Raw genomic sequence first — 194,704 nt, forward strand, 5'->3', positions numbered from 1 at the left:
CTAAGCAGCTTGCGGATATGAACGGCATGCCGATGCTCGCCTATTTCATCGAAATGGCAAAAGGCGAAGCACGCGGACAGAAGGGCACGCTGCGTGAACGCAGGCATGGCCAGGACAAGCGCCCCAAGATCGAAGCTGCTGAATAACCAGTGAAAGAGGTTGCCGCCTTATTCGGCGGCAGCCAGTAGCTTCTTTTCACGCGCAGCCCGCAACCGGGCAAAGTCGTCACCAGCGTGATGCGACGAACGCGTGAGCGGGCTCGAAGCTACCATCAGGAAGCCCTTCGTATAGGCCACAGTCTCGTAAGACTTGAACTCTTCCGGCGTGACGAATTTCTCGACCTTGTGATGCTTGCGCGTCGGCTGCAGATACTGGCCGATCGTCAGGAAGTCGACATCCGCGGTTCTCAGATCATCCATCAGCTGCAGCACTTCGTTACGCTCTTCGCCGAGGCCAACCATGATGCCAGACTTGGTGAACATCGTCGGATCGAGTTCCTTCACCCGCTGCAGAAGCCGGATCGAGTGGAAATAACGCGCACCTGGACGAACCGTCAGGTAGTTGCCCGGCACGGTTTCCATATTGTGGTTGAACACATCCGGCTTGGCGGCAACGACGCGCTCCAGCGCACCGGGCTTCTTCAAAAAGTCCGGCGTCAGGATTTCGATCGTCGTCAGCGGTGATGCGGCACGGATCGCCCAGATCACCTTTTCGAAATGTTCCGCGCCACCGTCATCCAGATCGTCACGGTCGACCGAGGTTATGACGACGTGTTGCAGCCCCATTTCCTTGACGGCGCGTGCCACGCTTTCCGGTTCAGCCATGTCGAGCGGGTTCGGCTTGCCTGTCGCGACATTGCAGAACGCGCAGGCGCGGGTACAGATCTCGCCCATGATCATGAAGGTGGCGTGCTTCTTGTCCCAGCATTCACCGATGTTGGGACAGCCCGCCTCTTCACAGACCGTCACCAGCTTGTTTTCGCGAACGATGGCGCGGGTTTCCTGATACCCCTTCGAGACAGGCGCCTTGACGCGGATCCAGTCCGGCTTGCGCATGACCTCGGTATCGGGCCGATGCGCCTTTTCCGGGTGGCGAACGCGCTTCTCTTCGGAGAGATTGGTCCTGTCGAGAATGGTGACCATGAAATCCTGCCTTCAGCTCCGCATTGATGTCGGAGCATGTTGTAGTTCGGAAATTCTCTATGCATGAACCGCGGCAAATGTTTGCGCGGCATAACCTGCCAGGCCGCTACATTAACGCCTGACGATTTTGGCGACGAATAGCAAAAGGCTTGCGCCAAGGAAAGCCGTGACGAAATAGCCGAGACGGCTATCCTTTACCGGGACATCGAACGTTCCCAGCACGGCGATCGCCACCACGGAGCCGACGATACCAAGGATGATGTTCATGAAGATGCCGAAGCGCATGTCCATCAGCTTGCCGGCAAGCCAGCCTGCCAGTCCGCCGATGATGATCGCTCCGATCCAGCCAACGCTTTCCATCATTCCTCCTCCAAGACCCAGATAGTCGTTCGGCGCTCCCCATCATGAATGGGAAGCGCCTCTCGTTCGTATAGGGGAGCCGTATCAGGCGTTCAGAACGCGCCCATAAGCATCCAGCACGCTTTCCTTCAACGATTCCGAAATGGTCGGATGCGGGAAGATCGTGTGCATCAGGTCTTCTTCGGTCGTCTCAAGGTTCATCGCGACGACAAAGCCCTGGATCAGTTCGGTGACTTCAGCACCGACCATGTGGGCGCCCAAGAGTTCGCCGGTCTTCTTGTCGAAGATCGTCTTGACCATGCCCTGATCTTCACCGAGTGCCACGGCCTTGCCGTTTGCGGCAAAGGAGAAGCGACCGACGCGGATGTCGCGACCCTGTTCCTTGGCCTTGGCTTCCGTCAGACCAACCGAGGCGACCTGCGGGTTGCAATAGGTGCAGCCCGGGATCTTGCCCTTGTCGGTGGCATGGACGTTCGGCAGGCCTGCGATCTTCTCGACGCAGACGACAGCTTCATGCTCGGCCTTGTGGGCGAGCAGCGGGCCACCGGCAACGTCGCCGATCGCGTAGATGCCGGGAACGTTGGTCTTGCCGTAACCGTCGATGACGATGAAGCCACGCTCGGTCTTCACGCCGGCAGATTCCAGGCCGATGTTTTCGATATTGGCCTGAACGCCGACAGCCGAAATCATCCGGTCAGCCGTGATTTTTTCAGACGTTCCGTCCTTCTTCTCGATCGTGGCGGTGATCGAGTTTGCACCCTTCTCCACCTTGGCGACCTTAGCTTCCAGATGGATCTTGATGCCCTGCTTTTCGAACTGCTTCTTGGCGAAGGCGGAGATTTCCGCATCTTCGACCGGCATGACCTGGCTCATGATTTCGACGACGGTGACGTCGACGCCCATGGTGCGATAGAAGGAGGCAAATTCGATGCCGATTGCGCCCGAACCCATGACGAGCAGCGACTTCGGCAGCTCTTCCGGCTTCATCGCTTCGAAATAGGTCCAGATCAGCTTGCCATCCGGCTCGATGCCGGGAAGAGCGCGCGGACGGGCGCCGGTGGCAACGATGATGTGCTTGGCGGTATAGGTGCCCTCACCCAGCGTGTTCTTCGGCACCGGACCCTGCGGCTGAACGACCGGCTTGGTCGACTTGCCGACGACGATCTCGCCAGGCTTGGTGAGCTTGGCTTCACCCCAGATGATATCGACCTTGTTCTTCTTGAACAGGAAGCCGACGCCGTTGTTCATGCGGGCGGCAATGCCGCGCGAACGGGCAACGATCGCCTTGACGTCCGGCTTGATAGAGCCTTCAAGCGTCAGGCCGTAATCCTTGGCATGGGTAGCGGTGTGCAATACGTCGGCGGTGCGAAGCAGAGCCTTGGTCGGGATGCAGCCCCAGTTGGAGCAAATGCCGGCAAGATGTTCGCGTTCGACGACGGCGACCTTCATGCCGAGCTGCGAGGCCCTGATCGCAGCGATATAACCACCAGGGCCGGAGCCGATTACAATAACGTCATAAGCGTTGGACATGAGCGCTTCCAATCCTCTTCTGTCGAGACCCCGGCGAAACACCTTGGGTCTTCACGGGATGGAAGCGCCTGACGGTCAGACCGCCAGCTTGATCGCTTCTGCTTCCGGTTCAGGCTGAACCAGCATCCCGTAGATTTCTTCCTTGAGCTGCCTGCGCTGCTTGCACATGTCGATGAGCATTGCATCGCCTGCGGGCTCGTTGCGTCTCTCGGCCAGTTGGACCCTCCGGCTCAGGTCTTCATAACTCCGGCACAGTCGGGCAAAATGCCCATCCGTTTCCTGGAGATGGCGCACAAGCGCCCTGAAATCCGGAAATTCTGCGGCCAGTTCATGCAGCGTGCCAGACATGGAACAAATCCCTTTATTAGTGAGGAAGTGTCCACGCTAGGTCCGCCTAAAATTACCTCCGTTGATCCAGATCAAAGGCCAAGCATCATTCGAACGATCGGCTCCAGACCGCGACCAATTGCCCGAGTTCCCTCAGGCGTCAGGTGTACACCGTCGACCGGGCTGGTACGGGCAACCGAACCTGCATCGAAGAAACCGCAGCCAAGATCATCGGCAAGATCACGGTAAAGCGATGCAAGCATCGCCGATTCCTCGACGCCATTACGGAAGATCGCCGAAAACACTGGATCGGCCGTTTCACAGAGTGGCGGCGGCGAAACGATCAGAATTTCCGGCGCATCATAATCGAACGAGTACTCGTGGTGGCGGATCAGCCCTACGAGCCTCTGCAAGCCGGCGCGGGCCGCATAAGCGGTCCCGGCAATCGCCGGCTTCATATCGTTGGTACCGAGCATGATGACGACGAGATCAAGCGGCATATGGGTGTGAAGCACCGTTGGAAGGTTCTTCACACCGTTACGATCACAATCGGCCAGGTGATCGTCATAGCCGGTCGTGCGGCCGTTCAACCCTTCGGCAATCACGGTCACACCAGGCCCGAGGGCTGCACCGAGGACGCTTGGCCAGCGATCCTCGAAAGCATGCCGTCCCGGCCCTTCGGGGTCATACCCCCAGGTGAGACTGTCGCCGAAGCAGAGAACGGTCCTCATCCCGCCGTCCTTTTGCCGTTAAACCAGCATCGACATCGGATTTTCGATGTAGCGCTTGAAGGCGGACGCGAGTTCCGCACCGAGCGCACCATCGATGACGCGGTGGTCGAAGGCGAAGGTCGCCGACATCACCGTACCGACTTCAATCTTGCCGTTACGGACGACCGGCTTCTCGACGCCGGCGCCGATCGACACGATCGAGGCCTGCGGCAGGTTGACGATCGAGGTGAACGAAGAGACGCCGAACATGCCGAGGTTGGACACGGAAGTCGTGCCGCCCTGGTATTCTTCCGGCTTCAGCTTCTTGTCGCGGGCGCGCTTGGCCATGTCCTTCACCTCGTTGGAGATGACCGACAGAGCCTTGGTTTCGGCCTTGCGAACGATCGGCGTGATCAGACCGTCCGGGATCGAAACGGCAACACCGACATCCGAATGCTTGTGCAGCACGCGTGCCGTCGAGGTCCAGGAGGCGTTTGCCATCGGAACGTCGCGCAGCGCCAGAGCCATCGCCTTGATGATGAAGTCGTTGACGGAGAGCTTGAAGGCCGGAACCTCGCCCTTCTCGGTCTTCTTCACCGGAGCCGACTTGTTGATCTCGGCACGCAGAGCCAGAAGCGCGTCGAGTTCGCAATCCATCGATACCGTGTAGGACGGAACCGTCTGTGTGGACTCGGTCAAGCGTGCGGCGATCGTTTTGCGCATACCGTCATGCGGCAGAAGCTCGTAGGAGCCTTCCGCAAACAGCTTGAGCGTGCTTTCGTCCGACGGACCCTTTGCGGCAGCCGGTGCCGGAGCGGCAGCGGACTGTGCAGCAGCCGGAGCACCTTTGGCACCGCCGGCAGCAGCCTTTTCGACGTCGGCCTTGACGACACGGCCATGCGGGCCGGTGCCGGTTACGGCGGAAAGGTCGAGACCGGCTTCCTTGGCGAGACGACGGGCGAGCGGCGACGAGAATACGCGCTTGCCATCGGCAACCGGAGCAGGCGTCGACGGTGCCGGCGCAGCGTCGGCAACCGGAACGGCGGCCTTGGGAGCTTCAGCGGTCTTTTCAGCCGGAGCAGCCTCAGCCTTCGGGGCGGAACCCGCACCGGCAGCAGCAGCCGCAACATCTTCGCCTTCTTCGGCAATGATGGCGATCAGTGCATTGACCTTGACCGATTCAGTGCCGGCGGGAACAACGATCTTGGCGATCGTGCCCTCGTCGACAGCTTCGACTTCCATCGTCGCTTTGTCGGTTTCGATCTCGGCGATCACGTCACCGGACTTGATCTTGTCGCCTTCCTTGACCAGCCACTTAGCGAGGTTGCCCTCTTCCATGGTCGGAGAAAGGGCAGGCATGGTGATGTTGATAGGCATCCTATCACCCTTCCCTTACTTGTAGCAGACGGTTTTGACCGCCTGAACGACTTCGCCGACAGTCGGCAGAGCCAGCTTTTCGAGGTTGGCGGCGTAAGGCATCGGAACGTCCTTGCCGGCGATCGTCAGAACCGGGGCATCGAGATAGTCGAAGGCCTGCTGCATGACGCGGGTGGCGATTTCGGTGCCGACCGAGTTCTGCGGGTAACCTTCCTCGACAGTGACGAGGCGACCGGTCTTCTTGACGGATTCGATGACGGTCGGCAGGTCCATCGGACGGATCGTGCGAAGGTCGATCAGTTCGACATCGATGCCTTCCCTCTCGAGTTCGGCAACCGCCTTAACGGCGTAGGTCATGCCGATACCGAAGGAAACGATCGTTGCGTCCTTGCCCTTGCGGTGGATGCGCGCCTTGCCGATCGGCAGAACGAAATCATCCAGCTTCGGCACATCGAAGTGCTGACCGTAGAGGATTTCGTTTTCGAGGAAGACGACCGGGTTCGGATCGCGGATCGCAGCCTTCAAGAGACCCTTTGCGTCGGCAGCCGTGTAAGGCATGACGACCTTGAGGCCGGGGATCTGGCTGTACCACGAGGAGAAGTCCTGGCTGTGCTGTGCGCCAACGCGGGCAGCAGCGCCGTTCGGACCGCGGAACACGATCGGAGCACCCATCTGACCACCCGACATGTAGAGCGTCTTGGCAGCAGAGTTGATGATCTGGTCAATCGCCTGCATGGCGAAGTTGAACGTCATGAACTCGACGATCGGCTTCAGGCCGGACATGGCTGCACCGACGCCGATACCGGCAAAACCGTGTTCGGTGATAGGAGTATCGACAACGCGCTTGGCACCGAATTCCTGCAGCAACCCTTGCGTGATCTTGTAGGCGCCCTGATATTCGGCGACTTCTTCACCCATGACGAATACGTCGCCATCGCGGCGCATTTCTTCAGCCATTGCGTCGCGCAGAGCTTCGCGAACGGTCGTCGAAACCATTTCGGTGCCGGCAGGGATATCCGGATCAGCAGCGACTTCGACCTTCGGCTGAGCCGGGACCGAAGCGGATGCGGGCTTTGCTTCTTCAGCGGCAGGTGCCTCGGCCTTCGGAGCTTCGGCTGCCGGAGCGGAAGAACCGATCGCATCGGCGCTTTCGCCTTCGGCAAGCAGGATCGCGATCTTGGTGTTGACCTTGACGTTTTCAGTGCCGGCTTCGACCAGCAGCTTGCCGATCACGCCTTCATCGACGGCTTCCACTTCCATGGTCGCCTTGTCGGTCTCGATTTCAGCAATGACATCGCCGGACTTGACGGTGTCGCCTTCCTTCTTGACCCATTTGGAAAGCGTGCCTTCCTCCATCGTCGGAGAAAGTGCAGGCATCAGGATATCGATAGGCATAGGTTCTTTCCTCCCCGCGCTTAGAGCAGGATATCGGTGTAGAGCTCGGATGCATCCGGCTCCGGATCGTTCTGAGCGAAGTCGGCGCTATCCGTGACGATGTCGCGGATATCCTTGTCGATCGCCTTCAGCTCGTCTTCGCTTGCCCAGCCCTTTTCGAGCAGACGGTTGCGAACCTGTTCGATCGGATCCTGCTCCGAGCGCATCTTTTGCACTTCTTCCTTGGAGCGATACTTTGCCGGGTCGGACATGGAGTGACCGCGGTAACGGTAGGTCAGCATTTCGAGAATGATCGGGCCCTTGCCGGCGCGGCAATGGGCGAGCGCCTCATCAGCCGCAGCCTTGACGGCGCGAACATCCATGCCATCCACCTGGACGCCCGGAATGCCGAATCCGACGCCACGCATCGAATAGTTCGACTGTGCAGTTGCGCGGGCGGTCGAGGTGCCCATGGCGTAACGGTTGTTCTCGACGATGTAGATGATCGGCAGTTTCCACAGAGCAGCCATGTTGAAGCTCTCGTAGACCTGACCCTGGTTTGCAGCGCCGTCGCCGAAATAGGCAACCGAGACGCTGTCATTGTTGCGATAGGCGTTGGCGAAGGCGAGGCCGGTACCGAGCGACACCTGCGCACCAACGATGCCGTGACCGCCGTAGAAATGCTTCTCCTTGGAGAACATGTGCATCGAGCCGCCCTTGCCCTTCGACAAGCCGCCGCGACGACCGGTAAGCTCGGCCATGACGCCACGCGGGCTCATGCCGCAAGCAAGCATGTGGCCGTGGTCGCGATAGGCTGTGATGACCTGGTCACCTTCCTGCTGGGCCATCTGCATGCCGACAACGACAGCTTCCTGGCCGATATAAAGGTGGCAGAAGCCGCCAATGAAGCCCATGCCATAGAGCTGGCCGGCCTTCTCTTCGAAGCGACGGATCAGCAGCATCTCGCGATACGCGTGCAGATCGTCTTCCTTGCCGAATTCCGGCGTGTTCTTGCCGGTAAATTCCTTCGAGGCTGTTTTGCTGGCAGATTTTGCCGCTGGCTTGCGGCCGGATGCAGACGCGGATTTGGTTTGCGCCATCGATCCCTCCCTATGTGCTGCATTGAAAGAGCGGCATCGAGACGAGCACATGCACGCCGCAACCCACTCCGGTTTCTGCAACTAACATAGGGAAGAAAGCGCGCCCCAGCAATGACATATTTGCATGGCTCTCATTCCGCATAAGCCACTGAAATAAATCACGAAAATCAAGTTAACCGAAATTAGGTTAACTCAGAAATAATTGTTAAATATGACTATTTCGTCCGAGCGGGATACATTTAATTGATAACGCGCAATTTCATCAAGCATGTCTTTATCGAGTGAGCCGTCACTCATCAGGTGGACCTGACGCTCCAATGCTTCGCGCTTGGAGGTGAGCGCAGCAAGCTCGCTGCTGCGCGCGATGCGCTGCTTCTCGAATTCCTCGGTCGCGATAAGACCAAGATCACCGTGGATCGAATGATAGCCGAAATAGGAAAGAAACGCGACGGTGATTGCAGGCAGGATGAAACGGCCAAACTTTCTTTGTTTGTGATGTCTTGTCCACATGCCTGTTCTTAAACCTTGAGCTTACGCGGCGGGAGCGATTCATCGTCCCAGGATAGGATCTGAAAATCGCAGAACTTGCTTAAGCATTCGTTTCGTTTGCCGCGCTGCAGCGCAGATATGAAAAAGCCCGCGTCGAGGACGCGGGCTTTTCGAATGTCATTCTGCCTTCAGGAGAGCGGCCTTCCGGCCGACCATTCCTTAGCCCTTCAGGATCGAGCGGCCTGCATAAACGGCCTGCGGGCCGAGCATTTCCTCGATACGGATCAGCTGATTGTACTTGGCCAGACGGTCCGAACGCGAAAGCGAACCGGTCTTGATCTGACCGCAATTGGTGGCAACGGCGAGATCGGCAATCGTCGAATCTTCCGTTTCACCCGAGCGGTGCGACATGACGGCGGTGTATGCAGCCTTGTGCGCAGTCTCGACGGCATCGAGCGTTTCCGTCAGTGAGCCGATCTGATTGACCTTGACGAGGATGGAGTTGGCAACGCCCATCTTGATGCCGTCGCGCAGGCGGGCGGAATTGGTGACGAACAGATCGTCGCCGACCAGCTGAACCTTGGAGCCGATCTTGTCGGTCAGGATCTTCCAGCCTTCCCAGTCGTCTTCGGCCATGCCGTCTTCGATCGAGATGATCGGATACTTGCCAGCGAGTTCGGCAAGGTATTCAGCCATGGCAGCCGATTCCAGCGTGCGGCCTTCACCTTCGAGAACGTACTTGCCATCCTTGAAGAATTCGGTCGAGGCGCAATCGAGGCCGAGGAACACGTCTTCGCCCGGCTTGTAGCCGGCCTTTTCGATCGACTTGACGATGAAGTCGAGGGCTTCCGGCGCGCTCTTCAGACCCGGAGCAAAGCCGCCTTCATCACCAACATTGGTGTTGTGGCCCTGTGCGCCCAGTTCCTTCTTCAGGACGTGGAAGATTTCCGAACCAACCCGCACGGCATCCTTCAGCGTTTCGGCGCCGACCGGCATGATCATGAATTCCTGGAAATCGATCGGGTTGTCGGCATGTGCGCCGCCATTGATGATGTTCATCATCGGAACCGGCAGAACATGTGCGCCAGCGCCGCCGACATAACGGTAAAGCGGCAGGCCAGCCGATTCGGCGGCAGCCTTGGCAACGGCCAGCGACACGCCGAGAATGGCGTTTGCGCCGAGACGCGACTTGTTCGGCGTGCCGTCGAGCGCGATCATCGTCTTGTCGATATGGATCTGGCTTTCGGCATCGAAACCGCCGATGGCATCGAAGATTTCCGTATTGACCGCTTCAACGGCCTTCTCGACACCCTTGCCGCCAAAGCGCTTGCCGCCATCGCGCAATTCGACAGCTTCGTGGGCACCCGTCGATGCGCCCGACGGAACAGCGGCGCGGCCCATCGAGCCGTCTTCCAGATAGACGTCGACTTCGACGGTCGGGTTGCCACGGCTATCGAGGATCTCGCGAGCGATAATATCGGTAATAGCAGTCAAGGGTCTCTCCTCAGAGTTAAGTCCATGCAGTCATTGAAAATGTATCACGTTCAATGACACGCCAATTACAGTGTTGGCGCTTTCTGCGCTTTGACAACGCTCAAGCGCTTTTTTGAAGTTCAGGCAGCCTTGGCCACCGCATCGAAAGCCATCAGCTTTTCCAGAAGCCGAGGCATGTCTTTCAGATGCACCATGTTCGGACCATCCGACGGGGCGTTGTCCGGATCTTCATGGGTTTCGATGAACACACCGGCAATACCCACCGCGACGGCCGCACGCGCCAGCGTTTCAACGAATTCGCGCTGGCCACCGCTGGAGCCACCCTGCCCGCCCGGCTGCTGCACCGAGTGCGTGGCGTCAAAGATCACCGGCGATCCGAGCGAAGCCATGATCGGCAGCGAACGCATGTCGGAGACGAGCGTGTTGTAACCGAAGGAAGCACCGCGTTCGCACAGCATCACGTTTGGATTGCCGCTCTCGGTGAATTTCGCCTGGACGTTCTTCATGTCCCAGGGGGCCAGGAACTGGCCTTTCTTGACGTTGATTGCCCGGCCGGTCTTCGCGGCTGCGACGAGCAGGTCGGTCTGGCGCGACAGGAAGGCCGGGATCTGCAGGATGTCAACGGTTGGCGCAACAAGCCCGCACTGCTCTTCCGTATGGATGTCGCTCAGGACCGGGAAGCCGAATTCCTTCTTCAGGTCGGCAAAAATCTCCATCGCATTTTCAAGTCCGATGCCGCGCTTGCCGGAGATCGACGTACGGTTGGCCTTGTCATAGGAGGACTTGTAGACCAGCCCGATGCCGAGCTTGCCGCAGAGCTCGCTCATCGTACCGGCGATCATGAAGGCATGATCACGGCTTTCCATCTGGCAAGGCCCCGCGATCAGCGAAAGCCGGCCTGCATTGGAGAATACGACCTTCTTGTCGCCTTCACCGACCGAAACTTCTGAATTGGGGGAGACTGCCATTCTATTATTCCTCGAAGCCGAACAAAACGCCTTGGCCGGGCGACGGCGACACGAGAACGCGACCATCCCGGCGAATGAATGCGACGTCATTAGCAGCAAGGATGATCTCTGTCACGGCCAGATCAAGACTGCGAAAGATCACGGCCTCCCCCACCAACCCGGCTGCCACCCCCTCGACAGGAAGACCGAAGTCATGCGCAATTTGCTCGCGCCTGAGAACGCGCACGGCTCCCGTTTCAGCCTGGAACACCAGTCCATCTTCAACTTCGATACCCGGCGCTCGCAGCACATTGTCAAAAAAGGCAACCGAAGCATGTGGATCATCACTTGCCAAAATGACTTCCTTCAAACCTGCAACCGAATTGGCATGGATACGCAATTCAGCCATATCCTGAGGGAAAGATACCAGCCGCTGACAGGAGAAAGCAAAGAAATCAGCCGCACCATCCATCGTGGCAAAAGCAAGCCGGAAACGAGCTTCGACCTCATCACCGTCCGGAGACTTTACAGCTCTGCCGAATTCGAGGGGCTCGCCGCCGGAAATTCCGGCCGCGACATAATGCCGATGATCGCTCGATGCGTCGTCGCTGGAGACCACGATGGCTGACAGGCCTTCACGTCCGCGGCGACCGCGATAAGCCAGATCGCGCTCGACAAAGACATTGCCTTTCTTGGCATAAGACCCTGCCTTGCGCCTGTCCGCAACAGCCAGTGGCTCCAGATAGGTACCGTCTTCAAAAAAAACACAGGCATTGGCCGTACCGAAGGGATGCACGCCGTCAGGCGCGACAGTGAAACCCAAAGACGACAGCCGCTCGCGTGCCTTGCCGAGATTTCCAACAGGCAAAACGAGATGATCGATATTCCTAGCAGTCACACATGTCCCCCAGACTTCTGATCCGCTAGGCGTAGATTGGGCAGACCGCCGGGGAGCGCAAGTAGATTCCGACTGAGAACGTCATTCTGCATCCAAGAAACTGATTATATTGTCACGAAAATTTAAGGACTTGCGGAACACATATGGAACATATAGTGTTCGTTCTGCATTTGTTTCAAATCTGAAGGTGCGCCTCACATGCTGACTCGCAAGCAACAGGAACTGCTTTTGTTCATTCACGAACGGATGAAGGAGTCGGGCGTACCTCCGTCTTTCGATGAAATGAAGGACGCTCTCGACCTTGCGTCGAAGTCGGGCATCCATCGGCTCATCACGGCACTTGAAGAGCGCGGTTTCATTCGCCGTCTCCCCAACAGAGCGCGCGCACTCGAGGTCATCAAGCTTCCCGAAGCCTATGTTCCCACGCTGCAGCCGAAACGCGGTTTTTCACCGAGCGTGATCGAGGGAAGCCTTGGCAAGAAGCCGGCGACGCCTGCTGCCCCGCCTGTCTCCGCCAATGACAGCGCGTCTGCAAGCGTGCCGGTCATGGGCCGCATCGCCGCCGGCGTACCGATCTCGGCAATTCAGAATAATACCCACGACATTTCCGTCCCCGTAGAGATGTTGGGATCCGGCGAGCATTATGCGCTTGAAGTCAAGGGCGACTCGATGATCGAAGCCGGAATTCTGGATGGCGACACCGTCATCATTCGCAACGGCAACACCGCCAATCCGGGCGATATCGTCGTTGCACTCGTGGATGATGAAGAGGCCACACTCAAGCGCTTCCGCCGCAAGGGTGGCTCGATTGCGCTGGAAGCGGCAAACCCGGCTTACGAGACACGAATTTTTCCACCGGATCGGGTCAAGGTCCAGGGCAGGCTCGTCGGCCTCATTCGCCGTTATCACTGACACCGGAATTGTTGCCAACATCAGTTGGCGCTTCTGATCGATAATCCGTTCCTGCTTGATCTGAGACAGCAAACTGCGCCTCAAGACGGCCACTCGATTTTGGTTTGGAAATCCATTCCGGCAGATACGGGTCATAGAGATTGCGTCGCCAGTCGTATTGGCGATGAATGGTCCATGGGCGAACCGTGCCAGCCATTGCTGTCGTGACACTCCATTTTCCGGCTGCCGCCGCCCCGGAAAGATCGATTTCAATTGACCCTGTCTTGCGCAGGCTGGCGCCGCTCAGCATCGGGGTACCAGACCGACAGGAATGGAAACGCGCACGCGGCGCGATAACAAGGCCGGCAACGTCGCAAGCCGCTCCGGCATAACGGCCATCATCAACAACAACGACCAAAACACCTTCCGGTGACATGAATGCGCACCAGGCCTTGAGCTGACATGAGAATCTGACACTCCCTGCCTCCTTCATCAGTCGCTGCGCTTCGATCAGAACGTGTTCCGAAAGTCTTTCACTGGAAGACCCGGCCATATTTTTTAGAATTTCACTTTCCAACATCTCCGACATAGCCAGCACTGGAAGCTGTCGCGCATACATCCACTGCCCATAGACGAACTCGGACGGACGTTTCCTGTTGGCGGCAACACGTTCTGCATCTCGATAAGCAACGAGGTTCCCATCTTCAGCGATGAGAAGACTTGATTGGGCGTGTTGCACCCCCATCCAGAACAGGGCTGCAGCGGTAAACAGGAAAGGCAAGCCCGAATAGCGAAGCCGTGTCCTGAGGAGCGTCAGTAGCAGAAAACCGCAGACCCCAAGCGGCAAAAACCAGGGGTGCTGTTCTCCGACGACAATGTCCCCGCCCCATCCCGCTACATGCTTCGCGATCAAGATGACCCATTCGAGGCTCCAGGCCATGATCCCGATGAAGGGAGCATCGAGGCCGAAGGGCATCAACAACATCGCAGCAAGCCCGGCCGGCATCACCAGGAAGCTGATGATCGGCATGGCAGCCAGGTTCGCGGCAAGCCCATAGGTGGCGACGCGATGGAAATGCTCGACGGAAAACATCGTCGTCGCAAGACTACCAATCAGCGATGTCGCGATAATGCCGGCGATAAAGCGCCAGCCAACGGCAGCCCATGTCACCAGAGGATGACGGATGGGAAATCGCTCCCGCTCTTCCGTTTCAGGGCGTCGCGACCAAGCCGCATAACCGGCCACGAGCGCAACCGTGGCAGCAAACGACATCTGGAAACTTGGCCCCAGAATTTCTGAAGGCGTCCAGATGAGGATGATCAGCGCAGACAAGGCTACATTTCGCAAACTTATCGAGGGCCGGTCCAAAAGCACGGCAACAAGTATCACCGCCATCATGATATAGGCGCGCTGGGCGGATACACCGAAGCCCGATACCAGATAATAGGCCGTAACCATTGCAAGCGCCCCGCCGGCGGCAATCTTCTTGATTGGCAGGGCCTGTGCGAGGCCAGGGAAAAGAGCAAAGACGCTACGCAATCCCACGAAGAAAATCCCGGCGGCAAGCGCCATATTCAATCCGGAAATGGCAACGATGTGAGCGAGGCCGGAGACCCGTAGCGCCTCGACTGTATCTTCGGAAATTGCCCGTCTCTCATCGGTGACAATGGCGGCGGCGAAGGCACCGGCATCACCCGGCGCAATCTCGCGAATACGATTGCCGATCTGCCTGCGCAGATCGAAGAGCCAGCGTAAGGCGAGCTGCGGCCAGCCGGTCGCCACATCCGACCCTCCAGCCTGCTGCGGAGCGCTATAGAAATACCCCACCGCACCAATGCCATCGAAATATGCCGAGAAGGCAAAGTCGTGCAGACCGGGCAAGGCCGGCCCGGAAGGCGGTGACAGCCTTGCGCGTCCGGAAATAGCTGCCCCGTTGTCAAACGGCTGATGCTGCGCCCTTGCCAGCAGCGAAACCCGGACAGGCGGGCGCCGAAGAATGGGGTTTGCTGTCTGTCGCACAGCCACGATATAACGCAGTCGCCCGGGACCGGCAGCCTCACTACGCTCGACAACGCCCATGACATCCGTTGTTACCGGTGAATCGAGAATGACCGTCGATTGCCGCCACGCTTCGATCTCGGCCAGCGCCATGCCACAAAAGCCCAGACACGCAAATGTGAAAAAGACACGCGCGCAACCATCTCTTGTTATCAACGCCAGAGCCGCCAGCACGGCAAGAGCAAGGAACGGCACCCATGCCAACGGCTCCACCGGGCTGAGGAACCACACTATCGAACCGAAACCAATGGCCACAGGCATGAACAGGAAGCCGTGGCCATGGAGGCGCTCCTCGCCGAGCGAAATGGAAAGAAATGCTCGCGCCTCCGCCAATGGCGCACCAATTCGCCTTCCGTAAGAAATCGGCGCTATCGCTGCAGAATATCGATGGGATGTCGTTCCCACGGCAAAGTCATCAGGCGCCGGTTGAAAATGCGATACCGGCTCGGCAGCAGCATTAGAGCGCCGGCTCAACGTTTTGGTATCTATCTTCTCGAAACCTTCAGCCCGCATTGAACCAGCCTGCCCCGATCACAAAATACAACCTGAGCGTTCTTTTTGAGTGCGTCAACCTGACGCATATGGGCTTGCCACCAGAACCGATTTTCTGATTGCAACAAGGGGTTGGCCACAGGGTCAAATGTCGATGCCCAATATCGTATCGCGCTGCACAATTTGCCGTCAGAACAGCTTGGCATCTGCTAAAGGATCATATAGCTAAACGTGGAACGCTTAATGCTTATGGCGCTTTTGAGGCGTCATGCCGCCAACCGGTTGGAGGATCAGAATGACGGAAACAAGCGCAACTCTCGCTCTCGGTGACAAGAAGGTCGACCTGTCGGTCAAGTCCGGTACGATCGGTCCTGACGTTATCGATATCGGCGCGCTCTATAAACATACCGGGGCCTTCACCTACGACCCCGGGTTTACCTCGACCGCTTCGTGTGAATCGAAAATCACCTATATCGACGGCGACGAAGGCGTGCTTCTTCATCGCGGCTATCCGATCGAGCAGCTTGCCGAACAGGGTGACTTCCTCGAAACCTGCTATCTGCTTCTTTATGGGGAACTGCCGACCGCAGCTCAGAAGAAGGACTTCGATCATCGCGTGACGCACCACACCATGGTGCACGAGCAGATGAGCCGCTTCTTCACCGGTTTCCGCCGCGATGCGCATCCGATGGCCGTCATGTGTGGCTGCGTCGGCGCTCTGTCGGCCTTCTATCATGACTCGACCGATATCACCGATCCGCACCAGCGCATGGTCGCTTCGCTGCGCATGATCGCCAAGATGCCGACGATCGCGGCCATGGCCTACAAGTACCATATCGGCCAGCCGTTCGTATATCCGCAGAACCATCTCGACTATTCGTCGAACTTCCTGCGCATGTGCTTTGCCGTTCCTTGCGAAGAGTACAAGGTGAATCCGGTTCTGGCCCGTGCCATGGACCGCATCTTCATCCTGCACGCCGACCATGAGCAGAACGCTTCCACCTCGACGGTTCGCCTTGCCGGTTCTTCCGGTGCAAATCCGTTTGCCTGTATCGCCGCCGGCATTGCCTGCCTGTGGGGTCCAGCGCACGGTGGTGCCAACGAAGCAGCGCTCAACATGCTTCAGGAAATCGGTTCGGTCGACAAGATCCCGGAATACATCGCACGCGCCAAGGACAAGAACGATCCGTTCCGCCTGATGGGCTTCGGTCACCGCGTCTACAAGAACTACGACCCGCGCGCCAAGATCATGCAGAAGACCACGCATGAGGTTCTGGCCGAACTCGGTCACAAGGACGACCCGCTCCTGCAGGTTGCCATGGAACTTGAAAAGATCGCGCTCACGGACGAATACTTCATCGAGAAGAAGCTCTATCCGAACATCGACTTCTATTCGGGTATCACGCTGAAGGCGATGGGCTTCCCCACCACCATGTTCACCGTGCTCTTCGCGCTCGCCCGCACCGTCGGCTGGATCGCCCAGTGGGCCGAGATGATCGAAGATCCGCAGCAGCGTATCGGCCGCCCGCGCCAGCTCTACACGGGCGAAGCCAAGCGTGACTACCTGCCGATTTCGAAGCGCTAAGCGCCATCTGGATGAAAACAAAAAACCCGGTCGTATGACCGGGTTTTTTATTGAACGAAGAAACCTTCATCGGCAGCTCCACACGAACAGCCGGTGAAGCTAGCTGCGGTTCAATAGATCCAGGACAGCTGTCGCGGCCGCCTCGCCCGGAGGAACCGGCACCTGCAGCCGCTGCCATGCGAGATCAAATCCTTCCAGCATTGCCCGGCGCTGTACGGTATCGTTCGACAGCCGCTCCGACCAACGGCACAGGCTGCCGGGTCGAACCACCTCGTTGATATACTCTGGCACGACGGGGTAATCGGCGATGAGGTTGGGCAAGGCTCCTGTCCAGATCTTGATCCGACCCGCGAGCAGTTTGATCAGCCAATCCGTCTTGTAAGCGGAAACGACCGGAACGGTCGCAAGACCAAGTTCAAGGATGACCGTACCGGAGGCAGCCATCGCAGTATCGGCCTCGATGAAGGCACCCCACTTCGCCTCGGCACCCGAAACCACCTCCACGGCAACCGGAAGACTGGCAGCGATTTCCCGCACCAGCGCTTCACTACGCGGAACGGTCGGCAGCAGAAAACGCGTGGCCCCGTTACGCTCCGAAAACTCCTTTGCCGCCTCACCGAAGACAGGCAAAAGGCTTTTGATTTCCGCGGACCGGGAGCCGGGCAAAAGCAGGATCGTTTTTTTCTCGCTGACCGCCTTGGTCGGTCGCGCAGCTCGTTGGCGCCGGACCTCAAGAAGGTCCGGATCATTGGTCAGACGATGACCAACGAAAATCGTCTCCGGTCCGCCAAGCCTTTGCATCGCCTCCGGTTCGAACGGCAGGACTGCAAGCACGCGATCGACATAAGCGAGCATTGCCTTGGCCCGATATTCTTTCCATGCCCACACGCTCGGGCAGACATAGTTGACGATCGGCAGCCGTGGTAGTGCCGCCCTCACCTTCTTCGCCACGCGATGTGTAAAGTCCGGGCTGTCGATTATGACGAGCACATCCGGCCTCGCCGCAATTACCGCACTTGCCGTCTGGTTGATGCGCTTGATCAGGTTCGGCAACCTGGACAGAACCTGCGTCAAGCCCATGATCGACAGCTCGGAAAAATCGAAAAGCGAACGCAGACCCTGCGCCGCCAGCGCATCTCCGCCCACGCCGACGAGTTCCACCGGCCGGTCATGAGCAGCCTTGAGCGCCGCAATCAGATCGCCGCCCAGAAGATCACCGGATACCTCGCCTGCGATAACGCCAACCTTCAGGACACGGCTCATGAAAGCCCTCCGTTTTCAAGCGTCGGGTCGATCCCGCAAACGAAAATACCCGCCGCATCCGCCGCCGAGATCAGCGCCGCTTCCTCAAGCACAAGCGCCCTGCCAGCCTCTACGGCGATACCGGCCAAGCCTGCCCGCGCCGCATTTTCGACGGTTGACGGCCCGATCGTCGGAAGATCTGCGCGCATGTCCTGCTGCGGCTTGCAAAGCTTGACCAGCACGCCACGCCGACGCGCCGAAATTCTGCCGCCGATGCGCAGTTCCGCAACCCGCTGAAGCATGGCATCGGTGCCTTCGACGCCTTCCATGGCGACAACGCGGCCACCGACGGAAACAGCGCCCTGCCCTATATCCAGATGACCGAGAGCCAGCGCGGCCTCGACCCCTCTGGAAATATCCCGCAAATCATCACCAGCCGGAGACATTCGTCCTAACGGTCCCAGGCGCGCAAGCAGGCCGGGCGCAATTTCGTGGGCGCCGATCACCGTGCAACCCATCCCCTCGATGAGCTTGATCACCATTTGCAGGACCGTGTCATCACCATGCGACATCAGCGTGCGCACGACGGATGGCATGCTGAGTATGGTCTTGAACGTCGGCCGGATATCGCGCCATTCAGGCCGACGGGCAACGCCGCCGGACATGACGACGCGGCCTATCTTCAACTCACGGAAAGACTTTTCAATCGCTGCAAGATTGCCGACGCCGACGGAGATGATTTCGAAACCATCGAAACGGTGATCGGCTTCATCCTTCAGAGCGACGATGAAAGGATCTTCCCCTTCGGCTCTGGCAGCCTGCGCCAGATAGAGCGGCAACAATCCACGGCCTGCGATAATAGCCAGGCGACCATCGGAATGACCTTCTTGCGCCATGCCGGACGTGCCGGGCATGGACCTCATCCCTTCCTGCGGAAGGGAGAGGAAATTGCACGATCACTGTCGGCAGTGATGAAATCGATGATTTCCATCGCTTCCGCGCAATCGACATAGGCATCGCGAACGGCGGCCGCATTCGCCCGAACATTGCCCTCACCTTCGAAGATATCCTTGTAGGCGCGGCGCACACGATGGATCGTCTGCTTATCCATGCCGGCGCGCGTCATTCCGACCACGTTCAGCCCGCCCAGAACACCCGGGTTACCGTTCAGCATGCCATAGGGAATGACATCATAGTTGACCGCCGAAAGACCGCCAATAAAGGCTTGGCGACCGATGCGAGAAAACTGATGAACAGCACAGCCGCCACCCAGAATGGCGCGGTCTGCGACATGAACATGCCCGGCCAGCATCACATTGTTGGACATGATGATGTCGCTGCCAAGCTGGCAGTCATGCGCCACATGGCTGTTGGCAAGGAACAGGCAGTTGCTACCGACAACTGTCTTGCCACCACCGCCAACCGTGCCGGTATTCATTGTTACGCCTTCGCGCATGACGCAGTTGGCGCCGACCGTCAGCGTGGATTCTTCTCCGGCCTCATGCAGGCTCTGAGATACGCCGCCGATAACGGCCATCGAGAAGACGCGGCACCCCCTGCCTATCTCGGTCTTGCCGGTGACCACGACATGCGATGCCAGTTCAACATCGTCCTTGAGAACGACGCGAGGTCCGACATGGCTGAATGGTCCGACAATGACATTCTCACCGATGACCGCGCCATCCTCGACAATCGCCGTCGGATGAATGCGGGCGCTGGCTGCAATCGTGCTCATTCGCCTTCCTTACGGACGATCATTGCGCCGATATCCGCCTCTGCTACAAGTGCGCCCTCGACCTTGGCATCACAATGGAACTTCCAGATATTACCGCGCTGCTTCTGCTTCACGACATGGAATTCCACGCGATCACCCGGTACAACCGGCTTGCGGAAGCGGGCATTATCGATCGTCATGAAATAGACGAGATTGCCGCCTTCGCCTTCCTTGCGCGCACAGATCGCACCGGCGGTCTGCGCCATCGCCTCGACCAGAAGGACTCCCGGCATAATCGGACGTTCAGGAAAATGTCCCTGAAATTGCGGCTCGTTCGCCGTCACGTTCTTGATACCGATAGCTGAATTGTCACCATCGATGTCGATGATTTTGTCAACGAGCAGAAAAGGATAGCGATGAGGCAGAAGCTTCATGATTTCCTGAATGTCGGCCGCGCCGAGTTCCGGCTTGGTCTCATCAGTCATTGTTTTTCTCTCCTCTGCGTTTTGCCCTATCATCCACCTGGCTCATCTTTTCGGCCATCTCGCGGAGAAAGTCTTTCATTGGTCGCGCCGGTATTCCACCATACCTGAGGCCAGGCGGAATATCTGCCACGACGCCGCTCATTGCGGCGATCTGAACGCCATCTCCGATCGAGATATGACCATTTATGCCAGAAGCACCGCCGATCAAGACGCCGTTGCCGATCTTTGTCGAACCGGCGATTCCAGCCCCTGAAGCAATGCCGCAATGGCGTCCGATATGGACGTTATGGGCGATCTGGACCTGATTGTCGATTTTCGTACCTTCACCAATGACGGTATCGTCCATGGCGCCGCGGTCGATCGTGGTATTCGCACCGATCTCGACATTATCCTGAATGATCACGCGCCCGATCTGCACGATTTTGAGCATGCCGCGCGGTCCGGGCGCAAAACCGAAACCGTCCTGGCCGATTCGCGCTCCATTATGGATGATGACATTGTTGCCGATCAGAGCTGCCACAACACTCGCGCCAGCAGCAATGCTGCAATTACGGCCGATCTGGACGTCCGCGCCGACAACAGCACCGGCTCCGATACGAGTACCCGAGCCAATATGCGCATGCGCGCCAACGACTGCCATGGGCTCAACTGTAACGCCATCTTCCAGCCGCGCAGTCGGATCGACATAGGCAGCCGGTGACACACCCTCACCTTCCGATGTTACAGGGCTTGGCCGCATCGCACGCGGATGCAAAAGGGCCCCTGCCATTGCGAAAGCGGAGTGCGGCGTTTTTGTCTGGAGAACGGCTATGTGACCCGGCACGATGCTGGCCAGACCGGGATCACACAGGATCGCCGAAGCCATGCAGGTCTCAAGTTCCTTACGGTTCTTGCGCGACAGGATATAACAAACCTGACCTTCCTGAGCGCGCACAACCGGGGCCACCGAACGGATCACGCGATCCCCGGCAGTATCATCCAAAAGCTCTGCCCCAAGATGGACCGCAAGCTCACGAAGGCTCACGCCATGATGGGGCGGAAAGAAATTATTTTGATCCATAAAGCTAAAGCTCCAGAACAGGCTTCCGGCCGCTTTCGCGGCCGGAAACGATCAGAACTGGTTTGCCATGCTGAAACGGAATTCCTGGGTCTCGTCGAAGTCTTCCTTGAGAACCGGGATTGCGTAATCCATCCGGATATTACCGAAAGGCGAAGCCCACATGACGCCGACACCGACGGATGCACGCCAGGACATGCCAGTGCCTTCGACGTCCGCCTTGCTAACCTTGACGTCGTTACCGTAAAGCGTGCCGGCGTCCGCAAATGCGGCCAAGCGCAGACCGATATCTTCCGGAACAGCCGGGAACGGCATGGACGCATCAGCCGACACGGTAAAGTAGGTGGTGCCGCCAAGCGCGTCGCCATCTGCCTTCGTGCGCGGGCCGATACCGTTATTGTCAAAGCCGCGAACCTGACGTCCGCCGAGCGTGAACTGGTCGAAAACGTTCAGGTTGTCGCCAGTGGCGATAACATGGCCGGCACCGACAGACAGTGAGCCGATAAGATCAGCTTCGGTCGAAAGCGTCTGGAAGTAACGAGCGCGACCGGAGAGCTTATAGAACTCCGAATCACCACCAAGGCCGGCGAATTCATGCGTGACGGTCGCATAGATACCTTCGCGCGGCAGTGTCTGGCTATCCAGCGTATTGTAGGTCAGCGTCTGAGCGACCGACGACTGCGTATATTTGCCGTGGTCGACGAGATCCTGATAGACCGGAGACAGGTCGTCATAATCGGAGCCGCTGCTCTCGTACTCGATCTGCTTGTAGGTATAACGGAAAGTCGTCGCCAGATCTTCGGTGATCGGGGCTGTCACACGCAGTGTGAATCCCTGTTCCGAATAATCATAATTATCATTCGATGACGTTTCACTGCGGAAGACGTCGAAACCAGCAGCCAGACGGTAACCGAGGAAATAAGGCTCGGTGAATGACAGCGTGTAAGTACGCGAGTCATTCAGGCCGCCACCGGCAGCGATACGAACATACTGGCCGCGACCGAGGAAGTTCTTTTCTTCAACCGAAGCTTCAAGGATAAAGCCGTCACCACCAGCCGAATAACCGGCGCCGATACCGAACGAGCCGGTCGACTGGTCTTCGACGTCCACGACGATAACGACGCGGTCTGCAGCACTGCCCTGCGTGGTCGAGATATTGACCGACGTAAAGTAGCCGAGAGCTTCAAGGCGACGCTTTGCGCGCGAGATCATTTCCTGATTGAAGGCATCGCCTTCACTGAAATCGAACTCGCGGCGAATGACGTAGTCACGGGTACGCGTGTTACCGCGGATCTCGATACGCTCGACATAGGCGCGTTCGCCCTGATCGACCATGTAAGAAACGCCGATCGTATTCGTCTGAAGGTTACGGTCGCCGCGCGGGGTTACACGAGCGAAAGGATACCCCTTCGACGCAACCTGCTTGGATATGGCTTCCATAGACTTCTGAATTTCACGAGCATCGTAAACAGCGCCGGACTTGGTCTCGACCAGGCCCTTGAGCTCATCGCCGCTAACGCCTTCGACGCTGGATTCGACGTTGATATCGCCGAACTGGTAGCGAGCACCTTCTTCAACCGTGAAGTTGATCGTGTACTTGTTGGTCGTTGTATCGAGCTGCGCATCGGAGGAAACGATACGGAAATCCGGATAACCGTGATTGTAGTAGAACTGGCGCAGCGCATCTTCGTCAGCGCGCAGCTTGTCCTGGCTGTAAACGTCCTTGCGGGTAAGGAACGAGAGCGGACCGGATTCCTTGGTGGCGATAACGGCCTTCAGACGACCGTCGCCGTAAGCCTGATTACCGACGAAATTGATATCGGCGATCTTCGTGCGGTCACCTTCGTTGATAACGAAAGCGATATTGACGCGACCCTGACCGACATTGACCGTCTGGGTCGTAATTTCGACGTCACTGCGACCGATCTGCGAATAGGCGGTACGAATGCGCTCGATATCGGCATTGACCATCGCCTGGCTGTAAGGACCAAGCGGCTGCGTCTGCACGACGCCTGCCAGCTTGTCGTCCTTGATCTTGCGATTGCCGTTGAAGACGACCTGGTTGACCAGCTCGTTTTCAGCGACAGTCACCACAAGCGAGCTGCCGGAAACACTGATCTTCACATCTGAAAAATAACCGGTCGCGTAAAGACGCTTGACCGATTCGTCGATATCAGCGCCGGAAAAGGCAACACCGGGCTGAATCGTCAGGTTGGACCGAACAGCTTCCTCGCCGGCGCGCTGGGCGCCACGCACCTGAACGCTGCGGATGACAGCAGCTTCAGCATTCGCAGCACTGGCAAGCACCATGACGCCCGAACCCGACGCAACAACACTAGCAGACAGCGCAAACGCCGACACTGCGTTCAAAAACTTTGAACCAGCCTTCATTTTCAATTCTTACCTTTTCCCGTTGTCCCTCGGCGGGTGGAGCCCGACTCCGGCCACGTGTGTCGTTTTACCTTCTTTTGCCCTACAAGCAAGCTATCGCGTTAATTTCTATTTACTTCCTTTTGAAGCGTGGCTCTCGCGCCACGCAACATTGTAAACATGGTGAATAATTGGTTTATTCACCCGCAGCTCGCTTAGCCAATAAGGTTGGTGATATCGTTGAAGGTGGCAAACACCATCAGACTGAGTACCATCGCAAGACCGATACGGAATGCGATCTCCTGAGCTCCAGCACCCAGAGGCTTCCCCCTCACAGCTTCTATTGCGTAGAAAACCAAATGGCCGCCGTCAAGCACCGGAACAGGCATAAGGTTCAAAAGTCCAATGGAAACGGAAAGGACTGCGGCAAGCTGGATCACCGCGGCGAAGCCGAGCGTGGCCATCTGCCCCGAAGCCTGGGCAACGCGAACCGGGCCACCCAGCTGGTCAGCCTTCATACGGCCGGTCACCAGATTGCCGATATAGCGGAATGTGCCGGTGATAATGTTGCCGGTCTCTTTCACGCCCTCGCCGACAGCCTGAAGCGGAGTGAACGTCTCCAGTCGGAAATTGCCGCGCTCCTCATTGGTAACGACACCGATAAGCCCGAGTTCGACCTTGTTTCCGAACTGATCGTTGATCTCCGTGCGCTTCGGCACCATCGGCAGATCGAGATCCTGACCGTCCCTTTTCACCGTCACGACGATTGGCGTCTCCGGCCGAACGCTGACATAACGGCGGACATCCTCGAATGTGGAAACCTTGCTTCCGTCGAGTGCAACGAGCCGGTCTCCGGGCCGCACGCCGGCTTCAGCGGCCGCACTGTCCGGACGCACTTCGGCGACAACCGGATCGGCGATCATCTTGCCGTAGACGGAAAACAGTACGGCGAAAATGGCGATCGCGAGGATGAAGTTGGCGATAGGGCCTGCAGCAACGGTAGCGGCGCGTTTCCACAACTTTGCGCCCGCAAGTGTCCGAGCCCTGTCGGCCTCGTTCATGTGGGAAACGCTTGATGCATCGGGCAGGCTCGAAGCATCCTCGTCACCAAAGAACTTTACGTAGCCGCCGAGCGGAATAGCAGAAAGCTTCCAGCGTGTACCATGGCTATCGGTGAAGCCGATCAATTCAGGACCAAAGCCGACCGAAAATGCAGTCACCCGAATCCCGCTCCATCGCCCCACGAGATAGTGACCCATCTCATGAACGAAAACGAGCAGAGAGAGGACGAGGATGAACGGGATAATGTAGCCCGTTATGAAACCGAAGATGGCCATCAGTGTTTCCGCTTCACGATATCGAGGCTGGTCGCCGCTTTAGAGACCGAAGATGAAGGCAGCGACCGAGTTGCTAACATGGCCTTTCATGGCCGTGTCCACAAGCGTCAGCAGAAATACGGCAAAACAGGCAAAAACCAAGCCGTCCACACGGTCCATCACGCCACCGTGTCCGGGAATGAGATGGCTGCTGTCCTTCACACCGAAACGTCGCTTGATGAAGGATTCGAAAAGATCGCCGATCTGGCTCGCAACAGACAGCAGGAAGGCAAGCGCCATCGTCCACAGTGAAAGCCGCGAAAATACGCCAAGCGTAAGCAAACCACTGGCGGCAACGCCTGCAACCGTTCCGCCGATCGCCCCGGACCATGTCTTGCCGGGGGAAATGCGCGGTGCAAGCTTCGGACCGCCAATAGCACGACCGACAAAATAGGCCAGGATATCGGTCCCCCACACCACTGCGAAGATGAAAAGCGTGGCGACAAACCCCGCCTGATTATCACCGCGGATGGCTGCAAGAGAGATGCCGCTCAATCCGGCATAGACAATACCGCCCGGAAGCCACCAGGAGCCGTGCCCAAGGATCGCCAACAGCACGCCCGTAACGACACCACCGCAAAGCAGCGGCATGGACAGCTCGCCTTCTCCGATGATGAGATCGGCAGCGATAAGTAGAACGACCAGCCAGCCGAACGCATTGGCCTTGAAGCTCCGCTCCGAAAGGCCCGTGATCGTTGACCATTCATAATAGATCAGCGGTGCCATCACGGCAGCCACAAGATTGAACGCCCAGCCACCTATCCATGTTGCGGCAAGGACGATCACGGCCAGCACAATAGCGGACGCGATGCGAAGTTTGAGCTCCTGCCCCATCAGCCGACCACCGCCGCAGGTCTTGCAGACAAACCGCCAAAGCGCCTGTTACGCGACGCATAGATCTTGAGCGCTTCGACAAAAAGATCCCGGTTGAAATCCGGCCAATAGTCGGGAAGGAAAACGAATTCCGAATACGCGGCCTGCCAGAGCAGGAAGTTCGAAAGTCTCTCCTCGCCGCTCGTGCGGATGATGAGATCCGGATCCGGTATGCCCGCCGTATCGAGATGATCGCTGATCATCTCGGAACTGATGGAAGCAGGATCAAGGAGGCCGGCCTTGACCTTCTGCGCAATCCTCGTGGTTGCACGCGCAATTTCGTCGCGAGACCCGTAATTGAACGCGATCACCACCGTAAGCGCCGTGTTGTTACGCGTCGTCTCCTCCGCCTCCAGAAGAAGCGGCAGAATATCGCCACGCAGTTTGTCGCGCTCACCGATAACTTTGATCCGTACGTTTTCTCGATGAAGTTCGGCTAGGTCGCGTCGTATAAAACGGCGAAGGAGGCCGAGCAGATCACTGACCTCGGCTTCCGGCCGGCTCCAGTTTTCCGACGAGAACGCAAATAGCGTCAAATACCGGACGCCTAGCTCACCAGCCGCCCGGACCGTTTCCTTGACGGCCTCGACACCCTTGCTGTGCCCCATCGTCCGGGCCAGACCGCGCTTGTTGGCCCACCGACCGTTGCCATCCATGATAATGGCAACGTGCTCCGGAATGATCGCAATATCTGGCGTCAGCATGTCCTATGCATTTCCTTCAACGGCCGAGGGAGGGATAAAGATACCCAACCTAGACCTGCATGATTTCCTTTTCCTTATCCGCAAGCAAGCGGTCGACTTCAGAAATCGTGTCATCGGTCATCTTCTGAACCTTTTCGGACTGCGAGCGGCTATCGTCCTGGCCGATTACGCCATCCTTTTCGGCTTTTTTCAGGCCTTCCATGCCATCGCGACGAACATGCCGGGCAGCGACCTTGGCTTTCTCCGCATAATCATGCGCAACCTTGACCAGCGACTTGCGGCGCTCTTCATTGAGTTCAGGCAGCGGGATGCGAAGGTTCTGCCCGTCGACGATCGGGTTGAGGCCAAGGTGCGATTCGCGAATGGCACTTTCTACAGCCCGAACCATGGACTTGTCCCAGATCGAGACACCCAGCATGCGGGGCTCCGGCACGGTGATATTCGCCACCTGATTCAGCGGTACGCGCGAGCCGTAGGCCTCAACGGTAATCGGATCAAGAACGTTGGCCGACGCGCGACCGGTTCTCAGAGACGCGATATCGCTCTTGAAGGCATTGACTGCACCTTCCATGCGGCGCTTGATGTCGTTGAGATCGACTGATCCACTCATCGTTGGAACTCCATCTTGTTATCGTTGAACTTTCTGATCGGCAGAAAGATCGCGGTAATTTCTCAGTTGTCGGATACGATCGTCTTGAGGCCGCCGCCGGTCAAGATCTGCGTAAAGCCGCCCGGCTCATGAATCGAGAAGACGACGATCGGAATATGGTTTTCGCGGGCGAGCGCGACCGCTGCGACATCCATCACCGCGAGGCCCTTTTCCAGAACCTCGCTATGCGTCAGCGCGTCGAAGCGGGTAGCATTCGGATCCTTTTTCGGGTCGGCGGAATAGATGCCATCCACCTGGGTGCCCTTGAAGATAGCTTCGGCACCGATTTCCGCGGCGCGCAACGCAGCTGCCGAATCGGTGGTGAAGAATGGGTTGCCTGTGCCGCCGGCGAAAATCACTACCCGGCCCTGCGCCATGTGATGCAGCGCCTGGCGCTGCGAGAAGCTTTCACAGATTTCCGGCATGGCGATAGCCGAAAGAACGACGGTATCGATGTCGAGCTTGCGCAGCGACGTTGCAAGCGCCAGCGCGTTGATCACGGTGGCCAGCATGCCCATATGGTCGCCGGTCACACGATCGCCGCCCTTGGAGGCCACGGCCACGCCGCGGAAAATGTTGCCGCCGCCGACGACCACACCAACCTCGACGCCCATGCGCCGTGCTTCGGCAATATCGGAAGCGATACGGTCGGCGACCGCGACATCGATGCCAAACCCCTGGCTGCCCATGAGAGCCTCGCCGGAGGCCTTGAGGAGAACGCGTTTATATATGGGCTGAGACGACATGACGGCTCCTTTAAAAGCGAAACGGAAACGGAGAGATCAAACGGCTTGCGGATACACGAAGGGCACCGGCTTGTCACCGGTGCCCTTATAGTTTTCACTGGATTAGGCGAGGAAATCAGCCCTTTGCAGCAGCAGCAACTTCTGCAGCAAAGTCGGTTTCTTCCTTTTCGACGCCTTCGCCGAGCAGAAGACGAGCCATGCCGGTCACTTCGATCGGTGCGCCGACTTCCTTTTCGGCTTCCTTGATGGCAGCGCCGACGGTCAGGTCAGGATTGATGACGAAAGCCTGCGACAGAAGCGCGACTTCTTCGAAGAACTTACGCATGCGGCCTTCAACCATCTTTTCGATGATGGCTTCCGGCTTGCCAGATTCGCGAGCCTGCTCGATGAAGACGTGGCGTTCGCGCTCGGCGACGGCAGCATCGACTTCTTCTGCGCGTACGGCGAGCGGAGCCGTTGCGGCAATATGCATGGCGACCTGACGGCCGATGGCGTTCAGTGCGTCCTTGTTACCGGTCGACTTGAGCGCAACCAGAACGCCGAGCTTGCCGAGGCGATCGGCAGCAGCGTTGTGGATGTAGGTGGCAACGACGCCATCTTCCACTTCGAGTGCTACCGAACGGCGCAGGTTCATGTTTTCGCCGATCGTGGCAACAGCGTCCTTGATCGTGTCGGTGACCGACTTGCCGGTTGCCGGGTAGATGGCGGCGCCGACAGCTTCGACGGAACCGTCAGTGGTGAGTGCAACATCGGCAATGCCACGAACGATTACCTGGAAGGCGTCGTTACGGGCAACGAAGTCGGTTTCAGAGTTGACTTCGACGACAACGGCCTTGGTGCCGGTCGATGCAACGCCGATCAGACCTTCTGCAGCCGTACGGCCAGACTTCTTGTCGGCCTTGGCGATACCCTTGGCGCGCAGCCAGTCGATTGCCGCTTCGATGTCGCCGTTGTTTTCGGTCAGCGCCTTCTTGCAGTCCATCATGCCTGCGCCGGACTTTTCGCGCAGTTCCTTCACCAGTGCAGCGGTGATCTCAGCCATTGTAAGCCTCTTGTCGGTTTAAATTGCGTAGCGCCGAAAAGCTCGGCGAACTCAAGGTTTTGGGAACGAATGTACCCGGAAGTGTGACAGGGTGATGAAGACCACCGCCGGCCTGCCCTTCAACCACAATCCGATGGATCGCAGGCGAACAGGACTTTAAACAAACCGAGGCCAGGGATCGTCTCTCTGGCCTCGGTCGAATTGAAAAAGCAGGAACGGATAAACCGTTCCAACCTTGGCCTTAGGCTTCAGCTTCGCCTTCGAGAGCCGGCTCGACCGGAGCTTCGGCGGACGCGCCGAGGTCACGGCCAGAAGCGCCCTGCTGGCGAGCGATGCCGTCGATGGCAGCGCGAGCGATCAGGTCGCAGTAGAGAGCGATGGCGCGCGAAGCGTCGTCGTTACCCGGGATCGGGAAGTCGATCAGGTCCGGATCGCAGTTCGAGTCGATGATGGCAACGACCGGAATGCCGAGGCGCTTGGCTTCGTCGATCGCGATCTTTTCCTTGTTGGTGTCGATGATGAACATCAGGTCCGGAACGCCGCCCATGTCGCGGATACCGCCGAGAGCCTTTTCCAGCTTCTCGCGTTCGCGCTCAAGGTTCAGACGCTCCTTCTTGGAATAGCCGGACTGTTCCGAGTTCAGGATCTCATCGAGCTTGCGCAGACGGGCGATCGAGTTCGAAATGGTCTTCCAGTTGGTCATCATGCCGCCGAGCCAGCGGGAGTTGACGTAGTACTGAGCCGAACGCTTGGCGGAATCAGCAACAAGCTCGGAAGCCTGGCGCTTGGTGCCAACGAACAGAACACGGCCGCCACGGGCAACGGTGTCGGACACGACCTGCAGGGCGCGCGACAGCATCGGAACGGTCTGGGCCAGGTCGATGATGTGGATGTTGTTACGGTCGCCGAAGATGTACGGCTTCATCTTCGGGTTCCAGCGGTGCGTCTGGTGGCCGAAGTGGACGCCTGCTTCGAGGAGCTGACGCATAGAGAAATCGGGCAATGCCATGCCTAGTTATCCTTTTCCGGTTGAACCTCCGCAAGGCAAACAGCACCCTCTTCGAGAATGCCACCGGGCGGAAAAATCCGGATTTCTCCCGGATGATCCCATGCCTCACGTGTGGAATATCGGTGCCCATACAGGCGATTGTGGAAAATTGCAAGCGCTGTGGTGCAGCTTTCACCGCACGACACAAGCGAAACCGGTCAGGCCTTGGCCCCGAGCCTTTGGCGGACCTGCTCGACACTCCCACGGATATAGATCGTATGCGGCTGCCCGGCGCCATTGACCGCAGCAAACGTAACGATCGTCACACCTTCTTCGAAGGGCATCACATAAAGGATCTGCGCCGGGTTGATGTAGACTTCCTGATTGTGGGTGTTTTTAAATCCGATCAATGCCATGAATCACTCCTTATTGCGGCGCAACTACAGACACGAAACTAACAATGTGTCGAGTATTGTGACGCCTAGATTCGGCACTGCGACCGCGTGTTCCAAATCAAATGGCAAGATCGTTACTAACGCGGCACCGCAGGGCACGGATCCTGCTGTGTCTTCAGCAACTCCAGCTTCACGAGGCTGCCTTCCAGCGAAAAATCACCGTAATCCATGGTCAGATCACGGGTTATGCCGTTCTCGTAGAGCTTGAAAGACATATTGTAGACGGGCATCGGATCGCCGGCGGCGCCATCGTTGAAATAGGCGATCGTTACCGGCCAGTAGGGAGTCTTGGCAAACTCGCCGGCGGCACCGGCTTCGGTATCGCCTTTTTCCGGCGTCTCCGCCTTGCCGATCACGGTTGAGGTCAGAAGTGCCTGATCGCCGTTTTCTGAGCCATCGAAGACACGCGTCTCAAAGATACGTTTGTTGTCCTTGGCCTGTTGAATGATGTCGAGCATATGACTGGTCGGGAACGCGCTTGCCGGCAGATCCACTTCTCTGCCATTTGCCCCCTGCAGCTCGACCTTCACCCCGCTCTCGCCTTCGCTCGCATCGCCGGTCACGCTCTTGTCGAGTTGCTCATCGGTGAAGGACTTGGTCTCGAAATGAAACTGCTTCGCGGAAAGATCTTCGAACGTCTTGGTCTGCTGGTCGCTGACACGCGTCTCCTCGCCCGTGCTGATCTTGGTGACGAGGCGGAAATTGGTCGTGAACCCGGTGCAGGCAGAGCCGTTGAATTCATAGACCATACGGCCGAACATGCCCTCGATGCCGGAGCGCTCGGACGCATCCTTGAGCTTGAGGTCATAGACCGCCCTGTGAGGAATAAGCAGGCGCGCAGCACTGTCGGCGCTGATCGGCGCAGCGGAGGCGACACCGGCACTGGTGACGAGGAACAGCGCGAGGCTCGTGCGCAGCATTCATATTCTCCTGTTGGACTCGGGCGCGGGTGTTATAAGAACGCCATCAGCCAAGGTTATGACCTTGATGAAGGATTTTTGTACGCTTGACAACAAACCGGAGACCGAAATGTCCGATGCCATCGAAAGCCGCCTGAAGGAACTTGGAATTACCCTCCCCGTGGCAGCGGCGCCCGCAGCCAACTACGTGTCCTATGTCATCAGCGGCAACATGCTTTATATCTCCGGACAGTTGCCGACCGAAAATGGCAAGCTTGAGATCAAAGGCCTGGTCGGCAGTGACGTTGATGTGACAACGGCGAGCCGCGCAGCCGAACTTTGCGCCATCAACATCCTGTCGCAGGCAAAGGCAGCACTCGGCGGCGATCTCGGCAAGATCAAGCGCGTCGTCAAGCTGTCGAGCTTTGTCGCCTCCGCTCCCGGCTTCACCGAGCAGCATATCGTCACCAACGGCGCATCGAACCTGATTGCAAACGTCCTGGGCGAAGCTGGCAAGCATGCTCGCGCTGCCGTTGGCATGGCCGCATTGCCGCTCAATGCCGCCGTTGAAATCGAAGCCGTTATCGAGATCGAAGCATGACATCTGCATCCTGGATCAAGGATCTGCCCGTCGCGCATCGCGGCTATCACGACATGAACAAGGCCGTATGGGAGAACTCCCTCTCGGCCTTCGCCCGCGCCGCGGATGCCGGCTTTGCCATCGAATGCGACCTGCAGCTTTCCGCGGACAGCATTCCGATGGTCTTCCACGACGACAAGCTTGAGCGCGTCTGCGGCATCAAGGGCGATGTGCGGGAGCGCACCGCCTCTGAACTCGGCCTGCTTTCCATCGGCGGAACGGCCGACAGGATCCCGACCTTGAAGCAGATGCTCAAACTGGTCGATGGTCGCGTACCGCTTGTGATCGAATTGAAAGGCCGCACCGCCGAAGAAGATGACGGCTTCGTCGATATCGTTCTCGAAGAGCTGGAAGGTTATCAGGGCAAAGTCGCGCTGATGAGCTTCGACCATCACCTGATCCGCGATCTGAAGAAGGCCGACACACCTTATCCGATCGGCCTGACCGCTGAAGGCAGCCAGCCGGAAGAGTTCTTCAAGCATGATGAAATGGCCCAGCTTGGGCTGGATTTCATCTCCTATCACTGGTCCGACCTGCCGAACAGCTTCGTCACCGCCCAGAGACAGACCGGCATTGCGTTGATTACCTGGACTGTCAGGGATGAAAACGCGCGCGAGGCTACCTATAAATATGCGGATCAGATGACGTTCGAAGGGTTTGACCCGCGCACGTCGCCCACTGCATAATTCAGGTACATGGCCGGTAATCTTTCAATCCGCATCGAACAATCCTTTGCCGCGATCAGCCCTGAAAGCTGGTCGCGGCTTGCGGGTGCTTCACGGGAAAGCTCCTCAACAGCGGTCCCCTACAATCCGTTTCTCTCGCATGCTTTCCTTTCGTCGCTGGAACAATCAGGCTCTGCCACGGCCAAGACCGGCTGGCATGGGCATCACATTCTTCTCGAAACCGAAGAAGGCACGCTGATCGGCGCAATCCCCGCCTATCTGAAAAGCCATAGCCAGGGCGAATACGTCTTCGACCACGGCTGGGCGGACGCCTTCGAGCGAGCGGGCGGGCGCTATTATCCGAAACTGCAATGCGCCATACCCTTCACGCCGGCTACCGGCCCTCGCCTGCTGGTCGCTTCCGGTTATGATCGTGAGATCATGCAGGCCACGCTTGCCACAGGTCTCCAGGAAGTGACACGACAGCTTGGAATATCATCGGCCCACGTAACCTTCATACCGGAAAACGAGATCGAGGTCTTCGAGGAGGCCGACTACCTCCACCGGACTGACCAGCAATTCCATTTCATCAACGAAGGTTATGCCGATCACGACGCATTCCTCGAAACGCTGGCGTCACGCAAACGCAAGGCGCTGAAGAAGGAACGTCGCGCCGCACTGGAGAATGGGATTTCGATCGACTGGCTGACCGGCGCCGATCTGACCGAGGATATCTGGGACCAGTTCTTCGCCTTCTACATGGACACCGGCGGCCGCAAATGGGGTCGGCCCTATCTCACCCGCAGCTTCTATTCGCTGATCGGCAGCCACATGGCCGATGACATCCTGCTGGTCATGGCAAAACGCGATGGACGTTATATCGCAGGCGCGATCAACTTCATCGGCGACGACACCCTCTATGGCCGGCATTGGGGCTGCATAGAGGATCATCCCTTCCTGCATTTCGAAGTCTGCTATCATCAAGCCATCGACTTCGCGCTTGCCAAGGGATTGAAGCGCGTCGAAGCTGGCGCGCAGGGCGAGCACAAGCTCGCCCGCGGTTATCTTCCCGTCACCACCCATTCCATGCATTACATCGCCCATCCGGGCCTGCGCCGCGCGATTTCCGACTATCTGGAGCGCGAGCGGCAGGAGGTGGACGGCATGAACGAATACCTGTCCGAGCACAGCCCTTTCCGAAAAGGCGAGCGGCAGCAGGATGATTGATTGAAGTAATTCCGGCAAAAGCGAGCACCGGTTTTGCGTTCGGAATTGCGTTGAAAGAAGCAGATAGAAGAGGACTTCCATGAGCTACGACGACAACAACATCTTCGCAAAGATCCTGCGCGGCGAAATTCCCTGCCACCGCGTTTACGAGGATGCCGACACTCTGGCCTTTATGGATGTCATGCCGCAATCCCCAGGTCACCTCCTGGTGATACCGAAGACGCCCTCGCGCAATATTCTCGACGCTGACCCGGCCACCCTGTCGAAAGTCATTCCGATCGTGCAGAAGCTTGCCAATGCGGCCAAGGATGCGTTCGAGGCCGATGGCATCACGGTCACGCAGTTCAACGAACCGGCTGCCGGCCAGACCGTCTATCACCTGCATTTCCACATCATCCCGCGCTACGAAGGCGCCGGCCTGAAGCCGCATAGCGGCCAGATGGAAGACCATGGCGTTCTGGCTGCCAACGCCAAAAAGGTCGTTGATGCACTCGGCGCCTGATCAGGCTTTGAGCAGAAACAGGCCTGCGACAAGGATGGCGATCGGTGCGATGACGCCGATCGCCACCTTCTTGCCCGTCAGCAGAAAAATGCAAAAGCCGATACCCGCGGCAGAAAGCCGAAGCCAGAGCGGAGAATCGGCCAATACGCCTGTTGGAAAAACGATCAGCTTGGCGGTGACGGCCATCACGAGCGCTGTCGCAACCGCCCTCACCCAGTTCAGCGCCTCGGATTCCTCATTCAGCCTGTTGCCGGCCAGAACGCCGAGCCAGCGCCAGAAGTCCGTTGCGATGAAGCCGGCAACGATGATCAGGATATAGGTCCAGTATTCCTCCAGCATCACACTGCCTCCTCAATCGCACGCCGACGCTGTCGCCGGTATCGATCGATCAGATAGGCAACCGTTCCGCCGCCGAGGCCGGCAATCAGCACATCGAACTGCGGGGCGACGAGCGCCAAGAGCGGCCCTGTGACGATGCCGATGATAAAGGCGAGCTTCACCACGAACTGTCTGGAACTCGCCCAGATCGACGAGATGAAATAGACCGGTGTCAGCATGAAGAGGGCGCCCGCCACGACCGGCGGAAATTGCGAAACGATGCCATAGCTGATGCCGACGATCGCAGCATTGCCGCAGGTAAGCGTTAGGCCGAAACCGGCGAAGAAGGCGACCCGGTTCTGGCGCGGCACATCGCGCAGATGCGTCGAGGCGAACACCCAGGACGTGATCGCAATGAAATGCGACAGGAACAGAAGCAGCCATACCGGCGTCTTTTGCGTCCGCATCTCCGGCACGATCGACGCCACCATCGGCATCATCCGGATGGCGGACAGGGTAACGGCAAGAAACGACGCAACGATATTGGCTCCGCCGATCATCGAGCCGACAAGGATCATCTGCGACGGCAGGGCCCAGACGCCGAGCGTCATGATCACGGCCTCCCAACGCGTCAACCCTGCCTGTAGCGCGAATGCGGCAAACCCGACATAGGACGTCATCAGAATAATGGCGGGAAGCGAGATGACGCCGCGCATGCCCGTCAGGAACCATTTCAAGTTACCGGGCTCATTGCGCTGCTCTGCAGACATAGGCATTCCATTTGCTGTTGATCAAATATGCCTACAAATACAAAGATGCCGGGACAAGCCCGGCATCTTTCATTCAATCGATATGAGAGCGATTACTTACTCTTCGGCACACGCGGAACGGTGCTGCTCTTGCGTGGCTTCGGCGCTTCTTCGGCGATTACGTCGCCGTCGTCATCCGCTTTGGCTTTGGCTGCTGCGCCCTTACCGCCATCCTTGCCCTTGGACGAGGATTTCTTGGCGGCCTTCGGCTTTACAACCTTGGCCTTTGCCTCTTCGGCAGCCTCTTCCACTTCGGCTTCCGGCTTGGGCTTTACCGGCACGGCTTCCGGAATGGAATCGAGCACCAGCTTGTCCTTGCCGTTGTCGTCCTTGCCGACCGTGACGCGGACTACACCACCCTTGCGCAGAGCCCCGAACAGGATCTCATTGGCAAGCGGCTTCTTGATGTATTCCTGGATCACGCGGGAAAGAGGGCGGGCGCCCATCTTCTCGTCGTAACCCTTGTCGGCCAGCCATGCGATCGCATCCTCATGCAGGTCAAACGTGACGTTGCGTTCGGACAGCTGGGTTTCCAGCTGCATGACGAACTTCTGCACGACCTGATGGATGACGGCCGTCGGCAGCGGCGCGAACGGTATCGTCGCGTCGAGACGGTTGCGGAATTCCGGCGTGAACAGGCGGTTCAATGCCTCTTCGTCTTCGCCGGTGCGCTTGGAAGAACCGAAGCCGAAGGCGGCCTTGGCCATTTCCGAAGCGCCCGCATTGGTCGTCATGATCAGGATGACGTTGCGGAAATCGATCTTCTTGCCGTTGTGGTCGGTCAGCGAACCGTGGTCCATGACCTGCAGCAGGATGTTGTAGATATCCGGATGCGCCTTCTCGATTTCGTCGAGCAGCAGCACACTGTGCGGATGCTGATCGACCTGATCGGTCAGAAGACCGCCCTGATCGAATCCGACATAGCCGGGAGGTGCGCCAAGCAGTCTGGAGACCGTATGGCGTTCCATATATTCCGACATGTCGAACCGCAGCAACTCGACGCCGAGCGAAGCTGCAAGCTGTTTGGCCACTTCCGTCTTACCAACGCCTGTCGGGCCGGAGAAGACGTAGGAACCAATCGGCTTGTTCGGCTCGCGCAGGCCGGCACGCGCCAGCTTGATCGCGGTCGAAAGTGCTTCGATCGCGGCATCCTGACCGTAGACGACGGACCGCAGTTCCTTTTCCAGGTTGGCGAGAACAGCCTCGTCATCCTTGGAAACGGTTTTAGGCGGTATCCGCGCCATCGTCGCGATGGTGGCCTCGATCTCCTTCTCGGTGATCAGCTTGCGGCGCTTGGAGGCCGGCAGCAGCATCTGCGCCGCACCGGTCTCGTCGATCACGTCGATCGCCTTGTCCGGCAGCTTGCGGTCGGAAATGTAGCGGGCCGACAGTTCGACGGCCGACTTGATCGCCTCGTTGGTGTAGCGAAGCTTGTGGTAGTCCTCGAAATAGGGCTTCAGGCCCTTCATGATCTCGATCGCATCCGGGATGGACGGCTCATTGACGTCGATTTTCTGGAAGCGGCGGACCAGAGCCCGATCCTTTTCGAAGAACTGGCGATATTCCTTGTAGGTGGTCGAACCGATGCAGCGGATCTGCCCGGAGGACAGAGCTGGCTTCAACAGGTTGGACGCATCCATCGCGCCGCCCGACGTTGCACCCGCACCGATAACGGTGTGGATTTCGTCGATGAACAGGACCGCACCCGGAAAATCTTCCAGTTCCTTGACGACCTGCTTCAGGCGCTCTTCGAAGTCACCGCGATAACGGGTGCCGGCGAGCAGCGTACCCATGTCGAGCGAGAAGATCGTCGCATCGGCGAGCGCTTCAGGCACCTTGCCTTCGACGATGCGCTTGGCGAGACCTTCGGCGATCGCGGTCTTGCCCACGCCCGGATCACCCACATAGAGCGGGTTGTTCTTGGAGCGACGGCACAGGACCTGGATCGTCCGGTTGACTTCCGAATGGCGACCGATCAGCGGATCGATGCGCCCATCCTTGGCCTTGTCGTTCAGATTGACGCAGTATGCCTTAAGCGCATCCTGAGGTTTCTTGGCTGCACCCTCTTCCGGTTCGCCGCCTCCACGCGATGGCTTTGCCTCGGAATCAGGCTCTTCGGAACCGCGCGGCGTACGGGACTGGGAGGAACCCGGGCGCTTGCCGATACCGTGAGAGATATAATTGACCGCATCGTAACGGGTCATTTCCTGCTCCTGCAGGAAGAATGCGGCATGACTTTCGCGCTCGGCGAAAATCGCAACGAGCACATTGGCACCAGTTACTTCTTCACGACCGGAAGACTGGACATGGATGACGGCCCGCTGGATGACACGCTGGAAGCCGGAGGTAGGCTTCGAGTCTTCGTCATAGCCGGTCACGAGGTTGGCAAGTTCGTTATCGACATAATCGGAAACGGTCTTGCGCAGGTTTTCAAGGTTGACGTTACAAGCGCCCATGACCGCCGCCGCGTCCGCGTCATCAATCAACGCGAGAAGCAGATGTTCGAGCGTGGCATATTCATGATGCCGCTCGTTGGCGAAGGTCAGTGCCTGATGCAGCGCCTTTTCAAGACTAGGCGAAAATGTGGGCACGTCGGGTTCCTCACTTCTTTTCCATGACACATTGGAGCGGATGCTGATGCTGTCTGGCAAAATCCATTACCTGGCTCACCTTCGTTTCCGCTACTTCGTAGGTATAAATTCCGCATTCACCCACTCCATGGTTATGAACGTGGAGCATGATAAGCGTGGCAGCCTCCCTGTCCTTCTGAAAGAACCGCTCCAGTATGTGGATGACGAAATCCATCGGGGTGTAGTCGTCATTCAAGAGGAGTACGCGATACAGGTTCGGACGTTTCGTCTTGGGCTTGGTACGCGTGATGACCGAGGTTCCGCGGTTAGCGTTATCCCCGTCACCATCTTTTTCTTTTTCCATCGAGATCGGCAGTGCGATCATCATTCATCATCCCCAGGTGCCGACAACCATTTGAACATTGCGGTCTGCCGGACTCCAGTCTTACTAACTTAGTCCATTGGACACAGATTTTAAGCCCCCTTTGCGGCGGCGCAATCACTATTCCGCCAGAGAGCCGTTCAACCTGCAAAAATTAACACCCATCAGCCCATCGGATGCAAACGCCAAGCGACCGCACCTGACGATTGTCAGCGACGAAGACATTAAATCGCGGTGTGGGGTTAATCTCACAGGGACGACCGGATAAGGTCGCTCCCTATTAATGGGATTGCATTCGCCGCGTTACAAGAGGCGAACGAGCGATAACGGCGCGACCGAAGGCGGAATCAAAAAGCGGGCCCAAGCGGCCCGCCGGAATGTGTTGGCACCAATGCTCAGTCGAGATCGACGTCGAGGATGGCCATCGAGAAATTGTAGGAGCGCTCGTCGTCCTCGTCATCAACATAGACGACACCGAGAAACTCTTCACCCAGATAGACCTCTGCCGAATCGTCCTTGCGCGGCCGTGCCTTGACAACGATCTGCGGATTCAAAAGGCGCTTGAAGTAAGCGTCGATTTTCTTGATTTCGTCGGGCTTCACGACAATCTCCGTTTTCTATTCCCGTTGCCGCGCTTGTTGCATGCGACCGCGGCAAAAGTAAAGCCGACAAGCCTTGGGCCTGCCGGCTTCGACGATTATCCACCGGCGTTTCTATAGCCGGCAGCACTCAGTCTTCCGACATCAACAGCTGATCCATGACGCGCGCCGGCTCCGAACAGCCCGCCTCCCCGACCACTTTCGCCGGCACCCCGGCAACGGTCGACTTAGACGGAACGGGTTTCAGCACCACCGAACCGGCCGCGACACGTGAGCACGATCCGATCTCAATGTTGCCGAGGATCTTCGCACCGGCGCCGATCAGCACGCCATTGCCGATCTTCGGATGGCGATCGGCACCTTCCTTACCTGTTCCCCCAAGCGTCACACCATGCAGGATCGAGACATTGTCACCGATGACTGCAGTCTCGCCGACGACGAGGCCCGTGGCATGATCGAGGAAAATGCCCTTGCCGATCCGCGCCGCCGGGTTGATGTCCGTCTGGAAGACGCTGGACGAACGGCTCTGCAGATAGAGCGCGAAATCACGGCGCCCACGTGCATAAAGCCAATGGGCCAGGCGATGCGTCTGGATCGCATGGAACCCCTTGAAATAGAGCACAGGCTCCAGGAAGCGCAGGCATGCCGGATCGCGATCGTAAAATGCCTGGATATCGACGCGCAGGATGGAACCCCATTCCGGCCAGGCATCCAGCATTTCCATGAAAGTCTGGCGAAGCAGAACCGCCTGCAGATCCGGATGATCGAGACGCTCGCAGATCCGGTGAACGACACATTCTTCCAGGGAACGATGGTTCAGCACGGTGGAATAGAGAAACGCGGCAAGAAGCGGATCATGCTCGATGGCAAGCCGCGCTTCCTGCTGCAACGTATCCCATATCGGATCGACCGTCGCGACGGGTTCTTTGATGCGAATGTCCACTCTTGAGGGCATGACCCACTCCATAGTCGCCTGCAGGCTTTGGAAGACCATTATATAGAACAGGATTACCGGAACGCCAACGCAGGTAAAATCGCATTCCGTTGATCATTACGATCAGAGAACCTGTTACCGACCTGACAGTGCCGCATAAAATTCGAGAACCGCCTTCTTGAACACCCTGTCTCCGACCGCAAGCATGTGATCGCGGTTCGGGATATCGAGCGCCCGCGCATCCGACATGAGGTCGGCCAATTCCTGGGCAGATCCGGCGATATCATCCTTGGTTCCGACACCGATCAGCGTCGGGGCCTCGATCCGCCCCATATCGGAACGCGCCACCAGATCGCGCGAGCCACGGATACAGGCCGCAAGAGCCAGCTTGTCGCTCTTCGTCTGGTCCGCAAAAGCACGAAACATCTTACCACGCTCGTGCGTGATCGCATCGACATCCGGCGCAAGCAAAGCGTCCGCAATCGGGTCCCAGTCACCCACGCCATCGGTCATGCCGATTCCGAGACCACCTAGAACCAGCGAACGGACCCGTTCCGGATGAGCGAGCGCCGCAAAGACGGAAATCCTCGCTCCCATCGAATATCCGAACAGATGAGCGTCCGGAATGCGCAAATGGTCGAGCAGCGCCACGGCATCATCGGCCATGACCCATGGGCGATAGGCTTCCGCGTCGAGCGGCTTGTCGCTTCCGCCGTGGCCGCGATTGTCGATGGCAATAACTCTGTAGCCGGCATCGCCAAGCGTCTTGAGCCAGCCGGGATGCACCCAGTTGACCAGCGCGCTCGAAGCAAAGCCATGAATGAGAAGCACCGGTTCGCCGGACGGTTCACCCTCGTCGAAATAACGAAGATTGATTCCGTCATGAATGAAGGACGAGAAGGCGGGCGCATTCAAATTCATCGGACTATCCCTTGTTTCGGGCGACCTATAGTGGATCAGGGATCGCCAATGAACCCGCTCGATAAAAAAATGCGGATGTTTCCCCCCTACACAATCGATGCGCGGGCAGATAATGTCCGGCGAAATCAAATGGCAGGGAGACGACCATGGCTGGCCACAGCATTCCTCACTTTCAAAACGATGGCGGATATCCGGTTATCCAGATCGGCGTGAAGGAATTCATGTGCACCGGTGCTTCCGTGCCCTTCGACCATCCGCACATCTTTATCGATCTCGGCGACGACAGCGAGAAGGTGTGCTCCTACTGCTCCACCCTCTATCGCTATAATCCGGGCCTGAAAGCCGATCAGACCGATCCTCCGGGTTGCGTCTTCCACGTCAAGGCAGCGTAAGTTTAAACTTTCAGGCAGCAAGCCGATGCATCTCGACAGGATTGCGATTGTGGGAGCCGGCATGGCCGGCCTGGCTGCAGCGCTTAGCTTTTCCCGCTTGGGCATGGCTTGTGACATTTTTGAAGAAGCCGGCGACCTCGTGGAAGTCGGCGCGGGCCTGCAGATGTCGCCGAACGCATCAGCAATCCTTGGCGAACTGGGCGTGCTGGCCGGCCTCGAAAAAATCTGGACCGAGCCGCGCGAAATCGCCCTTGTCTCCGGCACATCCCTCAAGAAGCTGGCATCCGTTCCGGCAGGTGATTTTGCCAGGGATCGCTGGAAAGCACCCTACGGCGTACTTCACCGTGCGACGCTGCAGGCAGCATTGCTTTCAGCGGCGGAGCGAGATCCGCTCTGCTCGATCCGGCTTGGCACACCCATAAGAGGCGGCTTGCCAAAAGCCGTTCGGGAACTCACCGGAAATTCCTACCCGCTCGTGATCGGTGCCGACGGAGTGTGGTCCAATGCACGCGCGTCGGTGGAGGATGCTCCCCAGCCCGATTTCTCCCGGAATATCGCGTGGCGCTTTACCATTCCGCTCGATGAAGCACCCGACTGGCTTGCGCGCGATTGCGTTACCGCGTTCATGGGGCCGTCGACACATCTCGTTGCATATCCTTTGAGAGAAATGAGCGAGTTCAACATCGTTGCCATCGCGTCAGGCATAAGCCCCGGTGCGACATGGGAAGCGCAGGCGAACGAAGGCCAGAAAGCGATGCTGGTCAGGCAGTTTGGTGGCTGGAATGCGGAAATCACCGCGCTGTTGAGCCGCTTGCCCCGACCGACATTCTGGCCGCTTCACGAAGTGACGTCGGGTCGCTGGCACAATGGCCGCGACGTGGTGCTGATCGGAGATGCCGCACACGCGATGATGCCATTCTCTGCACAGGGCGCTGCCATGGCAATCGAGGACGGGTTCGTGCTCGCCAACGAAGTGAAGAAGTCAAGTTCCCTGCCCGCCGCCCTGGCCGGCTTTGAAGCACAGAGAACCAGCCGCGCGGCGAGGGTCAAGGCTCGCGGGTCGTTCAACCGCTTCGCCTATCATGCTCGCGGTCCATTCCGTATCGGTCGCGATATCGTCCTGTCGCTGCGTCCGCCGCAATCTCTCGCGGCGGACCTGGATTGGCTTTACGGATACCGCGTCAGCTGATCAGACGGCAGCCGCGGCGAGGAAGCCCTGCTCGAGATCCTTCTGGAGGTCGGCAACGTCTTCCAAGCCGATCTGCAGACGGATGACCGGGCCTTCCTGCGGCTGCTTGCTGATCGTGCGGTCGGACAGGTTGACCTGCAGCGCCAGGCTTTCGAACCCACCCCAAGAATAACCGAGACCGAAATAGCTCAATGCATCGAGAAACGCATGCGCTTTTGCCTTGGCATTTTCCGCGTCAGCCTTGAGCACGAAGGAGAAAATGCCACTGGAACCCTTGAAATCACGCTTCCAGATCTCGTGTCCTGGGAAACTCGGCAATGCCGGATGCAGCACACGCGCCACATCGTCGCGCCCTTCCAGCCACTGCGCGAGAGCAAGCGCGCTTTTCTGATGATGCTCCAGACGAACACCCATGGTCCGCAGACCACGCAAGATCATGTAGGAATCATCAGGCGCACCGCAGATACCCATGAGGATGCGGGTCTCTTCCAGCTGCGGCCACCACTTGGCATTGGCGGACACCGAGCCCATCACGATGTCGGAATGGCCCGAAGGGTATTTCGTCGTCGCATGGATTGACACGTCCACACCGAAATCGAGCGGTCGGAAATAAAGCGGCGTCGCCCAGGTATTGTCCATCGTCACGACGCAACCATGCTTGTGTGCGGCATCGGCAATCGCACGAATATCCTGCATCTCGAATGTGTTGGAACCCGGCGCCTCGGTGTGCACCAGCTTCGTATTTGGTTTGATCAGAGCCTCGATACCGGCACCGACTTCCGGGTCGTAATACTCGATTTCCACGCCAAGGCGCGTGAGCATCGTATTGCAGAGATTTCGGCAGGGCGTGTAAACCGAATCGACGATCAAAGCATGGTCGCCCGCCGACAGGTAGGCCAGAAACGGCACCGAGATAGCTGCCAGCCCTGACGGGACCAGAATCGTGCCTGCTGAACCTTCCAATTCGTCAAAAGCAGCACACAATGCGTCTGTGGTCGGTGTTGCACGGGTACCGTAAGAGTAAGGCTGGCCTCGGCTCTCCATCGTCGCAGAATCAGGAAACAGCACGGTCGAGGCATGAACGACCGGGGGATTGACGAAGCCGTGGTAGGAGCGCGGATCATTTCCGATATGCGCAAGTCGCGTATTAGCGCCGGCAGCGCCGAGCATGGAAGATTTTCTGGTCATCTGGTGGGAAAACTCTCTAGGCGGGAAAGCTTTCTTGTCGCGCTGCGAAGCCTGGAGGTCAAGCCCGGTCGATACGTCGTAAAGTTGAGCATAGATCAGATGCAAAACATAAAGGCACTGAATTCAGCACATACTGCATAAGTCATCGGCAATTGCTCAATCACTGAGCAAAAAACTAAATTTTACCTTATTTCAAACGCAATTCCTGCTGGTGAGACTTGACCCCCACAGCATTTGCGAATGAGATAGGCTGGCTCGCCGCTGGAGGGTTGGCGAGCAACCGGCCGTATTCGAACAACGATCAAGGGGAGCGGCCCGGTGACGTCAGAAAATAAAACACAAACAAAGGTTGGGAAAATGAAAAAGACAATTCTGTCAGCCGCGATTGGCGCTGCAGCCCTGGGCTTGGCCTCGGCAGCATCGGCAGCCACGCTTGATGACGTTAAGGCAAAGGGTGTCGTCACCTGCGGCGTCAGCGCTGGCATTCCAGGTTTCTCGAATCCAGACGACAAGGGCGAGTGGACCGGTATCGACGTCGATTACTGCCGCGGTATCGCTGCCGCCGTTTTCGGCGACCCGACGAAGGCTAAGTTCGTTGCCCTGTCGAGCAAGGACCGTTTCCCGGCGCTGCAGTCCGGCGAAGTCGACGTCCTTACGCGCAACACCACCTGGACGATCAGCCGCGACACATCGCTCGGCTTCAACTTCCGTACCGTCAACTACTACGACGGCCAGGGCTTCATCGTGAAAAAGAGTCTCAACGTGAAGTCGGCACTTGAGCTTTCCGGCGCTGCTGTCTGCGTCCAGACCGGCACGACCACCGAGCTCAACCTCGCCGACTACTTCAAGTCCAACAACCTTCAGTACAATCCGGTCGTCTTCGAAAAGGAAGCCGACGCTACGACTGCTTACGACTCCGGTCGTTGCGACGTCTACACGACCGACCAGTCCGGCCTCTATGCAATCCGCCTGAAGATGAAGAACCCGGACGAGAACATGGTTCTGCCGGAAGTCATCTCCAAGGAGCCGCTTGGCCCGGCCGTTCGCCAGGGTGACGACAAGTGGTTCGACATCGTGTCGTGGGTTCACTACGCCATGGTCAACGCCGAAGAACTCGGCATCACATCGAAGAATGTCGATGAGCTGAAGACCAGCGGCGGACCGGACGTGAAGCGCATGCTCGGCAGCGAAGAAGGCTCCAAGATCGGTACCGATCTCGGCCTTACGAACGATTGGGCTTACAACATTGTCAAGCTGGTCGGCAATTATGGAGAAGTCTTCGACCGCACCGTCGGCCCGAACACTCCGCTCAAGATCGAGCGTGGCCTGAACGCTCTGTGGACCAAGGGCGGTCTGCAATACGCCCCGCCGATCCGTTAATCGGACCGACATGGACATGGGCATGGAGGTGGAGAAATCCGCCTCCATGCATCTAAAATTCCCGCAAGGGCAAAAAGTCTCCAAAAAGGAGATAAATAAACTAAGGGGATTCGTTTATGGCCGGCATGGCCCTCAATTCCGAAACGTCTGACACCAAAAAGCAAGCCTCGTCCCTGATAAACGACCCGAAAGTGCGCGGGATATTCTATCAGGTCCTGACATTGGCGCTTCTCGTCCTCTTCGTGTGGACCGTCACCCAAAACACGATCCACAATCTACAGAAGGCAAACATTGCCTCCGGTTTCGGATTTCTTCAGGGCCGCGCCGGTTTCGACATCGGCCAGTCGCTGATCGCCTATACAAGTGACTCCACCTATGGCCGCGCGCTGCTCGTCGGCATTCTGAACACCTTGCAGGTAGCCGTTCTTGGCATCATTACGGCTTCTATCATCGGCTTTATCGTCGGCATCGCCCGCCTTTCGCAGAACTGGCTCATTGCCAAGCTCGCGCAGGTCTATGTGGAGTTTTTCCGCAACATCCCGCCGCTGCTCGTTATCCTGTTCTGGTACAAGGGCGTCATCGCCGTACTTCCGCAAGCGCGCGAATCTCTGAATCTGCCCTTCCAGAGCTATCTCAACAATCGCGGCCTGTTTGTGCCAAAACCGATATTCGGAGATGGTGCCTGGGCAATCGCCGTAGCGTTTCTGATCGGTATCATCGCTACGGTGTTCGTAGCGCGTTGGGCAAAGAAGCGACAAATGCTCACCGGAAAGCCGTTTCATACCGTTTGGACGGGTTTGGCGCTAATCATCGGCTTGCCGATCCTGACTTTCCTGGCACTCGGCGCACCGATCACCTTCGACTTCCCCGTTGCAGGTCGCTTCAACCTGACAGGTGGTTCGGTTCTGGGACCGGAATTCATCTCGCTCTACCTGGCGCTCTCCTTCTACACGGCTTCCTTCATTGCCGAGATCGTCCGCTCGGGCATCAAGGCTGTGCCGAAGGGCCAGACCGAAGCTGCAAACGCGCTTGGGCTACGCTCGAATGCTATTACGCGACTGATCGTCCTCCCGCAGGCGCTCAGGATCATCATCCCACCACTGACAAGCCAATATCTGAACCTCACCAAGAACTCGTCTTTGGCGGTCGCGTGCGGGTTTGCAGACATTTATGCAATCGGCGGAACGATGTTGAACCAGACCGGCCAGGCAGTTGAGATCGTTGCTCTTTTCCTTGTCGTCTATCTGTCCATCTCGATCACCACGGCGATATTCATGAACTGGTTCAATGCCAAAATGGCCTTGGTGGAGAGATAATCATGGCCACGACCTCTTCAACTTTCGTGCGCCAGGACATGCTGGCGCAGCAACCGGCGCCGCTCGGTGTCAGCGGCCCGTCACACTGGTTCAGAACCAAGTTGTTCGCAACGCCGAAGGATACGGTTCTGACCATCCTGGCGCTTGCGCTGCTAGTCTATGTCATCCCAGGCATGATCAATTGGCTGTTTATCGATGCCGTCTGGACCGGTTCGGACCGCACGGCCTGTGCGACCGTCATCCAGGGCGGCATTCTTCCAGACGGTCAATCCGGCGCATGCTGGGCTTTTGTCGAAGCAAAATTCCAGCAGTTCATGTTCGGCCGGTACCCGGCTGATGAACGCTGGCGGCCGATCCTCGTCGCGGTCCTTTTTGTGATCCTGCTCATTCCGATGCTCATTCCGAAGGCCCCCCATAAGGGATGGAATGCGCTGGCGCTCTTCATCATCCTGCCGTTCATCTCGTTCTTCCTGCTGATTGGCGGCTTCGGCCTTCCGCATGTCGAGACCCAGCTCTGGGGCGGATTGATGGTAACGCTGATCCTCTCTTTCTTCGGGATCACCGTATCTCTGCCGCTTGGCATTATTCTGGCGCTCGGACGGCGTTCGCAAATGCCTGTAATCAAGACGCTCTGCGTCGTCTTTATCGAGATAATCCGCGGCATTCCACTCGTCACGGTTCTATTTATGGCAAGCGTCATGCTGCCGCTTTTCCTGCCGGATGGATGGACGTTCGACAAACTGCTTCGCGCCCTCATCGGCGTTTCGATCTTCGCCTCCGCCTATATGGCGGAAGTCATTCGAGGCGGCTTGCAGGCGATTCCGAAGGGACAGTTTGAAGGGGCGGACTCGCTGGGATTGACCTATTGGCAAAAGACGCGGCTGATCATTCTGCCGCAGGCAATCAAATTGGTCATCCCAAGCATCGTCAACACTTTCATCGGCCTGTTCAAGGATACGTCACTCGTCTCGATTATCGGCATGTTCGACCTTCTGGGGATCGTTACGCTCAACCAGTCGGATGCCAACTGGTCGACGCCGGTCACGCCGGTCACCGGTTACATTTTTGCCGGTTTCATATTCTGGCTTTTCTGCTTCGGCATGTCGCGATACTCCGCCTTTATGGAGCGACACCTCGACACCAGCCACAGGCACTAGCCGCAACAAGAGTTAAAGGGGAAAACAATGGCTGAAGCCCTAACGAAAAAACTGACCGTTTCCTCGACCGAGGTTGCAGTCGAAATCATCGGCATGAACAAGTGGTATGGTGATTTCCACGTGCTGCGCGACATCAATCTGAAGGTGATGAAGGGCGAGCGCATCGTCATTGCCGGGCCTTCGGGCTCCGGCAAGTCGACGATGATCCGTTGCATCAACCGGCTGGAAGAACATCAGTCGGGCAATATCCTCGTGGACAATATCGAGCTTACCAACGATCTGAAGAAGATCGACGAGGTGCGCCGCGAGGTCGGCATGGTGTTCCAGCACTTCAACCTCTTCCCGCACCTGACCATCCTGGAAAACTGCACGCTGGCTCCGATCTGGGTTCGCAAGATGCCGAAGAAGGAAGCCGAAGAGATCGCGATGCACTATCTGAAGCGCGTCAAGATCCCGGAACAGGCCAACAAATATCCGGGCCAGCTCTCCGGCGGCCAGCAGCAGCGCGTGGCGATCGCCCGCTCGCTCTGCATGAAGCCGAAGATCATGCTGTTCGACGAGCCGACCTCGGCGCTCGACCCGGAAATGGTCAAGGAAGTGCTCGACACCATGGTCTCGCTTGCCGAAGAAGGCATGACCATGCTGTGCGTGACCCATGAGATGGGTTTTGCCCGCCAGGTCGCAAACCGCGTCATCTTCATGGATCAGGGCCAGATCGTCGAGCAGAACTCGCCGGCCGAGTTCTTCGATAATCCGCAGCACGAGCGCACAAAACTCTTCCTCAGCCAGATCCTGCACTGAGGACAGCTAAATATCGAGATGAAAAAGGGCGCCTGAAGCGCCCTTTTTCATCTCACCATTTGTAGGAATAACTCGCGTTAACGCTCGATACCGTCGTTGCATCGGTGAAGTTTCGGTTCACGCTGCCGCTCAGCGTTATGTTCTCGCCGAGAGGTTGCTCGATCCCGAAACTGGCAGCAACTGCCGAAAAATTCGCCGAACCATTGGCAACGGCTACGAAGGCGGTTCCGCTCTCACGCTGCCTCAACTTGATCGATTGGCTCGCGTCCAGTCCTGCCCAGTCTTTTTGCACACCATCATAGCGAACCACATAGCTGGATTGACGCTCAAGATTGAAGGTTGGCGTAGCAATCTGCTTTTCATAATAGTTCATGCTGATCGCAGCGCTGCCTGCATTGCCATCCATATTGATCCCGATATCACGGCTCATCTGGTAAGCGGGGCGCTTCCTATCCTCGGTTTTTATCCTGCTCCAGAACTTGAGAGGTGTATTCACCACCTCACCAGTCTTCGACGAATCCACACCGACATTGAATCCGGCCTCTGTTTCGAGCCGCACGGGCAGCCGAAGTCCCAGCTTCACGGCGTAACTTGTGTCCGAGTTCTTGATCGGCTGCCATATCAATGGACGTTCATCCGCCCAACTTGAACTAGAGATGGAGGCGGCAAGCAAAACCGCACCCGCCAGGGCGAGAATATTTCTGTTCATATGTATCCCCACTCGAAGGCTCAAAGACAATGCAAAGGTCCGGGCCACCCCGCGCGGCCCGCGAAAAACCATTTCAGTGTATTGAAGGCGCCAAACACGAAGCTCCTGCTCCCGGCACCAAAATTACCTTCCCCTGCGTGACGCAACGGAACCGATACTGGATAATAGCTTAGAATGCGCCGCAGCGAAATTCCAAAAGTCCTTTCGCATATGCGAACAAGCGCGGGTAAAATTTCACCCTAACGGGAACAAGATCGGATTTGGACCGTTGCCATCTGCCGATTTGAGGGAGACACCTATGAAGCTGACATTTGTGTCAACGCTACTGGTTGCATTGGCTCCAGCGCTGAGCAATAGCGCCTCCGCTGCGTCGATAACCTATGGAAGCCTGGAGATTGTCAAAGGATCGGACGTCGAAAATCGCTTCTTGAGCGCACGCGACGAATGCACGCTTGAAGCTTCAAAGCCGCCGCGCGGACACCCCTTTTTCGACAACTTCCTCAATCAGGCTGCGCTGAGAGCCTGCCTCTACCGCAAAGGTTTTTCGAGCAGAGGGGATTATGTCTATCCGGTCCCACTCTACGGCAATCCCGTGCGTAGCCGATAAGCAGGGTGGTGGCTGGCAGCAAGCGCGACAGACTGGGCTGGGCTGGGCACGAGTTCTGTACCCGTGTTCTGGTACAACAAGCTGCCTGCATGTGAGATATAGACAAATAAGAGAGTATAGAGCTTCAGGTCAAAGCGGAATCTGCGTCATTGTTTTCACTAGCGAAATCGCCACGAGCTTCAAACGAAGATGGAGCAGGCCCCAACAACAGCACGGAACCGGGTCTCACAATCTCACATCGTTCCGGAATCGAGCCTTGCAAGATGTTTCCGACATCCGAATCCGACGTGAGCATGAGGAGATCGTACCGAATTGGGGATATGCAATGAGCAGCAGTACAACTTTCGCAGTCAAAATTAACGGCGGTTCGGAGCAATCCTTCACCTGTCGCAGCGGTTACTACATGGAGGCAGCGGTCGCGGCCATCGCTATGTTGGAATTCGAGCGGGCTGAAGAGGGGGCCGAGTTTGTGGAAATCTGGGTTCCTGCCATCGATGCCGAACAGCGATATCGCTATCAGGTCGGCGAGAATGAGTATGGCCAGCTTGTGGTGAAAAATGTCCACCTGGTATCCGAAGATCAGTATCGCGCCCTGATGAAGCATGACACATCCAGTCGCTTCACGCGACTGGATGGCGATCCGAGGCGCTAGCCGCGCAGGATAAACCACCGGATATCAGATCGTTGGGGATGCGTCATCTCGCCGCCAACCAGCGGGAACACTTTTGAACCCAGGTCGCGACAGCGGCTCTGGCTCTTCGTTTTTGGTTACTTTGATTCCGTATCGTCTGACCCAATTCCGCCTCGATGTGAAGCTCAAAAGAGAGTGGCGACCCCTGCAGGACTCGAACCTGCGACCTGCTGCTTAGAAGGCAGCTGCTCTATCCAGTTGAGCTAAGGGGCCTTATAGGCGGCAGCTTTGTGCCGCAATAATCAGTGTGTCCAGGGCTGCAGGCGATTGAACCGGAAATTGTCCGTGTAGGACACCGCCTGCCGGTTTGCGTCTTTCGGGTGAATGACCCGGTATTCTATGCCCTCGCGCTGCGCATAGGCTTCAGCCAGTTCCTGCGTCTCGAAAGTCAGACGGAGCTGCTGCTTCATGTCGCCGGATGACGTATAACCAAGGATCGGGTCGATGCTGCGTGGCGTTTCAGGATCGAATTCCAGAACCCACAGACGGGTCTTGGCCTTGCCAGACTGCATTGCAGTTTTTGCAGGACGATAGATCTTCGCAGCCATGAGTTCACCAACCCCATAAATTCGTCCGCGATCCAGGCATCCTATCTGCCTGAGAACGCCGTCAACCGATTCAACGATATCGCGGCATTGCGGTACCAACGCTTTTGCCGTGTCCCCGGTTCATTGTCAACGACCTCCATGGCCATTGAAACAGTGGAGGCTAGGGCCACAAGCCCCGACTTCTATCTTACAATCGTCAGCGTCTCGGCGGCCCGGGTGATCGCCGTATAAAGCCAGCGCTCGCGCGTATCGCGAAACGCAAAGCTCTCGTCGAACAACACGACATTGTTCCATTGCGAACCCTGCGCCTTGTGGCACGTCAGCGCATAACCGTAATCGAACTCGTCGTAACGCTTGCGCATCGACCACGGAATTTCTTCCTCGCTCTCGAAGGCAGCCTTGAGAAGCTTGATCTTCGCGGCACCGCGATCCATGTCGTCGTCTTCCGGGCGGATCATCAGGTTGATGCCCGGCTTCACCGTTTCTCGTGAGGCGCTCATCACCTGCCAGAGCGAACCGTTGAGCAGGCCCTTGACCTGGTCGTTCCTCAGGCATACCAGCTTGTCGCCGGATTGCGGATAATCGGCCGTAAAGCCCTTCAGCTCGCGCAGGCGCTGGTTATAGCGCTTGCGGGTGCGGTTGGTGCCGACAAGAACCTGGTCGGCACCGAGCACAAGATCCTGAGTCACCTCGTCGCGTGAAATGACCTGCGCCTTTCCGTAATCCCCATACATGATCTCCTTGCCCTCGCGCACCTGCATGGCGAGCTGGATGATAGGGTTGTCCTGCGCCTGGCGATGGATTTCGGTCAGGAGATAGTCCGGTTCCTGCTCGGTGAAGAAACCGCCGCCTGAAACGGGCGGCAGCTGACCGGGATCGCCGAGAACCAGGATCGGTGTGCCAAAGCTCATCAAATCTTTGCCAAGCGCCTCGTCGACCATCGAGCATTCGTCGATGACGATGAGGGCTGCCTTGGCGACGGGGCTCTGGCGATTGATGGCGAACATCGGCGCGATCGAGGTCTTGCCTGTCTCTTCGTCTTCGACCGCCTCCTCGCCGCGTGGGCGGTAGATCAGCGAGTGGATAGTCTTGGCATTGCGGGCGCCTCTGGAGCGCAGCACCTGCGCCGCCTTGCCGGTAAAGGCGGCGAAAAGAACCTCGCCATCCACATGTTCGGCGAAATGTTTGGCAAGCGTCGTCTTGCCGGTGCCGGCATAACCGAACAGCCGGAAAACCTGACTGCGCCCATCCTTCAGCCAGCGCGAAACGGCCTTGAGGGCCTCATCCTGTTGCGGTGCAAATTGCATGCCGGGACTTGGCAGGATTCTCGGAGAAAGCGCAACAGAAAAGAACGAAAGATGAATCAAAGCCGAGGATAACGGCGCCTGCTGCGCTTATCGGCCGCCTGTCTGTCGAAAATGAAAAAAATCGGCTCGTCGGGAATAAATTCGCGCATGCCGGTGTCATGACATCGGTGGCCGGGAGAGAGCCACCTCAAATCAGGAGACGCCCGATGAAAAAGCTCATCCTCGCTACTACCGCATTCGCCGCGCTCGCGACAGCAGCCCTCGCCGCCAGCCCGTTTACGACGGTCAAGACCGACAAGGGAAACGTGCTTGCCGGCGAAAAAGGCATGACGGTCTACACTTTCAAGAACGACAAGGCCGGCACGTCGAACTGCTACGACAAATGCGCCCAGAACTGGCCGCCGGTCATGGCCGCTTCCGATGCCAAGCCTGATGGTGCATACTCGCTCGTCACCCGCAAGGACGGGGCAAAACAATGGGCCAAGGACGGCATGCCGCTCTATTACTGGGTGAAGGACACCAAGCAGGGCGACACGACCGGTGATGGCGTGAACGGTGTCTGGGATGTCGCCAAGCCCTGATCTTCCCAACTCGGAAAGGGTGACCGGAGGCGAGACCGAAGACCTCGCACCGGTTGCCTTTGAAGCAAGAATCCTCGCTCTCCTGCCGCAGCTCAGGCGCTATTCACGCAGCCTGACGCGATCGGACACGGAAAGCGAGGATTTGCTGCAGGACTGTGTCGAAAAGGCCCTCGTCAGCCGCAGCCAGTGGCGCGGCACAAATTTCAAGGCATGGGCCTACCGGATCATGACTAATCTTCATCTCAACGCGCACCGATTTCGCACACGTCACCCATCGGCGACAATCGATGGCAGCGAGATCGACGATCTCGCCATGACGTCCGCAGATCCGCTCGAAAGCCGGCGGCTGATGCAGTCTCTGGCAAGCCTTCCGGCAGAATTTCGCGTCGTCCTAACATTGGTCGTCGTCGAGGGATATGCCTATCAGGAGGTGGCCGAGATGCTGGACATCCCCATAGGGACGGTCATGTCGCGGCTATCGCGCGCACGCCATGCCCTCAGGGAAAAGATGCGCGAAGCCAACATCATTCCACTGCGGAGACCCCGATGACAGAGCGCCCTCACGTCTCCGAGGAACAGTTGCACGCCTATGTCGATGGTCTTCTCGACGAGGCGGATCGCCGGCGTGTGGAAGAATTTCTCGGTGAAAATCCGGAGGCGGCACAGATGATCGCCGACTGGCAGTCGCAAAACGACGGCCTCCGCTCAGCCTTCGCCGGTTACCGAAAATCGTCAGCCGCAGACCTTCAACTGGTTACCATGACCGGCAACCGGACGAGGAGCCTGCGTGCGAGCCGCCTGTCACTCGTCGCAGCCTCGATTGCGATCTTCGCGCTTGGCGCACTCGGCGGCCATTACGCCCCTGCCCTGTTTGAGAAATCCGAACTCGCGCAGGCCTATGCCGATGCGCTTCCGCAGGAGGCCCACAACGCCTTCCTCGTCTATGCAAGCGAAGTCCGCCACCCGGTCGAGGTTTTTGCCGATCAGGAAGCACATCTTGCCACATGGCTCGGCAAGCGGCTGTCGATCCCCGATCTCAAGGTGCCCAACCTGCAATCACTCGGTTTTCGCCTTGTCGGAGGACGATTGCTGCCGGTCGTCGGCACGGCGGGCGCCATGTTCATGTATGAGGATGCAGGTGGTCAACGGCTGACCGTGATCGTCGGGCGCAATCCGCAAAACCAGTCTACAAGCTTCCGCTTTGCCTCTGCCGGCGATATCGAGACGTTCTACTGGATCGACGGCGATCTCGGTTATGCGGTCACCGGTGAAATCTCGCGAACCACGCTGCAGAAAGTCGCGGAGGAATGTTATCGCCAGTTTCCATCCTGAGCGACGCTTGGCATCCGCAGAGAAAGTCTTAGGTTAGCCTTTTAAAGGCCGAACCGGGGTTTTCATCATGCACGCTATTGCCGCCGCAACTCTCCCATCCGGAACACTTTTGCCCTCGCTGGGACTCGGGACATGGAAGATGGGCGAGAATGCCGGGACCGCCAGTCAGGAGGTCGAGAGCCTGAAACGCGGCCTAGATCTCGGCATGACGCTGATCGATACGGCTGAAATGTATGGCGAAGGCGGAGCCGAACTCATTACCGGAAAGGCAATCGAGGGACGGCGTGACGAGGTATTAATCGTCAGCAAGGTCTATCCCTTCAATGCCAGCCGCCAGGGCGTCATAGACGCCTGTGAGAGAAGCCTTCAAAGGTTGAAAACCGATCGGCTGGACCTCTATCTTCTTCATTGGCGTGGCGAGCACGAGCTTGAGGAAACCGTGGCCGGTTTTGAGGAGCTGCGCAGAGCGGGCAAGATCCGCGAATGGGGTGTCTCGAATTTCGATGTCGAGGACATGGAAGACCTGATGGAGGTGGAAGACGGAGAAAACTGCGCCGCCAATCAGGTCCTCTACAATCTCTCCCGCCGGGGTATCGAACACGACCTCCTGCCCTGGTGTCAGGAACGCGGCATTCCGATCATGGCCTATTCGCCCATCGAACAGGGCCGGATATTGCGCAACACTGAATTGATCCGCATCGCCAAGGCCTATCAGGCAACACCAGCCCAACTGGCGCTGGCCTTTGTCATGCGAGCGCGAAACACGATCGCCATCCCGAAATCCAGCGATCCTCACCGCGTTGAGGAAAATGCTGGCGCCGCAGGGCTGGAGATCAGCAGGGAGGATTGGGCGGCACTCGACACAGTCTTCCCGCCGCCGTTCAGGAAACAGCCGCTGGAAATGCTGTGAGCTAAAGGTGCGCCCGCCCGGCGACGATCGCATCGATCGCCTTAAACACATTCGACGCCTGCCGGGTCTCCGGATCGCGATAGATCGGATAATCGATGAAGGCAGCAGCGGTAAGCTGGTCGATACTGCGCGTTATCCCTCGGCGCTTAGAGACGGTTGCTCGGGCAAGCTCGTTCATGTGGTCCTCGGTCAGGCCCCAACTGCTATAGAAGGGCGCGGCGTAACAGCGTACCGGCACACCGCGCAAAAGCGCGTCGAAACCGAACTGGCTGGCAACCGTCCAGACCTCGTCGACCACCTTCAGGATCGACGCAGCCGAGACAGGTTCGGCCGACAGCGTGACCCCCGCCCTGCCTGCCGCCATCTCGGTAAGATAGCCCTTCCTGTAGCCGGCAATAACGTCCGGATGAGTACGAACGATACACTGGGCACCACTCGCCAGCGCATCGTCGAGCATGGCGACGAAGGAGGCCGATGAGCCGAGCGAAAGCGGAACGGAGACGTCTCCCTTCACCTGGTCGATCAGAAGAATTCTGCGTTTGCCGCTTGGCTCGAACTTCGGTTCCTGATGCGGAAGATGGTTGTATTTGGAAAGGCCATGCCGAACGATCGCCTCGCGCACGTCCCTCGCCTCCTGCCCGCCATCGTCTGACATTGCAGCGATAAGTCGCTCCAGGCGCGACGCCTTCGACGCATCCGTTGACAAGGCCAGATCGTCCGCGACGATGGAAAATGGCAAAACGCCGGATTTTCCGAGTTGAACGGAACGGAGAAATCCGTCCTCGAGCCGCCAATGCGGCAGATTGCGCGCCGCTGCTATCGTCTCCGTCATCTTCGCGACGATGCGGCCACCCCAGGCGATGGTTCCGCCAATGCCAGGAGCAAGGCAGGTCCGGACCTCAGGCAATCCGAGATAATCCTTCACCCACGGCATGTTTTTGCGAAGCCACCGCATGGCTCCGAGCGACGTTCCGACCGGGGGGAGCCAGGGCTTTCCCCCGATCCTGCCGGGATCATCATATTTCAAGGCAACGACCGTCCACGTTTGAGGCGAATTGTTATCGCCTACTCCGGACGGTCGGCTTTGTCCAATCGCGTTACATGCCCTGTGGGCCGCGATTCATCGCCGCGATGCCCGTGCGGCAGACTTCAATCAGTCCGAGCGGCTTCACGACCGCCACGAACTGGTCGATCTTCGAGGATTTTCCGGTGATCTCGAAAATGAAGTGACCGACGGTCGCATCCACCACCTTAGCCTGGAAGGCATCGGCAAGGCGCAAAACTTCGGCCCGGCTTTCACCGGTTCCGGCCACCTTGATCAGCGCCACTTCGCGCTCGATCGGGCGTTCCTGACCAAGCTGGCCCGCACGCACCGTCAGGTCGACGACCCGATGCACCGGAACGATCCGCTCAAGCTGCGCCTTGATCTGCTCAAGAACGGTCGGCGTACCGTTGGTCACGATCGTAATTCGCGATAGGTGGGATTCGTGTTCAGTCTCCGAGACGGTGAGACTTTCGATATTGTAGCCACGGCCGGAGAAAAGGCCGATGACGCGGGCAAGCACGCCCGGTTCGTTGGTGACAAGAACCGATAGCGTATGGCTCTCGACCTTGGCTGTCTCCGGGCTGATGAAATAGGCAGAACCGGTCGGCTGCTGATGTGCGTTCATGATCTGGGTCCGTTCCTTAAAATCTTGTCAGGAATGCCAACTCGTATCAAACGAGCTGGCGGCCCTTTGCATCGATGGCCGTCGCAACAGCTTCGTCCGAAGCCTCATCCGGCAACAGCATCTCGTTATGTGCCTTGCCAGATGGGATCATCGGGAAGCAGTTGGCGAGATTGGCAACCCGGCAATCAAAGATAACCGGCGCCTTTACCGCGATCATCTCGGCAATCTTGCCATCCAGTTCCTTGGGATCGTCGCAATACATGCCGACAGCGCCATAGGCTTCCGCCAGCTTGACGAAATCGGGCATGGCTTCGGTGTAGGAATTCGACAGGCGGTTGCCGTGCAGGAGTTGCTGCCACTGGCGCACCATGCCCATATACTGGTTGTTCAGAATGAAGATCTTCACCGGCAAGTTATGCTGGATAGCGCAGGACATTTCCTGGATGCACATCTGGATAGACGCATCACCGGCAATATCGATAACAAGCGCATCCGGATGTGCAACCTGAACGCCGAGCGCTGCCGGCAGGCCGTATCCCATCGTACCGAGACCGCCTGATGTCATCCAGTGATTTGGCTCCTCGAAGCCGAAGAACTGGGCTGCCCACATCTGATGCTGGCCGACTTCGGTGGTGATGAAGGTCTCCCGGCCCTTTGTCGCTTCAGCAAGACGCTCCAGCGCATATTGCGGCATGATGACGTCGTTGGAGTTCTTGTAGGAGAACGACTTGCGTGCGCGCCAGGTCTCGATTGAAGAGCGCCATTCGGCGGCCTGGGCCTTTTCCGGCTTCTTCGGCAGCGCCCGCCACAGGCGGACCATGTCTTCCAGAACATGACCGACATCGCCGATGATCGGAATATCGACCCGAACGTTCTTGTTGATCGACGAAGGATCAATATCGATATGGACCTTGCGCGAATTCGGCGAAAACGCGTTCAGGCGGCCGGTGATACGGTCGTCGAAACGAGCGCCGATACAGACCATGACGTCACAGTCATGCATCGCCATGTTGGCTTCGTAGGAACCGTGCATGCCGAGCATGCCGAGCCAGTTCTTGCCCGAAGCCGGATAGGCGCCCAGGCCCATCAGCGTCGAGGTGATCGGAAAATCGGTCAATTCAACCAGTTCGCGCAGCAGCTTGGAGGCTTCCGGGCCGGCATTGATGACGCCGCCGCCGGTATAGAGGATCGGACGACGAGCTGTTGCCATCAGTTCGACGGCAGCCTGGATCGCCTTCAGATCACCATTGACCTTCGGCTTGTAGCTCTTGCTTGCCGACGCTTCCGAAGGCGGAACATAGGTGCCGGTGGCGAACTGTACGTCCTTTGGGATATCGACAACGACCGGGCCGGGGCGGCCAGTCTGTGCAATACGGAACGCCTCATGGATAATGCCTGCCAGTTCGTTGACATCCTTCACCAGCCAGTTGTGCTTGGTACAGGGGCGCGTGATGCCGACGGTATCGGCTTCCTGAAACGCATCCGAACCGATCAGCGTGGTCGGAACCTGGCCGGTCAGGCAGACCAGCGGGATCGAATCCATCAGCGCGTCCTGCAGCGGCGTGACCGCATTTGTTGCGCCCGGACCGGAGGTGACCAGCATGACGCCAACCTTGCCGGTAGAGCGAGCGTAACCTTCGGCCGCATGGCCGGCGCCCTGTTCATGACGGACGAGAATATGCTGGATGTCATCCTGCTGGAAAATCTCGTCATAGATCGGAAGCACGGCGCCGCCTGGGTAACCGAAGAGATGTTCGACGCCGTTGTCCTTCAAAGCGCGAAGCACGATTTCGGCGCCTGTCATCCGGTTGCCGTTATCCGCCGTGTCCGTCATGTCCTGTCCTCCTGATGTCTGGCCTTTTATCTGCAATGGCCTGGATTGCTGCTGGAGATTTGCTTCTGGTCCTTTTGAGCTGAGATGATCGACCGGAAACAAGGCATAAAAAAAGGCCCCTTAGGAGCCTGTCTTTCCGCGCATGGGTGGCTAACGCCGGACGGTTACACCGTCCTGCCCATGCGCGTTCCCACCACAATAAGTGCCTTCGAAATCTTCATGGCCGGGAGTGTTAGCCGCATAATACACATTCGTCAACGCGGCGATTAATCAAAAAGCCTCTCGGAGGCCCTGTTTTCAATCAACCTGATCATTTCGTTGGCAGAACCTACACCAGTTGTTAAGCGGCACGCCATAATTTGCATTTCCAGTACGCCGCCCGGACACTGCTTGAGTTTCCACCCCAATGACAGGGGCGCCTTTTGCTGAATGACGAATCCCATCGCTCTCCCACACCAGGAGAGCAAGATCGCCGGGATCCTATGAAGCCGGGAAACCGCTTCCTGGGAAGGGTTGTTTCTTGCAATGGAGCGCACGCAACCATCGCAGCCGTAGCAGAGGCTGGCGAAACCGAGCTCACCGAGCTTTGGTCTGTAGGGCGCCTCATTTCGATTACCGTCGGCAAGAACCGCGTCGTGGCATTGGCCTACTCTATGCAGACCGGCATACGCGAGTGGTCGGAAACCGATGACACCAAATTTCAGATCGAAGTCGAGCTTCTCGGCGAGGTTCGTGTTGGGCCGGATGGACGAGAACAGTTTTCCAGAGGCATATCGCGATACCCCTATCTTGGAGCGATTGCCCACCGGATACGCTCGTCGGATCTCGTAAAGATCTACGACCCCGGCAAGAGCGAAACATGTGTCGTCGGCAAATTGACCCAGGACGAAAGCATCGATGCTGCGATCCATGTGCCGACGATGTTGTCGAAACATTTCGCTATCGTCGGCTCAACCGGCGTCGGCAAGTCGACTGCGGTTTCTCTGCTGTTACACAAGGCTATCGAGTCAGACCCGAAGCTCAGGGTTCTTATCCTCGATCCGCACAACGAGTTCGCGGCAGCCTTTCCCGAACACGCGGTAACAATCGACACCGACACGCTGGATCTGCCTTTTTGGCTCATGCGACTTGAAGAATTTGCCGAAGTGGTGTTTCGCGGACGCCCGGGGGTTCCCGAAGAACTGGATATGCTTCGCGACCTCATCCCGGAAGCCAAGCGAGCCTTCCGCGGCAGCGAATCCAGCCTGACCAAAAGATCCGCAGAGAAAAGCTCCGTTACGGCCGACACACCGGTTCCCTATCGCATGGCCGATCTTCTCGCACTGATCGATGACCGCATCGGCCGCCTCGAAGGCCGCGCTGAAAAACCATTCCTCCGGTCGCTGAAAATGCGCATCGTTTCCGCCATCAATGACCCGCGCTATCATTTCATGTTCTCCAACAACACGATCCACGACACGATCATGGAGACGATCGCGCACATATTCCGCATTCCCGGCAACGACCGTCCGATCTCGACCTTCCAGCTCGCCGGCATACCGTCGGAAGTGGTCAACTCCGTCGCGTCGATCCTCTGCCGTATGGCCTTCGAGCTTGCCCTGTGGAGCAATGGCGCCATCCACATGCTGGTGGTCTGCGAAGAAGCGCATCGCTACGTGCCGGCCGATCCCACTCTCGGTTTCATTCCGACCCGCCAGGCAATTGCACGAATTGCCAAGGAAGGCCGCAAATACGGCGTCTCCCTCGGCGTGATCACCCAGCGTCCGGGCGAACTCGATCAAACCATTCTCTCACAGTGCTCGACGCTGTTTGCCATGCGGCTCTCCAACGACCGGGATCAGGAGATCATCAAGTCGGCCATTCCGAATTCATCGGTCTCTACCACGAGCTTTCTCTCCTCGATCGGCAATGGCGAAGCGATCGCATTTGGCGAAGCAATTGCCGTCCCGATGAGAATGAAATTCACCCACGTCGATTCCCAGCACCTGCCCAAGGCCCACGGAATCGCTGACAAGAATCACGAGGAAACGCCTGACACGGTCGACTTGCGTGCCATTGTCTCGCGTATGCGCTCTGTCAGCGGCCCCGATATCAGCACTTTCCAGCAAAGTTATCTCGCCGCCGAAGCGGCTGGCGCAATGCCTGCTTCTCCCTTCATCCCCGAAACCAACGTCGACTTCCCCCCGGCAAGTGATGCCGAACTTGATCGCTGGAAGCGGGAGATCGGGTCTCACAGCGCTGCAGAAACCAGATCCAGCCAGTCTACAGAACCCTATCGCCCGGACATGTTACCGAGGCCGGCAAGGGTCGAGCAAGCAACGCCACTGGATAACCGGAGCGGCGGGCGTGACCGCACGCTGGCACCCTCGCCCGATCCGGTTGCACGACCCAATCCGTTCCTGAAACGGGAAGGTTCCTTCCGGGATAGCCTGCTGAAGAAGCCTTTGAGCAGTCTTTACGACAAGGACTGAACCGACGCGGGCAAACCTTCAATACGGCGCCAGTCTTCATCCATCTGATTGCGGAACCAAGTCATCTGCCGTTTTGCATATTGCCGTGTCAGGGCCGAACTGCGTTCGATCACGCCTGCTCTCGACATCTCGCCATTGAGCATTCCGGCGATCTCGCGCACTCCGATTGCTTTCATTGCAGGCAGTTCGTCAGACGGATTTTGCGCAAGAAGCGCTTTAACTTCATCGATCGCTCCTTGATCAAGCATCTTCTCGAAACGGCGATTGATGCGATCGTGAAGAACGGCACGATCCGGCAGTACGACAAATTTCTGTGCGCGGGCAGGATCGATAATCACCGGCCCTTGCTTGCCCTGAAACTCCACGATCGACCGCCCTGTGGTCTGCAGGACCTCAAGCGCTCTGACAATCCTCTGTCCATCCCGAACGTCCAGAGCATCGGCCACCGCCGCATCTTTCTGCGCCAGCTCCGAGTGAAGCGCCTCCGGCCCTTCATGCTTCAGCCTCAGCCGAACCTCGCAACGTATCTCCTGGGGAATTTCCGGCATGTCCGAAAGACCGCCGGTCAGCGCCTTGAAGTAGAGACCGGTGCCGCCGACGAAGATGGGCAGCTGACCGCGAGCGCGAATGTCTGGCAGAAGAGAGGCTACGTCGCGCTGCCATTCCCCTGTCGAATAAGCCTTTGTCGCAGCGACATGACCATAGAGATGATGAGTTATTCCCTCCATCTCCTCGTCCAATGGCCGTGCGGTCAGCATACGTAGCGTATCATAGACCTGCATGCTGTCGGTATTGATGACCACACCATTTTGCTTCTCGGCCAGCCGGACGGCCAGTGCCGACTTGCCGCTGGCCGTCGGCCCGGTTATCAGGATCGCGTCGATGTCTTGCACAAGGTTTTCCATATGGCTTTCGTTGCCACGCTCATTGCCCATCCGTCAAATCCGGTTCTCAACTCGGCTCTTGCAGAGCAGGCAGCCGGAGCCGTCAGGACTTCGGGTCTTTACTGGCTTGCGGACGGCATAGCCTGCGACATTGCCCTGCATGACGACGAAGACGTAACGACCGCGGAATCCAGGTTGCGCAAGCTGATAGCAGATGCACCGGTCGATGTCGTCGTCCAGCAAGCGGAAACACGACGCAAGCAGTTTCTGATCGCCGACATGGATTCCACCATGATCGGCCAGGAATGTATCGACGAACTCGCCGACGTCGTCGGCCTGAAAGACAAGGTAGCAACGATTACCGCCCGTGCCATGAACGGCGAAATCGCCTTCGAACCTGCCCTACGCGAGCGTGTCGCCCTGCTCAAGGGCCTTCCGATCACGGTGGTCGATGACGTAATTGCCAAACGCATCACACTGACATCCGGTGGCCGCGAGCTGATTGCGACGATGAAATCGAAGGGATATTACGCTGCCCTTGTGTCTGGCGGCTTCACGGTATTTACCAGCCGGATCGCGGCCACGCTCGGCTTCGACGAGAACCGCGCCAACGTCCTGATCGAAAAGGACGGCATTCTTACTGGCGAGGTTGCCGAACCCATCCTCGGCAAGCAGGCCAAGGTCGATGCACTGGAGGAGATTTCAGCCAGACTTGGCATCTCGCCCGATGACGTAATCGCGGTTGGCGATGGCGCTAACGACCTCGGCATGCTGAGCATTGCCGGTTCCGGCGTCGCACTCCACGCCAAGCCCACCGTCGCCGCACAGGCAAAGATGCGCATCCACCACGGCGACCTGACGGCCCTGCTCTATATCCAGGGTTATCGGAAAAGCGACTTCGTCACCGAATGAGCCGGCGGGTCGCCATCATCGAGACGCCCCGTCTGATCCTGGGCACCTGGATCAAAGCCGATCGCGACCTTTTCCGTGAAATCAACGCCGATCCTAAGGTCATGGAGTTTTTTCCGTTCCGGCGAAGCTACGAGGAAGCCGACGCGTTCCTGGACAAGCTCAACGGGATGATAACTGAAGATGGACGGGGGTTCTTTGCCGTCGTACTGAAGGAGACACAGGAACCGGTTGGTTTCTGTGGCCTGTCTCATCCCAATCTTCCAGGGATATTCTCAGATGATACAATCGAGATCGGTTGGCGTCTCGCGACACGGTTTTGGGGAAACGGTTACGTCACCGAAGCGGCAAGCGCGCTTTTGGATCAAACCTTCGCTCGCGGAAATGTCGAGCGCGTCGTCTCCTTCGCGGTTGAGAAGAACCATCGCTCGACCAACGTGATGAAACGCCTTGGAATGCGCAGACGCCAGGAGATGGACTTCAGCCATCCGCGTATTCCCGATACACATCCCCACCTGAAACGGCATGTCGTTTACACCATTTCAAAAGACGAATGGCAGGCCCGAAGGCCTGCCTGATTTCGATCTCAATCGAGAGGGATCGCAACAAAACGCAGATTACCCGCCTTGTCCGCGATCATGATGTGAGCGTTTCTGCGTCCCTCCGCCTTCAGCGCATCCATCCGGCTGGTGACATCACTTGGCTGCTCGACGAAATCCTGCGCCACCTCGACAATGACCTCGCCCGGCTTCACGCCTTTGTCGGCAGCAAGCGAGCCGGCGGCAACTTCAGTCACCACCACGCCCTCCACGCTTTCAGCGATATCGAAGCTCTTGCGGCGCTCTTCATCGAGCACGGCAATCGTCATGCCATAAGCTTTTACCGGCTCCTTGCTCTGCTCGGCGCCCTGATCGCTGCCGTCATCCGTTTCCGGCGCATCATCGGCCTGGGGATCCTCGCCGTCGGCATCTGCAGATTGAACGCTGTCCTCCAGCCGACCCGGTGTCACCTTGACGGTCTGCTGCTTGCCATCGCGCAGGATGACGACATCAACCTCCTTGCCGACAGGGCTTTCAGCAACGATACGGGGCAGATCCCGCATCTCGTTGATAGGCTCGCCATCGAAGCTGACGATCACGTCACCGGCCTTGATCTCGCCGTTCTTGATCGGTCCATCATTGATGATGCCTGAAACCAGCGCACCTCTCGCCCGGTCGAGACCGAGACTCTCGGAGATTTCATCTGTCACCGGCTGAATACGCACGCCGAGCCATCCGCGCCTTGTCTCGCCGAATTCGATAAGCTGACGCACGACATTCTCGGCAATCTCCGTCGGCACGGCGAAACCGATGCCGATCGAACCGCCCGAAGGCGAAATGATAGCCGTGTTGATCCCTATGACCTCGCCGCGCATGTTGAACAGCGGACCGCCGGAATTACCCTTGTTGATTGCCGCATCCGTCTGAATGAAGTTGTCGTAAGGGCCTGCATTGATATTTCGGCCACGTGCCGAAATGATACCCAGCGTCACAGATCCGCCAAGCCCGAACGGGTTGCCGATCGCCATGACCCAATCGCCAATACGCATACGGTGCGAATTTCCAAAGGGAACCGCCTTCAGAGGCGCTTTGGGTTCGACCTTCAATACGGATAGGTCAGTCTTGGTGTCGGTGCCGATCAGGGTCGCCTTGAGCTTGGAGCCGTTGGCAAAGACAACCTCGATATCGTCGGCGCCTTCGATGACGTGATTGTTCGTCACCACATATCCAGCGGGATCGATGACGAAGCCGGAACCAAGCGAAGAGACTTTCCGGTTGCCGCGCTGTCCGCCCTCACCATCGAAAAAATCGTCGAAGAACTCCTGAAACGGTGACCCCTCCTGGATTTGCGGCGGCTGAGGGCCGTTACCGGAGCTCTTTACACTCTGCGAGGTCGAAATATTGACCACAGCATCGAGCAAGCCTTCGGAAAGATCCGCGATCGATGCAGGTCCCCCCGGGGTCATGTTGGCCGGCGGCGAAGGTGGCGGATTGAAAGATGTCGACGGCGGCGCAGGCGCGGGCAGCATCGCGCCAGGCGCGCTCGGCCGCGACTGCGAAGGCGTCGAAGGTGCCTGGGCTGGAGCCGGAGCATCGGGCTGCGTCTGTGCCCAGCCGGGCATTGGCGCGACGGCGACGGCCAGAGCAATACCTCCCGCGGCAAAGCGCTTCCAGGACGATCGAACCTGCTGAGCCATCTGGCCTCCTCACATTGTGGACTGTCTGCATTGCCCTCAGGAATATGGGCTTTATCGATCCGCTTATAGGAACGACTGAATCGGGCAGAGTTTCGGCAAAGAATAGGGTGGAATGGCCCGGCAGGAAATTACCTTTTCGTGAGGAAGCAGCCACTCTGCACATAAAACGTGAAAAGGGCGGCCAAAGCCGCCCTTCTCTACCAGTTCAGTTTGCCGGAGCAGGAGCCGTAGTTCCCGCCCGCGGAGTGCGGTTTCCATCCGGTGTCTCGAAGTATTTGAAGAAATCCGAATCCGGCGAAAGAACCATCGTCGTGTTATTATCACCGAGGGCCGAAACATAAGCCCGCATCGAGCGATAGAACTCAAAGAAGCTCGGATCACGCTGAAACGCTTCGGCAAAGATCCGGTTACGCTCTGCATCGCCCTGACCGCGTAGGATTTCAGAATCCCTCTGCGCCTCGGAAACCAGCTCGACAACCTGACGATCAGCTATCGCTCGGCGTCGCTGACCTTCTTCGTTACCGCGAGCACGAATCAGTTCGGCCTCGGCCAGACGCTCGGACTCCATGAGCTTGAAAGTCTGTTCGGAAACGTCCGGCGTAAGATCGGTACGGCGGATGCGAACATCCTCGATCCTGACGCCCAGCGTTTCAGCCGCGGTATTAAGATCGCGATGGACCTCGGTCATCATCGATGCCCGTTCTTCCGACAACGCTGCTTCAAAACCGCGAAGACCATAGACACGGCGAAGACCGGAATCGAGACGCGTCCTGAGACGCGATTCAGCGGATTCCCTATCGCCCGAGACGGTCTCACGGAAAAGTCTCGGATCAGCAATGCGGTATACGACGAATGCATCCACATCGTAGAATTTGCCGTCATTCACCTGAACACGAATATTGTCCAGATCAAGTCGCAACGCGCGCTTCTCGACATACTGAACACGATCCGCATCCATGAAAGCAAAGGGCAGCTTGAAATAGAGGCCGGGTTCGCTCTTGACCGACTGGATTTCACCGAACCGGATGACAAGTGCCTGCTCGCGCTCGTTGACGACAAAAAGCGACGAATAAGCGAGAAACAGAATAACGGCCAATCCAACGAGGAAGGCTGGAAGACGGTTGGAATTCATCGGCTTCCTCCCTGCGGCTGTGCTGCCGGATTACGCATCATCTCGTTGAGCGGAAGATAAGGAACTGCTCCCTGCTGCTGACCATCCATGATGATCTTGTTCGAGGATTTCAGCACCGCTTCCATCGTTTCGATGAAAATACGGCGACGCGTCACTTCCGGTGCATTGGCATACTGGTCGTAGATGGAAATGAAACGCTGCGCCTCACCCTGCGCTTCGTTCACGACACGGTCGCGATAAGCGGAAGCCTCTTCGCGAACCTGGGCCGCTTGACCGCGTGCTCCACCAAGCTTCTGGTTGGCGTATCGGTTCGCTTCCTCCTTCGCTCGGTCCTCATCCTGCGTTGCGCGCTGAACTTCCTCGAAAGCATCAGCAACTTCACGTGGCGGCGAAGCATCCTCGATGGACACGGCATTGATCGCAATACCCGAACCGTAGCGGTCCATGGTCCCTTGAATGATGTCGCGCACCTGGGTCGACATGGATTCACGACCGCCGCGGAAGATATCCTGCGCCGGGCGGCGTCCAACCACTTCGCGCATCGCGCTATCGGCAACCTGCTGAAGCGTCGCAGCCGGCGTCTCAAGGTTGAAAAGATAGGACTTGGGGTCAGTGACCGTGAACAGAACTGAGAATTGAACGTTGACGATGTTCTGATCGCCCGTCAGCATCCAGCCGGCATTCGAGCTCGATCCCCTGGCTGCACCGATATTCTGCTGCTGCTCGGTAACCTTGACGATTTCGACAGTTTCAAACGGCCACATGTGGAAATGCAGGCCCGGCATGGAAACTTCTTCCTTGGGCTTTCCGAACCGCAGTTCGACGCCGCGCTCGTCCGGCTGCACCGTGTAGATCGACTGGAAAACCAGGAATGCTGCAACCACGAGCAGCACGATAACCACCGCACCGCCGTTGAAGCCGCCGGGTACGATCCCCTTCAGCCGATCCTGACTCCGGCGTATGATGTCCTCGATATCGGGCGGACCGCCATTGCCACCGCCGCCATTACCGCGCGGACGGTTTGGTCCCTGTCCCCATGGACCTTGATTGTTACCGCCACCGCCGCCGCCGCCCCATGGGCCGCCGCCGCCATTCTGATTGCTCCAGGGCATCAAAACCTCTTTGTAAGTGTCTCCCTTCCCTCGCGCCGCAACTGATCGAAGAGCAGCAAGGGTTCCTGCCCGTTATAGGTATCCGAAGCTCAGCTTTCAACGCGACTTCAATAACTTCCAAGTCAACGGTAACGAAATGTTTCAGTTTGCCGCGTTTTTCCGCCGGTAGACGGAAAAACGCGTGGGATAATTGTCCTTGTCTCCGGCAGGAGTTGCCTCTTCGGACACTTTCTCGAAGATATCGGGATCAATGTCAGGGAAGAACGTGTCGCCATCCGGAATATCTGCTTCGACATGCGTCACATAAAGCCGATCAACGAAATTCATAGACTGTCGGTATATTTCGCCTCCCCCGATAATGCCGATTTCGTCGGCACCGGTCGCAGCGGCGATCGCCTGCGCGGTATTTACCGCCTCTTCTACGGAGCCGGCCAACTGCACGCCTTCGATGATACGCGACACGTCACGCGTTACCACGATATGTGGGCGGCCGGGCAAAGGCTTGCCGCCGAACGAATCGAGCGTCTTGCGCCCGACGATTATCGGCTTTCCAAGCGTCATGGCCTTGAAACGTTTGAGGTCGGTCGAAAGCTTCCATGGCATATCGCCATCGCGACCGATCACGCCGTTGCGGGAAACGGCAACGACTATGGAAAGCGGAGCTTTCGCCATTACACTGCTACCATGGCCTTGATATGTGCGTCGGCGACATAATTCTCGAGTTCGAAATCCTCGAACCTGAACCCGAAGATATCCTTGATGTCAGGATTGATCTTCATTGTCGGCAGCGGCTTGGGATCACGCGTCATCTGCAGCCGCGCCTGTTCCATATGATTGGCATAGATATGCGCATCACCGAACGTATGGATGAATTCGCCAGGCTTCAGCCCCACGACCTGTGCCACCATCATCGTCAGCAGTGCGTAGGACGCAATGTTGAAGGGTACGCCCAGAAAAATATCGGCAGATCGCTGGTAGAGCTGGCAGGAAAGCTTGCCGTCGGCGACATAGAACTGGAACAGGCAGTGGCACGGCGGCAGCGCCATGTCGTCCACCTGAGCCGGGTTCCAGGCCGAGACGATATGTCGGCGGGAATTGGGATTGGTCTTCAACCCCTCGATCAATTGAGCGATCTGGTCCACATGCCCGCCATCAGGCTTGGGCCAGGAACGCCATTGATATCCATAGACCGGACCGAGATCGCCGTTCTCATCAGCCCATTCGTCCCAGATTCGAACGCCGTTTTCCTTCAGGTAGGCAATATTCGTGTCACCCTGCAGGAACCACAGAAGTTCATGGATGATCGACTTCAGATGCAGTTTCTTCGTCGTCAGAACCGGAAAGCCGTCCGACAGATCAAAACGCATCTGGTATCCGAAGACGGAGCGCGTGCCGGTGCCGGTGCGGTCACCACGATCGCTTCCGGTTTCCATCACATGCCGGAGAAAGTCGAGATACTGTTTCATGGGTGTCTAGCCGATTCCTGAGTTTCAGGACTTACATAATAGCATGCCGGCCGCACACCAATCACCTGCCGGTGACGCAAATCCGCTTTCCCCGGCTTTTCACTATCGTCACACCAATATGACAAGACCTCTTTTCAACGGTCACGCAAACACCTATATCAGCCGTGCCGGACTTCGGTTCGGATATGGCGATAAACGGTCGGTGTAATAAACCTATTGGACCCGGGGGCGGTACCCGGCGCCTCCACCACAAGGTGGCCTCCGATGGCCACTTTATGATGGGGGCGAAATAGGATCGACAAGGGTGTAAAGATCGAACTTTTGCTCGGCATGATACCGCCGTTATCGGGTCACAAGTGTAGTTGCAAATGACAACAACGCTAAGGGTTATGCTCTCGCTGCCTAATGGCGGTGCGGGAAATCCGAACTAAGTCCTTACGGTTAGCCCCGTAAGGCGGGGTCCGAAGGCACCTGGCAACAGAAGCCTTCACCTTCCCCTAACACTGGAATACAATCGTAAACTGACTCGGCGGCTCGGGACTTCCGTCCGTTGAAATGGCATGGCATAACGCGTCTTACTAAAAGACGTTAACAGGGAAAGACAGGACCGCATGGCTCAGGATCATATCCGTTACGATATTCTGGCACAGGATGCGCTGCGTGGCGTTATTCGCAAGGTTCTGACAGAGGTCGCGGCTACAGGCCGCCTGCCCGGCGACCACCATTTCTTCATTACCTTCCTTACAGGCGCGCCCGGTGTGCGCATCTCGCAGCACCTGAAGGCGAAGTACAACGAACAGATGACGATTGTCGTACAGCACCAGTTCTGGGATCTGAAGGTAACCGATACGCAGTTCGAAATCGGTCTTTCTTTCTCCGATACTCCTGAACGCCTGGTCATCCCGTTCAATGCCATTCGCGGCTTCTACGATCCCTCGGTGAATTTCGAACTGGAATTCGAGGTGCCGTTGACCGAGGAAGATGAAACTTCCGCGGAAATCACCGCCATTCCGGTGGAGGCAATCGCCAAGACTTCAGAACCTGCAAAAGAAGAAGGCGAAGAGAAGAAGGAAGGCTCGGTCGTGTCCCTCGATTCCTTCCGGAAGAAGCAGTAGGCCAGATTGACGGGAGATCGTTCCATGGGTGACGTCGTCAATCTCCGGCAATTCAAGAAGACCAAGGCGCGCTCCGAGAAAGAGAAGCACGCCGAGCAAAGCCGTATCAGCCATGGCCGCACCAAGGCTGAGAAATCACTGACGACAGCGCTAAACGACAAGGCTGAGAAATCCCTAAATCAGGGAAAGCTGGAAAAGTCTCAAAAAAATCCAGAATAAGTGGACATTAACGGCCTGTTAGCTGTGCCCATTTGGGTCGCTTGACCCACACCGTTCCGCCAAATTTATAGGGGCCTCTGGTCATGACGATCACGGAGCCACTCTTGATTCACAAGCATTCCGCCACCCTTCACGGTCACCGAACGAGCTTTTCCCTGGAGGACGAATTCTGGTGCGAATTGAAGGCGATCGCCAAGGAAAGAGGCATGAGCCTCGCCAGCCTCATCACCGAAGTCGATGACGAACGCGGTGGCCTAGGCAACCTCTCATCCTCTTTGCGCCTCTACGTTCTCCGCTATCTGAAGGGAACTGACCCTGTTATAGGTAACGACATGGCGAATGAACCGCTGCCTTCGGCAAAAGCGCGCGCCTGAATCGCTACTGGCCGAGACCCGGCAAATTTCCTTCGCCGAAAGGCCTGCCAACCTGATTGCCGGGTTGCAGGTTCTCATTGGTCGGCGGCACTGTAAGCTGAAGTTCGTTCGCCTTGCGTTGCCGCTCCTCTTCCGCAGCTTTCGCCGCCTCGACCATCGCTTGACGCTGCCGCTGCGCGGCCTCAACACGGGCTTTTTCTGCCGCACGCTCCGTCGCATTGAAGTTGTAAAGCGAGACCTCGCGGCGAAGACGCTGCTTTTCCAGTACGCTTGACTGAAGCATTTCCACCCGTCGACGCTCCTGCTCATAGGCGCGCATCGACAGGAAGTTCGTCAGGGCAGCAATATCTATGCGTTCCTTGGGCTTCGTCCGATCGCCCGAATAAAGCAGGCGCACAGTCGGGTCTCCACCGGCAACCGCATCGTCACCGGCATTGTAGGAGATAGCGACAGAGGCATTCATGCCGCGCTCGAAAATGCCAGCAGTTCCTTCCGCCGCAAGGTTGAGATTTCTCGATGGCAACCTGATTTCCTGGACGCGCAATTCACCTCCACTGATCGAAAACGGGATATGCACCTGCCCCAAGGCTACATCGCCTTGATGGACGAGGGCCGCCACTTTGCCACCGACACTCGCGTCCTTCACCTCGCCCTTCGCGGCATCGGTCAACGCCATCACGGTCTTGAGCAGGTCCGGATTGATGCCGTGAACAGTCACATCAGAAAGCTGAACCTCGCCTGATCCGCTCAGAGCAGCAGCAAGATCGCGCATATTGCCGCCGCTTGCCTCGGCCGAGGCATCGAAACTGACCCTGCCATCCGCAACAGTGCGATCTCCATTGCGCCAGACGATGGATGACAGATCGGCATTTTCCACATGCAGTTTCGTCTGCATGATGCCGGTGCCGTTTCCATTGGAGATCAGAAGCTTGCCTGCAATTTTTCCGCCCTGCCATTCGCCGGAAGCATCATCGAGAGAAATGCCGCCTCCCCGATGCAGAAGCTTCGTCGAGAAGTTCGCGACCCGCCCGATCTCGCCCGCATGAAAATCCTTGGCCTTCACATCCAACGAAACTTCACTGTCGCCGAAGACAGGCAGCGAGAATGGTTCTGCCAGCGGCTCTCCATTCTCGGGATTTGTCACCGGACCGAAGACAGCATCGCCAAGCCAGGCGAGATCCAGCATATCGACGGCAAGCGCACCATCGGCTTTGAGGCTGGCGGAGCCACGATCGACTGAAAGCTTCCCATCGAAAGCGTTGCCATCCGCATTCCCATGCAGCGCTGTTACATCGATTGACTTGTCGGTCAGCGCCAGATCGGCCTTGAGATCGACCGGCAAACCGCCGCCGAACTGCGGAATTCCGATACCGGTCAGAAGCAGATAGGGTTCGATATTCTGGCTCTTCAGCTCGACATGTCCCCGCCCCTCAGCGAAATCATCCGCCATCAGCGATAAATCCCCGCTGGCGGCAAACGACGTCCGATCCGTATTGAAGGCAAGCGTCGCGCGGGCGGGTCCATCGGAAGACTTATCAACATTTAGCGCCAGCTTGCCCGGCCCATCGCCGCCAAACGGCAGAATGTTAAGGCCGGCCTGACCGAGCAGGATTTCCGACTTTGGATTATCCAGTGACGCCGCAATCGCCATTGCGTTTCCGCCTGTCAGATTGAACAGAGTCGGCAGCTCTATGTCCACCTTGACCGCACTGCCGTTAATGGAGCCGGCAACCTTCGCCGATGCCCCATCCGACTGCTCTCCGATGCTCAGGTCCGCAGTCAGGTCCGCTTCGGAATAGTAGGATGCATTGGCGCTCAGACGGTCAAGAACCGGATGCGCCGGCAATTGCTGCTTGAGCATCGCCATGAATGCCGTCGGGTCTGTCGACTGGAAATGCACCTTTGCGGTCCCGCGATAATCGAGCAGCGAGCCCTGCACTTCGCCCTCGGCAGACACGCGAGCACCTGCAATATCGCCTGCGGACAGATGCCCAAGCGACAGGACGCCACCCGCCATGGTGAAGGCGGTATCGACATTCTTCGCGACGACTCCGGATACGGTCAATTTCTCGGCCTTGAGCTTCGCCTCCAGCCGGTGATCCAGCACGCTGTGACCGGCATCCTCGCCTGTGACCAGCGAGGCAAGCGCCCGCATCGCATCGAGATCAATTTCATCGCCTGCAAGGTCCACAGACAATCCGGGCGATTGGGTGCCCTGAGATTGCCGCTCCATACTGCCCTTGAGCGTCGCCGGACCTATCGCCAGTTCCAGTCCATCGAAACGCTGGACGTTGGCGGTCAGATCGACATTGGCTGAAAAACCGGCCGTGCGAAGCTGGCGGATCGCCGGATCAACTCCGCCGGAAAGCCAGTCGGCAAGGCCGGACGGCTGGGTGGAGGCAAGCAGCATGTCGCCCTTGAAAGACGGACGGCCCTCCAGCACCAGCGCACCGGTCGCTTCCATCCGGGTCCGTCCCGGCAAGGTCGCAATCGCCTTGTCAACCGTCCAGCCGCCATCCGCCGGACGCACGTCGAGCTGGATATCGCGGATCGTCGTATCGTTCAAAATAACGGCCGGCAGCTTGAGGCTGGCGCGACCGGGAACCTGCGGAATGGGAATGGACGCGGCCATCTCGACAAACGCCTGCAGCCGGCGCTGCGCGGATGCAGCGGCATCGCGGCCCGTCTTGCCACGCATTCCCTGCTGTCCAAGCTTGTTGACGTCGATCTGCTGTCCTTCGGCAGTCAGCAGAAATTCGGGTCTGCTGCCGGTATCGAGCGTGGCCTCACCGGTCACTACGTAAGGTTCGTTGAGCGCACCAACCTCAAGCCGATAGTCGGCGACCCGTATCCGGTCATTGGTTATTTCGAAACCGCCCTTAACCCGAGGTCCGGGCAGTGGAGCACTAACCGGCTCTGTCTCGTCCTCTTCCTGCAGCACATTCGCGGTAAAGCTGCCGCTATAGGTTGGCACGTTTTCAGCCAGGGTCAGTTCACCGTCGAGATTGACCTCGAGAGGTTCTTCCTCAGGCCAGAGCCGCAGCCTGAGCGGCAGACGTTTCGTTTCGACATCTGCGGCGCCGGTAACGAGGCTGAAGCGCCCCTCTTCACCGTCAAGGATAGCATTCCCCTCACCGCGCCAAGGGCCGGCAAGCGACGCCGCCGACATTTCCGCAGTCAGCCCGGTGATATTTCGGGACCGCCCGGACTGTTCATCAATGACGGCGACCGCCGCATTGCTGATGTGAACATCCTCGATCACCACGACACGCGTCGGAATGGCCGGCCGGCTTCCGCGCATCCAGTCGAGCATCCCATCCTTCAGGACGCGGACGCGTACCGTTGGATCCTCGATACGCATATCGAAGATACGCGCCTCACCGGAAAGAAACGGTGCCAGCTCCATATCCATGGAAAAGCTGGCGATCTGTGCCAACGGCTTGCCGTCAACATCCTGCCCGACGCGGACGTCATGCAAGGTGATCGATGGAAACGGGAGTATGCGGGCATCGACCTCGCCATGTACCGATACTTTCTTGCCGAGCATACGGCTCGCCTGCTGCTCGAATTCGACGCGGAAGCTCGACCAGTCAAGCACGAACGGCGCGAGCAGCGCGGCAAAAAGAACCACGACGATCGAGCCGCCGATTGCCACCATCACGCGTCCAAACACCGTCCCAATTCTCCTGTTTCACTCACACTACCGGATCGGCAGTCGCGTTCAAGTCACGCCTGCGCCATACGGAAGATCTTGCCGGGATTGAAGATATTTTCGGGATCGAGCCCCTTTTTGACAGACCGCATGACATCAAGTGCGCCACCCAACTCTTCGTCGAGATAGGACATCTTGCCCTGCCCCACGCCGTGCTCGCCAGTGCAGGTGCCATCCATGGCAAGCGCGCGGCGGCTGAGCCGTTCCGTGAATGCCTCGACATTAGCAACCGATGCTGGGTCCTTGTCGTCGAAGAGCACCAGAACATGGAAATTCCCGTCTCCTGCATGGCCGACGATGGGCGCAAGAAGACCGGAATTCTGGATATCTGCCTGAGTTTCGGCAACGCATTCGGCGAGCCGCGAAATTGGCACGCAGACATCCGTCGAAAGACCGTTTAGCGACGGGTCGAGCGCGCGCCCCGCCCAATAGGCATTGTGCCGTGCATTCCAGAGCTTGGTTCGCTCCTCGGCATTGGCAGTCCAGTGGAATTCGTCGCCCCCGCATTCGGCAGCGATCTCGGCAAACTGCTCCGACTGGATACGGACCGTATCCTCGGTGCCATGAAATTCCAGAAAAAGCGTCGGCTTCTCGGAATAGGAGAGATTGGAATAGGCGTTGCAGGCCTTGATCTGCACGTCATCCAGGAGCTCGATACGTGCAACGGGTATGCCCATCTGGATCGTCATGATGACTGCATTGCAGGCATCTTCGATCGTCGGAAACGCGCAGACGCCGCCACCGATCTTTTCAGGGATACCCTGCAGCTTCAGCGTGACCGAAGTGATGACGCCGAGCGTGCCTTCTGCGCCGACGAAAAGTCGGGTCAGGTCATAGCCTGCCGAAGACTTCTTTGCCCGGCGCGCGGTGCGGATTTCCTCACCGTTGGCAGTTACCACGGTAAGCGCAAGAACATTGTCCTTCATAGTGCCGTAACGCACCGCGTTCGTGCCCGAAGCGCGGGTCGAAGCCATACCGCCGATGGTGGCATTGGCGCCGGGATCGATCGGGAAGAAAAGCCCCGTATCGCGCAGTTCACGATTAAGCTCTTCACGGGTAATGCCGGGCTCAACCGTGACATCGAGGTCTTCCGGACTGATGCGCAGCACCTTGTTCATCCGCGAAAAATCAACCGAAATACCGCCGGACGGCGCATTCACCTGACCTTCGAGCGAGGAGCCGACACCGAACGGGATGACGGGAACGCGATGTTCGGCACAGATCCCGACGATCAATTTGACGTCTTCGCTCGTCTCAACGAAGACGACGCCATCCGGCAATTGTGCCGGCAAATAGGTGGTCGTGTGCGCATGCTGCTCGCGAAACGACTGGCCTGTCTGGAAGCGATCACCGAACGCCTGCTTCAAAATCCCAAGGACCGTGCTGATACCGTCCTCGTTGCGCGCGCCAGACTGAACGTCCCGAATTGCCATGTCGAATTCTCCTGCATGCTGAGCAGGAGATTGGTTAGGAGACAGGGCCTTGTTTGTCCAGCCGAAAGGCCGTCGACACGGTACGTGCTGACCGATCCTATTCGGCTGCCATCAAAGGCGGCTGCTTGCTGTCGTTCGCCCGGCTCTTTTTCGCATTCTCCAGCTCGTCATGGAAACGGGCTTCCTCATGCGCGTGCGGCTTGGCGAAGCGGGCAAGCAGGAGATAGGCAACCGGCGTTATGTAGAGGGTCACCAGCGTGGCAAAGCCGAGGCCGCCAACGATCACCCAACCAAGCGCGATGCGGGCCTCGGCACCGGCCCCTTGAGCCAGAACCAGGGGCAGACCACCGATCACGGTTGCGATCATCGTCATCATCACTGGCCGCAGACGCAGGCTGCAGGCCCGTTCGATCGCCTCCCGGCAATTGGCGCCCTCGTTCCGCAGGTGATTGGCAAACTCAACGATCAGAATGCCGTTCTTGGCCATCACCCCAACAAGCAGGACGAGACCGATCTGCGAGTAGACATTCAGGCTGGACCCTGTCAGCACCAGTGCAAACGCGGCGCAGGCAAGCCCCAGCGGCACAGTCGACATGATGATGATCGACGACAGCACGCTTTCGAACTGAGCCGCCAGCACCAGGAAGATGATGGCGATGGCAAAGCCGAAGGTCAGCGCCATGCCGCTGGAATTTTCCTTGAGCGTCGCCGCTTCCGCAAGCGGGATCAGACGCGATCCCTGCGGCAACAGCGGCTGAGCCAGTTCGGTCGCCACCTGAACCGCCTGGCCGAGCGATACGCCGTCCTTGAGACCCGCGGAGAAGGAAACCGAAGCAAGCTGCTGCTCCCGCCGCAGCGTGGGCGAAACCGCACGTTCCTCCAATGTCGCGACGGTCGACATCGGCACCATTCGCCCGTCCTTGGTCTTCAGGAAGATGCTTTCGAGATCGGTTGGATCGTCGATCGGCCTCGTGGTTGACTTGAGCTTGACCGGGATCGCCTCGCCATCGACGAACACATCGACGACAGAACGCCCTTCGAGAAGCGATTGCACCGCCGTACCGAGAGCCTTGATGTCGATACCGAGGTCGGACGCACGTTCGCGATTGACCGTTATGAAAATTTGCGCCTGATTAGGCTCATCGTTCAGGCGTGGCGTATCGAACAGATTGGTCTCACGCAGCGAATCCACCAGCTTTGCCGCAGCCGCCGTCAATTGTTCGTGGCTGGTACCGACCAGCGCCATCTGCAACCCGTTGCCGGCGCCGCGGATACGCAGGCTATTTTGCTGCTGGGCGAAGGCTCTGAGTGCCGGCACAGTCGCAGTCGCCGCGTTGATATCCTTGACGATGTCCGCCTGGCTGCGCTCGCGCTCCGACCAGGGAGCGAGCGTCAGCACCATGAAGCCGTTGTTCTTCGCTCCGCCCTGCCCCGAGATCGAATAGATGTTCTGGATCTCTCCCGCGTCGACGAGCGGCTGAAGTTTTTCTTCAACTTGCTGCAGCTTGTCCCGCATATATTTCAGGCTGACGCCCTCCGGCGCGGTGGCACGCAGGAACACCATCGCCCGGTCTTCCGGCGGTGTCAGTTCGCTCTTGACCGTCTTGAAGGCCATGTAGCCAGCACCACCAAACAGTAGCGCGACCACAACGACTGCAGCCGGCACGTTGAGGCAGGCATGGAGCGTCGTTCGATAGACATTGGCAAACAACGTGCCGAATCTACCGAGCAGCCCGTCATGCTTCTCCTTGATCGGCTTGGTCAGCATCCGCGAGGCAAGCATCGGGCAGAGCGTCAACGCCGTAATCGATGAAAGCGCCACTGCGAAAGCAAGCACGAAGCCGAATTCGCGGAACAGTCCGCCCATCTGGCCGGGCAGGAAGGAAAGCGGGATGAAGACTGCGGCGAGCGTGGCAGTCGTCGCGAGAACCGCGAAGAACACTTCCTGCGTCCCGATCACGGCAGCGGCGCGCGGCCCCATGCCTTCGGCTCTCCGCCGCACGATATTTTCCAGAACGACGATCGCATCATCGACGACAAGGCCGGTCGCCAGAACGATGGCCAAAAGGGTGAGAATATTGATGGAGAACCCGACCATATAGATCGCGACCAGCGTGCCGATCAGCGCAACCGGCATGGTCAGCGCAGGAATGAGCGTCGCCTTCCAGTCGCGCAGGAACAGGAAGATGACCAGAACCACGATCGTACCCGAGAGGGCAAGGGCAATCTCTACTTCGTGCAGCGCGCCCTGAATGAACACGGCGTCATCGCTGGTGATCGCGATCCGCGTGCCTTCCGGCAGGCTCTTCGACAATTCTGCAACGGCGGCGCGAACACCTTCGGAAATACTGAGCGTATTCGACTGAGCCTGTCGGAGCACGCCGAGACCGACGCCCTGGATGCCGTTCGACCGAAGCGCCGTCGTCCCATCATCCGGCCCGAGCATTACGGTCGCGACATCGCGAAGCCGGACATTGTCGTTGATAAGGATATTTTCGAAGTCTTCCGGCTTGGTGAGATTGGCCGTGGCACGAACGACGATGTCCTGTGTCGAGGATTCCAGCGATCCCGCCGGCACATCCATGGCAGCGGTGGACAAGGCATTCGAAAGGTCCGCAATCGTCAACCCGCGGCTCGCCAGCGCCGTCTGGTTCACGTCAACGCGAAAGATTTTCTCCTGATCGCCGTAAAGCTCGACATCGGCAACACCATCGACAGCGGCCAGCCGGTCGGAAACCTCGTTATCGACGAGAAGCGTCAACTCCTCCATCGACATGGTGGAAGAGGTGACGGCAAGACGCATGATCGGCTGGCCGTCGCTATCCGCCTTGATGATGCGTGGCTCGTCGGCATCCTCCGGCAATTGCCCGGTCACGCGGCCGAGCGCATCGCGCACGTCGTTCGCCGCCACGGCCAGATCGGCGGTATCGCTGAATTCGAGTGTGACCCGGCTCTGGCCGAAGTCGGAAATCGATGAGATCGTTTTCAGGCCGCTGACGCGCGCAACGGCACCCTCGATGACATCGGTCACCTCCTGGTCCATCGTTTGCGCCGATGCACCGTCATAGGTGGTGCGAACGCTGATCACCGGCTGATCGACATCCGGCAGCTCGCGGACTTCGACACCGACAAGCGCGGCAAGACCGGCGACCACCAGCAATGTGTTGATGACTGCAGCAAGGATGGGACGCCGAACAAAAAGCGCGGTGAAACCCTGCTTGCCGGATTGGCCGTGCGATCCGCCCTGCACGGCCTCGTGCGACTGTCCGCCTTTATCCTCGCTCATCGGCTGGCAACCTCCGGCGGCTTTTCACCGGCAATGCGCACTGCACCACCTTCGCGAACCCGCTGCAGGCCTTCCGTTGCAATCGCATCGCCTTCTTTCAGGTCTGCCGCAACAAGAATGGCGTCCGGATTGCGCTGGATGATCCTGACCCTCGTCTTTACCGACTTGTGGTCTTCGATCCGCCAGACGAAGGAGCCCTGCGTATCCCATTGGATCGCGAGCGGATCGACAGCGGGATAGGTTTCGCCGGGGAAACGCATGGTAACGCCGAAGGACATCCCAGCCCTCAATTCATCTTCACCATTCGGAATTTTTGCGCGGATGCGGATCGTGCGGCTGGCGGGATCGACGCGGTTATCCACTGCCTCGACAGACCCCTTGAATGTCTGTCCGGGACGGGAGATCGATGCGGCCTCCACCGGCATGCCGGTCTTCACTTGCACGGCAAACCGCTCTGGCGCCCAGAAGTCCACAAGCAGTTCGGATCGGTTGTCGATCGTCACCACATTGCTCGATGTCGTGACGTTATCGCCGATATTGATGGCGACGATGCCGACGATGCCGTCGATCGGCGCAACCACGGACCGGCGCTTCAGCGAGAGCTGCGCATTGGTCAGCGCAAGCTGAGCCGTCTCTTCGGCAATCTGCGCATCGAGCACTTCGAGCCGTGAAAAGCTTTTCAGGTTTTGGTAGCTCTCAGACTTTTCCTTTGCGCTGCGCAGAAGCACCTGCGCCTGATCGCGCAGGATGATCTGTTCGTCATCATCGAGCTGGGCAAGAACCTGCCCCTTCTTCACCTGATCACCAGACTTTACCAGGATTTCGTTGATCGTGCCTGCGGCTTGCGGCATCACGATAACCGACTGGATCGCCTCGCCGTCACCGATTGCGGAAAGGCTGTCGTTGACGATTCCGGTTCCGACCGGACGTGTTGCAACCAGCACGGTCTGCCCGCCCGACGAATTCTGCCGGTTGCCGCCCGCGCCTGTCGAGCGTTGGCCGCTTCCAGCCACGGTCGCCGAAGCCGGTTCCCTCGCTTTAGGATTGATCGTCGAGACGATTGCCTCAGGCACTCCCATCGAGACCAGCGTGCGGCCAGCATCCGCCGACAGATAAACCCAGAAACAGAGGCCTCCGAGTAAAACCGCAGCCGACAGAAGAAGCTGGTTCCAGATCCGCATTCATGTCCTCGTGAAGTATCTTATGGGTATTGAGGAGTATCCTCGTTTCCCTATTAACAAGCAATGGCTGCACCACTGCCTTACCGATTTGTAACATCACGGGATTTCACGCTTATGTCAGAATGAGATCATCCCTTTGGTTGCAAAAAACGTGGTTATCGACAGCTTTGTCAGCTTGAACGATTTTCGCGTGTCGTAGTTCAATTCGCACCGTGATGGACTATTTCATCCACCAACACGGGAATGAAAAGAGAACATCGACTGGCCTTTCCGGCTCGAATCACTACATTGGCCGCATGAGTAACAGTTTCGACGATATTCCGTTCTTCGATGAAGAGCCGGAACCCGCGCCGCGCAGGCAGCAAGCCCCATCCGATCGCCCGCAGCTCCAGAGCGGGGCATCAGGTGGATTGGGCATAGCGGCTCGCGCCATGGCAGCGCGCGATGGCGCACGCCCTGCCGCGGATTATCTATCCGGCCTGAACCCTGAACAGCGCGAGGCCGTGGAAACCGTGGACGGCCCGGTTCTTGTTCTTGCAGGAGCCGGTACCGGAAAGACGCGTGTCCTGACCACCCGCATCGCTCATATTCTGGCGACCGGTAAAGCCTGGCCGAGCCAGATCCTCGCCGTCACCTTTACCAATAAGGCGGCACGCGAGATGAAGGAGCGTATCGGCGTCCTCGTCGGCGGTGCAGTCGAAGGCATGCCGTGGCTCGGCACTTTCCACTCGATCGGAGTAAAGATCCTTCGTCGCCATGCCGAGCTGGTCGGACTGCGTTCGGACTTCACCATTCTAGATACCGATGACGTGGTTCGACTGATCAAGCAGCTGATCCAGGCAGAGGGCCTGGACGACAAGCGCTGGCCGGCAAAACAATTCGCCGGCATGATCGACGGCTGGAAGAACAAGGGGCTCCTTCCACACGATATCCCCGAAGGAGACGCGCGCGCCTTCGCCAATGGCAAGGGCCGCGAACTCTACGCTGCCTATCAGGCGCGCTTGAGAACGCTCAACGCCTGCGACTTTGGCGACCTTCTGCTGCATCCGATCGCGATCTTTCGCAAGACGCCGGACCTGCTGAAGGAATATCACGAAAAATTCCGCTATATTCTGGTCGACGAGTATCAGGACACCAATACTGCACAATATATGTGGCTGCGCCTGCTGGCACAGCGACCCAAGAACGTACCTCAGAACGTCTGCTGCGTCGGTGACGACGACCAGTCGATCTATGGATGGCGAGGTGCGGAAGTCGACAACATCCTGCGCTTCGAAAAGGATTTTCCGGGCGCCAAGGTCATCAAGCTGGAGCGCAATTACCGTTCCACCGAACACATCCTCGGTGCTGCCGGCCATCTGATCGCCCACAACGAAGGCAGGCTCGGCAAGACGCTGTTCACTGACCGCGTCGATCCGGACGATGAGAAGGTCATCGTGCATGCCGCTTGGGACTCGGAAGAGGAAGCCCGTGCCGTCGGCGAAGAGATCGAGCGGCTGCAGCGGGGTGATGGCGACGGCAAGAAGCATGCACTCAACGATATGGCGATCCTCGTGCGCGCCTCCTTCCAGATGCGCGAGTTCGAAGATCGCTTTGTCACGCTCGGCCTGAACTATCGCGTCGTCGGCGGTCCACGTTTCTACGAACGGCTCGAAATCCGCGACGCCATGGCTTATTTCCGCCTCGTCTGCCAGCCAGCGGATGACCTGGCCTTCGAGCGTATCATCAATACACCGAAGCGAGGGCTTGGCGACACGACCGTGCGTTATCTGCACGATTCCGCCCGCGCCCGCGACATTCCGATGCTGCAGGCCGCGGCCGAGATGGTCGAAACGGATGAGCTGAAGCCGAAGGCCCGCAAGGCGCTTTTCGATGTCGTGCAAAACTTCAGGAACTGGCAGGAGCGGCTTGAAAAAACCGAGCATACCGAGCTTGCCGAGCAGATCCTCGAAGAGTCGGGCTATACCGACATGTGGAAGAACGACAAGTCAGCGGAAGCACCGGGTCGGCTCGACAACCTGAAAGAACTGATCCGCTCGATGGAAGCTTTCGAGAGCATGCGCGGCTTCTTGGAGCACGTCTCTCTCGTCATGGATGCCGAGCAGAACGAGAACCTCGACGCGGTCTCGATCATGACGCTCCATTCGGCCAAGGGGCTTGAATTCGACACGGTCTTTCTGCCCGGTTGGGAGGAAGGCCTCTTTCCGCATCAGCGGGCGCTTGATGAAGGCGGTCGCTCCGGTCTCGAGGAAGAACGCCGCCTCGCCTATGTCGGGATCACGCGCGCAAAGCACCGCTGCCATATCTGGTTCGTCTCCAACCGACGTATCCATGGCCTATGGCAATCGACCATGCCGTCCCGCTTCCTGGAAGAACTGCCGCAGAACCACGTCGATGTGGCAGCTTCCGATTCATCGAATTACGGAGGTTATGGCGGGCGTGGCGGTTACGGCCAGTCGCGTTTCGACAAGGCCGATCCGTTCGCTAACAACTATTCGACACCGGGCTGGAAACGCGCCCAAGCCAACAAGACGGACGCCACGCGCGACAATTGGGGCAACCGCTCCGGCCATGCGGTGGAACGCATCGGTTACGGAGAAAGCGGCCCGCGCGGCCGTACGATCGACGGCGAGCTTGTGGCCAAGTCGGTGGCCGACACGCCATCGAAATTCACTATCGGCGATCGGGTTTTCCACATCAAGTTCGGCAATGGCAATGTCATGGCGATCGAAGGCAACAAGCTGACGATCGAATTTGACCGAGCTGGTCAAAAGCGCGTTCTGGATGGTTTTGTGGAAAAGGCGTGACGGCAGTCGCAACGCTTCTTACTGCTTGTTCGCTTGCTGGCAGCGTGAAGCAGTGGCGAGGCTTATCTCGCGACGATTGAATTTATGAACGCATCGACTTGGCGCGTGTAATCACTTTCAAGCCCGAGCGTACGGTTGATCGCCATGTGGCGCAGGGAAAGCGGAAGAACCCTCACCTGCCCGCCGGATTTTCTGGCAAAAGCATTTGCCTGAGGGCAAGAATCGCTCCGAAGACTGGAGCATACCAGCAACATGCGCGGCATGTTTGAGCCCGCATAAAACGTCGGAGAAGCTATTTTCCAGAAACGGGGATCGCTTCCGAATGCCTGATCATAAAATCGGGGATGGTTCGGCCGCTCCATGATAGACGAGACGTCGTAGGCTGCACTATCGAGCGCTATGGTTCCTGCCCATGGCTTCACGCTAGCCTTCTGGGCGATAGAACGATCGGCAGAGACGAGTGCGACAAGATGAGCACCGGCCGAATGTCCCATCAGAACCATCTTCGAAGGATCGCCACCCCATGACGCAACGCGGCGTTGGACCATCGCCATTGCAGCCGCGACGTCAGTCGCCTGCTCAACCGGATCAGCGGCAGGGGCCAACCTCGTCTCCACAGAAACGAAGATAAACCCCTTCGGCAACCAGTGTGAGACTTTATTGTCGACTACGCCCGGAGCGGATTTCGAGCCGAACGCCCAGGCACCGCCATGCACCATCACGATGATCGGTGATCTCTGCGCGTTCTGTGGCAAATAGACATCCATGCGTTGCTCGGCCATGGAGCCATAGGCAACATCGCGCTCGACACCTGCTCCCTTCGCTGGCGTCCCGACCTGCCGCCCAAATTGCTGTGCGTGAGCGGAAGCCGCCATTGCAGCCGTAAACAAGGCCAAACCCCACAGAACACGGGCCGTGGACAGATACCTAAAAAAACTGAAGCCAGTCACATGTCATTCCTTCAGAAACAGATAGAGCAAATACGAATTGAGGCGCCAATCATTGCAGGAAGATTTCAGGCGCGAAGTTTTCTCGCCGCATTGCTCCTTTCAGAACTGTTCGTTAGGTCTCTTTCCCAGCCGAGAATACGGAGCACGTTCATGTCTCTCACCAATCACGACATCATCGAAACCACAGCCTGGCGCCGCCATCTTCACACCATGCCGGAAGTCTCCGGAGAAGAGGTGGAGACTGCGAGAGAAGTCGTCCGCTTCATGCGCCAGACCGAGCCGGACGCGATTGTGGAAGGACTTGGCGGAACCGGCGTGGCGGTAATCTATGACAGCCGCAAACCTGGAAAGACCATGATGATCCGCGCAGAACTCGACGCCCTGCCGATCGAGGAACTCGGCGACGCGGATTACAGATCGAAAATTCCCGGCAAGAGCCACATGTGCGGCCATGATGGCCATATGGCGACGCTTGCCGCCATTGGCCGCGTGCTCGGTCGTGAACGCCCCAAAAGTGGCCGCGCCATTCTGCTGTTTCAGCCGGCTGAAGAAAACGGCGCCGGTGCTGCGGCCGTCATCGCCGACGAGAAATTCGCCGCATTGACGCCTGATTTCAGCCTCTCTCAGCATAATATGCCAGGTGTTCCTTTCGGCCACGTCTGGCTAAAGGACGGCCCGGCCAATTGTGCTTCGCGCGGCATGAAAATCATTCTGTCTGGCAAGACCGCCCATGCCGCCTATCCCGAAACAGGCACGTCGCCTGTCACTGCCGTTGCAACCCTGATGCCGGCACTCAATGCCCTGTCGACGGGCACGATATCGGAAGGCAATCTCGTCCGCGCCACCGTCACCCATGCGGCGATCGGAGAGCCGACAGTCGGTGTGGCACCGGGCCATGGCGAGATCTGGGTAACGTTACGCACATCGACGGACGACCAGATGGCGGCGCTTGTCGGAAAAGCTGAATCCATGGCGCGCGAGGCTTCCGAGGCGGCAGGACTGAAGCTTGAAATCGAATACCAGGAAGTGTTCGGCCATTGTGTCAACGATGCCGATGCCGCCGATATACTGCGTGCGGCAATGGATGCCGAAGGCGTCCCCCATGAGCCCGGCGAAGGTTTTCGAGCTTCGGAGGATTTTGGCCGTTTCGGCGGCGTATCCAAATCCGCCATGCTGTTTCTCGGCGCTGGTGAAAATCACCCCGCTCCGCATAATCCGAACTATGATTTTCCGGATGACCTTATCCCGATCGGCGCGAAAATCTTCCTCCGTGCCGTACGCGATACACTTGGCTGAATAAAAAAAACGGAGCCAAAAGGCTCCGTTTTTTTTATGCGTCGTTGTTGCCGAACAGCTTGGCCATGAAGCCGCCGCCAGAACCCGAGCCGGGGCGCTTGCCATCCCATTTGGGCACGATGATCATGTGAGTGATCTCACCGCGTTGGAATGCCTTGAGGAAACGATCGTAGTCGGCAAATGCGACGCAGCCGTGCGAATCGCCCCGAACGCGAAGCAAGAAGCTATGTGCCAGAAGCCCGGTGCGGCCCTGTGGCGGCTTTCCGTCCGTCGGCGTAAGGCGAATTGCGGCGACGCCATGGAAGAGAGATTCGCGCATCGAAAGCTTGTAGGTACCCGGAGGGGTCGGGCCGCGCATCTTCACATGGGTGAATCTCGGGTTGTCGCGCATGCTGCCGATGCCGGAATGCGCCTCAAGCTTGGTTCCGTTCGGCATGTGCACGACACCATTGGTGATGTCGTAGATAGCAACCTTGGTGCCGAGACCCGGCCATTTGGGTGAAGGCGCGGCTGGGCTTTCCGGCTCCTCGCGCATAGGATTGTCGGGCTTGGCGAATGCAAGCACCGTCGGCTTGTCATCCCCCGCAGGCTTGCCGGGTTTTTGAGGTGCAACGGATGCGATGGCAGCCAGAGCATTCGCCCGAACGGCAGGCTTGGCATCATCGCCGCGCATGCCAGCCGCAGGCCGGATCACCGGCAGCGGACCTGCCTTGGGAAGTGCGTAAGTGTCGGCTGCAGGTGGAACAGCGAGCGCCACGACGTCCTGTGTGATTTCGACCGATGGCGAACTGGCGGTCGCGTCATCGCTGTCCGAAGTATCGAGCGAAGCCATCTCGACGGGTTTCATGTCCTTCAGCGCGGCAACATTGGTAACGTTTTCCGCATCCTGAATCATGTCGGGCATTGCGCTATCGCCGCGCGGTGCCACCAGTACCGTATCTTCCATTGCCTGGGCGAGCGCGGACCTGATCGCGGTGGCAGCCGGACGCTTGGTCGTCAGAGCCGCAAATTGCTGCTCGTTCTCAACCTTGCGGGCCGCTTTCGCCATGGCATGATGGAGCGCCTGGCTGACGGTCGAACCTTCAGGACGCAGTGCTTCCAAGGCAGCAGTCTCCGCCCCGGTCAGACGGCTCCCCTTGGCATCAGCCAGTGACTGGCCGGGCAGTCTGGAGAATTTCGCGACATCAAGCGTTCTGTCGACACGATCGCGCGTCAAATGTTCACCCGCGACAGCAGGCGAAAGAAGAGCGGTTTGAAAATGCATATCCCGGGCAGGCTTTACCGCAGTTGCCACGGTAATCGCCGAAGCACCGATCAACGCCGAAGCGGTGAGCCCGATGCCAATCGCCATATTCATAAAGATCGAACGGCCATGCTTGCGCTTCGCCGGACGCTTCCAGACCTTGTTCCGCTTCGTGGAGGCTTCGACCCTACGCACCATCACTCGTTACCCGAACCGTTACTCATCACTGCAAAGGCCGCAAAAAGCGCCTCGCCTGCCAGACTGGAGTGGTCTTCCGAAAAGGAATTATTCCGCGCAAAGCCACTCTGCGAATGGGTGAGAGAATGAACGATTATGGTAACCAATGTCTTTACGCCGCCCCGATCAGTTTCGATGGCGCTCATAAAAGCGCATGCCGTCGGAAGTTTAGCCAAAATGCGGCAAGGCTGTGTTTCTGGCCTCGTCGATTAAGGCGGGTCAAGCTGACGACTGTTGCTGTTTAGCGACAAAAACCCGGTTATACAAGGCAACGGGAATAAATCGCTGGGGATGCGACGCTGTGCAGCGGCACAATAAAAAAGACCCGTGATGAAAAACGGCCACGATATACGCGGCCGTCACTTGTCAGAAACAGCGATATTTTATCAACCGTCGATACGGCGGATCGCTCGACCTTCGTTAAAGAACCAGGGCCTGAGCTTTACGCCGGCAACATTACCTGCAAACGCAGCGACAGCCCAAAGGTAGCCATGCAGACTCCCGGAGGCGATCCCGGAAAAATAGGCACCGATATTGCAGCCGTAGGCAATCCGGGCACCGTAGCCCAGCAGCAGACCACCGATGACCGCCGCCAGCACCGAGCGCAACGGAATATCGAGATTGGGCGCAAACTTGCCCGCAAGAGCTGCAGCGAGCATCGCACCTGCAATGATGCCGAAATCCATGACCGAGGTGACATCAGCAAAAACACTCGATGCCAGAGCCTTGGCATTACCCGGCTGCTGCCAATAGGGCCAGGAAGCCGGATCTATACCGATCAACTGTGCACCCTTGGCACCCCACAGAGCGAAGGCCGAGGTAACACCCCAGGGCCGCCCTGCGATCGCAAGCGTCGCGAAATTGAGGATGACCAGCGCGACCGCACCGAACACAAGCGGCCAGGGTCCGCGCAGATATCGTGCAAAGCCCTGCCGCGGTGATGGCGGCGCCTGTTCCAGCGCGCCGTTCCGCTTCTTCTCCACCACCACGGTAATCGCGGCGATTGCGCCGAAAATGATGAGAGACACGGCGATACCGCCGACGGCACCGAATGTCTGAAATAGCGCTGTCGGCGGCAATGAAGGCAGCGCCGCCCACCAGGCGGTATGCAGGGTCGCAATCAGCGAACCGACGATAAAGAAAAACAACGTGACCAGCATGCGCGCATTGCCGCCACCGGCGGTGAACAAAGTGCCGGAAGCGCAACCACCGCCAAGCTGCATACCCACGCCGAACATAAAGGCGCCGACAACAACACCGATGCCGGCCGGGGAAATATTGCCGCGTACTTCATTGCCGAACAGTGTTCCGCTCGCCAGAAACGGAAAGAACAGAATGACGGCAAGCGCAAGCAGGATCATCTGGACGCGCAGGCCGCGCCCCCTGCCCTCGGCGATGAAGACCCGCCAGGCCGAGGTAAAACCGAAGGCGGCATGGTAAAGAGAAATTCCCAGCGCGCCACCGACGAGAAACAGCGCGCCCTGAGCCGGCCCATAAACTGCGCCGAGCGCCAGCGTACCCGCAACGAGCACGACGAGGGAAATGAGACCTGGCGCCCCAAGAGGCGACGCCGTCGGCGCTCCCGAGCCCATCGAAGAGGAAATCGTCATAAAATTAAGCTCCTGATTTTGCGCTGTAGGTAGCGGCATCGCCAGGATGTTACGAGGTAGACATTTTTACCGCGGCTTCGCACTGAAGAATATATTTCCACATCAGACGAAGTGTGCAGTCGAAATCAGACTACCAAGCATTCCACCCCGCGAGGGGGATCGCGGGGTGGAACGAGCCGAATGGCGGGGGGGGGGGAATACCAGTTCGGCAGGGGTTCTGAGAACTGCTGTCAAAACTCGCCGGAAAGACCGACGCGGACGCCGGGTGTTCCGCCGCCGGGCGAATAACCAACCGAGGCATCGAAGATGACCGGGTAATTGCTGTCGAACATATGGGCGACAGCAAAGCCTGGTGGCCATCTCGCCGTGATATCCGGCAATATTCGTCGACCAGGATGTCTTACCCGGTGCGGAGGGCTTCGGTGCAGCCGTCATCGACATCGCAGCCGCGATGCCCTTGCGGGTTTCCCGGCGTAAGCTGGACACATCGCCGCGCAGATTGGAAATGTCAGAACTGATCCGGTTAACGTCGATATTGGCCGACGCGATATTGCCCGCTGCATCGGTCGTCAGAACCTGCGTCGGCCCACTTTGTGCCGCCCGGCTCGCGACCGAGGTCACGCCCGGCATCGTATAGGTATTTGTCGAGGTTCCGATCATAACCTGACCTGCGCGGGTGGTGGTCGCCCCACGTCCGATCGCAGTGCTGTTGGCATGAGCTGCGCTGGATCCGTAGCCTACGGCCGTTGCGTCGGCACCGGTTGCAACTGCATTCGGCAGACCACTCGTGTTGTTGGCAGCCAGAGCCCCGTTGGTGCCCGCGCCGCCGATAAAGGAGTTGATCGCCTGGAGCGCCGAATTGACATCGGTATAGGTGTTGCCGCGCAACGTATAGCTCGGCCCGGTAAAGACATTGGTGCTGCTGTTGTAGGTAGATCCGCCACCAAGAGCGATGGCAACATCCCCAAGGCCGGTGGTGACGGTATCGCTCACGGCGCGCAACTGCCGAACGTTGACAGCATCGGTGTCGGCCGTACCACCCGCGAGATTGGTGATCTGACGCTCTCCACCCGCTGTACCGACAGAAACGGCACCGGCGGTGGACGAGACTGCGGTCCCCGAGAAGAGTTCGGTGGCGCCTCCCATGCCTGCACGTGATGCCACCGAACCGGAACCAAGTGCGACACCACCGGCGGCGCTTACATTCGCATCCGCACCAAGTGCCACGCCGTTTGCGGCAGTCACCGTGCCCCGCAGGCCGAGTGCGATAGCATTCGCCGCAGCCGCACTAGTTGTTGCACCGTTACCGATGGCGACCGAATTCACCTCTCCCGCAACAGATGCCGCATTTCCAGCTCCACCAAGCCCACTGAGGCTGCCGCCGCCCATCGAGATGCCCCGCGCGTCATCGATATCGATCGAGTCGGCAGCCAGACCGCAGTCCGCGCTGCTGACAGCTTGGCCGTTGGTATCCAGAACACTGAGACCGATATTCTGGCCACTCAGTGCCCCGGCAATATTGAGATCGATCAGAGATGCCAACGGATTGAGCAACGGGTCCAGTATGCCCGTGGTCACTGGCTGAAGCACCGGAAGATCGACGCTGAGGCCCGAGCACACATTGACGAGGGGTGCCGACTGGGAATGCGCCGCAGTACTGTAGAGGCTTGAGACAAGCGTTATAGGCAAGGCAATTGCGGGAAAGACAAGGCGTTTCATGGCGACCCCTCCAGTTCGGATAACCAATCATTTCGCGACATGCCTAATAAGCTATTTCTAATTTAGCTTCCTTATAAACACTTATTCGATCACCATGAATTTCTTGAACAATTTTCTTGATCATGGAATTGTGGCTTGGCATTCTGCTATCGGAAAACGCGGGAGAGCGTCATGAAAGCACTGCTGTTGATAGACATGCAGAACGGGTTTTGCCCGGGCGGAAACCTGGCCGTACCAGACGGCGATTCGGTGATCCCCATTGCCAATCGCCTGATTCGCGATGGCGGATATGACGTAGTCGTGGCCTCCCAGGATTGGCATCCCGCCAATCATGGCAGCTTTGCCTCACAGCACCTCGGTAAAAAACCTTTCGAGATGGGTGAACTCTCCGGCCAGCCTCAAGTGATGTGGCCGGATCATTGCGTGCAGGGCACCCCAGATGCGGAGTTCCATCCTGATCTTGAAGTAAGCGAGATCGACTACATACAGCAGAAGGGTGAAAACCCGGCCGTTGATAGCTATTCTGCCTTTCGTGACAATGACCATGCCGCCTTGACCGGGCTCGCCGGTTATCTCAAAGCCCAGCAGATAACCGAATTAGACATCTGCGGCCTTGCGACCGACTACTGCGTCAAGTTCTCGGCTCTCGACGCCCGTGATATGCTGCCGAACGTCAACGTCCGGTTCATATCTGACGCAAGTCGCGGTATCGATCCGCAGGCAATAAAAGACGCAATCTCCGAAATGCGTGAGTGCGGCGTCGATATCGTCACCAGTAAAGTTATCCTCGCCGACTAAGGCGTAACTTTTTCGCCTCTAAGCATGGCGAATGGCCCTGCCCGGACATTATCAACAAAATCGATGAATTGAATAAACGCAATTCAATTGCGTGTAACTGCGGCTGCTTCTACACGCACATGATCTAGGGAGTAGACTGGAGAGTGCTCATTCTGCTCGGTCAGCTATGCGGGAGCCGTCATGCAGCCGGAACAGAGTATGGACAAACGAGAGCAACTGACTAACGGGCTGAAGAAAGGCGCCGTCGTGGCGATTTCATCAGCCCCTTTCGGCATCCTTTTTGGCGCCATTGCGGTCGACAACGGTTTTAGCATTGCAGAAGCGGCCCTTATGAGCGGTCTTGTCTATGGTGGTGCCAGCCAGTTGGTCGGCATCGAGTTGTTTGGCCATCACATCGCCGCATGGGTCATCGTATTGTCCATTCTGGCAGTAAACTTTCGCCATATCCTCTATTCCGCGGCACTCGCTTCTGTCATCGGCCGTTATCCGCACATCCAGCGCTGGCTTGCTTTTTTCCTGCTCGTCGATCCGCAATTCGCAGAGACGGTAAAACGCGAAGATGCTGGAAAACCGGCGACGTTTCGCTGCTATTTCGCAATGGGCGCGGTCGTATGGGTGTCCTGGATACTGACAACGATAATCGGCGCATTTTTCGGCCGCATGATCGGTGATCCGAAAGCACTTGGCATCGATGTTCTCCTGCCGATCTATTTCCTCGGACTGACCATGGGGTTCCGCGGCCGTCACAACTTCTTTCCCGTCATGTTGGCCGGCGCCCTCGGTTCGGTCGTCGCCTTCCACGTCGTCGGTTCGCCCTGGCATATCAGCGTCGGCGCAGCACTCGGCATCCTGATTGCCGCAATCCTGCCACCACCAAAAGTGCACGAGGAGCCGAACGTATCGGAAATAGAAAGGGAGGCGATGTGACATGGAAAGCGAAATGAACGCCTTTTCCATAAATTCGGGCACGGCCATGCTGATCGTGGTCGCGGCAATCGCGACCTATTTAACGCGTGTCGGCGGTTATGTGCTGATGAGTAGCATGAAGCGCATCCCGCCACGGGTGGAATCGGCACTCAACGCCGTGCCGGCCGCGGTACTGACGACGCTGGTAGCGCCGCCATTCGTTTATGGCGGCTGGGACATCAAGATTGCCATGGCTGTTGCCCTGGTCGTAGGGCTGCGTTTCCCCGGCCTCACAATCCTGGTCATTGGCTGGGCGGCCGTGATGGCCGCCCGTTACGGGTTCGATCTCGGTGTCTGATCAGGCACCAACCGGTGCGGTAGCGGCTTCAAGCCATGCCCGCACCGCCGCATCGGTGATCAGCGGCAGCAGCTTTTCGCGCACAGTGACGTGATACGCGTTGAGCCATTCCAGCTCCTCCTCCGTCAGCAACGAAGCGACAACCAGGCGACGATCGATCGGGCACCAGGTCAGCGTCTCGAAAGAGCGCATCGGCATGTCACCGCCAGCGATCTCCTCTGCTTCACGAACGAAGATCAGGTTCTCGATACGAATGCCGTAATGACCGGGACGGTAATAACCCGGCTCGTTCGATAGGATCATACCGGGCAGCAACTCCTGCGTGGCAAGCCGCGAAATACGCTGCGGACCTTCGTGCACGGAGAGGTAGGATCCAACTCCGTGTCCCGTGCCATGGGCGAAATCGCCACCCGCCTTCCACAACGCGATGCGCGCCAAAGGATCAAGGTCACAGCCACGCGTGCCCTTGGGAAAACGTGCCGTGCTGATACCGATCATGCCTTTCAGCACCAGCGTGAAGAAACGCTTGCGATCCTCGGGCACATCGCCGATCGCCACCGTGCGGGTGATATCGGTGGTGCCGTTGATATACTGCGCACCTGAATCAATCAGGAAAAGTTCGCCTTCTTCAATCTTGCGGTCGCTCTGGCGGGTGACGCGATAATGCATGATCGCCGCATGTTCACCGGCTCCTGCAATGCTGTCGAAAGAGACATCACGCAGAGGGTTCTGCAGGTTCTGGCCAACGCGCGCACGGGCCGCTTCAAGAGCCTCGACCGCCTGGATTTCGGTGAGTGATCCGGGTTTGGCCTGATCCAGCCAATAGAGAAACTCCACCATGGCAACGCCATCCTGCACATGCGCGTCGGCCGAGCCTTTCAGCTCCACCGCATTTTTGATGGCGCGCGGCAGGCGTGCGGGGTCAGTCCCCTCGACCACGACGCCACCCGCGCTCTCTATGGCGGTGATCAAAGCGAGTGCCGTCAGCTCGGGGTCGACAAGGATACGACCGCCATCGGCGGCGTAAGCGCCAATCCGTTCGATCAGCGCGGCAGGCTGCTTGATGCTTGTGAGCTGCTGCAGGTGGGTGCGGGCCTCATCGCCAAGCTTGCGTTCATCGATGAAGAGTTCCGCCTTGCCATCCGCGGCAACCAGCGCGCGCGACAGCGGATGCGGCGTATGCGCAACATCGCCACCGCGAATATTGAAGATCCAGGCAACCGAAGACGGATCGGCGATCAGGGCGGCAGCGATATTCTTCGCCTTCAGACCGGCTGCAATCTCCGCGATCTTCTCCGCCGCCGATTTTCCAGCATGAGCCTCCTGCTGAACGGCAACTGCGCCAAGCGGCTCGGCCGGACGATCGACCCAGGCGGTATCCAGTGGGTTTTCGGGAAGAAGCACCAGCGATCCGCCAATCTCCTCCAGTGCCTTCTCAAGCCTCTTCACCTCCTGGCCGCCATGCAGCCAGGGATCTATACCGAGACGAAAACCTTGGGGGGCATGCGAGCGGAGCCAGAGATGCGGCGGCTCATTGACGAGATCACCGGGGGTGAACACGCTGCCATCGACCTGTTCGGCAACCTGCGTCACATAACGGCCGTCGACAAAAACAACTGCTTCTTTCTGCGTGACAAGCGCCATGCCCGCCGAACCGGTAAATCCGGTAAGCCAGGACAGCCGCTCGGCGGATTCCGGAACATACTCGCTCTGGTATTCGTCAGCGCGCGGCACGAGAAAACCATCAATACCGAGATCCGCGAAGCGAGCGCGAAGCGCCGCGACACGCTCGCGACCATATTGGGGAGAGGATTTATTGTCGAAAGACTGAAACATGGCTGCCATTCCAATGCTGCGATTCCGTTGAACATCCACGTTAAAGCATGTCGAACGAAAGTGTGCAGCGGTTTTGCGCGAGACACATGCGGCAAAACAAGAGGTCGAAGATTGAAACCTCCTGGCGGCACGCGGATCGCCTTAAACGAAATGCCAAATATTGAAGCATCAAACCGCGCAACCATGCATTGAGCGCATATCACCAATGATCGAAGCCTACTCACTGTGCAACTCGATGAAGCATATATTCCAGCCATACCAAATGAGACAACACAGCGAAGGACGAAATCAATGGCAAACTCCATGTTCCGCAATGCGATGAACCGTATGGCCCAGGCCCGCGAAAAGCAGGTTTCCCGCTACGTTAACGGCGCTCTCATGAGCCTTGATGACGAAACCTTGAAGAACCTCGGCACGAGCCGCGAAGAGCTTCGCCGCAAGGGCGCAACCCCCTGCTTCTTTTGATCTGAGGATCGCGAGGAGCTAAACGGCTCTGACGAAAATAAAGCCCGCTTGAGCAGCAATTCCTCCCTTGCGCTCGTGGGCATCCAGGCCGAAAAGCCTGAAAAGGCGGCGCGCAAGCGTCGCCTTTTGTTTTGCAGCATATCGGATTTACGCCATGCGCTCAGCGCAATGCAGAGACGCAATATCACCGATTGGTGAAATGCATCGTCACCCAGCCGTTTTTCCAGATCGTGGAGAGATGGCGCATGCCTGCACCATTATAGGCGGCGATCACCTTCCAGCGTTGTGCGGCCAGAATTCCCGAAAGGATTACCGATCCGCCCGGCGCCAGATGATGGCCAAGCTCCGGCGCCATTTTCATCAGCGGACGAGCAAGAATATTGGCAATGATCAGATCGAACGGCCCATCCTCACGAAAAGCCGGAGAGTGGAAGCCCGGTGCAGTCTCGACCCGAATACCCGACGCAATACCGTTGCGCCTCACGTTTTCCCGCGCCACACGAACCGCGACCGGATCGATATCGGTTGCAAGAACCGGGATCTTCCTGACCTTGCGCACAGCGATCGCCAGCACACCGCTGCCGGTTCCCAGATCGAGCGCATTCCTGACCTGCCTTGCGCGCAGAACCTTGTCGATCACTTCCAGACAGCCAGCGGTCGTGCCGTGATGACCTGTGCCGAAAGCCTGCCCCGCATCGATCTCGATCGCCACATCGTTTTCGCGAACCTTGTCGCGATCATGCGAGCCATGCACGATGAAACGGCCGGCACGAACAGGCTTCAGCCCCTCAAGCGATTTGGCGATCCAGTCGACATCGGGAATAATTTCACGGGCAATGGACAGATCGGGAAATGGCTCGGCGAGCGCATCCGCAATCCGTTCGCGAACTGCGTCTTCCTCGTCGGCCATCATATAGACCGAGGCTTCCCAGATATCGCGCTTCTCATCCATCTCCGTGGTGGCGATCGCGAAGTCTTCTTCACCGAAGACATCCGAAAGGAGGTCGAGAACTTCGCCTGCCGTTACTTCATTGACTGTCACGTAGAGGCGGATCTCGCTCACGGTCTTCTCTCTCAGCTGATTGTTGCGCAGACCATTGCCACAGAAGCCCTGCGCCATTCAACCGGCAACGCACCCAAACGCCGCCAATCAACCCTTGATCAGATTTGCCAGCTTCTTTTCTGCCGTTTCGGCATTTTCACCATAGGCGATCGTGCCCGCAAACCGCCCCCCCTGATCCAGCAGGAAAACCGACGCCGTGTGATCCATCGTGTAGTCACCATTGGGATCGGCTGCGTCGACCGGCACTTTCTTGGCATAGACCTTGTAGCCCTTGATCATCGCAAGAACGTCGGCGGGCGGTCCTGAAATACCCTTGATGCGATCGGTAACATTGGAGACATAGAGGCCGAGTACCTCCGGCGTATCTCGCTCGGGGTCGACGCTGACGAAATAGCCGTTCAGCTTGGTCCCGTCGGGATCGACCTTGTGCATCCAGCCGTTCAGCTCGAACAAGGTTGTGGGGCAGACTTCCGGGCAATGTGTAAAGCCGAAAAACAAAGCGGTGGGCTTTTCACGAAAAGCCTGCTCGGTAATCGGCTGGCCATTCTGCGCAACCAGACGGAACGGGACACCAAACGGCCCTTCGGCCAGATCCTGCTTTTGCCGTGTTACCTCGAGCGTCAACCACACCAAAACGCCTGCAAGAGCAAAGACCGCAATCCAGAGGGCAATCCGAAGGCTTTTCATGGATTAGTCTCTTAATTCAAAGGAAGAATGCCTCAGGCATAGACACAACCGGTCGCCGGCGCAATTCAACATCCCGTAGTCCAGCAACGGAGCCACAAGATCAAAAGCACCAGGAAAGGGCTGTCTCCCCCGCAGCAAGGAGGATGGAAGAACCGTAGCTGATCCAGCCCCAAAAGCCGGCAAGCGACAGTCCAAGCACGGCAATCCCGATAAGGAGCGTCGCGGGCAGAGCAAAGTGATGGCTGGCGCTTGTTTGCATGCTGCCGTTTTATACGAACAGGAACGGACTGAACAGATAGCCTGCTGCCCGATGTCGCAGACCGAATTCAACCCGGCTACACCAGAAGATTCACCGGTTTTTCACTTCTAGGCGGCAATGATCATTTAAACATGATTCCAGAAGCCCCGCATGTCCGGGCTTTTCAGCCAAACGGAAGAGTTCTGATATGAGCAATGCGATAAAGCAGTCCGGCGCCTATCTCGAGATCGTCTCCTTTCATCTCGGAGACCAGGAATTCTGCATCGACATCATGGCGATCCGCGAAATCCGCGGTTGGGCGCCGGTGACCCCGATGCCGCATACCCCGCCTTATGTCCTCGGCCTCATCAACCTGCGTGGCGCGGTTATACCGGTTATCGACATGGCCTGCCGCCTCGGCATGAAGATGACGGAACCATCCGAGCGTTCCGCGATCATCGTCACCGACATCGGTGGCAAGCTTGTCGGCCTGCTGGTCGAGCAGGTTTCCGACATGATGACGATCAAGAGCGAAGACCTGCAGCCGGCACCGGAAATCATTCCTGAAGCCCAGCGCGACTTCTGCCGCGGCATCGTTGCCCTCGAAAAGACCATGGTCTGCTTCCTGAACCTCGACACTGTCATCGCCGACGAACTATCCCGCGAAGCTGCCTAAGCTCATCATCCGGTCTACATTATGCAAGAACGCCTGGGGTGAACATCACGCCGGGCGTTTTCGTTTGTTTCGGATCACTTCAAAAGTGCGTGTCTCACTCGCATGTGATGGAACAGCAAGTTATTGCAAAATATAATAATTTTATGAAACCTTCCGGGAAACTGCGCGGTTTAGTGCTTGTCAACTCAGACACGATGCGACGAAGAAATGTTCTTCGTCGCGTGAAAGAAAACGACAACAAGGAGAATTGCCATGAAAAAGGCTATTGCACTTGCCGCACTTATTTCCGCTTCCGCCTTCGCAGCCGGCGCGTCTGCCCAGACGATGGATATGCAGAGCCCGGCCACATCGACTGCCGGTGTTACAGTGGTAGATGTGACCAATGACCCGAGCTCTGGCAATGGCAGCCGCCTGCCTCAGTCCGTAAGCAATCCCAGCCCGGATGTGATCCAGAATGCTCAGGCGGAGTTGCAATCCGACCCGGGTCTGGCTGATGCGCTGACAATGCAGAATGTCGAACTGGCCAACGTAATCGCGATCCAGACAGCCGCAGATGGTGGTAAGGTCGTTTACATCCGCTAACGGAAATTCGGTCAAATAAAAAGCCGGACGTGCATGTCACGCCCGGCTTTTCTCATGTGATTTGTGGCACAGTTTCAAGGAGCTGGTTTGCCCTTCGTCCAGGTTACCTGCTGGCCGTAAAGCGGCACCGTGGAAATTGCCATCTTGGCAGAACCTTCCACCACCTGGCGCGAATGTGCCAGATAGATCAGGGTGTCATTGGTCTTGTCATAAATGCGCTTGACCAGCAGATCCTTCCAGATCAGCGACCGCCCCTGACGAAACACTTCCTCGCCACCCTTGTCGAGCTCGATGTCGCCGATCTCGATCGGCCCGGTCTGGCGGCAAGCGATGGAATTGTTGGACGGATCTTCGAACCAGTTCCCGTTCTTCAACCGGTCGATCACACTGCGATCGAAATAGGTGACGTGGCAGGTGACACCTTTCACCTGCGGATCAGGCACAGCTTCGACGATGATATCATTGCCGATCCAGTCAACGCCGACCTTGCCAACCACTTCTGCGACAGCCGGCGCAGCCGCAAGCCCGGTCAGAATAGCAATGGCAGAAAAGAATGAGACACTGCGGCGGTTCAGGCGGGGCATGAGGCAAATCTCCGGTCAACGATCCGCGATCAGAGATAAGGTGCTGCAGACAGCTTGCAAGACGGCTGCGGATTATTCACCTGCCGATCAAAACAGCAGACCGTTTGGGCAGAGTACACGCTTCATAACCGCTGGAGAACAGCCGGCCGGCTTTCATCCCGATGGCAGCAGGAACATCGCGGATTTCGGACAGGTTCAACGTCGATGCGATCGCGATCGTGGCCTCGGCACAGATGGCGGCATCCTCTGCCGCGTTATGATGAAGGAAATTCAGCCCGAGATGCTGCGCCAGGATATTCAGCTTGTGCGAGATCAGATGAGGCCACACCTTCTGAGCCATCTTGACGCTACAGAGATAGGAAAGTTCCGGATAAGACTGGCGATATTGATCGAGACAGGCGCGCCAGACACTGAAGTCGAATGCCGCATTATGAGCGATCATCGTCGCACCGGCAAAATCGTCTGCAAATTCGTCCATCACTTCCGGAAATTCACCGGCATCCTCGACCTGCTCGGGGCGAATTCCGTGGATGCCGATGTTGAACGAAGAAAACCGCATGTCCTTCGGCCGGATCAAACGTTCTTCCACGCGAACGACCCTGCCATTTTCGATCCACGCAAGCCCTACCGAACAGGCGCTTCCACGCTGCTCGTTGGCGGTTTCGAAATCGATCGCGATGGTCTTCAAGCTGAAATTCCGGTTGGACGACTGCGTCGCTTTTAGGCCGGGCAACGCGATTCGGCAAAGAGCCGCATATGCGGCCGCTTGACCTGTTTCCACATTCATGGCCAAATCCGGATCATGATCAGCTTTATCGCCCTTACCCATATGACCGTGACCATTCGCCCTGCAGGGCGCGTGGCGGGTTTGGCGCTTTAGCCGGCATCCGTCCACCACCCTGCCTCATGATGGCAGGGTCGGCATTGTTCCGCTCTGCTTGGGCAAAACCAAAGAGAGCGACATGAGCGAACTTGAAAATCCTCCACCATTGGCGAAAGATGCAGCCTGGGCCCAAAACCTCGTCATACGGGCAAGACGGCCGTCAGATGCCGAAGGAATAGTGACGCTGCACAATCTCCCGGGCTATCGGTACGGCACGCTGCGCATCCCGCACCATACGCCCGATGAAATCCGCAAGGGTATTGAAAATCAGCCGGCAAACGCCACGAGCCTGATCGCTCTCCTCGACGGCAGGATTGTCGGCGATACCGGATTGACGCGGCTCTCCAATCGTCGTGTCCACGTCGGAAGTATCGGCATGGGTGTTCACGATGCCTATATCGGCAAGGGGATCGGCCGAGCGCTAATAGGAGAAGTCCTCGCCCTTGCCGACAACTGGTTCAACCTGCGTCGCGTCGAACTGACGGTCTATACGGACAACGAACCAGCCATCCGTCTCTATGAGAAGAACGGGTTCGTCACCGAAGGCCTCATGAAGGAATTCGCTTTTCGAGACGGCAGCTATGTCGATGCCTATTGCATGGCACGGATCAAAACCTGACGATCAGCCACCGATAAAGGTGAGCCACTCATCCTCCGTCATCACTTCGACGCCGAGTTCCCGAGCCTTGTCGAGCTTGGAACCGGCGCCGGGGCCAGCGACGACATAGTCGGTCTTCTTCGATACGGAACCGGCCACCTTCGCCCCAAGGCCTTCAGCACGAGCCTTGGCTTCATCGCGTGTAAACCGCTCTAGCGAACCGGTGAATACAACAGTCTTGCCCGCCACCGGGCTGTCGGCAGCTGCAACCTGCTCCGCAGCCTGCGGCGTCACCTCTTCGATCAATCGATTGATGACATCGAGATTGCGAGGCTCCTTGAAGAATTCGACGATGGCGCGGGCGACGATCTCACCAATGCCCTCGATATTGTTCAAGTCCTGCCATGCGTCACCGGTCAGTGATGACGCATCCTTCATCGCCCGATCGAATGCTTCATAAGTGCCGTAATGGCGGGCAAGCAGTTTTGCAGTCGTCTCGCCGACATGGCGGATACCGAGTGCATAGATGAAGCGATTGAGCGCTATCGAACGGCGTTCATCGATCGCATCGAACAGTTTTCTGACGCTGACCCTGCCAAAACCCTCGATGTTTTCGAGTTTTATCAACGGCGAGGCTTCCTGCCGCTTCTTCAGCGTGAATATGTCGGGCGCAGTGCGAACCTGCAGTGCAGGATCTTCGCTCTCAAAGAAGAAGTCCACCTGCTTCGTGCCCAGCCCCTCGATATCGAAGGCATTGCGCGAGACGAAATGTTTCAGATGTTCGGTTGCCTGCGCACGGCAGACGAAACCGCCGGTGCAGCGTGTGACCGAATCGAGCTTGCCGGTCTTTCCATTTTTCTCGCGTACCGCATGACTGCCGCAGACCGGGCATTTGGTAGGAAACTCGTATTTCTTCGCATCAGCCGGGCGCTTCTCCATCACCACGTCAAGCACCTGCGGGATGACATCCCCTGCCCGCTGAACGATGACGGTATCGCCGATGCGGATATCATGCTCCTCTTCCCGGATCCGCTCGCCGGAATTGCCGATACCTTCGATGTAATCGGCATTGTGCAGCGTCGCATTGGTGACAACCACACCGCCGACAGTAATCGGCGTCAGCCGCGCAACCGGCGTCAACGCACCCGTTCGGCCAACCTGGATATCGATATTCTCGACGGTAGTGAACGCTTGCTCGGCCGGAAACTTGTGCGCCGTTGCCCAGCGCGGCGAACGCGAGCGAAAACCGAGGCGGGCCTGCAGATCCAGCCGATCGACCTTGTAGACGACGCCATCGATATCGTAATCGAGTTCCGGGCGCGCAAGGCCGATCTCGTGATAATGCGCCAGAACGTCATCGACCGAATTCAGCCGCTTCATCAGCGGGTTCACCGGAAAGCCCCAATCCTTGAAGGTCTGCACCATCTCGTACTGGCTCTTCGGCAAGTCGTTTGGCTCGGAAATCTCTCCCCAGGCATAGGCGAAGAATTTCAGTTTACGACTTTCGGTCACCTTGGCATCAAGCTGTCGCAAGGAGCCTGCCGCGGTGTTGCGCGGATTGACGTAAAGCTGCTTGCCCTGCGCCTCCATCTCTGCGTTGAGCGCCAGAAAGTCGCTCTTGGCCATATAGACCTCACCACGCACCTCGACGACTGCTGGTACGCCCTTGGGCAGGCGCTGAGGGATTTCCTTGATCGTCTTCACATTGGCGGTGACGTTTTCACCTGTCGTCCCGTCGCCGCGCGTGGCGGCATTGACGAGAACACCTTCTTCGTAGCGGATCGACATGGATAAGCCGTCGATCTTCGGTTCGGCTGTAAAGGCGATCGAGTTATCTGGCAGCTGCCCGAGGAAACGATAGACCGAATTGACGAAATCGCGCACATCCTCGTCGGAAAACGTGTTGTCGAGAGACAGCATCGGCCGGGCATGGGTGATCGGAGCAAAGGTGGCAAGTGGTGCGGCACCGACAGTGATCGAAGGACTATCCGAGCGGATAAGCTGCGGAAAGCGTTCTTCGATGGCAAGGTTTCGACGCTTCAGTGCATCGTACTCGGCGTCGGAGATCTCCGGCGCATCCTTGGCGTGGTACAGTTCGTCGTGATGGGCCAGCTCTTTCGCCAGCCGCTCCAGTTCGGCAGCAGCCGTATGTTCGGTCAGCGTTTCGATTGGGGTCTGATCGGCGGCCATGCGGGAATCTCCATCTTCACCGCTTTTCTAGTGCAATCACCATGGATTGGAAGAACCACGTCATCTCGGAGAGTGGAAAACACGCCACGATCTTGAGGCCGTCAAATATCGAAAGCCGGTGTTAGCCGCTGCCGGATAAAAGCGCCGCGGCAGCAGCCCTAGCCTCGTCAGTCACAGAAGCACCGGAGAGCATCCTGGCAATCTCCTCGGCGCGATGTTCAGGAGCCATGGTCGCAACGCGCGTAGCGATCTTTTCGGAACCGTCGGCCGCCGGTCCCTTCGAGATCAGGAGATGCGTCGCGGCGCGTGCCGCCACCTGCGGCGCATGCGTAACGGAAAGAACCTGGACCGTCGATGACAACCGTTTCAGACGCTGACCGATGGCGTCGGCCACCGCGCCGCCGACACCCGTATCGATCTCGTCAAATACCAAAGTCGGTGCCGAACCGCGGTCGGCAAGAGCCACCTTCAGCGCCAGCAGGAAACGGGAAAGCTCGCCACCCGAAGCCACCTTCATGATCGGGCCGGGGCGCGTGCCCGGGTTGGTCTGCACGTGGAATTCGACCGTATCAATCCCCTCGGCAGCAGCCGTCTCGGGATCGGCGGTAACCTCGACCATGAAGCGTGCACGCTCAAGCTTCAATGCCGGCAGTTCGGCCATGACGGCGGCAGCAAGCGATTCGGCACCAGCCTTGCGCTTATCTGAAAGCACAGCGGCTGCGCGATCGAACTCTTCCTTGGCAGCGGCAGCGATCTTCTCCAACTGCCCGAGCTTCTCTTCACCGGCATCGAGATCGGCGAGATCAGCCACCATCTTTTCGGCCAGCGCCGGCAGATCGACCACGGCGACAGAATATTTGCGGCCAGCGGCGCGCAGAGCGAAAAGCCGCTCCTCGACGCGCTCCAGTTCACGCGGATCGAACTCAGTGCGCCGAAGCGCCGCCTCGACCTCCATCTGCGCATTCGAGAGATGATTGAGCGCCTGATCCAGAAGCTCCACAATCTCTTCCAGAAGACCTGGCGCCTCATGGCTCTTGCGTTCCAGACGGCGCACCATGGACGCAATCATCGGGACTGGTGAGGCATTGCCGTTGAGGAATTCTGAAGCCTCGGAAATGTCACCGGCAATTCGCTCGGACTTTTGCATCTTCGAGCGATGTTCGGCGAGCTCTTCCTCTTCGCCGTCGCGCGGCGAAAGCGCTTCCAGCTCTTCGACCGAGGCACGGATATAATCGGCCTCGCGGGCCGCAGCTTCCACCTTGGCGCGGTGCGCCTTGAAAGCACGCTCGGCATCACGCCATGTGCGATAGAGACCGCTGACTTGCTGCACCTCGTCGGACAAGCCCGCAAAGGCATCGAGCAGCATGCGGTGTGTATTGGTGTCGATCAGGGCGCGGTCGTCATGCTGGCCGTGGATTTCCACGAGCACCTGGCCGACCTGCCGCATCAACTGCACGCTGACCGGCTGGTCGTTGATCGACGCGCGCGTGCGCCCGTCCGCCGACTGGATCCTGCGGAAGATCAGATCGCCATCGTCATCGATGCCGTTTTCCTTGAGGAGTTTTCGTGCAGCGTGCTGGCCCGGCACATCGAAGACGGCCGTTACCTGCCCTTTGTCTTCGCCATGGCGCACGAGACCACCGTCACCACGACCACCAAGTGCCAGCGAAAGACTATCGAGCAGGATGGACTTCCCGGCGCCGGTTTCACCCGTCAGCACCGAGAGCCCGGCCTCGAAACCGAGATCGAGCCGCTCGATCAGAACGATATCGCGGATCGACAACTGGATCAGCATGTAGCCTCGTTATTGACCTCTGGTCTCTCAGGCGCCGATGAGCTTGGCACCGGCGCGCGAAATCCAGGACCCCCTGTTTTCGCGCGGCTCGACACCACCCGAATGCAGCAGCTTGTAGCTATCGGCATACCACTGGCTATCCGGATAGTTCCGTCCAAGCACAGCTGCAGCCGTCTGCGCCTCTTCTACGATGCCCATACGATAATAGGTCTCGGTCAGACGCGCCAAAGCCTCTTCCACCTGATTGGTGTTGGGATAGGTTTCGACAACATTGCGAAAACGCTGGATGGCGGCAAGGTATTCTTTACGCTCGAGATAATAACGGCCGATCTGCATTTCCTTGCCGGCCATCTGGTCGCGCGCGAATCGAATCTTCGCCTGCGCGTCCTCGACATATTCCGAGTTCGGATAATCGTTTACGACCTTGCTCATCGCAGCGATCGTATTTGCCGCGGCCTTCTGGTCCTGCGTCACGTCGGAAATCTGCTTGGAATACGAAAGGCCAACCAGATACTGGACATAGGCCGAGTCCTGCGACTTCGGATACTGGCTGAGATAACGGTTACCGACCGAGATCGCATCGTCGTTACGGCCCATGCGCTGCTTGACGAAAGTGCTCATCACAAGCGCCTTGCGGCCCCATTCGGTAAACGGGTTCTGCTTGTCGATAGCATCGAACTTGCGCCCAGCTTCGGCCATGTTGCCGGCCTTCATGTTCGCAAGGCCCTGATTATACAATATCTCCGGGGACTCGGCTTCGAAGCCAAGCTTCGTTATATCGATGTCCTTGTCGGATTGGCATGAAGCCAAGCCAACCCCGGTCCCGATGAGTGCAATCGCCAGGAGGCCGATCCTCGTAAAGCTACGCATTTCTACAGACTTTCCATCAGCCATCCGACAGTCCCTGATCGTCCCCGCGTGAAACTACTCGTGCCCAGCGGCGTACTAGCCATAAAAGCATGGTCAGGGCAACGCAATGGGTCGGCATTAATGCATTTTTGTGGCGATCACTGCCAGCAAGTGCCTTTTATGAAAAGAAAAAGGCCGCTCCTTGCGGAACGGCCAGTCTGACGGAGATTATAAAATTCAGGCAAACCAGGGAGCACATTCCGTCATGCTGACGGGAACGAACTCACCAGCACGAACACGTGTGGCAACAGAAGACGGGGCCTCGACCACTTCATAGGCGGTCGAGTCGCTCAGAAGAGCCTTCAGCGCATTTGCATTCATCTTGTGTCCGCCGCGATAGGAGCGGTAGCAACCAATGAACTGCGCTCCTGCAAGAGCCAGATCGCCAACGGCATCCAGCGTCTTGTGACGAACGAACTCATCCTTGGCGTAACGCAGGCCTTCGACGTTCACGACAGTTTCATCGTCGGAAATCACGACCGAGTTTTCCAGCGAAGACCCAAGTGCATAACCTGCAGCCCACAGACGCTCGACATCACGCATGAAGCCGAAGGTGCGGGCGCGCGAAAGCTCGGACTTGAAAGTTGCAGCAGTCAGGTCACCCTTCCAGCTCTGACGACCAATCAACGAAGACGGGAAATCGATTTCCACTTCGAATCGGGTGCCATCATAGGGGCGGAACTCGGACCAGGATGCGCCTGATTCGATTCGCACCGGCTTGATGACGCGAATGTAACGACGCTTGATCCCGAGATTGACCGTGCCGACCTGTTCGATCGCCTCGATGAAGGGATAGGAGCTGCCGTCCATGATCGGCATTTCGGCGCCATCGACTTCGACGATGATGTTGTCGATGCCCATTGCATAGAGCGCAGCCATGACATGCTCGATGGTCGCAACCCACTTGACTGGCGACACGCCGAGCACGGTGCAGAGATCCGTCGGGCCGACCTGCGACGACACGGCACGATATTCGACCGAAGTGCCGTCTTCGAGATTACGGCTGAACACAATACCGGTTCCGGCTTCCGCCGGCTGGAACGTAATCATCACCGGCGCTCCGGAATGCACACCGATGCCGCTCAACGTAACCGGAGCAGCAATCGTTGCCTGAAATCCGAGCAATCCAATTGTCATTAACGTAAGCCTTCTTGATTCCGTCGCACCCGTGATCAGCAGGTCCGTATTCGCATTCCGTTGAAACGAACGAATTGTTCCAACTCTGTCAGCGTCTAAATACGCATGCTCTACGCTGTTTCCAAATCACTGTTCGTTTCGGATTGTTACGGTTTTCTAACAACGTCACCATCCTTGGCCGCGACATACTTTTCATCGCGTAAACATCTGATTGGAAAGGTTATTTTTCCACAATTAATATGCTCAACTTAAAAAGGCCCGGATGCTGATCACCCGGGCCTCTTCAACTTTGTTATACGCCGTTAACTCAGTTCGACTGGCGGCGCAGGAAGGCCGGAATTTCGAGCTGATCGTCCTCGTGGCTCGCCTGCGGAGCAACACGCCCACGGTCATCGAGATTGCCGCGACGCGGGGCATAGAGGCTGGCTTCTGCCGAAAGCGGACGACGCTGGGGAACAGGAGCTGAAGCAGTCATGTCCGACTGGACCTGCTCTTCCTCTTCCCGGCGACCGAGCGAATTGGTGATCCGCTTTAGGAGGCCCATCGGTCCACGCTCTTCCTGAACATGGGCCGTCGCCTGGGCGCGATGTTCCATCTCAGCCTTCACGACCGGCGGAAAATCTTCCACCTTCGGCATGCGAACCGGCTCCATGACAGGTTCGCGATAAACAGGCTCATGCTGAACCGGCTGTGCCATGCGAGGAGCCGGCTGGCTCATAACCGGTGCAGCGGCGGACGCCGGCTGATGGTAAGCCGGAGCCGGCTGAGGTGCCGGCTGAACCGGACGGGTCATGACCGGTGCGGGAGCCGGAGCTTCTGCAACCGGAGCTGCGAAGAGACGGCTCTGCGGACGGAACTCGTCCTGCTGCGGCTGCGGTGCCGGAGCAACGGGCGTCGGGATTGCAAGAACCTGTTCCATTTCAGCTTCCGCCTGGCGGATAGTCTCTGCGATCGGGTCGGCAGCCTTCGGTGCCTGGGGGGCCTGCATCATGACAGGCTGAGCTGCGGCCGGAGCCGGAGCAACGGCCGCGGAAGGACGGATAATCGGCTTCTGAGCGGCGCGCATTTCAGCGGCACGCAGGTCGACTTCGCCATGAGCGCGATCGATACCGGTTGCAACGACGGAGACGCGGATGAGGCCTTCAAGTGCTTCATCGAAGGTCGCACCGAGGATGATGTTGGCATCCGGATCGACTTCTTCGCGAATACGGGTAGCCGCTTCGTCGACTTCGAAGAGAGTAAGGTCGCGACCACCGGTGATCGAGATCAGCAGGCCCTGAGCGCCCTTCATCGAGGTCTCGTCGAGCAGCGGGTTGGCGATCGCGGCTTCGGCAGCCTGCAGAGCGCGGCCCGAACCGGAAGCTTCGCCCGTACCCATCATTGCACGGCCCATCTCGCGCATGACAGAGCGAACGTCAGCGAAGTCGAGGTTGATCAGGCCTTCCTTGACCATCAGGTCGGTGATGCAGGCAACGCCCGAATAGAGAACCTGGTCGGCCATCGCGAATGCGTCGGCAAAGGTCGTCTTGTCATTGGCGATACGGAACAGGTTCTGATTCGGAATGACGATCAGCGTGTCGACCGACTTCTGCAGTTCCTGAATACCCTGCTCGGCCAGACGCATGCGGCGACCGCCTTCGAAGTGGAACGGCTTGGTGACGACGCCGACTGTCAGGATGCCCTTGTTGCGGGCAGCCTGCGCAACGACCGGAGCAGCACCGGTACCGGTACCACCACCCATGCCTGCGGTCACGAAGCACATGTGGGTGCCGTTGAGATGATCGATGATCTCATCGAGGCATTCTTCAGCGGCAGCGCGGCCGACTTCCGGCTGCGAGCCGGCGCCGAGACCTTCGGTGACCTGCACACCCATCTGGATGATGCGCTCGGCCTTGGTCATGGTCAGTGCCTGAGCATCAGTATTGGCAACGACGAAATCGACGCCTTCGAGCCCGGCAGTGATCATGTTGTTGACGGCGTTACCGCCGCCGCCACCCACGCCGAAAACAGTGATCCGAGGCTTCAGCTCGGTGATGTCAGGCTTGTTCAGCTTGATCGTCATTGTACCTTTTCCTTCTGCTTTTGGTCGCGTCGCCGAGCTGACCAATTCTTTTCCAATTCACTTTGACAAGGGAGGGGCTGTCCCCCTGGTCAAAAACTCTCTTTCAGCCACTGTCCCATGCGGGCCAAACGACCGGTTCCGTTGCCGAACGAACCGATGAGGCCGCCCTGCGATGCATGCGTTTCCATATCCGCCACCTGCGGATAGATGATCAGTCCCACTGCGGTGGAGAACGCCGGGCCCTTGGCTGCCGCCGGAAGACCGGAGACACCCATCGGACGACCGATGCGAACATTGCGGGCGAGAATCCGCCGTGCCGTTTCCGGCAGGCCGGTCAGCTGGCTGGCGCCACCCGTCAATACGACCCGCTTTCCGACAATCGGGCTGAAACCCGACTTCTGGATGCGGTCACGAATAAGTTCCAGCGTCTCTTCGATGCGGGCGCCAACGATACGGGTAACCAGCGAGCGCGGCACCTGGGTCGGCTGATCGCGATCATCCTCGCCGATCGGCGGTACGGAGATCACGTCACGTTCATCGCCACCATTGGCGAGTGCCGAACCATGTACGACTTTCATGCGCTCGGCATCTTCTATCCGAGTCGATAGGCCTCGCGCCAGATCAGTTGTGACATGATGGCCACCAAGACCGATTGCATCCGTATGAACGAGCTTGCCTTCGCAGAAAACAGAGATCGTCGTCGTGCCGCCGCCCATGTCGATGGCTGCGCAGCCGAGTTCTACTTCGTCGTCGACCAGGGCAGCAAGACCGCTGGCATAAGGTGTAGCCACCATGCCCTCGACCGATAGATGCGCACGATTGACGCAAAGCTCGAGGTTTTTCAGCGTGATGCGTTCAGCGGTGACGAAATGCATGTCGACACCCAGTTCATCGCCATACATCGACAGCGGATCACGGATGCCGCGCTCGCCATCCAGCGAGAAGCCGGTGGGCAGCGAGTGAAGGATGGCGCGATCATGCCGCTGCGACTGGTTGCTTGCCGCCACCAGAACCTTGCGAAGATCGGAATTCTCGACTTCCTGGCCACCAAGATCGATGGTCGCAGTATAGACATCGCTTGCCAGACGGCCGGCGGAAACGTTGACGATCAGGCTGTCGACGGTGAGGCCAGCCATGCGCTCGGCAGCGTCGACGGCAAGCCGGATAACGCTTTCGGCTGCATCGAGGTCGGCGATCACACCTGACTTCACACCACGTGAACGCTGATGGCCGATGCCGATGATCTCGATGTGATGCGTGCGGCCCGGAAGGATTTGGCTTTCCTGGCGCGGAGTGAGGCGGGCAATCATGCACACGACCTTGGTCGATCCGATATCCAGAACCGACACGACGTGGCTGCGCTTCGATGACAGGGGCTTCATACGCGGCATACCGAATTGGGAGGAACCGAACATATTCACGATTTCGCTCCAGCTTTTTTCAGGGCCTTGGTACGAGCGTCGAGCGCTTGCTCACGACGCTCCACCGCAGCGGAAGTCAATTGAATGGTTGTGCGATCTTCAAGACGAAGGTCTACCGCAGCGACATCGCGCTCCAGCACACCCTGCTCTTTTTCCAGTTTGGACAAGAGAGCCAGAGCAGACGGGATACGCTCTTCCGGAAGTTTGAGAACGATGCCGTTATCGAGATGCAGATCCCAACGGCGGCTGGAAACCCGGACATAGGCCCGCACGCGGCTTGCAATCTCAGGCCACTTGTCCATTTCCTGCGCGAAGGATGCGGCAGCAATCTCTGCATCACGACCGACGAACAGGGGCAAGGAGGCAAACTTGTTGTCCTTGAGTGGCGCGATAACCGATCCGTTCTTTTCGATCAACGACAGTTCGGATCCGTGCTGCCAGATGGCGAAAGCCTTGCGCTCCTTGAGCATGACCTCGATCGTGCGCGGATAAACCTTGCGCACTTCCGCATATTCGACCCAAGGCAGCTCGGACAGCTTGCGCCTTGCGGCATCGATATCCAGCGCAACCAGTGACGTCGTGCCATCGAGACCGAGAAGCTGAAGAATGTCGATTTCCGAAGTCTGATCGTTACCCGAGACCCGAACGTCTTCGATCGCGAATCCGACCGCAGCAGTTGTGGACTGGGCCACAACATGACCGTGACCACCGAGAGACATGCCATAGAGACCTACGGCCGCGAAAAACGCGAAGGTGGATAGCGTGCCGGCATGCGCCGGAATATCGATCCTGCCGGTGGCAAGACTGACCGCAAAGCGCACGACGCGACGCAGTGGCCGCGGCAAAACGCGACGATCGTCAGCGCCCACCACGCCGGAAGCAGCGCGACGATGCGATCCACCAGCCATTTTGCCGATCACCGTAGACAAGAAGCGTCCTCCACCATCCAGCGAACAAGCTCACCGAAGGAATAACCCGCATGAGCAGCCATTTCAGGCACGAGAGATGTCGGGGTCATTCCAGGCTGGGTATTGACCTCAAGCCAGATGACTTCACCTTCACCGGAGAACCGATCATCGAAGCGAAAGTCGGAGCGACTCACGCCACGGCAACCGATAGCCTCGTGCGCCTTGACCGCCCATGCTTGTATTTTTTGGTAAATATTCGGTGAAATCTGCGCCGGAATGACGTGTTTTGAACCACCGGCAACATACTTGGCGTCGTAATCGTAGAATCCCGGACCAGTCGGGACGACCTCCGTGACACCGAGAGCCTGACCATTCATGACCCCACAGGTCAGTTCACGACCATAGACATAACGCTCGACCATCACCTCGTCGCCGTAGCGCCATTCAGGCGACGTCACGATCTGCGGCGGATGGGACTGATCCTCACGAACGATCACAACACCGAAAGAAGACCCTTCACGAACCGGCTTGACCACATAGGGCGCAGGCATGGGATGAACATTGGTGAAATCCTTGCGATCCATGACAAGCGCATCGGCAACAGGCACGCCTGCAGCCTTGGCAACATGCTTTGCCTGGGCCTTATCCATGGCCAACGCAGAGGCCAGCACACCCGAATGCGTGTAAGGAATTTCCAGGTATTCGAGCACACCCTGGATAGTCCCGTCTTCACCGAAGGGGCCATGAAGAGCGTTAAATGCAACATCGGGCCGAAGACCAGCCAGCACGGAACCGACATCACGCCCGACGTCGACACGCGTCACCCGATAACCTTCGCCCTCAAGCGCATCCGCACAAGCGTTGCCGGACGACAGGCTGACAGGCCGCTCGGAGGAAAACCCTCCCATCAGAACAGCCACGTGCTTGCCACTCATCCATCACCTCTTGAAAAAGAACAATTCCCGGATTTCGAACCTCTCCCGCCTCTTGCGGCCAGCGACTCTCACCGAACTCGTCCCTCATTGGTGCAGCAAAATGGTTAACAAATCGTTTACTTTGCTTAACGAGGCAACCCAATACACTGAAAACAAAGGATAAAATTACGAAGGAAATAGTTAACGCGACACTTGAGGAAATCACAGATTACGGCGCACTCCCTTTTCTGCGGGACGTCTCAGCTCGTCGCATGATTCTTCGCAAGACCTGTTTTTTTTGCATTTATTGCGACAGGAAGGGTTTCGGTCGCCATAAAATTACGATACTGCGCATGCGGCCCTCCCAAGAGCCATATAAAAAACCTTTTCTGAACTGGAATCAGTATGACTAACGCGACGCCCTCCGCTTCGCCGTCTGCTGAGCCGTTAGCGCCTGTTGCAACGAACTCTCCTGCACAAGTCCTGACGGCCAGCGTGGTCGGCACGACGATCGAGTTTTTCGATTTTTATGTTTATGCGACCGCCGCCGTCCTGGTGTTCCCGACGCTGTTCTTCCCCGGCAGCGACCCCACGAGCGCGCTTCTCGCATCTTTCGCAACCTTCTCCATCGCATTCTTTGCACGCCCGCTCGGCGCGATCGTGTTCGGCCATTACGGTGACCGTATCGGCCGCAAGACGACGCTGGTAGCCGCATTGCTGACCATGGGTGTTTCCACGGTCGTGATCGGCCTTCTGCCGACCTATGAACAGATTGGCGTCGTCGCACCGCTGCTTCTGGCGCTTTGCCGATTCGGCCAGGGCTTCGGTCTCGGCGGCGAATGGGGTGGCGCGGTTCTACTGGCCACCGAAAACGCTCCTCCGGGCAAGCGCAGCTGGTACGGCATGTTCCCGCAGCTCGGCGCCCCGCTGGGCCTGTTCCTGTCATCCGGCGTATTCTGGATCCTCCTGCATTTCATGTCGCAGGAAGCGCTGCTCAGCTGGGGCTGGCGCGTTCCCTTCATCGCATCGATAATACTGGTCGCTGTCGGCCTTTGGGTTCGCCTTTCGATTACCGAGACCCCGGCATTCCAGAAGGCAATAGACAGCCATGAACGCGTCGAAGTGCCCGTCGCGGAACTCTTCCGCAAGCATAAGCGTAGCCTCGTACTCGGCACATTCGTAGCACTTGCCACTTTTGTGCTGTTCTACATCGGCACGGCCTATCTTCTGTCCTACAACGTCAAGGTTCTGAAGATGCCGTTCCTGGATGCGCTGGAAGTCCAGCTTCTCGGATCTGTTGTCTTCGGTATCTTCATCGTCGTAATCGGCAAGCTCGCAGAGCGTTACGGCCGACGCGAAATGCTGATCCTCACCAGCGCGCTGATTGCAGCCTTCTCGTTCCTCCTGCCGGCATTGATGACCAACGGCGAAGGCATGATCTTCCTGTTCGTGGTTCTTGCTATGGTGCTGATGGGCATGACCTACGGCCTGATCGGCACGGCGCTCGCAGCCCCGTTCCCGACCACTGTGCGTTATACCGGCTCGTCGATCACCTTCAACATGGCTGGCATCTTCGGCGCCTCCCTGGCTCCTTATATCGCCACCTACCTGCAGGCTAACTACGGCATGGCGTATGTCGGCTACTATCTGCTTGTTGCCGCCCTCATCACGCTTGCCTGCATCTTCCTGTCAGGCAAGGAAGAAGTCTGATCCTCAACCGGATCGGAATCAAATCATAAGAAAAGCCCGCGAAGCCATTGGCCCCGCGGGCTTTTTCTTGTCTGGATATTGCCGGATATTAGATTGTTTCCGGAATGGATGCACATCTTGGATGCGATTACCCCGTGCGTTCAGAATAACGGTAATCCAACCTGCATCTGCAATCAGGAACGGCAAAATAGAGAGAAAAATAAGGGGCGCTTATCTGATCAACGCTCCAAAAGACAGCGAGGCGCCGAGGTCAGCGACCAGAAGCCGCCAAGCCATCGAAGGCTAATCCGGAGAATCAGCCAGAGGCTTGGTCCGTTCAGGTGGAAAGGCATTGTTCACGCCTCCTGAACGAACCGAGCGGCCGGTTACTCCGTGGTCGCGCCCTGGAAAGGCTTGACCTCACGCCCGGGCATGAAAATGCCCAGCCGCTTGATTTCCCATTCTAACTTGATGCCGGCATGTTCGAACACGCGCTGACGCACCATCTCCCCGAGATATTCGAGATCGTAACCGGTCGCATGGCCGATATTGATCATAAAGTTGCAATGAAGCGACGACATCTGCGCGCCACCGTTCATCAGTCCGCGGCAGCCGGCATCATCGATCAGCTTCCAAGCGGAATGGCCGGGCGGGTTCTTGAACGTGGAACCGCCCGTCTTTTCCTTGATCGGCTGCACTGTCTCGCGGTGCTGGCGCACGGCGTCCATCTCGGTGCGGATCTTGGCGCGATCTTCCGGATAACCTTCGAACACGGCATGCGTGAAGATCAGGTCCTTTGCCGCTGCCGTATGCCGGTAGGTGTAGCCCATCTGCTCCCTGGAGAACACATGCTGGTTGCCCTGCCGATCGACGGCATGAACCTCGATGACGCGCTGGGAGGTCTCGCCGCCATTTGCGCCGGCATTCATCCGCAAGGCGCCACCGATGGAACCGGGAATGCCGTAATAGAAGGCAAAGCCGCCGATACCGTTATCCATAGCCATTGCGGCGATATGCTTGTCCGGGCAGATCGCACCGGCACGAATGCGGTTTTCGCCGACAAGCTCAACCTGGCCGAATCCCTTGGCCGAAAGGCGCACGACAACGCCCGGAATGCCGCCGTCACGAACGAGAAGGTTCGAGCCCACGCCGACAACCGTCAGCGGCACTTCGGCCGGCAACAGTTTCAGGAAGGTTATCAGATCGTCCACGTCATGCGGCTGGAACATCAGTTCCGCCAGACCGCCCGCCTGGAACCAGGTTACCCTTTCCATCGATGCGTCCGGTGTAAGACGCCCGCGCAACTGGTTCACGCCCTCCCCGAGCGAGGCCAGCAGCTTTTCCCCATCTACCTGCTTCATACTTACTGTCCTGATATGCTTTCCAGTTCCCTCGGCAATGACGCCGCCCACTGTGTAATATTACCCGCTCCCAGAAGAACCACGAAATCACCTGGTTTCGCAATGCCTGAAACAATATGTGCCAGTTCAGCCGGCGACGCCATATAGCGCGCGTCGCGGTGGCCGCCCGCACGGATGTGCGAGACCAGCGTCTCCGAATTGACACCTTCAATCGGATCTTCGCCCGCAGCATAGACCGGTGCAAGGATAATGCTGTCCGCGTCGTTGAAGCAGGTCGCGAAATCCTCGAAAAGGCTCGAAAGGCGTGAATAGCGATGCGGCTGGTGTACCGCGATGATCCGCCCCTTGCAGGCCTCGCGTGCAGCTCTCAGCACCGCCTTGATCTCGACCGGATGGTGCCCGTAGTCGTCGAATACCTGCACATCATTCCAGGTTCCCGTAAGCGTGAAGCGGCGTTTCACGCCACCGAACGCAGCAAGCCCCTTGCGGATATCCTCTTCCGAAATACCCAGCCGGTTGGCGACTGCAATCGCCGCCGTGGCATTGGAAATATTGTGCCGACCCGGCATAGGCAGGGTCAGGTCCTTGAAATTGAATACCCGGCCGGTACGGCGACGGCGTATTTCGACATCGAAAGTCGCCTTTGTCCCATCCATGCGGATATTAGAAAAGCGTGCATCGGCCTGCGGGTTTTCGCCATAGGTGACGACCTTGCGGTCCTCGATCTTGCTGACCAGCGCCTGAACCTCGGGATGATCGATGCAAAGAACGCCGAAACCGTAGAACGGCACGTTCTCGACGAACTGACGGAAAGCTGCACGAACGGCATCGAAATTGCCGTAATGGTCCAGGTGTTCCGGGTCGATATTGGTGACGACCGCGACTTCCGCCGGCAGCTTCAGGAAGGTGCCGTCCGATTCGTCGGCCTCGACCACCATCCACTCGCCCTCGCCCATGCGGGCATTGGTGCCGTAGGCGTTGATGATCCCGCCATTGATCACTGTCGGATCGAGTCCTCCGGCTTCAAGCAGCGTGGCAACCATCGACGTGGTCGTGGTCTTGCCGTGCGTACCGCCTATCGCGATCGCATTGCGGAAGCGCATAAGCTCGGCCAGCATCTCGGCACGACGCACGATCGGCAGCGATTTTTCACGCGCAGCGATCAATTCCGGGTTGGTCTTCTTGATCGCAGTCGAAACGACGACCACTTCGGCATCACCGAGATTATTCGCCTCGTGACCGACAAAAACCTCGATCCCCTTGTCGCGAAGGCGCTGGACGTTGGCACTGTCCGACTGGTCGGAACCTTGCACCTTGTGTCCGAGATTGTGCAGCACTTCGGCGATACCGCTCATGCCGATGCCGCCGATGCCGATGAAATGTACGAGGCCGATGGCCTTGGGCATCTTCATGCCTGAACTCCACTCTTTTTCTTATTCTTGTATTCGGCGATCGGGCACTTTTCTGCAATAGCAATGACGAGATCAGCCAGATCTTCGGTCGCGTTTGGCTTACCCGCCTTCTTCGCATCCGCCGCCATCGTCTCAAGACGATCAGGCTCGTTCATTGCGGAAGCCAACAGTGCCGACAGCTTTTCCGGCGAAAGATCAGACTGCGCCACGACCTGCGCACCGCCCTCGGTAACCAGAGCCGCGGCATTCGCGGCCTGATCATGATCGAGCGCATAAGGATATGGCACGAGGATCGACGGGCGACCGATAACCGAAAGCTCACTGACCGTAGAGGCACCGGATCGGCAGATGACCAGATGCGCCTCGGCCAGCCGATCGGCCATATCGGTAAAGAACGGGGCAATATCTGCAGGGGCATTGAGCTTGGCAAAGCAGGAAGTGACGCGATCCTTGTCCTCCTTGCGCGCCTGCTGGGTCACGACGAGACGCTCCCTCAGCGCTGGCTCCAGAAGGCTGATCGCTGTCGGCACGGCCGAGGAGAAGAACTGGGCACCTTGGCTGCCGCCGAAAACGACAAGACGGAACGATGCCTCGCCGCGCGATGCGAGATAGGGGATCTTGGCGGCATCCAGAACCGGCAGGCGCACGGGATTGCCCGTTACGACGATCTTGGCCGCATGCTCGCCTCTGCCTTCCGGAAGAAACCCGCCTGCGATTGCCTGAACGCGCTTTGCCAACGCCTTGTTAGCGCGCCCCATGACCGCGTTCTGCTCATGGATCAACGTCGGAATTCCAAGGCCCGTGGATGCCAGAAGAGGCGGCACGGTCGGATAGCCACCGAAACCGACGACAGCCAGCGGACGAAGACGCGCCATCAGCTTTCGCGCCGTACGAAGTCCCCTCCAGAGCGTCCACGCGGTCCTGGCCATGGCAACCGGGTTCTTGGACGCGAAGGTGGCGGAAGGCACGATATGGATTTCGTCGGCGGGGAATTTTCCCGCAAAGCGCTCGGCGCGGCTGTCCGTCACGAGATGAACTGCATAACCACGATTGCGAAGCTCATGTCCGAGAGCTTCTGCAGGAAACAGATGACCGCCGGTTCCCCCGGCGGCAAGAACGATCGTGCCCTTATTCATTTACTCACTCCGCGGGAACGCCATGCGCAGCCCGAAACAGGCTCCGCTCCTGTGCCCGCTTTTCGGGCCGGTGACGAGTCAACGCCAGGATGAAACCGGCAGTGATGCAGATCGCGACCTGCGACGAACCGCCATAGGAAATCAGCGGGAGCGTCATGCCCTTTGCCGGCATCAGTTCGAGGTTCACACCGATATTGATCATCGACTGGATACCGATCAAAAGAACGAGACCTGCAACGGCAAAACGGTTAAAGTCGTTGCGCTCCTTGAAGGCATGGTTAAGTCCGCGCAGCACGATAAAGCCGAAAATCAGCACCAGCGCCATGCAGAACACGATGCCGAATTCTTCCGCGGCGACCGAGAAGACGAAGTCGGTATGGCTGTCCGGCAGGATACGCTTGACGATCCCCTCGCCCGGCCCTTGGCCGAACCAGCCGCCACGCACGATCGCCTCATGCGCCGTCTCGATCTGAAAGCGGTCGCCTTCACCTGTCAGGAACTTGTCGAAACGCGCCGTCACGTGCGGCAGCATGTAATAGGCCGCCACGAGACCACCTGCGCCAACGCCACCGAGCAGGAAAATCCAGATCCACGGCATTCCAGCCATGAAGAACATGCCGCCCCAGACGACGCTGGTGAGGATCGTTTGGCCAAGGTCGGGCTGGGCGACCAGAAGTGCTGCCACGATGCCGAACAGGATGATCGCGAAGAGGTTGCCGGGGATTTCCGGCTGCCGCGCATGTTCGGAAAACAACCAGGCGCAAACGATCACGAAGGCTGGCTTCATGAATTCGGAAGGCTGGATCGAGAAGATACCGACGCCGATCCAGCGACGCGCACCCTTGACCTCGACGCCGAAAAACAGCGCCAGAACCATTAGCACCAGCGAGACGGCCAGAAGAATGATGGCCGTTCGTCGCACCTGTCGCGGGCTGAGAAAGGACAGGCCGAACATCACGATCAAGGACGGGATGATGAACATCGCGTGCCGCTCGACGAAATGGAAACTGTCGAGGCCAATACGCTCCGCAACCGCGGGCGAAGCGGCGAAGGACAGCATGAATCCCAGTCCCATCAACAGGATGAAGGCTGCAAGAAAATAGCGGTCGATCGTCCAGAACCAGTCTGCGAGCGGCCCTCGGTCTGCGCGGCTTACCATAGTCTCAGCTCCTGTTTCCGGTATCGACCAGCATTGTCACGTTCTGCAGGTCGCCCACGAGTTGCACGAAGGCATCTCCGCGGACCTCGAAATTCTTGAATTGATCGAAGCTTGCGCATGCGGGCGACAGCATCACCGCCGAAGCGATTGCATCGCCATCGGCATCAGCGGATGCATGGGCGACGGCCTGATCCAGCGTGCCGGAGATTTCGTAGCGCACGCTTTCGCCCAATGTGGCCGCAAATGCCGGCGCAGCCTCTCCGATCAAATAAGCTTTTACTATATGAGAGAAAAGTGGTGCGAGGCTTGTGATGCCCCCTTCTTTAGGCAGTCCACCGGCGATCCAGTAGATGCGGTCATAGCTCGACAGCGCAGGTGCCGCAGCCTCCGCATTGGTTGCCTTGGAATCGTTGACGAACACGACATGACCGCGGCGTCCAACCGGCTGCATCCGGTGCTTGAGGCCGGGAAAGGACTTCAGCCCCTGAACAATCTCGGTCGGCGTAAGACCCACAGCCAGGCAAGCTGCCACTGCAGCAGCCGCATTCTGGGCGTTATGCGCGCCTTTCAGCGTCGGAATGCCATCGAGATCGACGAACAGTTCGCTCGCCCCACCATGCGCAAGCACGAGCTTCGTGCCATCCGCATAGATCCCGTCAGCGACGGGGCTACGCTTCGAAATCCGCTTCACGGCTACGCCTGCCCGCTCGACACGGTCAGCGATCAGCGTGCAGAAGCTGTCGTCGACGCCGATGATCGCCGTTTCGCCGCCGGCAACGAGGCGTTCCTTCACATCGGCATAATGCTGCATCGTGCCATGCCGATCGAGATGATCGGGCGTCAGGTTGAGCAGGATGCCTGCGGTCGGGTTGAGGGTCGGCGCAAGATCGATCTGGTAGGAAGAGCACTCCACGACATAGAACCGCCCCGTCTTCGGCTCGTCCAGCGTCAGAACCGCGGTGCCGATATTGCCGCCAAGTTGGGTATCGCGACCGCTCTCCTTCAGGATATGCGCGATAAGAGCCGTAGTCGTCGATTTGCCGTTGGTGCCGGTAATCGCGATGAACGGACTATCCGGCGCATGGGCGCGGCGCTCGCGCACGAAAAGCTCCACGTCTCCGATGATCTCGACACCGGCAGCCTTTGCAAGATCGACAGTCCAATGCGGCTTAGGATGGGTCAGCGGCACGCCCGGTGAAAGCACGAAAGCATCCTGCTTCGTCCAATCTATCCCCCTCAGATCGGCAACATTGATGCCGGCCTGCGACGCCCTTGTTACGCTTTCAGGGTTGTCGTCCCAGGCGGTAACATTCGCACCGCCAGCGACAAGCGCCCGCGCTGTCGCGAGACCCGATCCGCCGAGCCCGAACAGTGCTACATTTCTACCCTTGAAAGTCGTAACCGGGATCATCGCATTATAACCGAAATTACCGAAGCTTGAGTGTCGAAAGTCCGAGCATCGCAAGGCCGACGGCGATGATCCAGAAGCGGATCACGACCTGACTTTCCGTCCAGCCGAGCTTTTCGAAATGGTGGTGAATGGGTGCCATCAGGAACACCCGCTTGCCGGTCAGCTTGAAGAAACCGACCTGGATGATCACCGACAACGTTTCCATGACGAACAGGCCGCCGATGATCGCCATGACGATCTCGTGTTTGGTGGCGACCGCCACCGAGCCGATCAGGCCGCCAAGCGCCAGCGATCCGGTGTCACCCATGAAGATGGCCGCGGGCGGTGCGTTGAACCATAGGAAGCCCAATCCCGCCCCGATGACCGCACCGAGAATGACGGCAAGTTCGCCGGTACCAGGCACGAAATTGATCTGCAGGTAGTTGGCGAAGACTGCATTACCGGCGAGATAGGCGATGACGCCGAAGGACGCAGCCGCAATCATCACCGGCACGATTGCCAGACCATCGAGACCATCGGTCAGGTTCACCGCATTGCCAGCAGCCACGATGACAAAGCCGCCGAAGAGGATGAAGAAGAAGCCGATATTGAGGACATATTCCTTGACGAAGGGGAAAGCGACGGATGTTGCAAGGCCCGGATTGGATGTCTGGGCGTGCATTGCCATGCGCATCATGAAGAAGACCGCGATGCCTGCGATCAGGAACTCGATGCCGAGACGTGCCTTGCCGGAAAAGCCCTTGTCCGACTGCTTGGTGACCTTCAGGTAATCGTCATAAAAGCCGATGGCGCCGAAACCGAGTGTTACAAGCAGCGTCGCCACGACATAGACGTTGGAAAGGTCGGCCCATAGCAGCGAGCCGCCGACGATGCCGGCGAGAATCATCAGACCACCCATGGTCGGCGTGCCGGCCTTCTTGAAGTGTGTCTGCGGACCGTCAGCACGGATAGGCTGGCCCTTACCCTGGCGCACACGCAATGACGCGATCATCCGCGGGCCGAACAGGAAGACGATCAGGGCCGAGGTAAACAGGGCTGCGCCAGTCCGGAAGGTGATGTATCGGAACAAATTGAAAAACTGCAGTTTGTCCGACAGTTCGACAAGCCAGATCAGCATGAAGGCCCTTTCCCGAAGCCGCTAAAATTCAAAGTTGATGGTCCGTGTCGGAGAATGCCGGATAGTTGTCAAGCAGACCGGCAACGATCTTGCCGAAACCGATGCCGAGCGACGACTTAACCATGACCACATCGCCGGGCCTGACTGAGCGCACGACATAGTCGACGAGTTCCGACGTCTGTTCCCGATATTCCACCTGAACACTTTCCGGAAGCGCGTCGCGCAATACCGACATCTCTGCGCCGGCAAGCCAGACATGCTCGATCCCGGCGGCAAGCAGCGGCCCGGTCAGTTCCTCGTGCAACTGCGCGGAAAACTCGCCCATCTCCAGCATGTCGCCAAGGACCGCAATCCGCCGGCCGGAAAGGTCCGGCATGGTCGAGGCAAGCAAAGCGATTGCCGCCCGCATCGAGGCGGGGTTTGCATTATAGCTTTCGTCGATCAGCGTCAGATAGCCCTCGCCGATCGCAAGGCGGTGACGTTCACCTCTGCCCTTGACGGACTTGAGGCTCGCAAGCACTTCGATCGCCTGATCGAGATCGGCGCCGACAAGATCGCAAGCGCCGAGTGCTGCGACTGCATTCTCGGCGATATGTCGTCCAGGTGCTCCGATCCTGACTTCACGAGTTTCGCCGTCAAGAACGGCCCAGATCGTCGATCCCTCGCCGTCACCCTCGAAATCCGCCAACCGGAAATCCGCCTTGGCATGCTGGCCGAAGCTGCAGATCCGCGCCACGCCGGCCTGATTTGCACGCTCCGCCAGAAACTCGAACTGCTTGATATCGCGGTTGAGCACTGCAACGCCGCCCTCGACGACACCGTCGAAGATCTCAGCCTTGGCTGCAGCAATCTCTTCCAGATCCTTGAAATGACCGAGATGGGCTGCCGCAATCGTGGTGATGATCGCCACATGCGGCTTGACCATCTGCACCAGCGGCGTGATCTCGCCTGCATGGTTCATGCCGATCTCGAAGACGCCAAAATCGGTATCTGCCGGCATGCGCGCCAGCGTCAGCGGCACGCCCCAATGATTGTTGAAGGATGCAACGGCTGCATGCACCTGGCCCGATGGAGCAAGCATCTGGCGCAGCATTTCCTTGGTTGTCGTCTTGCCCACCGATCCAGTCACTGCAATGATGCGTGCACGGCTGCGTGCGCGGGACGCCACGGCCAGCTTGCCGAGCGCCGCCAGCACATCCTCCACCACGATCATCGGCACGGTCAGCCTACCGAGCGCGGGAAGCTTTCCTTCGCTGACGACGATCAGCGGGGCGCCATTGGCAACGGCGATGCTCGCATAGTCATGACCGTCCACGCGGTCGCCCTTGATCGCGAAAAAGGCTTCCCCCGCACCGATGGAACGGCTGTCGATCGAAATGCCCGTGATGCCCTCCGGAAGCGTACCGATCGGGCGACCTTCCATGATGGTCGCCATCTCTTGCGATGTCCAAAGAAAGCTCACGATACCCTCTCCTCCAATGCACGGCGTATTTCGACATGATCCGAGAACGGCAACACCGTCGTTCCAATCGTCTGCCCTTCCTCGTGCCCCTTGCCGGCAACGATCAGTGTGTCGCCAGATTGGAGCAGGTTCACGGCATGACGGATGGCACTTGCCCGGTCGCCGATCTCGATCGCGCCCGCTGCTGCAGCCATGATCTCGGAGCGGATGACTTCCGGAACCTCGGAGCGCGGATTATCGTCGGTCACGACAACAACATCGGCAAGGCGCGTGGCAATCTCACCCATGATCGGTCTCTTGCCCTTGTCGCGGTCGCCGCCGCAACCGAACACGACCAGCACCTTGCCGCTGGTGAACGGCCGCACCGCGGTCAGCACCTTTTCCAGCGCATCCGGCTTGTGGGCATAGTCGACATAGGCAAGCGCGCCATCCTTCGTATGACCGACGAGTTCCAGACGGCCGGCAGCGCCGGTCAGCGTCTCAAGCGCCTTGAAGGCGGTCTTTGCCTCTACACCTGTCGAAATCGCCAGACCCGCCGCGACTAGCGCATTGGCAAGCTGGAAATCACCGGCAAGCGGAATGTCGATCTCGAAAATCTGGCCGTCGTGATGCACTTCGGCCATCTGCTTGTGGCGGAAATGCTCGACGCGCTTAATGCAGAGATAATCGCCCTTGCGCCCAACCGTCCGCACATCGAGGCCGGACGCCTTGGCAACCCGGATCGCTTCCTCGGACCAGGCATCGTCAGCAAAAATGACGGCCGGAGAACCCTTCGGCATCAGCGTGTCGAACAGCCGCATCTTGGCGGCCATATAGTCCTCGACCGTCGGATGGTAATCCATATGGTCGCGACCAAGATTGGTGAAGGCAGCAGCGGAAAGCCTGACGCCATCCAGACGCGACTGGTCGAGCCCGTGGCTCGACGCTTCCATTGCTGCGTGCGTAACACCTTCATCCGCCAGTTCGGCAAGAAGCTTCTGCAACTCCACCGGATCGGGCGTCGTCAGCGATCCGTAATCATTGCGGCTCGGCGAAATGACGCCGGTCGTACCGATCTGTGCCGCACTCAACCCGGCCTTCGCCCAGATCTGCCGGACGAATGACGCAACGGATGTCTTTCCCGCCGTACCGGTCACGGCCACCATCGTGTCGGGCTGCTTGCCGAAGAATCTGGCCGCAGCCAGCGCGACGAAACGGCGTGGATTGGAAACGACGATAACCGGAATATCGACCTCGGCCGGATGAGCCGACACCGCGACCACGGCGCCACGGGCGGCAGCATTGCCGATAAAGCCCTGTCCGTCGGCCTTCACGCCCGCCAGAGCGGCAAACAGCATGCCCGGCATGATCTTGCGGCTGTCCAAGGAAATCCCGGTAATCTCGAGGTCTCCGAGAGGACCAGCGAGAAGGTCGTTAACTTCCGGAAAATCCGGACCGGCAAGATCGCGCAGTTTCATCAGTCTGTTCCATCTTTCGAGCGGCGCTCACGAATCGCCGCTCGAGTTGTTGTCGCTCAATAAGACACAAGCAGGGCAGAACCGTCATTGCCGAATTTCGGCTTTACACCGAGAATGGGAGCCGCCCGGCTGATGATCTCCTTGACCATTGGCGCGGCCGACGTGGCGGCAAGCGCTGCACCATTGCCCTTGTCTGTCTTCGGCTCGTCGCTGAAGCTCAGAACGACATATTGCGGATTACCCATCGGGAAGGCTGACAGGAAGGCATTGAAGTTCTTGTCGTGGGAATAACGCCCGTTGACCACCTTGTCTGCTGTCCCCGTCTTGCCACCAACATCAAAGCCATCGACCCGTGCATTGCGACCAGAACCGTTGGCACCATTCCATTCGAACAGATAACGCATGTCGCGGCTGGTCGAAGGCTTCAGCACTTGGGTCGCCACCTGATCCGCCTCATCCTGCGTTCGCGGCAGGAAGGTCGGCGCGAGGAGTTTGCCTCCGTTGACCAGGGCAGCCCCCGCCACAGCCGTCTGCAGTGGTGTCGTGGAAACACCGTGACCGAAGGAGATCGTGATCGAGTTGATCTTCTTCCACTGGCGTGGCTGGCTTGGCATGGCCACTTCGGGCAGCTCGGTCTTCATCCTTGAGAGAAGTCCCAGCCTGGTCAAGAAGTCCTTGTGTCCGTCGATACCGACCGCATCAGCGATCTTCGCAGTCCCGATATTCGACGAATACTGGAAAATCTCAGGAACGCTGAGCATGCGTCCCTTGCCGTGGAAATCCTTGATCGTGAAACCACCAATGCGGATCGGGAAGCGGGCATCGAATGTACTGTTGAGGTTCATCTTGCCGTCGTCGAGGCCCATTGCCAGCGTGAACGACTTGAAGGTCGAACCCATCTCAAACGTGCCGTTCGACATACGGTTGAACCATCCCTCCTCGCCGCCGGCGGCCGGATCGTTCGGATCGAAGTCCGGTGCAGAAGCCATGCCGAGAATTTCACCGGTATGAACATCGATGACCACTGCGCCGGCGCCGATTGCCTTATATTTGCCGATCGACGCAGCAACCACGTCCTGCACGATTGCCTGAACCCTGAGATCGATGGAAAGCTTGACCGGCTCCAACGGCTGGTTCGACGTCATGCCGACAGAGGCAAGGTCTGCAAGTCCCTGGCTATCGACGTAACGCTCCATGCCGGCAACGCCTCGGTTGTCGATATTCACGTAACCGACGATATGTGCGGCAGTACGTCCACCCGGATAGAAGCGGCGCTTCTCGGGCCTGAAACCGATACCAGGAATACCGAGCGCAAGAATTTGGCTCTGCTGCTTCGGGGTCAACTGGCGACGAAGCCACTGGAAGCGCGAATTGGACTTGAGCCTGGAATAGGTCGACTTGACGTCGAGATCCGTCAACACGGTTGAAAGCTTCTCGACCACTTCATCGGCGTCGACAATCTTGTGCGGCTCGGCAAACAGAGAGACGGTGCGAATATCCGTCGCAAGGATCGCGCCGTTGCGATCGACGATATCCGGACGCGAAGCCAGCAGGCGGTCCGCAGGCAGGATGCTTGAGGTCGTCTCCGGCTGGGCCATACCATACTGCGTAAGACGGCCGCCGATCACGACGTAAACCACGGCGAAACCTGCGATCAGCAGACCAACGCGATTACGCGCCTGCGCCGATTTCTTCTTGCGCGTTCCTTCAAATGCAGCACCGCCGACGGCAGACCTGCCCTTGCGGTCAGACGAAAAATGCGCCCGGCGTTTGACCACCATAACTTTAGAAAGAAAAGACATCAGCGCCTCACCGAGCCAGTGGACATATTATCCGGTGCCCATCCTCGAGGCAGCGGCAACGGAACCTTGGGAGCCGGCGTTGCCTTCGCCTGCTCCACCCCCTTGAGAGCCGCAGCTACCTCACCATTCTTGCCGGCAATAATATCCTCAATCGTCGTATCGGGCTGCGGGAGTTGCGATCTGTGCATGGGCAGCTCCTTTGGCATTGCGAGCTGTGTCGGCTGCGTGGGAACAAGACCAAGCTCCGAATCGTAATTCTTGATCAATGGCTGCAGGCGGTTCGGCTGCGTCAGGAGAGCCCAGTCGGCCTTCAGAAGATCGATCGTGTCGCGTTCAAGCCTGATCTCAGCCTCGAGCCGGCGAACTTCGCTCAGCTTTTCGTCCGCTCGATGCTTGATCGTGTAGGTAACGACCGCCATCGTGGTCATCACGCCGATCAGGACGAGATCGAAACTCCTCAGCATCGTCAGGCTCCCATGGTCGCAAGGCTGGCCAGATCAGGCAGCGAGAAAATAGACAAGTCGTCAGCACCAGGCTTGGCTTCGGTACGAACGCCCATACGCAGCTTGGCGGACCGCGCACGCGGATTGACCTCAGCCTCGCCCTCGCTAGCGGCAATCATCTGCTTGCCCGGAAATTCGAAAACAGCGGAACGAACCTCGACCGCCGGCATATGTCGCGAGCCGGAAGCCTTACCGGAACGATCGGAGAAAAATTGCTTCACGATCCGATCTTCGAGAGAATGAAACGTTACGACAACCAGACGACCGCCCGGCTTAAGCGACCGCTCGGCGGCAAAAAGCGCACGAGCCAGTTCCCCAAGCTCGTCATTCACGAAAATCCGAAGCGCCTGAAAGACACGAGTCGCCGGATGAATCTTATCCTTGGCTTTGCGCGGATTGACGCTCTCGATCAGATTGGCGAGATCGCGCGTTGTTTCGAACAACTGCGTTGCACGCCGCTTTTCGATGGCGCGAGCAATCCGCCCAGGATGCTTTTCTTCACCGAGAAATCCGAAAATCCGAATAAGGTCACCGACCTTGGCCCGATTGACGACATCAGCGGCGGAAACACCCGAAGACGACATACGCATATCGAGGGGCCCGTTGCGCTGAAACGAAAAGCCGCGTTCAGCCTCATCGATCTGCATCGACGACACGCCGATATCAAAGACGACACCATCCAAACCGCCATCGGGAACATACTCCGCAAGACGGGAGAACTCGGAATGGATGAGGGACAACCGTCCCTCGCTCTTCTGAACCAGCGCCTGACCTGCAGAGATCGCAGTCGGATCGCGATCGAGAGCAATTACCGAAGAACCGGCAGAAAGAAGCGCGGACGTATACCCGCCTGCACCAAAAGTGCCATCGAGAATGACCTTGCCCGCTTCAGGCTGAAGCGCAGCAACCACTTCCCCAAGCATAACCGGGATATGGCGCACAGACCCAGTTTCGGTCTCGACCTCAGCACCATCAGACCCATTCGCCATACTGCACTCTCACTGCAATTAGAGCAGAAAAACAACAGCCCCTTCCGCCGGAAAGCCCACCTTCAATTCACGACCATCCGCAAGGAACCGAGACAACCGATTACCAAGGCAAACATCGCCCCTCGCAGCAGAGAAAAATGAAAGAACGATCGACTAAAGAGACGCCCACGGAACGAGTCTTAAAAACCCCTTCCTACATGTATTTATTTATGACCCGTTAAGTTTAACAAAACATTACTAAGGCGGGTTTTGCGATCGGAGAGAGGCACTCGAAAACGTCGGATAAAAATCGATTAAGCTATTGAAATAATGAAAACTCTCCACTTTCTCGAAGAACGGGAGAGCAGCCGGACGCTGACAGCGAGAAGAAGACGTTACATCTCCGCCGCATTATCAGGTCAGATTCGCCAGTTGGCCTGTAAGCCGGGTTCTGTATGGCTCCGATGCACGCATCGGAACGTGGCAGCCATTCATCTGGGACGATGCTTGCACATCGCCTCACGCAACCCACCCGGATGACTGGCCCAGAAACAGGCTGTAGGCGCTTTTGGCGCCCCGCGTCATCCCTATTCGGTCTTGCTCCCGGTGGGGTTTACCTTGCCGCCGCTGTCACCAGAGGCGCGGTGGGCTCTTACCCCACCCTTTCACCCTTACCCCGCATATAGCGAGGCGGTTTGCTTTCTGTGGCACTTTCCCTAGGGTCGCCCCCGCCGGACGTTATCCGGCACCGTGTTTCCGTGGAGCCCGGACTTTCCTCACCCTACCGTCTTTCGACATTGGTAAAGCGCGGCTGCCCGGCCAACTGGCACCGGCTCCATAAACGGTTTGATCCGCAAACGCCACAGCACAGAGCAAAGAATCCGTCCGAATGACTTACAATCGAAGCACTTCGCCCGCTTTCTGGAATCAGAACATCAACGGGTAAGTGCGGCCATAATCCAGCGCCACCGTCGCATATAATACGTCCTCTACCGGCTTTGCACGGTCCATCGAGGCGATCACCGTCTCGACCTTTTTGCAATAACGCTGCGACACCGGGTTCATGCGCTTTGCCCCATGGCCGGCATTGTATTTGAGGATGGTCCGGCAGAGCTTTCCATCACCGAGCTCATGCGCGCCGGCGAGATATTTCATACCATAGCGGATGTTGGTTTCAGGATCATAGAGACCGGAGGCACGCCCCCTGTACCCCATCAGCTTGGCCGTTGCAGGCTTGATCTGCATCAGGCCGATCTCTCCCGCGCTTCCCTTTGCCATCGGCTGGAAATTGCTTTCGATCCGCACGACAGCCATCGCCAGCTCGGTCGGAACGCCGTATTGATCGGCATATTGACGAATCAAACCCTCGTAACGCGACTGGCGAAGCGCACGCTGATCTTCCGGCGTCTTGGCCTGCATGGTGGTTTCGCGCGTTTCCCAGGGCTTGATGACCTGTTTTTCTGTAGAGTTCGTCGTCTCCCCACCGTCTTCGGCGCGCACGAAATCCGTACCCGCAGCAAGCGCAATCACGCCCGCTGCGGCTGCAATAGCCAGCATTCTCATGAAGTAAGTCAGTCTCCGGGTAAGGTCCTTCAACTCATGGACCTGAAAGGCTCGCGGCCGGCACATGCCGATCCTTCGGAAGCAATGCCGGAAAGACGATGCGACCGTTGACGAAACCCGTTCGTTTTTCTTTGCAATCCCCGCCTACAAGGCGATTGCGCGAGCCACTGCTTAAACCCGGTTATTAAGGAAAGTCTGTGGCAGCACAGCAAAACGAAGATTTTACTACCTTACAACTCTCAGGAGATCAGATCTCTACCTGGCTATATTTCGGCAACGAGGTCAGCAATCTGTGCAGGGTATCGATCGTGGAGAAATCGGCTATTCCATCGACCAGCGCCGGACGAAAATGCCGCTGAAACGCTTCCAGCACACCCTTGGTGCGGTCGCAGAAATTGCCTGTTATCTCAAGATCGTAGCCGTAGAAGGATAGCATCGATTGCAGCGCCTCGATGGGCTGCCCCGCCTCGCCCAACTGGAAGAACCGCCCGCCGGCAATCGGACTTGCGTCGACCCAATGACCAACACCCGCATCATACAGCCGCTTCCACGGAAAATTCTCGCCCGGATCAACCTTGCGGATTGGCGCGACATCGGAGTGACCGAGCACCCGTTCCGGCCTTATGGACCACCGCTCGCCGCAATCCAGACACAATTGAACCACCGCTTCGATCTGGTCGGCAGGAAACATCGGAAGCCCGCCCGGATGCCCGGGATTGGCGATCTCGATACCGATCGAACAGGAATTGATATCGACCTCTCCCGCCCAAGCACTTTTTCCTGCATGCCATGCACGCCGCGTCTCCGGCACGAGCTGGATCACACGCCCGTCCTCATGAACGAAGTAATGGCTGGAAACTTGGCTCTCCTCGTTACAGAGCCAGTTCAGCGCCTGATCGGCGTCCGGCATGCCGGTATAGTGAAGGATGATTGCATCAGGTTGACGGCCGGAAACTCGCTCCCCGTGATTGGGAGACGGCCGGACAGATGCTGCCGCATAGTCCGCAACGAAATCACTCATGCTGCGCGACGCTCTTTCTCGATCGCCTTATAAGCCGCGTTCAGCGCAGCCATCCGCTCGTTTGCGGCAGCGTGAAGCGTGGCAGGCACGCCCCGCGCAATCAAACGGTCCGGATGATGTTCGGAGACAAGAAGGCGGTATTGCTTGCGGATCGCAGCGAAATCATCCTCAGGGGAAACGCCGAGCACCAGATACGGATCCCGACCATCGAGATGCACATGCCGCGCCATGATTCGGCGGAAATGTTCGTCATCTATCCGGAAGATTTCCGCAATACGGCCGAGGAACAGAAGCTCCTTCTCATGCACCAGGCCATCCGCCTTGGCGATATGGAAAAGCCCATCCACGACGCTCTCGAGCATCGGGCAGTTCTCGGCAGCTCCCGAACTGCAAAGGTTTGAGAGCTTGGACGCATAGGCCTCATAACCGGCCACGTCCTGACGCGCGAGATTGTATAAACGCGCGACGTTGCGGGCTTCTTCATCCGGAAAATCGAAGATTTGCTGAAACGCCTTCACTTCCGCTTCGGTGACGATTCCATCCGCTTTGGCCATCTTCGCGGACAGCGCGATGATGGCAACGGAGAAGGAAACCTGCCGGCGGGTCTCGGGATCCCCCTCGAAAAGCGTGCGGATAGCCTCCACCACGCGCCCCAGCGCGCTACCGGCGGCATCACCGATCGCGCCGATAAGCCGCTCCCACAAGGAGGAAATCTGCAGACAGGAAAAATCGAATATCATCCGCCTAAATGACCAGATAACACCAAAAAATGCAACGGATCGGGCGTTCACCACCAGATTAAACTATGTTCATGTTATCCGAACAATGAGCTGGCTCCGAGGTCAGGCCGACCGCTTTCATGGCATCTGAAATCAGCCCCCCTTCAAAGCCATCCGCTGCGCACCAACCTCCGTCATATGTGATGCAGCGCAGCTTTATCGACGCATCCGTTTGAAAACACGGAATTATTACCCACCGAAAAACAAGGCGCACGACGGAATAGGCGAAGAAATACACTTTACACCGTCTGCCCTCTATCGCATCCATACCGCCGGAGAAATGCAGGGGAAGCGTTCACGCGCGACGGAGGAACCATGGCCAGAGAGAAAGTAGCAATGTTGACGGCAGGCGGTCTTGCTCCCTGCCTATCATCGGCTGTGGGAGGCCTCATTCAACGTTACACCGATGTCGCTCCGGATGCCGAACTGATCGCCTATCGCTCCGGATACCAAGGGGTTCTTCTCTCGGACCGAATCGAAATCACGGCGGAGATGCGAGAGAATGCACATCTGCTCCACCGTTATGGCGGCTCGCCGATCGGCAACAGCCGCGTCAAACTGACAAATGCCGCAGACTGCGTGAAGCGGGGCCTGATCAAAGAAGGCCAGAACCCTCTGGCAGTTGCAGCAGAGCAGCTTGCCGAAGATGGCATCACCGTGCTTCACACTATTGGCGGCGATGATACCAACACCGTAGCTGCCGATCTCGCAGCATATCTCGCCGCCAACGGTTACGACCTCACCGTAGTTGGCCTGCCGAAGACGGTCGACAATGATATCGTTCCCATTCGCCAGTCGCTGGGCGCCTGGACAGCAGCGGAAGTTGGCGCAGCATTTTTCGACAATGTTTCGAATGAACAGACGGCGGCGCCGCGTACCCTCATCATCCATGAGGTCATGGGTCGCCATTGCGGTTGGCTTACCGCAGCAACGGCACGCGCCTATATCCAGAAAAGCAGTTCCAACAACTATGTCGAAGGCTTCCTCATGAATGAGGAAATGAAGGGCATCGACGGCGTATATCTTCCCGAAATGGCCTTTGATGCGCAAAAGGAAGCGGCTCGTTTGAGGGAAGTCATGGACAAGCGCGGCTTTGCGACGGTCTTTGTTTCCGAGGGCGCCTGTTTGGACGCAATCGTTGCCGAACGCGAGGCTGCCGGCGAAAATGTTGCCCGTGATGCGTTCGGTCACGTCAAACTGGATACGATCAATGTCGGAGGCTGGTTCCAGAAGCAGTTTGCGGCCCGGATCGATGCGGAACGATCATTGGTGCAGAAGTCCGGCTATTTCGCCAGGTCTGCAGCTGCAAACGGCGATGATCTTCGATTGATCCAGGGAATGGTCGATCTCGCTGTTGAAAGTGCATTAAACCGGATCTCCGGCGTGACCGGACATGACGAAGATCAGAATGGGAAGCTCAGAACGATCGAATTTCCGCGCATCAAGGGTGGTAAACCTTTTGATATGACGGCAAGATGGTTCGGCGATGTAATGGAGTCCATTGGGCAGTCTTTCGAGCCCGCCTGATGGAAAAATGACGGATGCTGTGGCATCCGGGAGGGTGATGATGACCATAGAAACATGGCTCGCTTTTGCGGCAACGACGGTTGCTATCCTTCTTATGCCGCATCCCATTGCATCGCTCACTGCAGCGTTCTCCGCTTCATGGGGAAGAACAAGCGCATTCGTGACGATCCCGGCCTTCGTTCTATCCTTTGTTCTTGGAGGCGTTTTGGTCGTCGCCGGCGTTTTTCTGATCACTTTCCTTTGGCCAGCAGCAATCGGCGCTCTTTCATGGATAGGGCTGTCCTACCTGATGCTGCATGTCCTCTACGCCTACCAGGATCCTCGGCTCCGCTATGGGACTGCCGACAACGACAACCTTCCCGAAACGCGTCCCATGCGCATATTCGGTTATTTCGTTCTGACAACGTTCAGGAGCACGCGTTACTTTGCGCTCACGGCAGCAATTGCCGTCCAGTTTTTTGATCCCGCCCGCGCGCCACAGGAACAGTATATAAACATGATTTCTGCACTGGCCGTTTCGGCGATGATAGGGGCGCTTGCCCATGCCACACTTCCCGCCAGTTTCACTCGGAAACGCCGCGTTTCCAAGGCCCGCAGCAAGGCCCCCTACAAGCCCGGAACGCGCTTCATAGCCCGTCGTGCGGTCACTGCCGGATATCGGCGCATCGCCGCATGATCATCTGCGACCGGCTGGTGGCTTGTCGATCTCTTTCGAATGAGTTAATTGAGGTCGAGTTTCACTGGTCTTGTTAACGTTCTGGGCAACGATTTTTAATGAAAGCGACCCGATGGCAATGATGCGATTTGTGGGCCGTAAGGCAGCCGTGGTTATTGCCATGTCTTCCGCATTGGCTGCATGTTCCAGCGTTGACCACAGCAGCAACGTGGCGTCGAACGAGACGCAGGACCAATCCGTTCAGCAGACTGCCGATGCATCTTCGGCGATCGCAGAAGGAGGTCCTGACAGCACAGTTACGCTCGTCAAGACAAGTCGCCTCCCGGTTCCCGTACCGACTGTGTCGGACGCAGCCAACGTTCAGACCGCAGCCATGTCATCTCCGACCATGGCGCCGTTCGTTGCCATGCAAACGAGCTCGACTGCCGCATCGATGCCTGTCGTCGTTGCCTCTGCTCAGCCAGTAGCGCATAGCACCGCCAAGGGTGCCCGCCTTGTTTCCCCTCCGCTCGCTCCGGCAGTCCAGTCGGGACAGATCCAACCGGCAGCAGCTCAGGCCATCGCGCTTGACGAACCAGAACTGACGCCGGACATGGTCGCGCTGCAATCGGTCATTCCGATCCCGCGCCCGCAGGTGCCGACGACTACGCTTGCTTACGCAGCGCAGCCGAAAGCAGTCGCCGCAGTTTCGGCGATCGACAACCGGATGGAGTTCCCACCGGCTCCCGGCGAGCCGATGCCGGAAACCGCGACGGACGCCCCTTCGAACTTGAAAAAGCTTATCCACCGTTATGCCGGCCTGTATGGTGTACCGGAATCGCTGGTGCACCGCGTCGTGCACCGCGAAAGCAAATATGACCCCAAGGCCTATCACAAGAACGGTTATTGGGGCCTCATGCAGATCAAGTATTCGACGGCCAAATCGATGGGTTACGAGGGACCACCAGAAGGCCTTCTCGATGCCGAAACCAACTTGAAATACGCGATCAAATATCTCCGCGGCGCTTGGCTCGTCGCCGACAACCAGAACGACAACGCAATCCGGCTTTATGCGCGCGGCTATTATTACGATGCCAAGCGCAAGGACATGCTCCACGTCCTGCAGAAATAACGGCTAATCGGCGTTTACCCGTTTCACCACTTCCGATGCCAGCACACTCGCATCGTAGCCCTGCGATCTCGGCGTCAGGCCCAGCCTCACGATCACCAGATCCAGTGACGGAATGACAAATACATTTTGCCCGTCATGCCCGCTGATGACGAATGCATCCGATGGCAGACCGGCCCCAGGCTTCGGCAGCCACGTCTGCATTTTCGAATAGCGGCCGCCCGAACTTCTGTTGGCCTCATGCATCTGCGCCACGAAGCCTTCCGGCAACAGGCGCGCGCCCTCCCACACACCGTCGCGCGCCAGAAACAGCCCGAACCGTGCCCAATCGCGGGCAGTCGCATACATGTACGAACTGCCGACAAACGTGCCCGCCGCATCGGTCTCCATGATCGCCGACGTCATGCCCAACGGCGCGAAGATCGCCCGCGAGGGATAGGCGAGCGCCTCATCACGATTGCCGATGCGATCCATCCAGATCCTGGAAAGCAGCACGGACGTCCCGGATGAATAGGTGAAGCGGGAGCCGATCTCGTCTTCGAGCGGCAGGCTTTCGACGAAACGCGCCATGTCCGGCTCAAGAAACAGCATGCGCGTGACATCGGCCACCGTGCCGTAATTCTCGTTGAAAGCCAGTCCGCTCTCCATACCCATGAGATCGGAAACACGGATCAATGCGCGCCGATCATCCCTCCACTCCGGAAGCAGGTTCTTCTCGTCGAGCGACAAGCGCCCTTCCTTCATCAGTCGCCCGATGATCGCGGCATTCACGCTCTTGGTCATCGACCAACCGAGAAGCGGCATATCTTTCGAAAAACCTTCGCCATAGGTTTCGGCAACGATTTTGCCATGACTGACGATCACCACCGCACGCATGCCCGGCCCGGTTAAAGCAGTGTCTGAAAGTATTGAGACAAGCGTTTCTTCCGAATCGGCTTTATCTCCTTCAGGCCACAGCGCCTCGGGATCACTCTCTGGAACTGGCCTAGTGGCATTGCCCGCCGACTGAACACTTCCAACCGCCCCGACGGTGCATCCCGTTCCCTGGCGGTAAACTGCCTCACTCGGCGCAATCGATCCCAGCAGGGCAGCATTGACGCGTTTACCGTCACGGTCGACTGCAATGCCCATCAACCGCAAGAGCGGATGGCCCGGCGCCTGAACATCCTGCTCCAGAATCACATCGGAATCACGACCCGCAATGAAGACGTTGGAGCACACGATCTTCGCCGCATAGCCGCTGCCGACGCGCAGCAGATTGGGCGGGATGAAATAGATCCACAGGCCGATGCCGATCGCCACGATGAGCAGGAACACCGCAAGACGACGAAAAATTACCTTCAGCACCAGCGCCTCCATTCTGTCTGCGGCATGCAAGCAAAATCCGCGACCGAGGGGAAGGCTCATTGTTGCGTAACGCGTTCACGATGAAGCAAGTCACAATGCGCGTCACGAAGCTGTTGCACGAAGCGGCTAAACGCCTCGAAACTCATGATGAGGCAGGATTTGGTCATGGCAGATATCGTCGAAGAACGTGGCTTGCAGCGCAACCGCAAGCTCAAGGACGCCCTCCTCCAGCACAAGGCCCTGTCGCCGCACGGCCTTTCCGAGCGCCTGTTCGGCCTGCTCTTCTCCGGTCTCGTATACCCTCAGATCTGGGAAGACCCGGCGGTCGACATGGACGCGATGGAACTGTCGGAAGGGCATTCGATCGTCACCATCGGCTCTGGCGGCTGCAACATGCTGGCCTATCTGTCCCGCTCGCCGAAGAGCATCGACGTTATCGACCTTAATCGTCACCACATCGCTCTCAACCGACTGAAGCTTGCAGCCTTCAAACATCTGCCGGCGCATGCCGACGTTGTCCGCTACCTCGGAATGGACGGCCTGAAGTCCAACAGTTCGGCGTTTGATACCCATATCGCCCGCAACTTGGACGAACAGACGCGAGCCTATTGGCAGAAGCGCTCACTGACCGGTCGTCGGCGCGTCGAGGTGTTCAACAGAAACATCTATCGCACCGGCCTGCTTGGCCGCTTCATCGCCATTGGCCACGTAATCGCCCGTCTCCATGGCGTCGATCTGAAGGAATTTGCAGAGGCACGCTCGCTGCGCGAACAGCGCCAGTTCTTCGACGCCAACATTGCACCGCTCTTCGACCGCCCGCTGATCCGCTTCATCACCAGCCGCAAAAGCTCGCTCTTCGGCCTCGGCATCCCGCCCCAGCAATATGACGAGCTCGCGAGCCTCGCACCGAACGGCTCGATTGCACCGGTCTTGCGCGAGCGGCTGGAAAAGCTCGCCTGCCACTTCCCGATGAATGACAATTATTTCGCCTGGCAGGCCTTCGCACGCCGTTATCCGCGCCCCGAAGAAGGCAACCTGCCCGATTATTTGCGTTCGGAAAACTACAAGGCGATCCGGCAGAATACCGACCGCGTTACCGTCCATCATGAAAGCGTCACCGTCCTTTTGGCGCGCAAGCCGGCCGGCTCGGTCGATCGGTTCGTGCTGCTCGATGCCCAGGACTGGATGACCGACGACCAGTTGAACGCGCTCTGGAGCGAGATCAATCGCACCGCAGCACCGGGCGCCCGCGTCATCTTCCGCACTGCCGCCGAAAAGAGCGTTATCGAAGGCCGCATCTCCAATACGCTTAGGCAGGAATGGACCTATCTTGGCGAACGCTCCGCCGAACTGAACCTGCAGGACCGCTCCGCCATCTATGGCGGCTTCCACATCTACGTGAAGGCCGGCCAGTGAGCGCCGGCGCAACGACGGAAACTCACGCCGCCCACATGGACCGCATGTACCGCTACCAGCGGCACATCTACGACCTCACGCGGAAATATTACCTTTTCGGCCGGGACAGAACGATCGCAGGCCTGAACGCGACCGACGGGACAAGCATTCTGGAAGTCGGCTGCGGCACCGGCCGCAATCTCGTCCTGACCCGCCTCCATTACCCGACAGCGAAGCTCTATGGCCTCGATATATCCGCCGAGATGCTGCAGACCGCACGCGCCAATCTGGCCGGCGGCACACAACAGCCGACTTTGATCGTCGCCGACGCCACGACCTTCCGTCCGGAGGACTTCGGTGTGAGCGGCTTCGACCGCATCATGATTTCCTACGCTGTCTCAATGATCCCGGCCTGGGAGGATGCGATCTCCGCCGCACTGGCTGCCCTCAATCCGAACGGCTCTTTGCACATCGTCGATTTCGGCCAGCAGGAGCGCCTTCCCCGCTGGTTCCGCACCATGCTTCAAGCCTGGCTGCGCCGTTTCCACGTCACCCCGCGGGCCAATCTTCGCGAAGTCCTGCAGATCAGGCTCGACGGAGCCAATGCCGACATGACTTTCGAGGATATCGGGCGCGGATATGCCTGGCATGCAGTGGTCCGCAAGCGAGGCTGACGCACTCGTTATCCGGCCTATCATTTCACCTTACCCAATCCCGGCGGCACTATGGTAAACGGAACTCTCGAATGCCGCGCGGCCTGATTCCGGCCGATAGCGGCTTAGCTGCAGCTCAGACCGGATTCCTTATGCCGCGCACGCTTCTCGCCCTTCTTCTGACCTCCGTACTGGCCAGTTCCTGCACGTCCACCAGCGACCTCATGGACACGGCCTCGATCAGCGGCACGAAGTTTAAGGACAATGACCCGCAGAATTTCGGCCGCAATCACCCCGGTCGGCACGAAGTCCACGGCATCGACCTGTCGAAATGGAACGGCACGGACATCGACTGGCAGACAGTCAGGAAATCCGACGTCGCCTTCGTCTTCATCAAGGGAACCGAAGGCAAGGACCGCATCGATCCGGCCTTCAGAACCCATTGGCAAGGTGCTGCACGCGCCGGCATCCCGCATTCCGCCTATCATTTCTACTATTTCTGCTCGACGCCCGAAGATCAGGCCGACTGGTTCATTGCCAATGTACCAAAGGAAGCCAACATGCTTCCGCCGGTTCTGGACATGGAATGGAACCCCGCCTCGCCGACCTGCAAGCTGAGGCCGGATGCAGCAACGGTGCGTGACGTGATGCGGCGCTTCATGGCCCGCATCGAAGCCCATTATGGCCGCAAGCCGATCATCTACACATCGGTCGATTTCCACCGCGACAACCTCGTCGGCGCATTCAACGACTATCACTTCTGGGTCCGCTCGGTGGCAGCGCATCCAGGCGAAATCTATACCGGCCGCAAATGGTCGTTCTGGCAATATACCGCCACCGGCGTCGTACCGGGCATAAGGGGTGAAACGGACATCAACGTCTTTTCCGGCAGCGCAAGAAACTGGAACACCTGGGTCGCCGCTGCAAACGACTGACTGTCAGCCGCGGTGAGATCGTAGCGCTGTCTCCATACCTATCACTGGCAATGTGAATGCGACTGCGCTAAATAGCCGGCTGCCGCCGCGCTCACGGGTACGTGCGGCACATATTTCTACATTGATCATCCCCGTACACGCCACAGATCGCCAGGATCGCCCTATGTCATTTCTCGACAGCCGTAGCTTTGTTCTTGCAGCCCTTATTGCCGGAGGGCTGACCGTCCCCGCATTCGCCCAGACGCCTTCCACGTCACCCGCCCCTGCCTGCGGTGGCGACCTGACCGCGTTTCTCGCGGGCGTGAAGCAGGAAGCAATCTCCAAGGGCATTCCGGCCTCGGCGGTGGACGAAGCCCTCGCTGGCGCGCAGATCGACCAGAAGGTTCTGAGCCGTGACCGCGCCCAGGGCGTTTTCCGTCAGACTTTTCTTGAGTTTTCTCAGCGCACGGTCAGCCAGGCTCGCCTCGATATCGGCCGCCAGAAACTCAAGCAGCTCGCCGATGTTTTCTCACGTGCGGAAAACGAGTTCGGCGTGCCCGCAGGCGTGATCACCGCCTTCTGGGCGATGGAAACCGATTTCGGCGCCGTCCAGGGCGATTTCAACACCCGCAACGCGCTCGTCACGCTCTCCCATGACTGCCGCCGCCCGGAACTCTTCCGCCCGCAGCTGATCGCCCTGATCGAGATGGTGCAGCACGGCGACCTCAACCCGTCGACCAATACCGGTGCATGGGCCGGCGAAATCGGCCAGGTCCAGATGCTGCCGGAAGACATCATCGCTCAAGGCGTCGATGGCGACAACAGCGGCCATATCGACGTTAAGGGCAGCGCACCGGATGCGGTTCTGACGGCCGCGAAATTCATCCAGAGCATGGGATGGAAGAAGGGCGAGCCCTGGATCCAGGAAGTAACGTTGCCGGAGAATCTGCCCTTCGAGAAATCCGGCCTCGGCAACGAAATCCCGGCCAGCGAGTGGTTCTCCTACGGTGTCACCCCGCGTGATGGTGACACGAAATTCGGCAACCTGCCGGCAGCTCTCATACTGCCCCAGGGCCGCAAGGGACCGGCCTTCCTTACTTACCCGAATTTCGGCATCTACCTGCAGTGGAACCAGTCGTTCATCTACACGACCTCCGCCGCCTATTTCGCCACTCGTCTGACCGGCGCACCGCCCTACCAGAAGACAACTCCGGAACAGGGCCTCGATGTAGAGGCCATGAAGCAGCTGCAGACCAAGCTTGATGCTCACGGCCACGATGTCGGCAAGATCGATGGCATTCTCGGCTCCGGCACGCGCCAGGCTGTCCAGAAGGAACAGGCGCGCCTCGGCATGCCTGCCGATGGCTGGCCGACGGAGGCGCTGCTTCAGGCGCTTTAAGGTAGGAAATTGACCCCATGACACGAAACGGGTGGCGATCTGATCGCCGCCCGTTTTATCTTCTGCATCTCAATCAGCGGGAGAAGAGCATCCGGATGACATCAGCGACACCTCGATTGACCCTACTCGCCTGGGCCCTGCTCTTCCTTCTCGGTCTTCTCTGGGGTGGTTCCTTCTTCTTTGCCCGCATCGCGGTCCATGAAGTGCCGCCCTTCACGCTGGTTCTGCTGCGCCTCGGCATCGCTGCTCTCGCGCTGCACATCTATTTGCATGGACGCTTCGGCACTTATTCAATCCTGAAACAGCACTGGCGCTCGTTCCTTGTCCTCGGCTTGATCAACAACGCCCTGCCCCACACGCTGATCTTCTTCGGCCAGACCGAGATCGGCGCGGGACTCGCCTCCATCCTCAACGCCACCACGCCGATCTGGACGGTGATCATTGCCAATCAGTGGACCTCGGACGAAAAGCTGACCGGCGCCAAGCTTGCCGGCTGCGCCGCAGGCCTTGCCGGCACCTGCATCCTGATCGGCCCGAGTGCGATGACAGCCAGCGCCGCCCCGCTCTGGGCACTCATCCTTCCAGTCATGGCGGCGATCTCCTATGGCCTAGCCGGAACCTACGGCAAGCGTTTTCGCGGCATTCCAGCCCCTGTGACAGCCGCCGGCCAGTTGACCGCCTCCAGCCTCATCATGCTGCCGGTCTCGCTGATTGCCGACCAGCCCTGGACGCTGGCGACACCCTCCACGCACGCGATCGCGGCCATCATCGCGCTGGCTCTTCTTTCGACCGCACTTGGCTACCTGCTCTTCTTCAGGATCCTCTCGATCGCGGGGGCAACCAATACCTCGCTTGTCACTCTGCTGGTGCCGCCGAGCGCTATTCTGCTGGGAGCCATCTTCCTCGGAGAACGCCTCGCGATGACCGACTTGGCTGGAATGGCCGTCATCGGTTTCGGCCTCGTTCTGCTCGACGGACGAATCCTTCGCATGCGCAAAAAGACTGTTTGAAGCAGTGCAAAAGAGCCTTTTCACTCACGGAAAATAACGGTCATTAACAGACAAATAGATGAATTTAACGCATGGGAAAGCTTCGTTAATTTCCATTATTTCGTTTATTATCAACAAGATATATTGACAACAAAATCCTAACGCGGCTTGGTCACTGCGTTGCAGCACAAAATTCCGCTTTCCATTTGACACGGAACCGACATAAAATCGGACCGTCAACGCAAGGAGGCAGACATGGGACGTACATACCCCCTCAATCTCCTGGTAGTCGGTGCTGCATTCGCATTCATAGCCTCGATGCTCTTCATCTAGGCCAAAAGACTACCGGTCGTATCTTGCATCCATGAACGTTTGATATGGACCTGAATTTCGAAAGGCGCATGTTCCCAGGAACATGCGCCTTTCATTTAAGACAGCCTTCGGTCAAGCCGCAGCCTTACGCATTCCCGGCTTGTAGCCGATATTATCCAGCACAGCGGAAACGAGCGGCGAACGGTTCATCGTGTAGAGATGAATGTGGTTGAAACCATTGCGGCCGAGTTCTTCGATCTGTTCGGCGGCGACTTCGGCGGCGACCTTGGCCCGATCATCCGGGTTGTCGTCCAGCCCCTCGAACCGCTCATCGAGAAAACCGGGAATGGTCGCGCCGCAGCGTTTCGAAAAGCGCTTGAGCTGCGTCAGGTTCTGGATGGGCATGATGCCGGGAATGACCGGAATGGTAACACCGGCTGCAGCAACCTCATCCATGTAGCGGAAGAAGACCTCATTATCGAAGAAGAATTGGGTGAGCGCACGGTGAGCGCCGGCATCGGCCTTCTGCTTCAAGACCGAGATATCCGCAGCCATATTGCGGCTTTCGGGATGCTTTTCCGGATAGGCTGAAACGGAAATGTCGAAATCGCCGTATTCCGCCAACGCCTGCACCAGATCCGCCGTCCGCTGAAAGCCGTCTGCATGCGGCAGATAGGTTGTACCGATGCCAGCGGTCGGATCACCTCTGAGCGCAACGATCCTGCGCACTCCTGCAGCGCGATATTCCTCGACGACCGAGCGTACTTCATCCTTGGAAGCATCAACGCAGGTCAGGTGTGCGGCAGTCGCCAGGTTGGTCTTGTCGATGATCCCGGTGACAGCTGAGAGCGTAGGCTCTTTTGTGGAGCCACCTGCCCCATAGGTCACGGTGACGAATTCCGGCTGAAAGAGCGCCAGACGATCGACGGTCTCGAACAACTGCGCCTCCATCTCCTCGGATTTCGGCGGGAAGAATTCGAAAGAAATATCGAATCGCGGGCGTGTCGTGGTCTCGTTCATCATATTCTTCCTAAAATACCGAAATTGCTTCCGCTGGCTCAGCATCGGCCATCAGGAGACGGCGATCCTTTGCCAGCCATATCGTGACAGTGAGACCGTCATCTTGTTCCGGCGCAATATCGATGGCTTTTTCGATATCGAGCCCGGTCTTTTCCAACCAGTCGCCAATAGCCTCATGTGAGAAGCCAAGGCGTACATGGGCATGCTCTTCGCGCAAATGTTCAAGCTTGTGTGGTGCAAGGTCAACGATCAGCAGCCTGCCACCCGGCCGCAGGATACGGGCTGCCTCTGCGATCGCAAGTTCAGGCTGGTCGAGGAAATGCAGTACCTGGTGAATCGTGACGAGGTCGAAATCCTGTCCATCAAGCGATAGGTTGAGAATATCCGCATGACGCACGGACGCTTTCAAGATGCCGGCCTTGTCCAGATTGGCGCGCGCGACCGCCAACATATCGCGGCTTGCATCGACGCCAATCGCACGGCGGTAATGCGGAGCAAGCAGTTTCAGTATCCACCCCGTGCCCGTTCCAAGATCGAGCAGGGAATCGATAGGGGAAGGACCGACCAGCCGTAAAAGCGCCTGCTCGACAGCCGAATCGCTTGCATGGAGACGGCGAAGTTCATCCCATTCAGAAGCGTTGCGGCTGAAATAGGCCTGGGCACGTTCAGCCCGTTGATGCTTGACGGCAGAAAGCCGTTCGCCATCGCGAACCAGAACAGGGTCATCATTGGCCGAAGCGGCAAGCAAAGTCTTGACCAGCGCAGCAGCCGGGCCGTCCTGAGTCAGGCGGAAGTAAGCCCAGGCTCCTTCCTGATACCGGTCGATCAACGCGTCTTCGTTGAGAAGCTTCAAGTGGCGGGAGATACGCGGTTGCGACTGCCCGAGAATTTCGGTCAGGTCGGTTACCGTCAGGTCGCCCTTTGCCAACAAAGCGAGCAGCCGGAAGCGTGTCGGCTCCCCGACCGTCTTCAAAACGTCAACCAAAGTATCGAGTGCTAGCGACATACGCGTTTCCCGGCAATCAAGATATAAAGATATCTTTATATCGAATGCAGAGAGGATGCAAGCCGCCGTCTGGCGTTTGCAAAAAGGGCGGCAAAGCCGCCCTTTGAATTCACGGGAGTGAGTGAAGCGCCTTAGCGCGTCAGGCGCTTGTAGGCCTGGCTGCCCGGGTTCAGCGCATCCGGACCAAGTCGGCGAACCTTGTCCTGTTCGTAGTCTTCGAAGTTGCCTTCGAACCACTCGACATGACCGTCACCTTCGAAGGCAAGGATATGCGTGGCCAGACGGTCGAGGAACATGCGATCGTGGCTGATGATGATGGCGCAACCGGCAAAGGCTTCCAGCGCACTTTCGAGAGCGCCGAGCGTTTCCGTATCGAGGTCGTTGGTCGGTTCGTCGAGGAGGAGAACGTTGCCGCCGGCCTTCAGCATCTTGGCGAGGTGCACACGGTTACGCTGACCACCCGAAAGATTGCCGACCTTCTGCTGCTGGTCGCCACCCTTGAAGTTGAACGCGCCGCAATAGGCGCGGGAGTTCATGTCGAACTTGCCGAGCTTGATGACTTCCGCACCACCGGAAATTTCTTCCCACACGGTCTTGTTGCCGTCGAGAGCATCGCGGCTCTGGTCGACATAACCGAGATGCACGGTCTCACCGATGCGAATCGAGCCCTCGTCCGGCGTTTCCTGGCCTGTGATCATCTTGAACAGCGTCGACTTGCCGGCGCCGTTCGGACCGATAATGCCGACGATACCGCCCGGCGGCAGCTTCAGCGACAGGTCGTTGATCAGAGTGCGGCCGTCAAAGCCCTTCTTGATGCCTTCCAGTTCAATGACCACGTTGCCGAGGCGTTCGGAGACCGGAATGATGATCTGCGCATCGGTCGGCCGAATGTTTTCAGCCGCATCGACCAGCTGTTCGTAAGACTTGATACGGGCCTTCGACTTGGCCTGACGAGCCTTCGGGCTGGATGCGATCCATTCCTGTTCGCGCGACAACGCCTTCTGGCGACCAGCCTCTTCGCGAGCTTCCTGCTGCATGCGCTTGGCCTTGGCGGTCAGGTAGGCTGAATAGTTGCCTTCGTACGGAATGCCACGGCCGCGGTCGAGTTCGAGAATCCAGCCCGTGACGTTGTCGAGGAAGTAGCGGTCGTGGGTAATCATCATCACGGCGCCCGGATAGTCACGCAGGTGCTTTTCAAGCCATGCGATCGTTTCGGCGTCGAGATGGTTGGTCGGTTCGTCGAGCAGCAGCAGGTCCGGCTGCGACAGCAAAAGGCGGCAGAGCGCGATACGGCGGCGTTCACCACCCGACAGGTTGTCGACGGCGGCGTCCTTCGGCGGGCAGCGCAGCGCTTCCATCGCCATCTCGACTTGCTGTTCGAGGTCCCAGAGGTTCTGGCTGTCGATGATGTCCTGGAGCTTGGCACCCTCGTCCGCCGTCTCGTCAGAATAGTTCATCATCAGTTCGTTGTAGCGGTCCAGCACGGCCTGCTTGTCGGCCACGCCTTCCATGACGTTTTCGAACGCGGTCTTGTTAGGATCGAGCTTCGGCTCCTGCTCCAGGTAACCGACGGTCGCACCTTCGGCGAGCCAGGCTTCACCGGTATATTCCTTGTCCTGACCGGCAATGATGCGCAGAACCGTCGACTTACCGGCACCGTTCGGGCCGAGAATACCGATCTTGGCGTCGGGATAGAAGGACAGGTTGACGTTCTCAAGGATCTTCTTGGCGCCATAGGACTTGTTCAGTCCCGACATGTGATAGATGAACTGACGTGCCATCGATAATTAAGCTCCGGGGGAAAGAGGTTTTGCCGCTATGTAGGCGAAGACGCGCCTCGGGGCAATGCGAAGAGCGGGGGAGGTTTTGAAATGAGCTTGGATTTTGGGTGGGAAACGCACACTTTCCCCAGCCCGACGGGTGCCGGGATCGCCTATCGCCATGCCACGGCCCAAGGTGAAACAAAAGGCATCCTGATGATCTCCCATGGTTTGGCGGAGCATTCGACACGCTATCATCCCTTTGCCGAGGCGATGGCACGGAACGGTTTTCACGTTTACGCTTGGGACCATCGCGGTCATGGCAGGACGGTTGTGCCTGACGCACCGATCGGTCGTTTCGCATCGAAAGACGGCATACGCCTCGTCATTGACGACCTGATGGCCGTGCGTACTCGAGCCCTCACCGATCACCCCGACCTGCCCGTCATCCTGTTCGGCCACTCGATGGGTGGCCTGATCGCGCTCAACGCCGCAGTCGATCACCCTCGCGATTTCGCCGGTATCGCCATCTGGAATTCCAACTTCAATCCGGGCATGGCCGGCCGCGCTGCTCAAGGGCTTCTACTTGCAGAACGTGCGTTCAAAGGGTCGGACACGCCGAGCGGCATGCTCCCTCGCCTCACCTTCGGCGCATGGGGTGAAAGTATCCCCGGCCACCGCACCGCCTTCGACTGGCTGAGCCACGATCCGGCGGAAGTCCACGCCTATGTCGCCGATCCGCTCTGCGGTTTCGACGCCAGCGTCTCGCTCTGGCTCGATCTTTTCGAGATGACCTTCCGCGCCCCGAAACTCGTCGATCGGCTGCCAAAAGACCTGCCCATTCATCTGCTCGGCGGCGGAGAGGATCCCGCAACAGATAAAGGCCGGGCCATCCTTTGGCTTTCAGGTCACCTGCGCAAACACGGCTTCAATAATGTCATGACGCGCTTCTGGCCCAATGCCCGCCACGAAACTCTCAACGACACGATGCGCACCCAAGCCAAGGCCGAATTTGCCGATTGGGCTACCCGTATAATCCAGCCAATCAGAACAGCTGCGGAATGAGTTCATGACTTTTCTTCATGTGCGCAGAATGTCGCAGTCCATTATATCGAAATCATGAGTGCATCACCTGCCATGTCACGCCCAATAGCGCACACCGCCAGCATCACCACCGGCCTCGGCCTGATGATCCTGGCCATGTTGGTCGCGCCGCTGATCGACGTGTTTTCCAAGCTTGCGACCATCACCGCCTCCCCGACCATGATCACCGCGGCCCGCTTCGTCTTTCAAGGCCTGTGCATGCTACCATTCGTGCTCTGGGCAGGGTCGTGGCGCTCCTTTTCCTGGCGCATGAGTTTTTATCACGCGATCCGAGCCGGAGTGATCACCATATCCATGGTCTGCTTCGTCGCCACGCTGGCAGTCATGCCGGTCGCAGACGCGATCGCGATCTTCTTTGTCGAGCCTATCATTCTCACCATCCTGTCGAGCATCTTCCTGAAGGAAACCGTGGGTTGGCGCCGTTACACCGCCTGTGGCGTCGGGTTCATAGGCGCAATGATCGTCATTCGCCCGAGCTTTCAGGAGATTGGTTATGTCGCACTCCTGCCGGTCGTCACCGCCTTCTGCGTCGCCATCTTTGCCATGATGACACGTGCATTGGCGCATCGGGAGGAACCCTTCGCGATGCAGTTCCAGATGGCGCTCTGGGGTATCCCGATCTGCGCCGTCCTGCTTTTCGTCGGAGACGCTGCCGATATCGGCTTCCTTGCACCCTCGCTGCCCGGCATCACCACCTTCATGTGGATGGCTGGCGTTGGCGTTTTCGCCGCCCTTTCGGGTCTGCTGAGCGTATACGCCTATCGGGCCGCCCCCGCCTCCGTGCTCGCCCCGATCCAGTATTTCGAGATTGTCTCTGCCACACTTTTCGGCTGGCTGGTCTTCGGTGATTTTCCGGATCCGATCAAATGGCTCGGTATCTCGATCATCATCGGCTCCGGCCTCTACATCATCTGGCGCGAACGCCGCGTCGCCTCGATCAGACCCGTCACCACAAGCGAAACGACATCGGTAACCCCCTGACCATGGACATCGCCTCCAAAAAGCCGCCGCTTGCCGGCATCCGCGTCCTCGAACTCGCCCGCGTCCTTGCCGGCCCCTGGGCAGGCCAGATGCTGGCGGATATGGGGGCGGACGTCATCAAGGTCGAAAACCCGGAAGGCGGCGACGATACCCGCGCCTGGGGACCTCCGTTCGTCGAAAGCGCCGATGGCGAAAACCTGTCAGCCGCCTATTACCATTCCACCAATCGCGGCAAGCGCTCGATCGCCGTAGACCTGAAGACGGAAGAAGGACAGGCGATCATCCGCCGCCTCGCCGCGCAGTCCGATGTCCTGATCGAAAACTTCAAGCTCGGCGGACTGAAGAAATACGGCCTTGATTACGAGAGCCTGAAGAAGGTCAATCCGAAACTCGTCTACTGCTCGATTACCGGCTTCGGACAGGACGGCCCCTATGCCAGCCTCGCCGGCTACGATTACATCGTCCAGGGCATGTCGGGCTTCATGTCGATCACCGGCGAACCGGAAGGCCAGCCGATGAAGGCTGGCGTGGCGATCGCCGACATTTTCACCGGCATCTACGCGGTCACCGCCATTCAGGGCGCGCTGATCCATGCGATGAAAACCGGGGAAGGCCAGCAGGTCGACATGGCCTTGCTCGACGTCATGTCCTCGGTTCTCGCCAACCAGAACATGAACTACCTGATTTCCGGCATCTCGCCCGTGAAACTCGGCAATGCCCACCCGAACATATCGCCCTACGAGGTAATCCCGGTCCACGACGGCCACATCATCCTTGCTGTCGGCAATGACGGCCAGTTCCGCCGCTTCTGCCGCATTCTCGGCATCGAGCGCGTGGCAGATGCCGAGCGCTACGCAACCAACAAGGCCCGCGTCGCTCACCGTATCGAGGTTCGCAGCCTGCTTACCGCCGAGACGACGAAATGGACCAAGGCCGATCTTCTGGCCGCCTGCGGAGAAAATGCCGTGCCGGTCGGTCCGATCAATTCGATCGGAGAAATGTTCGAGGACCCGCAGGTCAAGGCACGCGGTCTGCGCATCGATCTTGAAGCGGCCGATGGCACGATCATTCCGGGCGTTAGGAGCCCAATCGTGCTGTCCGAGACACCGCTTGCCTATCACCGTCCGAGCCCCAAGGTTGGCGAGCATACGGATGAAATTCTGGCAGAACTGAATGCAATCGAGGAGGAGAGCAATCGATGGAAAGAACCGGGGAAACCACAAAAAGGACCGGCGGCCAGCTGATCGTCGAGGCGCTGAAGGCGAACGGCGTCAAACGGGTTTCCTGTGTGCCAGGCGAAAGCTACCTCGCCGTGCTCGATGCGCTTTATGAGAGCGGTATCGACGTCCTCGTCTGCCGCCAGGAAGGCGGCGCAGCAATGATGGCCGACACTTGGGGCAGGCTTTCGGGCGAACCGGGCATCTGCATGGTGACGAGAGGCCCCGGCGCCACCAACGCCTCTGCCGGCCTGCATGTCGCCAAGCAGGATTCGATCCCGATGATCCTCTTCGTCGGCCAGATCGGCCGCGATATGAAGGAGCGCGAAGCCTTTCAGGAAGTCGAATATCGCCGTGCCTTCACCGAATTCGCCAAATGGGTCGGCGAGATCGATGATGCCCGCCGCATTCCGGAATTCGTCACCCGCGCTTTTTCCGTCGCGACGTCCGGCCGCCCCGGCCCGGTGGTGCTGACGCTGCCGGAAGACATGCTGGTCGAAGAGGTCGAGGCACCGCAGGCTCGCGCCTATACGCGCGTCGAAAGCCATCCCGGAAAACAGCAGATCGACGAGTTCGAGAAACTGTTGAAAGCATCCCAGCGCCCGATGGTCATCCTCGGCGGTACGCGCTGGAATGAGCAGGCAGTAGCGGATTTCCAGGAATTCGCCAGCCGCTTCAAGCTGCCGGTCGGATGCTCCTTCCGCCGCCAGATGCTGTTCGACCACCTTCATCCCTCCTATGCGGGCGACGTCGGCATCGGCATCAATCCGTCCCTGGCCAAGGAGGTCAAGGACAGCGACCTTCTGATCCTGATCGGCAGCCGCATGTCGGAAATGCCGTCATCCAGCTACACGCTGATCGACATCCCCTACCCGAGCCAAAAACTCGTCCATGTCTTCCCTGATCCGGAAGAGATTGGCCGCATGTATCGCCCGGACCTTGCGATCTGCGCCGGCCCGGCAGAATTTGTCTCGGCGATCAACGACCTCGAACCTCCGGCCCTGCCGCTTTGGGCCGAGCGAAAGTCGACCATGCACGACGCCTATCTCAAATGGTCGACGCCGCCGGAGACCGGTCCCGGCGAGGTCCATATGGGGCCGATCATGTCCTGGATTGAAGATAACGTCCCCGACGATGCGATCTTCACAAATGGCGCAGGAAACTATGCCACCTGGCTGCACCGCTTCCATCGCTTCCAGAAATACAACACCCAGTCCGCTCCGACCTCCGGCTCCATGGGCTATGGCCTACCGGCAGCGGTCGCCGCCAAACAGCTGTTTCCCGAGCGCGAAGTCGTCTGCTTTGCCGGTGATGGCTGCTTCATGATGCATGGGCAGGAGTTCATCACCGCCGTCCGCTATGGACTGCCGATCATCACCGTACTGGTCAACAACGGCATCTACGGCACCATCCGTATGCACCAGGAGCGGGAATATCCGGGTCGCGTCAGCGGCACAGATTTGGTCAATCCGGATTTCGTCGCCTACGCCAAAGCCTTCGGCGGCCATGGCGAACTGGTCGAAAAAACCGAGGATTTCGGACCGGCCTATCTGCGCGCCCGTGAAAGCGGCAAAGCGGCAATCATCGAGGTCCGGCTCGATCCGGAAGCAATTACGCCAGCGAAAACACTGACTCAGATTCGCAACAAAGCCTAAGGCCCAGATTTGAGCATTTGCTCAAAAAGTCAGGAACCAAAGTCTGTTCATGTCGTTGATGCGGCATGGCAAATGAAACAAAACGAAAAGCACTGGGAGGCATGTCGACCTTCGTGGCCGTCATCTTCCTCATCGCAATCGCTCTTGCAGCCTTTTATCTTTTCGGCATGACGCCGGGCGAAGCATGATTAACAGATACACGAAAAGGGGCTGGATCTTCCGGCCCCTTTTTACATCTTCTGGGATAAAGAGAACTTGCTCGATCACCGAGCGGTCGGCAATCAGAGGCCGAGTTCGCGCTTGAAGATTGCGGACAACCGCGCACAAAATTCCACAGTGATCTGCTTGTCGGACAATGCATAGGCCCGCGTTGCCGTTCGCTGGGCAGCCTTGAAGGCTTTCTCCGTTTCCGCCTGCGGATTGGATGACGTCCCTCGTGCATATTTCAGAAACAGCGACTTCGAATCCCACACCATCGACGGACGCTTGTAGCGAATATCGCAAGCCCGCGCATAAATCATGGCTTGAGCGGCAACATCCAGTTCCGAACCCTGGGGCACGGAAGGCAGAGTTTGAGAGTGCGCCACGGATGCCAGCAGGCTACTGGCGATGCAAATCGTAAGCAGAGGTACTTTCAGCATCCGTGGCGCTCTTTATCAGATTGCGGCGGTTACGATGAACTCGACCTTGTACTTCGGAGCGGCCAGAGCAGCTTCGCTCGTGGCGCGGGCCGGCGGGTTGGCCGGATCAATCCAGGCTTCCCAGACGGCATTCATTTCGCCGAAGGTCGACATGTCGGAGAGATAGATGATCGTCTGCAGGATCTTGGACTTGTCGGAGCCGCTCGCGGCCAGCAGGCGATCGACTTCAGCCAGCGCGTCCTTGCACTGGTCGGTAACGGTTTCGCCTTCGCCAACCTGGCCGGCGAGATAGACGGTGTTGCCGTGTACGACCGCGCCGCTCATGCGGGCGCCGGGCTCGATGCGCTTGATGCTCATGGAAATGCTCCTGAATGCTGAGCTTGGAAAAAGCACGGAGTGAAGGTCACACCGCGCGCGAAAAACGGGTCAGCCCTTGAAACGCTGGGCCTGTTCGTAGATGGCGGTCGAGCGCGCGCCGGACCGGCAAAAGCCGAGCATCGGCTTTTGAAAATCTTCCAGCGCATCGGCCATCTCGGTCACGCCCTCCGGTGTCAGGCCCATGCGGCCGACCGGAATGTGACGGATTTCGAGGCCGAGTTCCTTCGCGCGAGCTTCGATTTCCGCATAATGCGGCTGACCGGGCTCTTCCTCGTCAGGACGATTGCAGACGAGAGACTTGAAGCCGAGCGCCTTTACCTCGTCCAGTTCCTCAACGGTGATCTGACCGGAGACGGAATACTCGTCGTTGATCTGGCGGATATCCATGGGCAACCTCCATTTTTGTGGCGCCAGCATTACGCGGTGGCTTGACGAGCGTCAACGGCACATAGTCGCATCTCAGACGAAGGCGAAGCGCAGCGCATAGTCTGCGCTCTCGCCGGGCTGAAGCCATTGCAACTCGCCTGTCTTGGCCAGTTCCTCGCGACTCGCCATTCGATGCGATACCGGTTCAATTCCAAGCACATGCGCCGGAGACTTCTGGTTTCTCCACACCTGCAGATAAGGCAGGCCGTCGGTCTTGAAGCGCACCTTCAATGTCGAGCCGCCAAGCGACGCGATAGGGCCAAGCGCCACTTCCGCCCACTCATCGCCCTCACGGCTTGCCGGCACGCAAAACACACTGCCCGGTTCAGGTCCGAAATCCCAGCGCATCTGGCCGCCATCCAGCATGGCGCCGGTCAGGTGCACGCCATCATCGAACAGCCATGCGCCGATATTCATGTGGTACATATGCACTCGCGCCATCGGCCTGGTTCCGGTATTGGTCACCTTGTCCTGCAGGCAGACCTCGCCGGTTGCGCCATCGATCCTCCAATGACGTTCGAGCAGCGCCTCGCCGCCATCCGCCGTTTTAACGGCCACACGGGCACGACATTCGGCCTCCTCCCCCTGCATATCCCAGAACAGAATCTCGGCCGGGTGGGAAGAATAGGAACCATGCAGCGGATATTTCCGGCCATCCGCGTCGCCGGCAATCGCTTCCGGATGGCGGATATGGTCCGGCCCGCACGTAAACAGAAATCCTTCCAGCGAATGGTCGATACGCGAATCACCATCGTCGGGGATCGCACGGCCGGGAGCGATATCAGTGTCGTGAACAAAGCATTTTCCGATATCCAGAACAGAGCTCTCGTCGAGCTCAAGCTTCGGTCCGAGGGCCGCCGTAAAGGTTTTCATCCACATTTCCTCCTGATGCTCACAACGCGTTTACCCAAGGTGAGCGGAATTTAATGATTCATTCATTGCAAACTGGGATTTTTCCATACAAGCGTCAAAATTAGCTTGTCAGTCAATGCACATAGCAAACGGGAACCAAGCACCCACATTCCCGATTACATGAATGTGCAACAGTATAATCGGTGAGAACGTGAAGCGCTCCGTCCTTTTCAGCATCAGCCTTGCGGCTCTGGCGATCTCGGTCGTTCCTGCAGCAGCGCAGTCGCGTTACGCGCAATATTCCGACAGACCCGTTCTGGTCGCACCAGATGGCGCGATCCTCGACTACATGCCCAACCAGCGGGACATGTATCTCAGTCGCGACGGCGCAGGCCGGCGGGTCTATCTCGACCGTTACGGCAATATCATCGCCACGGAAATGCGTCAGGGTGGCAATCGGCAGCGTTATGAGGAGTATCCGCCTGCACCGCGAGGTTATGACAACCGCCGTCAGGCAGGAGCCAATACCTCGCGTTACGACAATCAGGGCGGATACCAGGATTATCGTCAATATCGCCCGGAAGAGCCGGGATCGGTAACCGGCTCCATCGGCGGCTCAGTCACCCGCATGCCGCTCGAGCAGCAGGAATTGCCGGGCATAGATCAGGGCTATTCGGAAGAAGCATCGCTTGAGCCGAACCAGAGCATGCCACCGGCAGATAATCTGCACCCGAACAAGCCGGTCATCACGGTCACGAAAAAACCGCAGGCCGAGATCGCGGCGCTGCAGGTCTTTCTCGACCGCGAAGGCATTTCGCCCGGCGTTATCGACGGCCACCTTGGCGATAACGTCAACAAGGCGATTGCAGCCTGGCAGGAAATGACGGGCGAAACGCTCGATCCGAACAATTCCGAGGATATCATGCAGCGCCTCACCTATTCGGGTGGATTGCCGATCGTCGACTATACGATCACCGCATCGGACGCTGCAGGTCCATACGTCGCCGCCATTCCGGAAGACTACGCCCATAAGGCCGCGCTGCCAGCCATGTCATTTACCTCGGTTACGGAAAAGCTGGCTGAACAGTTTCATATGGACGAAGGGTATCTGAAGGCCCTCAACCCGAACGCCGACTTCACCATCCCGGGCACGATCGTCAAGGTCATCAATCCTGGCCAGCCGAAGACAGGTCAGGTGACGCGCATCATCGCCGACAAGGGGCGCAAGCAGGTCTTCGCTTATGGTGCCGACGGCAATCTGATCGCCGCCTATCCGGCAACTATCGGATCTTCGGACACGCCGTCGCCATCAGGCGACCATACGGTGCAGCGTATCGCGCTTGATCCGGGATATACCTACAATCCGAAGATCAACTTCACCCAGGGCAACAACACTCAGATCCTGCAGATCCCGCCGGGTCCGAATGGTCCGGTCGGTACGGTCTGGATTGCACTTTCCAAGCCCACTTACGGCATTCACGGCACGCCGGAACCGTCGAAGATCGGCAAGACCAACAGCCACGGCTGCGTGCGCCTCACCAATTGGGATGCGACGGAACTCGCCAAGATGGTCAAGCCGGGAACCACAGTGCAGTTCGTCGAATAAACAGACCGAGCCATACAAACGTCCCGAACGACAATGGCCGGCTTTCGCCGGCCATATTCATATCTCACAGTATATGGAGATGTATCACGCGACACCCCGGCCGAGTCCGATCAGCCGAGCGACTGCAGTGCGGCTCATTCTGGTCGGCATCAGCCGCAGAACTTCAGATGCATAGGCGCGAACGTTATCCTTCGCCTTTTCGACATTGCTGACCTTCGACGGATCCATGCTGTAAAGCGTACCGCCGCTCTCAAACAACTCCTTGAAAGCGGTCCGCTCGCCGATCGGCGTTGTAAGCACATTCACACCCTTGGCCGCCAGCAAGCCTTTGATGGCAAGCAGCGCCTTGGTCGTGACCATCGACGTTACTCGCGTCAATACGACCGAATGCGCAATATCCAGCCTGCCCTTCTCCTTCATCATCGCCAGAAGGTCGAGGATTTGCGCAGCCCCCTTGGCATCCATCGCCGAACCCTGCACCGGGATAAACACATGGTCAGAAAGCCCGAGCGCCGTTGTCACCAACGCATCGCGCGCGCCTGCAAGGTCGATGATGAAATAGTCGGTAGCGGAGGCCATTTCCCGCAAGTGGCAGTGAAGTGACGCAACGGTAACCTCCGAGATCACCTCGATATTGCGGACCTCACCGGAGGTCTCCTGCCACTGGCTGATCCAGCGCTGCGGATCGGCATCTATGATCGTGATACGAAATCCCTGATGGGCAAGCTCGGTCGCCAGCAGCAGCGCTGCGGTCGTTTTGCCGGCTCCGCCCTTGGCATTGGCGAAAGATATGACTGGCATTTTCCATTCCTTGGAGGTGACGAGCCGCATCGCTCTGCTGGCATCCCCGAAGCATGGGGCCTTCTCAGCTACATCTTTTCCAAAGATGGTTAATCAGCAGTTAATTCGCAGCCTGGCACGGCTGTATCACCGTAAACTGGTGCATTCGGGTATCAACGGGGCGACACCAAACAGCGATCGCCCCGTTTTCTTGCCCTTCCTGATCAGGCGAGCGACGCCGCCTCCTTGTGCCCCATGGCAAACTCTTCCTCTGGGGAGAGAATCAGCCGGTGGCGACCGACGATGGCGAAATAGGCGATCGCCACGGCGAACCACACGACGACCCAGACCACACCCTTGAAGAAATTCGGATCCTGGACCTGATAGATCAGCGTGACGACGGCAATCCCGATTGTCAGAGCAGCACCGGGGATGCCAAGCGGCGAGCGGAACGGCCGCTCGATATTCGGCAACTTCTTGCGCAGGATGATGAAGGAGATCGCCTGCATGATGTAGGAGAACATCGCTCCGAAAACGGCCATGTTCAGGAGCACCGCGCCGATCACCGTCCCGCCCTGCTCCGCGCCGAGCGCGAACCAGATGACCAACATGACTGCAAGCCCAACGGCAGCACCGGCCATCATCGCAACATAAGGCGTTTTGTAGACTGGATGAGTAACTGAGAGCGCAGTCGGGAAATAACCGGCACGCGAAAGCGAATAGATTTGCCGGCCTTGCGCGTAGAGGATCGTGTGGAAGCTGGCGATCAGGCCGGTCAGCGCCACGAGCCCGAGGATGACGACACCGCTGTCACCATAAACGGCCTTGAAGCCATCAAGCAGTGGCTCGAGCGCCGAACCCAGATGGAAGGCCCCGACACCCGGCAATGACGGATTGAGCAGCACGATCATGAAAGCCGAGACCATCAGGGTAATAATGCCGAGAATGATCCCCTTGGGCATGTCACGCTTCGGATCGACGGACTCTTCCGCCGCAAGCGGCAGTTGCTCGATGGCAAGAAACAGCCACACGGCAAAGGGCAGCGTCGCAAGAACACCCGAAAAACCGAATGGGAACCAGTCGCCGTTACCTTCGGGCAATTCGATCGCCGAGCCATCCGGTCCAACACCGATATTCAGCGCCCAACGGGAGAAATCCATGTTCGGAATGGCGCTAATCCAGAAGAACACCAGCACAGCCAGAGAAATCAGCGTGATAACCAATGTTACCTTGAACGAAAGTTCCAGGCCGAAAACATTCAGCGCCAAGAATACGCCATAGAACAATATCCACAGAAGCGGTGAATAGGCTGGATCGAGACCAAGGATCGAGTTCACATAAGCCGTGATGAAGGTGACGATGACCGCCGGCGTCAGCACATATTCAACGTTTTCACAAAGACCGGTTAGAAACCCGCCCCACGGCCCCATCGCAGTGCGGGCAAAGGAGTAGGCCGCCCCGGTATGCGGCAGCGCCGGGCTCATTTCAGCGATCGAAAATGTCAGGCCGAGATACATGACCGCGATGATCATGCCTGCCACCAGCATACCACCCCAGCCGCCTGTCGCAAAACCGAAGTTCCAGCCCGAGAAATGCCCGGAAATAACGGCACCGACCCCGAGCGCCCAAAGCGACCAGACACCGGCATAACGCGACAGGCCGCGCTTATCGAAATAGGACGCATCAGCCTTCTTGTAGCTGACGCCAGCAGATGAACTTTCCATTCCCCTTCTCCTGCTCAAAGCAAAGGGCTCCTGCCCCAGCGGCCGGATATGCCCATAGACCGTCAAGACCCGATATTTCGGTGTCCGGACCGCACAGCTTTGACGACTCCCAGGAGGATCTTGTTCGGTTATTGCCAGATGGCCCTACCGTGTTTCAGACCAGTCGCGATCCCTCGACCGATCTGTTGAAATGCATCATCCTCCGAAATCACGAGGCAGACGCGGCCATTCAGAGGACGACCGGACACCGTAAACGAAAGATTGATGCAAGCATTCTTCACTTTCAAGTTGTCGTCAAATGGAACTTCATCCTGCATCTGGCCAAATTGCGCCTTACGTGTTCCATCCACGACGTCCCGACCCGGTTATCCACAGCCGCAGCCCCGCCGTTTTTGACGATCGCGAAAAAAATGCTTTGAAAGCTGGAGCTTATGGCCTGATGATCCGGCAATCGACTGTCACATACAGTTCACGATACCGCACTACGAGTTGCCGCCGACACGATCAAACCTCAGGAGGACATCCGTGCTCAAGAACGCTCATCGCCTGCTTTCGCTGACGACCGCCGCAGTCGTCGCATCCACAAGCTTCGCTTTTGCCGAGCCGAGCGCCGAACTGATCGCAGCTGCCAAGAAGGAAGGTTCGCTGACGACCATTGCGCTACCCCACAGCTGGTGCGGTTACGGTGACATCATTGCCGGCTTCAAGAAGAAGTACGGCATCGAAGTCAACGAACTGAACCCGGACGCAAGCTCTGGCGACGAAATCGAAGCGATCAAGGCCAACAAGGGCAATACCGGTCCGCAGGCGCCTGATGTCATCGACGTCGGCCTCTCCTTCGGCCCCTCTTCCAAGGCCGAAGGCCTGATCCAGCCCTACAAGGTCTCCACCTGGGATTCGATCCCGGCTGACGCAAAGGATGCCGACGGCCACTGGTATGGCGATTATTACGGCGTTCTCTCCTTCGTCGTGAACACCGACATCGTCAAGGAAGTCCCGAAGGACTGGAAGGACCTCACCAAGTCCGACTATGCAAATTCGGTTGCGCTCGCAGGTGACCCGCGCGGCTCCAACCAGGCCGTACAGGCCGTCTACGCAGCCGGTCTTGCCGGCGGTGAAACCGATGCCACCAAGGCTGGCGAAGCCGGCCTGAAGCTGTTCTCGGAGATCAACAAGGCTGGCAATTTCGTGCCTGTCATCGGCAAGTCCGCCTCGCTCGCTCAGGGCTCCACCCCGATCGTCATCGCCTGGGACTATAACGGCCTCTCCTGGCGCGACACGCTGAAGGGCAACCCGCCGCTCGAAGTCGTCGTTCCGGAGACCGGTGTTGTCGCCGGCGTATACGTCCAGGCAATCTCGGCCTTCGCACCGCACCCGAACGCTGCCAAGCTGTGGATGGAATATATCTATTCCGACGAAGGCCAGCTCGGTTATCTGAAGGGATATTGCCACCCGATCCGCTTCAACGATCTTGCCAAAAACAACAAGATTCCGAAGGAAATGCTCGACGCACTGCCGCCGGCAGCAGCTTACGAGAAGGCCAAGTTCCCGACTCTCGACGAACAGGCCGCAGGCAAGACCGCCATCACCACCAAGTGGGATTCGGTCGTCGGCGCCAACGTTCAGTAATGCATCTCGCCTCCCCGTCTGTCGGCGGGGAGGCTTTCTTTCGTCTCCCACAGAAGCGCTATTTCATGACAACGGCATCATCGTCCTTCATCGACAGACGCACAGTCATCGATTGGCTCGGCATCGCGCCGTTCATGATTTTCGCGCTGATGTTTCTGATCGTTCCGACGCTTTATCTCGTGATGGGAGCTTTTTTTACGCCGGACGGTCAGTTCACCTTCAAGAATATCGCTGACCTTTTCACGCCGACAATTCTCTCGGCCTACTGGATTTCGATCAAGGTCTCGTTTGCCTCTTCGCTCGGCGGCGCGCTGATCGGCTTTTTCCTCGCCTGGGCAATCGTGCTCGGCGGCCTACCCTCCTGGATTCGCTCCGGCCTTTTGACATTTTCCGGCGTCGCCTCGAATTTTGCCGGCGTGCCGCTTGCTTTTGCCTTCATTGCGACGCTCGGCCGCACCGGCCTCGTCACGGTATTCCTGCGCGACTGGTTCGGCTTCAATCTGTATTCGACCGGATTCAATCTCCTGTCCTTCGTCGGTTTGACCGTCACCTACATGTTCTTCCAGATCCCGCTGATGGTTCTGATCCTGACCCCGGCTCTCGACGGCCTGAAGAAGGAGTGGCGCGAGGCCTCCGAAATTCTCGGCGCGTCCACCTGGCAATACTGGCGGATGGTCGCCTTCCCGATCCTCTGGCCAAGCCTGCTCGGCACCAGCCTGCTTCTCTTCGCCAATGCTTTCGGTGCCATTGCCACCGCCTATGCATTGACCGGCTCCTCTCTCAATATCGTGCCGATCCTTCTTTATGCGCAGATCCGCGGCGACGTGTTGCATAACCCGAACCTGGGTTATGCGCTGGCGCTTGGCATGATCGTCATCACCGGCCTGTCGAACATTCTCTATATCTGGCTGCGCATGCGCGCCGAACGCTGGCAGAAGTGAGGGCGACAGAGATGAAGATGACGAAATTCTTCGCCTGGCTCGCTATCGCTATCGGGGTGATCTACTTTTTCGTTCCGCTGCTCGGTACATTTGAATTCTCGTTGCGCATGCGTCGCGGTGAATATTCCTTCGACGCCTATGGATCGGTCTTTTCCGATGTCCAGTTTCAGCAGACCTTCGGCTTTTCCATTCTGATGGCGCTGTTCACCATAGCCTTCGGCATGCTGCTTGTTGTACCGACGGCCTATTGGGTCCGTCTTCGCTTGCCGCAGATGCGCCCGGTGGTCGAGTTTGTCACCCTCATGCCTCTCGTCATTCCGGCGATCGTCATCGTCTTCGGTTACTTGCGCCTCTACAATTCCTCGTCCTACATCCCGTTCACCGGGTCGACATTCGGCACCAACGTGCTTCTTGTAATGTCCTACATCACCCTGTCGCTGCCCTACATGTATCGCTCGGTCGACACCGCGATGCGCACGATCGACGTGCGCACCCTGACCGAGGCCGCCGAAATTCTCGGCGCAAAATGGCCAACCATATTGTTCCGCTGCATTTTCCCGAATGTCATGTCGGGTGTCCTGTCGGGCGCATTCATCACGTTTGCGATCGTCATGGGCGAGTTCACCATGGCAGCTCTCCTCAATCGCCCGGCCTTCGGTCCATATCTGCAGCTCGTCGGCGCCAACAAGGCTTACGAGCCGTCCGCGCTCGCCGTCATCGCCTTCGCCATGACCTGGCTTTCCATGGGCCTCATTCAACTCGTCTCCCGTATCAGCAAGATGGCGCCGGCCCGCCGCGCCTAAGGAATTCCGCCCATGTCCTTCCTCGTCCTCGACAGTCTCAAGAAGAGTTTCGGCCAGACCCAGGTCGTCAAGGATTTCAACATGTCGATCGACAAGGGAGAATTCATCTCCTTTCTCGGCCCGTCCGGCTGCGGCAAAACGACGATCCTCAGAATGATCGCCGGTTTCGAAACCCCGAGTGACGGCACGATAACCATCAACGGCAAGAACCAGTCGGGCCTGAAAACCAGCCAGCGCAATATCGGCATGGTTTTCCAGGCTTACGCGCTCTTCCCCAACATGAATGTTTTCGACAACGTCGCCTTCGGCCTCAAGGTCGCAGGCCAGCCGAAGGCTGAGATAGAGGCGCGGGTGAAGGAGATGCTGAAGCTCATCCACCTTGAGCACCTTGCCGACCGCTACCCCTACCAGATGTCTGGAGGCCAGCAGCAACGCGTGGCCCTTGCGCGGGCGCTGGCTCCCAAACCCCAGGTTTTGCTGCTCGACGAACCGCTTTCTGCGCTTGACGCAAAAATCCGCGTATCGCTGCGCGAGGAGATCCGCCAGATTCAGCGCCAGCTTGGCATCACCACCGTCTTCGTCACGCACGATCAGGAAGAGGCATTGTCCATATCCGATCGTATCGTCGTCATGAATGCCGGCCGTGCCGATCAGATCGGCACGCCATCGGATATCTACAATCGCCCCGCCACACGTTTCGTCGCCTCATTCGTCGGCACGCTCAATATCATCGACGCGGCAGTAGCCGACCCGGCCGCCAATACGATCCGTATCGGCGAAAACATCATCACTCTACGCGAGCCTATCGGCGCTCTGAAATCTGGAGAAAAAGTCTCCGTCGCCCTGCGGCCGGAAGCGGGTTCGTTGGCAGAAAGCGCCAAAGGCGATACCGCCCTCACAGGAACAGTCGTCTCGTCTCACTTCCTCGGTTCGGTCGTTCGCACGAAATTCGGCGTCGGGGGCAACCAGATTTCCTTCGACATGTTCAACGCCCCGGACAAGGTCCTTCCGCAGCCGGGCGAAACCGTCACCCTGCGCTTTGCGGCAAGCGACCTGTTATTGATCAAGGACTGATCAACGGCGCTCGTTGGCGGCATCAGTCCTGTTGCCAAACTGCATCGCCATACCAGTGGAATAACCGGAAAAACGGCCTTTGAACCTTGATATGCGGCCTCCCATGCCGCATTCCGGTTTGCGCTATCTCCCTGAGCGGGAGCCCACCCCGTACCTTCAGTTGAATACAATGTCTTCGATTACCTCATCGGCTCCTTCGAGAGCCGCACCGCGCCGTCTTACCTCTCAGGATTTCAGAACCCTCGGCCTCGCGGCGCTCGGCGGCGCCCTGGAATTCTATGATTTCATCATCTTCGTCTTTTTCGCGACGGTGATCGGCAAACTGTTCTTTCCGCCGGACATGCCGGAATGGCTGGTGCTGATCCAGACGTTCGGTATTTTCGCAGCCGGTTATCTCATTCGCCCGCTCGGCGGCATCGTGCTTGCCCATTTCGGTGACATGTTCGGCCGCAAAAAGGTCTTTGCCTTTTCGATCCTCTTGATGGCGCTGTCGACGCTCGGCATGGCTGTCATGCCGACCTATGCGACGATCGGCGTCCTCGCCCCCATCCTTCTCGTGTTGATGCGCATCCTGCAGGGTGCAGCCATCGGCGGCGAGGTTCCAGGTGCATGGACCTTCGTGGCCGAACACGTCCCCTTCCGCCGTGTCGGCTTTGCCTGCGGCTTTCTGACATCAGGTCTCTCATTCGGCATTCTGCTTGGCTCGTCCATTGCAACCGTAATCAACACGGTCTTCACGCCGGAAGCGATCGCCGATGGCGCATGGCGCATTCCGTTTTTCATCGGCGGCATCTTCGGCCTCCTCTCTGTCTGGATGCGTCGCTGGCTGCAGGAAACGCCGATCTTCGCCGAGATGAAGGCCAGCCGTGCGCTTGCTCCGGAACTGCCGCTGAAGACGGTCCTGCGCGACCATCTGCGCGGCGTCGTCATCTCCATGCTGCTCACCTGGATCCTGTCGGCAGCAATCGTCGTCACGACCCTGATGACAGCAACCTTGCTGCAGAAAATCTATGGCTACACAGCGCAGCAGTCGCTTGCCGCCACCAGCTTCGGCACGCTATTCCTGATCTTCGCCACCTCAGCGGCCGGCAGCATTGTCGATCGCGTTGGTTCGGGGCGTTTCTTCACGATCGCCGGTGTCGTCTTTGGAGCAGCCACGTGGGCCTTCTACAGCTTCGCGGCAACGTCGATCACCCTCATGTTCGCGCTTTATGCGGTCATGGGTCTGGCGGTAGGCCTGGTTGGCGCAGTGCCCTATGTTATGGTTCGTGCTTTCCCGGCCCGCGTCCGTTTCACAGGCCTGTCCTTCTCCTACAACGTCTCCTACGCCATATTCGGCGGTCTCACCCCGATTGGCGTTACCACCGCGCTTGCCATCAACCCTATGGCGCATGCCTGGTACTTGCTCTTCATCGCGGCATTGACGGTCGGTATCGGCATTTACCTTATGCTGCACGGCGACAAGGTCGAGTCCGAAGCCGGCATCGAGGAACTGACAGCGCGGTTGGCTAAAGCCTGACCGCAAAACTGAATGCGATATGAAAAGGAAAAGCCGGAAAATAAAACTTTCCGGCTTTTTCTATGTGATCATCGGAAACCAAGCCTGGCAGAAAAGACGACTGCACCGCCGTCCTCAAGAGAGGCCGCGGCTGGACTATGACTGGCTCAGATAACGTCCAGCTTCATTGGAAGATACGAAGTTCTGGTCGCTCATCCTGCAGTGAATATTATCAACAGAAAAAATTCAAAATATACTTCATCTAAATTGACCGCGAAAATAATATAGAAATATAAAATAAAAATACAAAAGCACCACCGCAAGACGCGAGAATTCCATGAGAAATCATTATGAAGTCTTGGATGCATTGCGTTTCATGGCCGCCACTGGCGTTCTTTTATTTCATTTAGCACATTGGCTGAACATACCCTGGCTGCTTCCCAATGCCGGTATAGCCGTCGATTTCTTCTTCTGCCTCAGCGGCTTCGTAATGGTCGTGGCGTACCAGCACAAAATAGGCTCCTCCTCCGACTTATTGCCATTTCTGCGAGTGAGGGTGCTGAGACTTTGGCCAATGATCATGCTCGCGACATTCGTGAGTGCCAGCTATCTCGTCGCAAAGGGATTTTTGTCATCTGACGCCCCAACCATCTCCATGGTCCTGGAAGCAGCCAGTTTGTCGTTGATTTCCGTGCCCTATATGGATGCGCCCGTCTCCATCGGTGGCCCTCAGGTATTCCCTTTGAATGGACCACAATTCTCGCTGTTTTTCGAGATTTTCGTGAATATAGCCTGGGCGGCCCTCCTGATCACCCTCCCTCGAAGGTTCTATCTGATCACCTGCGCCATCCTAATTCCTCTTTCTGGCGCCTGCCTTTATTATGGCTTTGGTGGTGATACGACTGCGAATTTCTGGCTGGGTTTCCCGCGGGTAATATGCTCGTTCTTCGTCGGCATTCTGGCCGCCAATCTGTTGACCAAAGATTGGGACCCTGGCGTTTTGGGTCGCAGACTATTCGTCGCGCTTCTTTTGATGACTGCACTTTTGGTCATCCTGCCGATACCGATGGGTCGGTATGCGACGATCTGGACGATTATCGTATCACCGATACTTGTCGTCCTCGGCGCCAAACAGCAGCTGCCGTCAAGACTGAAAGCAGCTGCCACGTTCAGCGGAACACTTTCGTATCCGATCTACACTCTGCACTACCCACTGTTCTGCTGGTTGAACGGTATTTTCGTCATGATAACAAAATCGCAGGGAGGCCTGCTGGAAGCGGCAATCCTGGCCCCCATCATAATAGCGATCTGCTACTTGGTCACAATCAGGATCGAATTGCCCGTCATGGCCGCGCTCAGGCGCGCAAACGCGCCAACAGTAAAAAGCCCTGCCTGAAAGCTTATGAGCCGCGCGCAGAAAGCCACAACGGCAGACGTGCCCACGATATCCCACACCAGCACCGACCGTGCCTGCTATGGCTGACGGAACATATTTGGCCGATCAATCGACATGAGATGTCGGAAGGCTCATCTAGCCCTCCCGACAAATCGCTTTCTTGTTCAACCGTTAAGCGGCGTCCTCAACAGCTTCCGCAGCCGCACCGCCGGGCACATAGTTCAAGACCGGCCCCAGCCAGCGCTCTACCTCTTCAATCGCCATCCCCTTGCGCGACGCATAATCTTCCACCTGATCGCGCTCGACCTTTGCGACACCAAAATAGTAGCTGGCAGGATGGCCGATATAGATACCCGAGACCGACGAACCCGGCCACATGGCATAGCTTTCAGTAAGCTCAACACCGGTCGCATTCGTCGCATCGAGCAACGAGAACAAGGTAGCCTTTTCAGTGTGATCCGGCTGGGCCGGATAACCGGGTGCGGGACGAATGCCCGCATATTCCTCGTGAATCAGCTCATCGTTACTGAATGTCTCATCTGAGGCATAACCCCAGAATTCCTTGCGGACGCGTTGGTGCATGCGTTCGGCAAACGCCTCCGCGAAACGGTCTGCCAGCGCCTTGACCAGGATCGAGGAATAATCGTCATTTGCCCGCTCGAACCGCTCCGCGATCGCCACTTCCTCTATACCCGCCGTGACGACGAACCCGCCGACATAATCTGCCTTTCCGCTATCGACCGGGGCCACGAAATCCGACAGTGCCACATTCGGCCGCCCGTCGCGTTTCGAAAGCTGCTGGCGCAGGGTAAAGAAAGTACCAAGGTCCTCGGAGCGTTTTTCGTCGGTAAACAGGCGAATATCGTCGCCGATCGAATTTGCCGGCCAGAAGCCGATAACCGCCCGCGGACGGAACCACTTTTCCGCGATGATCTTCTTCAGCATCGCTTGGGCATCGCTCCACAGCTGACGCGCTGCCTCGCCCTGCTTCTCGTCCTCGAGGATCGCCGGATAACGACCCTTCAGCTCCCATGTCTGGAAGAATGGCGTCCAATCGATATATTGGGCCAGTTCCTCAAGATCATAGGTCTCGAACACTTTCGTGCCGGTGAACTGCGGCTTAACAGGCTCATAGGCGGCCCAATCCACCTTCTCCGCATTGGCACGGGCACGGGCAATCGGCAGGCGCAATTTCTCGCGTTCATTGCGGGCATGCGCCTCGGCAACTTTCGCATATTCGCCACGGATGCCCTCGACATAGGCCGGCTTCTGCTCTTCCGACAGCAATGCCGATACAACACCCACCGCACGGCTGGCATCGGTCACATAGATCGCCTGCCCCTTTTCGTAACGCGGATGGATCTTTACCGCCGTATGCACACGGCTGGTCGTAGCCCCGCCGATCAGAAGCGGAACATCAAATCCCTGTCGCTCCATTTCAGCCGCCACATGAACCATCTCGTCGAGCGACGGCGTGATCAGACCGGAAAGCCCGATGATATCGACCTTCTCGGCCACGGCCGTCTCGAGGATTTTCGTCGCCGGCACCATTACGCCAAGATCGATGATCTCGTAATTGTTGCAGGCAAGCACGACGCCGACGATGTTCTTGCCGATGTCATGTACGTCACCCTTGACGGTCGCCATCAGCACCTTGCCGGCCAACTTGCGCTCGTCGCCGCCATTCAGGCGTTTCTCTTCTTCCATGTACGGGAGCAGCACGGCCACCGCCTGCTTCATGACGCGGGCCGATTTCACCACCTGCGGCAGGAACATCTTGCCCGAACCGAACAGGTCGCCAACCACGTTCATACCGGCCATCAATGGGCCTTCGATGACATGCAGCGGACGCTCTGCCTTTTGCCGGGCCTCTTCCGTATCTGCCTCGATATAGTCGGTGATGCCGTTCACGAGAGCATGCGACAGACGCTCTTCGACCGGCTTTTCGCGCCAGGCGAGATCCTGAACCTTGGCTTCCTTGCCCGGTCCGCCACGGAACCGCTCTGCGACCTCAAGCAGCCGCTCGGTGCCATCGGCACGGCGGTTCAGTACGACGTCCTCGCAGGCCTCGCGCAGTTCCGGATCGATATTCTCGTAAATCGCCAGCTGGCCGGCATTGACGATGCCCATGTCCATCCCTGCCTGAATGGCATGGTAGAGGAACACGGCATGCATCGCCTCACGTACCGGCTCGTTGCCGCGGAAGGAGAAGGACAGGTTGGAGACACCGCCCGAAATATGCACGAGCGGCATTCTTTCGCGGATAGTCCGCGTCGCCTCGATAAAGTCGACGCCGTAATTGTTGTGCTCCTCGATACCCGTCGCGACGGCAAACACGTTCGGGTCGAAAATGATGTCTTCCGGTGGGAAACCCGCCTGTTCGGTCAGGATCTTGTATGCGCGAGTGCAGATCTCAACCTTGCGCTCATAGCTGTCGGCCTGCCCCGTTTCGTCGAAGGCCATGACGACGACGGCAGCACCGTAGTTGCGCACGATTTTGGCATGCGCCAGGAACTTCTCCTCGCCTTCCTTCAGCGAGATCGAGTTGACGATCGCCTTGCCCTGCACGCATTTAAGGCCAGCCTCGATAATCTCGAATTTAGACGAGTCGATCATCACCGGCACACGGGCGATATCCGGCTCTGCGGCAATCAGGTTGATGAATTCGACCATCGCCTTTTCGCTATCGATCAGGCCTTCATCCATATTGATGTCGATGACCTGCGCACCGTTTTCAACCTGATCGCGCGCGACAGCCAATGCCGCCGTATAATCGGCATTGGTGATCAACTTGCGGAATTTCGCCGAGCCGGTGACGTTGGTGCGCTCGCCCACGTTGACGAAGGGAATGTCCTTGGTCAGCACGAAAGGCTCGAGCCCCGACAGCGACATGAACGGCACATGTTCGGGAAGCGTCCGCGGCGGATATTTGGCCACGGCTTCCGCAATTGCGCGAATATGGTCCGGCGTCGAGCCGCAGCAGCCGCCGACCACATTGACGAGGCCTTCGCGTGCAAATCCCTCCACCTGGCGCGCCATCATCTCCGGCGTTTCGTCATATTGGCCGAATTCGTTCGGAAGGCCGGCATTCGGGTAGGCGCAGATGAACGTGTCGGAAACGGCAGATAGTTCCTGCAGATGCGGCCGCATCGCGTCGGCGCCGAGCGCGCAGTTCAGACCGATGGTGAATGGATTGGCATGGTTGACCGAGTTCCAGAAGGCGGAAGGCGTCTGCCCCGACAGCGTGCGGCCGGAAAGGTCGGTGATCGTGCCGGAGATCATCACCGGCAGATGCACGTCCTTCGCCTCGAAACGCTCTTCGCAGGCAAAGATCGCAGCCTTGGCGTTCAGCGTATCGAAGATCGTCTCGATCAAAATGATGTCGGCACCACCATCGATCAGTCCGTCGATCTGCTCGCCATAGGCGATACGCAAATCATCGAAGGACACGGCGCGATAACCGGGATTGTTGACGTCGGGCGAAATCGAAGCGGTGCGGTTGGTCGGGCCTATAGCGCCTGCGACGAAACGGCGACGACCGTCTTCTTTTTCGGCGCGGATTGCAGCACGGCGGGCGAGTCGCGCACCGTCGCGGTTCATGTCATAAACCGCGCCTTCCATTTCGTAATCCGCCTGCGCAATACGTGTAGACGAAAACGTGTTGGTTTCGAGAATATCGGCACCAGCCATCGCATAACGATAGTGGATGTCCTCAATCGCCTGCGGCTGCGTCAGGATCAGAAGGTCGTTATTGCCCTGCTGATGGCAGGCGCAGCCGATAAAGCGCTCACCACGAAAATGATCCTCGTTGTAACCCAGCCCCTGGATCTGCGTACCCATGGCACCGTCGATCACGAGAATGCGCTCACTGGCGGCTTTTTTGAGAGCTTCCAGAATTTCTGCGCCATTACGGCGAGCACCTTCGGGACCGAACAGTTCATCGAACAAGGCAGACACTCCTGATAGAGATCAAGGCAATATCCATAATCATATAAAGATACCTTTATGTGAAGTCCAGCACATACGTCGCAATCGCTGTCGGATTTGTCGCAACGGCCAACGGTCCGATTTATGCCAGATTCGCCGATGACAGCTATGGCCGCAATGACTATAGCCTTTAAGTAAAGTGTTGAGGCACAAGGGAGAAGAAGCATGAGCGATACAGGTCAGACGTCGAAATTCTGGAGCGATCTAACCTATCATCGCCGCTGGCTGCTCGATCAGGCAGAGGGCCTGATGGACTTCTTCCAGTATCGTGCCATCAACCCCAAGGGCGGCTTCTACGATCTGGACGACGAAGGCCGCCCGCTTCCAAACGCCAATGCAATCCGCGGCATCCACGCTTCGGCGCGCATGGTCCACTGCTATTCGATCGCCTACATGCTCGGGCGCCCGGGTGCCGGCGACCTGATCGACCACGGCATGAATTTTCTCTGGAACGGCCACCGGGATCAGAAAAACGGTGGTTACGTCTGGTCCATGAACGATGACGGCCCCGCCGACACCAACAAGCAAGGTTACGGCCACGCCTTCGTCCTGCTTGCCGCCTCCTCCGCCAAGGTTGTTGGGCACCCTCTCGCCGACAAGATGCTGGCGGATATTACCGAAGTGCTCGAAACCCGCTTCTGGGAAAAGCAGCATGGCGCCATAGCCGAGGAATTCACCGCAGACTGGGGGCCGATCGACGGCGGCACCTATCGCGGCCAGAATTCCAACATGCACCTCACCGAAGCGCTGATGGCAGCCTATGAGGCCACCGGCGAACAGCATTATCTCGACAAGGCGGAGAGTATCGCCGACCTGATCATCCGCCGCCTTGCCGGTGCGACCGGCTTCCGCGTCGGTGAACATTTCGACACGAACTGGACACTCAACAAGGATTATTATCACCCGGACGAAATGTTCCGCCCTGCCGGCACAACACCCGGCCACGCGCTGGAGTGGGCACGCCTCACACTGCAGCTCTGGGCCCTCGGAGATAAGAAACACGCCTGGATGCCGGATGCAGCCAAGAACCTTTTCATTCAGGCAATGTCACTGGGGTGGGACAAGCAAAAGGGCGGTTTCTTCTACACACTCGACTGGGATAACAAGCCGGCCAAGACCAACAAGCTCTGGTGGCCGATGTGCGAGGCTGCAGGTGCCGCTCACTTCATCAACCAGCATCTGCCACACGATCCCTTCTTCGAGGACAGCTATCGCCTGATCTGGAGCACCATTGCAAACCGCTTCATCGACCACAAAAACGGCGGCTGGCACGAGGAGCTGACGGAAGATCTCGTCCCGGCTCATACACTCTTCCCCGGCAAGGGCGATATCTACCACGCCTTCCAGGCCTGCCTCATCCCGCTCTATCCGGCAGACGGCAGCCTGACGAAGATGATCGGCGAAACGAGCGGCGGTATTTCTGTTTAAACAGTTTCTGGCGGCGCGCGCTCAAAGCGCCGCCAGCGTCTCGCGCATCTCTCCCACCACCACCGAGCTGGTCCGGTATTGCTGCCGGGCCACAAAACCGAAGTCGACAAGCGCCCCATCGACAAAAGTCACCGGCAGGCGACACGAAGCATGAACCTCCGCAACACCGGTTCCAGCAACGATATGCGCCACATTGGCAGGCGTAATCCCGCTCCCGGCCATGATCGCAACTCGCCCGGCCGACCGATCGGAAAGGCGGCGAAGCAAGGCCATGCCGTCCGGCGCTCGCACCGCCAGCCCTGAAGTTAGAATGCGCTCGAAGCCGAGGACGATTACCTGCTCCAGCGCCTCATCCGCATCCGGCACCAGATCGAAGGCACGATGCAGCGTCCGACCCATGCCGCGCGACCGCTCCGCAAGCAAAGTCAGCAGATCCACATCCAGCCGACCATCGGAAAGGCTTGCTCCAAGCACGACGCCCGTGAGCCCGCTATTCCGCGCAGTATCGATATCCGCCAGCATCACATCCCGCGAGGCGGCATCGAAGATAAAATCCCCTGCCCTCGGCCGGATCATCGCATAGACCGGCACCGGCATTTTCGCAGCCAGCGCCATCAATCCTTTCGACGGCGTAAGTCCGCCGACATCTAGTGCCGAGCAGAGTTCGATCCGCTGCGCGCCACCGGCAACGGCGGCTTCCAGCCCTTCAGCACTGTCGACACAGACTTCAAGCAGCACGGGCATCGGCCACTCCCTGGCGTGCCAGCACGGCTGCACCGATAAGCCCGCCATCCTCGCGGCGGATCGCCGGCACCAGCAGTGGCAGATCCAACCGGTTCAGGATGCGGGCCCGAACAGCCTCGTCCAGCGCCGCAATCAATGCCCCGGCCGAGGCAAGCCCGCCGCCAACCCGCACGATCGACGGCCCGACCGTATTGATCGCGACCGCCAGCGGATCGGCAACAAGCTGCAGATAGGCCTCGATCGTTTCGCCGGCCTTGGTTTCTCCTGCCTGCCAGTCCTCGATGATCCGATGGCTGCTGCGCTCTTCTGCATGAAACAGCGTGTGCAATTTCTCGATCCCCCGCGCGCCGCCGATCGTATCGACGCAGCCGGATCGTCCGCAGCCGCAGGAAAACCGCGGAACGTGAACCAGCCGACCGCCGATCTCGACGCTCGTATTCAGCGCCGGCCCATGACCCCATTCGCCGGTCACGCCGCCGGCACCACGCAAAATACGACCATCGACGGCAATCCCGCCGCCGATCCCCGTGCCGATGATGATGCAGAACACGACAGAATGACCGCTCCCGACACCGTCATTCGCCTCAGCCAGCGTCAGGCAGTCGGCATCATTGGCAGCAAAGACCGAACGCCCGGTCGCTTGAGAAATCGCCTCGGCAATCGGCAGGCCCGTCAGGCACGGGATATTCGCCGAAAGCCCCTTGCCCGTAACCGGATCGACAAGCCCTGCAGTTGACAAGCCGAGCGGCAAGACGCCGCTTGCATCCGCATCATTCGCCAGACTTCGCAGGGCCTCGGCAAGCTCGCGCCAATCAGATTTCGGCACAGGCACGCGCGCAAGCTCCTCCACCTCTCCCGGCTTGCGGGAGAGGCCGAACTTGATGAACGATCCGCCGATATCGGCACAGAGCACCGCTGCGCTCTGCATCACGCAGTCCGTTCCTGCAGCCAGTCGCGAACGATCACCTCGTCTTCCGCTCCAAGTCCATGATTGGTATCAAGCACCTTCGCCGTCAGCTGCGCACCGGCAGCTTTCAGCCTGTCCTCCAGTTCACCCGCAAGCGGACCGTAGAAATCATCGATGGCGCTGAGCGAGAGAACCTGTACCGCTGACAGATCGACCACCGGCCGTTCTTCCAGCACGTTCATGGAGCGCAACAGCACCGCCTTTCGGATCGCATCCGGCCGAAGCTGCATCGTCGCGCCGAGCATGTTGCCGCCATTGGAGTAGCCAAGGAAGGTCAGCCGCTCCGGATCTACACCATAGGCCGGCCCGATATCCTCGATGAAGGCGACAAAGGCCTCGACCTCGGATGCGATCTCTTTCTGGTCGAATGTCGTCTGGTCAAACCTGCGGAAGAAACGCGGAGACCCTTCATCCGTCGAACGACCGCGCAGGCCGATCAGCATGGCATTCGGCGCGACCTTGCGGCCGAGCGGCAGCATCGCCGTCTCGTTCGCCCCGCTGCCGTGAAGCAGAACCAGTGTCGAGCCATCCCAATCTTCCGGCATATGGATGCGATGCACGAAAGGCAGGTCGCGATAGATCACCCGCTCCTCGCCCGGCAGGCCGAATTGCGGCAGCATCACCTTCAACGCCTCGTGATCCGCCTTGTAGTGTTTGGGGATGAAAAATCCCGTCCCGAGCGCCTCGACCGTCTCATCCGCCGTAAAGCCCGGATCGTCTGTCGCAACCTCGATCAGCGTGCCGCCCGGCTCGCGCACATAGAGGGAGTAGAAATAATGCCGGTCATGCACATTGATATCACCTGCATTCTCGGCTTGCAGCGCCTTGTGCAGATCGTCGACGGCCTGCTGGCTTTTCGCTCTCACCGCCACATGATCGATCGTTCCGGTTCCAGGTGCTGCCGTCCAGAACCCGCCAGCATTGCGCACATCGATGATCTGCCCGCTTTCGGATACCAGCCGCCGGATCGATCCCTCGACCGCTTCAGGAGCGAAGCCCGTATGCCGCTCAAGAAACGCGACCGTCTCATCGGCCTTTTCAGACAGGATGGTCGCTCCGCGAATACCACGGATGGCATCCGCTTCGGCGATGCCGCCATCCTTCCACCAGACCCAGTCGCCATAATCATCGACGCCGACAAGCTTGACGATGATCCCGTCCGGATCGGTCAGCCTCAGAACCGGTTCGCCGAACTCCTGTGTCGGCCCGGTCATCTTCACATTGCATTGCAACGCCCGTGTTAGCCAGAAACCGATGGCTTCGCGATCGATGGCGAAGCTGATCTCGCTTGGCGCGCTATGCCCGACGCGCCCGAGGGAACCGTCTTCCCAGGCCAGAAACGTGACCAGCGAACCTGGCGTTGCAGCACCGTCTCCATAAAACAGGTGCAGCTGCTGCGCGTCCTCGAAACCGGCCGTACGCTTGACGAGGCGCAGGCCCAGAAAGCCGACGTAGAAATCCACATTGTCCTGGATTTTCCGGGTAATGGCCGTCAGGTGATGAATACCGCTGGTCATGATCTTTTAGCCTTGGGTGTCCGGGTTTTTGCCCGATCGTGTTTCGATTGCGGCCTCCGGCGCGATTGCACCTAAGCAGCTCACTTGGGTTCGAGCGACATCATCAGGTTGGCAAGCAGCGCGGTGCGCGGCGCAAGGCTGCTAACGAAAATATGCTCGTCGAATGTATGCGCCCCCGCCCCGTCCGCACCGAGACCATCCAGTGTCGGCACGCCGAGCGCAGCGGTAAAATTGCCGTCCGAGCCGCCGCCCGTCACCACGCCTTCCAGCGTAATCCCGAGCTTTGCGGCAATCTCGGCCGCGGTATCGAACAGCTTCACGCCGTCTGCGGATTGCGCAAAGGGCGGCCGGTTCATCTGGCCGGTGATCTCGAATGTGATATCCGGATCGACCGGCTTCATGGCCTCAATTCTGGCAGTGATCTCGGCAGCGGCCTTGTCGTCCGGCACGCGCACATCGACCTGCATCCGGCATTCCGCCGGAATGGTATTGCGGCCCGTGCCGCCCTGGATCGTCCCGACCGACACGGTGATGCCGCGCTCGGCGTCATTCAGTGCCTCAAGGTCAAGGACAAGCCGCGCCGCGGCCCGGATTGCACTGCGTCCATCCTGGGGCCGAGTGCCGGCATGCGAAGCCCGTCCCCGGATGGTGACATCGTACATCGCGACACCCTTGCGGGCGATGACGATCTTGCCGCCATCACGCGCCGGCTCGACAACCAGCGTATAACCGGCGCTTGCTGCCAGCCTTTCCATATAGGCGCGCGACGACAGGCTGCCGATCTCCTCGTCCGGCACGAAGACCAGATCGACCGGCATGCGGCTGCCCCTGGCGACCGCAATCTTCAACGCTTCGAGCGCCATCAGTGCTCCCGATTTCATGTCGTAAATGCCAGGACCATAAAGCTTGTCGCCGTCCCGCTTCAAAGGCAATTGCTTGGCGATCACCCCATGAGCATGCACGGTGTCGAAATGTGCCAGTACCAGCACACTCTTTTCATTGCTGCCTTCGGCCCGCGGCGAGCGCACCGTCAGAATATCGCCAAGTCCAAGCGTTCCGGGCAAGCGCTCCACATCCAGCGAAGCGGATTTCGCCAATCCTTCCACCCGATCGACCAGCCGATTGACGGCATTCGCATCATGAGACGGCGTTTCGATCTCTACCCATGCTACGAGTTCCTGCAATAGAGCCTTGTCGTCAATATCGGCGGCTGAAACGGAATTGGTCATTGAAATCCCCTGCTATGTTCTGCGAGCGTGGGGACTATAACCACGATCCCGTCACGGGCAACGCCTCATAACGACGATCGGACTGTTCACCATTTAGGTAACAATGAATTCTATTCGTTCACCAGTTTGAGAATGAGTTGATGGACATTGCCGCCATTGTTCATCTCCAGTTTGTCATAGTCCCGGTGCCGCTCGCGATTGCGTTTCGAAATCTCGCCGAGCCTTGCGGTAAGGTCCTGCCTTATCTTCTGGCATTTCTGATCATCCGCTGCAGTAAGCCCGACGCTCACCGCCTCGATCTCCCTTACCATCTCCACGATCATGTCGCCATGCACCCGCTCATGGCGGCGCACGCCTTCGGCAAATGTATCCCATTTCGTCTTCAGGGCGCCCGGCATCTTGCCGGCCTTCGGCAGGGTGTAGATCAGCGTCAAGCTTGGCCGTGCCGAAACCAGCTTGCATGAACCATCCGGCTGCGGCTGGTAATTGCGGGACCAGAGCAGCTTGAAATCCGTATGCGCAATCGTCCGCATCTGGCCGCCGACAAGCGGCCCCTTCTCGCCGATCTGGGAATAAAGCTCGATACCGGTGAAGCCGCTGACCGTATACGTCTTCACCTGCTCGACCGGTGCCCATTGAGCAGCAGCCAAAGACGGCGCAACGAACAGGAAACTCCCGGCCAAAAAACTTACGAGCATTCTTCTCACGGCAAACTCCAGCATCTGTTCCCTGCCGTGGTAGAGCGACGCGCCACCGTTTTCAACACACCACACGTCATCGGAAGGTATGTCCGCGAACCGCGTCATTCCGGCTTATGTCGCCCCGTTGCGGCCTATGCGATAAATCAGCCTCGAAACACACCTCTGCGAATGGGTGACAAACAGGCAAACTTGTCATACATGTTAAAGTAGCAAGCTAATAAGCGATCGAACCCGGAAAACTCCGGGAACTATAATCTCCCAGCAAGGAAACGCATCCATGAGCGAGGAATTCAACACGGATCTGATCGCCTCCCCGAAGACGCGCGCAACGCAATTGAGCGACACGCTGCGCCAGGCGATCGCCGAGGGACAATTCCCGCCAGGCTCCAAACTTCCAAGCGAAGCTCAACTGACACTGGCGCATGGGGTCAGCCGGACAGTGGTGCGTGAAGCCCTTGCCGCCTTGCGGTCCGATCGCCTTGTGGAGGCTCGCCAGGGTGCCGGCGTCTTCGTTCTCCAGGCGACCCCGACACCGCCGCCATTCAACCTGTCCCTCGGCCATATCGATCTCGCGCGCGTTTCCTCGATGATCGAGTTGCTTGAATTGAGGACTGCCGTTGAGGTCGAATCAGCTGGAATGGCGGCTCTGCGGCGCTCGCCTGCACAGGAAGAGGTGATATTCGAGCGTCATTATGCCGTGCGCTCCTGTCTGGAGGCGCATCAGCCGACAAGCGAGGCCGACTTCGCTCTTCACCTCTCCATCGCCGACGCGACAAACAATCCGCGCTTCCGCGAATTTCTGACGATGATCGGCAAGAACGTCATCCCTCGCGCTGCCCTGCGCGGCGACGAAACGGCGGAAGAGCAGATGGATTATATCAACCTGCTTGTCGACGAACACCATGCGATCGTCACGGCCATTTCCGAAGGAGATGAAGAAAAGGCCCGTGAAGCTATGCGCCGGCATCTGCGCGGAAGCCAGTTGCGCTACAGGAACCTTCTTCGCGCGCAGCGAGAAGATGTCAGATAACTTGTTGACATAAATTCCGCCAACCTGTACGACAATTTCTGTCTGGAGGAGACATTCAAGAGGAAATTCCATTATGACGCCTGAAGAAATCAAGGCGGCGCTCGGCGCCGGCCTATTGTCCTTTCCTGTTACCCATTTCGACGACGAGGGGGAGTTCAAACAGGATAGCTACCAGCGCCACATCGAATGGCTGTCCGGTTTCGAAGCGCCGGTTCTTTTTGCCGCCGGTGGCACCGGCGAGTTCTTTTCGCTCTCTCCTGATGAAGTGCCGACCATTGTGAAATCCGCCAAGGAAGCGGCCGGCAACAGCAATACCGCGATCGTTTCCGGTTGCGGATTCGGCACCCGTGTCGGCGTCGAAATGGCAAAGGCAGTCGAAAAGGCCGGTGCCGATGGCATTCTTCTTTTGCCGCACTACCTGATCGATGCGCCGCAGGAAGGCCTCTATCAGCACGTCAAGAAAATCTGCCAGTCTGTCGGCATCGGCGTCATGGTCTATAACCGTGACAACTCCGTCCTGCAGGTCGACACGCTGAAGCGCCTTTGCGACGAGTGCCCGAACCTGATCGGCTTCAAGGACGGCACCGGCGATATCGGTCTCGTCCGTCAGGTTACCGCCACGATGGGCGACCGTCTTATGTATCTCGGCGGCATGCCGACTGCGGAACTGTTTGCCGAAGCCTATCTCGGCGCCGGTTTCACCACCTATTCGTCGGCCGTCTTCAACTTCGTTCCCGGTCTTGCTGTCGAATTCTACAAGGAGCTTCGCGCAGGCAACCGTGCCCGTTGCGAAGAAATCCTGAGGGACTTCTTCTACCCCTTCATGGCTCTTCGTGCCCGCCGCAAGGGTTATGCCGTCGCTGCCATCAAGGCCGGTGTGCGCCTGCAGGGCTTCGATGCCGGCAAGGTCCGCCCGCCGCTCGACGACCTGACGGCGGAAGAGGAGCAGATGCTCCTGAAGCTCATCGGCAGCCACAAGAGGTAAGCCGGATGAAAATAGCGTCGGTTCGCACTCACCTTCTTGAACACCAGCTCGATGTGGCTTTCGAAAGCGCGTCCATGCGCTTCGATCGCCGGGCTCACATATTGGTAGAGATCGAGTGCGACGACGGCACGGTGGGCTGGGGCGAATGCCTCGGCCCTGCCCGTCCCAATGCCGCAGTCGTCCAGGCCTATGCCAACTGGCTGATCGGTGAAAATCCGCTCGAGACCGAGAAGATCTGGGCCAAGCTCTACAATGCGCTTCGGGATCAGGGTCAGCGCGGCCTGACCGTCACCGCCCTTTCCGGCATCGACATGGCGCTCTGGGATATCAAGGGCAAGCATTTCAACGCCCCCATTTCCATCCTTCTCGGCGGGCGTTTCCGCGAGAGCATCAAGGCTTACGCAACAGGCAGCTTCAAGCGTGACGGCGTCGACCGCGTCGAGGACAATGCGACCGACGTTGCCCGCTATAGGGCAGAAGGCTTTCACGCGACCAAGATCAAGATCGGTTTCGGCGTTGAGGAAGACCTGCGCGTCATCCGCGCCGTCCGTGAAGCCGCCGGCCCAGACATGCGGCTCATGATCGACGCCAACCACGGTTACGACGCCGTCGAGGCGATCCGCCTCGGCAATGCCGCTGCGCAATACGGCATAGACTGGTTCGAGGAACCCGTTGTGCCCGAACAGCTTGCGGCCTATCGCGAGGTCCGCGCCAAACAGCCGATCCCGGTTGCCGGCGGCGAGACATGGCATACTCGCTGGGGCATGCGCGAGCCAATCGAAACTCGCGCCATCGATATCGTCCAGCCGGATCTGGCAGGCGTTGGCGGCTTTACCGAAGCCAAGCGCGTTGCGGATCTTGCGGCGCTTCACGGCATCCGCGTCGTTCCCCACGTCTGGGGTACCGCCATCCATATCGCAGCGGCCCTGCAATTCATGGCCGCGATGGTGCCAAGCCCTGTCCGCGTCAATCCGATCGACCCGATCCTCGAATTCGATCGCACTCACAATCCCTTCCGTCAGGCAATCGTCAAGACGCCGATCGAACACAAGGGCGGCGTGGTGCAGATCCCGAACGGCCCCGGCCTGGGCATCGAGATCGACCGCGATGCACTGAAGGAGTTCCGTATGCCCGACGACAAGGGAGCGGCCTGATGCTCGTTCGCACCCTCGCCGGCAAGGTTCCGAAGATCAAGCTGCCGCAGGGTGCGGTCGACACACAGATGCATATGTATCTGCCGGGGTATCCGTCCCTCCCCGGCGGACCGGGCCTTCCGGCCGGCGCCCTGCCCGATCCCGATCAATATCGCCAGCTCATGCAATGGCTCGGCATCGATCGGGTCATCATCACGCAAGGCAATGCGCATCAGCGGGATAACTCCAACCTGGTTGCCTGCCTCGACATCATGGGCGATGTCGCCCGCGGTGTCGGCATCATCGATGGCAATACCAATGATGCCGAGATGGTCCGCCTTTCAGAGGCCGGCATTGTCGGTGCCCGCATCATGGATCTGCCGGGCGGTGCCGTTGATCTCAAGGAACTCGAAACGGTCGATGCGAAAGCAGCCGCCCACGGCTGGATGCTGGCCGTCCAGTTCGACGGCAGCAATATACTTCACCACGAAGCACGCCTGGCAAACCTGAAATCCCGCTGGGTTTTCGACCACCACGGTAAATTCTTTTCCGGCGTCACGCCCGACAGTGAAGAGATCTCAGCCGTCAAACGCCTGATCGACGCAGGAAACTGCTGGTTCAAGTTCGCCGGCGTCTATGAATCATCGAAAACAGGCGGCCCCGATTACGCCGATATCGCAGCCGTTGCGCGCGAGATAGCAAACTACGCCCCGGAACGGATTGTCTGGGGCACGAACTGGCCGCACAATCTGGCCCGCGAACAGGCGGATTACCCGGATGACGCGGCCTTGACCGATACCGTACTTGGCTGGCTGCCGAACGAAAACGCTCGGCATCTAGCCCTGATAGAGAACCCGCAGACCCTTTTCGGTCTGCAGGAATGGAGTGCATCAACGAGTTGATATTTTGAACAACCGGTGCGTGGAGGCACCGGTTTCTTTGGAGGAGGAAAACATGAAAATCACGAAAGCTCTCGGGCTGGCGCTGACGCTCGCACTTGCTGCGACGACTGCCGCACCGCTCGCTTACGCGCAGCAGGTCACGTTGCGCTCGGCCGACATCCATCCGGACGGTTATCCGACCGTCGATGCGGTCAAATATATGGGCGATCTCGTCAAGGAACGCACCGGCGGCCGTATCGCCATCCAGGTGATGAACAACTCGATGCTCGGCGGCGAAAAGGACACGATCGAGCAGACCCGTTTCGGTGTCATCGACATGAACCGCGTCAATGCGGCACCGTTCAACAACCTGATCCCGGAAACGGTCGTCCTCGGCCTGCCCTTCCTGTTCCGCTCGACCGACCATATGCATAAGGTCGTCGACGGTCCGATCGGCGACAAGATCCTGGCTGCCTTCGAACCCCACGGCCTGATCGGCTTGGCCTACTATGACAGTGGCGCCCGCTCATTCTACACCACCAAGAAGCCCGTCGAAAAACTGGCCGACCTCAAGGGCCTGAAGATCCGTGTCCAGCAGTCCGACCTCTGGATCGCCATGATGCAGGCTTTTGGCGCCAACCCGACGCCGATGCCGATGGGCGAAGTCTATTCCTCGCTCGAAACCGGTGTGGTCGACGGCGCGGAAAACAACTGGCCGTCCTACGAGTCTGCCCGTCATTACGAAGTGGCGAAGAACTACACGCTGACCCAGCACTCGATGAACCCGGAAATCCTGGTCATGTCCAAGGTCTCCTGGGACAAGCTGACCCCGGAAGACCAGAAGATCGTCCGTCAGGCAGCCAAGGACTCGGTCGTGAAGATGCGCGAACTCTGGACCGCCCGCGAAAAGACCTCGGAAGAAAAGGTCCGCGCCGGTGGCGTCAACGTCATCAACGTCAACAAGGAAGAGTTCTCCGCCGCGATGAAGCCGGTCTACGACAAGTTCGTCACCGACGCTTCGATGAAGTCTCTGCTGGAAGAAATCCAGGCAGTTCAATAATCGCAAAAATGAAAGCCGGCCTCCTTCGAGGCCGGCTTTTGCATATCCGGCGCAAAGTCCGGAAGGAGGAGGAACGGAACAATGCGAAAATTCATGCAGGCGATAAGACCCGCGCTGGGTGTTGTCAGCCGCTTATCACTCTGGATCGCCGGCATAGGCATGATCGCCATGACGCTGATCGTCGGCTGGCAGATCTTCGGCCGCTACGTACTCAATGACTCCCCGGCATGGTCGGAGCCATTATCGCTCTACCTGATGTCCTGGTTCATCATGCTTGGCGCCGCCGTCGGTGTGCGCGAAAGCGTCCATCTGGGATTGGACATCGTCCGTTACATGATGCCGCCCAACATCCAGAAGGCCATGGACCTTCTGAGCCTGGGCCTTATCGTGCTTTTCGGTATCGGCATGGCCTATTACTCGACCCTTCTGGCAGCCGGCACATGGACTGCCCGAATCCCCGTGCTTGGCTGGCCGGGCGGCACAGATTTCTTCCCGATGATCGCCGGCGGCGCGATGATCGCGATCTTTGCGCTTGAACGTTTCATCGATGTCGCAATCGGCGAGGAAATCGCGGCCGACGTGCTTGTCCAGGAGGCTGCGTAATGGCCTATACGATCCTTTTCGCTTCCTTCACTTTCCTGATGATCATCGGCATGCCGATTGCGTTCTGCCTCGGCATCGCGTCTTTCGCGACGGTGCTTTATCTGGGTTTGCCGCCGATCGTCGTCTTTCAGCAGATGAATTCCGGCATGAACGTCTTTGCCATGATGGCGATCCCGTTCTTCATTTTCGCCGGCGACCTGATGGTGCGCGGCGGCATCGCTGCAAGACTGATCCGCTTTGCGGCCGGTCTGGTCGGGCACATGCGTGGCGGCCTCGGTCAGGTCAATGTCGTCGCCTCGACCCTGTTCGGTGGCATTTCCGGTTCGGCCGTCGCCGATGCCTCGGCCGTCGGCGGCCTGATGATCCCGCAAATGGCCAAGCGCGGCTATGATCGGGATTATGCGGTCAACGTCACCGCCAATGCGGCCATCATCGCCCTGATGATCCCGCCGTCGCACAACATGATCCTTTATTCGATCGCCGCCGGCGGCAATGTCTCGGTCGCCGATCTCTTCACCGCCGGTATCATCCCCGGCCTGCTTCTCGCCGCAGCACTGATGTTCACCGCATGGTGGGTCGCCGTCAGACGGGGTTATCCGGCCGACGCCTTCCCCGGCTTCCGCCGCCTCGGTTATTATCTGGCAGCCTCCCTCCCCGGCATCCTGCTGATCGCCATCATCTTCGGCGGCGTGCGCTCCGGCGTCTTCACCGCAACGGAAAGCTCCTGCATCGCTGTCCTCTACGCCTTCCTGGTTGCCATGCTCGTCTACCGGGAGCTGGATTGGGCAGGCTTCGTCGAGGCCGTCATGGGCGCTGTCCGCACCACGGCCATGGTCCTGCTGGTCATCGGCACCGCTGCCTCCTTCGGCTGGCTGATGGCCTTCCTGCAGGTGCAGACACTGATCATCGCCGCGATCAGCGCCATCTCGGATAATCCGATCATCGTGCTCCTGATGATCAACGTCATCCTTCTGATCCTCGGCACCTTCATGGACATGGCGCCGATGGTCATCATCGCTACCCCGATCCTGCTTCCGGTGGTCAAGGCCTTCGGCATCGATCCGGTCCATTTCGGCGTCGTGATGATCCTCAATGCCGGCATCGGGTTGAACACGCCACCTGTCGGAACCGTGCTCTTCGTCAGTTGTGCCGTCGGCGGCATATCGATCCGCGAGGCGATGCGCACGATCTGGCCCTTCTTCGGCGCCAGCCTCGCAGTTCTCCTTGCGGTGACATACATCCCCGCTTTGTCGCTCTGGCTACCGAGCCTGTTCCGATAGGAACCGACACCATCCGAGGCCCAGATCCCGCTTCGGCGGGATCTTTCATTTCGGGCGTCATTCTTATGCAAGAAATTGCGGTTCACGACACGCGCGCCGAGGTCTATGGTCAGCCGCATTATACTCATTTGTCCCATCCGGATTTCATCATGACCGATACCGTTACCAGCCGTTTCCTCCGTTACGTCGTGCTCGACACCCAGTCCGACGCCTCTTCACTCACCCAGCCATCGACAGCCAAGCAGCTCGATCTCGGCCGGCTTCTGGTCGGTGAATTGCAGGCGATCGGTGTAAAGGACGCCGAGCTTGACGAGCACGGGTACGTCTATGCGACGATCCCCTCGAACACCGGCAAGAACAACGTCCCGGTCATCTGCTTCTGCGCCCACATGGACACCGCACCGGATTTTTCCGGCACCGACGTCAAGCCGCAGGTGATCCGCAATTACCAGGGCGGCGACATCACGCTGCCGGGCGACAAGAGCCGCACCATCAAGACGTCCGAACATCCGGAACTGAAGAACCAGATCGGCAACGACGTCATCACCTCCGACGGCACGACGCTGCTGGGCGCCGACGACAAGGCCGGCCTTGCCGAGATCATGACCGCTGCCGAATATCTGCTCGCCAATCCCGACATCAAGCATGGCACGATCCGCATCCTCTTCACGCCCGACGAGGAAATCGCCCGCGGCGTCGCCAAGGTCGACCTGCAGAAGCTCGGCGCAGATTTCGGTTACACGCTCGACGGCGAAACAGCAGGCACGATCGAGGACGAGACCTTCTCGGCCGATAGCGCAGACATCCTGATCAAGGGTGTCGCGATCCATCCCGGTTTCGCCTATGGCAAGATGGAAAACGCCATCCGCATCGCCGGCAACATCATAGCCAAATTGCCGAAGGACATGACGCCTGAAACGACAAAGGGCCGCGACGGTTTCATCCATCCGACCTCCGTCTCCGGTACGATGGAAGGCGCCAAGATCAGCCTCATTCTGCGCGATTTCAGGACAGAAGGGTTGAAAGAAAAGGCAAAGCTGCTCGAAACCATCATCGACGAAGTCATGGCCGACTATCCCGGTTCGTCGCATACGCTGAAGATCACCGAGCAGTATCGCAACATGAAAGAAGTGCTCGACCATCACCCCGAGATCGTCGACAACGCCATCGAGGCGATCCGTCGGGCCGGCATGTCGCCGGTACGCGGCAGCATTCGCGGCGGCACCGACGGTGCACGTCTTTCCTTCATGGGCCTGCCCTGCCCCAACATCTTCGCCGGCGGCCACGCCTTCCATTCGCCGATCGAATGGGTCAGCAGCCAGGACATGGAAAAGGCCGTGAAGACGATCGTCGAACTGGCCAAGCTCTGGGAGGAGCGCGCCTGATAAGCCGGCAGTCTTTCAGGATTGCTTTCGGGGCGTCAATTCGGAAACGGATTGGCGCCCTATTGCTGATTGCCGGAGCTCTTGCGATCAGTTGTAAGGCCCAAGCAGCCGAAAATATTCCCGCTCGCTTTCGCCGTAAGCATCGGCGGCGAACTGTTCGAGTGCCGGCCTGTCGCGCACGATGATCATGCCACGTTCGGAATAGATCAGCTTGCGGCCCTCAAGCACATGCAGCGCCGTCGTCACGCTCGGACGCCGAACCGCCAGCATGATCGACAGGAACTCATGCGTCAGGCTGATCTCGTCGCCATCGGTGCGGTCGTGGCACATCAATATCCACCGCGCCAACCGCTCGTCGATATGGTGGACGGCATTGGAAAGCGAGGTAAAGGCCCCCTGCACCGATAGTGCCTGAACATACCGTCCAAGCAGGTTCTTGAGATCAGCGTCCCGATCGAGCAACGACTTCAAAAGCTCGGTAGAGATGCGGAAACCGTCACCCTGAACCTGCATGAAGATCGAAAACGGATCGGACCCCGCATCGAGCACGACTGCCGCCGGCGTCATCCCGTCTCGGCCAAAAATACCGATCTCGGCATGCTGCCCTTGCGGTGAGCGGGCGACGATCGAGGCAATGCCCGTTTCCGGGAAATAGGCATATTCCGCAGCCTCATGCGGTTCCGAGAGCTCGAAACCGCGCGGCAGGTCCATCGGCTTCAGATGGGCGGCAATTGCGGAGAAGCTCGTAGGGCTCATCAGCCGAAGCAAATTGTTACGGACCGCCGTTTGCCGAATGTCAGCCATCGCTCATCCTTGATAGGAGAACATGGCCTGTTCGGCTTCCTCTGAACGAGAAGTCTCCGCTTGATTTGAACGATTTCCATCTATGGCCATAAAATTCGCGACACAACCCGCCGGACCCCCTCGGTACGGTATCAGACAAAGGGGTACACGCGCGCAAAAACCGTTTAACTAATCAGTATCTTGCAGGGGAAGAGATTCGAATTGGCAGACAAGCTCATATTGTTGCTGGAAGACCAGCCGCTGATCTCCCTCGACGTGGAGGAAGCGCTTGTAGACAAGGGCTTGAGCAATTTTGTCACACTCCGCTCCCAGAGAGAGGCGCTGGAATGGCTTGACGCATCGTCACCCGACTTCGTGCTGCTCGATCTCTACCTCAATGATGGCGACAGCCAGCCGGTGCTTGCCCGCCTGCAGCAAGACAGTATCCCCTTCATGATCTACACCGGCAGCGAAAAGCCGCCGGAATGGAGTGCGGAGCTTTTCGAAGGCAGCGAATGGATGAGCAAGCCGAGCGATCCGGACGCCCTGGCCGACCGGATCAGAACCCGGCTTGCAGTCATCTAAGCCGATTTGCGGGTGATATCCTCGATATCGCCGAACATGCGTTCATATTCCCGCTCAGCACCGCCATAGGAATCCGCAGCAAACTGCTCCAGCGCCTTGCGGTCACGAACAATGATCGTGCCGCGATGCGAATAGATCAGTTGCTTGCCTTCCAGCACATGCAGCGCCACCGTCACGCTCGGTCGGCGTACCGACAGCATGATCGCCAGGAATTCGTGCGTCAGGTCGATCGCATCGCCATCCACACGGTCGTGGCACATCAGGATCCATCGCGCCAGCCGCTCATCGACAGGATGGATGGCATTCGACAGCGCCGTGAAAGCGGCTTGGCTCATCGCCACATGCGCCCAGCGCGTCAAAAGCCGCTTCAAGCCAGGCGAGACTTCCATCATCCTGCGCATCACGGCAATCGGCACGCGCACGCCATGTCCCGGCACCTGCATGACGACGAGATAGGGTGCATCCGCCGCGCCCAGCGCAACGGAAGACGGTGACACGCCCTCGCGGCCCAGAAGCCCGATCTCCGTGCGCTTGCCAGACGGGGATGTCACGACAGTGGAGATCACGCCGGAAAACGGGAAATAGCAGTATTCGAGCGGTTCGCCCGGCGCCGACAGCACAAAGCCTTGCGGAAGATCAATTCGTTCCAAGACAGGTTCGAGGGCGGCATAATCATCGTGAGAGAGAAGCGCCAGGAGCTTGTTCTGGTTTTTCATGTCCATCTTTTCCTTGTCCTCTTTGTTGCGTCCAGTTCACCACCGTTTCGGGCGGTTCGCGCGTCCTCAGTCTGAACCTTCAGAACTGGTCATCGCTGCGTATTCCCCACCCCGGCGGGCGCATTGGTAACGGTAACCCTCCCTTGAAGTTCCCATTTGGAAACACCACCTCATGATTGCCGGTTGCCTGATTGGGACCGGCACGATGAATTCCGCAGCTTCTACCGACCATGTTGCTTGATGAGGATATGGTGCGACGAAGGCATGATCCCCTTTAGTGCCCGCCGGATAAAGCGGAGCGCCGTCCATTACCCTTGTCCGATGACGGATCGGACCGCTGCAAAGCCGCCTGAAACCGTGCCCTCGGCTCCCCGAAACGGCTTTGGTTTCAACTCATGTTTTGCGTCTGGAGGTAGTGATGAGACAGAATCCATATGAAATTTTGGGCGTGAAGCAGGATGCGTCGCAGAAGGACATCCAGAGCGCCTTTCGAAAGCTCGCCAAGAAATATCACCCCGATCTGAACCCCGGAGATCAGAAGGCCGAGGACATCTTCAAGGAGATATCCGCCGCCAACGAAATCCTCGGCGATGAGGAAAAGCGCGCCCGCTTCGACCGTGGCGAGATCGACATCAATGGCGTCGAACGCGCTCCATTCCAGCAGCATCGCGAATATGCCGGCGCCAATGGCGGAGAAGCCTTTTTCGACGAAGGCGGCTTTTCGCAATTCGGCGGTTTCGAGGATATTTTCGAAAGCTTCATGTCCCGCCGCGGAGGTCAGACAGGCTCGCAATTCGGCGGCGGGCAGTTTCGCTCGAAGGGGGCAGACGTCCACTACACGATGGAAGTCCCCTTCCTCGACGCCATCAACGGCACGACCGCACCGGTCTCCTTCGGCACCGGTTCATCGCTTGATGTAAAGATCCCCGCAGGCACGCGCGACGGCCAGGTCTTGCGCCTGCGCGGCAAGGGAGGCAAAGGCGCGCCAAAAGGTCAGGATGGCGACGCCCTCATCGAGATCAAGATCAAACCGCACCCGTTCTTTAAGCGCGACGGCGATGATATCCGCGTGGAAATCCCGATCACCATTCGCGAGGCGGTGCTCGGCGGCAAGATCAAGGTACCGACGCCCGGAGGTTACCTGAATGTAATGCTAAAGCCCAAAACCAATACCGGCACGACGCTGCGTCTTAAGGGTAAGGGCGCCCCGAAGACCGGTGGCGGATATGGTGACCTGCTGGCGACGGTGAAGATCGTCCTGTCGGAAAAACCGGATCCTGACCTTGCGGCATTGATGGAGAACTTGCCGGAAAAGCCCAACGAAGATCCGCGCAAACATCTTAACCTTTAAGTAAGGTGGAACTTTATAAGTCTGTCAAACGTCGTGTAAGACGAAAGCCACGCTTGAAATATTTGGACCAGGTGTCATCTTGCCCTGGTCCTCATATCACACTGTAAAGGTAAAATGACGGAAGCCGATGATCTGAACGACTATCCGAACATCCTCCTACTGGAGGACGATCTTCTTCTGGCGATGGACATGGAAGACCATCTGCTCCAAACCGGCCACAACATCATAGGCCCTTTCGGCAGGATCGCCGACGCGATGGATGCAATCCCGCGCAATGATCTGGCGGGCGCCATCGTCGATCTCAATCTCCATGGCGAACTGTCAGTTCCGGTCATCGAGATGCTTCGGGAACGGGACGTTCCGGTTATCATCTGCAGCAGCCATGCCGAACTGCCGGAACTCAAGAGCAGGCTCAAAGGCCTGCCCATGCTTCCCAAACCTTGGCATCCTCAGAAGCTCAACCGGTTGGTCGCAGAGACGTTTGGCGCAAGCAGCACTGCTTGATCACAGCATCACGGATATCTCGCTCAAAAATGGCCCAGCAATATGCTTCGCCGTTGAGCATGCACCCATGTCGCCGATCGGCGACATTCAGATGCCGCTGGAAAACTTCTGCGCCACCCAATAGCCGACGACCGCCGAAAACGAGGTAAGAACAGTCCCCCAGGCCATGTCGACGGCACTGACCATCGGTGACCAGTTCTTCAGAGTAGCAAGGTTCGTCATGTCGTAAGTGCCGTAGGCAATCAGGCCGAGAATGGCACCTGCAATGGCTGCTGTGGTCCAGTTTCCGGACACCAGCGCAGGCTGAACTGCGAAGTAGACGATACCGGCAACATAGAAGAGATAGAAAATACCGGCGACTACGAAGTTAGGTTGGTCAAGCAAAAGGCTGCCGATCCGGCTGCGGTAAAAACCCGTGGCGACAGTACCGAGCCAGATAAAATCGAGACCGAGGAAGGCGACCACAGTTCCCATATAGGCAAGCAGATAGGTCATCTCGTCCTCTCAGATTTTCAGGATCGGCTGCACCAGCCGCACAATCCAGCTCGAGAATTTGAGCGGCGCTTCGGTCACGGCGAGGCAGATGCAATCCTCTCCCTCTGTCGCCTTGGGTGTATGCAGCAGATCGCCGTCGGCTTCCTCTATATCCCCGCGGGCGAACAGCTCTTCGCCATCGTGAAAACTTCCCGCCAGCACCAGAGTCAGTTCGCGTCCCTCATGGGTGTGCTCCGGAACTGGCTTTCCGGCCGGAATGCGCAGCAGCCTCACCTGCGTATCCTTATCATTCGTATCGATCAGGATCTGATAGGCACCACGCCCGAGCGCTCGCCATTTGAGATCTGCAAGGTCGCCACCGACATAGGATCGAAGTGGTTCCGGAAGCACGACTGGCTGCTGTGTAGCCCTTGGAGCCTCAAGCTTGATTTCCTCGACCTTGATATCAGCCGCCCGTGCCTTGAAGCGGGCCCAGGCTTCGTCTTCGTTGGCGCTTTCGTCTGCCTTATCCAAAAGCGCTCCCGCAGCCCCTTCCATCGCATGAAGGCGCTGGCGACATGCGGGGCAAAGCGCCAGATGGCTCGCCACCGCAAGGCTCCAGCCTTCAGAAAGACTTCCCGCGGCATACTCGATCAGAAACTCGTCGCTCAAATGATGCTTCACGTTCATAGCCGTCCCTCCAGCGAGGAACGTAGTTTCTCGAACGCCAGCCTGATGCGTGATTTCACGGTTCCGAGCGGAACACCAAGATCGCGCGCGATCGTTGAATGAGAAGCCTCATCGAAGAAGGCCCGTCGCAGCACGTCCAGTTGCTCCTCCGGCAAGGTCGCCATCGCACCGCGCAACAACTGCGCCTCCTGAATCTGCTGGAACTCCTGATCGGCTGGGGCGACGTCGTCAGCAACGAACGCCGGATCATTCATGTCGAATTCCGGGCGTTTGCGCCTGTAGGCATCGATGCGCACATTGCGCGCGATTGTATAGATCCAAGCAGACACGCTGCCGCGCGCCGGATCGAATTGGCCGGCCTTGTTCCACACCGCAGTCATGGTTTCCTGCATCAACTCTTCGGCGGCTTGCCTGTCTTTGGTTTTGGCTGCCATGAAGCTGCGGATGCGTGGCGCATAAAACCGGAATATAGCTTCGAACGCATCTGCGCTGCGGTCCCGTCCGACGATGGATAGGAGCCGCACCATCTCGGCCTTCGCGAGATCCTCGGCTTCCGAGCCACCGGAGTTTTTATTGTTCATCCCGAGCCCACGCGCTGCTAGTCCCGCCAGCCGTATAGGCGACGGTCGGTATATTTGCCATTTATCAAGCGAGATAGGTGAGCTCAAGTTCATGGCAAGCTTTACGAAAGACTTCCAGATGTGGATCACACCCTTTGTGATTTTTTGCTGAGATCCGATTGCCGCCCTAGTTCGTATTGGATTGCAGACGAGAGCGAGGATGCTGGGATGACGCCTTTGACTGGGAATTTCGGACAGGAAGCGAAAAGGATCGCAGTCATCGGCTTAGGCATCAGCGGCCTGTCCTGCGCATGGCTATTGTCGAAAAGCAATAATGTCACTCTTTACGAAGCCTCGGACCGGCTGGGTGGTCATGCCAATACCGTGAATGTCGAAATAGAGGGCCGCAGCGTCGCAGTAGATACCGGCTTCATCGTCTATAATGAAACCAATTATCCAAACCTCGTGGCCTTGTTCGAACATCTGAACGTGCCGACGATCGCTTCGGACATGTCGTTTGCAGCATCCATGGATAATGGCGGGTTCGAATATAGCAGCACCGGCCTGAAAGGACTTCTCGGGCAGAAAAGAAACATCGTCCGGCCCCGCTTCTGGTCCATGTTGCGCGACGTTCTCAAATTCTACAAACAGTCCCCCGCCCTTCTGGATCAGCCGGATATGCAGGAGATCACGCTCGGTGACTATCTCCGTCAGGCAGGCTACTCCGCGACCTTCATCAACGATCACCTGATGCCGATGGGAGCCGCCATCTGGTCGACGACGGCCAGCGAAATGCATGATTACCCCCTGCACGCCTTCCTGCGCTTCTTCGTCAACCACGGTCTGCTGCTTCTCTCCGGCAGGCCGCAATGGCGCACCGTCGAAGGCGGCAGCCGGGAATATGTCACGCGCCTGGCCGCAGACTTTAATGGAACGATCAGGCTTTCCACTCCGGTCGCCTCGATCCGCCGCGCCGCAAACGGCGTGACGATGACCGACACGCACGGCCATTCGGACGAATTCGATGATGTGGTGATCGCAGCCCATGCGGATGAAGCCCTCAACATGCTGACAGATGCCGACGACCACGAACGGGATCTGCTTGGCGCGTTCGGTTACACCCGCAACAAGGCGGTCCTGCACAGCGATCCGGCCTTGATGCCGAAACACCGCAATGTCTGGTCGAGCTGGAACTATCTGAGCGGCACGGAAGGCAACGGCGATCAGCAGCTCTGCGTCACTTACTGGATGAACAGGCTTCAGAAGCTCGACACAGACCGGTCTCTCTTTCTCACGCTCAACCCAAACCGGCAACCGCAGCCGACATTGATCCACGGCACCTATGACTATACCCACCCGCGCTTCGACACGCGCGCCCTGAAAGCCCAGAACGACCTTTGGCAGCTTCAAGGCCGCAACCGCACATGGTTCTGCGGCGCCTATTTCGGCAGCGGCTTCCACGAGGATGGCCTTCAATCGGGGCTCGCCGTCGCCGAGGCGCTCGGAGGTGACCGCCGCCCATGGAGCGTCGAAAACGAATCCGGCCGCATCAGGATCGAGGAATTCCGCGAGGCTGCCGAATGAGCCAGACCTCCAGCATCTATGCCGGCGCTGTCGTCCACACGAGGCTGAGGCCGAAAAAGCATAACCTGCGCTACAGCGTCTTTTCGCTGTTGCTCGATCTCGACGAACTTCCGACGCTGGACAGGTCGCTGCGCCTTTTCGGCGTCAACCGGCGGGGCCTGTTCAGCTTCTGGGAAAAGGACCATGGCGACGGCGTATCGGGCGGCCTCAAGACATGGGTTGCGAGCCAACTCTTGGATGCCGGAATAAATACGGATCACCTGAGCATAAGGGTTCTCTGCTACCCCCGCATTTTCGGTTACGTCTTCAATCCCCTCACCGTCTATTTCTGCTACGATCGTCAGAGCGAATTGCGCGCAGTCATCTACGAAGTCTGCAACACCTTCCACGAACGCCACGCCTATATCATTCCAGCCGCTGGCGAGGACGGCGGCCAGATAAGCCATTCCTGTACGAAGGATTTATACGTCTCGCCCTTCGTGCCGATGGATTGCCGCTACGATTTCTCGGTAAGGATACCTGCAGAGCAGGTGCGGATCGCCATCAAGGAATCCGACGCTGACGGCATGTTTCTCTATGCGATGTTCCAGGGCAGGCAGTCACCCCTCACCGACCGCGGCTTGGCGATGGCCTTTTTCAGATATCCGCTGATGACGTTCAAGGTAACGGCCGCCATCCATTGGGAGGCGCTGCGCCTGTGGCTGAAGCGGGTGCCCGTTCATCGTCATGCGCGCGCAACCTCACCCAGAGCCTCGACCATCGTAGCCCATAGCCCACGGACGGAGACCCGCTGATGTCGGATGTCGACCACAAGCTTGAACTGCCGTTGCCGTCCTTTTCGTTTCTTGAAAGAATTCTCTGCCGATGGGCCAATCGCATGGCGGTGGGGCAACTGGCGCTGCGGTTTCCAAGCGGCCGTGAAGCGCGTTTCGTTGGAGAGGCAAGCGGGCCGACAGCCACGATCGAATTCAAGACGATGCGCCCGCTTCGCCGACTGGCGACAGGCGGCAGTCTCGGCTTTGCCACCTCCTATCTCGAAGGCGAATGGGAAACTCCGGATCTGGGCGCAGTGATGGATCTGGCAATCGCCAACGAGGCTCGCTGGCAGGGCATCATGAAGGCGAGCCCACTTGCCGCCTTCGTCGCGCGCATCCGCCACCGGCTGAACCGCAATTCGAAGGCCGGCAGTCGCCGCAACATTGCCTACCACTACGACCTCGGCAATGCGTTCTACGGGCAGTGGCTCGATGAAACCATGACCTATTCTTCCGCCATTTTCTCCAACCCGCGCGAAAACCTGGCCGATGCGCAGAAAACCAAATACCGCCGCATCATCGAGGAACTGAAGATCGGCAAGGATGATCATGTGCTCGAGATCGGCTGCGGCTGGGGCGGCTTTGCCGAAGAGGCGATCCGAGCAACCGGGTGCCGCGTCACCGGGCTGACGCTTTCCAAGGAACAGGCCGCCTTTACCGAAACGCGGCTGAGGCAGGCAGGCTTCGAAGACCGCGCCGATATCCGTCTGGAAGATTATCGCGACTGCGAAGGCACATTCACCAAGATCGTCTCGATCGAGATGTTCGAGGCGGTCGGCGAAGAGAATTGGCAAACCTATTTTGACCGGGTCAGATCCCTGCTTTCTCCGAAGGGACAGGCTCTCGTCCAGGTCATCACGATCGCCGAAGAACGGTTCGCCCATTACCGAAGCCATGCGGACTTCATTCAGGCCTACATCTTCCCAGGCGGCATGCTGCCCAGCATCAAGGCGTTCGAAGCCGCCGCACGAGCCTCAGAGTTTTCGGTCGAGGATCGCTTCTGCTTCGGCCGCGATTACGAGCGCACCCTGCTTTTGTGGGACAAGGCGTTCAGAGAGAACTGGCAGCGCATAATGTCCCACGGCTTTGACGAACGCTTCTTCCGCATGTGGCACTATTACCTGCAATATTGCGCCGCCGGATTTCGCACCGGCCGCCTCGATGTCGTGCAGTTCAGGCTTGCTCGCTAGAGCGCCGTGCGTCCGAATGGACGCACAAAGGACGCTCTATCTTTTTGAATCGATGGCATCCTCCTTGCGAAGCATCCTACGTGTAATCGCAAGGCTGATCGGATAGGGCAAAGCGGCAAGCAGCTTCATCGCCACCTTCATCTTCCACGGGAAGACGATCTCGAAGCGACTGCTCTCAAGCCCCTTGATGATGGCATCTGCCGCCTCGTCTTCCTTGATCAGGAAGGGCATCGGAAAATCGTTCGTCTTCGTCATCGGCGTATCGACAAAGCCGGGATTGATGACCTGCAGTACCACCCCTTCCCGTTCAAGCTGCGGCCGCAACGCTTCGCAAAGGGTAATCAGCGCCGATTTCGTTGCGCCATAAACTCCACCACCCGGCAGGCCGATATAACCGGCCACCGAGGCAACCACCGCAATATGTCCGCGACGCCGAGCAATCATCGGCGCCATCACCGCTTGAAGCGCATGCCCGGTGCCGACGACATTCAGATTGAACAGTTCAGCCAGCTTTTCGGCATCGAACCGGCGCGCGCTTTCACGCACATATCCGCCGGCGGAAAATAGCGCGAGATCGATAGGCCCGAGTGACTGCTCGATATTCAGCGCCGCATCCCTCACCGATTCCCCTTCGGTGATATCGAGAACATAGGCATGGATAAGCCCCGGCCGCTCCGCCGCAAGCGCCTCGAGCTTGGCGCCGGAACGCGCACTGACCGCAACCTGCCAGCCTCGGTCCGCCAGCTTCAGCGCGACCGCGCGCCCTATGCCCGAACTCGCACCGGTAATCCAGGCAAGGCGTCTTCCTGTTATCGTTTCAGCCATGGCATCCTCTATCGAGCTCATGCTTGATACGCTGGACTGCGACTAATGGATCCCAACAATGTGGATTTGCATGACGAGAAATTTCAGCGGATGGAGATGGAGTTTTTCGGCTCTCGTTCAATGAAGCGGCGTGCCAGCAGCCAACAACCGGCAGCCCAGGCGGCACCGGCACACCAACCACCCAGCACATCGGTTGGGTAATGAACGCCAAGATAGAGGCGCGACAAACCGATCATGAACGTCAGCAGGATCCCCGTAGCCAGAAGGAATATCCGCGTGGAGCGATATTGTTGCGCACGGGAAAGAAGTGCTGCGAGGGTCAGATAGGTGACAGCCGAAAGCATGGCATGGCCGCTCGGAAAGCTCATGTCATGAACCTCGACCAGATGCGGAACGATATCCGGGCGGGGCCGCGCAACACCGAGCTTGAGAGCACTGCTCACAACCCACCCACCGGCGATCGAAAGAAACATGAATATCGCAATTGCCGTTTGCCGCGCGAGTAGAAGGTAGACGACAGCGAGAACGGTCATCAGCGAAAGCACCGTAACCCCGCCAAGCGCGGTAATATCACCCACGGCATGCGTCACCCAGGAAGGAGCGATCGGCACTGCAAGATCGGTTGCCTGTCTCAGTGCAAGCAGAATTTCCTCGTCGAACGCATGTGTATCTCCCTCAAGCACCTCTCCCGTCAGCGTCAGGAAGGCAAAAATCCCGCCTGCCATCAAGGCGAAGATGATAAGGCTTAACGGCTCGAAAGTCATGAAACGATCGATGAAACGACGACTGAATTGCTGATGCAGTGGCATGCTCTCTCGCAGGCTTGTTGAACCTCCAGTCTAGATAGGGGATAAGCGCTATCACGCAAGAATTTGACAGGCCATTCCGCCCATATTGACGTTTGGTAGGTCCTGACGATCATCTGGCCTACGCTAACCCGCTTGCGCTGATTCTGGTAACCCTCGACCTGAAACCGGATGCATGCCTCTCCTCTACATGGGGAACACGAGATCAGCTAAAAGAGATCGGGCGGAAAAACGGAGGATTTGATGCCGCAAACCATGCTTTCCGTATCCACCCAGGGCCAGGGCCTGTACGAATTCACGGACCAGGCTGACGCCTTCGTTCGCAACCATCATGTCGGCCAAGGGCTACTGACAGTGTTTGTCAGGCATACTTCATGTTCCTTGCTCATACAGGAAAACGCCGATCCCGACGTCCAGAGGGATCTGAAAACCTTTTTCGGCCGACTGGTCCCTCCCTCCATCCATCCGGACATGAGTTGGGTCGTTCACACGACCGAGGGGCCGGATGACATGCCGGCTCATATCAAGGCTGCACTGACAGCAGTATCGATAGGCATCCCTGTGAATGGAGGACGCCTAATGCTCGGCACATGGCAAGGCATCTATCTTTTTGAACATCGCGACCAGCCACATCGCCGCGAAATTGTTCTCCATCTTTCAGCCTGACACCCGGATCACCCGTTGCCGCGCTGAACCCAGCCTGAACGTACCCTTGGGGATGCGTTCAGGCTTTGAGAAATAATATCCGGTCATCGCCTGACATGGCGAAAAGAAAAAAGGCTGCAACCGGAGGATCTCCCATGACCAGTTTGCTCACCAGGATCGGACTTGCCGCAATCGTCGCCCTGAGCGGTATTTCCGCCACCGCGTCCACAGCGGCCGCCTCCGAACGAGGCTTCGGCCCCAATGGAAACGGCTTATACGTGCAATATTACGAACGACATGACGATCGGGGCCGCGATTGGCGCCGCCATCATGACCGCCCCGGCTGCTCCCCAGGGCGTGCGCTCGATAAGGCCGAGCGCATGGGGCTGCGGCGCGCCCGGATTGTCGATGCCTCCCGCCGCGCCATCGTCGTCGTGGGTCGCGACCGGCATGGCCGTGACCGCGTGGTCTTCGCCAACGAACGCGGATGCCCGGTAATTCGCCGCTAAGGCATCAGCCCGAACCGTGATCTGCACAACCAAAAAGCCCGGCCGCATGTGCGACCGGGCTTTTTTGGGGGAGGACATGCGACCTTCAGTCAGCTTACTGCTGCAAGGCGAAGGTCACATTGACAATCACCGTATAGGTGCTTTCTCCGGCGGCAACAGGAACGGAATCCCCGGCCATTTCCTTTGCCATCGCCATCCGCATCATAGGCTGCGCCATAGGACGCACCGAATTTTCGCTCATCTCGATGATACGGCCAAGCTTGACACCTGCGGCCTCCGTCAAAGTCCTTGCCTTGGCAAGTGCCTGAGCGACGGCTTTCTTGCGAGCCTCGGTCAAAGCAGCTTCGGGATTATCGTTGGTGAAGCTGATCTGCCCTCCTTCATTGACGCCCAGCTTGACCGACTGATCAAGGAGCGCGCCGAGTTTTGAGAGATCACGCACCCGAACGGTCAGGGCGTTGCTGACCTGATACCCGACGATCTTGCCGGGATCCGAGTTTCCATCTTTTGCATCCGTCTGCTCGTGGCGTGGAAAAATCTGGAACTGGCTTGTCTGGATATCTTTCTCCTCGACCCCGCGTTCACGCAGTGCACCGACTACATTGCGCATGGCGGCATTGTTGGCAGTGAGGGCCGCCTCGGCGGTCTCAGCCTGCTGCAGCACGGTCAGGGAAAGGATGGCCATATCGGGAGCGACAGCAGTCTCCCCCTCGCCTGATACGTTGATCTGAGCTTCGCGCGGTTTGCTTTCCTGAGCCAAAACGCTACTGGACAAGGGACCGGAAAGCACCATGGGCACGAGGAGTGCGGCATAAGCAAAACGGGTGAAAGGCTTCATCGGTTCTTCCTTGTGTTCTTCTCTAGATTTCGACCCACCCAGCCTGCAGCAGGCTGAAAGCGATGGGAACGAGGCAATTCGTTGACATTACAGAACCATACCTGCAGGTTCATTGTGAAGCTATTGCGGCAACCGCTTGTGACCGGTGAAGAATTGCGTTAGAGCGGGCACCAAGGTGAGACGAACCATTGCGTCGAACCACTGCCCTCACCGGCAGGGCCTGTAGCTCAATGGTTAGAGCCGGCGGCTCATAACCGCTTGGTTGGGGGTTCGAGTCCCTCCGGGCCCACCA

At 58.3% G+C, this 194,704-nt stretch carries 180 protein-coding genes, 2 tRNA genes and 2 other RNA genes (1 of these 184 only partly in view); 74 read left to right on the forward strand and 110 right to left on the reverse strand.

All coding sequences use genetic code 11. From position 1 onward, the window contains the following. Positions 1-146 carry the 3' portion of a hypothetical protein gene (locus JZX87_RS12585; RefSeq protein WP_148144882.1) on the forward strand. 40 nt of this gene lie to the left of the window's left edge, so only the last 146 of its 186 coding nucleotides appear in the window; its start codon lies off the left edge, out of view; it ends in the stop codon at positions 144-146. A 21-nt stretch (positions 147-167) separates the two neighbouring features. On the opposite strand, the gene lipA is transcribed toward JZX87_RS12585, so the two are convergent. From lipA to JZX87_RS12645, 12 genes are all read right to left on the reverse strand, one after another. Continuing rightward, a complete protein-coding gene (gene lipA / locus JZX87_RS12590) occupies positions 168-1,142 on the reverse strand; it encodes a lipoyl synthase (RefSeq protein ID WP_148144883.1) in 975 nt (324 codons plus the stop codon). Positions 1,143-1,253: 111 nt separating this feature from the next. Beyond that, positions 1,254-1,502, reverse strand: a complete 249-nt coding sequence (locus JZX87_RS12595; protein ID WP_139677981.1) for a GlsB/YeaQ/YmgE family stress response membrane protein — start codon at positions 1,500-1,502, stop codon at positions 1,254-1,256. Between the two features lie 84 nt (positions 1,503-1,586). Next, positions 1,587-3,032, reverse strand: coding sequence for a dihydrolipoyl dehydrogenase (lpdA, locus tag JZX87_RS12600; protein ID WP_206825887.1), 1,446 nt, complete (start codon positions 3,030-3,032; stop codon positions 1,587-1,589). Between the two features lie 75 nt (positions 3,033-3,107). Further along, on the reverse strand, positions 3,108-3,380 hold the full coding sequence (locus tag JZX87_RS12605; protein WP_183821542.1) for an HP1242/YdcH family protein: 273 nt from the start codon (positions 3,378-3,380) through the stop codon (positions 3,108-3,110). 71 nt (positions 3,381-3,451) lie between these two features. Beyond that, a complete protein-coding gene (locus JZX87_RS12610; RefSeq protein ID WP_206825891.1) occupies positions 3,452-4,090 on the reverse strand; it encodes an SGNH/GDSL hydrolase family protein in 639 nt (212 codons plus the stop codon). 18 nt (positions 4,091-4,108) lie between these two features. Further along, complete coding sequence (locus JZX87_RS12615; protein WP_206825893.1) at positions 4,109-5,446, reverse strand: pyruvate dehydrogenase complex dihydrolipoamide acetyltransferase; 1,338 nt, start codon at positions 5,444-5,446, stop codon at positions 4,109-4,111. A gap of 15 nt (positions 5,447-5,461) precedes the next feature. Continuing rightward, positions 5,462-6,841, reverse strand: coding sequence for a pyruvate dehydrogenase complex E1 component subunit beta (locus JZX87_RS12620; RefSeq protein WP_206825895.1), 1,380 nt, complete (start codon positions 6,839-6,841; stop codon positions 5,462-5,464). A gap of 20 nt (positions 6,842-6,861) precedes the next feature. Next, complete coding sequence (gene pdhA, locus JZX87_RS12625) at positions 6,862-7,920, reverse strand: pyruvate dehydrogenase (acetyl-transferring) E1 component subunit alpha (protein ID WP_206825896.1); 1,059 nt, start codon at positions 7,918-7,920, stop codon at positions 6,862-6,864. Between the two features lie 192 nt (positions 7,921-8,112). Next, the gene (locus tag JZX87_RS12630) at positions 8,113-8,430 is read right to left on the reverse strand and encodes an FtsB family cell division protein (protein WP_183821537.1); all 318 of its coding nucleotides are present in this window, start codon (positions 8,428-8,430) and stop codon (positions 8,113-8,115) included. A 198-nt stretch (positions 8,431-8,628) separates the two neighbouring features. Next, on the reverse strand, positions 8,629-9,903 hold the full coding sequence (gene eno, locus JZX87_RS12635) for a phosphopyruvate hydratase (protein ID WP_206825897.1): 1,275 nt from the start codon (positions 9,901-9,903) through the stop codon (positions 8,629-8,631). Between the two features lie 119 nt (positions 9,904-10,022). After that, the gene (gene kdsA / locus JZX87_RS12640; protein WP_206825899.1) at positions 10,023-10,871 is read right to left on the reverse strand and encodes a 3-deoxy-8-phosphooctulonate synthase; all 849 of its coding nucleotides are present in this window, start codon (positions 10,869-10,871) and stop codon (positions 10,023-10,025) included. A gap of 4 nt (positions 10,872-10,875) precedes the next feature. Continuing rightward, positions 10,876-11,748 (reverse strand): VOC family protein, encoded by an 873-nt coding sequence (locus JZX87_RS12645; protein WP_206825900.1) that lies wholly within the window; start codon positions 11,746-11,748, stop codon positions 10,876-10,878. Between the two features lie 198 nt (positions 11,749-11,946). Between JZX87_RS12645 and lexA the strand changes: the two genes are divergently transcribed. After that, entirely contained in the window at positions 11,947-12,660 is a 714-nt protein-coding gene (gene lexA / locus JZX87_RS12650) for a transcriptional repressor LexA (protein WP_148148069.1), read from the forward strand. Here lexA and JZX87_RS12655 read toward each other — a convergent pair. Continuing rightward, entirely contained in the window at positions 12,641-15,211 is a 2,571-nt protein-coding gene (locus tag JZX87_RS12655) for a ComEC/Rec2 family competence protein (RefSeq protein ID WP_353654188.1), read from the reverse strand. The two genes, lexA and JZX87_RS12655, sit on opposite strands and share 20 nt — an antisense overlap. 274 nt (positions 15,212-15,485) lie before the next feature. Here JZX87_RS12655 and gltA point away from each other — a divergent pair, with 274 nt between their 5' ends. Further along, positions 15,486-16,775: a citrate synthase gene (gene gltA, locus JZX87_RS12660; protein WP_148148067.1), complete on the forward strand. Its 1,290-nt coding sequence runs from the start codon at positions 15,486-15,488 to the stop codon at positions 16,773-16,775. A 99-nt stretch (positions 16,776-16,874) separates the two neighbouring features. On the opposite strand, the gene lpxB is transcribed toward gltA, so the two are convergent. From lpxB to JZX87_RS12735, 15 genes are all read right to left on the reverse strand, one after another. After that, complete coding sequence (gene lpxB, locus JZX87_RS12665; protein ID WP_206825903.1) at positions 16,875-18,038, reverse strand: lipid-A-disaccharide synthase; 1,164 nt, start codon at positions 18,036-18,038, stop codon at positions 16,875-16,877. Further along, the gene (locus tag JZX87_RS12670; protein WP_502711315.1) at positions 18,035-18,931 is read right to left on the reverse strand and encodes an LpxI family protein; all 897 of its coding nucleotides are present in this window, start codon (positions 18,929-18,931) and stop codon (positions 18,035-18,037) included. The genes lpxB and JZX87_RS12670 overlap by 4 nt, the downstream gene beginning before the upstream one ends. A gap of 5 nt (positions 18,932-18,936) precedes the next feature. Further along, a complete protein-coding gene (lpxA, locus tag JZX87_RS12675; RefSeq protein WP_148148065.1) occupies positions 18,937-19,752 on the reverse strand; it encodes an acyl-ACP--UDP-N-acetylglucosamine O-acyltransferase in 816 nt (271 codons plus the stop codon). After that, a complete protein-coding gene (gene fabZ, locus JZX87_RS12680; protein WP_148148064.1) occupies positions 19,749-20,216 on the reverse strand; it encodes a 3-hydroxyacyl-ACP dehydratase FabZ in 468 nt (155 codons plus the stop codon). The genes lpxA and fabZ overlap by 4 nt, the downstream gene beginning before the upstream one ends. Beyond that, the gene (lpxD, locus tag JZX87_RS12685) at positions 20,209-21,276 is read right to left on the reverse strand and encodes a UDP-3-O-(3-hydroxymyristoyl)glucosamine N-acyltransferase (protein ID WP_206825910.1); all 1,068 of its coding nucleotides are present in this window, start codon (positions 21,274-21,276) and stop codon (positions 20,209-20,211) included. Before lpxD ends, fabZ begins: the two co-directional genes overlap by 8 nt. Before the next feature lie 51 nt (positions 21,277-21,327). After that, positions 21,328-23,664 (reverse strand): outer membrane protein assembly factor BamA, encoded by a 2,337-nt coding sequence (bamA, locus tag JZX87_RS12690; protein ID WP_206825911.1) that lies wholly within the window; start codon positions 23,662-23,664, stop codon positions 21,328-21,330. Between the two features lie 194 nt (positions 23,665-23,858). After that, positions 23,859-24,980 carry an RIP metalloprotease RseP gene (gene rseP / locus JZX87_RS12695; protein ID WP_206825917.1) on the reverse strand — a complete coding sequence of 374 codons (1,122 nt, stop codon included), beginning with the start codon at positions 24,978-24,980 and terminating at the stop codon, positions 23,859-23,861. A gap of 39 nt (positions 24,981-25,019) precedes the next feature. Next, positions 25,020-25,853, reverse strand: a complete 834-nt coding sequence (locus JZX87_RS12700) for a phosphatidate cytidylyltransferase (protein WP_148148060.1) — start codon at positions 25,851-25,853, stop codon at positions 25,020-25,022. Then, entirely contained in the window at positions 25,853-26,596 is a 744-nt protein-coding gene (locus tag JZX87_RS12705; protein ID WP_148148059.1) for an isoprenyl transferase, read from the reverse strand. The genes JZX87_RS12700 and JZX87_RS12705 overlap by 1 nt, the downstream gene beginning before the upstream one ends. Before the next feature lie 49 nt (positions 26,597-26,645). Continuing rightward, entirely contained in the window at positions 26,646-27,206 is a 561-nt protein-coding gene (gene frr, locus JZX87_RS12710) for a ribosome recycling factor (protein WP_148148058.1), read from the reverse strand. A 62-nt stretch (positions 27,207-27,268) separates the two neighbouring features. Continuing rightward, a complete protein-coding gene (gene pyrH / locus JZX87_RS12715; protein WP_148148057.1) occupies positions 27,269-27,991 on the reverse strand; it encodes a UMP kinase in 723 nt (240 codons plus the stop codon). A gap of 115 nt (positions 27,992-28,106) precedes the next feature. Then, entirely contained in the window at positions 28,107-29,033 is a 927-nt protein-coding gene (gene tsf / locus JZX87_RS12720; protein ID WP_206825918.1) for a translation elongation factor Ts, read from the reverse strand. A 241-nt stretch (positions 29,034-29,274) separates the two neighbouring features. Next, entirely contained in the window at positions 29,275-30,042 is a 768-nt protein-coding gene (gene rpsB, locus JZX87_RS12725; RefSeq protein WP_148148055.1) for a 30S ribosomal protein S2, read from the reverse strand. A gap of 197 nt (positions 30,043-30,239) precedes the next feature. Beyond that, complete coding sequence (locus JZX87_RS12730; RefSeq protein ID WP_148148054.1) at positions 30,240-30,437, reverse strand: hypothetical protein; 198 nt, start codon at positions 30,435-30,437, stop codon at positions 30,240-30,242. 116 nt (positions 30,438-30,553) lie between these two features. After that, complete coding sequence (locus JZX87_RS12735; protein WP_148148053.1) at positions 30,554-31,396, reverse strand: cell envelope integrity EipB family protein; 843 nt, start codon at positions 31,394-31,396, stop codon at positions 30,554-30,556. Positions 31,397-31,505: 109 nt separating this feature from the next. Between JZX87_RS12735 and JZX87_RS12740 the strand changes: the two genes are divergently transcribed. From JZX87_RS12740 to JZX87_RS12755, 4 genes are all read left to right on the forward strand, one after another. Continuing rightward, the gene (locus JZX87_RS12740; protein WP_148148052.1) at positions 31,506-31,976 is read left to right on the forward strand and encodes a RidA family protein; all 471 of its coding nucleotides are present in this window, start codon (positions 31,506-31,508) and stop codon (positions 31,974-31,976) included. Beyond that, a complete protein-coding gene (locus JZX87_RS12745) occupies positions 31,973-32,701 on the forward strand; it encodes a glycerophosphodiester phosphodiesterase (protein ID WP_206825920.1) in 729 nt (242 codons plus the stop codon). The genes JZX87_RS12740 and JZX87_RS12745 overlap by 4 nt, the downstream gene beginning before the upstream one ends. 9 nt (positions 32,702-32,710) lie before the next feature. After that, positions 32,711-33,907, forward strand: coding sequence for a GNAT family N-acetyltransferase (locus JZX87_RS12750; RefSeq protein WP_206825922.1), 1,197 nt, complete (start codon positions 32,711-32,713; stop codon positions 33,905-33,907). 79 nt (positions 33,908-33,986) lie between these two features. Beyond that, entirely contained in the window at positions 33,987-34,409 is a 423-nt protein-coding gene (locus tag JZX87_RS12755) for an HIT family protein (protein ID WP_206825924.1), read from the forward strand. Here JZX87_RS12755 and JZX87_RS12760 read toward each other — a convergent pair whose 3' ends face one another. The 7 genes from JZX87_RS12760 to JZX87_RS12790 all read right to left on the reverse strand — a co-directional run bounded on the left by JZX87_RS12760 (position 34,410) and on the right by JZX87_RS12790 (position 40,942). Further along, a complete protein-coding gene (locus JZX87_RS12760; RefSeq protein WP_206825930.1) occupies positions 34,410-34,748 on the reverse strand; it encodes an AzlD domain-containing protein in 339 nt (112 codons plus the stop codon). After that, complete coding sequence (locus tag JZX87_RS12765) at positions 34,748-35,497, reverse strand: AzlC family ABC transporter permease (protein WP_206825932.1); 750 nt, start codon at positions 35,495-35,497, stop codon at positions 34,748-34,750. Before JZX87_RS12765 ends, JZX87_RS12760 begins: the two co-directional genes overlap by 1 nt. Positions 35,498-35,589: 92 nt before the next feature. Then, a complete protein-coding gene (clpA, locus tag JZX87_RS12770) occupies positions 35,590-38,127 on the reverse strand; it encodes an ATP-dependent Clp protease ATP-binding subunit ClpA (RefSeq protein ID WP_206825934.1) in 2,538 nt (845 codons plus the stop codon). Between the two features lie 10 nt (positions 38,128-38,137). Beyond that, positions 38,138-38,491, reverse strand: coding sequence for an ATP-dependent Clp protease adapter ClpS (gene clpS, locus JZX87_RS12775; protein WP_112503791.1), 354 nt, complete (start codon positions 38,489-38,491; stop codon positions 38,138-38,140). A gap of 392 nt (positions 38,492-38,883) precedes the next feature. Beyond that, on the reverse strand, positions 38,884-39,090 hold the full coding sequence (locus tag JZX87_RS12780) for a DUF3126 family protein (RefSeq protein WP_112457769.1): 207 nt from the start codon (positions 39,088-39,090) through the stop codon (positions 38,884-38,886). A gap of 127 nt (positions 39,091-39,217) precedes the next feature. Beyond that, the gene (gene cysE / locus JZX87_RS12785; RefSeq protein WP_206825936.1) at positions 39,218-40,042 is read right to left on the reverse strand and encodes a serine O-acetyltransferase; all 825 of its coding nucleotides are present in this window, start codon (positions 40,040-40,042) and stop codon (positions 39,218-39,220) included. A gap of 114 nt (positions 40,043-40,156) precedes the next feature. After that, complete coding sequence (locus JZX87_RS12790) at positions 40,157-40,942, reverse strand: alpha/beta fold hydrolase (protein ID WP_206825937.1); 786 nt, start codon at positions 40,940-40,942, stop codon at positions 40,157-40,159. Between the two features lie 146 nt (positions 40,943-41,088). Here JZX87_RS12790 and JZX87_RS12795 point away from each other — a divergent pair, with 146 nt between their 5' ends. Both JZX87_RS12795 and JZX87_RS12800 read left to right on the forward strand, forming a co-directional pair. Then, positions 41,089-41,334, forward strand: a complete 246-nt coding sequence (locus tag JZX87_RS12795) for a zinc-finger domain-containing protein (protein WP_183821518.1) — start codon at positions 41,089-41,091, stop codon at positions 41,332-41,334. Between the two features lie 25 nt (positions 41,335-41,359). Beyond that, positions 41,360-42,523: an FAD-dependent monooxygenase gene (locus JZX87_RS12800; RefSeq protein WP_206825939.1), complete on the forward strand. Its 1,164-nt coding sequence runs from the start codon at positions 41,360-41,362 to the stop codon at positions 42,521-42,523. Here JZX87_RS12800 and JZX87_RS12805 read toward each other — a convergent pair whose 3' ends face one another. Next, entirely contained in the window at positions 42,524-43,711 is a 1,188-nt protein-coding gene (locus JZX87_RS12805; protein WP_206825940.1) for a cystathionine beta-lyase, read from the reverse strand. Between the two features lie 357 nt (positions 43,712-44,068). Between JZX87_RS12805 and JZX87_RS12810 the strand changes: the two genes are divergently transcribed. The 4 genes from JZX87_RS12810 (at position 44,069) to JZX87_RS12825 (ending at position 48,365) form a co-directional block, all read left to right on the forward strand. Then, positions 44,069-45,091, forward strand: a complete 1,023-nt coding sequence (locus JZX87_RS12810) for an amino acid ABC transporter substrate-binding protein (protein WP_148148041.1) — start codon at positions 44,069-44,071, stop codon at positions 45,089-45,091. A gap of 116 nt (positions 45,092-45,207) precedes the next feature. Then, the gene (locus JZX87_RS12815) at positions 45,208-46,407 is read left to right on the forward strand and encodes an amino acid ABC transporter permease (RefSeq protein ID WP_206825942.1); all 1,200 of its coding nucleotides are present in this window, start codon (positions 45,208-45,210) and stop codon (positions 46,405-46,407) included. Positions 46,408-46,445: 38 nt separating this feature from the next. Next, positions 46,446-47,564 (forward strand): amino acid ABC transporter permease, encoded by a 1,119-nt coding sequence (locus JZX87_RS12820; RefSeq protein ID WP_394353629.1) that lies wholly within the window; start codon positions 46,446-46,448, stop codon positions 47,562-47,564. Positions 47,565-47,591: 27 nt separating this feature from the next. Beyond that, the gene (locus tag JZX87_RS12825; protein WP_183686040.1) at positions 47,592-48,365 is read left to right on the forward strand and encodes an amino acid ABC transporter ATP-binding protein; all 774 of its coding nucleotides are present in this window, start codon (positions 47,592-47,594) and stop codon (positions 48,363-48,365) included. Between the two features lie 52 nt (positions 48,366-48,417). On the opposite strand, the gene JZX87_RS12830 is transcribed toward JZX87_RS12825, so the two are convergent. Further along, a complete protein-coding gene (locus JZX87_RS12830; RefSeq protein ID WP_148147664.1) occupies positions 48,418-49,074 on the reverse strand; it encodes a hypothetical protein in 657 nt (218 codons plus the stop codon). Between the two features lie 298 nt (positions 49,075-49,372). Here JZX87_RS12830 and JZX87_RS12835 point away from each other — a divergent pair, with 298 nt between their 5' ends. Continuing rightward, positions 49,373-49,681 carry a hypothetical protein gene (locus JZX87_RS12835; protein WP_206825943.1) on the forward strand — a complete coding sequence of 103 codons (309 nt, stop codon included), beginning with the start codon at positions 49,373-49,375 and terminating at the stop codon, positions 49,679-49,681. 325 nt (positions 49,682-50,006) lie between these two features. Further along, a complete protein-coding gene (locus tag JZX87_RS12840; RefSeq protein WP_206825944.1) occupies positions 50,007-50,333 on the forward strand; it encodes a hypothetical protein in 327 nt (108 codons plus the stop codon). Positions 50,334-50,508: 175 nt separating this feature from the next. Here the strand turns inward: JZX87_RS12840 and JZX87_RS12845 are convergent. From JZX87_RS12845 to JZX87_RS12855, 3 genes are all read right to left on the reverse strand, one after another. Beyond that, positions 50,509-50,585 (reverse strand) — tRNA-Arg (locus JZX87_RS12845). A gap of 29 nt (positions 50,586-50,614) precedes the next feature. Continuing rightward, on the reverse strand, positions 50,615-50,920 hold the full coding sequence (locus JZX87_RS12850; RefSeq protein WP_148147662.1) for an ETC complex I subunit: 306 nt from the start codon (positions 50,918-50,920) through the stop codon (positions 50,615-50,617). 182 nt (positions 50,921-51,102) lie between these two features. Continuing rightward, entirely contained in the window at positions 51,103-52,227 is a 1,125-nt protein-coding gene (locus tag JZX87_RS12855; RefSeq protein WP_148147661.1) for an ATP-dependent DNA helicase, read from the reverse strand. 206 nt (positions 52,228-52,433) lie between these two features. On the opposite strand from JZX87_RS12855, the gene JZX87_RS12860 reads away from it, so the two are divergent. From JZX87_RS12860 to JZX87_RS12875, 4 genes are all read left to right on the forward strand, one after another. Continuing rightward, positions 52,434-52,808 carry a COG4315 family predicted lipoprotein gene (locus JZX87_RS12860; RefSeq protein ID WP_183821513.1) on the forward strand — a complete coding sequence of 125 codons (375 nt, stop codon included), beginning with the start codon at positions 52,434-52,436 and terminating at the stop codon, positions 52,806-52,808. Beyond that, a complete protein-coding gene (locus JZX87_RS12865; RefSeq protein WP_206825946.1) occupies positions 52,792-53,358 on the forward strand; it encodes an RNA polymerase sigma factor in 567 nt (188 codons plus the stop codon). The genes JZX87_RS12860 and JZX87_RS12865 overlap by 17 nt, the downstream gene beginning before the upstream one ends. Continuing rightward, positions 53,355-54,140 (forward strand): anti-sigma factor family protein, encoded by a 786-nt coding sequence (locus JZX87_RS12870; RefSeq protein WP_206825948.1) that lies wholly within the window; start codon positions 53,355-53,357, stop codon positions 54,138-54,140. The genes JZX87_RS12865 and JZX87_RS12870 overlap by 4 nt, the downstream gene beginning before the upstream one ends. A 67-nt stretch (positions 54,141-54,207) precedes the next feature. Further along, on the forward strand, positions 54,208-55,050 hold the full coding sequence (locus tag JZX87_RS12875; RefSeq protein WP_206825950.1) for an aldo/keto reductase: 843 nt from the start codon (positions 54,208-54,210) through the stop codon (positions 55,048-55,050). 1 nt (position 55,051) lies between these two features. On the opposite strand, the gene JZX87_RS12880 is transcribed toward JZX87_RS12875, so the two are convergent. From JZX87_RS12880 to JZX87_RS12890, 3 genes are all read right to left on the reverse strand, one after another. Beyond that, positions 55,052-56,005, reverse strand: coding sequence for a capsular polysaccharide export protein, LipB/KpsS family (locus JZX87_RS12880; RefSeq protein ID WP_206825952.1), 954 nt, complete (start codon positions 56,003-56,005; stop codon positions 55,052-55,054). 142 nt (positions 56,006-56,147) lie between these two features. Further along, on the reverse strand, positions 56,148-56,720 hold the full coding sequence (gene ilvN / locus JZX87_RS12885; RefSeq protein ID WP_112503697.1) for an acetolactate synthase small subunit: 573 nt from the start codon (positions 56,718-56,720) through the stop codon (positions 56,148-56,150). Between the two features lie 46 nt (positions 56,721-56,766). Beyond that, on the reverse strand, positions 56,767-58,554 hold the full coding sequence (locus JZX87_RS12890) for an acetolactate synthase 3 large subunit (RefSeq protein ID WP_206825954.1): 1,788 nt from the start codon (positions 58,552-58,554) through the stop codon (positions 56,767-56,769). Positions 58,555-58,976: 422 nt separating this feature from the next. Between JZX87_RS12890 and JZX87_RS12895 the strand changes: the two genes are divergently transcribed. Further along, a complete protein-coding gene (locus JZX87_RS12895) occupies positions 58,977-61,025 on the forward strand; it encodes an ATP-binding protein (RefSeq protein ID WP_206825956.1) in 2,049 nt (682 codons plus the stop codon). Here JZX87_RS12895 and miaA read toward each other — a convergent pair. Continuing rightward, complete coding sequence (gene miaA / locus JZX87_RS12900; protein ID WP_206825958.1) at positions 61,010-61,930, reverse strand: tRNA (adenosine(37)-N6)-dimethylallyltransferase MiaA; 921 nt, start codon at positions 61,928-61,930, stop codon at positions 61,010-61,012. The genes JZX87_RS12895 and miaA overlap by 16 nt on opposite strands. On the opposite strand from miaA, the gene serB reads away from it, so the two are divergent. After that, complete coding sequence (gene serB, locus JZX87_RS12905) at positions 61,931-62,821, forward strand: phosphoserine phosphatase SerB (protein WP_183821506.1); 891 nt, start codon at positions 61,931-61,933, stop codon at positions 62,819-62,821. Then, positions 62,818-63,396, forward strand: coding sequence for a GNAT family N-acetyltransferase (locus tag JZX87_RS12910; protein ID WP_206825960.1), 579 nt, complete (start codon positions 62,818-62,820; stop codon positions 63,394-63,396). Before serB ends, JZX87_RS12910 begins: the two co-directional genes overlap by 4 nt. Before the next feature lie 8 nt (positions 63,397-63,404). On the opposite strand, the gene JZX87_RS12915 is transcribed toward JZX87_RS12910, so the two are convergent. The 5 genes from JZX87_RS12915 to JZX87_RS12935 form a co-directional block, all read right to left on the reverse strand. After that, on the reverse strand, positions 63,405-65,054 hold the full coding sequence (locus JZX87_RS12915; RefSeq protein ID WP_206825965.1) for a Do family serine endopeptidase: 1,650 nt from the start codon (positions 65,052-65,054) through the stop codon (positions 63,405-63,407). Positions 65,055-65,259: 205 nt separating this feature from the next. Then, complete coding sequence (hflC, locus tag JZX87_RS12920) at positions 65,260-66,186, reverse strand: protease modulator HflC (RefSeq protein ID WP_148147649.1); 927 nt, start codon at positions 66,184-66,186, stop codon at positions 65,260-65,262. Then, the gene (gene hflK, locus JZX87_RS12925; protein ID WP_148147648.1) at positions 66,183-67,298 is read right to left on the reverse strand and encodes an FtsH protease activity modulator HflK; all 1,116 of its coding nucleotides are present in this window, start codon (positions 67,296-67,298) and stop codon (positions 66,183-66,185) included. Before hflK ends, hflC begins: the two co-directional genes overlap by 4 nt. A 141-nt stretch (positions 67,299-67,439) precedes the next feature. Further along, complete coding sequence (locus JZX87_RS12930; RefSeq protein ID WP_206825968.1) at positions 67,440-67,970, reverse strand: dihydrofolate reductase; 531 nt, start codon at positions 67,968-67,970, stop codon at positions 67,440-67,442. Continuing rightward, positions 67,970-68,764, reverse strand: a complete 795-nt coding sequence (locus tag JZX87_RS12935) for a thymidylate synthase (protein ID WP_206825970.1) — start codon at positions 68,762-68,764, stop codon at positions 67,970-67,972. Before JZX87_RS12935 ends, JZX87_RS12930 begins: the two co-directional genes overlap by 1 nt. Before the next feature lie 127 nt (positions 68,765-68,891). On the opposite strand from JZX87_RS12935, the gene ssrA reads away from it, so the two are divergent. The 4 genes from ssrA (at position 68,892) to JZX87_RS12955 (ending at position 70,472) form a co-directional block, all read left to right on the forward strand. Further along, positions 68,892-69,256, forward strand: a transfer-messenger RNA (tmRNA) gene (gene ssrA / locus JZX87_RS12940). A gap of 119 nt (positions 69,257-69,375) precedes the next feature. Further along, positions 69,376-69,879 (forward strand): SspB family protein, encoded by a 504-nt coding sequence (locus JZX87_RS12945; protein WP_206825972.1) that lies wholly within the window; start codon positions 69,376-69,378, stop codon positions 69,877-69,879. A 24-nt stretch (positions 69,880-69,903) separates the two neighbouring features. Next, positions 69,904-70,098 (forward strand): DUF4169 family protein, encoded by a 195-nt coding sequence (locus JZX87_RS12950; protein WP_148147644.1) that lies wholly within the window; start codon positions 69,904-69,906, stop codon positions 70,096-70,098. A gap of 104 nt (positions 70,099-70,202) precedes the next feature. Continuing rightward, a complete protein-coding gene (locus tag JZX87_RS12955; protein ID WP_148147643.1) occupies positions 70,203-70,472 on the forward strand; it encodes a ribbon-helix-helix domain-containing protein in 270 nt (89 codons plus the stop codon). Positions 70,473-70,476: 4 nt separating this feature from the next. Here the strand turns inward: JZX87_RS12955 and JZX87_RS12960 are convergent, their stop codons facing one another. From JZX87_RS12960 to JZX87_RS12975, 4 genes are all read right to left on the reverse strand, one after another. Continuing rightward, positions 70,477-74,145, reverse strand: a complete 3,669-nt coding sequence (locus JZX87_RS12960) for an AsmA family protein (RefSeq protein WP_206825974.1) — start codon at positions 74,143-74,145, stop codon at positions 70,477-70,479. 53 nt (positions 74,146-74,198) lie between these two features. Then, positions 74,199-75,617, reverse strand: a complete 1,419-nt coding sequence (locus JZX87_RS12965; protein ID WP_206825979.1) for an FAD-binding oxidoreductase — start codon at positions 75,615-75,617, stop codon at positions 74,199-74,201. 97 nt (positions 75,618-75,714) lie between these two features. After that, entirely contained in the window at positions 75,715-78,903 is a 3,189-nt protein-coding gene (locus JZX87_RS12970) for an efflux RND transporter permease subunit (protein WP_206825981.1), read from the reverse strand. Next, complete coding sequence (locus JZX87_RS12975) at positions 78,900-80,084, reverse strand: efflux RND transporter periplasmic adaptor subunit (protein ID WP_206825982.1); 1,185 nt, start codon at positions 80,082-80,084, stop codon at positions 78,900-78,902. Before JZX87_RS12975 ends, JZX87_RS12970 begins: the two co-directional genes overlap by 4 nt. Positions 80,085-80,380: 296 nt before the next feature. Here JZX87_RS12975 and JZX87_RS12980 point away from each other — a divergent pair, with 296 nt between their 5' ends. After that, positions 80,381-82,891 (forward strand): ATP-dependent helicase, encoded by a 2,511-nt coding sequence (locus JZX87_RS12980; RefSeq protein WP_206825985.1) that lies wholly within the window; start codon positions 80,381-80,383, stop codon positions 82,889-82,891. 62 nt (positions 82,892-82,953) lie between these two features. On the opposite strand, the gene JZX87_RS12985 is transcribed toward JZX87_RS12980, so the two are convergent. Next, positions 82,954-83,781 carry an alpha/beta hydrolase gene (locus JZX87_RS12985; protein ID WP_206825987.1) on the reverse strand — a complete coding sequence of 276 codons (828 nt, stop codon included), beginning with the start codon at positions 83,779-83,781 and terminating at the stop codon, positions 82,954-82,956. A 210-nt stretch (positions 83,782-83,991) separates the two neighbouring features. Between JZX87_RS12985 and JZX87_RS12990 the strand changes: the two genes are divergently transcribed. Beyond that, a complete protein-coding gene (locus JZX87_RS12990; protein WP_206825989.1) occupies positions 83,992-85,137 on the forward strand; it encodes an amidohydrolase in 1,146 nt (381 codons plus the stop codon). Between the two features lie 34 nt (positions 85,138-85,171). On the opposite strand, the gene JZX87_RS12995 is transcribed toward JZX87_RS12990, so the two are convergent. The 3 genes from JZX87_RS12995 to JZX87_RS13005 all read right to left on the reverse strand — a co-directional run bounded on the left by JZX87_RS12995 (position 85,172) and on the right by JZX87_RS13005 (position 89,946). Continuing rightward, positions 85,172-86,578: a tlde1 domain-containing protein gene (locus tag JZX87_RS12995; RefSeq protein WP_286194576.1), complete on the reverse strand. Its 1,407-nt coding sequence runs from the start codon at positions 86,576-86,578 to the stop codon at positions 85,172-85,174. 425 nt (positions 86,579-87,003) lie between these two features. After that, entirely contained in the window at positions 87,004-88,227 is a 1,224-nt protein-coding gene (locus JZX87_RS13000) for a YeeE/YedE family protein (protein WP_286194577.1), read from the reverse strand. Positions 88,228-88,329: 102 nt separating this feature from the next. Next, complete coding sequence (locus tag JZX87_RS13005) at positions 88,330-89,946, reverse strand: hypothetical protein (protein ID WP_206825994.1); 1,617 nt, start codon at positions 89,944-89,946, stop codon at positions 88,330-88,332. Positions 89,947-90,117: 171 nt separating this feature from the next. On the opposite strand from JZX87_RS13005, the gene pncA reads away from it, so the two are divergent. The 3 genes from pncA (at position 90,118) to JZX87_RS13020 (ending at position 92,008) form a co-directional block, all read left to right on the forward strand. Beyond that, positions 90,118-90,744: a bifunctional nicotinamidase/pyrazinamidase gene (gene pncA, locus JZX87_RS13010; RefSeq protein ID WP_183821493.1), complete on the forward strand. Its 627-nt coding sequence runs from the start codon at positions 90,118-90,120 to the stop codon at positions 90,742-90,744. Between the two features lie 198 nt (positions 90,745-90,942). After that, positions 90,943-91,671, forward strand: coding sequence for an AzlC family ABC transporter permease (locus JZX87_RS13015; RefSeq protein ID WP_206825995.1), 729 nt, complete (start codon positions 90,943-90,945; stop codon positions 91,669-91,671). Between the two features lie 13 nt (positions 91,672-91,684). Continuing rightward, positions 91,685-92,008 carry an AzlD family protein gene (locus tag JZX87_RS13020; RefSeq protein WP_148147631.1) on the forward strand — a complete coding sequence of 108 codons (324 nt, stop codon included), beginning with the start codon at positions 91,685-91,687 and terminating at the stop codon, positions 92,006-92,008. Here the strand turns inward: JZX87_RS13020 and JZX87_RS13025 are convergent, their stop codons facing one another. Beyond that, positions 92,009-93,844 carry an aminopeptidase P family protein gene (locus tag JZX87_RS13025; RefSeq protein ID WP_206825996.1) on the reverse strand — a complete coding sequence of 612 codons (1,836 nt, stop codon included), beginning with the start codon at positions 93,842-93,844 and terminating at the stop codon, positions 92,009-92,011. It lies immediately after the preceding gene. A gap of 291 nt (positions 93,845-94,135) precedes the next feature. On the opposite strand from JZX87_RS13025, the gene JZX87_RS13030 reads away from it, so the two are divergent. Further along, positions 94,136-94,309 (forward strand): hypothetical protein, encoded by a 174-nt coding sequence (locus tag JZX87_RS13030; protein ID WP_183821490.1) that lies wholly within the window; start codon positions 94,136-94,138, stop codon positions 94,307-94,309. A 184-nt stretch (positions 94,310-94,493) separates the two neighbouring features. Here the strand turns inward: JZX87_RS13030 and JZX87_RS13035 are convergent, their stop codons facing one another. The 3 genes from JZX87_RS13035 to JZX87_RS13045 all read right to left on the reverse strand — a co-directional run bounded on the left by JZX87_RS13035 (position 94,494) and on the right by JZX87_RS13045 (position 96,318). Beyond that, complete coding sequence (locus JZX87_RS13035; RefSeq protein ID WP_206825997.1) at positions 94,494-95,372, reverse strand: 50S ribosomal protein L11 methyltransferase; 879 nt, start codon at positions 95,370-95,372, stop codon at positions 94,494-94,496. Between the two features lie 87 nt (positions 95,373-95,459). Continuing rightward, positions 95,460-96,059 (reverse strand): SCO family protein, encoded by a 600-nt coding sequence (locus tag JZX87_RS13040; protein WP_148147628.1) that lies wholly within the window; start codon positions 96,057-96,059, stop codon positions 95,460-95,462. 100 nt (positions 96,060-96,159) lie between these two features. Continuing rightward, positions 96,160-96,318 carry a hypothetical protein gene (locus tag JZX87_RS13045; protein WP_206825998.1) on the reverse strand — a complete coding sequence of 53 codons (159 nt, stop codon included), beginning with the start codon at positions 96,316-96,318 and terminating at the stop codon, positions 96,160-96,162. 187 nt (positions 96,319-96,505) lie between these two features. On the opposite strand from JZX87_RS13045, the gene JZX87_RS13050 reads away from it, so the two are divergent. Beyond that, entirely contained in the window at positions 96,506-96,973 is a 468-nt protein-coding gene (locus JZX87_RS13050) for a chemotaxis protein CheW (RefSeq protein ID WP_112503741.1), read from the forward strand. A gap of 252 nt (positions 96,974-97,225) precedes the next feature. Then, positions 97,226-97,555, forward strand: a complete 330-nt coding sequence (locus JZX87_RS13055) for a hypothetical protein (RefSeq protein ID WP_206825999.1) — start codon at positions 97,226-97,228, stop codon at positions 97,553-97,555. Between the two features lie 74 nt (positions 97,556-97,629). Here the strand turns inward: JZX87_RS13055 and JZX87_RS13060 are convergent, their stop codons facing one another. Continuing rightward, the gene (locus JZX87_RS13060) at positions 97,630-98,139 is read right to left on the reverse strand and encodes a CreA family protein (protein WP_206826000.1); all 510 of its coding nucleotides are present in this window, start codon (positions 98,137-98,139) and stop codon (positions 97,630-97,632) included. Between the two features lie 76 nt (positions 98,140-98,215). Further along, positions 98,216-98,827, reverse strand: coding sequence for a 3'-5' exonuclease (locus JZX87_RS13065; protein WP_246435740.1), 612 nt, complete (start codon positions 98,825-98,827; stop codon positions 98,216-98,218). Between the two features lie 274 nt (positions 98,828-99,101). Between JZX87_RS13065 and JZX87_RS13070 the strand changes: the two genes are divergently transcribed. After that, complete coding sequence (locus JZX87_RS13070) at positions 99,102-99,641, forward strand: GNAT family N-acetyltransferase (RefSeq protein WP_206826006.1); 540 nt, start codon at positions 99,102-99,104, stop codon at positions 99,639-99,641. Between the two features lie 3 nt (positions 99,642-99,644). Here the strand turns inward: JZX87_RS13070 and ligA are convergent, their stop codons facing one another. The 8 genes from ligA to JZX87_RS13110 all read right to left on the reverse strand — a co-directional run bounded on the left by ligA (position 99,645) and on the right by JZX87_RS13110 (position 110,977). Next, positions 99,645-101,810: an NAD-dependent DNA ligase LigA gene (gene ligA / locus JZX87_RS13075; protein ID WP_206826007.1), complete on the reverse strand. Its 2,166-nt coding sequence runs from the start codon at positions 101,808-101,810 to the stop codon at positions 99,645-99,647. A gap of 121 nt (positions 101,811-101,931) precedes the next feature. Beyond that, positions 101,932-103,605 carry a DNA repair protein RecN gene (gene recN, locus JZX87_RS13080; RefSeq protein WP_206826008.1) on the reverse strand — a complete coding sequence of 558 codons (1,674 nt, stop codon included), beginning with the start codon at positions 103,603-103,605 and terminating at the stop codon, positions 101,932-101,934. A gap of 27 nt (positions 103,606-103,632) precedes the next feature. Then, positions 103,633-104,475, reverse strand: coding sequence for an outer membrane protein assembly factor BamD (locus JZX87_RS13085; RefSeq protein WP_148147621.1), 843 nt, complete (start codon positions 104,473-104,475; stop codon positions 103,633-103,635). A 216-nt stretch (positions 104,476-104,691) separates the two neighbouring features. Further along, positions 104,692-105,651 carry a UDP-3-O-acyl-N-acetylglucosamine deacetylase gene (gene lpxC, locus JZX87_RS13090; protein ID WP_148147620.1) on the reverse strand — a complete coding sequence of 320 codons (960 nt, stop codon included), beginning with the start codon at positions 105,649-105,651 and terminating at the stop codon, positions 104,692-104,694. Between the two features lie 307 nt (positions 105,652-105,958). After that, on the reverse strand, positions 105,959-107,713 hold the full coding sequence (gene ftsZ / locus JZX87_RS13095; protein WP_183821481.1) for a cell division protein FtsZ: 1,755 nt from the start codon (positions 107,711-107,713) through the stop codon (positions 105,959-105,961). Between the two features lie 89 nt (positions 107,714-107,802). Then, positions 107,803-109,134: a cell division protein FtsA gene (ftsA, locus tag JZX87_RS13100; RefSeq protein WP_148147618.1), complete on the reverse strand. Its 1,332-nt coding sequence runs from the start codon at positions 109,132-109,134 to the stop codon at positions 107,803-107,805. Next, positions 109,131-110,042 (reverse strand): cell division protein FtsQ/DivIB, encoded by a 912-nt coding sequence (locus JZX87_RS13105; protein WP_148147680.1) that lies wholly within the window; start codon positions 110,040-110,042, stop codon positions 109,131-109,133. The genes ftsA and JZX87_RS13105 overlap by 4 nt, the downstream gene beginning before the upstream one ends. Positions 110,043-110,050: 8 nt before the next feature. Continuing rightward, on the reverse strand, positions 110,051-110,977 hold the full coding sequence (locus tag JZX87_RS13110) for a D-alanine--D-alanine ligase (RefSeq protein WP_206826009.1): 927 nt from the start codon (positions 110,975-110,977) through the stop codon (positions 110,051-110,053). 384 nt (positions 110,978-111,361) lie between these two features. Here JZX87_RS13110 and JZX87_RS13115 point away from each other — a divergent pair, with 384 nt between their 5' ends. Beyond that, a complete protein-coding gene (locus JZX87_RS13115; RefSeq protein WP_206826010.1) occupies positions 111,362-112,666 on the forward strand; it encodes an MFS transporter in 1,305 nt (434 codons plus the stop codon). A 365-nt stretch (positions 112,667-113,031) separates the two neighbouring features. Here the strand turns inward: JZX87_RS13115 and murB are convergent, their stop codons facing one another. The 15 genes from murB to JZX87_RS13190 form a co-directional block, all read right to left on the reverse strand. Further along, a complete protein-coding gene (murB, locus tag JZX87_RS13120) occupies positions 113,032-114,006 on the reverse strand; it encodes a UDP-N-acetylmuramate dehydrogenase (protein WP_206826011.1) in 975 nt (324 codons plus the stop codon). A gap of 2 nt (positions 114,007-114,008) precedes the next feature. Further along, positions 114,009-115,418, reverse strand: coding sequence for a UDP-N-acetylmuramate--L-alanine ligase (gene murC, locus JZX87_RS13125; protein WP_148147614.1), 1,410 nt, complete (start codon positions 115,416-115,418; stop codon positions 114,009-114,011). Then, positions 115,415-116,554, reverse strand: a complete 1,140-nt coding sequence (gene murG, locus JZX87_RS13130) for an undecaprenyldiphospho-muramoylpentapeptide beta-N-acetylglucosaminyltransferase (RefSeq protein WP_206826012.1) — start codon at positions 116,552-116,554, stop codon at positions 115,415-115,417. The genes murC and murG overlap by 4 nt, the downstream gene beginning before the upstream one ends. Before the next feature lie 4 nt (positions 116,555-116,558). Further along, a complete protein-coding gene (gene ftsW / locus JZX87_RS13135) occupies positions 116,559-117,713 on the reverse strand; it encodes a putative lipid II flippase FtsW (protein WP_148147612.1) in 1,155 nt (384 codons plus the stop codon). A 4-nt stretch (positions 117,714-117,717) separates the two neighbouring features. Next, a complete protein-coding gene (gene murD, locus JZX87_RS13140; RefSeq protein WP_206826013.1) occupies positions 117,718-119,124 on the reverse strand; it encodes a UDP-N-acetylmuramoyl-L-alanine--D-glutamate ligase in 1,407 nt (468 codons plus the stop codon). Positions 119,125-119,140: 16 nt separating this feature from the next. Continuing rightward, positions 119,141-120,241: a phospho-N-acetylmuramoyl-pentapeptide-transferase gene (gene mraY, locus JZX87_RS13145; RefSeq protein WP_148147610.1), complete on the reverse strand. Its 1,101-nt coding sequence runs from the start codon at positions 120,239-120,241 to the stop codon at positions 119,141-119,143. Between the two features lie 28 nt (positions 120,242-120,269). Further along, on the reverse strand, positions 120,270-121,703 hold the full coding sequence (locus tag JZX87_RS13150; RefSeq protein ID WP_206826015.1) for a UDP-N-acetylmuramoylalanyl-D-glutamyl-2,6-diaminopimelate--D-alanyl-D-alanine ligase: 1,434 nt from the start codon (positions 121,701-121,703) through the stop codon (positions 120,270-120,272). Then, entirely contained in the window at positions 121,700-123,160 is a 1,461-nt protein-coding gene (locus tag JZX87_RS13155; protein WP_206826017.1) for a UDP-N-acetylmuramoyl-L-alanyl-D-glutamate--2,6-diaminopimelate ligase, read from the reverse strand. Before JZX87_RS13155 ends, JZX87_RS13150 begins: the two co-directional genes overlap by 4 nt. A gap of 56 nt (positions 123,161-123,216) precedes the next feature. Beyond that, positions 123,217-124,962, reverse strand: a complete 1,746-nt coding sequence (locus JZX87_RS13160) for a peptidoglycan D,D-transpeptidase FtsI family protein (RefSeq protein ID WP_206826019.1) — start codon at positions 124,960-124,962, stop codon at positions 123,217-123,219. Continuing rightward, positions 124,962-125,426: a cell division protein FtsL gene (gene ftsL, locus JZX87_RS13165; RefSeq protein ID WP_206826021.1), complete on the reverse strand. Its 465-nt coding sequence runs from the start codon at positions 125,424-125,426 to the stop codon at positions 124,962-124,964. Before ftsL ends, JZX87_RS13160 begins: the two co-directional genes overlap by 1 nt. Positions 125,427-125,428: 2 nt before the next feature. Further along, positions 125,429-126,454 carry a 16S rRNA (cytosine(1402)-N(4))-methyltransferase RsmH gene (rsmH, locus tag JZX87_RS13170; protein WP_206826028.1) on the reverse strand — a complete coding sequence of 342 codons (1,026 nt, stop codon included), beginning with the start codon at positions 126,452-126,454 and terminating at the stop codon, positions 125,429-125,431. A gap of 403 nt (positions 126,455-126,857) precedes the next feature. After that, positions 126,858-127,260: RNase P RNA component class A (gene rnpB / locus JZX87_RS13175), an RNA gene on the reverse strand. A 100-nt stretch (positions 127,261-127,360) separates the two neighbouring features. Next, positions 127,361-127,996 carry a lytic transglycosylase domain-containing protein gene (locus JZX87_RS13180; RefSeq protein ID WP_183821472.1) on the reverse strand — a complete coding sequence of 212 codons (636 nt, stop codon included), beginning with the start codon at positions 127,994-127,996 and terminating at the stop codon, positions 127,361-127,363. A gap of 247 nt (positions 127,997-128,243) precedes the next feature. Next, positions 128,244-129,017, reverse strand: a complete 774-nt coding sequence (locus tag JZX87_RS13185; RefSeq protein ID WP_183685868.1) for an N-acetylmuramoyl-L-alanine amidase — start codon at positions 129,015-129,017, stop codon at positions 128,244-128,246. Further along, complete coding sequence (locus JZX87_RS13190; protein WP_183685866.1) at positions 129,014-129,757, reverse strand: J domain-containing protein; 744 nt, start codon at positions 129,755-129,757, stop codon at positions 129,014-129,016. The genes JZX87_RS13185 and JZX87_RS13190 overlap by 4 nt, the downstream gene beginning before the upstream one ends. Before the next feature lie 354 nt (positions 129,758-130,111). Between JZX87_RS13190 and JZX87_RS13195 the strand changes: the two genes are divergently transcribed. The 3 genes from JZX87_RS13195 (at position 130,112) to JZX87_RS13205 (ending at position 133,110) form a co-directional block, all read left to right on the forward strand. Then, positions 130,112-131,323, forward strand: coding sequence for a pyrophosphate--fructose-6-phosphate 1-phosphotransferase (locus tag JZX87_RS13195; protein ID WP_183821470.1), 1,212 nt, complete (start codon positions 130,112-130,114; stop codon positions 131,321-131,323). 40 nt (positions 131,324-131,363) lie between these two features. After that, positions 131,364-131,999, forward strand: coding sequence for a LysE family translocator (locus tag JZX87_RS13200; RefSeq protein ID WP_206826031.1), 636 nt, complete (start codon positions 131,364-131,366; stop codon positions 131,997-131,999). A gap of 160 nt (positions 132,000-132,159) precedes the next feature. Beyond that, positions 132,160-133,110, forward strand: a complete 951-nt coding sequence (locus tag JZX87_RS13205) for a lytic transglycosylase domain-containing protein (protein ID WP_286194586.1) — start codon at positions 132,160-132,162, stop codon at positions 133,108-133,110. Positions 133,111-133,113: 3 nt separating this feature from the next. On the opposite strand, the gene JZX87_RS13210 is transcribed toward JZX87_RS13205, so the two are convergent. After that, positions 133,114-134,454: a serine hydrolase domain-containing protein gene (locus JZX87_RS13210; RefSeq protein ID WP_353654190.1), complete on the reverse strand. Its 1,341-nt coding sequence runs from the start codon at positions 134,452-134,454 to the stop codon at positions 133,114-133,116. A gap of 165 nt (positions 134,455-134,619) precedes the next feature. Between JZX87_RS13210 and JZX87_RS13215 the strand changes: the two genes are divergently transcribed. The 5 genes from JZX87_RS13215 (at position 134,620) to JZX87_RS13235 (ending at position 139,825) form a co-directional block, all read left to right on the forward strand. Continuing rightward, positions 134,620-135,870, forward strand: coding sequence for a BtaA family protein (locus JZX87_RS13215; protein WP_206826033.1), 1,251 nt, complete (start codon positions 134,620-134,622; stop codon positions 135,868-135,870). A gap of 35 nt (positions 135,871-135,905) precedes the next feature. Next, positions 135,906-136,523 (forward strand): class I SAM-dependent methyltransferase, encoded by a 618-nt coding sequence (locus JZX87_RS13220; protein ID WP_206826131.1) that lies wholly within the window; start codon positions 135,906-135,908, stop codon positions 136,521-136,523. A gap of 131 nt (positions 136,524-136,654) precedes the next feature. Further along, the gene (locus tag JZX87_RS13225) at positions 136,655-137,437 is read left to right on the forward strand and encodes a glycoside hydrolase family 25 protein (protein ID WP_206826132.1); all 783 of its coding nucleotides are present in this window, start codon (positions 136,655-136,657) and stop codon (positions 137,435-137,437) included. A gap of 163 nt (positions 137,438-137,600) precedes the next feature. Next, the gene (locus JZX87_RS13230) at positions 137,601-138,815 is read left to right on the forward strand and encodes a lytic murein transglycosylase (protein ID WP_206826034.1); all 1,215 of its coding nucleotides are present in this window, start codon (positions 137,601-137,603) and stop codon (positions 138,813-138,815) included. A gap of 95 nt (positions 138,816-138,910) precedes the next feature. After that, positions 138,911-139,825: a DMT family transporter gene (locus tag JZX87_RS13235; protein ID WP_206826036.1), complete on the forward strand. Its 915-nt coding sequence runs from the start codon at positions 138,911-138,913 to the stop codon at positions 139,823-139,825. 423 nt (positions 139,826-140,248) lie between these two features. Here the strand turns inward: JZX87_RS13235 and metF are convergent, their stop codons facing one another. From metF to ettA, 3 genes are all read right to left on the reverse strand, one after another. Continuing rightward, positions 140,249-141,139 carry a methylenetetrahydrofolate reductase [NAD(P)H] gene (metF, locus tag JZX87_RS13240; RefSeq protein WP_148147596.1) on the reverse strand — a complete coding sequence of 297 codons (891 nt, stop codon included), beginning with the start codon at positions 141,137-141,139 and terminating at the stop codon, positions 140,249-140,251. A 7-nt stretch (positions 141,140-141,146) separates the two neighbouring features. After that, positions 141,147-142,142, reverse strand: a complete 996-nt coding sequence (locus tag JZX87_RS13245; RefSeq protein ID WP_148147595.1) for an ArsR/SmtB family transcription factor — start codon at positions 142,140-142,142, stop codon at positions 141,147-141,149. Between the two features lie 131 nt (positions 142,143-142,273). After that, on the reverse strand, positions 142,274-143,923 hold the full coding sequence (ettA, locus tag JZX87_RS13250; protein WP_148147594.1) for an energy-dependent translational throttle protein EttA: 1,650 nt from the start codon (positions 143,921-143,923) through the stop codon (positions 142,274-142,276). 90 nt (positions 143,924-144,013) lie between these two features. On the opposite strand from ettA, the gene JZX87_RS13255 reads away from it, so the two are divergent. From JZX87_RS13255 to JZX87_RS31305, 5 genes are all read left to right on the forward strand, one after another. Continuing rightward, positions 144,014-144,967, forward strand: a complete 954-nt coding sequence (locus JZX87_RS13255; RefSeq protein ID WP_206826038.1) for an alpha/beta fold hydrolase — start codon at positions 144,014-144,016, stop codon at positions 144,965-144,967. Positions 144,968-145,039: 72 nt separating this feature from the next. Beyond that, on the forward strand, positions 145,040-145,987 hold the full coding sequence (locus tag JZX87_RS13260) for a DMT family transporter (protein ID WP_502711316.1): 948 nt from the start codon (positions 145,040-145,042) through the stop codon (positions 145,985-145,987). Between the two features lie 2 nt (positions 145,988-145,989). Next, positions 145,990-147,231, forward strand: coding sequence for a succinate--glutarate CoA-transferase (caiB, locus tag JZX87_RS13265; protein WP_206826040.1), 1,242 nt, complete (start codon positions 145,990-145,992; stop codon positions 147,229-147,231). After that, positions 147,186-148,859, forward strand: a complete 1,674-nt coding sequence (locus tag JZX87_RS13270; protein ID WP_206826041.1) for a thiamine pyrophosphate-binding protein — start codon at positions 147,186-147,188, stop codon at positions 148,857-148,859. Before caiB ends, JZX87_RS13270 begins: the two co-directional genes overlap by 46 nt. Before the next feature lie 65 nt (positions 148,860-148,924). Further along, the gene (locus tag JZX87_RS31305) at positions 148,925-149,047 is read left to right on the forward strand and encodes a hypothetical protein (protein WP_280518259.1); all 123 of its coding nucleotides are present in this window, start codon (positions 148,925-148,927) and stop codon (positions 149,045-149,047) included. 93 nt (positions 149,048-149,140) lie between these two features. On the opposite strand, the gene JZX87_RS13275 is transcribed toward JZX87_RS31305, so the two are convergent. The 4 genes from JZX87_RS13275 to JZX87_RS13290 all read right to left on the reverse strand — a co-directional run bounded on the left by JZX87_RS13275 (position 149,141) and on the right by JZX87_RS13290 (position 151,177). Further along, on the reverse strand, positions 149,141-149,500 hold the full coding sequence (locus JZX87_RS13275; RefSeq protein WP_206826042.1) for a hypothetical protein: 360 nt from the start codon (positions 149,498-149,500) through the stop codon (positions 149,141-149,143). A gap of 15 nt (positions 149,501-149,515) precedes the next feature. Continuing rightward, positions 149,516-149,857 (reverse strand): RidA family protein, encoded by a 342-nt coding sequence (locus tag JZX87_RS13280; protein WP_112457847.1) that lies wholly within the window; start codon positions 149,855-149,857, stop codon positions 149,516-149,518. Positions 149,858-149,926: 69 nt separating this feature from the next. Further along, complete coding sequence (locus JZX87_RS13285) at positions 149,927-150,265, reverse strand: protein tyrosine phosphatase family protein (protein WP_148147588.1); 339 nt, start codon at positions 150,263-150,265, stop codon at positions 149,927-149,929. A gap of 72 nt (positions 150,266-150,337) precedes the next feature. Further along, entirely contained in the window at positions 150,338-151,177 is an 840-nt protein-coding gene (locus JZX87_RS13290; RefSeq protein WP_206826043.1) for a DUF4432 family protein, read from the reverse strand. Positions 151,178-151,340: 163 nt separating this feature from the next. Between JZX87_RS13290 and JZX87_RS13295 the strand changes: the two genes are divergently transcribed. Next, positions 151,341-152,762 carry a L,D-transpeptidase gene (locus JZX87_RS13295; protein ID WP_183821457.1) on the forward strand — a complete coding sequence of 474 codons (1,422 nt, stop codon included), beginning with the start codon at positions 151,341-151,343 and terminating at the stop codon, positions 152,760-152,762. A gap of 84 nt (positions 152,763-152,846) precedes the next feature. Here JZX87_RS13295 and JZX87_RS13300 read toward each other — a convergent pair whose 3' ends face one another. Both JZX87_RS13300 and JZX87_RS13305 read right to left on the reverse strand, forming a co-directional pair. Further along, positions 152,847-153,563, reverse strand: a complete 717-nt coding sequence (locus JZX87_RS13300) for an AAA family ATPase (protein WP_206826044.1) — start codon at positions 153,561-153,563, stop codon at positions 152,847-152,849. Positions 153,564-153,766: 203 nt separating this feature from the next. Further along, the gene (locus tag JZX87_RS13305; RefSeq protein ID WP_206826046.1) at positions 153,767-155,266 is read right to left on the reverse strand and encodes an amino acid permease; all 1,500 of its coding nucleotides are present in this window, start codon (positions 155,264-155,266) and stop codon (positions 153,767-153,769) included. 525 nt (positions 155,267-155,791) lie between these two features. Here JZX87_RS13305 and JZX87_RS13310 point away from each other — a divergent pair. The 6 genes from JZX87_RS13310 to JZX87_RS13335 all read left to right on the forward strand — a co-directional run bounded on the left by JZX87_RS13310 (position 155,792) and on the right by JZX87_RS13335 (position 162,607). Beyond that, complete coding sequence (locus JZX87_RS13310; protein ID WP_148147583.1) at positions 155,792-156,895, forward strand: extracellular solute-binding protein; 1,104 nt, start codon at positions 155,792-155,794, stop codon at positions 156,893-156,895. Positions 156,896-156,960: 65 nt separating this feature from the next. Beyond that, positions 156,961-157,836 carry an ABC transporter permease gene (locus JZX87_RS13315; protein ID WP_148147582.1) on the forward strand — a complete coding sequence of 292 codons (876 nt, stop codon included), beginning with the start codon at positions 156,961-156,963 and terminating at the stop codon, positions 157,834-157,836. Between the two features lie 11 nt (positions 157,837-157,847). Further along, the gene (locus tag JZX87_RS13320; RefSeq protein WP_183821455.1) at positions 157,848-158,639 is read left to right on the forward strand and encodes an ABC transporter permease; all 792 of its coding nucleotides are present in this window, start codon (positions 157,848-157,850) and stop codon (positions 158,637-158,639) included. Positions 158,640-158,651: 12 nt separating this feature from the next. Next, complete coding sequence (locus tag JZX87_RS13325; RefSeq protein WP_206826048.1) at positions 158,652-159,713, forward strand: ABC transporter ATP-binding protein; 1,062 nt, start codon at positions 158,652-158,654, stop codon at positions 159,711-159,713. A 169-nt stretch (positions 159,714-159,882) separates the two neighbouring features. Next, positions 159,883-161,232, forward strand: coding sequence for an MFS transporter (locus tag JZX87_RS13330; RefSeq protein WP_206826050.1), 1,350 nt, complete (start codon positions 159,883-159,885; stop codon positions 161,230-161,232). A 316-nt stretch (positions 161,233-161,548) separates the two neighbouring features. Next, a complete protein-coding gene (locus JZX87_RS13335; RefSeq protein ID WP_206826052.1) occupies positions 161,549-162,607 on the forward strand; it encodes an acyltransferase family protein in 1,059 nt (352 codons plus the stop codon). Positions 162,608-162,778: 171 nt separating this feature from the next. Here the strand turns inward: JZX87_RS13335 and metH are convergent, their stop codons facing one another. Further along, complete coding sequence (gene metH, locus JZX87_RS13340) at positions 162,779-166,555, reverse strand: methionine synthase (RefSeq protein ID WP_206826058.1); 3,777 nt, start codon at positions 166,553-166,555, stop codon at positions 162,779-162,781. 204 nt (positions 166,556-166,759) lie between these two features. Here metH and JZX87_RS13345 point away from each other — a divergent pair, with 204 nt between their 5' ends. Continuing rightward, positions 166,760-168,022 carry an AGE family epimerase/isomerase gene (locus JZX87_RS13345; protein WP_206826060.1) on the forward strand — a complete coding sequence of 421 codons (1,263 nt, stop codon included), beginning with the start codon at positions 166,760-166,762 and terminating at the stop codon, positions 168,020-168,022. A gap of 21 nt (positions 168,023-168,043) precedes the next feature. Here the strand turns inward: JZX87_RS13345 and JZX87_RS13350 are convergent, their stop codons facing one another. The 5 genes from JZX87_RS13350 to JZX87_RS13370 all read right to left on the reverse strand — a co-directional run bounded on the left by JZX87_RS13350 (position 168,044) and on the right by JZX87_RS13370 (position 173,285). Continuing rightward, complete coding sequence (locus JZX87_RS13350; RefSeq protein WP_206826062.1) at positions 168,044-168,766, reverse strand: copper homeostasis protein CutC; 723 nt, start codon at positions 168,764-168,766, stop codon at positions 168,044-168,046. Next, positions 168,750-169,694 (reverse strand): ROK family protein, encoded by a 945-nt coding sequence (locus JZX87_RS13355; RefSeq protein WP_206826133.1) that lies wholly within the window; start codon positions 169,692-169,694, stop codon positions 168,750-168,752. The genes JZX87_RS13350 and JZX87_RS13355 overlap by 17 nt, the downstream gene beginning before the upstream one ends. After that, complete coding sequence (locus tag JZX87_RS13360; protein WP_206826065.1) at positions 169,694-171,250, reverse strand: VOC family protein; 1,557 nt, start codon at positions 171,248-171,250, stop codon at positions 169,694-169,696. Before JZX87_RS13360 ends, JZX87_RS13355 begins: the two co-directional genes overlap by 1 nt. An 80-nt stretch (positions 171,251-171,330) precedes the next feature. Further along, positions 171,331-172,479 (reverse strand): M20 family metallopeptidase, encoded by a 1,149-nt coding sequence (locus JZX87_RS13365; protein ID WP_206826066.1) that lies wholly within the window; start codon positions 172,477-172,479, stop codon positions 171,331-171,333. A gap of 110 nt (positions 172,480-172,589) precedes the next feature. Beyond that, a complete protein-coding gene (locus JZX87_RS13370; protein WP_353654191.1) occupies positions 172,590-173,285 on the reverse strand; it encodes a DUF922 domain-containing Zn-dependent protease in 696 nt (231 codons plus the stop codon). Positions 173,286-173,457: 172 nt separating this feature from the next. Here JZX87_RS13370 and JZX87_RS13375 point away from each other — a divergent pair, with 172 nt between their 5' ends. The 8 genes from JZX87_RS13375 (at position 173,458) to pepT (ending at position 181,537) form a co-directional block, all read left to right on the forward strand. After that, positions 173,458-174,210, forward strand: coding sequence for a FadR/GntR family transcriptional regulator (locus JZX87_RS13375; protein ID WP_206826068.1), 753 nt, complete (start codon positions 173,458-173,460; stop codon positions 174,208-174,210). A gap of 73 nt (positions 174,211-174,283) precedes the next feature. Beyond that, complete coding sequence (kdgD, locus tag JZX87_RS13380) at positions 174,284-175,195, forward strand: 5-dehydro-4-deoxyglucarate dehydratase (protein ID WP_206826069.1); 912 nt, start codon at positions 174,284-174,286, stop codon at positions 175,193-175,195. Between the two features lie 5 nt (positions 175,196-175,200). Next, positions 175,201-176,349, forward strand: a complete 1,149-nt coding sequence (locus tag JZX87_RS13385; protein ID WP_206826071.1) for a mandelate racemase/muconate lactonizing enzyme family protein — start codon at positions 175,201-175,203, stop codon at positions 176,347-176,349. Next, positions 176,349-177,230, forward strand: coding sequence for an amidohydrolase family protein (locus tag JZX87_RS13390; RefSeq protein ID WP_148147569.1), 882 nt, complete (start codon positions 176,349-176,351; stop codon positions 177,228-177,230). The genes JZX87_RS13385 and JZX87_RS13390 overlap by 1 nt, the downstream gene beginning before the upstream one ends. Before the next feature lie 52 nt (positions 177,231-177,282). Continuing rightward, entirely contained in the window at positions 177,283-178,269 is a 987-nt protein-coding gene (locus tag JZX87_RS13395; RefSeq protein WP_148147568.1) for a TRAP transporter substrate-binding protein, read from the forward strand. 81 nt (positions 178,270-178,350) lie between these two features. Next, positions 178,351-178,872 (forward strand): TRAP transporter small permease, encoded by a 522-nt coding sequence (locus JZX87_RS13400; RefSeq protein ID WP_148147567.1) that lies wholly within the window; start codon positions 178,351-178,353, stop codon positions 178,870-178,872. Continuing rightward, the gene (locus JZX87_RS13405; RefSeq protein ID WP_148147566.1) at positions 178,872-180,152 is read left to right on the forward strand and encodes a TRAP transporter large permease; all 1,281 of its coding nucleotides are present in this window, start codon (positions 178,872-178,874) and stop codon (positions 180,150-180,152) included. The genes JZX87_RS13400 and JZX87_RS13405 overlap by 1 nt, the downstream gene beginning before the upstream one ends. Positions 180,153-180,301: 149 nt before the next feature. After that, a complete protein-coding gene (gene pepT, locus JZX87_RS13410) occupies positions 180,302-181,537 on the forward strand; it encodes a peptidase T (RefSeq protein WP_206826072.1) in 1,236 nt (411 codons plus the stop codon). Between the two features lie 87 nt (positions 181,538-181,624). Here pepT and JZX87_RS13415 read toward each other — a convergent pair whose 3' ends face one another. Next, the gene (locus tag JZX87_RS13415; RefSeq protein WP_206826073.1) at positions 181,625-182,341 is read right to left on the reverse strand and encodes a Crp/Fnr family transcriptional regulator; all 717 of its coding nucleotides are present in this window, start codon (positions 182,339-182,341) and stop codon (positions 181,625-181,627) included. A 201-nt stretch (positions 182,342-182,542) separates the two neighbouring features. Here JZX87_RS13415 and JZX87_RS13420 point away from each other — a divergent pair, with 201 nt between their 5' ends. Continuing rightward, the gene (locus tag JZX87_RS13420; protein WP_206826074.1) at positions 182,543-182,905 is read left to right on the forward strand and encodes a response regulator; all 363 of its coding nucleotides are present in this window, start codon (positions 182,543-182,545) and stop codon (positions 182,903-182,905) included. Here the strand turns inward: JZX87_RS13420 and JZX87_RS13425 are convergent. Further along, complete coding sequence (locus JZX87_RS13425; RefSeq protein ID WP_148147562.1) at positions 182,902-183,621, reverse strand: Crp/Fnr family transcriptional regulator; 720 nt, start codon at positions 183,619-183,621, stop codon at positions 182,902-182,904. The genes JZX87_RS13420 and JZX87_RS13425 overlap by 4 nt on opposite strands. A 418-nt stretch (positions 183,622-184,039) precedes the next feature. On the opposite strand from JZX87_RS13425, the gene JZX87_RS13430 reads away from it, so the two are divergent. Together JZX87_RS13430 and JZX87_RS13435 are read left to right on the forward strand one after the other, a co-directional pair. Next, positions 184,040-184,972 (forward strand): DnaJ C-terminal domain-containing protein, encoded by a 933-nt coding sequence (locus JZX87_RS13430; protein ID WP_206826078.1) that lies wholly within the window; start codon positions 184,040-184,042, stop codon positions 184,970-184,972. A 114-nt stretch (positions 184,973-185,086) separates the two neighbouring features. Continuing rightward, the gene (locus JZX87_RS13435; protein WP_148147560.1) at positions 185,087-185,476 is read left to right on the forward strand and encodes a response regulator; all 390 of its coding nucleotides are present in this window, start codon (positions 185,087-185,089) and stop codon (positions 185,474-185,476) included. 87 nt (positions 185,477-185,563) lie between these two features. Here the strand turns inward: JZX87_RS13435 and JZX87_RS13440 are convergent, their stop codons facing one another. From JZX87_RS13440 to JZX87_RS13450, 3 genes are read right to left on the reverse strand one after another with little or no spacing between them, the layout of a single operon-like run. Continuing rightward, positions 185,564-185,971 (reverse strand): DUF2177 family protein, encoded by a 408-nt coding sequence (locus tag JZX87_RS13440; protein WP_183821437.1) that lies wholly within the window; start codon positions 185,969-185,971, stop codon positions 185,564-185,566. Positions 185,972-185,980: 9 nt separating this feature from the next. After that, the gene (locus JZX87_RS13445) at positions 185,981-186,640 is read right to left on the reverse strand and encodes a ChrR family anti-sigma-E factor (protein ID WP_206826080.1); all 660 of its coding nucleotides are present in this window, start codon (positions 186,638-186,640) and stop codon (positions 185,981-185,983) included. Next, positions 186,637-187,314 (reverse strand): sigma-70 family RNA polymerase sigma factor, encoded by a 678-nt coding sequence (locus JZX87_RS13450; RefSeq protein ID WP_353654192.1) that lies wholly within the window; start codon positions 187,312-187,314, stop codon positions 186,637-186,639. Before JZX87_RS13450 ends, JZX87_RS13445 begins: the two co-directional genes overlap by 4 nt. A 114-nt stretch (positions 187,315-187,428) precedes the next feature. Between JZX87_RS13450 and JZX87_RS13455 the strand changes: the two genes are divergently transcribed. Genes JZX87_RS13455 through JZX87_RS13465 form a run of 3 tightly spaced genes read left to right on the forward strand, consistent with a single transcriptional unit; the run spans position 187,429 to position 190,789 of the window. Further along, positions 187,429-188,784 carry an NAD(P)/FAD-dependent oxidoreductase gene (locus JZX87_RS13455; protein ID WP_206826086.1) on the forward strand — a complete coding sequence of 452 codons (1,356 nt, stop codon included), beginning with the start codon at positions 187,429-187,431 and terminating at the stop codon, positions 188,782-188,784. Continuing rightward, on the forward strand, positions 188,781-189,578 hold the full coding sequence (locus tag JZX87_RS13460) for a DUF1365 domain-containing protein (RefSeq protein WP_206826088.1): 798 nt from the start codon (positions 188,781-188,783) through the stop codon (positions 189,576-189,578). Before JZX87_RS13455 ends, JZX87_RS13460 begins: the two co-directional genes overlap by 4 nt. Further along, positions 189,578-190,789 carry an SAM-dependent methyltransferase gene (locus JZX87_RS13465; RefSeq protein ID WP_206826091.1) on the forward strand — a complete coding sequence of 404 codons (1,212 nt, stop codon included), beginning with the start codon at positions 189,578-189,580 and terminating at the stop codon, positions 190,787-190,789. The genes JZX87_RS13460 and JZX87_RS13465 overlap by 1 nt, the downstream gene beginning before the upstream one ends. A gap of 36 nt (positions 190,790-190,825) precedes the next feature. Here JZX87_RS13465 and JZX87_RS13470 read toward each other — a convergent pair whose 3' ends face one another. Both JZX87_RS13470 and JZX87_RS13475 read right to left on the reverse strand, forming a co-directional pair. After that, positions 190,826-191,614 (reverse strand): SDR family NAD(P)-dependent oxidoreductase, encoded by a 789-nt coding sequence (locus JZX87_RS13470; RefSeq protein WP_206826098.1) that lies wholly within the window; start codon positions 191,612-191,614, stop codon positions 190,826-190,828. 83 nt (positions 191,615-191,697) lie between these two features. After that, the gene (locus JZX87_RS13475; RefSeq protein WP_206826100.1) at positions 191,698-192,423 is read right to left on the reverse strand and encodes a phosphatase PAP2 family protein; all 726 of its coding nucleotides are present in this window, start codon (positions 192,421-192,423) and stop codon (positions 191,698-191,700) included. A gap of 240 nt (positions 192,424-192,663) precedes the next feature. On the opposite strand from JZX87_RS13475, the gene JZX87_RS13480 reads away from it, so the two are divergent. Further along, positions 192,664-193,086, forward strand: coding sequence for a secondary thiamine-phosphate synthase enzyme YjbQ (locus JZX87_RS13480; RefSeq protein ID WP_206826102.1), 423 nt, complete (start codon positions 192,664-192,666; stop codon positions 193,084-193,086). Between the two features lie 134 nt (positions 193,087-193,220). After that, on the forward strand, positions 193,221-193,574 hold the full coding sequence (locus JZX87_RS13485; RefSeq protein ID WP_206826104.1) for a hypothetical protein: 354 nt from the start codon (positions 193,221-193,223) through the stop codon (positions 193,572-193,574). A gap of 94 nt (positions 193,575-193,668) precedes the next feature. Here the strand turns inward: JZX87_RS13485 and JZX87_RS13490 are convergent, their stop codons facing one another. Next, positions 193,669-194,412, reverse strand: coding sequence for an SIMPL domain-containing protein (locus tag JZX87_RS13490; RefSeq protein ID WP_206826106.1), 744 nt, complete (start codon positions 194,410-194,412; stop codon positions 193,669-193,671). A 216-nt stretch (positions 194,413-194,628) separates the two neighbouring features. Between JZX87_RS13490 and JZX87_RS13495 the strand changes: the two genes are divergently transcribed. Beyond that, a tRNA-Ile gene (locus tag JZX87_RS13495) sits at positions 194,629-194,704 on the forward strand.

Origin of the sequence: Agrobacterium sp. Ap1, from assembly GCF_017313375.1 — a bacterium.
GTDB lineage: Bacteria > Pseudomonadota > Alphaproteobacteria > Rhizobiales > Rhizobiaceae > Neorhizobium > Neorhizobium cellulosilyticum.

What these genes read in the sequence shown, in the direction of transcription:
- murC (WP_148147614.1), bottom strand. Translation starts at nt 115,418, where the DNA reads ATGAAGATGCCCAAGGCCATCGGCCTCGTACATTTCATCGGCATCGGC.
- JZX87_RS12820 (WP_394353629.1), top strand. Translation starts at nt 46,446, where the DNA reads ATGCTGGCGCAGCAACCGGCGCCGCTCGGTGTCAGCGGCCCGTCACAC.
- JZX87_RS12855 (WP_148147661.1), bottom strand. Translation starts at nt 52,227, where the DNA reads ATGCAATTTGCACCGCAACAGGATGAGGCCCTCAAGGCCGTTTCGCGC.
- JZX87_RS13400 (WP_148147567.1), top strand. Translation starts at nt 178,351, where the DNA reads ATGCGAAAATTCATGCAGGCGATAAGACCCGCGCTGGGTGTTGTCAGC.
- pncA (WP_183821493.1), top strand. Translation starts at nt 90,118, where the DNA reads ATGAAAGCACTGCTGTTGATAGACATGCAGAACGGGTTTTGCCCGGGC.
- JZX87_RS12605 (WP_183821542.1), bottom strand. Translation starts at nt 3,380, where the DNA reads ATGTCTGGCACGCTGCATGAACTGGCCGCAGAATTTCCGGATTTCAGG.
- JZX87_RS13300 (WP_206826044.1), bottom strand. Translation starts at nt 153,563, where the DNA reads ATGCCAGTCATATCTTTCGCCAATGCCAAGGGCGGAGCCGGCAAAACG.
- tsf (WP_206825918.1), bottom strand. Translation starts at nt 29,033, where the DNA reads ATGGCTGAGATCACCGCTGCACTGGTGAAGGAACTGCGCGAAAAGTCC.
- serB (WP_183821506.1), top strand. Translation starts at nt 61,931, where the DNA reads ATGGCTTTCGTTGCCACGCTCATTGCCCATCCGTCAAATCCGGTTCTC.
- lipA (WP_148144883.1), bottom strand. Translation starts at nt 1,142, where the DNA reads ATGGTCACCATTCTCGACAGGACCAATCTCTCCGAAGAGAAGCGCGTT.
- JZX87_RS13435 (WP_148147560.1), top strand. Translation starts at nt 185,087, where the DNA reads ATGACGGAAGCCGATGATCTGAACGACTATCCGAACATCCTCCTACTG.
- JZX87_RS12830 (WP_148147664.1), bottom strand. Translation starts at nt 49,074, where the DNA reads ATGAACAGAAATATTCTCGCCCTGGCGGGTGCGGTTTTGCTTGCCGCC.
- JZX87_RS12700 (WP_148148060.1), bottom strand. Translation starts at nt 25,853, where the DNA reads ATGGGGCAGGAGCTCAAACTTCGCATCGCGTCCGCTATTGTGCTGGCC.
- JZX87_RS13330 (WP_206826050.1), top strand. Translation starts at nt 159,883, where the DNA reads ATGTCTTCGATTACCTCATCGGCTCCTTCGAGAGCCGCACCGCGCCGT.
- JZX87_RS13245 (WP_148147595.1), bottom strand. Translation starts at nt 142,142, where the DNA reads ATGTCGCTAGCACTCGATACTTTGGTTGACGTTTTGAAGACGGTCGGG.
- bamA (WP_206825911.1), bottom strand. Translation starts at nt 23,664, where the DNA reads ATGAAGGCTGGTTCAAAGTTTTTGAACGCAGTGTCGGCGTTTGCGCTG.
- rpsB (WP_148148055.1), bottom strand. Translation starts at nt 30,042, where the DNA reads ATGGCATTGCCCGATTTCTCTATGCGTCAGCTCCTCGAAGCAGGCGTC.
- JZX87_RS13085 (WP_148147621.1), bottom strand. Translation starts at nt 104,475, where the DNA reads ATGCGTAGCTTTACGAGGATCGGCCTCCTGGCGATTGCACTCATCGGG.
- JZX87_RS13215 (WP_206826033.1), top strand. Translation starts at nt 134,620, where the DNA reads ATGGCAGATATCGTCGAAGAACGTGGCTTGCAGCGCAACCGCAAGCTC.
- JZX87_RS12760 (WP_206825930.1), bottom strand. Translation starts at nt 34,748, where the DNA reads ATGCTGGAGGAATACTGGACCTATATCCTGATCATCGTTGCCGGCTTC.
- JZX87_RS13200 (WP_206826031.1), top strand. Translation starts at nt 131,364, where the DNA reads ATGACCATAGAAACATGGCTCGCTTTTGCGGCAACGACGGTTGCTATC.
- murG (WP_206826012.1), bottom strand. Translation starts at nt 116,554, where the DNA reads ATGAATAAGGGCACGATCGTTCTTGCCGCCGGGGGAACCGGCGGTCAT.
- murB (WP_206826011.1), bottom strand. Translation starts at nt 114,006, where the DNA reads ATGAAGCAGGTAGATGGGGAAAAGCTGCTGGCCTCGCTCGGGGAGGGC.
- JZX87_RS13350 (WP_206826062.1), bottom strand. Translation starts at nt 168,766, where the DNA reads ATGCCCGTGCTGCTTGAAGTCTGTGTCGACAGTGCTGAAGGGCTGGAA.
- JZX87_RS13110 (WP_206826009.1), bottom strand. Translation starts at nt 110,977, where the DNA reads ATGAGTGGCAAGCACGTGGCTGTTCTGATGGGAGGGTTTTCCTCCGAG.
- JZX87_RS12705 (WP_148148059.1), bottom strand. Translation starts at nt 26,596, where the DNA reads ATGCTGACGCCAGATATTGCGATCATTCCGGAGCACGTTGCCATTATC.
- JZX87_RS13055 (WP_206825999.1), top strand. Translation starts at nt 97,226, where the DNA reads ATGAAAAAGGCTATTGCACTTGCCGCACTTATTTCCGCTTCCGCCTTC.
- JZX87_RS13230 (WP_206826034.1), top strand. Translation starts at nt 137,601, where the DNA reads ATGTCATTTCTCGACAGCCGTAGCTTTGTTCTTGCAGCCCTTATTGCC.
- pdhA (WP_206825896.1), bottom strand. Translation starts at nt 7,920, where the DNA reads ATGGCGCAAACCAAATCCGCGTCTGCATCCGGCCGCAAGCCAGCGGCA.
- cysE (WP_206825936.1), bottom strand. Translation starts at nt 40,042, where the DNA reads ATGCCCTCAAGAGTGGACATTCGCATCAAAGAACCCGTCGCGACGGTC.
- JZX87_RS13020 (WP_148147631.1), top strand. Translation starts at nt 91,685, where the DNA reads ATGAACGCCTTTTCCATAAATTCGGGCACGGCCATGCTGATCGTGGTC.
- lexA (WP_148148069.1), top strand. Translation starts at nt 11,947, where the DNA reads ATGCTGACTCGCAAGCAACAGGAACTGCTTTTGTTCATTCACGAACGG.
- JZX87_RS12595 (WP_139677981.1), bottom strand. Translation starts at nt 1,502, where the DNA reads ATGGAAAGCGTTGGCTGGATCGGAGCGATCATCATCGGCGGACTGGCA.
- JZX87_RS13325 (WP_206826048.1), top strand. Translation starts at nt 158,652, where the DNA reads ATGTCCTTCCTCGTCCTCGACAGTCTCAAGAAGAGTTTCGGCCAGACC.
- metF (WP_148147596.1), bottom strand. Translation starts at nt 141,139, where the DNA reads ATGATGAACGAGACCACGACACGCCCGCGATTCGATATTTCTTTCGAA.
- JZX87_RS13450 (WP_353654192.1), bottom strand. Translation starts at nt 187,314, where the DNA reads ATGAACTTGAGCTCACCTATCTCGCTTGATAAATGGCAAATATACCGA.
- JZX87_RS13305 (WP_206826046.1), bottom strand. Translation starts at nt 155,266, where the DNA reads ATGGAAAGTTCATCTGCTGGCGTCAGCTACAAGAAGGCTGATGCGTCC.
- JZX87_RS13375 (WP_206826068.1), top strand. Translation starts at nt 173,458, where the DNA reads ATGAGCGAGGAATTCAACACGGATCTGATCGCCTCCCCGAAGACGCGC.
- JZX87_RS13160 (WP_206826019.1), bottom strand. Translation starts at nt 124,962, where the DNA reads ATGTCTTTTCTTTCTAAAGTTATGGTGGTCAAACGCCGGGCGCATTTT.
- JZX87_RS12655 (WP_353654188.1), bottom strand. Translation starts at nt 15,211, where the DNA reads ATGCGGGCTGAAGGTTTCGAGAAGATAGATACCAAAACGTTGAGCCGG.
- JZX87_RS12800 (WP_206825939.1), top strand. Translation starts at nt 41,360, where the DNA reads ATGCATCTCGACAGGATTGCGATTGTGGGAGCCGGCATGGCCGGCCTG.
- ftsZ (WP_183821481.1), bottom strand. Translation starts at nt 107,713, where the DNA reads ATGACGATCAAGCTGAACAAGCCTGACATCACCGAGCTGAAGCCTCGG.
- kdsA (WP_206825899.1), bottom strand. Translation starts at nt 10,871, where the DNA reads ATGGCAGTCTCCCCCAATTCAGAAGTTTCGGTCGGTGAAGGCGACAAG.
- JZX87_RS12745 (WP_206825920.1), top strand. Translation starts at nt 31,973, where the DNA reads ATGACATCTGCATCCTGGATCAAGGATCTGCCCGTCGCGCATCGCGGC.
- JZX87_RS13490 (WP_206826106.1), bottom strand. Translation starts at nt 194,412, where the DNA reads ATGAAGCCTTTCACCCGTTTTGCTTATGCCGCACTCCTCGTGCCCATG.
- JZX87_RS13030 (WP_183821490.1), top strand. Translation starts at nt 94,136, where the DNA reads ATGGCAAACTCCATGTTCCGCAATGCGATGAACCGTATGGCCCAGGCC.
- hflC (WP_148147649.1), bottom strand. Translation starts at nt 66,186, where the DNA reads ATGAATTCCAACCGTCTTCCAGCCTTCCTCGTTGGATTGGCCGTTATT.
- JZX87_RS13190 (WP_183685866.1), bottom strand. Translation starts at nt 129,757, where the DNA reads ATGATATTCGATTTTTCCTGTCTGCAGATTTCCTCCTTGTGGGAGCGG.
- JZX87_RS12795 (WP_183821518.1), top strand. Translation starts at nt 41,089, where the DNA reads ATGGCTGGCCACAGCATTCCTCACTTTCAAAACGATGGCGGATATCCG.
- JZX87_RS13185 (WP_183685868.1), bottom strand. Translation starts at nt 129,017, where the DNA reads ATGAGTGATTTCGTTGCGGACTATGCGGCAGCATCTGTCCGGCCGTCT.
- JZX87_RS13430 (WP_206826078.1), top strand. Translation starts at nt 184,040, where the DNA reads ATGAGACAGAATCCATATGAAATTTTGGGCGTGAAGCAGGATGCGTCG.
- kdgD (WP_206826069.1), top strand. Translation starts at nt 174,284, where the DNA reads ATGACGCCTGAAGAAATCAAGGCGGCGCTCGGCGCCGGCCTATTGTCC.
- JZX87_RS12850 (WP_148147662.1), bottom strand. Translation starts at nt 50,920, where the DNA reads ATGGCTGCGAAGATCTATCGTCCTGCAAAAACTGCAATGCAGTCTGGC.
- JZX87_RS13320 (WP_183821455.1), top strand. Translation starts at nt 157,848, where the DNA reads ATGAAGATGACGAAATTCTTCGCCTGGCTCGCTATCGCTATCGGGGTG.
- JZX87_RS13405 (WP_148147566.1), top strand. Translation starts at nt 178,872, where the DNA reads ATGGCCTATACGATCCTTTTCGCTTCCTTCACTTTCCTGATGATCATC.
- JZX87_RS13475 (WP_206826100.1), bottom strand. Translation starts at nt 192,423, where the DNA reads ATGCCACTGCATCAGCAATTCAGTCGTCGTTTCATCGATCGTTTCATG.
- JZX87_RS13040 (WP_148147628.1), bottom strand. Translation starts at nt 96,059, where the DNA reads ATGAAAAGCCTTCGGATTGCCCTCTGGATTGCGGTCTTTGCTCTTGCA.
- JZX87_RS13345 (WP_206826060.1), top strand. Translation starts at nt 166,760, where the DNA reads ATGAGCGATACAGGTCAGACGTCGAAATTCTGGAGCGATCTAACCTAT.
- JZX87_RS13285 (WP_148147588.1), bottom strand. Translation starts at nt 150,265, where the DNA reads ATGGATATCCGCCAGATCAACGACGAGTATTCCGTCTCCGGTCAGATC.
- JZX87_RS13480 (WP_206826102.1), top strand. Translation starts at nt 192,664, where the DNA reads ATGCCGCAAACCATGCTTTCCGTATCCACCCAGGGCCAGGGCCTGTAC.
- JZX87_RS12970 (WP_206825981.1), bottom strand. Translation starts at nt 78,903, where the DNA reads ATGAGCGAGGATAAAGGCGGACAGTCGCACGAGGCCGTGCAGGGCGGA.
- JZX87_RS12610 (WP_206825891.1), bottom strand. Translation starts at nt 4,090, where the DNA reads ATGAGGACCGTTCTCTGCTTCGGCGACAGTCTCACCTGGGGGTATGAC.
- JZX87_RS13395 (WP_148147568.1), top strand. Translation starts at nt 177,283, where the DNA reads ATGAAAATCACGAAAGCTCTCGGGCTGGCGCTGACGCTCGCACTTGCT.
- JZX87_RS12860 (WP_183821513.1), top strand. Translation starts at nt 52,434, where the DNA reads ATGAAAAAGCTCATCCTCGCTACTACCGCATTCGCCGCGCTCGCGACA.
- JZX87_RS13425 (WP_148147562.1), bottom strand. Translation starts at nt 183,621, where the DNA reads ATGAAAAACCAGAACAAGCTCCTGGCGCTTCTCTCTCACGATGATTAT.
- JZX87_RS13440 (WP_183821437.1), bottom strand. Translation starts at nt 185,971, where the DNA reads ATGACCTATCTGCTTGCCTATATGGGAACTGTGGTCGCCTTCCTCGGT.
- JZX87_RS12740 (WP_148148052.1), top strand. Translation starts at nt 31,506, where the DNA reads ATGTCCGATGCCATCGAAAGCCGCCTGAAGGAACTTGGAATTACCCTC.
- murD (WP_206826013.1), bottom strand. Translation starts at nt 119,124, where the DNA reads ATGATCCCGGTTACGACTTTCAAGGGTAGAAATGTAGCACTGTTCGGG.
- ilvN (WP_112503697.1), bottom strand. Translation starts at nt 56,720, where the DNA reads ATGAACGCACATCAGCAGCCGACCGGTTCTGCCTATTTCATCAGCCCG.
- JZX87_RS13445 (WP_206826080.1), bottom strand. Translation starts at nt 186,640, where the DNA reads ATGAACGTGAAGCATCATTTGAGCGACGAGTTTCTGATCGAGTATGCC.
- rseP (WP_206825917.1), bottom strand. Translation starts at nt 24,980, where the DNA reads ATGGCCATCTTCGGTTTCATAACGGGCTACATTATCCCGTTCATCCTC.
- JZX87_RS12810 (WP_148148041.1), top strand. Translation starts at nt 44,069, where the DNA reads ATGAAAAAGACAATTCTGTCAGCCGCGATTGGCGCTGCAGCCCTGGGC.
- lpxB (WP_206825903.1), bottom strand. Translation starts at nt 18,038, where the DNA reads ATGAGCCGTGTCCTGAAGGTTGGCGTTATCGCAGGCGAGGTATCCGGT.
- ettA (WP_148147594.1), bottom strand. Translation starts at nt 143,923, where the DNA reads ATGGCACGTCAGTTCATCTATCACATGTCGGGACTGAACAAGTCCTAT.
- ftsW (WP_148147612.1), bottom strand. Translation starts at nt 117,713, where the DNA reads ATGGTAAGCCGCGCAGACCGAGGGCCGCTCGCAGACTGGTTCTGGACG.
- JZX87_RS13390 (WP_148147569.1), top strand. Translation starts at nt 176,349, where the DNA reads ATGCTCGTTCGCACCCTCGCCGGCAAGGTTCCGAAGATCAAGCTGCCG.
- JZX87_RS12990 (WP_206825989.1), top strand. Translation starts at nt 83,992, where the DNA reads ATGTCTCTCACCAATCACGACATCATCGAAACCACAGCCTGGCGCCGC.
- JZX87_RS12630 (WP_183821537.1), bottom strand. Translation starts at nt 8,430, where the DNA reads ATGTGGACAAGACATCACAAACAAAGAAAGTTTGGCCGTTTCATCCTG.
- JZX87_RS12765 (WP_206825932.1), bottom strand. Translation starts at nt 35,497, where the DNA reads ATGTCTGCAGAGCAGCGCAATGAGCCCGGTAACTTGAAATGGTTCCTG.
- JZX87_RS13025 (WP_206825996.1), bottom strand. Translation starts at nt 93,844, where the DNA reads ATGTTTCAGTCTTTCGACAATAAATCCTCTCCCCAATATGGTCGCGAG.
- JZX87_RS12835 (WP_206825943.1), top strand. Translation starts at nt 49,373, where the DNA reads ATGAAGCTGACATTTGTGTCAACGCTACTGGTTGCATTGGCTCCAGCG.
- gltA (WP_148148067.1), top strand. Translation starts at nt 15,486, where the DNA reads ATGACGGAAACAAGCGCAACTCTCGCTCTCGGTGACAAGAAGGTCGAC.
- JZX87_RS12670 (WP_502711315.1), bottom strand. Translation starts at nt 18,931, where the DNA reads ATGCCCGGCACGTCCGGCATGGCGCAAGAAGGTCATTCCGATGGTCGC.
- JZX87_RS13290 (WP_206826043.1), bottom strand. Translation starts at nt 151,177, where the DNA reads ATGAAAACCTTTACGGCGGCCCTCGGACCGAAGCTTGAGCTCGACGAG.
- JZX87_RS12755 (WP_206825924.1), top strand. Translation starts at nt 33,987, where the DNA reads ATGAGCTACGACGACAACAACATCTTCGCAAAGATCCTGCGCGGCGAA.
- mraY (WP_148147610.1), bottom strand. Translation starts at nt 120,241, where the DNA reads ATGCTGATCTGGCTTGTCGAACTGTCGGACAAACTGCAGTTTTTCAAT.
- JZX87_RS12615 (WP_206825893.1), bottom strand. Translation starts at nt 5,446, where the DNA reads ATGCCTATCAACATCACCATGCCTGCCCTTTCTCCGACCATGGAAGAG.
- JZX87_RS12950 (WP_148147644.1), top strand. Translation starts at nt 69,904, where the DNA reads ATGGGTGACGTCGTCAATCTCCGGCAATTCAAGAAGACCAAGGCGCGC.
- JZX87_RS13050 (WP_112503741.1), top strand. Translation starts at nt 96,506, where the DNA reads ATGAGCAATGCGATAAAGCAGTCCGGCGCCTATCTCGAGATCGTCTCC.
- JZX87_RS12805 (WP_206825940.1), bottom strand. Translation starts at nt 43,711, where the DNA reads ATGACCAGAAAATCTTCCATGCTCGGCGCTGCCGGCGCTAATACGCGA.
- JZX87_RS13045 (WP_206825998.1), bottom strand. Translation starts at nt 96,318, where the DNA reads ATGCAAACAAGCGCCAGCCATCACTTTGCTCTGCCCGCGACGCTCCTT.
- JZX87_RS12620 (WP_206825895.1), bottom strand. Translation starts at nt 6,841, where the DNA reads ATGCCTATCGATATCCTGATGCCTGCACTTTCTCCGACGATGGAGGAA.
- JZX87_RS13415 (WP_206826073.1), bottom strand. Translation starts at nt 182,341, where the DNA reads ATGGCTGACATTCGGCAAACGGCGGTCCGTAACAATTTGCTTCGGCTG.
- JZX87_RS12890 (WP_206825954.1), bottom strand. Translation starts at nt 58,554, where the DNA reads ATGACGGACACGGCGGATAACGGCAACCGGATGACAGGCGCCGAAATC.
- JZX87_RS12915 (WP_206825965.1), bottom strand. Translation starts at nt 65,054, where the DNA reads ATGGCTCAGCAGGTTCGATCGTCCTGGAAGCGCTTTGCCGCGGGAGGT.
- JZX87_RS13195 (WP_183821470.1), top strand. Translation starts at nt 130,112, where the DNA reads ATGGCCAGAGAGAAAGTAGCAATGTTGACGGCAGGCGGTCTTGCTCCC.
- JZX87_RS13370 (WP_353654191.1), bottom strand. Translation starts at nt 173,285, where the DNA reads ATGACGCGGTTCGCGGACATACCTTCCGATGACGTGTGGTGTGTTGAA.
- JZX87_RS13280 (WP_112457847.1), bottom strand. Translation starts at nt 149,857, where the DNA reads ATGAGCATCAAGCGCATCGAGCCCGGCGCCCGCATGAGCGGCGCGGTC.
- lpxA (WP_148148065.1), bottom strand. Translation starts at nt 19,752, where the DNA reads ATGAGCACGATTGCAGCCAGCGCCCGCATTCATCCGACGGCGATTGTC.
- JZX87_RS12965 (WP_206825979.1), bottom strand. Translation starts at nt 75,617, where the DNA reads ATGGCAATTCGGGACGTTCAGTCTGGCGCGCGCAACGAGGACGGTATC.
- JZX87_RS12730 (WP_148148054.1), bottom strand. Translation starts at nt 30,437, where the DNA reads ATGGCATTGATCGGATTTAAAAACACCCACAATCAGGAAGTCTACATC.
- JZX87_RS13335 (WP_206826052.1), top strand. Translation starts at nt 161,549, where the DNA reads ATGAGAAATCATTATGAAGTCTTGGATGCATTGCGTTTCATGGCCGCC.
- JZX87_RS13000 (WP_286194577.1), bottom strand. Translation starts at nt 88,227, where the DNA reads ATGACGATTTCCTCTTCGATGGGCTCGGGAGCGCCGACGGCGTCGCCT.
- ligA (WP_206826007.1), bottom strand. Translation starts at nt 101,810, where the DNA reads ATGGCCGCCGATCAGACCCCAATCGAAACGCTGACCGAACATACGGCT.
- JZX87_RS13070 (WP_206826006.1), top strand. Translation starts at nt 99,102, where the DNA reads ATGAGCGAACTTGAAAATCCTCCACCATTGGCGAAAGATGCAGCCTGG.
- JZX87_RS12815 (WP_206825942.1), top strand. Translation starts at nt 45,208, where the DNA reads ATGGCCGGCATGGCCCTCAATTCCGAAACGTCTGACACCAAAAAGCAA.
- JZX87_RS13365 (WP_206826066.1), bottom strand. Translation starts at nt 172,479, where the DNA reads ATGACCAATTCCGTTTCAGCCGCCGATATTGACGACAAGGCTCTATTG.
- pepT (WP_206826072.1), top strand. Translation starts at nt 180,302, where the DNA reads ATGACCGATACCGTTACCAGCCGTTTCCTCCGTTACGTCGTGCTCGAC.
- ftsL (WP_206826021.1), bottom strand. Translation starts at nt 125,426, where the DNA reads ATGCTGAGGAGTTTCGATCTCGTCCTGATCGGCGTGATGACCACGATG.
- JZX87_RS13220 (WP_206826131.1), top strand. Translation starts at nt 135,906, where the DNA reads ATGGACCGCATGTACCGCTACCAGCGGCACATCTACGACCTCACGCGG.
- JZX87_RS13205 (WP_286194586.1), top strand. Translation starts at nt 132,160, where the DNA reads ATGTCTTCCGCATTGGCTGCATGTTCCAGCGTTGACCACAGCAGCAAC.
- JZX87_RS31305 (WP_280518259.1), top strand. Translation starts at nt 148,925, where the DNA reads ATGGCAAATGAAACAAAACGAAAAGCACTGGGAGGCATGTCGACCTTC.
- JZX87_RS13455 (WP_206826086.1), top strand. Translation starts at nt 187,429, where the DNA reads ATGACGCCTTTGACTGGGAATTTCGGACAGGAAGCGAAAAGGATCGCA.
- JZX87_RS13115 (WP_206826010.1), top strand. Translation starts at nt 111,362, where the DNA reads ATGACTAACGCGACGCCCTCCGCTTCGCCGTCTGCTGAGCCGTTAGCG.
- JZX87_RS13260 (WP_502711316.1), top strand. Translation starts at nt 145,040, where the DNA reads ATGTCACGCCCAATAGCGCACACCGCCAGCATCACCACCGGCCTCGGC.
- JZX87_RS12945 (WP_206825972.1), top strand. Translation starts at nt 69,376, where the DNA reads ATGGCTCAGGATCATATCCGTTACGATATTCTGGCACAGGATGCGCTG.
- JZX87_RS13460 (WP_206826088.1), top strand. Translation starts at nt 188,781, where the DNA reads ATGAGCCAGACCTCCAGCATCTATGCCGGCGCTGTCGTCCACACGAGG.
- JZX87_RS12865 (WP_206825946.1), top strand. Translation starts at nt 52,792, where the DNA reads ATGTCGCCAAGCCCTGATCTTCCCAACTCGGAAAGGGTGACCGGAGGC.
- lpxD (WP_206825910.1), bottom strand. Translation starts at nt 21,276, where the DNA reads ATGGATCAAAATAATTTCTTTCCGCCCCATCATGGCGTGAGCCTTCGT.
- JZX87_RS12870 (WP_206825948.1), top strand. Translation starts at nt 53,355, where the DNA reads ATGACAGAGCGCCCTCACGTCTCCGAGGAACAGTTGCACGCCTATGTC.
- fabZ (WP_148148064.1), bottom strand. Translation starts at nt 20,216, where the DNA reads ATGACTGATGAGACCAAGCCGGAACTCGGCGCGGCCGACATTCAGGAA.
- hflK (WP_148147648.1), bottom strand. Translation starts at nt 67,298, where the DNA reads ATGCCCTGGAGCAATCAGAATGGCGGCGGCGGCCCATGGGGCGGCGGC.
- JZX87_RS13225 (WP_206826132.1), top strand. Translation starts at nt 136,655, where the DNA reads ATGCCGCGCACGCTTCTCGCCCTTCTTCTGACCTCCGTACTGGCCAGT.
- lpxC (WP_148147620.1), bottom strand. Translation starts at nt 105,651, where the DNA reads ATGACAATTGGATTGCTCGGATTTCAGGCAACGATTGCTGCTCCGGTT.
- JZX87_RS13270 (WP_206826041.1), top strand. Translation starts at nt 147,186, where the DNA reads ATGGAAAGAACCGGGGAAACCACAAAAAGGACCGGCGGCCAGCTGATC.
- JZX87_RS13015 (WP_206825995.1), top strand. Translation starts at nt 90,943, where the DNA reads ATGGACAAACGAGAGCAACTGACTAACGGGCTGAAGAAAGGCGCCGTC.
- JZX87_RS13255 (WP_206826038.1), top strand. Translation starts at nt 144,014, where the DNA reads ATGAGCTTGGATTTTGGGTGGGAAACGCACACTTTCCCCAGCCCGACG.
- JZX87_RS12790 (WP_206825937.1), bottom strand. Translation starts at nt 40,942, where the DNA reads ATGAATTTGAATGCGCCCGCCTTCTCGTCCTTCATTCATGACGGAATC.
- JZX87_RS12840 (WP_206825944.1), top strand. Translation starts at nt 50,007, where the DNA reads ATGAGCAGCAGTACAACTTTCGCAGTCAAAATTAACGGCGGTTCGGAG.
- JZX87_RS13005 (WP_206825994.1), bottom strand. Translation starts at nt 89,946, where the DNA reads ATGAAACGCCTTGTCTTTCCCGCAATTGCCTTGCCTATAACGCTTGTC.
- JZX87_RS13385 (WP_206826071.1), top strand. Translation starts at nt 175,201, where the DNA reads ATGAAAATAGCGTCGGTTCGCACTCACCTTCTTGAACACCAGCTCGAT.
- JZX87_RS13060 (WP_206826000.1), bottom strand. Translation starts at nt 98,139, where the DNA reads ATGCCCCGCCTGAACCGCCGCAGTGTCTCATTCTTTTCTGCCATTGCT.
- JZX87_RS13470 (WP_206826098.1), bottom strand. Translation starts at nt 191,614, where the DNA reads ATGGCTGAAACGATAACAGGAAGACGCCTTGCCTGGATTACCGGTGCG.
- JZX87_RS13180 (WP_183821472.1), bottom strand. Translation starts at nt 127,996, where the DNA reads ATGAGAATGCTGGCTATTGCAGCCGCAGCGGGCGTGATTGCGCTTGCT.
- JZX87_RS12825 (WP_183686040.1), top strand. Translation starts at nt 47,592, where the DNA reads ATGGCTGAAGCCCTAACGAAAAAACTGACCGTTTCCTCGACCGAGGTT.
- clpS (WP_112503791.1), bottom strand. Translation starts at nt 38,491, where the DNA reads ATGATCGCACTGCCGATCTCGATGGAAAAAGAAAAAGATGGTGACGGG.
- JZX87_RS13155 (WP_206826017.1), bottom strand. Translation starts at nt 123,160, where the DNA reads ATGAAACTGCGCGATCTTGCCGGTCCGGATTTTCCGGAAGTTAACGAC.
- JZX87_RS12875 (WP_206825950.1), top strand. Translation starts at nt 54,208, where the DNA reads ATGCACGCTATTGCCGCCGCAACTCTCCCATCCGGAACACTTTTGCCC.
- JZX87_RS13105 (WP_148147680.1), bottom strand. Translation starts at nt 110,042, where the DNA reads ATGGCTGGTGGATCGCATCGTCGCGCTGCTTCCGGCGTGGTGGGCGCT.
- miaA (WP_206825958.1), bottom strand. Translation starts at nt 61,930, where the DNA reads ATGGAAAACCTTGTGCAAGACATCGACGCGATCCTGATAACCGGGCCG.
- JZX87_RS13465 (WP_206826091.1), top strand. Translation starts at nt 189,578, where the DNA reads ATGTCGGATGTCGACCACAAGCTTGAACTGCCGTTGCCGTCCTTTTCG.
- JZX87_RS13235 (WP_206826036.1), top strand. Translation starts at nt 138,911, where the DNA reads ATGACATCAGCGACACCTCGATTGACCCTACTCGCCTGGGCCCTGCTC.
- JZX87_RS12910 (WP_206825960.1), top strand. Translation starts at nt 62,818, where the DNA reads ATGAGCCGGCGGGTCGCCATCATCGAGACGCCCCGTCTGATCCTGGGC.
- JZX87_RS12930 (WP_206825968.1), bottom strand. Translation starts at nt 67,970, where the DNA reads ATGGCGAAAGCTCCGCTTTCCATAGTCGTTGCCGTTTCCCGCAACGGC.
- JZX87_RS12880 (WP_206825952.1), bottom strand. Translation starts at nt 56,005, where the DNA reads ATGCGGTGGCTTCGCAAAAACATGCCGTGGGTGAAGGATTATCTCGGA.
- JZX87_RS12995 (WP_286194576.1), bottom strand. Translation starts at nt 86,578, where the DNA reads ATGGTGCGTAGGGTCGAAGCCTCCACGAAGCGGAACAAGGTCTGGAAG.
- JZX87_RS12975 (WP_206825982.1), bottom strand. Translation starts at nt 80,084, where the DNA reads ATGCGGATCTGGAACCAGCTTCTTCTGTCGGCTGCGGTTTTACTCGGA.
- JZX87_RS13295 (WP_183821457.1), top strand. Translation starts at nt 151,341, where the DNA reads ATGTGCAACAGTATAATCGGTGAGAACGTGAAGCGCTCCGTCCTTTTC.
- JZX87_RS13360 (WP_206826065.1), bottom strand. Translation starts at nt 171,250, where the DNA reads ATGACCAGCGGTATTCATCACCTGACGGCCATTACCCGGAAAATCCAG.
- caiB (WP_206826040.1), top strand. Translation starts at nt 145,990, where the DNA reads ATGGACATCGCCTCCAAAAAGCCGCCGCTTGCCGGCATCCGCGTCCTC.
- JZX87_RS13355 (WP_206826133.1), bottom strand. Translation starts at nt 169,694, where the DNA reads ATGCAGAGCGCAGCGGTGCTCTGTGCCGATATCGGCGGATCGTTCATC.
- frr (WP_148148058.1), bottom strand. Translation starts at nt 27,206, where the DNA reads ATGAGTGGATCAGTCGATCTCAACGACATCAAGCGCCGCATGGAAGGT.
- JZX87_RS12735 (WP_148148053.1), bottom strand. Translation starts at nt 31,396, where the DNA reads ATGCTGCGCACGAGCCTCGCGCTGTTCCTCGTCACCAGTGCCGGTGTC.
- JZX87_RS13485 (WP_206826104.1), top strand. Translation starts at nt 193,221, where the DNA reads ATGACCAGTTTGCTCACCAGGATCGGACTTGCCGCAATCGTCGCCCTG.
- recN (WP_206826008.1), bottom strand. Translation starts at nt 103,605, where the DNA reads ATGCTGATCCAGTTGTCGATCCGCGATATCGTTCTGATCGAGCGGCTC.
- lpdA (WP_206825887.1), bottom strand. Translation starts at nt 3,032, where the DNA reads ATGTCCAACGCTTATGACGTTATTGTAATCGGCTCCGGCCCTGGTGGT.
- JZX87_RS13315 (WP_148147582.1), top strand. Translation starts at nt 156,961, where the DNA reads ATGACAACGGCATCATCGTCCTTCATCGACAGACGCACAGTCATCGAT.
- JZX87_RS12935 (WP_206825970.1), bottom strand. Translation starts at nt 68,764, where the DNA reads ATGAAACAGTATCTCGACTTTCTCCGGCATGTGATGGAAACCGGAAGC.
- pyrH (WP_148148057.1), bottom strand. Translation starts at nt 27,991, where the DNA reads ATGTCGTCTCAGCCCATATATAAACGCGTTCTCCTCAAGGCCTCCGGC.
- JZX87_RS12750 (WP_206825922.1), top strand. Translation starts at nt 32,711, where the DNA reads ATGGCCGGTAATCTTTCAATCCGCATCGAACAATCCTTTGCCGCGATC.
- rsmH (WP_206826028.1), bottom strand. Translation starts at nt 126,454, where the DNA reads ATGGCGAATGGGTCTGATGGTGCTGAGGTCGAGACCGAAACTGGGTCT.
- JZX87_RS12980 (WP_206825985.1), top strand. Translation starts at nt 80,381, where the DNA reads ATGAGTAACAGTTTCGACGATATTCCGTTCTTCGATGAAGAGCCGGAA.
- JZX87_RS13275 (WP_206826042.1), bottom strand. Translation starts at nt 149,500, where the DNA reads ATGCTGAAAGTACCTCTGCTTACGATTTGCATCGCCAGTAGCCTGCTG.